Origin of the sequence: Shimia sp., assembly GCF_965227725.1 — a bacterium.
In the GTDB taxonomy this organism is placed as follows: domain Bacteria; phylum Pseudomonadota; class Alphaproteobacteria; order Rhodobacterales; family Rhodobacteraceae; genus Shimia.
The window spans coordinates 1-230686 of the sequence record NZ_CBDDGH010000006.1 but is presented as its reverse complement, the minus strand read 5'-3'; the positions used below and the strand labels follow the sequence as shown (position 1 = coordinate 230686).

General features: G+C 58.1%; 194 protein-coding genes, 4 tRNA genes, 3 rRNA genes, 1 pseudogene and 3 riboswitches (1 of these 205 cut by a window edge). Of the genes and pseudogenes, 124 read left to right on the top strand and 78 right to left on the bottom strand.

Features of this window, described 5'->3' with window-relative positions; genetic code table 11:
• Together trpA and ACO07T_RS19025 are read left to right on the top strand one after the other, a co-directional pair.
• On the top strand, positions 1-200 hold the final stretch of the coding sequence (gene trpA / locus ACO07T_RS19030) for a tryptophan synthase subunit alpha (RefSeq protein ID WP_422050689.1). 592 nt of this gene lie to the left of the window's left edge; 200 of the gene's 792 nt are visible here — the last part of the coding sequence; its start codon lies beyond the left edge, outside the window; the stop codon is at positions 198-200.
• Between the two features lie 164 nt (positions 201-364).
• Positions 365-1948: a trimethylamine methyltransferase family protein gene (locus tag ACO07T_RS19025; protein WP_422050688.1), complete on the top strand. Its 1584-nt coding sequence runs from the start codon at positions 365-367 to the stop codon at positions 1946-1948.
• A gap of 35 nt (positions 1949-1983) precedes the next feature.
• On the opposite strand, the gene ACO07T_RS19020 is transcribed toward ACO07T_RS19025, so the two are convergent.
• Entirely contained in the window at positions 1984-3390 is a 1407-nt protein-coding gene (locus tag ACO07T_RS19020; protein WP_422050687.1) for an ATP-binding protein, read from the bottom strand.
• Positions 3390-3935: a heme NO-binding domain-containing protein gene (locus tag ACO07T_RS19015; protein ID WP_422050686.1), complete on the bottom strand. Its 546-nt coding sequence runs from the start codon at positions 3933-3935 to the stop codon at positions 3390-3392. The genes ACO07T_RS19020 and ACO07T_RS19015 overlap by 1 nt, the downstream gene beginning before the upstream one ends.
• A gap of 143 nt (positions 3936-4078) precedes the next feature.
• Here ACO07T_RS19015 and ACO07T_RS19010 point away from each other — a divergent pair, with 143 nt between their 5' ends.
• From ACO07T_RS19010 to ACO07T_RS19000, 3 genes are all read left to right on the top strand, one after another.
• Positions 4079-5245, top strand: a complete 1167-nt coding sequence (locus tag ACO07T_RS19010) for an alpha-hydroxy acid oxidase (protein ID WP_422050685.1) — start codon at positions 4079-4081, stop codon at positions 5243-5245.
• A 186-nt stretch (positions 5246-5431) separates the two neighbouring features.
• A complete protein-coding gene (locus tag ACO07T_RS19005; RefSeq protein WP_422050684.1) occupies positions 5432-5938 on the top strand; it encodes a hypothetical protein in 507 nt (168 codons plus the stop codon).
• 103 nt (positions 5939-6041) lie between these two features.
• The gene (locus ACO07T_RS19000) at positions 6042-6671 is read left to right on the top strand and encodes a 50S ribosomal protein L25/general stress protein Ctc (RefSeq protein ID WP_209065606.1); all 630 of its coding nucleotides are present in this window, start codon (positions 6042-6044) and stop codon (positions 6669-6671) included.
• 230 nt (positions 6672-6901) lie between these two features.
• Here the strand turns inward: ACO07T_RS19000 and ACO07T_RS18995 are convergent, their stop codons facing one another.
• From ACO07T_RS18995 to ACO07T_RS18985, 3 genes are all read right to left on the bottom strand, one after another.
• Positions 6902-7723, bottom strand: coding sequence for an arginyltransferase (locus ACO07T_RS18995; RefSeq protein WP_422050683.1), 822 nt, complete (start codon positions 7721-7723; stop codon positions 6902-6904).
• Positions 7724-7888: 165 nt separating this feature from the next.
• Positions 7889-9052, bottom strand: a complete 1164-nt coding sequence (gene argE / locus ACO07T_RS18990; protein WP_422050681.1) for an acetylornithine deacetylase — start codon at positions 9050-9052, stop codon at positions 7889-7891.
• A gap of 4 nt (positions 9053-9056) precedes the next feature.
• Positions 9057-10877 carry an ABC transporter ATP-binding protein gene (locus ACO07T_RS18985; RefSeq protein WP_422050680.1) on the bottom strand — a complete coding sequence of 607 codons (1821 nt, stop codon included), beginning with the start codon at positions 10875-10877 and terminating at the stop codon, positions 9057-9059.
• 299 nt (positions 10878-11176) lie between these two features.
• Between ACO07T_RS18985 and ACO07T_RS18980 the strand changes: the two genes are divergently transcribed.
• From ACO07T_RS18980 to ACO07T_RS18970, 3 genes are all read left to right on the top strand, one after another.
• Complete coding sequence (locus ACO07T_RS18980; RefSeq protein WP_422050679.1) at positions 11177-12877, top strand: peptide ABC transporter substrate-binding protein; 1701 nt, start codon at positions 11177-11179, stop codon at positions 12875-12877.
• A gap of 113 nt (positions 12878-12990) precedes the next feature.
• On the top strand, positions 12991-13998 hold the full coding sequence (locus tag ACO07T_RS18975; RefSeq protein WP_209065611.1) for an ABC transporter permease: 1008 nt from the start codon (positions 12991-12993) through the stop codon (positions 13996-13998).
• Positions 13991-14902: an ABC transporter permease gene (locus ACO07T_RS18970; RefSeq protein ID WP_209065612.1), complete on the top strand. Its 912-nt coding sequence runs from the start codon at positions 13991-13993 to the stop codon at positions 14900-14902. Before ACO07T_RS18975 ends, ACO07T_RS18970 begins: the two co-directional genes overlap by 8 nt.
• A 59-nt stretch (positions 14903-14961) precedes the next feature.
• Here the strand turns inward: ACO07T_RS18970 and ACO07T_RS18965 are convergent, their stop codons facing one another.
• Positions 14962-15342, bottom strand: a complete 381-nt coding sequence (locus ACO07T_RS18965) for a VOC family protein (protein ID WP_422050678.1) — start codon at positions 15340-15342, stop codon at positions 14962-14964.
• Positions 15343-15531: 189 nt separating this feature from the next.
• Here ACO07T_RS18965 and ACO07T_RS18960 point away from each other — a divergent pair, with 189 nt between their 5' ends.
• Entirely contained in the window at positions 15532-16290 is a 759-nt protein-coding gene (locus ACO07T_RS18960) for an isocitrate lyase/PEP mutase family protein (protein WP_422050677.1), read from the top strand.
• 21 nt (positions 16291-16311) lie between these two features.
• Here the strand turns inward: ACO07T_RS18960 and ACO07T_RS18955 are convergent, their stop codons facing one another.
• From ACO07T_RS18955 to ACO07T_RS18940, 4 genes are all read right to left on the bottom strand, one after another.
• Positions 16312-16617 carry a GFA family protein gene (locus ACO07T_RS18955; RefSeq protein WP_422051051.1) on the bottom strand — a complete coding sequence of 102 codons (306 nt, stop codon included), beginning with the start codon at positions 16615-16617 and terminating at the stop codon, positions 16312-16314.
• 199 nt (positions 16618-16816) lie between these two features.
• Positions 16817-18493, bottom strand: coding sequence for a 30S ribosomal protein S1 (rpsA, locus tag ACO07T_RS18950; RefSeq protein WP_422050676.1), 1677 nt, complete (start codon positions 18491-18493; stop codon positions 16817-16819).
• 218 nt (positions 18494-18711) lie between these two features.
• Entirely contained in the window at positions 18712-18972 is a 261-nt protein-coding gene (locus ACO07T_RS18945; RefSeq protein WP_422050675.1) for a DUF6525 family protein, read from the bottom strand.
• A 125-nt stretch (positions 18973-19097) separates the two neighbouring features.
• Positions 19098-19733 (bottom strand): NAD(P)H-dependent oxidoreductase, encoded by a 636-nt coding sequence (locus ACO07T_RS18940; RefSeq protein ID WP_422050674.1) that lies wholly within the window; start codon positions 19731-19733, stop codon positions 19098-19100.
• A 156-nt stretch (positions 19734-19889) separates the two neighbouring features.
• On the opposite strand from ACO07T_RS18940, the gene ACO07T_RS18935 reads away from it, so the two are divergent.
• Positions 19890-20276, top strand: coding sequence for a winged helix-turn-helix transcriptional regulator (locus ACO07T_RS18935; RefSeq protein ID WP_422050673.1), 387 nt, complete (start codon positions 19890-19892; stop codon positions 20274-20276).
• Between the two features lie 6 nt (positions 20277-20282).
• Here ACO07T_RS18935 and ACO07T_RS18930 read toward each other — a convergent pair whose 3' ends face one another.
• Positions 20283-20891: a (d)CMP kinase gene (locus ACO07T_RS18930; protein WP_422050671.1), complete on the bottom strand. Its 609-nt coding sequence runs from the start codon at positions 20889-20891 to the stop codon at positions 20283-20285.
• Positions 20892-21122: 231 nt separating this feature from the next.
• Between ACO07T_RS18930 and ACO07T_RS18925 the strand changes: the two genes are divergently transcribed.
• From ACO07T_RS18925 to mdoH, 6 genes are all read left to right on the top strand, one after another.
• Entirely contained in the window at positions 21123-22721 is a 1599-nt protein-coding gene (locus tag ACO07T_RS18925) for a thiamine pyrophosphate-binding protein (RefSeq protein ID WP_422050670.1), read from the top strand.
• Positions 22705-23925: a CaiB/BaiF CoA transferase family protein gene (locus ACO07T_RS18920; protein WP_422050669.1), complete on the top strand. Its 1221-nt coding sequence runs from the start codon at positions 22705-22707 to the stop codon at positions 23923-23925. Before ACO07T_RS18925 ends, ACO07T_RS18920 begins: the two co-directional genes overlap by 17 nt.
• 109 nt (positions 23926-24034) lie before the next feature.
• Positions 24035-25399 carry a tetratricopeptide repeat protein gene (locus ACO07T_RS18915; RefSeq protein ID WP_422050668.1) on the top strand — a complete coding sequence of 455 codons (1365 nt, stop codon included), beginning with the start codon at positions 24035-24037 and terminating at the stop codon, positions 25397-25399.
• Between the two features lie 15 nt (positions 25400-25414).
• On the top strand, positions 25415-26635 hold the full coding sequence (locus ACO07T_RS18910; RefSeq protein ID WP_422050667.1) for an OpgC family protein: 1221 nt from the start codon (positions 25415-25417) through the stop codon (positions 26633-26635).
• On the top strand, positions 26622-28145 hold the full coding sequence (locus ACO07T_RS18905; RefSeq protein WP_422050666.1) for a glucan biosynthesis protein: 1524 nt from the start codon (positions 26622-26624) through the stop codon (positions 28143-28145). The genes ACO07T_RS18910 and ACO07T_RS18905 overlap by 14 nt, the downstream gene beginning before the upstream one ends.
• Positions 28142-30028, top strand: coding sequence for a glucans biosynthesis glucosyltransferase MdoH (mdoH, locus tag ACO07T_RS18900; RefSeq protein WP_422051050.1), 1887 nt, complete (start codon positions 28142-28144; stop codon positions 30026-30028). Before ACO07T_RS18905 ends, mdoH begins: the two co-directional genes overlap by 4 nt.
• On the opposite strand, the gene ACO07T_RS18895 is transcribed toward mdoH, so the two are convergent.
• The 4 genes from ACO07T_RS18895 to ACO07T_RS18880 all read right to left on the bottom strand — a co-directional run bounded on the left by ACO07T_RS18895 (position 30011) and on the right by ACO07T_RS18880 (position 32060).
• Positions 30011-30304, bottom strand: a complete 294-nt coding sequence (locus ACO07T_RS18895) for a hypothetical protein (RefSeq protein WP_422050665.1) — start codon at positions 30302-30304, stop codon at positions 30011-30013. The genes mdoH and ACO07T_RS18895 overlap by 18 nt on opposite strands.
• Positions 30304-31140 (bottom strand): alpha/beta hydrolase family esterase, encoded by an 837-nt coding sequence (locus tag ACO07T_RS18890; RefSeq protein WP_422050664.1) that lies wholly within the window; start codon positions 31138-31140, stop codon positions 30304-30306. The genes ACO07T_RS18895 and ACO07T_RS18890 overlap by 1 nt, the downstream gene beginning before the upstream one ends.
• A gap of 2 nt (positions 31141-31142) precedes the next feature.
• The gene (locus ACO07T_RS18885) at positions 31143-31514 is read right to left on the bottom strand and encodes a rhodanese-like domain-containing protein (RefSeq protein ID WP_422050663.1); all 372 of its coding nucleotides are present in this window, start codon (positions 31512-31514) and stop codon (positions 31143-31145) included.
• A 78-nt stretch (positions 31515-31592) separates the two neighbouring features.
• The gene (locus tag ACO07T_RS18880) at positions 31593-32060 is read right to left on the bottom strand and encodes a YHS domain-containing (seleno)protein (protein ID WP_422051049.1); all 468 of its coding nucleotides are present in this window, start codon (positions 32058-32060) and stop codon (positions 31593-31595) included.
• A gap of 469 nt (positions 32061-32529) precedes the next feature.
• Here ACO07T_RS18880 and ACO07T_RS18875 point away from each other — a divergent pair.
• From ACO07T_RS18875 to ACO07T_RS18865, 3 genes are all read left to right on the top strand, one after another.
• Positions 32530-32619 (top strand) — tRNA-Ser (locus ACO07T_RS18875).
• Between the two features lie 124 nt (positions 32620-32743).
• A complete protein-coding gene (locus tag ACO07T_RS18870; RefSeq protein ID WP_422050662.1) occupies positions 32744-32998 on the top strand; it encodes an Arm DNA-binding domain-containing protein in 255 nt (84 codons plus the stop codon).
• On the top strand, positions 32949-33263 hold the full coding sequence (locus ACO07T_RS18865) for a hypothetical protein (protein ID WP_422050661.1): 315 nt from the start codon (positions 32949-32951) through the stop codon (positions 33261-33263). Before ACO07T_RS18870 ends, ACO07T_RS18865 begins: the two co-directional genes overlap by 50 nt.
• Positions 33264-34170: 907 nt before the next feature.
• On the opposite strand, the gene ACO07T_RS18860 is transcribed toward ACO07T_RS18865, so the two are convergent.
• The 7 genes from ACO07T_RS18860 to ACO07T_RS18830 form a co-directional block, all read right to left on the bottom strand.
• The gene (locus tag ACO07T_RS18860; protein ID WP_422050660.1) at positions 34171-34395 is read right to left on the bottom strand and encodes a hypothetical protein; all 225 of its coding nucleotides are present in this window, start codon (positions 34393-34395) and stop codon (positions 34171-34173) included.
• Positions 34396-34852: 457 nt separating this feature from the next.
• Complete coding sequence (locus ACO07T_RS18855; protein WP_422050659.1) at positions 34853-35785, bottom strand: LysR substrate-binding domain-containing protein; 933 nt, start codon at positions 35783-35785, stop codon at positions 34853-34855.
• 70 nt (positions 35786-35855) lie between these two features.
• Entirely contained in the window at positions 35856-37559 is a 1704-nt protein-coding gene (locus tag ACO07T_RS18850) for a dipeptide ABC transporter ATP-binding protein (RefSeq protein ID WP_422050658.1), read from the bottom strand.
• A gap of 3 nt (positions 37560-37562) precedes the next feature.
• The gene (locus tag ACO07T_RS18845; protein WP_209065767.1) at positions 37563-38498 is read right to left on the bottom strand and encodes an ABC transporter permease; all 936 of its coding nucleotides are present in this window, start codon (positions 38496-38498) and stop codon (positions 37563-37565) included.
• A gap of 10 nt (positions 38499-38508) precedes the next feature.
• Positions 38509-39474 (bottom strand): ABC transporter permease, encoded by a 966-nt coding sequence (locus ACO07T_RS18840; protein WP_209065766.1) that lies wholly within the window; start codon positions 39472-39474, stop codon positions 38509-38511.
• Positions 39475-39547: 73 nt separating this feature from the next.
• The gene (locus tag ACO07T_RS18835; RefSeq protein WP_422050657.1) at positions 39548-41140 is read right to left on the bottom strand and encodes an ABC transporter substrate-binding protein; all 1593 of its coding nucleotides are present in this window, start codon (positions 41138-41140) and stop codon (positions 39548-39550) included.
• 14 nt (positions 41141-41154) lie between these two features.
• Positions 41155-42057: an N-formylglutamate amidohydrolase gene (locus tag ACO07T_RS18830; protein ID WP_422050656.1), complete on the bottom strand. Its 903-nt coding sequence runs from the start codon at positions 42055-42057 to the stop codon at positions 41155-41157.
• 218 nt (positions 42058-42275) lie between these two features.
• On the opposite strand from ACO07T_RS18830, the gene ACO07T_RS18825 reads away from it, so the two are divergent.
• The 13 genes from ACO07T_RS18825 (at position 42276) to ACO07T_RS18765 (ending at position 56600) form a co-directional block, all read left to right on the top strand.
• Positions 42276-42974 (top strand): type 1 glutamine amidotransferase, encoded by a 699-nt coding sequence (locus ACO07T_RS18825; RefSeq protein ID WP_422050655.1) that lies wholly within the window; start codon positions 42276-42278, stop codon positions 42972-42974.
• 148 nt (positions 42975-43122) lie between these two features.
• Positions 43123-44310, top strand: a complete 1188-nt coding sequence (locus ACO07T_RS18820; protein ID WP_422050654.1) for a glycine C-acetyltransferase — start codon at positions 43123-43125, stop codon at positions 44308-44310.
• Positions 44311-44321: 11 nt separating this feature from the next.
• Positions 44322-45350: an L-threonine 3-dehydrogenase gene (gene tdh / locus ACO07T_RS18815; RefSeq protein WP_422051048.1), complete on the top strand. Its 1029-nt coding sequence runs from the start codon at positions 44322-44324 to the stop codon at positions 45348-45350.
• 24 nt (positions 45351-45374) lie between these two features.
• A complete protein-coding gene (locus tag ACO07T_RS18810) occupies positions 45375-46337 on the top strand; it encodes a PLP-dependent cysteine synthase family protein (RefSeq protein WP_422050653.1) in 963 nt (320 codons plus the stop codon).
• Positions 46338-47230: 893 nt separating this feature from the next.
• A complete protein-coding gene (gene acs / locus ACO07T_RS18805; protein ID WP_422050652.1) occupies positions 47231-49195 on the top strand; it encodes an acetate--CoA ligase in 1965 nt (654 codons plus the stop codon).
• A 6-nt stretch (positions 49196-49201) separates the two neighbouring features.
• Positions 49202-49822: an adenylate kinase gene (locus tag ACO07T_RS18800; protein ID WP_422050651.1), complete on the top strand. Its 621-nt coding sequence runs from the start codon at positions 49202-49204 to the stop codon at positions 49820-49822.
• Between the two features lie 69 nt (positions 49823-49891).
• Positions 49892-50152, top strand: a complete 261-nt coding sequence (locus tag ACO07T_RS18795; protein ID WP_209065758.1) for a DUF4212 domain-containing protein — start codon at positions 49892-49894, stop codon at positions 50150-50152.
• Between the two features lie 15 nt (positions 50153-50167).
• On the top strand, positions 50168-51955 hold the full coding sequence (locus ACO07T_RS18790; RefSeq protein WP_422050650.1) for a sodium:solute symporter family protein: 1788 nt from the start codon (positions 50168-50170) through the stop codon (positions 51953-51955).
• Between the two features lie 155 nt (positions 51956-52110).
• The gene (locus ACO07T_RS18785) at positions 52111-53952 is read left to right on the top strand and encodes a DUF294 nucleotidyltransferase-like domain-containing protein (protein WP_422050649.1); all 1842 of its coding nucleotides are present in this window, start codon (positions 52111-52113) and stop codon (positions 53950-53952) included.
• A 16-nt stretch (positions 53953-53968) separates the two neighbouring features.
• Complete coding sequence (locus ACO07T_RS18780; RefSeq protein WP_422050648.1) at positions 53969-54490, top strand: hypothetical protein; 522 nt, start codon at positions 53969-53971, stop codon at positions 54488-54490.
• Positions 54490-55899, top strand: a complete 1410-nt coding sequence (locus tag ACO07T_RS18775) for an exonuclease domain-containing protein (RefSeq protein ID WP_422050647.1) — start codon at positions 54490-54492, stop codon at positions 55897-55899. Before ACO07T_RS18780 ends, ACO07T_RS18775 begins: the two co-directional genes overlap by 1 nt.
• Before the next feature lie 264 nt (positions 55900-56163).
• Entirely contained in the window at positions 56164-56325 is a 162-nt protein-coding gene (locus ACO07T_RS18770) for a transposase (RefSeq protein ID WP_422051047.1), read from the top strand.
• A gap of 89 nt (positions 56326-56414) precedes the next feature.
• Positions 56415-56600, top strand: coding sequence for a hypothetical protein (locus ACO07T_RS18765; protein ID WP_422050646.1), 186 nt, complete (start codon positions 56415-56417; stop codon positions 56598-56600).
• Between the two features lie 360 nt (positions 56601-56960).
• On the opposite strand, the gene ACO07T_RS18760 is transcribed toward ACO07T_RS18765, so the two are convergent.
• From ACO07T_RS18760 to ACO07T_RS18740, 5 genes are all read right to left on the bottom strand, one after another.
• Positions 56961-58574: an N-acyl-D-amino-acid deacylase family protein gene (locus tag ACO07T_RS18760; protein WP_422050645.1), complete on the bottom strand. Its 1614-nt coding sequence runs from the start codon at positions 58572-58574 to the stop codon at positions 56961-56963.
• Positions 58575-58583: 9 nt separating this feature from the next.
• Entirely contained in the window at positions 58584-59873 is a 1290-nt protein-coding gene (locus tag ACO07T_RS18755) for a TRAP transporter large permease (protein ID WP_209065550.1), read from the bottom strand.
• Positions 59870-60409, bottom strand: a complete 540-nt coding sequence (locus tag ACO07T_RS18750; RefSeq protein WP_422050644.1) for a TRAP transporter small permease — start codon at positions 60407-60409, stop codon at positions 59870-59872. The genes ACO07T_RS18755 and ACO07T_RS18750 overlap by 4 nt, the downstream gene beginning before the upstream one ends.
• 77 nt (positions 60410-60486) lie before the next feature.
• Positions 60487-61485 (bottom strand): TRAP transporter substrate-binding protein, encoded by a 999-nt coding sequence (locus ACO07T_RS18745; RefSeq protein WP_422050643.1) that lies wholly within the window; start codon positions 61483-61485, stop codon positions 60487-60489.
• 238 nt (positions 61486-61723) lie between these two features.
• Positions 61724-62665: a LysR substrate-binding domain-containing protein gene (locus ACO07T_RS18740; protein ID WP_422050642.1), complete on the bottom strand. Its 942-nt coding sequence runs from the start codon at positions 62663-62665 to the stop codon at positions 61724-61726.
• Positions 62666-62764: 99 nt separating this feature from the next.
• On the opposite strand from ACO07T_RS18740, the gene ACO07T_RS18735 reads away from it, so the two are divergent.
• Together ACO07T_RS18735 and ACO07T_RS18730 are read left to right on the top strand one after the other, a co-directional pair.
• Complete coding sequence (locus ACO07T_RS18735) at positions 62765-64393, top strand: amidohydrolase (protein WP_422050641.1); 1629 nt, start codon at positions 62765-62767, stop codon at positions 64391-64393.
• The gene (locus tag ACO07T_RS18730; protein WP_422050640.1) at positions 64390-65295 is read left to right on the top strand and encodes a CobW family GTP-binding protein; all 906 of its coding nucleotides are present in this window, start codon (positions 64390-64392) and stop codon (positions 65293-65295) included. Before ACO07T_RS18735 ends, ACO07T_RS18730 begins: the two co-directional genes overlap by 4 nt.
• Here the strand turns inward: ACO07T_RS18730 and tmpB are convergent.
• Both tmpB and tmpA read right to left on the bottom strand, forming a co-directional pair.
• Positions 65292-65888, bottom strand: coding sequence for a (R)-1-hydroxy-2-trimethylaminoethylphosphonate oxygenase (tmpB, locus tag ACO07T_RS18725; RefSeq protein WP_422050639.1), 597 nt, complete (start codon positions 65886-65888; stop codon positions 65292-65294). The genes ACO07T_RS18730 and tmpB overlap by 4 nt on opposite strands.
• The gene (tmpA, locus tag ACO07T_RS18720) at positions 65885-67024 is read right to left on the bottom strand and encodes a 2-trimethylaminoethylphosphonate dioxygenase (protein WP_422050638.1); all 1140 of its coding nucleotides are present in this window, start codon (positions 67022-67024) and stop codon (positions 65885-65887) included. Before tmpA ends, tmpB begins: the two co-directional genes overlap by 4 nt.
• Before the next feature lie 105 nt (positions 67025-67129).
• Between tmpA and ACO07T_RS18715 the strand changes: the two genes are divergently transcribed.
• Positions 67130-67987, top strand: coding sequence for a LysR family transcriptional regulator (locus ACO07T_RS18715; RefSeq protein WP_422050637.1), 858 nt, complete (start codon positions 67130-67132; stop codon positions 67985-67987).
• 11 nt (positions 67988-67998) lie between these two features.
• On the opposite strand, the gene ACO07T_RS18710 is transcribed toward ACO07T_RS18715, so the two are convergent.
• Genes ACO07T_RS18710 through ACO07T_RS18695 form a run of 4 tightly spaced genes read right to left on the bottom strand, consistent with a single transcriptional unit; the run spans position 67999 to position 71191 of the window.
• A complete protein-coding gene (locus ACO07T_RS18710; RefSeq protein WP_422051046.1) occupies positions 67999-68988 on the bottom strand; it encodes a FecCD family ABC transporter permease in 990 nt (329 codons plus the stop codon).
• 39 nt (positions 68989-69027) lie between these two features.
• Positions 69028-69981, bottom strand: a complete 954-nt coding sequence (locus ACO07T_RS18705; RefSeq protein WP_422050636.1) for an ABC transporter substrate-binding protein — start codon at positions 69979-69981, stop codon at positions 69028-69030.
• 26 nt (positions 69982-70007) lie between these two features.
• A complete protein-coding gene (locus tag ACO07T_RS18700; RefSeq protein ID WP_422050635.1) occupies positions 70008-70787 on the bottom strand; it encodes an ABC transporter ATP-binding protein in 780 nt (259 codons plus the stop codon).
• A complete protein-coding gene (locus ACO07T_RS18695; protein WP_422050634.1) occupies positions 70784-71191 on the bottom strand; it encodes a DUF1636 family protein in 408 nt (135 codons plus the stop codon). The genes ACO07T_RS18700 and ACO07T_RS18695 overlap by 4 nt, the downstream gene beginning before the upstream one ends.
• A gap of 103 nt (positions 71192-71294) precedes the next feature.
• Positions 71295-71494: riboswitch (cobalamin riboswitch) on the bottom strand.
• Positions 71495-71780: 286 nt separating this feature from the next.
• On the opposite strand from ACO07T_RS18695, the gene ACO07T_RS18690 reads away from it, so the two are divergent.
• From ACO07T_RS18690 to ACO07T_RS18655, 8 genes are all read left to right on the top strand, one after another.
• On the top strand, positions 71781-72707 hold the full coding sequence (locus tag ACO07T_RS18690; RefSeq protein WP_422050633.1) for a hypothetical protein: 927 nt from the start codon (positions 71781-71783) through the stop codon (positions 72705-72707).
• A gap of 22 nt (positions 72708-72729) precedes the next feature.
• Positions 72730-74661 carry a methyl-accepting chemotaxis protein gene (locus ACO07T_RS18685; protein WP_422050632.1) on the top strand — a complete coding sequence of 644 codons (1932 nt, stop codon included), beginning with the start codon at positions 72730-72732 and terminating at the stop codon, positions 74659-74661.
• A 462-nt stretch (positions 74662-75123) separates the two neighbouring features.
• Positions 75124-76335, top strand: coding sequence for a GTP-binding protein (locus ACO07T_RS18680; protein WP_422050631.1), 1212 nt, complete (start codon positions 75124-75126; stop codon positions 76333-76335).
• Positions 76332-76967, top strand: a complete 636-nt coding sequence (locus ACO07T_RS18675; RefSeq protein ID WP_422050630.1) for a DUF1826 domain-containing protein — start codon at positions 76332-76334, stop codon at positions 76965-76967. Before ACO07T_RS18680 ends, ACO07T_RS18675 begins: the two co-directional genes overlap by 4 nt.
• A 114-nt stretch (positions 76968-77081) precedes the next feature.
• Positions 77082-77771, top strand: a complete 690-nt coding sequence (locus ACO07T_RS18670) for a DUF1007 family protein (RefSeq protein WP_422050629.1) — start codon at positions 77082-77084, stop codon at positions 77769-77771.
• Positions 77762-78664: a nickel/cobalt transporter gene (locus ACO07T_RS18665; protein ID WP_422050628.1), complete on the top strand. Its 903-nt coding sequence runs from the start codon at positions 77762-77764 to the stop codon at positions 78662-78664. Before ACO07T_RS18670 ends, ACO07T_RS18665 begins: the two co-directional genes overlap by 10 nt.
• 176 nt (positions 78665-78840) lie before the next feature.
• Positions 78841-79044: riboswitch (cobalamin riboswitch) on the top strand.
• A 108-nt stretch (positions 79045-79152) separates the two neighbouring features.
• A complete protein-coding gene (locus tag ACO07T_RS18660) occupies positions 79153-80379 on the top strand; it encodes an aromatic ring-hydroxylating oxygenase subunit alpha (protein ID WP_422050627.1) in 1227 nt (408 codons plus the stop codon).
• Between the two features lie 4 nt (positions 80380-80383).
• Entirely contained in the window at positions 80384-81463 is a 1080-nt protein-coding gene (locus ACO07T_RS18655; RefSeq protein ID WP_209065531.1) for a hybrid-cluster NAD(P)-dependent oxidoreductase, read from the top strand.
• 439 nt (positions 81464-81902) lie between these two features.
• Here the strand turns inward: ACO07T_RS18655 and ACO07T_RS18650 are convergent, their stop codons facing one another.
• From ACO07T_RS18650 to ACO07T_RS18570, 17 genes are all read right to left on the bottom strand, one after another.
• On the bottom strand, positions 81903-82289 hold the full coding sequence (locus tag ACO07T_RS18650; protein WP_422050626.1) for a hypothetical protein: 387 nt from the start codon (positions 82287-82289) through the stop codon (positions 81903-81905).
• Positions 82289-83260 carry a class 1b ribonucleoside-diphosphate reductase subunit beta gene (nrdF, locus tag ACO07T_RS18645; RefSeq protein WP_209088311.1) on the bottom strand — a complete coding sequence of 324 codons (972 nt, stop codon included), beginning with the start codon at positions 83258-83260 and terminating at the stop codon, positions 82289-82291. The genes ACO07T_RS18650 and nrdF overlap by 1 nt, the downstream gene beginning before the upstream one ends.
• A 12-nt stretch (positions 83261-83272) precedes the next feature.
• On the bottom strand, positions 83273-85396 hold the full coding sequence (gene nrdE / locus ACO07T_RS18640; RefSeq protein WP_422050625.1) for a class 1b ribonucleoside-diphosphate reductase subunit alpha: 2124 nt from the start codon (positions 85394-85396) through the stop codon (positions 83273-83275).
• A complete protein-coding gene (gene nrdI / locus ACO07T_RS18635; protein ID WP_422050624.1) occupies positions 85378-85806 on the bottom strand; it encodes a class Ib ribonucleoside-diphosphate reductase assembly flavoprotein NrdI in 429 nt (142 codons plus the stop codon). Before nrdI ends, nrdE begins: the two co-directional genes overlap by 19 nt.
• Before the next feature lie 5 nt (positions 85807-85811).
• Complete coding sequence (gene nrdH, locus ACO07T_RS18630) at positions 85812-86033, bottom strand: glutaredoxin-like protein NrdH (RefSeq protein WP_209065525.1); 222 nt, start codon at positions 86031-86033, stop codon at positions 85812-85814.
• Positions 86034-86116: 83 nt separating this feature from the next.
• Positions 86117-86306, bottom strand: a riboswitch (cobalamin riboswitch).
• Between the two features lie 168 nt (positions 86307-86474).
• Positions 86475-86900 carry a hypothetical protein gene (locus ACO07T_RS18625; RefSeq protein ID WP_209065524.1) on the bottom strand — a complete coding sequence of 142 codons (426 nt, stop codon included), beginning with the start codon at positions 86898-86900 and terminating at the stop codon, positions 86475-86477.
• Positions 86897-88201 carry a GMC oxidoreductase gene (locus ACO07T_RS18620; RefSeq protein WP_422050623.1) on the bottom strand — a complete coding sequence of 435 codons (1305 nt, stop codon included), beginning with the start codon at positions 88199-88201 and terminating at the stop codon, positions 86897-86899. Before ACO07T_RS18620 ends, ACO07T_RS18625 begins: the two co-directional genes overlap by 4 nt.
• A 198-nt stretch (positions 88202-88399) precedes the next feature.
• On the bottom strand, positions 88400-90571 hold the full coding sequence (locus tag ACO07T_RS18615; protein ID WP_422050622.1) for a GumC family protein: 2172 nt from the start codon (positions 90569-90571) through the stop codon (positions 88400-88402).
• Positions 90572-90918: 347 nt separating this feature from the next.
• Positions 90919-91911 (bottom strand): NAD-dependent epimerase/dehydratase family protein, encoded by a 993-nt coding sequence (locus ACO07T_RS18610; protein ID WP_422050621.1) that lies wholly within the window; start codon positions 91909-91911, stop codon positions 90919-90921.
• A 144-nt stretch (positions 91912-92055) separates the two neighbouring features.
• Positions 92056-93801 carry a hypothetical protein gene (locus tag ACO07T_RS18605; protein ID WP_422050620.1) on the bottom strand — a complete coding sequence of 582 codons (1746 nt, stop codon included), beginning with the start codon at positions 93799-93801 and terminating at the stop codon, positions 92056-92058.
• 499 nt (positions 93802-94300) lie between these two features.
• Positions 94301-95758: an oligosaccharide flippase family protein gene (locus tag ACO07T_RS18600; RefSeq protein WP_422050619.1), complete on the bottom strand. Its 1458-nt coding sequence runs from the start codon at positions 95756-95758 to the stop codon at positions 94301-94303.
• A gap of 6 nt (positions 95759-95764) precedes the next feature.
• Positions 95765-97399 carry a hypothetical protein gene (locus ACO07T_RS18595; protein ID WP_422050618.1) on the bottom strand — a complete coding sequence of 545 codons (1635 nt, stop codon included), beginning with the start codon at positions 97397-97399 and terminating at the stop codon, positions 95765-95767.
• Positions 97400-97415: 16 nt separating this feature from the next.
• Positions 97416-98159: an SDR family oxidoreductase gene (locus ACO07T_RS18590; protein ID WP_422050617.1), complete on the bottom strand. Its 744-nt coding sequence runs from the start codon at positions 98157-98159 to the stop codon at positions 97416-97418.
• Entirely contained in the window at positions 98156-99502 is a 1347-nt protein-coding gene (locus ACO07T_RS18585) for an FAD-binding oxidoreductase (RefSeq protein WP_422050616.1), read from the bottom strand. Before ACO07T_RS18585 ends, ACO07T_RS18590 begins: the two co-directional genes overlap by 4 nt.
• Positions 99499-99918 (bottom strand): GtrA family protein, encoded by a 420-nt coding sequence (locus tag ACO07T_RS18580; RefSeq protein ID WP_422050615.1) that lies wholly within the window; start codon positions 99916-99918, stop codon positions 99499-99501. Before ACO07T_RS18580 ends, ACO07T_RS18585 begins: the two co-directional genes overlap by 4 nt.
• The gene (locus ACO07T_RS18575; RefSeq protein WP_422050614.1) at positions 99915-101405 is read right to left on the bottom strand and encodes a UbiA family prenyltransferase; all 1491 of its coding nucleotides are present in this window, start codon (positions 101403-101405) and stop codon (positions 99915-99917) included. The genes ACO07T_RS18580 and ACO07T_RS18575 overlap by 4 nt, the downstream gene beginning before the upstream one ends.
• Positions 101406-102075: 670 nt before the next feature.
• Positions 102076-103647 carry a glycerol-3-phosphate dehydrogenase/oxidase gene (locus ACO07T_RS18570; RefSeq protein WP_422050613.1) on the bottom strand — a complete coding sequence of 524 codons (1572 nt, stop codon included), beginning with the start codon at positions 103645-103647 and terminating at the stop codon, positions 102076-102078.
• Positions 103648-103871: 224 nt separating this feature from the next.
• Here ACO07T_RS18570 and ACO07T_RS18565 point away from each other — a divergent pair, with 224 nt between their 5' ends.
• The 6 genes from ACO07T_RS18565 (at position 103872) to ACO07T_RS18540 (ending at position 109166) form a co-directional block, all read left to right on the top strand.
• On the top strand, positions 103872-104624 hold the full coding sequence (locus ACO07T_RS18565) for an acyltransferase (RefSeq protein WP_422050612.1): 753 nt from the start codon (positions 103872-103874) through the stop codon (positions 104622-104624).
• A 213-nt stretch (positions 104625-104837) separates the two neighbouring features.
• The gene (locus ACO07T_RS18560) at positions 104838-106427 is read left to right on the top strand and encodes a GMC oxidoreductase (RefSeq protein ID WP_422050611.1); all 1590 of its coding nucleotides are present in this window, start codon (positions 104838-104840) and stop codon (positions 106425-106427) included.
• Between the two features lie 13 nt (positions 106428-106440).
• Positions 106441-106767, top strand: coding sequence for a hypothetical protein (locus tag ACO07T_RS18555; RefSeq protein WP_422050610.1), 327 nt, complete (start codon positions 106441-106443; stop codon positions 106765-106767).
• A 1-nt stretch (position 106768) separates the two neighbouring features.
• The gene (locus ACO07T_RS18550) at positions 106769-106933 is read left to right on the top strand and encodes an LPXTG cell wall anchor domain-containing protein (RefSeq protein ID WP_422050609.1); all 165 of its coding nucleotides are present in this window, start codon (positions 106769-106771) and stop codon (positions 106931-106933) included.
• A gap of 183 nt (positions 106934-107116) precedes the next feature.
• Positions 107117-108070 (top strand): glycosyltransferase family 2 protein, encoded by a 954-nt coding sequence (locus tag ACO07T_RS18545; RefSeq protein WP_247738901.1) that lies wholly within the window; start codon positions 107117-107119, stop codon positions 108068-108070.
• A 1-nt stretch (position 108071) separates the two neighbouring features.
• A complete protein-coding gene (locus tag ACO07T_RS18540; protein ID WP_422050608.1) occupies positions 108072-109166 on the top strand; it encodes a glycosyltransferase in 1095 nt (364 codons plus the stop codon).
• Here ACO07T_RS18540 and ACO07T_RS18535 read toward each other — a convergent pair.
• Positions 109074-109967, bottom strand: coding sequence for a hypothetical protein (locus ACO07T_RS18535; protein WP_422050607.1), 894 nt, complete (start codon positions 109965-109967; stop codon positions 109074-109076). The genes ACO07T_RS18540 and ACO07T_RS18535 overlap by 93 nt on opposite strands.
• A gap of 3 nt (positions 109968-109970) precedes the next feature.
• Positions 109971-110606 (bottom strand): hypothetical protein, encoded by a 636-nt coding sequence (locus tag ACO07T_RS18530; protein WP_422050606.1) that lies wholly within the window; start codon positions 110604-110606, stop codon positions 109971-109973.
• A 670-nt stretch (positions 110607-111276) separates the two neighbouring features.
• On the opposite strand from ACO07T_RS18530, the gene ACO07T_RS18525 reads away from it, so the two are divergent.
• Positions 111277-114720 carry an SdrD B-like domain-containing protein gene (locus ACO07T_RS18525; protein WP_422050605.1) on the top strand — a complete coding sequence of 1148 codons (3444 nt, stop codon included), beginning with the start codon at positions 111277-111279 and terminating at the stop codon, positions 114718-114720.
• A gap of 144 nt (positions 114721-114864) precedes the next feature.
• On the opposite strand, the gene ACO07T_RS18520 is transcribed toward ACO07T_RS18525, so the two are convergent.
• Positions 114865-115767: a cupin domain-containing protein gene (locus tag ACO07T_RS18520; RefSeq protein WP_422050604.1), complete on the bottom strand. Its 903-nt coding sequence runs from the start codon at positions 115765-115767 to the stop codon at positions 114865-114867.
• 101 nt (positions 115768-115868) lie between these two features.
• Between ACO07T_RS18520 and ACO07T_RS18515 the strand changes: the two genes are divergently transcribed.
• The 3 genes from ACO07T_RS18515 to ACO07T_RS18505 all read left to right on the top strand — a co-directional run bounded on the left by ACO07T_RS18515 (position 115869) and on the right by ACO07T_RS18505 (position 118117).
• Positions 115869-116633 (top strand): alpha/beta fold hydrolase, encoded by a 765-nt coding sequence (locus ACO07T_RS18515; RefSeq protein WP_422050603.1) that lies wholly within the window; start codon positions 115869-115871, stop codon positions 116631-116633.
• Positions 116634-116698: 65 nt separating this feature from the next.
• Positions 116699-117058, top strand: a complete 360-nt coding sequence (locus ACO07T_RS18510) for an MAPEG family protein (RefSeq protein WP_422050602.1) — start codon at positions 116699-116701, stop codon at positions 117056-117058.
• Positions 117059-117319: 261 nt separating this feature from the next.
• Positions 117320-118117, top strand: a complete 798-nt coding sequence (locus tag ACO07T_RS18505; protein WP_422050601.1) for a sulfotransferase — start codon at positions 117320-117322, stop codon at positions 118115-118117.
• A gap of 10 nt (positions 118118-118127) precedes the next feature.
• On the opposite strand, the gene ACO07T_RS18500 is transcribed toward ACO07T_RS18505, so the two are convergent.
• Positions 118128-119003, bottom strand: coding sequence for an amidohydrolase family protein (locus ACO07T_RS18500; RefSeq protein ID WP_422050600.1), 876 nt, complete (start codon positions 119001-119003; stop codon positions 118128-118130).
• Positions 118993-120015, bottom strand: a complete 1023-nt coding sequence (locus ACO07T_RS18495) for an ester cyclase (RefSeq protein ID WP_422050599.1) — start codon at positions 120013-120015, stop codon at positions 118993-118995. The genes ACO07T_RS18500 and ACO07T_RS18495 overlap by 11 nt, the downstream gene beginning before the upstream one ends.
• Before the next feature lie 183 nt (positions 120016-120198).
• Between ACO07T_RS18495 and ACO07T_RS18490 the strand changes: the two genes are divergently transcribed.
• The 13 genes from ACO07T_RS18490 (at position 120199) to ACO07T_RS18430 (ending at position 133230) form a co-directional block, all read left to right on the top strand.
• A complete protein-coding gene (locus tag ACO07T_RS18490) occupies positions 120199-121248 on the top strand; it encodes an ABC transporter ATP-binding protein (RefSeq protein ID WP_422050598.1) in 1050 nt (349 codons plus the stop codon).
• An 80-nt stretch (positions 121249-121328) separates the two neighbouring features.
• The gene (locus ACO07T_RS18485; protein WP_209065498.1) at positions 121329-122564 is read left to right on the top strand and encodes an ABC transporter substrate-binding protein; all 1236 of its coding nucleotides are present in this window, start codon (positions 121329-121331) and stop codon (positions 122562-122564) included.
• A 79-nt stretch (positions 122565-122643) separates the two neighbouring features.
• Entirely contained in the window at positions 122644-123672 is a 1029-nt protein-coding gene (locus tag ACO07T_RS18480; protein WP_209065497.1) for a carbohydrate ABC transporter permease, read from the top strand.
• Positions 123672-124556, top strand: coding sequence for a carbohydrate ABC transporter permease (locus ACO07T_RS18475; RefSeq protein WP_422050597.1), 885 nt, complete (start codon positions 123672-123674; stop codon positions 124554-124556). Before ACO07T_RS18480 ends, ACO07T_RS18475 begins: the two co-directional genes overlap by 1 nt.
• A 127-nt stretch (positions 124557-124683) precedes the next feature.
• Positions 124684-125217: an ester cyclase gene (locus ACO07T_RS18470; RefSeq protein WP_271310967.1), complete on the top strand. Its 534-nt coding sequence runs from the start codon at positions 124684-124686 to the stop codon at positions 125215-125217.
• Positions 125218-125295: 78 nt separating this feature from the next.
• Positions 125296-126627, top strand: coding sequence for a histidinol dehydrogenase (gene hisD, locus ACO07T_RS18465; protein ID WP_422050596.1), 1332 nt, complete (start codon positions 125296-125298; stop codon positions 126625-126627).
• Between the two features lie 63 nt (positions 126628-126690).
• Entirely contained in the window at positions 126691-127740 is a 1050-nt protein-coding gene (locus tag ACO07T_RS18460) for an ester cyclase (RefSeq protein ID WP_422050595.1), read from the top strand.
• Positions 127740-128504, top strand: a complete 765-nt coding sequence (locus tag ACO07T_RS18455; RefSeq protein WP_422050594.1) for an SDR family NAD(P)-dependent oxidoreductase — start codon at positions 127740-127742, stop codon at positions 128502-128504. Before ACO07T_RS18460 ends, ACO07T_RS18455 begins: the two co-directional genes overlap by 1 nt.
• Positions 128504-129541: a LacI family DNA-binding transcriptional regulator gene (locus ACO07T_RS18450; protein ID WP_422050593.1), complete on the top strand. Its 1038-nt coding sequence runs from the start codon at positions 128504-128506 to the stop codon at positions 129539-129541. Before ACO07T_RS18455 ends, ACO07T_RS18450 begins: the two co-directional genes overlap by 1 nt.
• A 5-nt stretch (positions 129542-129546) precedes the next feature.
• The gene (locus tag ACO07T_RS18445; protein ID WP_422050592.1) at positions 129547-130536 is read left to right on the top strand and encodes an ester cyclase; all 990 of its coding nucleotides are present in this window, start codon (positions 129547-129549) and stop codon (positions 130534-130536) included.
• A 165-nt stretch (positions 130537-130701) separates the two neighbouring features.
• Positions 130702-131661 (top strand): cupin, encoded by a 960-nt coding sequence (locus ACO07T_RS18440; RefSeq protein ID WP_422050591.1) that lies wholly within the window; start codon positions 130702-130704, stop codon positions 131659-131661.
• Positions 131662-131842: 181 nt separating this feature from the next.
• Positions 131843-132538: an alpha/beta fold hydrolase gene (locus ACO07T_RS18435; protein ID WP_422050590.1), complete on the top strand. Its 696-nt coding sequence runs from the start codon at positions 131843-131845 to the stop codon at positions 132536-132538.
• Positions 132535-133230 carry an RraA family protein gene (locus ACO07T_RS18430; protein WP_422050589.1) on the top strand — a complete coding sequence of 232 codons (696 nt, stop codon included), beginning with the start codon at positions 132535-132537 and terminating at the stop codon, positions 133228-133230. The genes ACO07T_RS18435 and ACO07T_RS18430 overlap by 4 nt, the downstream gene beginning before the upstream one ends.
• Before the next feature lie 13 nt (positions 133231-133243).
• Here ACO07T_RS18430 and ACO07T_RS18425 read toward each other — a convergent pair whose 3' ends face one another.
• Entirely contained in the window at positions 133244-134140 is an 897-nt protein-coding gene (locus tag ACO07T_RS18425; RefSeq protein WP_422050588.1) for a LysR family transcriptional regulator, read from the bottom strand.
• Positions 134141-134268: 128 nt separating this feature from the next.
• Between ACO07T_RS18425 and ACO07T_RS18420 the strand changes: the two genes are divergently transcribed.
• The 4 genes from ACO07T_RS18420 (at position 134269) to ACO07T_RS18405 (ending at position 138117) form a co-directional block, all read left to right on the top strand.
• Entirely contained in the window at positions 134269-134745 is a 477-nt protein-coding gene (locus ACO07T_RS18420) for a DUF1348 family protein (RefSeq protein ID WP_422050587.1), read from the top strand.
• An 18-nt stretch (positions 134746-134763) separates the two neighbouring features.
• Complete coding sequence (locus tag ACO07T_RS18415) at positions 134764-135387, top strand: glutathione S-transferase family protein (protein WP_422050586.1); 624 nt, start codon at positions 134764-134766, stop codon at positions 135385-135387.
• A gap of 54 nt (positions 135388-135441) precedes the next feature.
• On the top strand, positions 135442-137085 hold the full coding sequence (locus tag ACO07T_RS18410) for a pyridoxamine 5'-phosphate oxidase family protein (protein WP_422050585.1): 1644 nt from the start codon (positions 135442-135444) through the stop codon (positions 137083-137085).
• A gap of 111 nt (positions 137086-137196) precedes the next feature.
• On the top strand, positions 137197-138117 hold the full coding sequence (locus ACO07T_RS18405; RefSeq protein WP_422050584.1) for a LysR family transcriptional regulator: 921 nt from the start codon (positions 137197-137199) through the stop codon (positions 138115-138117).
• 9 nt (positions 138118-138126) lie between these two features.
• On the opposite strand, the gene ACO07T_RS18400 is transcribed toward ACO07T_RS18405, so the two are convergent.
• The 3 genes from ACO07T_RS18400 to ACO07T_RS18390 form a co-directional block, all read right to left on the bottom strand.
• Positions 138127-139497: an HlyD family type I secretion periplasmic adaptor subunit gene (locus ACO07T_RS18400; protein WP_422050583.1), complete on the bottom strand. Its 1371-nt coding sequence runs from the start codon at positions 139495-139497 to the stop codon at positions 138127-138129.
• The gene (locus ACO07T_RS18395; RefSeq protein WP_422050582.1) at positions 139494-141239 is read right to left on the bottom strand and encodes a type I secretion system permease/ATPase; all 1746 of its coding nucleotides are present in this window, start codon (positions 141237-141239) and stop codon (positions 139494-139496) included. The genes ACO07T_RS18400 and ACO07T_RS18395 overlap by 4 nt, the downstream gene beginning before the upstream one ends.
• 66 nt (positions 141240-141305) lie before the next feature.
• Complete coding sequence (locus ACO07T_RS18390) at positions 141306-144485, bottom strand: beta strand repeat-containing protein (RefSeq protein ID WP_422050581.1); 3180 nt, start codon at positions 144483-144485, stop codon at positions 141306-141308.
• 386 nt (positions 144486-144871) lie between these two features.
• On the opposite strand from ACO07T_RS18390, the gene ACO07T_RS18385 reads away from it, so the two are divergent.
• The 18 genes from ACO07T_RS18385 to ACO07T_RS18300 all read left to right on the top strand — a co-directional run bounded on the left by ACO07T_RS18385 (position 144872) and on the right by ACO07T_RS18300 (position 169674).
• Positions 144872-146080 carry a hypothetical protein gene (locus ACO07T_RS18385; RefSeq protein ID WP_422050580.1) on the top strand — a complete coding sequence of 403 codons (1209 nt, stop codon included), beginning with the start codon at positions 144872-144874 and terminating at the stop codon, positions 146078-146080.
• Between the two features lie 213 nt (positions 146081-146293).
• A complete protein-coding gene (locus ACO07T_RS18380; RefSeq protein ID WP_422050579.1) occupies positions 146294-147307 on the top strand; it encodes a hypothetical protein in 1014 nt (337 codons plus the stop codon).
• A 25-nt stretch (positions 147308-147332) separates the two neighbouring features.
• Positions 147333-149015 (top strand): phage tail sheath subtilisin-like domain-containing protein, encoded by a 1683-nt coding sequence (locus ACO07T_RS18375; RefSeq protein ID WP_422050578.1) that lies wholly within the window; start codon positions 147333-147335, stop codon positions 149013-149015.
• A 12-nt stretch (positions 149016-149027) separates the two neighbouring features.
• Positions 149028-149567, top strand: a complete 540-nt coding sequence (locus ACO07T_RS18370) for a hypothetical protein (protein ID WP_209065477.1) — start codon at positions 149028-149030, stop codon at positions 149565-149567.
• A gap of 6 nt (positions 149568-149573) precedes the next feature.
• The gene (locus ACO07T_RS18365; RefSeq protein WP_209079798.1) at positions 149574-150035 is read left to right on the top strand and encodes a hypothetical protein; all 462 of its coding nucleotides are present in this window, start codon (positions 149574-149576) and stop codon (positions 150033-150035) included.
• Complete coding sequence (locus ACO07T_RS18360; RefSeq protein WP_422050577.1) at positions 150032-151252, top strand: hypothetical protein; 1221 nt, start codon at positions 150032-150034, stop codon at positions 151250-151252. Before ACO07T_RS18365 ends, ACO07T_RS18360 begins: the two co-directional genes overlap by 4 nt.
• An 11-nt stretch (positions 151253-151263) precedes the next feature.
• Positions 151264-151806 (top strand): DNA circularization N-terminal domain-containing protein, encoded by a 543-nt coding sequence (locus tag ACO07T_RS18355; RefSeq protein ID WP_422050576.1) that lies wholly within the window; start codon positions 151264-151266, stop codon positions 151804-151806.
• A gap of 17 nt (positions 151807-151823) precedes the next feature.
• Entirely contained in the window at positions 151824-152243 is a 420-nt protein-coding gene (locus tag ACO07T_RS18350) for a hypothetical protein (protein ID WP_422050574.1), read from the top strand.
• Between the two features lie 15 nt (positions 152244-152258).
• Positions 152259-156161, top strand: a complete 3903-nt coding sequence (locus tag ACO07T_RS18345) for a peptidoglycan-binding protein (RefSeq protein WP_422050573.1) — start codon at positions 152259-152261, stop codon at positions 156159-156161.
• A gap of 9 nt (positions 156162-156170) precedes the next feature.
• The gene (locus ACO07T_RS18340) at positions 156171-156590 is read left to right on the top strand and encodes a hypothetical protein (protein ID WP_422050572.1); all 420 of its coding nucleotides are present in this window, start codon (positions 156171-156173) and stop codon (positions 156588-156590) included.
• The gene (locus ACO07T_RS18335) at positions 156587-157600 is read left to right on the top strand and encodes a phage late control D family protein (protein WP_422050571.1); all 1014 of its coding nucleotides are present in this window, start codon (positions 156587-156589) and stop codon (positions 157598-157600) included. The genes ACO07T_RS18340 and ACO07T_RS18335 overlap by 4 nt, the downstream gene beginning before the upstream one ends.
• Positions 157597-158397: a phage baseplate assembly protein V gene (locus ACO07T_RS18330; RefSeq protein ID WP_422050570.1), complete on the top strand. Its 801-nt coding sequence runs from the start codon at positions 157597-157599 to the stop codon at positions 158395-158397. The genes ACO07T_RS18335 and ACO07T_RS18330 overlap by 4 nt, the downstream gene beginning before the upstream one ends.
• 9 nt (positions 158398-158406) lie before the next feature.
• The gene (locus tag ACO07T_RS18325; protein WP_209065468.1) at positions 158407-158739 is read left to right on the top strand and encodes a hypothetical protein; all 333 of its coding nucleotides are present in this window, start codon (positions 158407-158409) and stop codon (positions 158737-158739) included.
• Positions 158740-158755: 16 nt separating this feature from the next.
• Entirely contained in the window at positions 158756-159223 is a 468-nt protein-coding gene (locus ACO07T_RS18320; protein ID WP_422050569.1) for a GPW/gp25 family protein, read from the top strand.
• The gene (locus ACO07T_RS18315) at positions 159223-160818 is read left to right on the top strand and encodes a baseplate J/gp47 family protein (RefSeq protein ID WP_422050568.1); all 1596 of its coding nucleotides are present in this window, start codon (positions 159223-159225) and stop codon (positions 160816-160818) included. Before ACO07T_RS18320 ends, ACO07T_RS18315 begins: the two co-directional genes overlap by 1 nt.
• On the top strand, positions 160818-165548 hold the full coding sequence (locus ACO07T_RS18310; protein ID WP_422050567.1) for a hypothetical protein: 4731 nt from the start codon (positions 160818-160820) through the stop codon (positions 165546-165548). Before ACO07T_RS18315 ends, ACO07T_RS18310 begins: the two co-directional genes overlap by 1 nt.
• Before the next feature lie 29 nt (positions 165549-165577).
• On the top strand, positions 165578-166483 hold the full coding sequence (locus ACO07T_RS18305; protein WP_422050566.1) for a hypothetical protein: 906 nt from the start codon (positions 165578-165580) through the stop codon (positions 166481-166483).
• Positions 166484-166521: 38 nt separating this feature from the next.
• Entirely contained in the window at positions 166522-169674 is a 3153-nt protein-coding gene (locus ACO07T_RS18300; protein ID WP_422050565.1) for a hypothetical protein, read from the top strand.
• 10 nt (positions 169675-169684) lie between these two features.
• Here the strand turns inward: ACO07T_RS18300 and ACO07T_RS18295 are convergent, their stop codons facing one another.
• The 4 genes from ACO07T_RS18295 to ACO07T_RS18280 all read right to left on the bottom strand — a co-directional run bounded on the left by ACO07T_RS18295 (position 169685) and on the right by ACO07T_RS18280 (position 175310).
• A complete protein-coding gene (locus tag ACO07T_RS18295; RefSeq protein ID WP_422050564.1) occupies positions 169685-171052 on the bottom strand; it encodes a sigma 54-interacting transcriptional regulator in 1368 nt (455 codons plus the stop codon).
• A 13-nt stretch (positions 171053-171065) separates the two neighbouring features.
• The gene (locus ACO07T_RS18290) at positions 171066-172001 is read right to left on the bottom strand and encodes a hypothetical protein (protein WP_422050563.1); all 936 of its coding nucleotides are present in this window, start codon (positions 171999-172001) and stop codon (positions 171066-171068) included.
• Between the two features lie 371 nt (positions 172002-172372).
• Positions 172373-173089 (bottom strand): response regulator, encoded by a 717-nt coding sequence (locus ACO07T_RS18285; RefSeq protein ID WP_422050562.1) that lies wholly within the window; start codon positions 173087-173089, stop codon positions 172373-172375.
• The gene (locus ACO07T_RS18280; RefSeq protein ID WP_422050561.1) at positions 173082-175310 is read right to left on the bottom strand and encodes an ATP-binding protein; all 2229 of its coding nucleotides are present in this window, start codon (positions 175308-175310) and stop codon (positions 173082-173084) included. The genes ACO07T_RS18285 and ACO07T_RS18280 overlap by 8 nt, the downstream gene beginning before the upstream one ends.
• 264 nt (positions 175311-175574) lie before the next feature.
• On the opposite strand from ACO07T_RS18280, the gene ACO07T_RS18275 reads away from it, so the two are divergent.
• The 5 genes from ACO07T_RS18275 to ACO07T_RS18255 all read left to right on the top strand — a co-directional run bounded on the left by ACO07T_RS18275 (position 175575) and on the right by ACO07T_RS18255 (position 181458).
• Entirely contained in the window at positions 175575-176402 is an 828-nt protein-coding gene (locus tag ACO07T_RS18275) for an alpha/beta fold hydrolase (protein ID WP_422050560.1), read from the top strand.
• Positions 176403-176435: 33 nt separating this feature from the next.
• Positions 176436-177308 (top strand): class I SAM-dependent methyltransferase, encoded by an 873-nt coding sequence (locus tag ACO07T_RS18270; protein ID WP_247743983.1) that lies wholly within the window; start codon positions 176436-176438, stop codon positions 177306-177308.
• A gap of 150 nt (positions 177309-177458) precedes the next feature.
• Positions 177459-177821 carry a group I truncated hemoglobin gene (locus tag ACO07T_RS18265; RefSeq protein WP_209065457.1) on the top strand — a complete coding sequence of 121 codons (363 nt, stop codon included), beginning with the start codon at positions 177459-177461 and terminating at the stop codon, positions 177819-177821.
• Between the two features lies 1 nt (position 177822).
• Complete coding sequence (locus tag ACO07T_RS18260; RefSeq protein ID WP_209065456.1) at positions 177823-178878, top strand: adenylate/guanylate cyclase domain-containing protein; 1056 nt, start codon at positions 177823-177825, stop codon at positions 178876-178878.
• A 258-nt stretch (positions 178879-179136) separates the two neighbouring features.
• The gene (locus ACO07T_RS18255; protein WP_422050559.1) at positions 179137-181458 is read left to right on the top strand and encodes a PAS domain S-box protein; all 2322 of its coding nucleotides are present in this window, start codon (positions 179137-179139) and stop codon (positions 181456-181458) included.
• Positions 181459-181519: 61 nt separating this feature from the next.
• Here ACO07T_RS18255 and ACO07T_RS18250 read toward each other — a convergent pair whose 3' ends face one another.
• Genes ACO07T_RS18250 through ACO07T_RS18240 form a run of 3 tightly spaced genes read right to left on the bottom strand, consistent with a single transcriptional unit; the run spans position 181520 to position 184420 of the window.
• On the bottom strand, positions 181520-182860 hold the full coding sequence (locus ACO07T_RS18250; protein WP_422050558.1) for a TRAP transporter large permease: 1341 nt from the start codon (positions 182858-182860) through the stop codon (positions 181520-181522).
• Positions 182860-183357, bottom strand: coding sequence for a TRAP transporter small permease (locus tag ACO07T_RS18245; protein WP_209088532.1), 498 nt, complete (start codon positions 183355-183357; stop codon positions 182860-182862). Before ACO07T_RS18245 ends, ACO07T_RS18250 begins: the two co-directional genes overlap by 1 nt.
• 7 nt (positions 183358-183364) lie before the next feature.
• Positions 183365-184420 (bottom strand): C4-dicarboxylate TRAP transporter substrate-binding protein, encoded by a 1056-nt coding sequence (locus ACO07T_RS18240; protein ID WP_422050557.1) that lies wholly within the window; start codon positions 184418-184420, stop codon positions 183365-183367.
• A gap of 330 nt (positions 184421-184750) precedes the next feature.
• Between ACO07T_RS18240 and ACO07T_RS18235 the strand changes: the two genes are divergently transcribed.
• Positions 184751-185692 carry an aminotransferase class IV gene (locus ACO07T_RS18235; RefSeq protein ID WP_422050556.1) on the top strand — a complete coding sequence of 314 codons (942 nt, stop codon included), beginning with the start codon at positions 184751-184753 and terminating at the stop codon, positions 185690-185692.
• Positions 185693-185710: 18 nt separating this feature from the next.
• On the opposite strand, the gene ACO07T_RS18230 is transcribed toward ACO07T_RS18235, so the two are convergent.
• Positions 185711-186907 (bottom strand): replication initiation protein, encoded by a 1197-nt coding sequence (locus ACO07T_RS18230; RefSeq protein WP_422050555.1) that lies wholly within the window; start codon positions 186905-186907, stop codon positions 185711-185713.
• Positions 186908-187430: 523 nt separating this feature from the next.
• Here ACO07T_RS18230 and ACO07T_RS18225 point away from each other — a divergent pair.
• Together ACO07T_RS18225 and ACO07T_RS18220 are read left to right on the top strand one after the other, a co-directional pair.
• A complete protein-coding gene (locus tag ACO07T_RS18225) occupies positions 187431-188834 on the top strand; it encodes an AAA family ATPase (protein WP_422050554.1) in 1404 nt (467 codons plus the stop codon).
• Positions 188827-189951, top strand: a complete 1125-nt coding sequence (locus ACO07T_RS18220) for a ParB N-terminal domain-containing protein (RefSeq protein WP_422050553.1) — start codon at positions 188827-188829, stop codon at positions 189949-189951. Before ACO07T_RS18225 ends, ACO07T_RS18220 begins: the two co-directional genes overlap by 8 nt.
• 46 nt (positions 189952-189997) lie before the next feature.
• On the opposite strand, the gene ACO07T_RS18215 is transcribed toward ACO07T_RS18220, so the two are convergent.
• Positions 189998-190948 carry an integrase gene (locus tag ACO07T_RS18215; protein ID WP_422050552.1) on the bottom strand — a complete coding sequence of 317 codons (951 nt, stop codon included), beginning with the start codon at positions 190946-190948 and terminating at the stop codon, positions 189998-190000.
• Positions 190949-190989: 41 nt separating this feature from the next.
• Here ACO07T_RS18215 and ACO07T_RS18210 point away from each other — a divergent pair, with 41 nt between their 5' ends.
• From ACO07T_RS18210 to ACO07T_RS18190, 5 genes are all read left to right on the top strand, one after another.
• Entirely contained in the window at positions 190990-191229 is a 240-nt protein-coding gene (locus ACO07T_RS18210; RefSeq protein WP_422050551.1) for a type II toxin-antitoxin system CcdA family antitoxin, read from the top strand.
• Positions 191230-191235: 6 nt separating this feature from the next.
• On the top strand, positions 191236-191529 hold the full coding sequence (locus ACO07T_RS18205) for a CcdB family protein (RefSeq protein ID WP_422050550.1): 294 nt from the start codon (positions 191236-191238) through the stop codon (positions 191527-191529).
• 144 nt (positions 191530-191673) lie between these two features.
• Entirely contained in the window at positions 191674-192588 is a 915-nt protein-coding gene (locus tag ACO07T_RS18200; protein WP_422050549.1) for a DUF1403 family protein, read from the top strand.
• A gap of 4 nt (positions 192589-192592) precedes the next feature.
• Complete coding sequence (gene scpB, locus ACO07T_RS18195) at positions 192593-193186, top strand: SMC-Scp complex subunit ScpB (protein ID WP_422050548.1); 594 nt, start codon at positions 192593-192595, stop codon at positions 193184-193186.
• Between the two features lies 1 nt (position 193187).
• The gene (locus ACO07T_RS18190) at positions 193188-193451 is read left to right on the top strand and encodes a WGR domain-containing protein (RefSeq protein ID WP_209065442.1); all 264 of its coding nucleotides are present in this window, start codon (positions 193188-193190) and stop codon (positions 193449-193451) included.
• Between the two features lie 115 nt (positions 193452-193566).
• On the opposite strand, the gene ACO07T_RS18185 is transcribed toward ACO07T_RS18190, so the two are convergent.
• A complete protein-coding gene (locus ACO07T_RS18185; RefSeq protein ID WP_422050547.1) occupies positions 193567-195594 on the bottom strand; it encodes a TonB-dependent receptor domain-containing protein in 2028 nt (675 codons plus the stop codon).
• Between the two features lie 233 nt (positions 195595-195827).
• Between ACO07T_RS18185 and ACO07T_RS18180 the strand changes: the two genes are divergently transcribed.
• The 19 genes from ACO07T_RS18180 (at position 195828) to ACO07T_RS18090 (ending at position 217495) form a co-directional block, all read left to right on the top strand.
• Positions 195828-196880, top strand: coding sequence for a hemin-degrading factor (locus tag ACO07T_RS18180; RefSeq protein ID WP_422050546.1), 1053 nt, complete (start codon positions 195828-195830; stop codon positions 196878-196880).
• Entirely contained in the window at positions 196877-197746 is an 870-nt protein-coding gene (locus ACO07T_RS18175; protein WP_348539480.1) for a heme/hemin ABC transporter substrate-binding protein, read from the top strand. The genes ACO07T_RS18180 and ACO07T_RS18175 overlap by 4 nt, the downstream gene beginning before the upstream one ends.
• Positions 197746-198822, top strand: coding sequence for a FecCD family ABC transporter permease (locus ACO07T_RS18170; protein ID WP_422050545.1), 1077 nt, complete (start codon positions 197746-197748; stop codon positions 198820-198822). The genes ACO07T_RS18175 and ACO07T_RS18170 overlap by 1 nt, the downstream gene beginning before the upstream one ends.
• Positions 198823-198825: 3 nt before the next feature.
• A complete protein-coding gene (locus tag ACO07T_RS18165; protein ID WP_422050544.1) occupies positions 198826-199602 on the top strand; it encodes a heme ABC transporter ATP-binding protein in 777 nt (258 codons plus the stop codon).
• A 37-nt stretch (positions 199603-199639) separates the two neighbouring features.
• The gene (locus ACO07T_RS18160; protein ID WP_422050543.1) at positions 199640-200305 is read left to right on the top strand and encodes a MotA/TolQ/ExbB proton channel family protein; all 666 of its coding nucleotides are present in this window, start codon (positions 199640-199642) and stop codon (positions 200303-200305) included.
• A gap of 1 nt (position 200306) precedes the next feature.
• Positions 200307-200684, top strand: coding sequence for an ExbD/TolR family protein (locus ACO07T_RS18155; protein WP_422050542.1), 378 nt, complete (start codon positions 200307-200309; stop codon positions 200682-200684).
• Between the two features lie 5 nt (positions 200685-200689).
• Entirely contained in the window at positions 200690-201073 is a 384-nt protein-coding gene (locus tag ACO07T_RS18150; RefSeq protein WP_422050541.1) for an ExbD/TolR family protein, read from the top strand.
• Positions 201070-202050: an energy transducer TonB gene (locus ACO07T_RS18145; protein WP_422050540.1), complete on the top strand. Its 981-nt coding sequence runs from the start codon at positions 201070-201072 to the stop codon at positions 202048-202050. The genes ACO07T_RS18150 and ACO07T_RS18145 overlap by 4 nt, the downstream gene beginning before the upstream one ends.
• Positions 202051-202828: 778 nt before the next feature.
• A 16S ribosomal RNA gene (locus ACO07T_RS18140) occupies positions 202829-204288 on the top strand.
• 148 nt (positions 204289-204436) lie between these two features.
• Positions 204437-204513, top strand: a tRNA-Ile gene (locus tag ACO07T_RS18135).
• A 20-nt stretch (positions 204514-204533) separates the two neighbouring features.
• Positions 204534-204609, top strand: a tRNA-Ala gene (locus tag ACO07T_RS18130).
• 528 nt (positions 204610-205137) lie between these two features.
• A 23S ribosomal RNA gene (locus ACO07T_RS18125) occupies positions 205138-207966 on the top strand.
• Positions 207967-208059: 93 nt separating this feature from the next.
• Positions 208060-208174: ribosomal RNA gene (gene rrf / locus ACO07T_RS18120) — 5S ribosomal RNA — on the top strand.
• The 16S, 23S and 5S rRNA genes sit together here with 3 tRNA genes alongside, the layout of an rRNA operon.
• A 120-nt stretch (positions 208175-208294) precedes the next feature.
• Positions 208295-208371: transfer RNA gene (locus tag ACO07T_RS18115), tRNA-Met, on the top strand.
• A 241-nt stretch (positions 208372-208612) separates the two neighbouring features.
• Complete coding sequence (locus ACO07T_RS18110; RefSeq protein ID WP_422050539.1) at positions 208613-208903, top strand: hypothetical protein; 291 nt, start codon at positions 208613-208615, stop codon at positions 208901-208903.
• Positions 208904-209019: 116 nt separating this feature from the next.
• Positions 209020-209199 (top strand): hypothetical protein, encoded by a 180-nt coding sequence (locus ACO07T_RS18105; RefSeq protein ID WP_422050538.1) that lies wholly within the window; start codon positions 209020-209022, stop codon positions 209197-209199.
• Between the two features lie 415 nt (positions 209200-209614).
• A complete protein-coding gene (locus tag ACO07T_RS18100) occupies positions 209615-209887 on the top strand; it encodes an integrase core domain-containing protein (protein WP_209089034.1) in 273 nt (90 codons plus the stop codon).
• A gap of 395 nt (positions 209888-210282) precedes the next feature.
• Complete coding sequence (locus ACO07T_RS18095) at positions 210283-215745, top strand: glutamate synthase-related protein (RefSeq protein WP_422050537.1); 5463 nt, start codon at positions 210283-210285, stop codon at positions 215743-215745.
• A gap of 4 nt (positions 215746-215749) precedes the next feature.
• Positions 215750-217495: a sulfite reductase subunit alpha gene (locus tag ACO07T_RS18090; protein ID WP_422050536.1), complete on the top strand. Its 1746-nt coding sequence runs from the start codon at positions 215750-215752 to the stop codon at positions 217493-217495.
• Between the two features lie 4 nt (positions 217496-217499).
• Here the strand turns inward: ACO07T_RS18090 and ACO07T_RS18085 are convergent, their stop codons facing one another.
• The 3 genes and pseudogenes from ACO07T_RS18085 to ACO07T_RS18075 all read right to left on the bottom strand — a co-directional run bounded on the left by ACO07T_RS18085 (position 217500) and on the right by ACO07T_RS18075 (position 219544).
• The gene (locus ACO07T_RS18085; protein ID WP_422050535.1) at positions 217500-217967 is read right to left on the bottom strand and encodes an IS5 family transposase; all 468 of its coding nucleotides are present in this window, start codon (positions 217965-217967) and stop codon (positions 217500-217502) included.
• A gap of 20 nt (positions 217968-217987) precedes the next feature.
• On the bottom strand, positions 217988-218317 hold the full coding sequence (locus tag ACO07T_RS18080) for a transposase (RefSeq protein ID WP_422050534.1): 330 nt from the start codon (positions 218315-218317) through the stop codon (positions 217988-217990).
• A 63-nt stretch (positions 218318-218380) separates the two neighbouring features.
• Positions 218381-219544: pseudogene (locus tag ACO07T_RS18075) on the bottom strand (IS3 family transposase).
• 397 nt (positions 219545-219941) lie between these two features.
• On the opposite strand from ACO07T_RS18075, the gene ACO07T_RS18070 reads away from it, so the two are divergent.
• On the top strand, positions 219942-221954 hold the full coding sequence (locus ACO07T_RS18070; RefSeq protein ID WP_422050533.1) for a TonB-dependent receptor plug domain-containing protein: 2013 nt from the start codon (positions 219942-219944) through the stop codon (positions 221952-221954).
• A gap of 182 nt (positions 221955-222136) precedes the next feature.
• Here ACO07T_RS18070 and ACO07T_RS18065 read toward each other — a convergent pair whose 3' ends face one another.
• Positions 222137-222616, bottom strand: a complete 480-nt coding sequence (locus ACO07T_RS18065; RefSeq protein WP_422050532.1) for a MarR family winged helix-turn-helix transcriptional regulator — start codon at positions 222614-222616, stop codon at positions 222137-222139.
• Positions 222617-222745: 129 nt separating this feature from the next.
• On the opposite strand from ACO07T_RS18065, the gene ACO07T_RS18060 reads away from it, so the two are divergent.
• Positions 222746-223036, top strand: coding sequence for a DUF2218 domain-containing protein (locus tag ACO07T_RS18060; RefSeq protein ID WP_422050531.1), 291 nt, complete (start codon positions 222746-222748; stop codon positions 223034-223036).
• Between the two features lie 20 nt (positions 223037-223056).
• Here the strand turns inward: ACO07T_RS18060 and ACO07T_RS18055 are convergent, their stop codons facing one another.
• From ACO07T_RS18055 to ACO07T_RS18035, 5 genes are all read right to left on the bottom strand, one after another.
• Positions 223057-223815 carry an ABC transporter ATP-binding protein gene (locus tag ACO07T_RS18055; RefSeq protein ID WP_422050530.1) on the bottom strand — a complete coding sequence of 253 codons (759 nt, stop codon included), beginning with the start codon at positions 223813-223815 and terminating at the stop codon, positions 223057-223059.
• Positions 223812-224816 carry an iron chelate uptake ABC transporter family permease subunit gene (locus ACO07T_RS18050; protein ID WP_422050529.1) on the bottom strand — a complete coding sequence of 335 codons (1005 nt, stop codon included), beginning with the start codon at positions 224814-224816 and terminating at the stop codon, positions 223812-223814. Before ACO07T_RS18050 ends, ACO07T_RS18055 begins: the two co-directional genes overlap by 4 nt.
• Positions 224809-225762, bottom strand: a complete 954-nt coding sequence (locus tag ACO07T_RS18045) for an ABC transporter permease (RefSeq protein ID WP_422050528.1) — start codon at positions 225760-225762, stop codon at positions 224809-224811. Before ACO07T_RS18045 ends, ACO07T_RS18050 begins: the two co-directional genes overlap by 8 nt.
• Before the next feature lie 33 nt (positions 225763-225795).
• The gene (locus ACO07T_RS18040; protein WP_422050527.1) at positions 225796-226707 is read right to left on the bottom strand and encodes a siderophore ABC transporter substrate-binding protein; all 912 of its coding nucleotides are present in this window, start codon (positions 226705-226707) and stop codon (positions 225796-225798) included.
• A gap of 144 nt (positions 226708-226851) precedes the next feature.
• Entirely contained in the window at positions 226852-227802 is a 951-nt protein-coding gene (locus ACO07T_RS18035; RefSeq protein ID WP_422050526.1) for a helix-turn-helix domain-containing protein, read from the bottom strand.
• Positions 227803-227961: 159 nt separating this feature from the next.
• Here ACO07T_RS18035 and ACO07T_RS18030 point away from each other — a divergent pair, with 159 nt between their 5' ends.
• Both ACO07T_RS18030 and ACO07T_RS18025 read left to right on the top strand, forming a co-directional pair.
• Positions 227962-229938: a TonB-dependent receptor domain-containing protein gene (locus ACO07T_RS18030; RefSeq protein WP_422050525.1), complete on the top strand. Its 1977-nt coding sequence runs from the start codon at positions 227962-227964 to the stop codon at positions 229936-229938.
• Positions 229939-230021: 83 nt separating this feature from the next.
• Entirely contained in the window at positions 230022-230309 is a 288-nt protein-coding gene (locus ACO07T_RS18025; RefSeq protein WP_422050524.1) for a DUF2218 domain-containing protein, read from the top strand.
• The last annotated feature ends 377 nt before the right edge of the window (positions 230310-230686 follow it).

The following is a 230686-nucleotide window of genomic DNA, read 5'->3' as shown; positions in this document are numbered from 1 at the left end:
CGCGCATCAAAGCCAGCACAGATCTTCCCGTCATCGTTGGCTTTGGTATCAACACGCCGGAAAAAGCACAGAATATCGCCTCGGTGGCAGATGGTGCTGTGGTTGGCTCGGCCATTGTCAGCCAAATTGGCGCAGGCAAATCCACGACCGAAGTGCTGGAGTTTGTAAAATCTCTGGCGGATGGGGCGCATCGCGCTTAACCCACCCTTCTAGGCCGCAAATCTTCAGGCCTCAATTGACGCAATAAAAATCTTGGTGGGGGCCTAAGCCCCCGCTATTCTGGCTTTGCTCAAGTCGGCAGGCAGTGAGCTAAATCGGTGTGTGCCCTAACGGTCCTGGCTCTACAGACCTGAAGGAGGAACACATGCCCGTCGACCAAAACACATCCCCCACCCCCAGAACGCGCAAGCGCCGCGGCCGCAAGTCCCCGCCCGTCAGCAGGGCCTCTGCGGATGCCTTCAGTTTGGAGCACACCATCGGGCCTCGCGCGGGTTTTGGTTTTCTCGACAGCGATCGCATGGAGACGCTGAAAGAGCGGGTTCTTGATCTCCTCTCAGAATACGGCGTCATGATTGTGCATCCGTTGGCACGAGAGACCCTTGTGAAAGCTGGCGCGCGAGAAGGCCGCGAAGCCGGGCGCCTGCGAATGCCGCGCGAAATGGTCCAAGAAGCTTTGGCTGCGACGCCAAAATCCTGTCGCCTTGCGGGCAAGGACAGATCGTTTGATCTCACTGTACCTCGCATGGATCAGGGTTTCATTCTACGTACTGGCACGGGAGCCCACGGGTATGTCGACCCGCGCGACGCGAGCTATCGCAATATGGATCTCACCGCGGTTAAAGAGATCACAGCGGTTGCCAATACTCTCAATCAGGTCGGATTTATTGCCCACCCCTTTGTGCATGGCGTTCCTGAGGTCACAGCGGATATTCACTCCTATGCAACCATCACCGCGCGCACCCAAAAGCACGTTTGGATGCAGCCTTACCAGGAGGAAAATATCGACTACCTGCTGAAGATCGCTGCGATTGCGGCAGGTGGAGAAGAAGCGCTGCGCGCCAACCCGTCAACCAGCACGATCACCTGTTCATTCTCGCCACTTGAGTTCAAGTACATGGACACGGAGGTGATTATAGCTTGCGGCAGATATGGTGTGCCCGTTCACGCCTGCTCGCTGCCAAGTGCTGGCGGTACCGCACCCCTTTCCCCGGCAGCACTGGCTGTGATGGCAGTTGCGGAAGTTGTTGGCATGATCACCATGGCACATGTGCTTTCACCGGGCCTGCCAATCATTGCAACCCCGCTGATGTTTGCGCTTGATATGCGCACCGGAAGCGCCCTGCAATCTTCTGTAGAAGCGATGCAAGCAGCATCTCTGTCAATCCAACTCGTAAAGTATGGCTTCGGACTAATGGCGCACACCTACGGCTCCGGGTCCGACACGCCAGATTCAGACCACCAATCCATGGCGGAGCGGGCCATGCTGATGCAAACCGTAGCCCTGTCCGGCGCAGACATCTTGGGAGGGATCGGTCAGCTTGAGTGCGCTACCGTATTTTGCCCAGTTCAGGCGGTGCTGGACAATGAAATCGGCGGGATGGCACGGCGCCTGTTGCGTGTTCCAGACATCTCGGATGCGGCGCTGAATTTTGACGAGATGCTGAAGGTCCCCGTTGGCGGGCATTTTCTGGATAGCGACCATACAGTTTCAGGCTGCCGAGAACAGTTTACCCCAGATGTGTTCCAACGCGTTGGCCGCGACGATTATGAAGCTGGCGATCGCAAGGCAGCCTTTGAGTTTGCTCGCGAAAAAGCCCTTTCCGCAATAGAGAATTCCTCTGACGCGCCACTTTTGTCGCGCGATCAAATGGCGGAAATTGGCGAACTTACACAGATGGCGGACAAGCATATCGTCGAAGTTTACTCAGGTAAGGTCGAGACCATTTAGGCGTCTCTCTTGCCCCAAACCGAGGTCCGTCGACGCTAAAGCGGCGCCCGTGATCCAGCGGGTGGTAAGTCAAACCCGCGCTGGCATTTTGCGAGTGCAGTTTGCATGGCACTAACAAGTTTATCCCGGCTAATGGGCTTGGGCACATGCCCCGTCATGCCGCCATTGAGGTAGCCGGCCACCTGATGCACCATTGCATTGGCGCTGACAGCAATGATCGGGATAGGCTCTAGCATATTTTCATGCTCCAGTTCCCGTATTCGCCGTGTCGCCTCCATGCCATCCATTACCGGCATGTTGATGTCCATTAAGATCATATCATACTGCCCACGCTGCCATTCCTGCACGGCTTTTTCTCCGTCATCGACAATGGTGAGCTTTGGTGGACCTGCCTTTTTGAGCATGTGTTTTAGAACTATTTGATTGGTGCGATTGTCCTCAGCCGCAAGTATGCGAAGCCCTGCCAAGCTGGCCGCTTGATCGCCTTCTGCGATGTGACCGCGCGCGTCACCCTGTGGAAGGGCTTTTTCAACAAGAAGATTCGCCTGAAACTCCGCTCCCGCGCCCTCCTCGCTTCGCAACTTAATGGACCCACCAGTCAGCTCGCAAATATGCCGGGATATCGCGAGACCCAGACCGGTCCCACCATGCATGCGCGTTATGCTTGCATTGGCTTGGCTGAACCTCTGAAACAGTCTCGGCTGTTGCGATCTTGAAATGCCCCGCCCAGTGTCTTTGACCCGCAGTACTAGAACAGACCCTCGAGCCAAAGTCTCCCGCAGATCTATATGCAAAGACACGCTCCCAACGTCCGTGAACTTAATAGCGTTAGACAGAAGATTGCCTGCAACCTGCTGAAGCCGCATTGGGTCTGCACTTATCGTCGTTTTGGCCGCTTCAGACAGGCTGACGTTAAAGGCAAGCCCCTTCTCCTCAGCGCGCAACCGGAAGTGCTGCAGCATCGCGTCACCGAGCTGTCTCAAGTCATAGGGAATTGCCTCAAACTCCAGCTTGCCCGCTTCTATCTTTGAAAGATCGAGCACATCATTGATCAGAGATAAGAGCAGTCCTCCACTGTCCTGAAGGATCTGCACCAACTGTGCCTGATCTTCTGACAACCCACTGTCCCGAAGGGCCTGTGCCATACCCAAGATCCCATTGAGCGGTGTGCGGATTTCGTGGCTCATGGTGGCCAAAAAGACGGACTTGGCCTCGTTCGCCGATTCCGCGACGACGCGCGCCTCTTCCAGCTCCTGGGTCCGTTCCTTAACGGCGATCTCCAAGGTATCTAGAAGCTTCTGCAATCTTTGGTTCGCCTCATAGAGTTCACGACTTTTTGCCTCAAGAAGATGCTCAGCCTCCTCTCGCGCACGCATCTGCCGATTATACCTGCGGCGCGATACTGTTTCGGTTGGCGCCGCAAGGCCTTCGCGTAAAAACATCACGCGGCTTTCTGCAGTGTGAACTCTGCTGTAAAGCGCCCGCCCTGCGAGCGATCCACCATTTGAAGATCAACTTCCTGCTGGAAATGCTCCATGCAGGATTGGATCATCCCCTTGCAGAAATGGTGGAGCGGACGCTCACTGTCGTAGACCATTTTGAACTGATCCGCCGAAAGTCGCTCCGTGGTAAAACTTGGCAACTCGACTTCCGGGTAGAGCTTGCGCACCTCCACATGGACCTGATTTTCGATGGACTCCAGCATGTCGAACCCGTCAGTCTTGCCCTCAAAGAACACTGGATAGCTTTCCACAAAGCGGGCAAACATCCATTGGCCAAATTGCTCATGCAAATCCTCTACAGGTACTTTGACCCGAGCGCCGATCGCCTCCACGATTGTAAGCAGTTCTCGGCAAGGGTAGTTTCCCACAACGCTGAATGCGCCATCGGATTCCAATTCTGTTTTATCGAGAATCTCATCCACGACATCCTCCCCCAGAGCGGATTCAGCCATTCGAACCAATTCAACAAACACAATGCCTTTCATGGCAACCTCCGCGAAACTCAAAACCAACTCACTCGAACATGATGCGAACAAATGGTAAACAAAAATCTAAGAAAGCACGGGGGTTGCGCTTATACCGCCATATTGGTAAAGAACATTTACCAAATTACGGAGTTTAAGAGCGCATGACCGTGATCACCTGTATTGACGATCTCAAACGCCTGTATAAGCGCCGCGCACCGCGCATGTTTTACGACTATGCCGAAACCGGCAGCTGGACGGAGAAAACCTTCCAGGAAAACACCTCTGATTTTGCCGATATCTACCTGCGCCAGCGGGTGGCTGTGGATATGGCCGGGCGCTCTACTGCGAGCCAGATGATCGGTCAGGATGTGGCCATGCCGGTGGCGCTGGCCCCTGTTGGGCTGACCGGAATGCAGTGCGCCGACGGCGAGATCAAAGCCGCGCGCGCCGCAGAGAAATTCGGCGTGCCCTTCACCCTGTCCACCATGTCGATCAACTCGATCGAGGAAGTGGCAGAGGCCACGACCAAGCCGTTCTGGTTTCAGCTTTATACCATGACCGACGAGGATTTTGTGGCCCGCCTGATCGAGCGTGCAAAAGCGGCAAAATGCTCGGCACTGGTGATCACGCTGGACCTTCAGATCCTTGGTCAGCGGCACAAAGACCTGAAAAACGGCCTGTCCGCCCCGCCCAAGCTGACCCCTTCGACGATTGCCAACCTCGCCACCAAATGGCGCTGGGGCATTGAAATGCTTGGCGCCAAACGTCGCAACTTCGGCAACATCGTGGGCCATGTGAAAGGCGTGACCGACACAGCCGATCTGGGCGCCTGGACTGCGCAGAGCTTTGACCCGTCGCTGGATTGGGACAAGATTGCCAAAATCAAAGAGATGTGGGGCGGCCCGGTGATCCTGAAGGGTATTCTGGATGCCGAAGACGCCAAGATGGCGCTGAAAGTGGGCGCGGATGCGATTATCGTGTCCAACCACGGCGGCCGCCAGCTTGACGGGGCGCTGAGCGCAATCCGAGCCCTGCCCTCCATCATGGAAGCCGTGGGCGATCAGGTTGAAGTGCACTTGGACAGTGGCATCCGCTCTGGGCAAGATGTTCTGAAGGCGCTCGCGCTGGGGGCCAAGGGCACCTATATCGGCCGTGCCTTTATCTATGGCCTGGGAGCGATGGGCGAAGCTGGCGTGACCAAGGCTTTGGAAGTGATCCACAAAGAACTGGACGTCTCCATGGCGCTTTGCGGACGCCGCAATGTCACTGATCTTGATCGCGATATCCTCTTGGTCCCGGAAAACTTCGAAGGCCGGTGGCAAGCCTGATCTATCGCTTTGACATTCCGCTGCCCGGCACGTCATAAACAGGCCGGGCAGAAGGACGTCTTGTATATGCTTGTCTTTTTCAAACAGAATCTTGCATTTCTATCTGTGCCGAAGACCGGCTCAACGGCATTTGAAAGCACATTGCGCTCAAGAGCGGACGTCATTTTCACCAAGAGCGTGAAGCATATGACAATCGGCAAATTTCACGTCAAACTTGCCCCGCTTTTGTCCGAGACCTACGGCATTGAGCCCGAGCGTATTGCTGTGATCCGCGACCCGATTGACCACGCGCGCAGCTGGTACAAGTACCGCAGCCCTGAGCGTATGGGAGTTGGCAACCCGGCAAGCCATGGCGGCATCAGTTTTGACGAATTTGTCATGGATGCAATCAGCCCGTCTCCAAGCAAAGCAGCTGGCATAGGGTCTCAAGCGTCTTTTCTGTCGCTTACCCCAGGTATTGTCCCCATCCATCACCTTTTCGCTTACGATCAGAGCGAGCTTCTGCTGGCCTTTTTATCGGCCCGATTTGAGGAGCCAATCGTGCCCGGCTTGCGAAATGTATCTCCGGATGTGGCAGCCCCGATTTCTGAGGACGTCGCCGCCGCCTTTCGCGCTGCGCGCCCAGATGATTTTGTCCTTTATGACCGCGTCAAAGACGCAGGGGGCATCCTGCGCGATTTTCGCAGCGAGTAGCCCCGAATCCCCTTTGCATTTCAGCCAATCCGCGCTATAGGCGCGACTTCACGTGGGGTTACAGCCTTGGAGGAACCCCACCCTTATTTATGGAGAATGCAATATGGCTGGTCAGATTCCTGATCTTCACGCCGAAGTACGCACGGGGACAGGCAAGGGCGCCGCTCGTCAAGCGCGTCGCGACGGTTTTGTTCCTGGTGTTGTTTACGGCGGCGAAGGTGAACCTTTCGCAATCCAGATCCCTTTCAACGTTCTGTTCAAGAAACTGAAAGAAGGCCGCTTCCTGTCCACGCTTTTCAACCTGAAAGTTGAAGGTCAGGAAGACGTGCGCGTGATCTGCCGCGGTGTTCAGCGTGACACCGTGAAAGACCTTCCGACCCACATCGACCTGCTGCGCCTGCGTCGCACATCCAAAATCAACCTGTTCATCCACGTTGACTTTGAAAACGAAGAAGCGGCACCGGGCATCAAAAAAGGTGGCGTTCTGACCATCGTGCGTCCGGAAGTTGAGCTGAACGTGACCGCAGGTGACATCCCTGAGCGTCTGGTTGTTGACCTAACCGGCAAAGAGATCGGCGACGTGATCACCATCAGCCAGATCGACCTGCCAGCTGGTGCGAAGCCAACCATCGACCGTGACTTCGTGATCGCCAACCTGTCCGCACCTTCCGGCCTGCGCTCTGCAGACAACGAAGAAGAAGCGGAAGGCGAAGAAGCCGCAGCGGAAGAATAAACACGACACCGGCCTGTCCGAACTGTGTGAACGCGGTGCCCTAAGGCGCCGCGTTTTTTTGTTGGCAATGCGCGCTGTGCTTTCGGAACAGTCTTCCTTCTATGTCAAAGCAACCACAATCGCTCTTGCGCGAAGATTCGCGCCTCAGACCACCTACTCGATTGCGAACACGTCAGAACTTAGACAAAGCTGACGTTAAACGAGTGGTAGCTCGAGAACTGTATGCACCCTCAAAACTTGTGAGCGCGCAAGTCAGGCAAAGATATATTGGCAACCTGCTCTGCGATAGGAGGTGTGGACAGGGGATGAGTATCAGAGGAAAACTCCTCCGGGTCCCGCATGGGATGCCACTGATTGGCGAAGTGGATCTCCAAACCGGAGAACTTCGCCTTATAAGCCATCTTCGCACTGCCCGGCACCCAATAACCGAGATAGACATAAGGCAGCCCCGCTTCCCGCGCGATCTCGATGTGATCGAGGATCAGATAAGTTCCCAGTGATGCCCGACTTTGCTCCGGATCATAGAAGGAATACACCATGCTCAGGCCATCTTCGAGCATGTCTGTCAGGCATACACCGATCAAGGCATCGGTCTCCCGATCCGTATACTCCACCACGCGGCTGCGGATGGGCGTTTCCTCAATCATTGCAGCAAACTCAAAGACATCCATGTCTGCCATACCACCGTCAGCATGACGGGTGTCCAGATATCGCCGAAACAGCTCAAACTGCTCTTCCGTTGCCCAAGGAGACGTTGCGCGACGCATCAAATGCGCGTTTCGACGTGCTGCACGCCGCTGACTCTTGGTGGACTGAAACTTCGACACATCAATGCGTGCCGACATACAAGCGGTGCAGTCCGTACAAGAAGGACGATATAAAACATTCTGAGAACGTCTAAACCCCTGTTGAGAAAGCGCGTCGTTCAGAGCCGTTGCGTTGTCTCCTTGCAAGGCGGTGAACAGCTTTCGCTCCATGCGCCCTTCCAAATAGGGGCAAGGCTGCGGGGCGGTTACATAGAACTGCGGTGCTATTGGCAGGGTGTGGCGCATGATACTCCATCAACTAGGCACGAGGACAAAGTTATCAACAGGATCTGAGAACGCGCAAGCCCCTACAAAGCGTTGCCACCCCCTGTTTTTACACTGTTGGTTAAGATTTGAATTTCATTAACCGATTATTACCATCAACTTCGCGCAATCCGTCGCGTGCTTAAACTAGGTGCAACTTTCGATCAGTTTTTCCATGAAACGCTGTCCAGCTTCAAACTGAGCGACGGAGAGGAACTCATCCGGCTGATGCGCCTGCGCGATATCGCCGGGACCGCAGATCACTGTAGAGTAGCCAGCTTCTTGGAAGTGGCCTCCCTCGGTGCCATAGCTGACAACGCGCGTAGCGTTGTCTCCGGTGAGCTGACGCACCAGAGCTTCCGCTTCGCCTTGCTCCTCAGGGGCCAGCGCCGGAACCATAAAGGACTCGGTCATCTCGATGTACGTTTCAGGAACCACCGCTCGCATGTCTGCTTCAATTTCAGCGGCCTTTGCACGTGCCTGAGACATCCAGAACGCATGATCCTCACCAGGGACAACCCGAAAATCGAGACCGAAGCGGCAATCAAGCGCGGTGATGTTATGTGCTGTGCCACCTTCGATCACCCCAACATGAACAGTGGTCCATGGGGGCTCAAATGTAGCGGCCGTATCGCTAGGGGCCTTTGCCTGATTGGCGACATTCATTTCGTTAGCCCACTCAATCAGCTTGGCACCATACATGATTGCATTCACGCCGGTGTGCATCAGCGAACTGTGCACCTCAAAGCCGCGTATATGCACCATGAAGCCAGCTCCGCCTTTGTGCCCAGAAACCGCGCCCATCATGGACGGCTCACCAACGATTGTGGCACTCCCTTTTGGAAAGTGAGCATTCAGGCTGTCGATCAACGGCGGAGCGCCTGCGCAGCCGATTTCCTCGTCATAAGACAAAGCAAGCTGGATCGGCCTCTGAACATTGGCATAGTGCGCCTCAACCATCGCCCAGATGGCCAAAGCGTCAAAGCCCTTCATATCGCATGTACCGCGCCCAAAGAGCTTTCCGTCCCGCTCAACGACCTCAAAGGGATCGCTGGTCCAGGGCTGCCCTTCAACCGGCACAACATCTGTGTGACCCGACAATACGATGGCACCTTCCACCGCAGGCCCGACATGCGCAAAAACAGCAGCTTTGTCTGGATCTGTTTCATGCGGGTGGCGGTGTGCTGCGATACCATGGCTCTTGAGATAAGCCTCCACCCAATCGATCAGCGGCAAATTCGTTTCACTCGACACCGTTGGGAAAGATACGAGTTTCTCAAGAATGGCGCGGGGCGTCAGTCTTTCCGCCATAGACTCAATACCCGCTGTCGGTGATCAGAACTTTATGACCGGGGCCGACCTCTTTGTACTCGGACGGCTGCGCCTCATAGCCCACCGGATGGATCGGGCTTGGAATTGGCTTGAAATTCAGATCCTTCTCGGACTTGCGACGACGCGGATCAGCAATCGGCACGGCCTTCATCAATGCTTGCGTATACGGGTGCTGCGGGTTTTCAAACACTGCGCGACGCGGGCCGATCTCGACGATGCGCCCCAGATACATCACGCCAACATGGTGGCTGACACGTTCCACGACCGCCATGTCGTGGCTGATAAAGACGTATGAAATCCCCATTTCCGCCTGAAGTTCCATCATCAGGTTCAACACCTGCGCCTGGACCGACACGTCGAGTGCAGACACAGCTTCATCAGCCACAATCAGCTTGGGATTCAGTGCCAATGCGCGGGCAATCGCAATCCGCTGGCGCTGACCGCCGGACATTTCGTGCGGGTAACGACGCATGAAGCTGCGCGGCAGCTCCACTCGGTCAAACAACATCTCCACACGCTTTTGCAGCTCGGCACCGGAATGCGTCCCGTAGTTTCGCATCGGCTCTGCCACCTGATCCATCAACATCATCTGTGGGTTCAGGGATGCAAAAGGATCCTGAAAGATCATCTGCATATCTTGACGCGCGGCATGCATCTCTTTCGGATTGAGCGAAATGATATCCTTGCCGTCAAACCGGACTTCCCCAGAGGTTGGCTCAACCAAGCGCAGCAACGAACGGCCCGCCGTGGACTTACCGCAACCAGATTCTCCGACAAGAGACAGCGTTTGACCTTTGTTGACGGTGAAAGACACATCTTCCACAGCATGCACATTCGCCACGGTGCGCCGCATGAGGCCACCTTTCACCGGGAACCGAGTGACGAGGTTTTTGACCTCCAAGATGGTTTCTTCCGTCCCGGGGATAGGATCTGTGTTGTGCGTGGTGTCCCCAAACAACTTCATCGGGCTTGGGACATCCGTGCCCGTCATTTCACCCAGCTTGGGCACAGCCGCAAGCAGTGCTTTGGTATAATCATGGGTCGGGTTTTCGAAGATCTCTTCGACTGTGCCCTCTTCAACCTTATTGCCGCGGAACATAACGACCACGCGGTCCGCCATCTGCGCGACAACCGCCATGTCGTGCGTGATGAACATCACGGCCGTGCCGGTTTCCCGCTTCAAACGGTCCATCAGTGCCAGAATTTCCGCCTGAATTGTCACATCAAGCGCAGTTGTAGGCTCATCCGCAATCAGCAAACGCGGCTCGCATGCCATGGCCATCGCGATCACAACCCGCTGCCGCATCCCACCCGACAACTCATGCGGATATTGCTTCAGGCGTCGTTCCGGCTCCGGAATGCGCACTTGTCGCAAAAGTTCCAAAGCACGGGCTTCTGCATCGGCTTTTGACAGTTTTTTGTGCAACCGCAGACCTTCGGTCAGCTGCCGGCCCACTGTAAATACCGGGTTTAGAGCCGTCATAGGCTCCTGAAAGATCATACCGATCTCGTTGCCACGAATCGTCCGCATAAGATCTTGATCGGCTTTGGAGAGGTCCACATCGCCGTTATCGCGGCGGTCAAACAACAGGCGGCCGCCTGCAATATCACCGCCTCCAAACTCCACCAGACGCATCAGAGACAGGCTGGAAACGGATTTGCCAGAGCCAGATTCTCCAACGATACATACGGTTTCACCCGGACTCACCTTGAAGGACACGTCCTCGACCCCAACCACCGGGCCGTCTTTGGTTTGAAATTCGACGCGCAGGTTCTCGATGGAGGCTATGGCGTTGTCCAGCATGCGGGTTACTCCCCTCAGTGTTTTTGTTTTCTCCTTGTCGCCGACGCTATAGCTGACGTTCCACAAGGTCAAACCGATGCGAACTTCTTTCTCGGAAAGCGACGGCAGGAAAAACAAACGAACCCTTGCATTTTTTTACCGACTGGTCTGTGATGCCCTCAGTCGGAGGGGAGTACGACACAAATCTGTGCATTGGGTTCTGTGCGATTCGCCACCCGCTCCTCTTGTTATGACAACCAAAAACGGGCGGAACCAATCTGCCTTTTTCGCACGAACGACGTGCCAACATGGAGTGAGATATGAAAGCAAAAACCCTGATGCTGGGCGCTGCAGCAGCGTTTGTGATAGCCCCGGCGGCCATGGCAGAGCGCGGCGCTGATGGCCACGTAAACATCATCTATTGGCAGGCGCCTTCGATTCTGAACCCTTATCTGTCCTCCGGGACCAAGGACATCGAATCCGCCTCTCTCACAATTGAACCGCTGGCGCGTTACGACGAAACCGGCAAAATGGTCCCATATCTGGCAGCTGAAATTCCAACCGTGAACAACGGTGGCGTTTCTGAAGACCTGACCTCTATCACCTGGACCATTGCAGACGGCATGGTGTGGTCTGATGGCACTCCGGTGACCTCCGCTGACGTTGTTTTCACCGGCGACTACTGCATGCACCCAGAAGGCGGCTGTGCACAGGCCGCGTTCTTTGACGGTGTTGAAGAAATCGAAGCGCTGGACGAAAAAACCGTCAAAGTGACCTTCAACCAGCCAAAACCAAACCCATATGGCCCATTTGTTGGCGGTCAGTCCCCAATCCTGCAGAAAGCGCAGTTTGAAAACTGCATGGGTGCCAAAGCGCCTGAGTGTACTGCAGAGAACTTCGGCCCAATCGGCACTGGCCCGTTTGTTGTGACCGAATTCAAAACAAACGATGTGATCCAGTACGAAGCCAACCCGAACTATCGTGATCCAGCGAAGCCAGCGTTTGCTACCGTAACCTTCAAAGGTGGCGGGGATGCGACCGGCGCAGGGCGCGCGGTTCTAGAAACCGGCGAGTTTGACTACGCCTGGAACCTTCAGCTGGCACCAGATGTGATTGCCAAGATGGAAGAAGGCGGCAAAGGCATCGCGATCGCAGGCTTTGGCCCACTGGTTGAGCGTCTCGAAATGAACATGACCAACCCGTCCTCCGACTTGCCTGAAGGTGAGCGTGCGACTGTTGCGCATCCACACCCGTTCCTGTCTGACATCAACGTGCGCAAAGCGCTGTCGATGGCAATCGACCGCGAGCTGCTGGTGGAAATCGGCTACGGCAAAGCGGGTAAAGTCACCTGTGACCTCGTGCCTGTGCCAGCAAACTACGCCTCTGCAAACACCGACTGTTTCACCCAAGACATCGCTGGCGCCAACGCGCTTCTCGATGAAGCGGGCTGGGTCAAAGGTGGCGACGGCATCCGCGCCAAAGACGGCGTGAAACTGTCGATCCTGTATCAGACCTCCACGAACGCTGTGCGCCAGGACTTCCAGGCGCTGATCAAACAGTGGTGGAGCGAGATCGGTGTTGAAACCGAGCTGCGCAACCTGTCCGCATCCGTGTTCTTCGGTGGTGACCCAGGTTCCCCTGACACCTTCCAGAAATTCTACGCAGACGTGGAAATGTATGCGAACACCTTCAACGGAACCGACCCTCAGCAGTATTTGGCGGCCTACCGTTGTGGCGGCGAGCCTAAGCCATCTTCCCAGTGGCAGGGTGAAAACATCAACCGCTTCTGTGATCCGGCGTATGACGCTCTGATCGACGAACTGGCCCGCACCGGCGACATCGAGAAGCGCGGCGAGATCGCGAAGAAGATGAACGACATGCTGACCAACGAGAGCTTCACCATTGTGCCACTGGTGCACCGTGGTCGTGTGTCCGCACATGCCAACTCTCTGGGTGGCGTTGTGCTGAACACATGGGACTCCGAGCTTTGGAACATTGCCGATTGGCACCGTGTGAAGTAAACTAATACTTAGGGCGGGCTTTCGGGTCCGCCCTATCCTCTATCGGTTCTGAACAGGCAGGTCGCTGCGCGGAGCCCACCAATCAAAAAATAGACGCACAAAGGCGCCGCTTTATGCTGACCTTCACAATACGACGGTTGATCCTTTCGATCCCGACGCTCTTTTTCATATCTCTTGTCATTTTCCTTCTACTGGAACTGGCCCCGGGCGACCCGATGGCACAGGTGCCGCTCACCGTGCCGCCAGAAGTGAAGGAAAAGATGCGCCAAGCCCTTGGTTTGGGCGAGCCTGGCTATATCCGGTTCTACAAATGGCTGGTTCAGTTCTTCTGGGTGGAACCACAGGTGCTGTTTGACCATCTCTTTGGCACCGCCTTCTCTGAAGGCAAGCTGCGCATCATCAGCTGGCAGACCCGCTCTCCGGTGATGGATGTGGTGGTGGAACGCCTGCCCCAGACCCTGTGGGTTGTGGGCATGTCCTACATCGTGGGCATCCTGATCGCGCTGCCAATCGGGATCTACTCTGCCTACAAACAATACTCAGTGTTTGATCAGGCCGGCACATTCATCACCATGATCGGCTATTCGATCCCGCCGTTTTTCACCGGCCCGCTGATCATTGTGATCTTCTCGGTGAACCTTGGCTGGTTCCCTTTCATCTATGACACCACACATGAGGTGGTGGATTGGGACAGTTTTGTCTATCAGCTGCGCCAGATGATCATGCCCGTGATGGTACTGGCGCTGCAGACCACCGCTCAGATCAGCCGCTACATGCGCGCCTCTATGCTGGACAATCTCAATCAAGACTACGTGCGCACTGCGCGTGCCAAGGGCCTAAGCGAGCGTGTCGTGGTTCTGGTGCACGTGCTGCGCAACTCGATGATCCCTGTTGTGACCGTAATTGCCTTGGGCCTGCCTGCAATCTTTGGCGGCGCAATCATCACCGAACAGGTGTTCTCTGTGAACGGCATCGGGGCTCAGTTGATCGGCGCCATTCAGGCCAACGACCTGCCCACCGTGCAGACGCTGACCTTTATGTTCGCTTTCCTGATCGTCTTCTTCAACCTGATCGCAGATGTGCTCTACGGCATTCTTGATCCGAGGATCCGCTATGACTGATACCACCAACACCGAACCGACCACACCGCAGCGGTCCCAATGGGTGGACGTCTGGCACCAGTTCAAGGCACACAAAGGCGCGCTCTTGGGTGGGATCATTTTCATTGTGATCGTACTGGGCGTCTTTATCGGCCCTTGGCTCTGGCCTTATGACGCGACCTACATCGATATCCGTTCACGTAACCAAGGCCCAAGCTTTGCACATCCCTTTGGCACCGACCAGCTGGGACGGGATACTCTGGCGCGGATGATGGCGGGCGGGCAAACCTCGATTGCCGTGGGCCTCACCGCCATGCTGCTGGCGCTGGGTCTGGGCAGCTTTGTAGGTATCACCGCAGGCTATTTCAAGAAACTCGACGGCCCGCTGATGCGCCTGACCGACCTGTTTCTGGCTCTGCCAATTCTGCCGCTTCTGCTGGTGATGATGATGCTCTTCCGAGAGCCGCTCTCTGCCGCTGTTGGGCCAGAGCGCGGGATTTTCATCCTGATCGTTGTCGCAATTGGCATCACCTCTTGGATGCCCACAGCCCGGATTGTGCGCGGCGATGTACTTGCACTGAAGGAGCGTGAGTTCGTACTCGCAGCCCGCTCCATCGGGACGTCAAACCACAACATGATCACTCGGCATATCCTACCCAATGTGCTCTCGCCGATCATGGTGTCTGCGACACTCGGCATCGCCAACGCGATCATCACGGAATCGGCCCTGTCATTCTTAGGTCTCGGCTTTCCACCTGACTTCCCAACCTGGGGCCGCCTACTGAATGACGCCGTGCAATATCTGCAGGATTATCCGGAGCGCGTGTTCTGGCCTGGTCTTGCGATCTCTCTGACTGTGTTGTCGGTAAACTACCTCGGCGACGGCCTGCGTGATGCGCTTGATCCGCGTATTCGCGGCCGATAAGTCAAACAATATCAACAGATAGGCCGGGTACATCGCCCGGCCTTTTCCATTTAGAGCGTTCAGTAATTTGAGACTTCAATCAAATTCTGATCTGGGTCTCTAAAATAGAGCGATGTGATCGGCCCCTTGGCACCGGTACGCAGCACCGGCCCCTCCTCGATCGTGACACCCTGCTTTTCCAAATGCACAATTACCTCGGCCAGCGGTGTCGTTGCGATGAAACACAGGTCGGCTGATCCCGGCATCGGCTGTGCAGCTTTCGGTTCAAACTCGCGACCAGCCTGATGCAGATTGATTTTCTGTTGACCGAATGTGAGGGCCACGCGGCCTTCTCCAAAAATCGCGACCCGAAATCCCAAAACCCGAGTATAGAACGCCACGGTTGCCTCGATGCTGGCAACTGTGAGCACCAGATGGTCCAGTCTTTCGATCTCGATCATTTGGTCACTTTCAGGATCTTTTCTCAAAAGCCGTCCAATCGCACATAAAGTTGTACAGCTCACCACCAAATAAAGGCGGTAAAGGCCGTTTGCCCTGCTAGGGTTGTTTCCAACACCGCTGCTGACTGCAGAACGGAACTCAACGCCTCGATCAAATATAAGCTGATCGCAAAACACAAGGAACGCCCAATGTCTCAAAGTGACCGCGCCAAAGCCTTCGCCGACCTCCACAAACCCGGCTCCCCTGTTGTGCTCTACAATATGTGGGATGCTGGCAGCGCAGCTGCCGTGGCCAAAGCTGGCGCATCAGCTCTCGCCACTGGGAGTTGGTCGGTGGCCGTTGCCCAAGGCTATGCAGATGGCGAAGACCTACCGATGGAACTGCTCTTTCAAATCGCAGGCCGGATCACAGCCACAACAGAGCTGCCAGTCAGCGTCGATTTTGAAGGCGGTTACGCTACTGATCCTGAAGAGCTCTCACTTAACATAAAACGCCTTTTGGCCACAGGTGCGGTGGGGCTGAATTTTGAAGATCGTGTGGTCGGCGGTGAAGGCCTGCATGATATCGCGTCACAGGTGGCGCGTATCAAAGCAATCCGAGCGACAGCCGATGCAACCGGAATTCCTCTCTACATCAATGCGCGCACAGACCTTTTCTTGCAATCAAAGCCGGATGCGCACGCCAGCTTGATTGACGATGCTCTCGCGCGGGCTGAGGCTTATACAAAAGCAGGTGCGAGCGGTTTCTTTGTGCCCGGCCTGACAGATCCTGAATTGATAAAACAGATCTGTGAACAGGTCTCTCTGCCGGTGAACGTGCTGTGTCTGGACACATCTGCTGACATAAAGCCGCTGGCGGCGCTCGGAGTGGCGCGCATCAGCTTTGGCCCAGCACCTTACCGCACAGCGATGAAAACGCTGACAGCGCAGGCGGCGCAACACTATTGAGTTTTAGAAAGTTGGCGACGCTCAGGCTGTGTCGCCAACTGCAACCCAACTGGGCTTATCGTCCAAATGCTCTTGGAACTGAATTTGCAACCCGAGATCACTATCAAAGGCATTGGCGGAAATCGGGAAACTCTCTTCCTCTGACAGGATCTCTCCCAACGACGTGCCACAGATCTTGCAAAAACATCGGCCATATTTGAACGGTAGCTCTGGCTGATAGAGCGCTACCCGATCTTTGCCGGACACCCACCGCAGGCTCTCTTTCTTTACAAAGACAATCGTACTCGCGCCCGATTTGCGACAGCGGGAACAATGGCAGGTCCCCATCATTGTTGGGGCCGCGCTCAACTCGAATTTCACAGCCCCGCAATTACAACTTCCAGAAATCACTTTATGTCCTCACCCGGTATTCAACATGAGAACACTTACAGAACATTGGAAAAAAAGCAAACTCGCAGACCCAAAAGAAAAACCCCGCCATTGCTGGCGGGGTTTCCCAAATCATAAAGCTAAAGATCGGGTAATCTTACTCGTCGCCCTTGAGCGCTGCACCCAGGATATCGCCGAGGGACGCGCCGGAGTCGGAAGACCCGTACTGTTCCACTGCTTCTTTTTCTTCTGCGATTTCGCGTGCCTTGATCGACAGGCCCAGACGACGGGTCTTGCTGTCGATGTTGGTGACGCGCACGTCGATCTTGTCGCTGACGGAGAAACGCTCTGGGCGCTGCTCAGCACGATCACGGGACAGGTCGGAGCGGCGGATGAAGGATTTCATGCCTTCGTATTCCACTTCGATGCCACCGTCTTCGATCGCGGTCACTTCAACAGTCACGATAGAGCCGCGCTTCACGCCGCCAACCGCATCTGCGAATTTGTCGCCACCCAGGGCTTTGATGGACAGGGAGATACGCTCTTTTTCAACGTCCACTTCAGAGACAACGGCCGAAACCATGTCGCCTTTGCGGTAGTTCTGGATCGCATCTTCGCCACGCTCGTCCCAAGACAGGTCGGAGAGGTGAACCATCCCGTCGATCTCGCCTGGCAGGCCGATGAACAGACCGAATTCGGTGATGTTCTTGACTTCGCCTTCGACCTCGGTGCCCTCTGGGTGTGTTTCTGCAAACACTTCCCATGGGTTGCGCATGGTCTGCTTGAGACCCAGAGACACGCGGCGCTTGGCACCGTCGATCTCCAGCACCATGACGTCCACTTCCTGAGAGGTGGAAACGATCTTGCCGGGGTGCACGTTTTTCTTGGTCCAGGACATCTCGGAGACGTGAACCAGACCTTCAACGCCCGCTTCCAGCTCAACAAATGCACCGTAATCGGTGATGTTGGTCACGCGGCCTTTGTGCACGGACTCCAGTGGGTACTTCGCAGCAACCAGATCCCATGGATCGTCTTGCAGCTGCTTCATGCCCAGGCTGATGCGGTGGGTTTCTTTGTTGATCTTGATGACCTGAACCTTAACGGTTTCACCGATCGTCAGGATCTCAGATGGGTGGTTCACACGACGCCATGCCATGTCGGTGACGTGCAGCAGACCGTCTACGCCGCCCAGGTCAACGAATGCACCGTATTCGGTGATGTTCTTGACCACACCGTCCACAGCCTGACCTTCGGACAGGTTGCCGATAACTTCGGCGCGCTGCTCGGCGCGGGACTCTTCGAGGATCGCGCGGCGGGACACAACGATGTTGCCACGGCGACGGTCCATTTTCAGGATCTGGAACGGCTGCTTCAGACCCATCAGAGGGCCAGCGTCACGTACGGGGCGTACGTCAACCTGGGAACCTGGCAGGAAGGCCACGGCGCCGCCGAGGTCAACTGTGAAGCCGCCTTTAACGCGGCCGAAGATCGCGCCTTCAACGCGTGCATCGTCTGCGTAGGCTTTCTCAAGGCGATCCCATGCTTCTTCGCGGCGTGCCATCTCGCGGGAGATAACAGCTTCGCCACGGGCGTTTTCCGCCGCGCGCAGGTACACTTCCACTTCGTCGCCAACAGCGATTTCAGGAGCTTCACCAGGGTTTGCGAATTCTTTGAGCTCAACGCGGCCTTCCATTTTGTAGCCGACGTCGATGATGGCTTGGCCCGCTTCAATTGCGATGACTTTGCCTTTGACAACCGAACCCTCGTTCGGTGTGTCCATTTCGAAGCTTTCTTGGAGGAGGGCTTCGAATTCCTCCATGGTTGCGCTAGCCATGTGGCGTTTACTTCCTTTACAAACGTTTTTTCTGGCCGTGCGGTTGTCTCCGCCGGTCTTGGTTGGTGTCCGCCTTCTGGCAGAACAATTTGGTCTTGGGCGCGCCAACAACAAGAAAACACACAAAAAACAAAGAGGGCCGGTGCGTCCGACCCTGCTCGTCTCATTGTTTTATGGCATTTGCGCCTTATAGACGTGCGCTTCTTAGCGACAATCACCTATGTGGGCAAGCCGATTCCGCGCACCACACGATCTCGGCGTAGTGTCGCCTGTTCAATTGTATTCAACCGCTCAAGCGCCGCCTCCGGATCCCGTGTACCCCCGGCCTTCTTCCAGATGCCGATGGCGGATGCAGGGCTCCATGGCAACGCTGCCACGCTCAACCATTGGCGCAACTCGGGTGGCAAAGCATCATAGGCTTGCATCGTATTCCCCTGACGCCGCCGCCCCTTCAGGCTGCTGTTGAGATTTTTCCGCATATCCACTCTGCCATTGCCTCATTGCGTAACGTTATTACATAACCTTACGTGCAAATCACAAGCCAGAAAATGCAAATCAGCGGCGCCCAACCAGGGCACCGCTGCAATAGCGCTATCGCCTGCTATCAAGCGATGGTTTTGACCAGAGCCTCTCGCGACTTACGAACTTTCGGCATCGGCAGCAGCCAATCCGCACCTTCTTCGCGATAGCCAAGCGGCAACAGCGTAACGGATTTCAAGCCAAGCTCTTTAAGCCCGATGATCTGATCCACAGCATCCGCATCAAAGCCTTCCATTGGGCAGCAATCCACTTCAAGTTCTGCCGCCGCCAGCATTGCAAACCCCAAAGCAATATAGGCCTGACGGGCTGCGTGATCGTGGTTTACGGTGGAATCGCGGGGCAAATAAGCGCCTTTGAGATTCTCGTAGTACTGGGTGATCATCGGGTTTTCGCCGCGCAATTCTTCCATATGCGTGCGAACCGCATCGATCCGTTCTGCGGAGTAGTTGTCCCACGCAGCAAAAACGAGCAGATGGCTACACTCGGTGATCTGGCTTTGATCCCAGCCCACTTTGCGGATTTCTTCACGCATCGCATCTTGAGTCACCACAAACACCTCAAACGGCTGCGTGCCGCTGGAGGTTGGAGCCATGCGGATTGCCTCCAAGATGGCCTCTACTTTTTCTTCAGAAACCGCTTTTGCAGGGTCCATTTTTTTGGTGGCATAGCGCCAGGTCATCAAGTCTTTAAGGGAGGTCATTTTTGATCTTTCTCAGTCTGTCACCCCTCCCGCGGCCGAGCCGCAAAGGGTGGTATATTTTCGATACTGACGATATAGAAAGAACCGAATACCGCTGCAAGAAGTCACATTCTCGTTCCCCGGTCACACGAAGGGAACCACCCCCAGGAGCCTCACATGCCAGATGCAACGCAAAAGACGCAGTGCCCGGAATGCCAACGCATCAACGAAGTTCTGAGCAGAGTTGGTGACCGCTGGTCTGTTTTGATTGTGATGTCACTTGGCGAATACGGTGTCTTGCGCTTCAACGAGCTCAAACGCCGACTAGGTATTTCGCAACGGATGCTGTCGCTGACCCTGCGCGAGCTGGAGCGCGACGGGCTGGTAAGCCGCACATACCACCCAACGATTCCTCCCAAAGTGGAATACGCTCTAACAGATTTGGGGCATTCGTTTTTAGAGCCTGTAAAAGCGATGGGATACTGGGCGTTGGAAAACCTGCCCACCATTGATGCGGCACGAGAAATCTATGATCGGGAAGCGGCGCTGAAGGACAGCGCCTGAGGCCTATCAGCTCCGCTGCGCCTTCACCGCATCGATAGCTGCTTGAACCGCCGTCTCGATGGCCAGGTCAGACGTATCAATCAGAACCGCATCCTCCGCAGGCTTCATGGGCGCCTCGGCCCGCTCGGCATCACGTGCATCGCGCTCTTTCACATCAGCCAGAACAGCGTCTCGCGTCGTATCATGCCCCTTGCCGACGAGCTCCAGATACCGGCGCTCCGCCCGCACCTCCGCGCTTGCAGTCACAAAAAGCTTAGCGTCCGCCTCCGGACAAATAACGGTGCCGATATCGCGCCCATCTAGCACAGCCCCCCCTGCCCGCCCGGCGAAAGCACGCTGAAAATCGATCAGTGCTGCGCGCACCTCCGCTATAACCGCTACCCGGCTTGCGGCCTGCGCCACCTCTGGCGTGCGCAGATTTTCCGCAGCCAGGTCCTCCGCCGTCAGCGCTTTCGCTGCATCAATCGGGTCAGTGCCATCCAGTGTACGCGCACCCACGGCGCGATACAAAAGCCCCGTATCAAGATGCGCAAAACCGAAATGCGCAGCAATTGCTTTGGAAATTGTTCCTTTTCCAGCCGCCGCCGGTCCATCAATCGCAATGGTGAATCGCATCGCTTCGCCTTTTCGCATGCGCTCCTGAATAGCAGCAGAGAGCTTTGAAGTTGATGCGGGCCTACACCACAGCCACCTTGGGGCGCAAGCTGACACGCCACGAAAATTCGCGCCGCCAGCAAATCCTAATATTACAGAATATGAATTTCACGTGGGTTCGCCGCACCTCCGTTGACTTGCTGCAAGCCTACGACCAATACACCGCTGAATGAAATAAATGGCGGGGATAACATGCGCGCAGCAGATGTGATTGCGAAACGGTTGTATGAGCAAGGATGCCGTTGGGCCTTTGGTATGCCCGGAGGCGAAGTGCTGACACTTTTGGATGCACTGGACAAAGCCGGCATCGAATTTGTCCTCTGCCGTCACGAAAACGCTGCGGGCTTTATGGCAGAAGCCACCTATCACCGCACTGGCGCACCAGGTATTTTGCTCACGACCGTTGGCCCTGGCGCTCTTAACGGTGTGAATGTTGTGGAAAATGCGCGTGAAGATCGCGTGCCCATGATTGTACTGACCGGATGCGTCGATCCGGAAACAGCCCAAGTCTACACCCACCAAGTCTTGGATCAGACAAAGGTTTTTGAGAGTGTCACCAAGGCGAGCTTTACGCTCAACGCGAAGGCAGCCCATGTGATCATCGACAAAGCCATTGGCATCGCCACAGAAGGACGCCCGGGCCCAGTCCACATTGATGTCCCGATTTCTGTGGCGAATGCGCCCTCTGAAGGGGAGGGCGTGATGCGCCGCGCAGCCGTTCCGGTTGCACCGGCAGGGCCCGAGCTGGATGCAGCCCGCACCGCTCTCGCAAGCGCAAAGAAGCCACTCATTGTGGCGGGCGTCGACGCTCTGTCTGAGGCTGGCGCCAGCGCGATCCAGCAGGCGGCAGAGCTCTTGGGCGCGCCGGTCATAACCACCTACAAAGCCAAAGGGCTGCTGCGCGAGGATCATCCGCTTGCACTCGGCGGCGCTGGCCTCTCCCCGAAAGCTGATAAGATTTTACTGCCGCTTGTCAAAGAGGCCGATGTCATTCTCGCTATTGGTTATGACCCCATCGAAATGCGGATCGGCTGGCAAAATCCTTGGGATCCCGAAACGCAGGTGATCATCGACATCACAGCCGAGCCGAACCACCACTATATGCATCAGTCCAGCCACAATATTGTTGGGGATTGCGCCGCCTCTGTTGCTGCGCTGCTTCCAGACAACGCGCCCACCGGCTGGTCGGACTCCACAATCTCAGACACCAAAAATGCCTTGGCGGCAGCGTTTCCAGCCGGAGAAACCTGGGGGCCAGCTCAAGCCATCTCAATATGTCAGGACGTTTTGCCGGCGGACACGCTGGCCACGGCTGACAGCGGCGCCCATCGCATTCTTCTCAGCCAAATGTGGACATGCCGCTTCCCGCGCGCGCTCACGCAATCCTCAGGGTTTTGCACCATGGGCTGCGCCGTACCGCTCGCCATTGGCGCTCAGTTTGTCGAACCGGATCGCACCGTGGTGTCCTTCAGCGGAGATGCAGGTTTTCTCATGGTCGTGGGTGAACTCGCAACAGCCGCAGAACACAACCTGAAAACCATCTTCGTTGTGTTCGACGACGCCTCCCTGGCTCTTATCGAGCTGAAACAGCGAGAGCGCAAACTCGACAATGTTGGCGTGGATTTCAAAGGAACCGACATGGCGTCCGTTGGGCGCGCTTTCGGCGGCAATGGTGTGAGTGTTTCCAGCGAAGCTGAATTGCGCCAGGCACTGAACGATGCGCAATCCGCTGAAACTTTCACAGTTATCGCCGTTCAAATTGACCGGAAAGCCTATGACAATGCCTTCTAATCCTACCGCCCCACGCGCGCTGGAAGGCGTATTGGTTCTCGATCTCAGCCGCATTCTTGCGGGCCCGACAGCCACCCAGCTTCTGGGCGATCTCGGTGCGACTGTGATCAAAATCGAAAATCCAATCACCGGCGGCGATGACACGCGCCGCTGGGGCCCACCCTACGCAGAAACGAAGGACGGCCAAAGTGATCTGAGCGCCTACTTCATGGCCGCCAATCGCAACAAATTCTCGGTTGCGGCAGATCTCTCGACTCCTGAAGGGCAAGAGCTTGTCAAACAGATCGCGGCTCAAGCTCAGATCGTGATTGAGAACTACAAGCCCAGGGGGCTCAAAAAGTATGGGCTCGATTACGCTGCGCTGAGTGAGATCAACCCGAGCCTCGTCTATTGTTCGATTTCCGGCTTCGGCCAAACCGGCCCCAACCGAGAACGGCCCGGCTATGATCTCATGGCGCAGGGATTTGGGGGCATCATGTCCATCACAGGTGATCCGGATGGCGCGCCCATGAAGGTGGGCGTCGGCATCGCCGATGTCATGTGCGGCATGTACGCCACCGTTGGCATGTTGGCTGCTCTGCGCCACGCAGAAGCCACCGGCGAAGGGCAACAGATCGACCTGGCATTGGTGGACAGCCAGATGGCCTGGCTCGTCAATGAAGGCACAAACTACCTGACATCCGGCAAGACGCCGAAACGGCGCGGAAATGGGCACCCTAATATTGCGCCCTACAATGTTTTTGCCACCAAAGACGGCCATATCATCCTAGCCGTCGGAAACGACACGCAATTTCAGTCTTTTTGCCGTGCCTTTAATTGCAGCGATTTGGCTGTGGATCCGCGTTTTGCAACAAATCCGCTGCGCCTGGAGAACCGCGTTGCGCTGGAAACCGCCGTTTCTGAAACAATTGGCGCCCACTCCTCGCAAGAGACCCTCGCAATGTTGCAAGCTCAGGGCGTGCCCTGCGGCCCCATAAACACCGTTGAAGAAGCCCTCACATCGCCGCAGGCCATCGAAAGAGGCGCTGTTGTCAAGGTTTCAGCTGAAGCAACCAGCGCCGGTACCGTAAATCTGCTGGGCAATCCGCTCAAATTCTCTAAAACGCCGATTCAATATGTAAAAGCACCGCCAAAATTTGGAGAAGACACCGAAAATGTATTTGACCTGCTGTCGCAACAAATGAGCCAAAGCCAATCACAATAGGTTGAGATCCAATCACCTTTTCGAGCCATAACGTTTTGGTGATGTGCGCGAATTTGGTGCCCAACCTATAATTTTTCAAACTGTCTTGAAGCGTTCGAAAGGTTTCATAATGCTGACCGATATCAGTGCCTGCGAGGTAAGTCTGTCTAACGAGGAGGCCTTGAGCGCATGGAACAATGTTATTCTTGGTGTCTTATCACATGGCCAAACAACCGGTGACCATCTCAACCGCCTGCTAACCCTGGCTCCTGATTTTGCGATGGGCCACGCCATGAAGGGCCTGAGCTGCTTGATGCTCGGCCGCCGTGAGCTGGTCAGCGTTGCGCAATCCGCAAGCGATGATGCGCAGCGTGCTCTGACGCAGGGCGGCGCCACAAAGCGTGAACGTCTTTGGTGTGCCGCACTGACGGATTGGCTGGCAGGCAAGCCTTCTCAATCTGTGGTGCGCATGGAGGAAGCGCTGCGCCTCAATCATGCCGACACGATCAGCATGAAGCTCTCGCATGGCATTCGCTTTATGCTTGGCGACAGCCAGGGCATGCTGCGGTCGATCGAGCGTGTGATCAGCGCCCATGGGGTTGCGCATCCGCTCTACGGATACGCACTGGGATGTCACGCCTTCGCACTTGAAGAAAACGGTCGCTATGAGCGGGCTGAACACGTCGGCCTGCGTGGGCTTGAATTCGCAGCAGACGACGCTTGGGGCCTTCATGCTGTGGCGCATGTTTATGACATGACACATCAGACCGACAGTGGCATCTCACTCATCGACAGCAATCTCGATGCGTGGAACCACTGCAACAACTTCCGGTTTCACGTCTGGTGGCACAAAGCCATTCTTCACCTGGATCAGGGCGACATTGGCACGGTTCTGGACCTCTACGACACCAAAGTGCGTGATGAGAAAACCGACGACTATCGCGACTTCTCAAACGCAAGCTCTTTGCTGATGCGTCTCGAACTTGAAGGTGTTGATGTGGGCGATCGCTGGGTTGAACTGGCCAATCTTGCAGAGAAGCGCTCTGACGATGGCTGCCTGACCTTTGCCGACATGCACTACATGCTTGCGCTGATCGGTGAAACCCGACCTGACGCCGTCGCGCGCTTGAATGCCCGCGTGGCCGAAAACGCCAAAAAAGAAGATGAAATGGCACGCGTGATGCTCTCGCCAGGTGTGGCGACCTCTGAAGGTCTGGCTGCCTTTGGCGAAGCAAACTACGCGACTGCCTTCTCTCACCTGCGCGCGGCACAGACCAACTTCCAATCCATGGGGGGCAGTCACGCACAACGCGATATCTTCGAACGTCTCACCATCGAAGCCGGTCTGCGGGCTGGTCATTTGGCGGAAACCGAAGCGCTGCTGCGGGCACGCACTGGGTTGCGTGGCGGGCATGAAGACGCATTTGGCGCATCACGCATGGCCCAAATCGCCGAGCTGCGCTCGTTGGCGACCCCATCAACGGCAGCAAACTAAGTCTGGACGAGGACTATGAGAGTGGCAAACCCGACCTTTGCTTCCGCTCCGGCGGCAGTGAATACAGCCGCACAGATCGGCGCCAAAACACGCGATATCCGTCTAGATTTTTTCCGGGGTATCGCGATGTTCATCATCTTGATCGCCCATGTCCCGGGCAACTGGCTAACGCTCTGGATCCCGGCCCGCTTCGGCTTTTCAGATGCCACTGAAATCTTCGTCTTTTGCTCTGGCATGGCGAGCGCCCTTGCCTTTGGCCGTGTTTTCCGCGAGCAGGGCAATATGATGGGCACCGTCCGGATCAGTTATCGTGTCTGGCAAATTTACTGGGCGCATATCTGTCTGTTTTTTGCAATCGCGACTGCTATGGTAGCGCTCAACGCGCTTCTACCAGAGGGTCGCAACTACGTCGGCCAGCTCAACCTGCACCCGTTCTTCAAAGACACGCCAACCAATCTGCTTGGTCTGCTGACTTTGACCTATGTGCCGAACTATTTTGACATTCTGCCAATGTATATGGTCATCCTCGTGATGTTGCCCGCAGTGGTGATCTTGGCAAAGATCAACAAGGCGCTAGCGTTTGCAGCCGTGGTCGCGGTCTGGCTGTGCGCGAACCTCTATGACCTCAATTTTCCCGCCGAGCCGTGGTCTGAACGCCAATGGTTCTTCAATCCATTTGGCTGGCAGTTGATTTTCTTCACGGGATTTGCGCTCAACGCACGTTGGCTCCCGGCTCCTCCAGTTGACAATCGGTTGTTTCTGGTGGCCGTGGCTGTGCTCTTGGTCATCCTCCCGTTTGCTTATTTCCGTCTCTATAATGAGCTGTCTTGGGCATTGGAGTGGCGCAAAGAGTGGCGTGTGCTGATCGACAAGACCAACTTTGGCATCTTGCGCTATGTCCACTTCCTGTCGCTTGCCTATGTTGCCTGGGTGCTGGCTGGCCGCAATGGCGACCGCCTTCAGCCGCGTGATCCAGCTTCGCCCATCGGACACATCTGGCAGCGCATGATCACCCTCATCCTGAAAGTCGGCCAGCAGTCTTTGGCGGTCTTCATCGCCTCCATGTTCCTGGCGCGCCTGATGGGAGCTTTGCTGGATCAGGTGGGCCGGACACATTTCTCTATGTTCTGGGTGAACCTACTCGGGGCGGCAATCATCGTCGGCGTGGCCTATGGAGCGTCCTACTACAAATCTCAACCTTGGAAAAAGCGGAGCGGCGCCAATGCTAAGACGTGAGTTTATCGCCAGCTTGGCGGCCTTGGCCGCAAGCCCCGCTTTGGCTGAAGCCAGCAACGAACCCGGTTTGCAACTGCATGCGCCTGTCTCGTTTGATCCAAATGAGGTGATTGAGCGTGCCCGTGCGCTTAGCCAGAAGGATTACCAACCGCCGAAGCGCATTCCGCAGGAATGGACAGAAATCGGTTATGAGGATTACGTCTCCATCTGGTTTGACGTGCGCAATGCGCTCTGGAGCAAAGAACCCGAGACCCCGCTCCAATTGGACGTCTTCGCCCCGGGCCTCTACTTTCCGCATCCGATCGAAATCTCAGTTATCGAAAACGGCATGGCTCAGCCGCTTAAATTTGATTTCGGTGTCTTTGACAAAACTGACAAGTTCCCTGAACTGCCTACCGATGACACGCTTGGCTATTCCGGCCTGCGGCTCCGCGCAGAATTGGAAAAGGCAGGCATCTATCAGGAATTCGCCGTATTCCAGGGCGCGAGCTATTTCCGTGCCATTGGGACCGGAAACATCTATGGCCAATCCGCGCGAGGTCTGGCCATCGATACAGCCTCACCCGAGGGCGAGGAGTTCCCGGATTTCCGTGCTTTCTGGATTGAGAAACCTGGCCCCAATGAAGTAACCTTCATTGTCCATGCTTTGCTTGATAGCCCAAGCTGCACAGGTGCTTATCGTTTTGAGATAACGCCGGGCAAAGCCCTCACCATGGACATCACAACGCATCTGTTCCCGCGTCGCGATATCGACAACATTGGCATCGCGCCTTTGACGTCGATGTTCCAATACGATCAAACCAACAGACATCGCTTCACCGACTTTCGTCCTGCCGTGCATGACACGGACGGTCTGCTGATCAGCAACGGCGCGGGCGAGACCATTTGGCGCCCACTGGCAAACCCTTCCGCGCTGCAGATCAGCGCCTTTCAAGACAACAATCCCAAAGGTTTCGGCCTTCTGCAGCGCGCGCGCGAATACAGCGATTTTGCGGATCTTGAAGCGCTCTATCACCGCCGCCCGGGCGTTTGGGTGGAACCCAAAGGCGATTGGGGCGAAGGTGCGGTCACGCTGATCGAAATCCCGACCCAGTCCGAGATCTACGACAATATCGTATGCTACTGGCGTCCAGCAGGCGGTCTGACCCGCGGCACGGAAACCCAACTGTCTTATCGTCTCACATGGAGCGAAGAGGTCAGCTACGGGCAAGGCCTCACCGTACTCAACACGATGATTGGTTCCGCTTTTGAAAACAACGGAACCATCGTACTGATTGATTTTGCCGACGCCGAAACTGTGCCGGCAGATCTCTCCGAGATTGAAATTGTGGTGAACAGCAGCGCCGGCGAAGTGTCCTCCGGCGTCTTGCAGCGCAATCCGGAAACCGGTGGACCTCGACTGGCCTTCAAGTTTCATCCAGGAGACGAGTCGCTCATTGAGTTCCGCGCACAACTTCGGCTCGAAGACGCACCGCTGAGTGAGGTGTGGCTTTACCGGTGGACCGCATGACGCCTGAGCATCCCCATATGCCCCCGCGAGCACCGCTCGCGATGCCGGCTCAGACTTTTTCAGAAGTCGGCAGCAGGCGCTCCATGGAACATGCCGGACGTCCGGGGCGTCACCTTTGGCGCCTAGCGGCCTTTGTACCAACCATCACGTTGACGACCCTGATCTGCACGTCCTTCTCAACGTATTTGAGCCGCGGCGGCGTCTCGACGATTGACGCCATTGTCTTGGCGCTGATTGCGCTTTCGACTGTGTGGCTTGCATTTTCGGCAACCAATGCCTGTCTGGGGCTGGTCAGCACAGCACTTGGCGGCATGCGTATGACCCGCGGCAGCGTGAACGGTCAATCCGCTCAAATCGCCCTGTTGATGCCCGTCTACAACGAAACGCCCTGGGATGTTTTTGGCAATGCCTCAGCTATGATGCGAGAGCTTGCAGATGGTCCCGGAGAAGATTGCTACACACTCTTTATCCTCAGTGACACGCGCGACCCGCAAGTCGCCGCGATGGAAGAACGCGCCTATCAGGCACTTAGCAGTTCAGCACACCCAGACACCAAAGTGTTTTATCGCCGTCGCGAGGAAAATACCGACAAGAAAGTGGGCAACCTCACCGAATGGATCGAAAACTGGGGTGCCGCTTATGACTCCATGGTGATCCTTGACGCAGACAGTTTGATGAGCGGCAAAGCAATTCGACAACTCGCGCGCGCCATGGCGGCTGATCCGGATGCAGGTCTCATTCAAAGCCGTCCAATGTTGATTGGCGCTCAGACACTTTTTGGCCGCGTGCAACAGTTTTCGAACTCCGTCTACGGCTGGCTGATTGCCGAGGGGTTGGCCTGCTGGTCGCAACACGAAGGCAACTATTGGGGCCACAACGCGATCATTCGCACACGCGCATTTGCTGAAAGCGCCCGCCTTCCGCACCTGAAGGGCTGGCGCGGCGCAAAACATCTTTTGCTGAGCCACGACTTTGTCGAAGCAGGCATGTTGCGCCGTGCAGGATGGGCCGTCCGTCTTTTGCCCCGCGTCACAGGAAGCTATGAAGAAACACCACAAACCCTGATTGACTATGTCGTGCGGGATCGCCGCTGGTGCCATGGCAATATGCAGCATTTGCGTATCCTTACGGCGCGCGGCTTCCATGTCATTTCACGCTTTCACCTTTTGTTGGGCGCCCTCGCCTTTCTGATGTCGCCCGCTTGGCTCGCGGTGATCACCCTTTGGGCCTTTGTCGGCGTCAGCGACGACACTCCACCCAGCTATTTTTCACCGGCGAACCCGTTGATGCCGATATGGCAGGAAACCCCAACCAGTATGGCCTGGTTCTACCTCGCTTTCATCTACGGCATGCTTTTGTTCCCAAAAATCGCCGGTGCTGTCATTTTTGGTCTGCAATCTAAAACACGCGCAGCCTACGGCTCACGTCGGGTCTTTATCGGGTCAATGCTCGTCGAAGTTCTGCTCTCTGTGCTCTATGCTCCGATCATGATGGTCCACCACACCATTGCAGCGACCTCCGCACTTCTTGGGCGCAAAAATGCGTGGGCGCCACAAGACCGGAGCGGGAACGGCTACGGATGGTTGGCGACCTTGCGGTTCCATTGGATTGAGACCGTGTTTGGCCTTGCACTCATCGGAGGCATGATTTTTGCAGATATCTCGCTTTTGATCCTGCCGATCGCTTTCAGCCTCGCAGCTGCTGTACCCCTGTCAAAGCTCAGCTCAGTGCCTGTCGCGAATGCCGCAAGCCGCGTGCTACGCCTCGACACACCGCACACACTCATCGAGCCAAAGATCGTGTCGTTGGCGCGGAATGAACGGGCTTGGATGAAATCTGTGCTGACAGAAACCGCTGCGCCGCAATCAATTGCGGCGGAGTGACAAGCGATAGATTATCGGCAGCGCCAAAGCCAATAGCGGCGCAGCAAAGGCGCGATAGCTTATCTGCAAGTTAAATCCGAAATATGAAAGGTATGAGCCGTTGAACAACAACAGGCTCTCCTCAAAACTTGCACCGGCAAAACCACCAGCGGAATTGATCCCGACTTGCATCAGGAAAAGAACTGCTGCGCCGCCGACAAACCCATAAACGCCCCACCGTAACGGGAGCAAAATCCCGGTGACAAGCGCAGCAACTGATATACCTGCGACCAACATCACAGCCCCTCAAACCAATCTACAACAAGATCAGACCAGCCCCTTGGAATAGCATGCCCCCCAGGGAACAGTGCCAATTCCAACGCAGAGTCCGGTGCACAGCGGTCCCAGATACGCCGCCAGAACTGTCCTTGTGTGACAAAGCGATCCGCTTTCAGGTGCACACATTTGTTGGTCTCGCGCCAGAGAGACATCGCATAAAAAATATCGCCTTGAGCGAAAGCATCCGGATCGGTCACTGGCACACGATTCACCACGCGCCCCTCCAGCGGAACCGTTCCGTCTGTCCACCCATGCGTGTGCAACATCCGCACCTGACCGGCACATTCTGTCGGATGCGGGCGCCAGAAATTTCCGCCGACAGGCGCGTAGGCGGCAAAAGAACTGGGATCAAGGCAGGCGGTATAGGCAACCATCGATCCACCAATGGAAAAGCCAGCCAACACAATGCGATCCGGGTCCAGATCAAAGCGTTCGATCGCATCATCCCGCACAGCCTGTAGGTAGGAAATTTCCTCCAACTGCCTGCCTGAATTTGGATGAAATCCCCAACTGCGCCCGCTACGCCCTTCTCGAGGTACGCCATCAGGCGCAATCACTGCATAGCCCCGCTCCAAAAACGCAGACACCATGCCCCCATTGCGGAGTGCCCCCTTCCCACTGCCCCCCCATCCATGGATGTAAACAACGGCGGGGGCTGGCTGTTCTTGCCCCTCAGGCAACGCGACATAGTAGGCCCGCTCCCCCACCTCACAGGGTGTCTCACTAGAGCATGCCCATGCAGCGGAACCACTCATTGCAGTAAAGGCCAGAGCCGCCAACATGGTCCATCGCATCACTATTGAGTCCTCACCGGCAATCCTGTTTTGAGCCATCCAGGGCCAGCACGGGACCCCAGCATTCCTTCCGGCACATCAATGATCGGTGTCAGATTGGCCGCTTCAAGCTGCCGAGTGACCCGCGCAGAGCGTACTCCGCGCGCGCAAATAACGGCAACAGGCTGTGCAGGAAATGCGCGTGCATTTGAAACTTGCTCAATGAAATCGCGCGCACGCATATCGATCGGCACCGCCGGCGCCGGTACACCAGTCGCCGCCCATTCATCAGGGCGGCGAATATCTACAAGCAGGATGTCACCTCTTTCTGCAGCTTGAAAAGCTTCCTGAGGTGTCATAATGTGCGCCACATCCGCACGCGAAGTGGGCAGCATGAACGAAGCCCCCACCCCAACTGCAGCCACACCTCCAAGCGCGAGCACAGACCGCCGTGAGAGCCTCATAGTATTGTCTTAGTTTGTCGGCGCAGGCGACGAGAAGTTAGGGATCGTGCTGTCTGACGCCGATTTTGATTCAATGCCACCCCAGTTGCCCTGTGCCAGCGAGATATTCCCCGGAATATCTTCCTCCCAGAAGCCTACCACATTTTTGGTGATGTTGAGATAGAGGTTACCATCAACAATCCGCCACAGATTCGGGTTGCCAGGAACCTTGCCGCCTTTGGACACACCATATGCACAGTGGCCATCATATTTCGGAGCATATTTTTCCGGATCCTTCAAGAACGCCTTTTTGTTCTTCTCAGAGGCAAAAGCAAAGGTCGCGCCGTTGTAGTCAGCGGTGATGCTCTTGTTGCCAGGAACTGCTGCTGGCTGCGCGCTGCCCACAGGGGCCTGCTCAAGCCCAAAATAGGCCACAACATCGTAACCCGAAACCGCGTAACCGGTTTCATCAACATACTGCTCCCCAGCAAAGGCCATGGTCGAGGTTAGTGCCACAAAGGCAGGTGCAATAAGCCACTTCACGATAACTCTCCTAATAACGTGATCATTTCAGTTGAGATCAGCGTAACACAGCATCGACGCCGCGCGCAGCCATCCTCGCGTGGGTGTGAAGGGTTGTGTAGCAGCGCGAAGTTAACGCGGTCATATCAACAGATACTTGTGAATTTTTTGTTCTAAGCCAATGGCCTATCTTAATAGCAGACTGTCACAAATTTCACTCATTGATTGCGAGTCTGTTACCACGGCTGGACCTTCTAGCAACAGAACCACTCCGCATTATTGCGCTGCGCCTAAACACAAACTCGCTTCGGCTTCCTGGCCTGAAGGCCTAACACACTATGAGTCGCAGGGACGTTTGAGAGGCGTCACATCGAAACTCAAGGAATTCTTGAAAACGTGTTTTTGGGTCTTGTGTCCCGTCAGGCCTGCACATATACGGGTCCGCGGAGACGTGGCCGAGTGGTCGAAGGCGCTCCCCTGCTAAGGGAGTATACCGGAAACGGTATCGAGGGTTCGAATCCCTTCGTCTCCGCCATTTGCACCGGATTGACAGGTGTTGGGAGCGTGAAAGCCCAAGGTTTTCGGTATTTCTCCTTCAAGACCCCAACATTTAGCCATTATGTTCCCGCAAAAATTGTGGGGTAAATTGTGGGGTGAAAATGAAAGATCCATCCAACACCGATCATCGTCCCGGAATCAAATCCGGACCACATGTCGAAAAGAAATTAAAAGCGTCATTCGTCCGGAATGCGCCTCCAGGACGTCATATGGACGGAGGGGGCCTTTTTCTGCAGGTCGACAAGTCTGGAGCCAGGCGCTGGCTATTGCGCGTTATGGTGAGGGGGCAGCGCCGGGAGTTTGGACTTGGCACCGTGGACAATCGGCAGCGCTTGGCGCACCGGCGTGATCCCTGACCCGCGATCGGATGCACTGGCTGATGGGCAGCGGCAGCTGGGCCACGCGATCTGCACCGTTGGGCGGATCGACGACACAGACGCACCCGGCGGCGGATGGTTTATCTTCCGTAACAGCTGGGGCACGCGCTTTGGCTACAAACGCCCGCAATCGCGCCTGCTCGCGAACGTACTGGCACCCGGTTACGGTGCCATTTCGGCACGACATATCGACGTTCATTGCTGGGGGATGATGGCGTTGTATGAGAGCCCTGTGGAAGAGTGACACCACGACAGCGGCATCGCAGAACGAAGTTACATTGCTGATCATCAAGACCCTTATTGCCAAAAGAGCCACAGATCAGTACGCCTACCGAAATTGACGCTCGCGATGCATTTTCAAATTTCGGCAAGGTCCTATTGCGGGGGAATGGCGTCAAAAAACGTATCGTTCTTGTGTCGATCCGTAGGCTGCAGAAAGAGTTTCACCACCCCTGTCAGAGGCGCTTCGAACACGGCTCCATTGCATAGCTGCTTTAATTGAACACGGTGAGACAACAGCTCCGAACAGCGTCGCTCCGTGAATAGCTACCTGTGCTGTCGAAATGCCTCGACATCGAACCGCACCGGTTTCATCACTCGACTGCGACGCTGCTGAAAAAAGTTGTTATCGAAATCTGGATGGTTCCAGCCTTTGTCGGAAACAAGAAGCTCAGGCGAAATGAGATCCATTTCCGGTTCTCGACCCATTCGCTGCGACGGGCATTGGAGCGGGTCGATGTGTTGAGCCAACTTTGGCAGCGACCGGCCCAGTTTGCAGCGCCACTGCGGCACACTAGACTTCGCGCGTGGGGAAATTTTTGCGCTGCGAGCGCGAGCCGCGCAAAAACGAAATCACAGAATGGGCTCGCTGGGGTCCTTAGCTGCGCGCAAGTCCTATGTCGCTCAGGGCTGGTAGCCGCCGTTAGACGAGTTTTGCACCAACGGCAGCTATGGACAGAAAGCGGGCTTTGCAAAGATTGACGGAGGGCCCCCTGCTTGTGCGCAGTTGAAGAAGTTCGAACTCGCACAGTGCGGACAAAAAACGCCGCGAGGCCAATGACCTGAATAGCTTCGGTCTCGAGCCTAAACACTGCTGGGCACACTGATGTGAACTAGTACGAATTCCCGAGAGACGCGAACGTCGAATGCAATCAAAGAGCCGATGCAGACGCGCTGATTATCGCCAATTGTACCTTCGTCGCCTCCTCACTTTGAAGAATTTCTCCGTTACTCGGTAGCTGGTACTCGGCAAAGCTGCGCAACACGGCCTGCTCGACTTCCTGCGCGGTATCGACGTCCGAGACAGAATGAGTGGATGTGAGTTTCCAATTTAAGCCAGTTATCTCTGGCATGATGGTGTGGTTGTAGTGTTTCACCTTCCGACACCACTACTGCGAGGTGGTGGAAGTATCTGTACCAGGCGCTGGTCACCCCCTGCGTTTGCCTAGGTAGAAGTGCCTTTGCTGCCTTCTTCAGGCAGGCAAACGGCCGGAATTCCTACAGGAACGACACACACGGTATTGCCCTTTCGGCTATTTGGGTTTGGCTCGTTGACTTGAAAATGGCCACCATTGCTTAGCTAGCCTTTTATGAGGCCTTTGACCTCGCTACGTACACGATTTTACTCAGGGCTGCGCACCGCGTTTGTCGTGTCGGGGTCACCAACATCCTGGTTAAGCATCTCCTCCACGAGGCACCCAAACCAACCACCACACTTAGCGCCTGCGCCTAGATGCTTAGCGAACGAGAATAACAGAATGCCAATCTTGTTGAGAAACCATCATCTAGCAGTGCGGCGCCTAATAAAAAGCGAACTTTGGACTGACTCTACAATCATTCCGTTGACGTGTTGACGGCAAGGGTTTCAAAGGCAGCGATCAGCTTTTTCTGCGTGTCAGATCCGTTCTGCCAATCAGCACAGGCCAGAAAAAAAGAAGTTTCGAAGTCCACGCCTTCTACCCGCCGCATGACCAAGTTGGGGTCTCGATTGCAGATTTTCACTGCCACCAAGGCGTTATTGAAGGTGACTGCGGACAAAGCCTCCACCATGCGGATGGCGAAGCCAGCAAACGGAGATTGCAAAACTGTTTTTATGGAAACACCATTTTCGTGCCAAAGTTTGGAAAAATAGTGGAATGCCGGATCGTTGCGTGTTGAGGAAATAATGCGCTGTCCTGCAAAATCGCGGACGCTCAAAGATTTTGCCGCAGCCAAAGGATTATCCGCTCTCATGACTGCCACTAGGGGTGCAACGCCAACTTCTGCGTTGTGCAGCCCAGGATGCTCAAGCGGGCGGGTGTGGAAGGCGAAATCAACATGCCCTTGAATGAGAGATTGAACCATTGAGGAGAGGGGGACCGAGCTGACATAAAACATCGCATCCGGATGATCCGCGACGATCTCGCCCACAATACTCGGCAACAGTTCGCTAGCTATGCTCATCGACGCAGTCAGCCGCACTGTAGATAGCACGCCCGTTCGCCCATAGCTCAGCTGCGCCTGGAAACGATCCAGATGTGCCAGCAAACTCACGGCATCTTCTCGCAAGCTCTCCGCGCGGCTTGTCGGGAAAATCGCGCCGTTTCTGCGGATAAAGAGCGGCGCGCCGATGACATCCTCCAGCACCTTGATCAGCTGACTGATCGCAGGTTGAGAAACACCCAGTTGGCGCGCGGCTGCAGAAAACGAACCGGTCGAAATCACCGCTGAAAAAGCCTCAATATGTTTCAGCCGTCTGATTCTGTTGGACTTAATGCCGTCAGCCATGGTGTCGCCTCATCCAATGCAAAGCTGCCATTGCATCCCAGCACAGATACACGGAGATCTCAAACCTATCTTATGCCACCTCTTCAGGGCGGAACCTTGGCATTGCGGCAAGCAAGCCCCGGGTGTATTCATGTTCCGGCGCAACCAGAACTTTGTCACAGGCTCCAATTTCCACAGCCTCCCCCGCGCGCATCACCATAACGCGATCACACATTTGTCTCACAACAGCCAGATCATGGCTGACGAAAAGCAGTGTGAGCCCAAGTTGCTCTTGTAAATCTTTCATAAGATTCAACAACTCCGCCTGTACAGTCACATCCAGGGCAGAGGTTGGCTCATCGCAGAAAATGAAATCTGGTCGGAACGACAGAGCCCGCGCAATGCCAATTCTCTGGCGTTCTCCACCAGAAAACGCATGGGGCATTTTTCGAGCCGATGCTCTGGGCAAGCCGACAAGTTCCATGAGATCCCCGGACAGTTCACGCGCCTGCGCGCGGCTGAGCACGCCATGCGCCCTAAGGGCATAAGTGATATTATCTCCTGCAGTCATGCGCGGGTTGAGAGAAGAGTATGGATCCTGAAAAATACACTGCAGCGACTGGCGATGAGCGAGCTTTTGCGCCTTTGATTTCAGATCGTCGATGTTGTGGCCCTTATAAGTGATTTCATACCCGGGATCTGGCTTGTGCAGTCCTAGGATCATCTTGCCAACGGTCGATTTTCCGGACCCGCTTTCACCGACTATCCCCAAAGTCTCCCCGGGAAATACATCGAAGTTTATATCAGATACTGCTTTGAAATCGGTCGCCGCCTTTAGGGCTGTTGCCTTCATCGCAAACGTCTTTGAGAGGTTTCTCACACTCAAAAGGGGCGCCCCTTCAACGCCCGCATCTGCTTTGCGAGACATCAGATAATCTATGGCGCGCTTGCGATCTTCCGCTTTACCCAGACCGCCAGGCACAGCAAAGCGCTCGATTTTGTGGTCGATCCGCGGGATCGCCGCCATCAATTCCCGACTATAGGGTTCGCTGGGATTGCTCAGCACTTGCGCAGTGGTGCCTTCCTCAACAAGTTTCCCATGTCTCAAAACATAAACATAGTCACACATCTCGGCCACGACACCCATATCGTGCGTAATCAAAATAATCGCGATATTCTCTTGGCGTGTGAGTTTGACAAGCGTTCCGAGCACAGCCTTCTGTACTGTGACGTCAAGTGCTGTTGTCGGTTCATCCGCAATAATCAAATCCGGTTTGGCACTGATTGCGATAGCAAAAACAATACGCTGGCACAGGCCACCCGAAAGTTGATGCGGGTATTTGCTCAATCTTTCTTCAGGCAGAGGGACTTCCGCTTGCTCCAACAGATCAATCGCATAAGCACGCGCGTCCTGCCCGCGCTTGTTGGTATTGGCCTCGATCGCTTCGATCAGCTGCTCGCCAATGGTGAGAACTGGATTGAGCGCGGTCATCGGATTCTGATAAATATATCCGACTTTGGAGCCCCGAATGTCCGCAAATGCGTGCTCTTCCAGCCGTGTGACCATCACCTCATCAAGCATGACGCCCCCGGTGTCGATCACTGCATTTTCATCAAGCAAACCTAGCGTCGCTTTGCCGATGGTCGATTTTCCGGCACCACTTTCACCAACGACGCCAACAATTTGTCCGCGCTTAACGGTCATGGAAAATTCGTCAATCGCCCGGAAAACTGCACCGTCCGCCATCGGATAGGCCACGGTCAGATTCTCGACGTGTACAAGCTGATCAGTCATGGTTCACTCCTTGCCGCGCAGATAGGGGTTGGCGTGATCACGCAAACGATCTGCCACTACGTTGATACAAAGCACCATGCCAACCAAAACGAGGCCTGGGAAAATACTGATCCACCATTTGCCAGACAAGATGTAGTCGTTGCCATTGGCGATCAATAAACCCAGCGAGGGCTCGGTGATGGGCACGCCCACTCCTAGGAAAGAAAGGGTTGCCTCTGCTCCGATTGCGCTCGAAATGGACATAGGTAGCACCACCAGAACTGGGGAGATTGAGTTCGGGAAAAGGAACCGTCCCATGATTCGCCAGTCAGACAGACCTGCAAGTTGGGCTGCGTGAATGTAGTCTTTCTTCAACTCTGACAGAGCGACCGCACGGACCAACCTCGCCTCCGATGCCCAGGCACCGATAATGAGGGCGATGATGACTTTGTCGATGCCTGTTCCGAAAATTGCGAGCACCATCAGCGCCAACAAAATCCCGGGAAAGCTCATTTTCAGATCGACGGTCCGCATGATTACGGTTTCGACCCAGCCGCCTTTCATTGCCGCCAGAAGCCCCATGAAAACCCCAATCGCAGAGCCAACAATTACAGCAACCAATGCGACAAAGAGCGAAATCCTCAATCCATAGAGTACGGCCGATAAAATATCTCGTCCCAATGCATCGGTGCCAAGTAGACTGGTCGTGCCATCACCAAGCGTCGATCCAGGTGGCAAAAGGCCATCCAGAATATCTAGTCGTGTCTGGTCATATGGGTCTTGGGGCGCAATCAGAGGGGCAAAAATCGCAAGAAAGATAAAGATTGAAATTCCAATCAACCCACAGATGGCTGCCGGATGACCTCTGAAGATTTTGGCGACATTTTCCAAAAATCTGGGTTCCGGCTTATCTGGAGAAGAAGGGCTTCCAATGTCAGCAGTTGTGGTATCAACAGGCATCTCTTTCTCCTCAAGTATAACGAATACGTGGGTCGAGCAGCGCGTAGAGCACATCGACGACAAAGTTTATGGTGACAAACATGAGGGTGATCAGGATCAGGTAGGCGACAACAACTGGGCGATCCGAATTGTGGATGCTGTCCAGAAGCAATTTGCCAATGCCGGGCCAAGAAAAAACCGTCTCGGTAACTGTTGCAAAGGCTATGAGGCCACCCAGCTGCAAACCTGTAATTGTCACAATGGGAATGAGAATGTTGCGCACAAGATGACGGCGGATGATCCGTTCGCGGCTGATTCCTTTGGCGCGCGCAAAGGTCATGTAGTCCTGATACATAACTTCCTGCGTGCCTGACCTTGCAAGTCGCGCCTGCAGGCAAATCGTGTAAATCGCCAGGTTAAGGGCCGGAAGCATAAGGTGGCTCAGGCCATCAAGGCTGAACACTGACCAACCCACACCGAAGACATCTACGGTATCGCCTCGGCCCGAGGCAGGCAGAACCTTAAACCAAACCGAGAACAGCATGATCAGCAAAACGCCCTGCCAAAAATTCGGTATGGAGTAGCCAACGGTGGTGAAGAAACTGATGGCTTTGGTGCTGCGTTTCTTCTGGTTCAACCCAGAGTACACACCCAGCGGAATACCAACCACCAGGCCTATGAACATGGCAAAGAAGGCCACCTCCAAAGTTGCTGGCAAGCGCTCCAAAATCAGATCCATGACAGGGCGATTGTAGACAAACGATGTCCCAAAATCACCTTGCAGCACATTCCCTAAAAAAGACAGATACTGGAGGAAGAGCGGTCGATCTACGCCCAGTTCCTGCGCCAACGCCAGGCGATCTTCCTCTGTGAAGTCTTCCCCGGCGAGTACAGCGACTGGATCGGAGACAACATACATCCCCACAAAAACCAGAGCCGACATGATCAGCACCAACACGGCGCTTTGCCCAAGTCGCTTGGTGACGAAACTCAACATAATGCCCCCTCCGGCGGTTCGCGAGTTGCCGGGCCTTACAGCAGGCTCGGCAATCTACTGCGGTTCTAGTTGATCACTTACGGCTAACAGTGGTGGCGCTGGTGCGCTCGTCCTGACGTCCGTTCACTTCGAGATCGGCGCGATGCGCCCAAATCGTATGCTGATAGTAAAGTGGAATGCCGGGCAACTCATCGACGACAATCCGCATCGCTTCACCGAGATAGGCGTTGGCTTGCGTTTCATCAGTTTCGACAGCCCAAGCCTTCATCGCTGCATCAAAGCCATCATTTTGATAGTTCGAGTAGTTTGATGAGCCCAAGCCAAGCTCTTTGTCTCTTGAGGCGAATGCAAAGGAGATCATCTGGGCAGGCCCCTGAGGGTGTCCCCAACCGTACATGAAGACGCCCAGTTCATTCTCACGACGTTTCCCCGCAAATACCGACCAAGGTTCAGTCTTGAGGTTCACCTTAATCCCGATGCGCGAGAGATATTGCGTCACTGCTTGGGCCACCCGCGCGCCATTTGCATAGCGATCAGACGGGGCAAAAAAATCGATTTCAAAGCCATCCGGATACCCCGCCTCTGCCAAGAGCTCCTTGGCCTTAGCCGGATCATGGGGCAACTCCGCGAGTTCTGGCGCCCCAGCGCGATACTTTGGAGAAAACTGATTTGCGACGGTCGCTTCTCCTCCAAAGAGTCTATCGGCAATCGCCTGGCGATTGATCGCCATCGACATTGCCTGGCGCACCCGCTGATCTGCGAGCGGTGCACTACCATCTTCTGCACGCACACCTTTGGCGCCTTCTGCATTCACATCCAGAACTAGGAAGATTGAACGCCAAGACGGTACTGCGGTGTAAGTCAGATCTTCATTGGCTTTCAAGCCTGGCAGATCTTCTGTTGTTGGATTTTCAATCAGATCAAAGTCGCCCGCCAACAAGCCCGCAAGACGCGCTCCGGCATTGCCGATGGTTCTGATTTGCACCTCGTCCCACTCGGGAGCACCGCCCCAATAATCGGCATTTTTGACCAAATCTGCTTCGCCGGATTTATCAAATCTCACAAATTTGTATGGCCCGGTTCCAATCGCGGCGCCGCCTGCCTCAAATTCCGCTCGCGTCGGATAGGTGATACCGCCGCAATCACCTTGGTCATCATAGGTAAGCGGCCCTACGGGAGTATCCGCACCTGCCGCAGGCAATATCGACAGGAACTTCATTTTTTGAATCCAAAGCGGATACGGCGCTTTCATTTCAAAACGGACAGTATGATCGTCTACCGCGACCACATCAGTGATTGGCCCCATCGAACTGGTGAGCAAATTTCGCTTGCCGTCAATCAGGTGCATCATACGACACGCCGAATAAACCACATCACGGGCCGTCAGCGCCGTTCCGTCGTGGAAGGCAACATCCTGGCGCAGCTTCACCTCTAGAGATGTGGAGCTGGTCCATTGCCAGCTCTCGGCCAGAAGTGGAGAGTCGTCTGCAGCCACCAGAGCTTCAAAAACGTGTTCTTTCAAGGAAGCCGTGGGTGTTCCGCCAAAGGGATAGGGATCAATGGACCGTGGTGCAGAGGAGAATGCCATCCGTAGCGTTTCTGCCTGAGCGGCCGCGGGTAGAGTCAATGCAGCGGACAATCCTATAATCGCCAAAGCCGTTTTCATGGGTGTTCCTCCTCTCATTTTTTGTTTGGTTGGGGCTGTTTTGCCCCGCCGGTGCGGTGTTCGGTGAATGTTTTGAATTCTTGCAAAACCCAGGCGCAATCCGCCTGCACTTTCGCGAAGTTCTCATTTCGCTCCCGCGTTGCCTCTGTCATGTAAAGGTCGCGGCGAAGCTCCACTTGTAAGATGTGCTGATTGATCTCGGGCCACCCGTACCGCAGCGTGATCTCCCCACCGATGAAGCGCTTGTTCATGCCAACATCATACCCGCGCGCGGCAAACAGCTCCGCCATTTTCTCGGCAATGTCTGGGGCGCAAGACGTTCCGCGGCGCGTTCCGATATCGATTTCTGGCCGCTGTTTGCCCCCGCGCATCTCAGCGTCGAACTGGGTCATCGAGTGACAATCCACAATGTAGACCTCACCATGCATGTCGCGCAGACGCTCAATCATACGGGTCATGGTCTGATGATAAGGAATGAAATAGCAAGCAAGTCTGCGCTTTGCTTCGGCATTACTTAGCTTGCGATCATAGATCGGTGTGCCATAGGCCTTCGACCAAAACAGCGTCGCGCCTACATCAACCGATCCTGGCAGAAATCGTCCTGGCCAGTTTTCTGGATCTTCTAACATGTTGGCGTCAATGTCGTGCTGATGCCGATTGACATCGACATAGGCCCTCGGGAAGTTCGCTTTGATGGTGCTAAGTGGCAAGGCTTCTGCCCCGCTAAAGAGTTCATCGACGTACTTGTCTGACGGATGGTCAATTTCTGCGTAGGTAAGTTTGGGGTCGAATCCAAAGTCTTCTGGATAAACGTCTCCCGAATGCGGAAACGACAGCATCAGGGGGGCGTTCTTCTCAACCACACGCACGACGTCAGATAGATGGGCCGTGGTGTCTGCGCTGGATTCTATCAACATGGCTTAGCTCTTAACCTTTGTTTAAAGCAAATTTGAATCAAGGCTACGAGCAGTTGCGGAACCAAGAAAGCTTATTGAGCTACCCTCTTCCCTCATAATTTTGGCTTATAGGGTGAGCGCTTATGGACCTATCAAATTAGGCAATACCGTTTTTTGCCCCGCGCTCAGGTGGTACGATCGCTCTAACACGCTCCAGTCAGTCAGCACGGTCAAAAACTATGAAAATATGTATACTTCACATCGGACACAGTGATCCAAACGAGAAACCAAAGCATCCACCTTCCCCGGTGAGGTTCCGACAATCTCTGGAGCCGCATCTACCCAATGCGTCTTGGACGGTCATAAGTGCAGTTACAGATTCACTGCCAAGCCCATTCGCGTTTGATGCTTATCTCATCACTGGAGGCAAATACTCAGTTTTCGAAAATTTCCCGTGGCAGGACAATCTGTTTGCATTCATTCGACGTCTACACGCAGGCAAAATTCCTCTGATCGGCATATGTTACGGGCATCAGGCTATCGCACATGCGCTCGGCGGCGAGGTGGCCCGCTCTTCGAAGGGATGGGGCGTTGGTTTGATGCCTGTGGATGTGATCCGCGATACAGAGTGGGCCGGAAAGGAGCTCGATATCTGGCTGCACGCAATGCACCAAGACCAAGTGACGGACCTGCCTGTAGGCGCTGAGGTCTTCTTATCCAGTGATTTTTGCCCCTACAGTGGCTTCACAATTGGTGATCATTTCTTAGCAATCCAACAGCACCCTGACTTCACGCCCGAGCTCAATGCAGATCTTATCAATCGTCGAAAGGAACGCATGGGATTGGCGGCATCGACGGGCTTGGCATCGCTGCAAGGAAGGGACGACACGCCAAAGAGCGTGGATTGGATGGCGGGTTTTCTTAAGCGCGCGTGCTAGCTAGGGGCTTCTAAAAATCGTCCAACAGAAGCGACATATAGCTTCGATTGAGTTCCTGCTTGATGGAAATTTTCCATCAAAGCGGAAATCTCCTATTTCGGACTCAAATCCGCTATGATAGACATACCTTCATCAACGGAGGTCGCACATGTCGGAAGCATTCTTGTCTCATATCTCAAACACCCTCGCTCAGATCGAGGCTGACGGCTTGTACAAACGCGAGCGAATGATCACGTCGCCTCAAGCCGGTGAGATTGCCGTCGGCGGTAAGACGGTTATCAACCTGTGCGCCAACAACTACCTTGGCTTGGCTGATCATCCAGCTCTTATCGCTGCTGCAAAAAACTCCATGGATCCAAAGGGTTTTGGCATGGCGTCAGTTCGCTTCATCTGCGGAACACAGGACATTCATCGTGAACTTGAGCAGAAGTTGGCCGGCTTTCTATGTAAAGACGATGCTATTCTCTTTGCTGCCTGCTTTGATGCCAATGGCGGGCTTTTTGAGCCTCTATTGGGGCCTGAAGATGCAATTGTCTCCGACAGTTTGAACCATGCATCGATCATTGATGGTGTGCGGCTTTGCAAAGCAAAACGTTATCGCTACGCGAACAACGATATGAAAGATCTGGAAGCGACGCTGAAACACGCACGCAATGAAGGCGCACGCCACATTATGGTTGCCACGGACGGCGTGTTTTCCATGGATGGCTATCTGGCCAACCTGCCTGAAATCACGAAGCTGGCCAGAGACTATGATGCGGTCGTGATGGTGGACGATTGCCACTCAACCGGTTTCATGGGGCCGCGAGGTGCTGGCACGCCAGACCATTTTGGCGTTGATGTGGACATTCTCACCGGCACTCTAGGCAAAGCACTTGGAGGGGCAATTGGCGGCTATATCGCTGGGCCGCAGCCGGTGATCGACCTGCTGCGGCAGCGGGCGCGGCCCTATTTGTTCTCAAATTCGCTCCCGCCCGCCATTGTCGCCGCTGGCCTAGAAGCTATCCGACTGGTCGAAGAAGGGGGCGACCGTCGCGAGAAGCTTTTTGAGAACGCCCGCTATTGGCGTGCGGGGCTTGCTCAATTGGGCTTTAACCTTCTGCCCGGTGAGCATCCGATCATACCCGTCATGTTGGGTGAGGCAACGCTTGCACAAGAGATGGCCAACAGGCTGTTTGACGAAGGTGTATATGTCTCCGGGTTCTTTTTTCCTGTTGTCCCCCGCGGGCAAGCTCGGATCAGAACACAAATGAATGCAGCTTTGACTAAAGACGAGCTGGATCGCGCTCTGGAAGCTTTCGGAAAGGTTGGCCGAGCACTTGGAGTCATTTCATGAAGCCAAATACAATGAAGGCTCTAGAGAAATCGAGGCCGCAAGAAGGGCTTTGGATGGTACAGGCACCGGTTCCGGAAGTCGCTCCAGACGAAGTGCTGATCCGCATTAACAAAACCGGTATTTGCGGCACAGACATTCACATATGGAACTGGGATGACTGGGCAGCCAACACTGTGCCCTACCCGATGATCACAGGCCATGAGTTCGCAGGTACAATTGTTGAGATCGGCAGAGATGTGACCGGCCTTGAAATCGGCCAGCGATGCTCTGGAGAAGGCCACCTGATAAGCAGCGACAGCCGTCAAAGCCGCGCCGGAAAATTTCACCTGGATCCAGGTACGCGCGGGATTGGCGTGAATGAACAAGGGGCATTTGCGGAGTATCTAAAGTTGCCTGCATTCAACGTAATTCCGCTACCAGATGATATTCCGGATGAGATTGGCGCGATCCTCGATCCGCTTGGCAATGCTGTGCACACCGCGCTCAGTTTTGACCTTCTGGGCGAAGATGTTTTGATAACGGGTGCAGGTCCGATAGGCATCATGGCCGCTGCGGTAGCGCGCCACGCAGGCGCGCGAAACGTTGTCATCACCGATATCAACCCAGATCGCCTAAAGCTGGCGCAACACGTGGCACCAACTGTCCGGGCCGTCGATGTCACAACCGAAGATCTGCATGATGTCATCTCGGAATTGGGTATGGCACAGGGTTTTGATGTGGGGCTTGAGATGTCCGGTTCGCAAATTGCTCTGGACCAGATGATCGAAGCCCTCGTGATGGGGGGCAAGATTGCACTCTTGGGCATTCCTCCTGGAAGGTCGCCGGTCGACTGGTCGCGCATCGTATTCAAGGCCATCACTATCAAGGGTGTCTACGGTCGAGAAATGTTTGAAACCTGGTACAAAATGATTGCGATGCTGCAGAACGGACTAGATGTCAGTCGCGTCATAACGCACCAGTTCGATGTGGATGACTTCGCTAAAGGTTTTGCCGCAATGAAATCTGGGAAATCTGGCAAAGTTGTTCTGAACTGGACCTAAGAAACGCTGTTGAAGAGATACACCATGACGAACACGCACACGTCCATTCTTGGGGCCATTGGGAATACGCCGCTGGTTCGGCTTGACCGGTTGGTAAAGCATTATGGCTGTGAGGGAACAATCCTCGCTAAGCTCGACCACCTGAACCCCGGTTTCTCCAAAAAAGATCGGGTAGCGCTTGGTGTCATTGAGGCCGCCGAACGTGATGGCTCCCTCAAACCGGGGCAAACTGTCGTAGAGCTAACGAGCGGGAATATGGGCACCGGCCTGGCCATCGTTTGCGGGATAAAAGGCTACCCTTTTGTCGCGGTTATGTCGAAAGGCAACTCGCCTGAGCGCGCGCGCATGATGGCCGCGCTCGGTGCCGAGGTGGTTCTGGTGGATCAGTTGCCTGGCAGTCGGCCGGGGGAGGTTTCAGGTGCTGATCTGGCTGAAGTGGATCGTGTTGCCGCCGACTTGACCAGAGATCGCAACGCATTCCGCGCAGATCAATTCCGCCGTGCGGGCAATCCGGGATCCCATGAACAAATGACAGGTCCCGAGCTTTGGGAGCAATCCGACGGCGATATTGACGCGTTTTGCGATTTTGTCGGATCCGGGGGAACTCTTGCAGGTACGTCTAAGTTCCTGCGCTCAAAAAATTCTAACATCAAATGCTATCCTATCGAACCTGAAGGTGCTGCGGTGATTGCAGGGCAAGATGTTGTCAAGCCTGATCATCCCATCCAAGGTGGCGGCTATGTAATGGCCGATCTCGACTTTTTGCGGAACCTAAAGTGGGATGGGTTCTTGCAAGTAGATGGGGACACTGCGCGCCAAACCGTGCGCGACCTAGCGCGGCTAGAGGGGGTTTTTGCCGGCTTCTCTGCAGGCGCAAACGTAGCTGGGGCAATCGAATTGTTAAAAGGCCCTCACAAGGGCCAAACAGTAGCCGTCATAATCTGTGACTCTGGTTTAAAGTATCTTTCGACGGATCTCTTTGGGTAAGTTACCTGATACAATAAGCGCGCCTCACAAGCCTATGCACCTTACCTAAACAGTAAGAACTTCGAACTCCTCAGATAGTCCACGAATGGAGTGGCGCCTGGCTGCGTTTACAGTTGTCCCACAATAGTGAAATCAAGACGGCTGGAACTATCGATATTGCCAAGAGACACTTGGTCAAAATCGATGCCGATAACAAATTCTATTGCCTCCTGCCTTTGCCAAGGCCCGTGCGGTTGTGGTCTTGCAGGCAGATAAAAACTGCTGGGATTCCTGAACGGCGGCCTTACGGGGGATGGTTAGCCAATCGTCATTATCAAGCGCCCCCAGAATACCGTCTACAATTAATTTGAGCACGTCTTCTGCTGCCTACAGGATAAATTCGAGATAGCCCCCATTTGCTGCGGCAAGCCTGTTTCGGATAGGCGACTTGGGTAGACCAACGTGTGGGTCACATGGTTCGAAATCGACCTTTGAATATGTAAAGCTGACCAGCTCCGACATTCGATGGAGGCTAGTTTTCAGATTCAGATCTACGCAGTTTTCTAAGAGGTAAATAATACGGTGCTGCGGCCCAACTATTTGCCACAGTCCATATGTCAAAGTTCGACGCGACCATGTGTTGGCGATAACATCTCGGCTCCATCGAGCTTTGAGAGCCGAGCGTGAGGCTTTGGGCTTCCCCTTAAATTCTTAGTGTGCAGGAATTTTCCCGCGCACCAGAGAATTTCTTTACAAGATGAGATTCATATTGGGAAACCTATTTACAGAATTTTTCTTTTTTCTCTGTGACTTGTTCACTTGTTTTCTCACCTCCGTATTCTTGAAGCTGAGGCCTCGGGCGCGACTGCCTGAGGGGGGAGATACTGTATTTTATCATCGAGGGAGGAGCCTCAATGTCACTGGATACCAATGCACCCGCAAAGTCTTTGCTGTCAGCCAATTTGACCAAAGATGCACATATTGATGCAGCAAAATACGACGCGATGTACGCGGCCTCTCTGGCGGATCCTGAAGGGTTCTGGAACGAGCACGGCCAGCGTGTGGAGTGGATCAAGCCCTACACCAAGGTGAAAAACACCTCCTTTGCGCCGGGCAATATCGACATCAAATGGTATGAGGACGGCACGCTCAACGTCGCTGCCAACTGTATCGACCGCCATCTGGAGACCCGCGGCAATCAGGCCGCCATCATCTGGGAGCCGGATGATCCCAACGAGCAGGCGCAGTCAATCACCTATGCCGACCTGCACCGCCGCGTCTGCCGCATGGCCAATGTGCTGGAGACCATGGGCGTGCGCAAAGGCGACCGCGTGGTGATCTATCTGCCGATGATCCCGGAAGCCGCCTATGCCATGCTGGCCTGTGCCCGCATCGGCGCGATCCACTCCATCGTCTTTGCAGGCTTTTCTCCCGACGCCCTCGCCGCCCGCATCAACGGCTGTGACGCCAAAGTGGTGATCACGGCGGATTACGCCCCCCGCGGCGGCCGCAAGACCGCGCTCAAATCCAACACCGACGCCGCCCTCCTGCACACCAAAGACACCGTCAAATGCCTCGTTGTGAAGCGCACCGGCGATCAGACCACCTGGGTCGACGGGCGAGACTATGACTACAATGAGATGGCGATGGAGGCGAATGACTATTGCAAGCCCGCAGAGATGAGCGCCGAAGACCCGCTCTTCATTCTCTACACCTCAGGCTCCACCGGCCAGCCCAAGGGCGTCGTGCACACCACCGGCGGCTATCTGGTCTATGCCTCCATGACCCATGAGTACACATTCGACTACAAAGACGGCGACATCTTCTGGTGCACCGCCGATGTGGGCTGGGTCACGGGCCACAGCTATATCGTCTACGGGCCCCTGGCGAACGGCGCGACCACAGTGATGTTTGAGGGTGTGCCCACCTATCCGGATGCTTCCCGCTTCTGGCAGGTCTGCGAAAAGCACCGCGTCAATCAGTTCTACACCGCCCCAACCGCCCTGCGGGCACTGATGGGCCAAGGCAATGACTATGTGGAGAAATGTGATCTCTCCTCTCTGCGCATCCTTGGCACCGTGGGTGAGCCGATCAACCCGGAAGCCTGGACCTGGTACAACGACGTGGTTGGCAAAGGGAACTGCCCGATTGTGGACACCTGGTGGCAGACCGAGACTGGCGGCCATATGATGACCCCCCTGCCCGGCGCCCATGCCACCAAACCGGGCGCTGCGATGAAGCCGTTCTTTGGCGTCGCCCCTGTGGTGCTGGACCCGCAGTCCGGCGAGGAAATCAGCGGCAATGATGTGGAAGGCGTGCTGGCGATTGCTGACAGCTGGCCCAGCCAGATGCGCACCGTCTGGGGCGATCACGAGCGCTTTGAGAAGACCTATTTCTCTGATTACAAAGGCTATTACTTTGCCGGTGACGGCTGCCGCCGCGACGCGGATGGCGACTATTGGATCACCGGCCGCGTGGATGATGTGATCAACGTCTCAGGCCACCGCATGGGCACAGCCGAGGTCGAAAGCGCGCTGGTGGCGCACGCCGCCGTGGCCGAGGCCGCTGTGGTGGGCTACCCCCATGACATCAAGGGCCAGGGCATCTACTGCTACGTGACCCTGATGAATGACCGCGAACCCTCAGATGAGCTGCGCACCGAACTGCGCAACTGGGTGCGCACAGAAATCGGCCCGATTGCCTCACCTGACCTGATCCAATGGGCGCCCGGCCTGCCCAAGACCCGCTCCGGCAAAATCATGCGCCGCATCCTGCGCAAGATCGCAGAAAACGACTACGGCGCGCTGGGGGACACCTCCACGCTGGCAGACCCCGCCGTCGTCGATGACCTTATTGAGAACCGCATGAACAAAGGGTGAGATCAGATGTCAGCAGATAGCGAAACCCTCACCCGGATGGTGAATGTGATCCTGCTTGGCCCTCCCGGGGCCGGTAAAGGCACCCAGGCGGAATTGCTCGTGAAAACCCATGGGCTGGTGCAGCTCTCCACCGGAGACATGCTGCGTCAGGCCAAGGCCAGCGGTTCTGAGCTGGGCAAACGTGTGGCCGAGGTCATGGAACGCGGCGAGCTGGTCACCGATGACATTGTCATCGGCCTGATCAAGGAGAAGCTCGCCAGCTCTGATGCCAAAGGCTTCATCTTTGACGGCTTCCCCCGCACGCTGGCGCAGGCCGATGCGCTGGGGCCCCTGCTGGAAGAGGCGGGCGTGACTCTGAGCGCGGCAATTGAGCTGCAGGTCAACGACAAGATCCTAGTGGAGCGCATTCTTCACCGGGCCGAACAGGCCAAGGCCGCAGGGCAACCGGTGCGCGCGGATGACAATGAGGAAACATTGGTGCAACGGCTTGAGGCCTATCACGCCCAGACCGCGCCGCTGATTGACTATTACGCAGGCAAAGGCGTGCTCAAGCCTGTGGATGCGATGGGCGAGATTGACGCCATCGCCAATGAACTTGCCGCGATCGTCTCTGAGGCGGGCGCGTGAAGGGAAACATCTGCGCGGGTATTTTTCGCGCAGATGTGGAGGATAATCACAACGAGGGAGGAGGCATTTATGTCTGACAACTCATCTAACGCTGCATATTGGTCTGCCAATGTGCGCATCATCCTGATCAGCCTCGTCATCTGGGCGCTGGTCTCTTTCGGGTTCGGCATTCTGCTGCGTCCGATGCTGGCGGGCATTTCCGTTGGCGGCACGGATCTGGGATTCTGGTTCGCCCAGCAAGGGTCCATCCTGGTCTTTCTTGGTCTGATCTTTTTCTATGCCTGGAAGATGAACAAACTAGACGCCGAACACGGCGTTGACGAAGAATAAGGGGCCCGTGCAACCATGAGCCAATTTGCCATCAACCTGCTGTTTGTGGGCGCGTCATTTGCGCTTTACATCGGCATCGCGATTTGGGCCCGTGCCGGGTCCACATCAGAATTTTACGCCGCCGGTCGCGGCGTTCATCCGGTCACCAACGGTATGGCGACAGCGGCGGACTGGATGTCTGCGGCCTCGTTTATTTCCATGGCGGGCCTCATCGCCTTCACCGGCTATGACAACTCCTCCTTCCTGATGGGCTGGACCGGTGGCTATGTGCTGCTGGCGCTGCTGCTTGCGCCTTATCTGCGCAAGTTCGGCAAGTTCACCGTATCGGAATTCATCGGCGACCGCTTTTACAGCCAGACCGCGCGTATCGTGGCGGTGATCTGTCTGATCGTGGCCTCCACCACCTATGTGATTGGTCAGATGACCGGTGTGGGCGTAGCCTTTGGCCGCTTCCTGGAAGTTTCCAACACCGCCGGTCTGCTGATCGGGGCCTGTGTGGTGTTTGCCTATGCGGTGTTTGGCGGCATGAAAGGTGTGACCTACACGCAGGTGGCGCAATATTGCGTTCTGATCACAGCCTACACCATTCCGGCGATCTTTATCTCGCTGCAGCTGACCGGCACGCCAATTCCGGCGCTGGGTCTGTTTGGCGAGCACGCAGCCTCTGGTGAGCCTCTGCTGGCGAAGCTGGATGCGGTTGTGACCGAGCTTGGCTTCAAGGAATATACCGCGCACCACGCCGACACGTTCAACATGGTGCTGTTCACCCTGAGCCTGATGATCGGTACTGCGGGTCTGCCCCACGTGATCATGCGCTTCTTTACCGTGCCGCGCGTGTCTGATGCGCGCTGGTCTGCGGGCTGGACGCTGGTGTTCATCGCGCTGCTGTATCTGACCGCCCCTGCGGTTGGTGCCATGGCCCGCCTGAACATTTCCGAACTGATGTGGCCAAACGGTGGCATCTCGGGCGAAGCGGTGACGGTTGAGCAGATCGAGAACGAGCCAGAGTATGACTGGATGGCCACCTGGCAGAAAACCGGTCTGCTGGATTGGGAAGACAAAAACGGCGACGGCAAGATCCAGTACTACAACGATGCCAATGCCGATCTTCAGGCGATGGCTGCGGAAAAAGGCTGGGAAGGCAACGAGCTGACCAAGTTCAACCGTGACATCCTCGTGCTGGCGAACCCTGAGATTGCCAACCTGCCATCCTGGGTGATTGGTCTGGTGGCAGCCGGTGGTCTGGCAGCGGCGCTGTCAACTGCGGCGGGTCTACTACTGGCGATCTCTTCGGCCGTGTCTCACGACCTGATCAAAGGTGCGATCAACCCGAACATCTCTGAAAAGAGTGAGCTTCTGTCGGCGCGTGTTGCCATGGCTGTGGCCATTGCAGTGGCGACTTGGCTGGGTCTCAACCCTCCGGGCTTTGCAGCGCAAACCGTGGCTCTGGCCTTCGGTCTGGCGGCGGCCTCGATCTTCCCGGCGTTGATGATGGGGATCTTCTCCACCAAGATCAACAACACCGGTGCGGTGGCAGGGATGCTGGCAGGTCTGACTGTGACTTTGGTCTACATCTTCCTGCACAAGGGCTGGCTGTTCATTCCGGGCACCAACTCCTTCACCGATGCGGATCCGCTTCTGGGCACTGTGAAATCCACCAGCTTTGGCGCAATTGGCGCGGCTGTGAACTTTGCCGTGGCCTATGTTGTGGCTGGCATGACCAAAGAGACCCCTGCCGAAATCAAGGCGCTGGTCGAAAGTGTGCGTGTGCCGCGTGGCGCAGGTGCCGCTCAGGATCACTAAGTCCTGACACCCGGCGCTGGCGAGGGCTCCCCTCCCTGCCAGCGCTCTCCTCCTGTCCCGTCCGGGTCTTTCCGGGCGGGACATGTGGTCTGATCCGAGGTGCCACCGATGTTGGCCAGGCAGACCAAATATAAACACACGGAACTGACGCACCCATGCCGTTGACCCCTGCTCAAATTGCCCGATTTCTGAAGTCTGTTCATCCCTACGACAGCCTGCCCGCAGAAGTGAGCGCTGCATTGAGCGACAGCCTTGAGGCCATCTCTTTCGGCCTCGGCGACCAAGTCTATCAGCATGGCGCACCGCTGGCGGGGATTTACCTCGTCTATGCCGGGTTGGTGGAGATTTCTGATGAACATGGCGGCGTGGTATCCCATCTGGGGCTGCGCAATTCCTTTGGCGAGCGGGGCCTGCTGCGCGATGGCAAGGCTGCCACCAATGCACGCTGTGAAGAAGACAGCACATTGCTTTTGCTGCCCAAAGAGACGCTGCTTAAGCTGATTGAAGAACATGACGCCGTGCGGCGGTTTTTTGACCGCGCAGGTTCCGAGCGGCGCGGCGCAACCGCAGGCAATGACCTCGCCAATACCGACATCGCCACATTTATGGCGCGCAACCCCATCACCTTGAGTGCCGATGACAGCGTGCGCGTAGCCGCCCGCACAATGGCCGAAGCGGGTATTTCCTCAATCTGCGTGACCGCGCAGGACGGTGCTTTGCAGGGGCTCGTGACCACCGGAGATCTGGTCAGCCGCGTGCTGTCACGGGATCTGAGCCCGGACACCCCGCTGGCAGAGATCATGACCGCCACCCCGCGCAGCCTGCCCCCACAGGCGATTGGTTCTGATGTGCTGCATATGATGACGGAATTTGGCTTTGGTCATATTCCTGTGGTGGAAAACGGCGCGCTGGTGGGCATTGTGACCCAGACCGATCTGACCCGGCTTCAGGCGGTGAGCAGCGTGGAAATGGTGCGCGAGATCACCCGTGCCGACAGTGCCGAAGAGATTGCGCAGGTGACCGCGTGCATACCCAAACTGCTGGCGCAGCTGGTGGGCTCGGGCCACCGCCATGACATTGTCACCCGGCTGATCACCGATGTGGCCGACATCACCACGCGGCGTCTGCTGACGCTGGCAGAGGCCCGGCTGGGCCCGCCGCCGGTGCCTTATCTGTGGCTGGCCTGTGGCTCGCAGGGGCGTCAGGAACAGACCGGCGTGAGCGATCAGGACAATTGCCTCATTCTGGATGATGCGGTGACCGAGGACATGCACCGCGGCTATTTTGCCGAGCTTGCGCGCTTTGTCTGTGACGGGCTGAACACCTGTGGTTATGTCTATTGCCCCGGTGACATGATGGCCACCGCAGAGCGCTGGTGTCAGCCCGCGCGGGTCTGGCGCAACTATTTTCAGGGCTGGATCAACACCCCCAATCCCGAAGCGCAGATGCTGGCCAGCGTGATGTTTGACCTGCGCCCGATTGCCGGAACCTGGCAGGGTTTTGAGGAGATGCAGGCCGAGACCCTGCGCACTGCGGCGCAGAACTCGATCTTTGTGGCTCATATGGCCGCCAATGCGCTCAAACATCACCCGCCTCTGGGGCTGTTGCGCGGGTTGGTGACCATCAAGTCCGGCGAGCACAAGCACCAGCTTGATATGAAACACAACGGCGTTGTGCCGGTGGTGGATCTGGCGCGGATCAGCGCCCTGCAGGGCCAGCTGAGCGCCGTGAACACCCGCGCCCGCCTGCAGGCCGCCAGCGATGGCCGCGCCGGGTTTTCTGCTTCAGGCATTGCCGATCTGCTGAGCGCCTATGACTTGATTGCAGAGGAAAGGCTAAACCATCAGCTGCGCCAAATCCATTCCGGTATTGCCCCCGATAATTTCCTCGCACCATCATCTCTGTCAGACTTTGACAGAAGTCATCTACGCGACGCCTTTGTCGTAATAAAATCCCTGCAAGGCGCGCTCAGCCATGGGCGCAGCGCCAGCAGCTAGGCTTAGGAGGCCAGTGATGTTTCTCGAACTTCTCGCCGTGATTTTTGCCGGTGTGGCCGGGGCCGGCCTGATGATGTTGATCATTCGCCTGTCTGGCGGGCGTCTTCCCAAATGGCTGACACCTGTGGCGGCAGGCGCGGTGATGATCGCGGTGAGCATAAGCTCTGAATACAGCTGGTTCAGCCGCACCACCGCAACCCTGCCCGAAGGGCTGGAGGTGGTAGAGACCGTGGAAACCTCCGCGATGTGGCGGCCCTGGACTTATGCGGTACCGATCACCGAACGCTTTGTGGCAGTGGACACAGCCTCGATCCAAACCAACATCGCCCACCCCGATATGCGGCTCGGGCAAGTCTACTTTTACGGCCGCTGGTCGCCGTTGAACCGACTGAACGTAGCCACAGATTGCGCGAGCAACCGCCGGGCAGCGCTCATAGATGAAGTGTCGTTTGCTGCAGACGGAAGTTTAGATGGTGCGGATTGGGTGAGCGCAGACGAAGGTGACCCATTGATCGAGGCCATATGTGAGATTTCTTGATGTTGTCCCGACTTTCTCTGAGATTGCGTGTTCTTCTGTTCTTTGCCCTGCTGGCCTTAGGCGGCATGCTGATAATGAACGCTGCGCTGGTGGTAGGTTTTCGAAGTGCGCTATCTGATGGCATTTCAAATGGCTTCATCACAGCCGGACTGCTCGCTGGCTTCGGTTTTTTGGGACTTGTGACTGGCATCTGGCTTCTCTTTGATGAGAACGTCGCCAAGCCCATACAAGCCCTAGCCACCACGCTTCGCGCACGTGCGCACGCGGGGGCAGGAGAAGTGGATACACATGGCGCGCGCTATCTTGGGGATCTTGCATCTGCCGCGGAGTCTATAAGTAGCACACTCGATAGCTCCCGTTCGGCGATGTCGCAGAAAGTAGCGGATGAAACCGAAGTCATCCGGGAAGAGCTTGCACAAATGTCAGATGTTCTCCGGGACCTACCGACAGGGTTACTGGTGGTCGGCGATGACGATCGCATCGTCCTCTATAACAGCGAGGCCGCAGCGTGTCTGTCACAGATTGCCCCCATGCGCCTGAACGCGGCCATGTCTGACTATTTTGACGCCGAAACTTGGCGCGTCAGTAAAGCGCGCGCCGCTAACGGAGCGCTGCTTTCTGGTATCACGCTGAACCGACAGGACGGAGCAAAGATCTCCAATGTAAGTGTTCAGAAACGACGCTCTGAAACTGGGTATCTCATCTGTTTGGAGCCGGCGTCAGCGAAGCCCAAAGCGGCTACGGTCGCCAACCTGACGTATGATTTCCAACTATTGTCAGACCGCACATCAGACAAATTGCACAATCGTAGGTTAGATCAGACTCCATTTGTGGTTTTCGATTGCGAGACCACTGGGCTGCTGCCCCATAAAGACGAAATCTTACAGCTCGGGGCTGTACGCGTGTTCCGCAATCAGATCATTTATGGCGAAGAAATTGACCAATTGGCCAATCCTGGCCGACCAATCCCTGCAGCCTCCACACGTATCCATCACATTACCGACGCGATGGTCACAGACGCACCACCGCCCAAAACCTTGGTCACCAAGTTCCACCATTTTGCCCGAGACTCAGTGATCGTGGCGCACAACGCACCCTTTGACATGGCCTTTATGCATCGACACGGCAACGAAATGCAGATCGATTGGCCTCATCCAATTTTGGACACTGTCTTGCTCTCCGCAGTGCTCTTTGGAACATCTGAGAAGCATACTTTGGATGCTCTGTGTGAACGACTTGGCGTAACGATCCCGCCCCACCGCCGCCACACAGCGCTTGGAGATGCCCTTGCCACTGCCGAAGTCCTCTGTCGCATGCTGCCCATGCTCTCCGCGCGTGGCTGCCACACTCTAAGCGATCTGCTCTCGCAAACTCGGAAACATGGTCGCCTTTTGAATGATATGAATTAAGGTGACAGACTTTCCACTGCCCAGAGGTTTTTGGTGAAAGAGAACTTATCGAACAAGTTAACGGCCAGGCATTGGATTGGCTTACTTGCACTTGCGATAGTGTGGAAATTTGAGAGAAAGGCTTTCTAAACAACAGATATCAAAGCACTATTACTTACGTGATCTCTTGGAACCGCAGCCTCTTAGTTTCGAGCCACCGGACTTGGTACCAGAAAGCTGGGCAGTTGGCTAAGATGTATCCTAAACCTCTGAAGGGATGCGAAAATAGCAAAGCCCCGGAACTTTACAGATCAGTTTAAGGCCAAGGTGGCCTTGGAGGCACTGCGTGGCGACAAGACCGTGCAGGAGATCGCAGCGAAACATCAGTTACATACAAATCAGGCCAAGACTTGGAGGCGTCAAGCGATCGACAGAAGCAGAAGTTAAAGAGCGGTACCTAAAGATCGGGAGGCTGTACCTGTAGGAGATTTTTTGCCGGAAGGGCTCGAAAGGTGATCCTGGCAAAGAAGCGGTCTATGATCCAGCGGGATCACCCCGAGCTGGGTATCAGTTTGCAAGGCAAGCTGATGCAGCTGTGGCGGTCGGCGTTCTACCATACCTCAGTCGGGATCGATGCTGACAGGTTGGCGATGATGAAAGAGATCGACCGGGTATTCACCAAGTATCCGTTCTTCCATTGCCCGTCAGGTGATTTGGCATAGCCAGCTTTGCCGAGAGGGGCAGTCGCCAGATCGCGACCTAGCCTTGTCTGCCGAATGACGTCCGAACCTCATTTTCGCCAGACCTGACCAAACGCGCCATCAGCGTACACCTGCCACTCAGCCTCTTTTTGAAGCGCTCGCACCTCTGAAAACTGCCGCCACCCCATCCCACGGGACTTCTTGCCGCAAGTTAAAGTTATTGTCCGAAAGCCACCGGTGCGACACGCGCAGCCTACACCAATACCTCCATACAAATGCGCGTCGTCCTTACGCAAAAACTTCAACGTGCTGGTCTGAATACGACTTGTATGTCATTTCCGCACTCAGACAGACACCAGAATTACGCGCAGCTTTAAGGGGTTAAGAAGAAACACCAAAATCACGCAAAATCTGCCCCGAATTCTTCAACGTACGCTGGCCGTTCTCCATGGCAAGCGATCCATTCACCAGGACATGAGCAATGCCCGAAGCATACCGGCGGGGGTGTTTGGCGGTGGCGTTGCTCGCGATGTTGACCTGATCAAAGACACAGATATCAGCCTGCTGCCCTTTCGCCAGAACCCCCCGATTTTTCAGCCCAAGGCGGTTGGCGGGAATGGACGTCAGCTTGGCCACGCCCTGCTCAAGCGAGAGCACCGCCTTGTCGCGCACATAGTACTGTAAAAACCGCGCGGCCCAGCCATAGCCTGAGAGTGACCCAATGTGGTCTTTCAACACACCTTCATTTGCGATCGCGACGGTGTCTGAGATGACAGCGCATTCCGGCTGCTCCAGACACATCTCGACATCTGCATTGCGAAAGGACTTAGAAGACCACATACACGCCATCAGGTAATCGCCCTCTTCCAGCAGAATATCGAGCACCGCATCGTAGGGATGACAGTTTCTCATCCGGCCGATCTCGGCAAAGTCGGCTCCGACGATATCTTTGTTGACGGTGGCATTCAGCAACACAATATCTGACCATTTCTCCGCCTTGACGATCAGCCACATGGGTTGAGGGTTGGCTTTGATACGCGCGCGGCATTCAGGATCCGCCAACCGGGCAAGCACATCGTCAATGGAGCCAGCTTGAGCCCATTTCGGCAAGATCGCAGCCATCAGCGTGTGGTTCCAGTCATGCGGGATAACATCAAAGGCGATATCCACATCGTGGCGCCGCGCCAACTCGATCATCTCAAGAGTATGATCCATCGCATAGTCGGGCGCGCCGAATTTCGGTTGAATATGGCTGATCTGCAGCTTCGCGCCCGATTGCCGGGCCGTTGCGATCGCCTCGGCAAAACCAAGGTCATAATGGGTGTCTCGGTTGCGCACATGGGTCGCGTAAAGGCGCTTGTACTTCGCAGCGACCTCACACATGGGGACCAGATGCTCGGGGGAGGCAAGACTGCCGGGGAAATACTCCAGCCCTGAGGAAAAGCCGCCTGCCCCCTCATCCATGCACTGATCAACCAGCCGAGCCATTGCAGCCACGTCTTCGGCCTCACCGGGATGGAGCTGATCGCCCAGCACCGCACGGTGAACAGTGCCATGACCGACAAAGGCCATCACGTTCACTCCCAGCTCGGTCCGGTCAAGCACGTCAAGATAGTCGCCAAACCCCAGCCAGGTGTCATGCTTGGCCTGATCGGTGTACCAGGGCGCAACGCGGCTGATATCGCCGGGGCTATTGACCGGCGCGCAACTGATGCCGCATTGGCCGATGACTTCAGTTGTCACCCCTTGGTGCACCTGGCTTTCAGCGCGGCCATCGGCAATCAGGGTGAAATCAGAATGCGTGTGCATATCGATGAAGCCCGGCGCGACGATCAGGCCTGAGACATCAATCTCCCGCGCCCCTTTCCGCCCCGTCAGCTCCCCTGCTGGCAAGACAGCGCTGATCTGCTGCCCGGTAACCGCTAGGTCGCCGACATACCCATCCTGCCCCGTGCCGTCGACAATGGTGCCGCCTTTGAGAACAAGATCGAACATGTCAGCCTCCTATTTCGCTTCTCCGTAGAGCCAATCGGGCAGGAACGTTGTGAGATCCGGGAAGAAGATCAGGATCACCATGCCAATCACATAGGCCAGAATGAACGGCAGAACCGCGACCGATATCCGCTCGATCGACACCCCGGAGATGCGCGCCGCTACGGTCAGGTTTGCGCCCAGCGGTGGCGTCAGGAAGCCGATCTCGCACGTGATCACGGTGAAAATCCCAAACATGACCGGATCAACGCCCAACGAGCTGACCAGCGGGAGGAACACCGCCGTGAACAACACGATTTGCGCCAAGGACTCCATGAACGTCCCGATGAAGATGTAGAAAACTCCGATCAGCAGCAGCACGAGAAACTTATTGTCGGTGATCGAAGTGATACCGTCCTGCACGGCTGTGGGCACATCGTAAAAAGCGGTCAACTGACCAAAGGCCAGTGTCGGCGTCAGCAAAATCAGAATGCCGGTCAGCAAAGAGGTGAACCGCAGGGCTTCGATTAGCTTTTTAAGGGTCAGTTCACGGTAGATGAAAAAGCCCACAAACAGAGAATAGAACACCGCAACGCCCGCGGCCTCGGTAGGGGTAAAGACACCGCCATAGATGCCGCCAAGGATCAGAACCGGTGCCCCGATGGACCATTTGCCATCCCATGCGGCACGCAGGAACGGCCCCCAAGAGAAACGCTCACCATCTCCGCCATAGCCACGGCGACGCGCGACGATATAGGTGGTGATCATCAGCAGGGCCGTGACCAAGACACCGGGGATCAGCCCTGCCAGAAAAAGACGTGGGATCGATGTTTCTGAAACAAGTCCATAGATGATCAGCAGATTTGACGGCGGGATCAAACTCCCCAGCGCGCCGGCGCTGGCTGTGATGGCGGCCGCAAACGGCACGTCATAGCCTTCGCGCTTCATCGCAGGCACAGTGACCGATCCAATCGCCGCCGTTGTCGCAGGGCCTGAGCCGGACAGGGCTGCAAACAGCATGCAGGCAAAAACCGTCACCAGCCCCATCGAGCCGCGATAGGCCCCCACCAGATTGGTCGCGATCGAGATCATGCGGGTGGCCATCCCGCCCACTTCCATCAACCGACCGGCGAGCACGAAAAGAGGAATGGTCAACAACGGGAAAGGTGTCAGGCTGCCGTAGCCGGTTTGCGCCATCAAGGTGTAAGGGATGTCGATCAGGTAAAGCGCCAGCGCGGTGGTCAGCCCCACCGACACAAACAGCGGCACGCCCATAATGGTCAACACCACAAAGGCAATGGCCAGGATCATCAATGCACTCATATCTGATGCTCCTGATCCTTGGACGTTGCTTCCCACTCCTCATTCAACATGCCCGGAAGCCCGTTTCGCCCGTCACGCCACCAAGTGAAATAGGTTTGCACAAGGCGGATCAGCATCAGGCCATAGCCGATCACCAAGATGGTTTGCGGGTAGAATTGGTTGATGCCCAAGCTGGGGCTAGTTTCTGGAAACCGCCAGAAAACCGCGAGGTAATCCACGCTGATTTTCAGCATGAAAAGACAGAAGAACGCCCAAAATAGGTCCGCTATGAAGATAACAATCTTGCCTATGCCAACAGGCAACGCCTGCACGGCAACCATAATGCGGATGTGGAACCTCTCGCGCACACAAAGCGATGCGCCCATGTAAACCGCCCAAACCATGCAAATTGCGGCTGTTTCCTCAGTCCAGTGCAGCGCCACCTGAAAAACATAGCGCGCCACCACCTGCGCAAACACCGCCACCGCGATCACCGCAAGGCAGGTGCAGCAAATCAACTCCTCGAAGTGCCGCTCGAGCCACCTCAGACCATTCATATTGTTTTATTCCCCATCCGTTGCCGGCTCTTACTAAGCGAACTGGGGCACCCGTTCAGAGTGCCCCAATCTTAGGTTTATTCAGCTGCGGCCTGGATCGCGTTCACCAGTGCGATGAACTCCTCACCGCGCTGTTCTGCAAACTCTTGCTGAACGCCTTTCGCTGCTGCGATGAAATCGCTGCGGTCCGGATCGGTGCGCGCCATGCCACCTTCTTCCACCAACCACTTGCGGACCTCTTCGGTCTCAGTCGCAACCTGAGCGGCATACTCAGCCCCCGCTTCCTCGGCCGCCGCCAGAATCTGCGCGCGCTGCTCATCACTCAGCTTCTTCATGAAGTTGTCGGATGCAAACAGAGGAGCAAAGGCCACAAAATGCTCTAGGATGACGAGATGCGGCTCAAACTCGAAAAATTTCATGTCTCGAATGAAGGAGGTGCCGTTGTCACCACCATCCACAGTGCCGGTTTGCAGGGCGGTCGGCGTTTCTGACCACGCCAGCGGCACGGGATTTGCGCCAAAGGCCTCAAACGTGGCGATCATCACCTCGTTCTTGGGCACCCGGATTTTCAGCCCTTCCATATCCGCCATCGTGTTCACCGGACGCACCGAATTGTAAAAATCGCGGTAGAGCGCCGGACCAAAGGCCAGCAGGTGCACGCTGGTGTCTGCCTGCAGCTGGTCTTTCATCTGCTGGCCCACCTCGCCATTCAGCACACGGTCCAGGTGTTCGGCGTTCTGGAAGATGTAGGGCAGTACGGTCACATCCATCAGCGACCAGTGCGGCGACACATTGTTTGCGGTGATGAAGAAGCCGTCCACGGTGCCAAGCTGCATGGCCTTAAACGCTTCATCCTCGCTCGAAATCTGGTTGCAGCAACGCAGCTTGACCTCAATTGCGCCATCTGAGTGCTCTGCCACCTTTTGCTGAAAAATCTTGCCGAACCGGCCGTAAAGGGATTCTTCCGGGGCGCCGAAACCAACATTCATCGTGATATCGGCGGCCAATGTGCTCGTTGCGCTGAGTGCAAATGCCAGCACTGGCACTGCCATCTTCTTCAAGTTCCATAATTTCATGAGATCCTCCTGGTTGGTGCGCTTTTAGCGTCTGCTTTTGCCGTTTTTGCCCCGTCTGTCCTGAGTTTCTACAAGCCCAATACCGGCAAATTGCGCTCTGCAAATTCCGGCGCATCAAAACCAGCCAATCGCGGGGTTCTCAGGCCCCACTCCAATGAGTGTGACAAGGAAACGCTACTCAATTCCCATTGATGCAGAAAACAGTTGTTTTCTGGGGGTATTCTTACATTTTTTGGATTTATTGCGTAGCCTGACTACCGGAAGGGTTGAGCAGATGGTCAAACCCGCCCTGATCTGAAATTTCCCTGCAGGTTTCCAAAACTGTACGCACCAAGGCTGAACGCTTACCCGCCCCCGTATAGGCGACCCCGTAAAAAGGCGCGTCCTGATCGCCAGAAATCGGTCGCGTGACATAGCCATTCTGCCCCATTCGGTCCAGCGGGCCGCAGATGTTCAGGATCGCATAGCCCAAATCCGCAGCAACCATCCCGCGCAGCACCGAAGAGCTTTTGGTGGTATGACCTATGCGCGGGCGCAATCCTTCTGCGGTAAAAAGCGCATCAAAATAATCGGGGGCACCGGGCAAATCCAAAAGGATCATAGGCAAATCAGCCAGATCGGACAAGGCCACCTGATCCTTCTGCACCAACGGAGAAACATCCGGGATCATCGCAATGGGTGCGGCCTTGAACATAGGCAGGAAGGGCTGAGCCTTAGGGGCCGCACGCCGATAGGTCAGCGCCAGATCAACAACCCCGCTGTTCAGCATTTCAGCAATGCTCAGCATGTCGCCTTCTTTGATTTCTACACGGATATGCGGAAAGTCCTGCGAAATCCGTTTGAGGATTGGCGGCAAGACATATGGGGCCGTCGGCGCATAGCACCCCAGTCGCAGCGTCCCCGCCGGATCGCCGGTCAGTGTCAGCAGATCGGATTCAAAAATACGCGCTTGCTCCAGAAAATCCCGAATGCGGGCGCCGATCTCAATCCCTTTGTCTGTCGGAACAATCCCTTTGGCAGGCATCCGCCGCAGCAATTCCGCCTGAGTGGTGCTTTCGATCATGTCGATCGCTGCGGTGATCGAAGATTGCGAGATCTTCATCTCCACAGAAGCCCGCGCAATTGAGCCAGTGCGCAGCGCCGCGTCAAAGTACTGAAGTTGTTTGAGGGTAAATCTCACAGGTCATTCCAATATTTTTTGTGTGTTACTCTAGTACTAATTCCATTTTTCCACACAACCAAGCTCAGCTAGCTGTTTGGAAACAACAGAGAGAGAGACATGGGCAAAACGCTTCTTTTCCATGCGAAATCCGTGGTGACGATGGACCGGAACATGCCACGCGCCAGCCATGTGGCGGTTCGTGACGGGCGCATTCTGGCGGTGGGCGGGCCGGATTGCGCGACCCCATGGGGCGGAGCAGACAGCCATATTGATGTCTCAGACAGCGTGCTGATGCCCGGATTTGTCGAGGGCCACGCCCATTTGATGGCAGGAGCCATGTGGGATTATACCTATTGCGGCTATCACGACCGGATCGACCCGCAGGGTCAGATGCACCGGGGCATGACGCAGATTGATGAAGTCATCGCCCGCCTGAAAGAGTTTGAAGCCACCCTGCCCCCGGATCAGCCTCTGGTGGGCTGGGGGTTTGATCCGATCTTTCTGACGTCGGAACGTCTGAGCCGCCATCACCTTGATCAGGTCAGCACGCAACGCCCTATCGTCATCATCTTCTCAAATTTCCACCTGCTCTGCGGCAACACTGCGGCCTTGGACTTGGCGGGATACAACGCCCAGACCAATGTCGAAGGGGTCGTCAAAGGAGCAGACGGCCAACCAACTGGCGAGCTGCAGGAAATGGCGACGATGTTCCCGGTCATGCGCCGCACTGGGATCGACTTTCGCGCACTCACGCAAACCGATGCAGCGCTGCAGTCTTATGCCGAAGTGTGCAAACGCGCTGGCGTGACCACAGTGACCGATCTGTTTGCCACTCTGGGCGACGATGACATCACAAGGCTCACCGAAGCCACCGGCAAGAAAAGCTTCCCTGTACGTCTGGTTCCGGCCCTTGGCGCGATAGGCGGCACACCGGCGGAGGTCGCGGCTCAGGCCTTAGCAATGCGTGAGCGCGCCACCGATAAACTGCGCTTGGGCGCCGTGAAACTCATGACTGATGGCTCCATTCAGGGCTGGACAGCCCGCGTGCGTGCACCGGGCTATATTGGGGGGCATCCCAACGGGCTCTGGAACACCGCACCGGACCAGATTTTCCAACTGTGCGAAGAGCTGCAGCGCCAGGGATTGCAAATGCATATCCATGTGAACGGCGACGAGGCCGCCGCGGTCACCTTGGATGCCTTAGAGGCTGCGGCACGCAAACACCCATGGCCGGGTGCGCGCCACGTGTTGCAGCACTGCCAGATGATGGATGCCGCGCTCTTCCGGCGCGCCGCCGAGCTGGGCGTTGCCTGCAATATCTTTGCCAATCACATCTGGTATTTTGGCGATCAACACGCGGCGCTGACCATCGGCCCCGATCGTGCGCGGTCGATGAACGCCGTGCGCGATTGCCTTGATATGGGTGTGATCACCGCAATTCACTCCGACGCACCGGTGACACCAATGGGGCCGCTGTTCACCGCCTGGTGTGCCGTCAACCGCCGCACGATGAGCGGGCAAACCCTCGGTCCGGCGCAATGCATCACGGTGGAAGAAGCACTTTACGCCATCACCTTAGGGGCCGCGCAGACACTCAAAATGGACACCGAGATCGGCTCCATCGAAACCGGAAAACGGGCAGACTTTGTGCTACTGGGCGAAGACCCTCTGAGCGTTACACCAGAGGACTTAAAAGACGTGCCGGTGCTGGGCACCGTTCTGGGCGGCGAGGTGCATCAGCTATGACCCCACTCCCCCTGACCGTGATCGGTGGCTACCTCGGGGCAGGAAAAACCACCCTGATCAATCAGATTCTCAGCGCCAACCACGGGTTGCGGATCATGGTTCTTGTGAACGACTTCGGATCAATCAACATTGATGCAAGCCTGTTGATCTCCGCCAGCCAAGACACTCTGGAGCTGTCAAATGGCTGCGTGTGCTGCACGATGGGAGCCGACCTGTTTCTTGCGATCGGAGACGTTCTGGATCGCAAACCCCGCCCGGATCACATCATCATCGAAGCCAGCGGCATCGCCGACCCGGCCCGCATCGCAAATGTGGCTCAAGCCGAACCGGAGCTGTTGTACTCCGGGATCGTCACCGTGGTGGACGGCCTTCAATTCGACGCTTTGAGCCGTGATCCCTTGGTCGCAGCGCAGTTCAAAGACCAAATTGCCTGTGCGCAGGTGATTGCTGTCAGCAAAGCGCCCTTAAAAGAGGACCTGCGCCAAAATCTGTCAGAGCTCAATCAAGATGCAACGATCCTGCCCGTTGATCAGCTTGGCATCGAACAACTTCTGATGACGGGGCAGGATCCAACCCAGATCCTTCAATCCTCCCACCCCGCTTATGCGAAATGGTCCTACTCCGGAGATCGTTCCCTTGGTCAAACTGAGCTAACTGCACTGCTGAACTCACGGCCAGAGCCGCTCTACCGTCTCAAAGGGCACATGCGCGGCCCAGACGGCACCGGCTTCTTGGTTCAGGTGGTCGGTTCATCTGTCGAGGTTCACGAGATCGCGCAACCGCCGCAAACAGAACTCATAGGCATCGGCCTTGCTGCGCGCCTTACGCCTGAAACATGTGATGAATGGTGGGCGCAAGGCGCTCGCGACCTAGCGGCCCACCAAACAGCGCTCCAAAGCTAGCCGTTATCTTGCGCAAGATGCGCATCCACCAAGCGTTGCACCTTTGGGGCAAAGTGCCAGAAATCAGGCGTCTCCATTCCGGCGATCTTTCCAGCTTCGTCCAGGTACCTGACCGCGATGATCTCTTTCAGGTTTGGGTTCTTTTCAAACTCAACCACTTCTTGGGTACTCATCGGCCCGCCTTGCAAATTGAGCGAATGCACTGACGCCTCAGACAACCGGTCAAAATAGCTCGGCTTGGTGGCACAGAGATAGCGTTTGGCGGCAACGTGATAGCGGCAACAATCCGTCACCACACTCGGAAAGAACCGCTCGAGCACCTCCGCACCGGCATCCTCATGATGCCGGTCTTCTGTGTCATCCATCGTGAACATCCCGAACTCGGACGTGAAGTGGCCGATGTCATGCAGCAAAGCCCCCACAACAATCTCATCAGGTTGCCCATTCCGCTCTGCAATCGTCGCGCCTTGAAGCATGTGCTCGCCCATCGTCACAGGCTCACCCAGATACTCTTCCGATCCCCGGCGCTCAAAAATCGACGCCAGAAATGCGACGATGGTGTCAGCAGTCAAATCTTCCGCCGGAGTGTTCATTCCGCCGCCTCCAGAGCCTTGCGACGCAACGCATCACGTGTGGAACGCAGCCCATCTTTGTCAGCGTAACACCCCTGCAACCAACGCTTTCCAGCACCCGAATACGCCTTACGCGCATGCAAAACACGGGTGTTGTCCACCACAAAGGCTTCCCCGGGATCGAGGCGGAACACAACCTCCATCGCAGGGTCATCAATGATCTCCCCCAGCCGGCGATAGGCCGCATACCACAGGTCCATTTTTTCAAACGGCACATCCGTAACAGCCGCAAGCGAGCGATTGTTAAAACGCACCCCAATGAGCTCACCATCTGGCGCGAGCTCGATCAAGGGGCGGCGCGAGGTCAGACAAACACCATCTTCGCCCGCATATTCAAACCGCGCGCAATGATCGGCAAGCACATCGAAATAGGCCGGGTTCTCCGCCTGCAAGCGGCGCGCGCAGGCGAACCCATCAACCACCATATTCTCGCCTCCGGCAGCGGAGCTTTCCAGACAATAAAGCACCTGAATTGTGGGCACGGGGTCGCGGTACGGGTTGTCGGTATGCGCCTGCAACCCGAGGCCAGTAAACGCCAGATTGGTCGGGTTCACTTCGGTGCGCACCTCAAAATGCTCGCCATAATTGGTCTCGCGCACATGGCCAAAAAGGTCGACCACATCAAACAGCGCGCCTTCTTTCACCGGGCCACCTTCGATCTTGCCAAAACCGAAACGGGCAACTTGGTCGATCCAAGTGGCAAATGGCGTGCCCCCTTCCACAAGCCTCGGAAATGCACCGGTTGGCACACTTGCCTGAAGCTTCGCGTCCCATGGAGAAATCTCCTCCGGCAGCCACCCACGGACCGCGTTCTGAGGCCGATCATACGCATGCGCCTTCAGCCACTCTGCGCTAAAGACAACCTGCTTACCTTCCGGTGCAAAGGTCACGTTTACGCCCTCCCCCGCAACCGAAGCGGCGATGATATGCGTCTCCTTCGGAATGTCGCGCAACGCAATCAGACGCTGGCCATTGCCAACGGCGCGCGTCTCTGAGTCCTGCGCATTGTCTCGCAGCCAGATCGCGTGGAAACGGAGCGACTGATCCTCAAAATGAAGGGTTAAAACGGCGCCATCTTGGCTCAAAGTCGTGTGCATCGGCGGTGTCCTTTTGGCTAACAGCACGAACGGTCGCCTTACATTCTCCTGGGAATCTGCATAAACTCAAATTTGAAATAACCCGACTGAGCATCGAAATAGCTTATGAATAAGCCAACCCCATCCCTACCGCCCCTCGAATGGGTACGCGCTTTCGAAGCGGCCGCACGCCTCGGCAGCTTTACCGCCGCCGCAGAAGAGACAGGCCTCACGCAACCCGCAATCAGCCAGCGTATTTCTCAACTCGAAAAACTCCTCGGCGCGCAACTCTTCTTGCGTCAAAGCCGCACAATCACGCTGACCGTGGAGGGCGAAACCTGGCTGCCCCATGTGCAATCCGCCTTTCGAACGCTCAGCGACAGTTCTGAGATGTTGTTTTCCAGAGGCCGCTCCCGTCTGACAATTCTGGCAAGCCAATCTGTGATTTCCATGTGGCTTGCGCCACGACTGGCCCAGATGACCTGGGCAACAGGCGCTCAGGTTTCACTCCAGTCCTTCGTTTTAACAGGGCAAACCTCAACGCCCGACAGCTCCCTTCAAATCCGGTATGGCGCAGGGGACTGGCCCCATCACTACAAGCTTCCGCTGTTCAGAGAAGCGCTCGCTCCGGTCTGCGCGCCGGACCTTGCCTCAACAGACTGGCACCACCTGCCCCGCATCGCCTGCACCGGACCACGGCCGGATTGGGATGTGTTTGCCGCACGGTTTGGCATTCCCTCAACGCCCATCCCGCAGATCCGGATCGACACTCTGCATGGCGCCATCGCCGCTGCCAAAGCGGGTCATGGCGTTGCACTTGGCTCCCTCCCGCTGTGCGCAGAAGACTTGCGCTCAGGCGCGCTTCAGCAACTGGGCAATGATGTCATGGAGCACCGTGAGACCTACTGGCTTTTGGCATCACGCGAAGCGATTGGGCGCAAACAATGGGAAGCACTGTCAGAAGCCATCGTGTCGGCTGTGTAGTCCGCGCCTAGTCACCGCTTCAGCAGCAACACAAACGCGACCCCGCCAATCAGCCCCGTCACGATCCCAACCGGAATATCTTCAGGCGCCATCACAGTGCGGGCGACAATATCGGCCCAGAGCAGGAAAATCCCGCCAAAAATCGCCGACAGCGGCACCAACCGGATGTAATTGCCACCAACAATCAGCCGCACGATGTGGGGCACCATCAGACCCACAAATCCGATCATACCGGAAAAGGCGACCATCACGCCGGTGATCAGCGCCCCCACCACAAAGACAGTCAGGCGAAATCGGGCCACCGGAATGCCGAGAGAGCTCGCTGTCTCATCGCCAATGGTCATCGCATTGAGCTGCGGTGCCTGCAGCCAGAGCCACAGACTACAGGGCAGCAAAATGGCCAGCGGATAGATCAGATGCGACCACTGCGCCAGCCCCAAACCTCCAAGCATCCAGAAGACAACCGTATGGGTCGCCTTGGGATCACCAAGAAAAATCAATATGTTGGCGCAAGCCATCACAACAAAGGAAATGGCCACCCCTGTCAAAACCAGCCGGTCTGCGCTCATCGCACCCGCCCATTTTGACACCACCAAAACGCAGAGCGTCGCAATCAAGGCCCCCAGAAAAGCCATAAGCGGCACGGTCAGAAGGCCGAGGAACAGGCCTGTGTGCAGCAAAGCCAAAATGGCCCCAAACGCCCCGCCGGATGAAATACCCAACAGATGCGGATCGGCCAGCGGATTGCGGGTCACCGCCTGCAACGTGGCCCCCACAACAGCCAGCCCGGCCCCAACCATGACAGCCAATAGCGCGCGCGGAAACCGGATTTCCCAAACGATCGCGGCACGCCCCTTTGACCAGGTCGGATCGCCGGACCAGACACCCAGCTTATCCAGGAACACGCCCCAAACCGTGTCGATGGGCACCGCAATAGCGCCCATCGAAATCGCAAAAGACAAGGACACTCCCAACGCGGCAAAGCTGCCAAAAAGAGCCATCCAGAAAGAGAGGTTTTGTCGGAAGTGGTCCTTGTTCATTTAGTGGCTTGCCACACCTTCAGAGCCCCAGAAGCCTTCGGCCAGCTTCTTCACGGCTTTGATGTTGCGCGGACCAGGAGTCGCCTCGACATATTCCAGCACAACAAAACGGTCGTTCTTCACCGCGTCCAGTTCGGCAAAGGCTGGGTTGTTCATCATGAACGCGCGTTTTTCTTCTGCGGTGACCTTACCGTAGTTCACAATCACAACCACTTCAGGGTTGCGCTCGACAACCGCTTCCCAAGTGACCGTGCCCCAGCTTTTCTCAAAGTCGTCCATGATGTTGATGCCGCCAGCGGCCTCGATCATCGCGGTCGGCATGGCATAAAGCCCTGCGGTGAACGGTGTGTCTTCGCCGCTGTCATACACAAAGACGCGCAGCGGATCGTCTGCGGTTTCCAGACCGTCGGTAAACGCGGCCAGCTCCGCCTTATAACCATCCACAAGCGCTTCGGCCTTCGCTTCAACGTCAAAAATTTTGCCGAGGTTGAGCAGGTCATTATACATATCGTCCATGCTGACCTTGGCTTTCTCGCCGATATGGATACAGCTTTCGGTCAGCTCGTAGACGTCAATGCCAAACGGCGCGAGAGTTTCGGGGGTCACATCGCCGCCAACCTTCATGCCATAGTTCCAACCCGCAAAGAAGAAATCAGCATCCGCGCCAACCAGCACTTCTTTTGACGGGTACTTTGCGGAAAGCTCTGGAAGCTCCTCCACGCCAGCGCGCATCTCTTCATCCAGCGTCTTCCAGCCCGAAATACCGGTGTAGCCGACCATGCGATCTGCAAGGCCAAGTACCAGCATCATTTCGGTGAGGTTCACATCGTTGGAGATCGCGGCCTTTGGCGGGGCATCAAAAGTGACGGTGCGGTTACAGCTTTGCACAGTGGTTTCCGCCGCAGCGGTTTGGGCTGCAAGGATCAGCCCGAGGGTGAGAGTGCTCTTTTTCATAATGGGTCCTTTGTTGAGCTTTGTTTTTATTGAAGTCGGAAAGTGAGGTGGGGTTTCTGGCTCAGGCTGAGCTGTTCGCGTTGCGCCTGAACCTGAAACGTGTCGGAGACAAGCGCGTCATTCAGCACATCCACCGGAGCGCCAAACCCCTGTGGGCGGCCATCTTTCAAGACAAGGATGCGGTCACAAACATCCGCCGCCAGATTGAGATCATGCAGCGAGGTGACGATGGTCAGATCCAGATCTCGGATCAGCTGCAGCACCTCAAGCTGATGGCGGATGTCCAAGTGATTGGTCGGCTCATCCAGCACAAGCAACTGCGGCTCTTGCGCAAGCGCACGCGCAACCATCACCCGCTGGCGTTCGCCCCCCGAAAGCGTGGAAAGGCTCCGGTCGGTCAGATGCTGCAGCTGAAGACGCGCCAGCGCCCCGTCAATCACATCTGCATCACGCTTGCCCGGCGTGGACAGGCCAAGCCGATGCGGCACGCGCCCAAGCGCCACCACTTCCCGGACCGTCAGCGCAAAATCTGACGGTTGCTCCTGCAAAACGGCGGCAACCTTGCGGGCCACGGCACGCGGTGCCATTTGGCGCAGTGAATCACCACCAAGCAGAATGTCGCCTGACAAGGGGCGATTGTAGCCGTAGATCATGCGCAACAGCGTGGTTTTGCCAGCACCGTTTGGGCCAACAAGCCCCATCACCTCGCCCTCCTTGAGGGTGAAGCTTGTGTCTTCCAGCAGCAACGGGTCGCGCTTGCGCGGTGCCCAGCTCACATTGCGCACTTCCAGCGCCACCGCGGTCATGACACACGCTCCATGCAATCCTCGATCGCCATAATCGTCGCCGGAACACGCGAGAGGCTGGACGCGCACAGCATATCTGGCACCTCCACAGGACCGCCCCAACCGTCATCCAGCGCATCATGCTGCCGGGCAAAATCCATCAGCGCGTCAATGTCCTCATCGGGTGTGATGTCGCCAAAGAGATAGGACGCACTGCGTGTTGCGTGATAGGCCACCGTGCACGGGCGGTCACAAGCGGCCACGCGGGCCGTGCCTGTGATCTCGAAGTCCTCGGCGATGCTGTCCCCGGCTGCGGCAATGGCCGTCCGGAGCTTCGCAATCAGCTCATAGCCCGGCTTGCAGGTTTCGCCCTTGTGGCGACAGGACGTACAGACTGTGATGCGATGAGTGGGTGTTCGGTTCATTTCGCCCTCCGCGAAAGCGCGGGGCGAACAGGGAACCAGTCATGTCTGCGGCATAAGCCAAAAGAGCCATCTTGGCCTCCTTCCGGGACACCCCGCCCGGGTTGAGTTACGTTTGATGATGGCAGGTCTCCTGACTCGCGGTGCTTGGCTTCCCCACCTTCCCGGGCTCTGGCCCAGTGGCATTTGGGGTTGCTCACCGCCTACAGTTGCGGGGGCAGTCACGGACTTGGCGCATATATCGCCGCACCGTATTCCCTTTTATCCGGCGCTGATGCACCAGATACCATCACGTGCAGCAATCCACGATGCGCGTCATTGAGTCAACTCCATCTGGCACAGTGAGGCGTGGTCCGAAGCGATTTGGTGACGTGACGTTCAAACCACGAGACAACTGCTCACCGCCGTAGACCTGGGCAAAATGCCTTTGTCCTTTTCACACAATTTTCGGTTTTACCGTTATTTTACTCCACTTTAGTCTCCGGCTCCCAGCCACAAATTCAATTTGCAGCCCCGGCAGCCAGTTTAACTCTTTCTTCTCCAGATGACGTTAGGACACCAAACGCGCGACACTGACCGATGGAGCCTCACAATGAGCATCACCAAGATCACTCTCTCATTCAGCATTGCATTTTCCGGCTTGATTGCCATTGCACAGCCATCAACAGCGTCGGGGGTCAAACCTGATCACGTCTACCAAGTGACCGAAGCACTGGTACAAGAACTTCAGGTCCTGAATCAGGAAAACTTCACCAAGAGCGCGACCGCGGCGACACCAGATGATGACGCGATGCCAAGACACGTGCTGTTTTTGGCGCGCGACCAGTGGCGCAAAGTTCAGCTGCTCCGCTTTATGAATGGGCTAGAAACCCACGGTCTCAATCAGGTCAAAGTCCACAAAGTGACTCCGGCAGAGGTCAAAGAGTTCGTCGACCAGCTGCTGATTGAGGCACAAGATCTCCGCCCGACTTACGGACTTGAGGAGAGCACCATCTCCGTCGATCTCCAAAGCGGCAAGAAACCCAAAGATGTTTACGGCAGCCTGCTCAGAGTATCTGGTGAGCTCAAAGCACTTGGCGTGCCTGCCACTGTGCCAAACGACGTTTTTCGCGTGGCCGTGAGCATCCGCCAGTCCCTAAGCGCCGTTCTGGCAAAACAAGGGCTGTCCATCAACGAATCCGATCTCGCAGCCGAATCCGGACGCACCCCCTCGGAAGCCTACCATGCGGGTTTGTCACTTCTTCAAGACCTGCAGTCTCTCTCCGAAAACGATCCGGCTTTTGCCGTGCCGGGCAAAGTCACCGTGCCTGCAGCCAAATCCGGTCCGATCTCGCCCGATGACGTGATCGTGGTGCTTTCGCGCGCCTATGCTGACACCATGGCGCTGATGAACGCCACAAACGCAGCCCCCCATGTGGTCTTCGCCCCTTATGAGGGCGGCAAAACCCCGTCTGATGTGTACCGCGAAATCAAACATGCACAGCTGATCTTGGCCGCGCTCACCAAGCCATCCACCTAAGCGTTCCGAGGAGACCAGAAATATGAAAATTTCGAATGTAACCTCCGGAAAACGCCCCTTCACCGGAAAGTTCCAGATGCGGCTGGCCACACGGATTCTAGCCTGGGTCATCGGGCCGATGATCCTCTTGTCCGCCATCGTGGTGATTTCAATCTGGAACGCCCATGTGCAATCCTCAGGCCTCCTGTCACAAAAATCCCTCATCGTAGACAGCAATCGCTTGCTCACGCAAAACAGCAACAACGTCACCAACGCTCTGCTGAACATCAACCGCGCCATGGTTCAGATGGAAAACACCCGCCGCGCCAACCTGACGGCTGATCGCTTCGCCCCTGAAGACGAGGCCGCAAAACGCGCGGACCTGCAAAAATCAATTCGGGCCTATCTGAAAGGCATCATCGGTTTTGCCTCCGCCATCGAACGCACGGGCTTGCCAACCGAACAGTTGGAAAAGCACATCCTCTATCTGACCAGAGCCGCAGGGCAAATTGATCGCCTTGCATCGCTCTATACCGTTTCAAACAGCCGCACCCTCCGGCTGGCCAGCGCTGGAGATTTTCAAGCCGCTCGCAACAACTTTCGGTTCGAAGAGCTTTTAAAAACCAAAGCGCTGCGCCGCAGCCTCGATGAGGCCAGCATCCAGTTCTCAGCCCTGTCTGACCGTTTGATGCTGGTGCAATCCGAGGTGACCGAGGCGCAAATCGCAGCGGCCAAGGCGGATCAGAAACAGCGGGAAACCCTGTCCTACATCGCCTTGGCAATAACAGCCTTTGTCGCTGCCACAGCCGCCCTGGTGTCAGTTCATTTCGGGATCATTCGCCCCATTCGCGCCGTCCCTGCACGCATTGAGCAGGCCGGACAGCAAGAGAGCGCAGAACAGAGCGCGGATACAGCCACACGCAACGATGAAATTGGCGACATTCTGAATGCGGTCTCCGCTTTTGGCACGCGCATTGAGCAGCAGCAGCAACTTCAACAAGAAGAGGCAGAGCAGCGCTTTGCCGAACAAAAGTCCGCAGTGGACGCCATCGGGTCCGGACTGTCCCAACTGTCACAAGGCGACCTTTCTGCGCGCATCGCGCACGAGCTTCCCGAAGGCTATCAGCAGCTCGGACATGACTTTAACAACGCCATTGAGCGGCTATCAGAAACCGTGCGTCAGGTTGTCGACTCCACGATTTCCATCTCCAACGGCGCGTCTGAAATCAATCAGGCCTCCACAGGCCTCGCCCATCGAACCGAAAGCCAGGCTGTGACCTTGGAAGAGACCGCCGCCGCGCTCGCCACGATGACAGAAACCGTCCGCACCACGGCCGACAATGCCCGCAGCGTCGAGGAAAACACACTCGGTGCGCAACAACAGGCCCAGGAAAGCAGCAAAGTGGTCCATGATGCGGTTGAGGCCATGACCAACCTGCAGCACACCTCTGATGAGATCTCTCAGATCATCGGTGTGATTGATGACATTGCGTTCCAGACCAACCTCTTGGCTCTTAACGCGGGCGTAGAAGCAGCCCGTGCCGGTGAGGCAGGCAGAGGCTTTGCGGTTGTGGCATCCGAAGTGCGTGCCTTGGCGCTCAAATCTGCCAACGCCGCATTGCAGATCAATGCCCGCATCAAAGACAGCGCGCATCAGATCGAAAATGGCGTCGACCTCGTCAGCCAGGCGGGCGAAGCAATCAACGGCATCTCGACCCGCGTCAACGAGATCACGCAATTGATTTCAGGCATCGCAGAAGGCGCGTCAGAGCAGTCCGTCGGGCTTGATGAAATCAACGTCGGTATGTCCCAGCTGGACAACATGACCCAAAAGAACGCCGCCATGGTCGAAGAAGCGACCGCCGCGATTCAAATGGTCGCCTCAGATGTGAGCAACTTGGAACAATTGGTGCGCTTTTTTCAAACTGACGCACTCTCAAACGCTTCAGAACAGTCGGTGGCAAACGCAGCCTAAGGCGCATCTACCAAATTCATCGGGCGGCCCCTCCCGAAAGGGGCCACCTACCCTGCTGTCGCCTGTATGCGACTGATGCAAAGTGGCAATCCTCCGCTCAAGCTTGGTGTCAAAGACACCGAGACCGGGAGGTGCAAGAACCTCTCCCGCTGTCAATTCAATTGAAAAACCAAACTCTTAGCCCCATCGTTTGTTTGATGCGGGGCGTGCTGGCGCAGTCACCGCGAGAATCGCGCCAGGTCAAAAAAGCTCCTTGCGCAATGTTATAGTATAACGTTACATCTCCGCGATCTGGAGAGTCAGCAAATTCGGAGCACATACAGACCCCCTAAATGCCTGCGTCGGCCCCGGTATGTCCAAACCGCCTCGCCTCACATGCCTTCCTGAAATTGCCCTCCCCTTTTTGGCCAACCAACCGTCACCACCCGCCAGCTCTGGCACCAACACAGATGAGGTCCCTTCATGCGCGACACACGCCTTCCCGTCACCGTCCTCTCCGGATTTCTGGGCGCCGGCAAGACAACCCTGCTCAACCGCGTTCTGAACAATCGCGAGGGGCGTCGCGTGGCTGTCATTGTCAACGACATGTCCGAGGTGAACATCGACGCCGATCTCGTGCGCGCCGACACCGAACTTAGCCGTACCGAGGAAACGCTGGTTGAAATGTCCAACGGCTGCATCTGCTGCACCCTACGTGATGATCTGCTCGACGAGGTGCGCCGCCTCGCTGCTGAAGGCCGCTTTGACTACCTGCTGATCGAGTCCACCGGCATTGCCGAACCACTCCCGGTCGCCGCAACCTTTGATTTTCGCGATGAATACGGCGAAAGCCTCTCTGACGTTGCCCGGCTGGACACGATGGTCACCGTTGTGGACGCGGTCAACCTGCTTAAAGACTTCTCCAGCCACGACTTTCTACGCGATCGCGGCGAGGTCATGGGCGAGGAAGATGAGCGCACATTGGTGCACCTGCTGACCGATCAGATGGAATTTGCTGATGTGGTGATCCTGAACAAAGTGGCCGATGCGACGCCTGAACAGGTCGATGCCGCCCGCAAAATCATCCGTAGCCTCAATGCGGATGCCGAAATCCTTGAGACCAACCACTCCGACGTGGCCGCAGAGAAAATTCTCGATACCGGCCTGTTTGATTTTGACAAAGCACACGAACATCCCATGTGGGCCAAAGAGCTTTACGGTTTTGCCGATCACGTGCCCGAAACCGAAGAATACGGCGTCACAAGCTATGTGTACCGCGCCCGCCAACCTTTCATTCCGGAGAAAATTCTCGCGGTTCTCAATGGCGAAATGCCGGGTGTGATCCGCGCCAAAGGCCACTTCTGGATTGCCACCCGTCCGGAATGGGTTGCGGAATTCTCGCTGGCAGGCGCGCTGTCCAGCGTGAAACCCATGGGCACCTGGTGGGCCACCGTGCCCAAAGAGCGCTGGCCCGAACATGCGTCCGCGCAAGCGTATTTAGAACAGCATTGGGTGGAACCATGGGGTGATCGCCGTCAGGAACTGGTGTTCATTGGTGCAAACATCGACTGGCCTGCGCTTAAGGCCAAGCTTGATGGCTGCTTGCTGCCCGTGATCGCAGCCGGACCAGAGGCGCTCCCACTGGACATGCCGGATCCCTTCCCCGGCTGGCGCCGCGTTGAGGAGGTGGCATGAGTGTCTCACGCGAAGTGGTGAAAGACGCGGCGATTGGTGTTGGCTTAGCCCCAAACCTGGCGGCCCTCTCTGCCATTCACCATCCCGGCTGCGCCGCCGTGCTCTGGCGGCGGCAAATGGCGCCGGAGCTGACAACATGGATGCGATCACTTTCCCCTGATCACCTGCCAAAAACGCGGGTGGTCCTGCGGCCGGATCGGGTGAAAGACACGTTGTTGCAGGTCTGTGCCCTTTCAGGAACGCCCGACTGTCCGGAACGCGCGCTTCTGATCGAGGACGCTTCAGAGACGGCGATGGTCTTTGCCAATATCCTGAACGCCCCGTATCTGCGGTTACGCTTTGACATCATCACCACCAACGCCTGCCGTCGTTTCCACATAGATGCAGTGACGGCCCGCCTCGTCTGCACCTATCGCGGCACCGGAACGCAATATGGGATCTCTCCCAACGGCGAAGAGCCAAACCGGGTGTTCACAGTTCCCACCGGCGCGCCCATCGTCATGCGCGGCACGCTCTGGCCGGAAACCCCGCAATCCGGTTTGCTCCACCGTTCGCCTCCCATCGAAGGCACCGGAGAAACACGCTCTGTGCTGGTCTTGGACCCGGTCTTTGATCTGGAAAAGGAAATTTGATCACGCTTGCCCCTAAGAAGGCTTTGATCACGTCGCAACCTGAGAGATATTAGGCGACAAGAGGTCCAGAGACCTCTCATCACATGCACCCACAAGGACTGAGGCGATACCGTCTTGAGACATCTTCCTTCGCGACGCGCCTTCACTGCGCTTCGACACAATGTTCTGGTCACGGCACTCTGCTGCCTGCTCTTCGGGTTCAGCCCGCAAGCCAAGGCGCATCCGCATGTCTTTGTCGACGGCGGCGTGGATTTCGTGTTTGACGCGGAAAACCGCCTGACTGCCCTCAACGTCACCTGGCTCTACGATGCCTTTGAGACGCTCTACATACTGTCCTCCTACGACATGTCTCTCAACGCCGAAGGCTCTTTGGATGAAGCGGACCGACAAGAACTCATCCGCATCAGAAGCAATTGGCCTCTGGATTTCAACGGCTCCGCCCATTTGTCAGTGCATGGCGAACGTGTTTCTCTCGATTGGCCCAAAGATCTCGATGCACAGCTAATTGACGGGCGCTTGCAGCTCACCTTCACACGCGACCTCAAAACGGCGCTCCCGCTGGGCGCTTCCCCGGCAGAGGTCGCTTTTTATGAGTCCACATATTTCTTTGCATTCTCCATCACCGACACACCCGAACTTTTGGGCCCCGCAGAAGGGTGCCGCGCAGAGGTGATCCCCTTCAACCCCGCGCTAAAGAACAACAGCCTGCAAGCCTCATTGGCGCTGCTCAGCCGGGAAGAGACCCCAAGCATCCCCAATGTAGGCAAGGAATTTGCCGATAGGATCATCCTCATATGCGCGTGATACTGTCTTTCTGCGTGATCGCAGCTCTGGCGCTTGCGGTCTTCTGGCTGGTGGACTTCTCATCGGTCACCGCTTGGGCGGTTGAGGCGCAGCGTGGATTTCAAAACCAGATGGCCGGAACAGTCCGTGCTTTGAAAATGGGCGAGCCGGGCGCTTATTTTGCGCTTCTCAGCGCGACCGCGGCTTATGGCTTTGTGCATGCGCTGGGGCCGGGGCACGGCAAATATCTCGTTGGCGGTGTGGGGCTCGGTACCGAAGTCTCCGCCACGCGCCTGCTGTCACTCGCCGTGGCCTCCAGCCTCGCACAAGCGCTTTGGGCGATCATCCTGGTCTATGGCGGCTTCTCCATTGTGCAGGCCAGCGCGCAACAGATGACGGGGTGGACCGAGGACATTCTGGCCCCGGCCAGCTATCTCGCCATTTCCTGTGTGGGACTCGCGATCATCTGGCGGGGTGCGCGCGCCCTTCCCAAAAGCACAGCCAAGCATAGCCACCACCATGAACACTCCCATGACCACGCTCATGATGACTGCGGCTGCGGTCACACCCATGGCCCCACGGCTGAGGAAGCCGCCCGCCTCACATCTTTCAGAGAGGCCATCGCGCTGATCCTCAGCATTGCCATCCGGCCCTGCACGGGCGCCGTTTTCCTGCTGGTCATCGCGTGGCAAATGGACATCAAAACCGCCGGCGCTTTGGCCGTTGTGGTTATGGGGCTGGGCACCGCCGCCCTGACAAGTCTTGTGGCGGTCTCAAGCACTGCCGCCCGGCGCTTGGCTGTGATGTCATCGGGCTCCCTGCACGGCGTGGCCACCATGCTGCCTGCGCTGCAGATGTTGACCGGCCTGATGATCCTGATCTTCAGCCTCGGCCTGCTCGGCTTCACATTCTAAAGCCCCTACGCCCCGCAAAGGCCCAGATGCGCATCTTTTGGCCGAAACCCGCCCATCCTGCGCATCATTTTTTCAGAAAATCCCACGGCTTCTTTCGAAAATTCACCCCTGATCGAACCAATGTCTGTTTTGCAACCGGAAAGGTCGCAAAAATTTTAGAGGCAATCCGACTTCAAAATATCTTGCGGGCGTGAGGTGCTGTTGCCGGTTTGTCCGGCAATGGAGAATTGGGAAGCCGGTGAAATACCGGCACTGCCCCCGCAACGGTAACGAAGGTGAGGTTAGGCAAACGACCACTGGGAGGAGGATCCCGGGAAGGTGCCAAAACCAGGTGAAAGCCGCTTCGAAGTCCGGAAACCAGCCTTGCAAACGTCAAACCGCGGGTGGCGGTGGAGGCTTCTGTCAGGGCGCGATCCTCATCCCGCCTGCGCAAGCCTCTGTGCCATCTGCCCCAAGCAAGGCCGCGGGGTGCGGCAGGAGAGCCAGATTTGAATAACATTCACACCCTATTGGCGCGTCGAAATCCGGGTCATGCTCTAGAGCAAGCCTTCTATACAGATCCCGAGATCTTTCAGACCGACCTTGATGCCATCCACTATCGCGAGTGGCTGTTTGCCATTCCGTCCTGCGAATTGGAGAAAGCAGGCAGCTACGTCACCTACAATGTCGGGGCTTACCGCGTCATCATTGTGCGCGGTGCCGACAATCAGATCCGCGCCTTTCACAACACCTGCCGCCATCGCGGCTCGGTGATCTGCAAAGCCGCCAAGGGCCATGCGCCCAAGCTGGTCTGCCCCTACCACCAGTGGACCTACGAGCTGGACGGCTCGCTCCTTTGGGCGCGTGACATGGGGCCGGATTTTGACCCCAAGCAACATGGCCTGAAAACCGTACATTGTCAGGAACTCGCCGGTCTCGTCTACATCTGTCTGGCAGACGAAGCCCCTGATTTCGCGCCCTTCGCCGAAACCGTGCGCCCCTATCTGGAGGCCCATGATCTGGGCAATGCCAAAGTGGCGTTCGAAAGCTCCATTGTCGAAAACGGCAACTGGAAGCTGGTCTGGGAAAACAACCGCGAATGTTACCACTGTGGCGGCAACCACCCGGCCCTGTGCCGCACCTACCCCGATGATCCCAGCGTGACCGGCATTGGCGAAGGCGGCGAAACACCTGACCACCTGCAAGCCCATTTTGACCGCTGCGAAGCCGCTGGCCTGCCCTCCAACTTCCACCTCAGCGAAGAGGGCCAATACCGCGTGGCGCGCATGCCGCTCAAAGAAGGCGCGGAAAGCTATACGATGGATGGCAAAACCGCCGTGCGTCCATGGCTGGGCCGCGTGCCGTTTTCCGATGCTGGTGCCTTGCTGCAGTTCCACTACCCGACAACCTGGAACCACTTCCTCGCGGACCATTCCATCGTCTTCCGCGTCACCCCGATCAGCCCCACAGAGACCGAAGTGACCACCAAATGGCTGGTACACAAAGACGCGGTGGAAGGCCGGGATTATGATCTCAAGCGCCTGACCGAAGTTTGGATGGCCACCAACGATGAAGACCGCCGCGTGGTCGAGGACAACCAGCAGGGCATCAACAGCCCAGCCTATGTGCCCGGCCCCTACTCTCCCACGCAGGAATCCGGCGTGCTGCAGTTTGTTGAATGGTACTGCGCCAAACTGGCCAGCCACCTGACCCCAAACACCCTTGCCGCGGAGTGATGTGATGAAAGATCTTCAGACCACCGCAACTGTTTGGCAGGACAACGAGATGCTGGAATGTGTCTCCATCGTGCCGGAAATGCCCAACACTGCGAGCTTCACCTTCCGCGCCCCATCGGGCGCCCTCTTCGCCTATGATCCGGGGCAGTTCCTGACCTTGGAAATCCCCGCACCGGGCCAGCCGGGAGGCGTGGTGCACCGCACCTACACGATCTCCTCCTCGCCCTCACGCCCGCGCTCGATCACCATCACCGCAAAGGCGCAGCCTGACAGCATCGGCACCCGCTGGATGCTCGACAACCTGCGCCCCGGCATGCGCCTGAGAGCCCTGGGACCAGCAGGCCTCTTCACCAATGCGGGCAGCACGGCGAAGAAATTTCTCTTCATCTCGGCAGGTTCCGGCGTCACCCCCATGATGTCGATGACCACCTGCATGTGGGACGAAGGTCAGGAACTGGACGCCGTTTTCATCAACTGCGCCAAACGCCCCTCGGAAATCATCTTCCGCCAGCGTCTCGAACAGATGGCCAGCCGCACCCCCGGACTGGATCTCAAATTTGTGGTCGAAGAGCCCGATCCCTACCGCCCATGGACGGGCTATCAGGGGCAGTTCAACCAGCTGATGCTGGGCCTGATGGCGCCGGATTATCTTGACCGCGAGGTCTACTGCTGCGGGCCGGAGCCCTTCATGACCGCGGTGCGCGAAGCGCTGGCCGGTCTGGGCTTTGACATGGACAACTACCATCAGGAGAGCTTTGGCGCGCCGGTGGAAACCGAAGCCGAACAGCCCGCGCTGGATGATGTGGTGCCCGATGAGGACAGCAAGGCGGAAATCCATTTCGCCACCTCGGACGTCACCGCAAAAGTGGCCGAGACCGAAACCGTACTCGCCGCCGCGCGCTCGGTCGGGCTCAACATCCCCTCAGGCTGCACTTTCGGCGTCTGTGGCACCTGCAAGGTCAAAAAGACCGAAGGCGAGGTGCATATGGTCCACAACGGCGGCATTTCGGACGACGATATCGAAGCCGGCTACATCCTCGCCTGCTGCTCCAACCCGATTGGAAAAGTGGCAGTAGAGGTCTGAGCCCCCCGCTCTCGGGCTCAAAGAAAGGCCCGGCAGACATGTCGGGCTTTTTTTGTGGGGAGGGCGAAGGGAGACCAGTGCAAATCTGTAGTTTGCATCCCGATAAGATTTTGGGCTCCCAGCTGAACGCTATTCACGCAATTTCCGGTCATTGATGCAGCATAGACTGGATCCATAACGGGAGTTAGATCATCGCCCAACAAATCGGCAACGACTTTATTAGGTCAGATAGGCCAGCCCGCGACCCTGGGTGGGGGTGAAGCCCCCTCCCGTCAAACCAGAGGTTTGCCTCCGGCAAAACGGGGAGGGTCGGGGGCTGGTCGGCTTCGCCGCCTGCGCGCTGGTGGAAATCGTGCATTTCAGATTTCAAGGAAGATACTCAAGCGTCTATTTGGTTATTATGGTCAAGGGTCGACTATCTGCCCAACCAAACCCAACCTCACCCGTCTTTCAAAACCCGCCCCAGATCAGGCCGCCGAAAATCCGGCCCTTTCAGCACCTTGCCATCTGCGCGCAGCACAGGGCGGCCGTCGGCACCCAACTTGGACATGTTGGAGGCATGCACCTCCTCCACGGCGGCGGGTTTCAGGCTGTGCAGACCGAATTCCAGAAAGGTGCCATCCAACACATATTGAATGTCACAAAGTGCATCGAGCACCTCGACCATATCCCCGGCCGCAATGGCGGCGCGCAGCTCGGCGACCTCTTCTTCGAGAATGTCCTGCCGCATCACCGCGCGCGCGTGGGGAATGGCAGGTGTGTCCACCACGGGCACATCAAAGGCCTCATGCCATTCCTTCACAAGCGCCAGCGTGTCGCGGGACATCAGAAATCCCAGTCTTCGTCTTCGGTCGCGACCGCTTTGCCGATCACATAAGAAGAGCCCGAGCCGGAGAAGAAGTCGTGGTTTTCGCTGTCCGGGCTGAGGGCGGCCAGAATGGCGGGGTTCACCTCTGACACTTCCGGCGGGAACAGCGCTTCAAAGCCGAGGTTCTGCAGGGCTTTGTTGGCGTTGTAATGCAGGAAGACCTTCACATCCTCAGTGAGGCCCAGCTCGTCATAGAGCTCTTCGGTGTATTGGTTCTCAATCCCGTAAAGCTCAAACATCAGACCAAAGGCATAATCCTTCAGCTCCTGCTGTCCGGCCTCATCGAGCTGCTCATAGCCGCGCTGGAATTTGTAGCCGATGTAATAGCCATGCACCGCTTCATCACGGATGATCAGGCGGATCAGATCGGCGGTGTTGGTCAGCTTGGCGCGGCTCGACCAATACATTGGCAGATAGAAGCCCGAATAGAACAGGAAGCTCTCAAGGAACACCGAAGCAATCTTGCGCTTCAGCGGGTCATTGCCCGGCGCATAGGTATCGAGGATCGCTTTGGCCTTGGCTTGCAAATGCGGGTTCTCCTCAGACCAGCGGAACGCTTCATCAATCTCTTTGGTGGAGCAAAGGGTTGAAAAGATGGAGGAATAACTTCGCGCATGCACCGCTTCCATGAAGGCGATATTGGTCAGCACCGCCTCTTCATGCGGGGTGATCGCATCCGGCATCAGCGCTGGCGCGCCCACGGAGTTCTGGATGGTATCCAGCAGTGTCAGGCCTGTGAACACGCGGATGGTGAGCTGTTTTTCATGCTCCGTCAGCGTACCCCAGCTTGGGATGTCGTTAGAGAGCGGCACTTTCTCCGGCAGCCAGAAGTTGACTGTCAGGCGGTTCCAGACCTCAAGGTCCTTGTCGTCCTCCAGACGGTTCCAGTTGATGGCACGTGGGATGCGGGTTTCGATCATGTCTTTCATGTCAGGCTTCCCTTACAGCGAGCAGGATACGCAGCCCTGCACCTCGGTGCCCTCAAGGGCCTCCTGGCGCAGACGCACGTAATAGATTGTTTTGATGCCTTTTTTCCAGGCGTAGATCTGCGCGCGGTTGATGTCGCGCGTGGTGGCTTCGGCCGGGAAGAACAGGGTCAACGACAGGCCCTGATCCACATGTTCGGTGGCCGCCGCATAGGTATCAATCAGCGCCTCGGGCCCGATTTCATAGGCGTCGCGGTAGTACTCGAGGTTCTCGTTGTTCATGAAGGCGGCCGGATAGTAGACGCGGCCGATTTTGCCCTCTTTGCGGATCTCGATCTTGGACACAATCGGGTGGATCGAGGAAGTCGAGTTGTTGATGTAGGAGATCGAGCCGGTTGGCGGCACCGCCTGAAGGTTGCGGTTGAACAGCCCGTGTTTCATCACGTCAGCCTTCAGCGCGGCCCAATCCTCACGGGTGGGCAGATCCACACCGTCAAACAGCGCTTTCACCTTATCGCTTTCCGGCAGCCAGTCCTGCTCGGTGTATTTGTCAAAGAACACACCGGAGGCATAGTCAGAACGCTCAAACCCCTTGAAGGACGCCTTGCGTTCCTGCGCCAGATCACAGGAGGTGCGCAGCGCGTGGAAAGCCACAGCGGCAAAGTAAACCGATGTGAATTCAATGCCTTCCGGGCTGCCATAGTGAATGTGCTCACGCGCAAGAAAGCCATGCAGGTTCATCTGGCCAAGGCCGATGGCGTGGCTGTCATCATTGCCTTTGCGCACCGAAGGCACGGAGTCGATCGCGGACATCTCAGATACGGCGGTCAGCGCACGGATCGCGGCGCCCACGGTGCGGCCCAGATCTTTGCCGTCCATGGTCTTGGCGATGTTGAGCGAGCCGAGGTTACAGGAAATATCGCTGCCCATCTTGGCATAGCCGAGGTCTTCGTTGAACTCGGACGCCTCATTCACCTGCAGGATCTCCGAGCAGAGGTTGGACATGTTGATCCGGCCCTCAATCGGGTTCATCCGGTTCACCGTGTCCTCAAACATCACATAGGGATAGCCGCTCTCAAACTGGATTTCGGCGATGGTCTGGAAGAATTCGCGCGCGTTCACTTTGGATTTGCGAATGCGCTTGTCTTCGACCATCTCATTGTATTTCTCGGTCACCGAGATTTCAGAGAAAGGCACGCCATAGACCTTCTCCACATCATGCGGAGAGAACAGGTACATGTCGGCGTTTTTCTTGGCGAGCTCAAAGGTGATGTCGGGGATCACCACGCCCAGCGAAAGCGTCTTGATGCGGATTTTCTCATCCGCGTTTTCACGCTTGGTGTCCAGAAAACGCATGATGTCTGGGTGGTGCGCGTTCAGATAGACCGCGCCTGCGCCCTGACGTGCGCCCAGCTGGTTGGCATAAGAGAAGCTGTCTTCCAGAAGCTTCATCACCGGGATCACGCCGGAAGACTGGTTTTCAATGCCTTTGATCGGCGCGCCGTGCTCGCGGATGTTGGTGAGCAGAAGCGCCACACCGCCGCCACGCTTGGAGAGCTGCAGCGCAGAGTTGATGCCGCGGCCGATGCTTTCCATATTGTCTTCCAGACGCAGCAAAAAGCAGGAGATCAGCTCGCCACGGGAGGCCTTGCCCGCGTTCAGGAAGGTCGGCGTGGCCGGCTGGAAACGGCCCTCCAGAATCTCCTCCATAAAGGCCATGGCCTGATCTTCATCCCCGCGCGCCAGTGCCAGAGAGGTCATCACCACGCGGTCCTCATAGCGCTCCAAGAAGCGCTGCCCGTCACGGGTTTTTAGCGTGTAGGAGGTGTAATATTTGAAGGCGCCGAGGAAGGTCGGGAACCGGAATTTCTTGGCATAGGCTGCGTCCCAGATCGCGCGCATGAAGTTCTTGGAATACTGATCCAGAACCGCTTCTTCATAGTAGCCCTCTTTCACCAGATAGCCGAGCTTTTCATCCAGCGAGTGGAAGAAAACGGTGTTCTGGTTCACATGCTGCAGGAAATACTGACGCGCCGCCATGCGATCCGCGTCAAAGCGGATGTTGCCATCCGCGTCATACAGATTCAGCATCGCATTGAGTGCGTGATAGTCCTGCTCGTTCACTGTGCTGTCGAGCATAGCGGTCTCCCAATCTTTTCCAGCCCCGCACGGACGCGGGAAATATCAGTTTCGGTGCCAGCCAGCTCGAACGTGTAGAGCAGCGGGACATTGCATTTTTCGGCGATGACGCGCCCGGCCAACCCGTAGGTGGCGCCAAAGTTGCGATTGCCGCTGGCAATCACCCCCACAAGGCGGGCGCGTTTGGTGGCGTCGTTTAGAAAACGGATTACCTGTTTGGGCACAGCCCCCCGCCCCTGCCCGTCCGCATAGGTCGGACAGATCAGAACAAAGGCTTCTTTGGGGTCAGGGAGCGGCGCGTCGGGATCCTCCGAGATGCGCGCGGCTTCAATACCAAGCCGCGTCACAAACCGGTGGGTGTTGCCCGATTTTGAGGAATAGTAGACAAGCGCCGGAAATTGGCGGCTCATCTCCCTTAGGCCAGCTGAGCGATCATGTCCGGACGGAAGCCTGACCAGTGATCCGCACCTGCCACAACCACTGGCGCCTGACGATAGCCCAGCTCGGTCACATGGCTCAGCGCGCTGTCGTCTTGCGTCAAATCAACCACATCATAGCTGATGCCTTTGGCGTCCAGCGCACGTGTGGTGGCGGTGCATTGTACACAAGCGGGTTTGGAATAAACGATGATGCTCATCTGTCCTCTTTCTTTTTGTCAAAGCCGAGGACGCAGAGTGGCAGCACCACCTCTTGCGCGCCCCCGAACCCTCCGTTCGTGGTCATCATTTTGCACTTTCGGCAGGTCTCCTGACTCGCGGATCAACGCTTGGCTGGCCTTCCCGAGGATGCCCCCCAGTGGCATATTCAGCCTTGCTATCCGCTTACAGTTGCGGGGGCAGCGCCGGAATTTCACCGGCTTCCCTCTTAGCCTTCGACAGGAATCGAAAGAACCGAAGCACCTCCATATAGGGTGTGATCACCACATAGTGTCAATATATAGCGGCATTGTGACTTCGATTTATTGTTGATGGATGCAAAGTTTCTGTGGATATCTGCCCAAGATATCCACACCACCGCCATCCCGGCGCAAGATCTTATCACCTTCAGAAAAATGGCCAGCCGCACACCGGCGCTTCACCTAAAGCGTTTCATCCGCGAAGGCGGAAAGATAGAGCCCACAGACCGGCGACCAGGGATCAACGGACCCGTATTCAAACTCTGTTGCGCGGCCTTGCTGAACCGCGATGATATTGCTCCGGTGCAGGATTGTGAAAAGAAACCGTTCCTGCATCGCCTTGGCCGGGCCGATCATTTTCACACGATCCCCATGCCAGCCAAAATACATCTCCGCCGCGATCTTCTTTGCCGGGTCATCCTCCCCGGCCAAGGCGGCGAACTCGTCAACAAAATCGTCAATGCCCGCCAGCTCCAGAACCTCAGGGCCAAAGTGATCCTTCAGCGTGCGTCGCAGGAATGACGTGGTGCCGCCTAGCGTCAAAGGCACCAGAACCGCCCCCGCCAGACCGGCTGCCCCCACCAGAAACGCGCGCCGCCTCAAACTCATAGCTGCTCTCCCGCATAAAGCGACAGCGCCGACAACGTGAGCGTCGGGTTCGCGGCGGCCCCGGTCGTGAAAGTCCCAGCCCCAAGACAGGCCAAATTGGAGACACCAAAGACCCGTAGGTTCTTGTCCACCACACCCGTTGTGCTGTCCGTACCCATCGGCGTGCCTCCGATAATATGCGCCTCCGTCGGCTCAATGCCCCCGATCCCGACAATCTCATGGTCAAACGGGATCAGAGAGGACACACGCTCGCGCGCCCGCGCAAGGCCAGCATAGGCATAGGCGCTGTGACCGGACCACAAAATCGTCGGCGCGTCGTCTTTCAACACAAGCCGGTTCTGTTCCTGCGGCAAATCTTCGGCCACCAGCTTCAACTTCAGGCGTTGCAGCCATTTTCCTTTCTCAAGGCGCAAGGACGGCGGTGCATTCCAGCTTTCAATGAGAACAGACGCCGCCTCGCGACGAAACTCCCCATCGTAAAATCCGTAGCCCATCCCGGTCAGCGAAGTGCCGCCATAATAGTTGTCAAACGGGATGTTCACCCAAACAAACTGGCCCACCTGCTCATGCAGCCCACGCCCCACCAGATCAGAGCCGATGCCTGATCTCAGCAGTATTGCCGAATTGAAGATCGGGTTGGCCCCAAGCCCGACAAAATCCGCCCGCAAGGTGATCGGCCCCAGTTCGGTGGTCTGCGCCACAACACCGGTGGCGAGCCCCGCAGCAGTCTCCACAGTGCGGCACTCCGCATCCAGCAGGTAGTGAAACCCTTCATCCTCAAACAGCTCCAGCGAATTGAGGATCGTAAATTTTGCATCCACCGGACACAGGTTGCAGGCGCCAGACACACAACAGGTGGTGCGACGCCCCCCATTGGATCGCGCACAGGGCATCGGCTGCCAGCTTGGCTCTTGGGCAAACAGCTTGCGCTCCGCCCGCGTTGGCGCATGCGGCGGAAACGGAAACGGGGCACTCCGGGGCGCATATCCGGCCTCATCAGAGCCAGCGATATCCATCAGATACTCGGCTTCCACCATGTAAGGCTCGATGTCGCCGTAAGACACCGGCCAGTCCAGCGCCACGCCATATCTTGAAAACAGCTCAAAATCGCTCGGCTGCAGACGCGGCGTGTTCCCCCACCAACAGTTTGAGCAGCCGCCAAACTGATGCCGCACGGTCCAGTCCTTGCGCTGGCCAGAGCTGTTTTCCTGCGCTACACCGCCTGTTGGATGCGGAACGCGGGTTTCCAGCTGGGTGTCGTGATCAATAAACGGACCGCGCTCCAGAAACAGAACCCTCAAGCCGCGCCCTTTCAGCTTGTAGGCAAAAAAACAGGAGGCAAAGCTCGTCCCAACCAGGATGACATCCCAGGATATCTTCTGAGCGTCTGCAGCGGAAATTGGTTTCACTCGGCACCTATGTCTGGATCAAAACACATGTCACGCGGGGCACAGAGAAGCGGCAGATGCACTCAGGCATCCGCCACTCAGCTTTGCGCTTCACTTGGCCCCATTCAGGACAATGCCCGCACCGCCCAGATCCATATCTCTCAACATATTCAGGCTGCGGTTCATGCCATCGCGCGTCATCTTGTTGGTCTCGATGGTGAAGATACCCAGATCACGCGAATTCAAACCGGCAAAGCTGTTGGAGCTGTCCTCCAGACTGGGCGCATCAATGATGACCACATCATAGACCTTGCGCAGCAGCGCAATCATGTCCTGCATCCGCTCAGAGCTGTAGAGCACAGAGGGATCCGCCGCCGATACTTCCGCGCCGATACAGTCAAATCCATCCGCCGTATCCGTCACCACCAGACATTCACTCAAAGGCTTGTCGCTGTGGATGGCGGACAAGAAATTCGCCTGTTCATTCAGACCAAAACTATCCGTCAGCTGTGCGGTGCGGAAATCTCCGTCGACCAGCACACATTTGCGGCCGCGCTGCGCATTGGCCCAAGCCAGCAAAATCGCCGTATTGGTCCGGCTCTGGTTGGCATCATAGGAGGTCACAAACAGAGACCTCAGCGATCGTTCACTGTGTAGATTGATGTTATCCGCCAGCTTCAGCGCCGCCTGCGCAAAGGCCTCATCGTTGGAAAGCTGTGCAAGCAGCTTCTCAGCCGAGCGGATCTTCTTCAAACGGGGTGTGTTGCCAAACACCGGCAATCCGGTTGCGCGCGACACCTGCCTTGGTTCAGAGAGCCGTCTGGGCCGCCACTCCAGCATGAAGGCCAAAGCTGCCCCCAACGAAAGCCCGCCCACCAGTGCCAGGATCGCCGCCACTTTCTTGCGTGGATGAGACGGGCTGCTGGGTGGTGAGGCATAACGGATGATCTTCGCATCGGAGATCGGAATTTCCTGAAACTCACTGATTTCGCGATACCGCCCCAGGAAATCCTCATACACACGGCGGTTGATGTCGGCCACACGCTGCAGCTGGTTCATCTCGATCAGCTGGCGTGACCGCTCAAGGTTCAACCCTTCAAAGCTGCGCAGGCTGGTCTCCAACGTGCGCACGTTGAGCCGCAGTGTCTCCACGCGGTTGTTGAGCTGCAAAATCAGGTTCTCAACCTCATTGGCAAGCTCAGCCTCGGTCTTGGAAATCGCACGGCGGATTGAATCCATCCGCGCGGACTCATCTGAAAAGCTCAGCGAGGCCTCGGCCTCTTCGCGGCGCAGATCCACCAGCGCCCGGCGGAACTCAAAAATCGCATCGTTGGAAAGAATATTCGCGGTCGCCAGCGGGCCATCCTGCTCATTCACCAGCGTCGCCCGACGCACCTGCGCCTCTGCCTGCGCCAGCTCCGCCCGCGCGTTCACCAGCTTGGTGGTGAATTCCTGCATCTGCTGATCCAGACGGGCACCGTTGTCAGCATCCGCCTCCATAACGCTGCGCAGCTCCAAAACGGCACGCTCGGATTCTTCAAGGTTGCTCGCAAGCTCCTCAACCCGGCCCTCCAGCCAGCCGGTGAAACGACTTGCCGTCTGGAACCGTTTATCCGCAAGCACGCGAATATATTCCGTCATAACCGTGTTGGAAATCGCCGCCGCTTTTTGCGGGCTCTCAGACGTGGCCTGAACCGCCATCAGGAAGGATGTGCCCTGCTGGCGAATGGACAGACCCTTGCGCAGAATCCCGACCGAAGCGCCATACTCACCAAGGGTCTGCTCGTTCAGAGAGGCCGCCTCCAAAACCGCTGTATTGGAGGCTGTTTCAACAACAACCACCTCATCATCCGCTGCGCTCTCGCCTCGGCCCAGAATGGTTTTGGCTGTATCCTTGAGCCAAGTCACCACCGGATTGGGCACCTGCTTTTCACGCAAACTCGGATTGAATTCAGGATCTTCGTCCAGATTGAGCTTCTGCACCACGTTGATGAGGATTTCATTGGACCGCATAATCGCGATCTCCCCCTCAATCACCGCGTTGCTCAGCACCTGAGCTTCCACAAGATCAAAAGAGTTCTGTTCACTGAGCCCCTGCCCACCCAACAAAAGCTGTCCGCCGGAACTATAGGTCGGCGTGATGGACGACAGGTAGTAAACCGCGCCCCCCAGACAAAGCACGCCCGTGGCAAGCACAAGCGCAATCCGATGCCGCAGCGCGCGAATAACATCGGAAAATTCCAGCATTTTCGGAGCAGATGTCGCAGCTTTGGGCAGACGCATCTCCAACTTTCTATCAGGTGAAAGAACTCTATTCATTGGTATTCAAAGAAACTCATTTGTATTCCGTCGAGTCGCGGTTCTTCCCGACAGTAATTCGAAATCTCATAGACTTACCGAGCGTTTACCCCTTCCCCAGTGGTATTATTAAACTTCGGCTTCAAACCGCAAAATCAATTTTATGCTAAGCAATGCACGCAGCTTTCCTACAATAAAATTACGTTAAGCTGGTTAACACCGGGCAATATCGACAAAGCATGTGGTTTAAACGTCACTATCCTTTCTTCATAATTGAAATATTACCAGAAAAATCAGGCGCAAATTGGGCGGCAATCTTAAATTCAATGGCCTTAGGCCAATTTTCCATCACTCTTGTAAGCCTCGATAATATCTGCAATTTCTCCCGCAATATCCTGCTTGGGTTGAAAATTCAGAATGCGATGCGCTTTTGAAATGTCATATGCGCGATTTTTGATAAAGAACCCGACGCGGCGCCGAAAAATCGGCGGCTCAATTCCCAAGGGCTTGCAGACAATTTCCGTGGCATGCGCCAAAAGCATCATAGGCCCAACCGGCACACGCAAACTTGGTTTGGGTTTGCCCAGCTGATCGGCGATCTCATTTGCGATATTGCGCAATGACACATATTCGCGCCCGCCAATCAGGAAAGCCTCATTATTAACGTCGCTTTCCATCGCCTGCCGGAACGCCGCCGCCAGATCGCGCACATCAACCCAATGGTGCAGCGTGCCGCCATCTCCGACAAAAAAGAAACGCCCTTTTTGGATCATGCGGAACATTTTGAGCGTCCGATCATCGCCCGGCCCCCAGATCATCGTCGGCCGCAGCACAACGCCAGCCATACGACCATCCGCAAAATACTCCGACGCGATCTCCTCACCGGCAAGTTTGGTTTCCTGATAGATGTCGCCGGGCTTGAAGGGGTAGTCTTCGGTTGCCGGAGGGTGATCAATGTCACTGTGCACACCGTTGGTGGAACAATGAATGATGCGCGGCACCCCCGCCGCAATCGCCGCTTCAAAAATGCGCCGCGTGCCTTCGGCATTGACGTCATAGAAGGTCTCGTCCGGCAGCCCTTCTTGTCGGAAAATACTCGCCAGATGATAGATGCCTGCCACCCCTTCCACGGCCGCAGGCAGGCTTTCCGGTTGCGCCAGATCCGCAATAACCACCTCATCGACCAGAGACTTTAACGCCTCCGCCTGCGCGGGCTTGCGCACCATCGCGCGCACTTTCACGCCAGCGCCTTTCAGGTGCCGCACGAGGTGCTCTCCCACAAAACCCGCGGCACCTGTGACGAGATAAATTGGCTCCGAGCTCATAAATTCGCACTCCTAAAAATCAATTCTCAAAAGCAGATCCGTAATATCTGCTCCAAAACTTAAACGACCTGCGGCGCAGTTTCGTGACATCCTGTCCTCAAATATGGAAAGCAGTCACGTTGTTGGCCGACAGAGATCCCCTTCTCAATGTGTCCGAACTGTGGACGAGGCGACACTCCACGGCACGGATTCACCAGACAGAATACGACCAGCCGCAGACGGGTCACCAAAATTTGGAACCTTGCGACAGTCTTCCGGCAGCTCCATATGCGCCTTGTGTCGCCAGCCAACCATCGCCATCCCCCGGCCGGTCTGAAGCGACACACTCAAATCCGCGCTCCGCGCCTCCTGCAGCAGACGCAGGATATTGCCATTGCGCGCCCCCGCCTCGTTGGTGACAAAAACACCTACGGGGTGGCAAAACACCACCAGCCGGAAATCAGCATAGTCTCCAATCAAGGGCCGTCCGGTGCGCCGATCCACCGAAAAAGGCGGCGCATCAGGACTGACGCTATAAAGCAGCTCGGAGAATCTGGGCTTGTTGTAAGCGAGATCAAAGTCCCCCAGCCATTCCACAGCCCGCATCTCCTCGTCGGTGACAATCAAAGGATTGTCCGCCAGCCAGGGGGTCAAAAACGCCTCCGCGCCCTCCCACTGCCAGCGCGTCTTGCCAAGCAGCATGTTCTCATCTTGGCCCAGGATCAGCTTGGCGCTACGTGGCAGTGCGGGATTGGCAAAGATCAAAAAACCCGCGCTGATCCCCAAAACCGCAAATGCCAGAGGCTTTTTCAGCACCGATGGCACAAAATTGCCCGACGCCTCCGTCGCGCTGGTCTTCAGGAAACGCCAAAACACCGGCAGCACTGCCTGCAAGCCAATGCCCCATAAAACAAAGAAAAACGGCATCGTCGGATAGAGGTAGCGAATGTTTTTCAGACCGCCAAACGACTGCAGCAGAAAAGTCGTGACAAAAAGCGCCAGACAAAACGAGGCCGGCATAAAATTGGCCCGCAAGGCGATGATCGCAATCACCGGAAACAGCGTCCAGAAGGTCGGGTAATTGTCGCGGAAATTGCGGTGATAAAACGTCGTATCATCCACATGCGGCCAAGGTTCCCAGTTGTAAGTGGTCCATAGCCAGTTGATTTCCTCTGACGCCACACCGCTAAGGAAAAAGATCGCAAGGCCAAGCACAATGGCACCATTGAGCCACCAAAGCAGCGGGTACCGGCGCAGCCAGCTGGGCATAAAAACCACCAGCACCCACAGCAGGATCGCCCCGACGCCAAGCGCGGTCAGCATCTGCAAATCCAGCGCCACAAGGAACGCAACAGCCGCAGCAACCAGCGCTGCCGCGCGCCAGATCACAGAAGAGATCTCGGTCAGCGCGGTGTAAACCAGCAACGCGCCCGCCACAAAAAGCACCCCTTGGGCGGAGTAGAACCGGATGTACTGGGACACCTCGATGCCGTTGGGCCAAAACAGCAGAAAGCACAGCGCAATCAATGCCGCGACGCGCCCGCTGACGTGATAAGCCCACGACACAATCAACGCCACCAACAGCGCGCCCGGGATCACCGAGGGGATCAGTCGCGCCGAAAAGGCCGATTGCTCACCAATCACGTCAAAACTGAAAGCTATGAACTGCGAGAACCGGGCGGCACGGTCATAGATCCCGTCAAGCACCGTGAAGGTCTGATTTTCCTGCCAACTCACCGAGGGCAAATACTGATAAAGCTCATCATAGATTAGAGGATGGTTGATCAAACCCACCCGGGTGAGCATCGCCATCACAAACGAAATCAAGCCAATTCCCAGAAGTCGCAGCAGGTGCGATTTGGTGTCATCCCGACCGGGCAGCGCAGTATTTTCTTCTAAACTTCCAAACACAATTCACTTCCTTGGATCGCCCAAGAAATTAACGGGCGACCAAATGCTTCGTCTTCAGGCGGCATCCCAATAACCGCACCCCCAAAAGAAATTCAGCAATATATAATCAGAATATTCGACCAAATATCATATGCATACATGTTGTTATGTCTTTGGTTGATGATAGCCCGAGTGTTGCTTTCCCGCATGCAAAATTGCGTGAACACCCAAAATTACAATTCCGCTACCCCTCCAAATCATCTGACTGAATTCTGGATTTTCAATATTCAGACAGATGCCCTCTCAGGGACCACAACAGACATGTGCCCGCACATGCGTCGCCAACTCCTCAAAACAAAAAACAAAATTGAACAAATGCAGAAAAATACACGTTAAAGAATATACTATTTCTTACCGTCTTCCCATCATTTTTGCCAGTCAAATATGGCGATCACCCGTGTCCGCGCATTTCATGCCTTGAAAAAACACCGCTGCACAAACTCTGCGCAAATTGACTTTTTCAGGCCTGTTTAAACGTCCCAACCGCTTCCAGAAGTGTCTTACGGCGCATCAAAATAGTGCCGCCAAGCCCCACAACAAGCAGCCCCCCGGCCAATAGAATTTCCATAACATGGCCCGGCTCCCAGAGTGTGCGCAGCCCGATATGGGCACAGACCAAACCCACAGAGAGCAAAAGCGGCGCGGCGATCGCATTGACGCAATCTGCCAGACTGATCGGCACGATTTTCTGCGCCAAAATCCAACCTCGCGGCACAATGACCAGCCCCCAGACCGAGATCACCGTCGCCACGCCAAGCACATCCGAGAATGCAGCGGCGCAAAGAACCATAACCGTATAAAGGACCGCGGATTCCGTCATAAGGCGCACATGCAAATCCGTGCGATTGGTCGCCCGGAAAATGCAAGACAGCAAAACCACCGCAATCGCCTCAAATGTCAGCCCCGCAATCGACAAGGCAAAAATCGGTGCAACCTGCGCCCAATCATCTGAGAGCACCACGGTAAACACCGCCGTCCCCGCAGCCGCTGTCACGGCCAGAATGGGAAACAGAACCGTCGCCATCAGGTTCATCGCGCTAAGATAGATGTCGACCAGCCGCTTGGGATCATGCTGAGCCTTCGCCATGCGAACGTAAACAATCGTGGACGCTGGCCCAACGAGCCCAAACTGCGGCAATTTGGAAAAGCGGGCGCTCATGGAGAACAGACCCAAGGCCGCCTCCCCGTTGAACTTGCCGATGCTCATCACCGCAGACTGCGCTTTTACGGCTGAAATGGCCGACACAATCAAAGCATTTCGGGCAAACTCAAGGTGTGGCCTCACCAGAGCGGGGCGGAATACCCGCGTGGGGCGAAACTCGGACAGGTACAGAATTCCGGCCAATCTGACCCCGGCCAGCGCCAGCTGTTGCGCGACAAGCGCCCAGACACCAGCCCCAAGCACCGCAAGTATCACCACCGCGCCAAGGCTGAACACGGTGGTGATGGTCTGCACCTTGGCAATGCCTGTGTAATTTTCCCGCCGCTCGATCTCAGCGTTGGGCGTAGCGGCAATGGCCTGCATCAGAGGCACCACCGACAGCGCCGCGATGACCTTCACCAGCTCCGGCTGCGCAAAAAATGACGCCCAAAGCGGCGCGGCCAGCAGGATGACAGCCATCAAACCGCCCCCCACCATCACAAGCAGCCAAAACACACTGACCCATTCGTCATGGTCATACTCCGGCGTCCGGATCAACGACCGCCCAAGCCCCGCATCGCTCAAAACGCTGCAAAAGACAATCAGCGACATCGCCATTGCAATGAGCGCAAACTCATCCACCGTGAGATAACGCGCCACCACCGGCAAAACCAAAATCTGCGATAACGCCAAAAACAGGCGTGCAGACACAAGGGAGCCAACGTTGACAAAAAATCCCTTGGTGGAATGCCCGGTGTTGCCGTTTTCAGAGCCCATGGCGGATCAGTCCAGCTTGATCACATCTGCCCAATCATAGACCAGGATCGCATCACTTGGGGTCGCTTTTGCCAACCATTCATGCCGCGCGAAACTTGGCCAGCATTGGGTTGTGTCCCGAAAGGCAACCGGCACATAGGCCGCCTGAAAATCCGCATCCGAATATAGCCCGTCAAACGCGCTGTCCGCATGTGACCAGAACGCCAGCCCCTGATCTTTTGTGCAGGCCCGGTTGAAGGCGGCAAGCACGTCCGGCTGGTGCTTCCAGAATGTCGGCTTGTCAAAACTCGCGTGGTTGCGCATCCCGATCTTCACGGGATTGGCATGGGCCATCTCAACCCAGTTCAGCCCAAGCAGATCATAGATGTGCCCATCATACGCCAGCGCAATGCCGCCTGCCGGACCCACACCAATTGAGGGGCGCGGCTCCACCTCATTCAGGAACGCGCCGAAATCGAGCCCCTGCTCCACCAGCACATATTCTTTGCGGATATCAAAGCGTGATTGGTAATATTGCCCCCAGCCAATCAGCATGATGCCAAGCGCAGCAACCGCGCCAGCCACCTTCGCCGCACCGAGAGTTGTGGAGGGCATCCCAGCCCCGAAAGCAACCAGAAGCGCCAGCGCAACAGGCAGCAACGGCGCCACCGGCTGATAGAACCGCCAAAGCACAAAGTGATCGCCACCAAGCGCCGCATAGGTCATCAGCAGGCCAAAGATGGCCGCGGCTGCGACGATCAGCGCGCGCGTGCCGGGGCGGCTGTGCCGCGCCTCAAACAGCGCCCAAAACGTCAGCCCCAGCCAGATCATCACCAAAATATCCGTGAACGGGCTGCGCAGCAGGAAATCAAAGAGATATTTCATCCCATCCGCCAACCCCTGCAGCCGGTCAGAGGAGACCTTCGCATAAAACGTATTGGGGAACGGCTGGCCAAAATAGCTCAGCCGGAAAAAGGTGACGGCCACAAAAGAGCCGCCCGCCGCGAGGACAGACAGCCCCAGAACGCGCCAGGACCGCAGCGAGAGCAGAAAGCTCAGACAGATCAGCCCCACCGCCACCAAAATACCTTCAGGGCGCACCAAGGGCATCAATGCGGCGGCAAGAACCAGCCCCAGCCCGTTGCCGGGGCCAAAGTCGTCCTCCACCCGCCTGGCCAGCAGAAACACCAGCCAAATCACCATCATCGACCAAAGCGCCAGCTCCATCATGGTCCAAACCGACCACATGAAATATCCCGGGCTTGCCATCAGGAACAGCGCCATGGTCCACAGCGCCGGTCCGGTTGGCGCGTCCAGCCAATCGGTCAGCGCCCGCACCAGACGCAGGGTGATATAGACCGCGCCGAGCGCAAACAGCGCACACAATCCGATGATCAGAAACTCCGGCGTGGGCGTCAGACTATAGGCCACCGTCAGAATGCTCATCCACAGAAACGCGGTGGAACCTTCGACCTTTTCGCCGCCCACGTTGTAAACATACCCCGCCCCATTGGCGACGTTTTCAGCATAGGATCGGGTGATTGCCGCATCATCAATGCCAATGAACGGCAGACCGCCAGACAGAAACCACGCCAGCGCCGCCCCGATGCAGGTCAGCCCGAGGGCCAGTATAAAATCTTGGAATTTATGTGGCTGATCCATCTGCCGTCCGATCTCTTCAAAATTTGGTCTTCATAAAAATACGTTCGGGCAGATGCGTGATCACACCCATCAGCGCGCGCCAGCGCATGTCGTAATAGACAAGCTTGCCCTTCTCCATCGCCGCCACAACGCGCTCGGCAAATGGCTCTGCGTCGGTTGTCAGCGGCCCGGGCAGATCCATCCCCTCCGTCATCGCGGTGCGGACAAAACCCGGCTTCACTGTCATCACATGCAGCGCGCTGGCCGCATATTTCTGCCGCAGGCCGGAAAGATAGGCCGCAAACCCCGCCTTGGCGGAGCCATAGACGTAGTTTTTGGCCCGCCCGCGGTCACCGGCAACAGAGCCTATGCCAACAATATGCCCGCCCCGCCCCGAGGCGGACATCTGCGCCGCCACCTGCTCCAGAAACAGGCAGGGCGCGAGGAAATTGCTCTCAACAATCAGCCGGGTCGCCGCGCTGTCCCCCGCATCCGCCTCCTGGTCTCCCAGAACACCAATGGCGCAGATAACGATGCCCGGCTTCATCGGCAGGCTCTCAAGAAAGCTCTGATGCCCCGCCACATCCAGCACATCAAAATCATGCGCGGACACCTCCACGCTATGCCGGATGGATATATCGGAGACATCCGCCTCCAGCCGCTGCGCATTGCGCGCGGCCAGCATGATGGGATGCCCGCGCTTGGCCAGCGCGACGGCAATGCCACGGGCGATGCCAGACCGGGCACCAAGGATCAATGCGGGAGTGTCGGCAGGTGTCACAGGTTCAGCCTCTGGGATTGCATAGATTGAAAAAGCCCGCGCGCACCGGATTGGGCGCGCAGATCACGAAACGCAGGCAAACCCTCGGCATATCCTGCCTCAAGCATCGGCTGGCTCATCCGGCTGTCCTTCGCCATGTAAAGACGCCCGCCATGGTCCGTTGTGATCTCATCGAGCGCGGTCATCAGGGTCAGCGCGCGCGGCGACAGCTGGAAATCAAGCGCCAGCGTGTAGCCTTCCATCGGAAACGACAAAGGCCGCTCCGGCGCGCCGGGCCCAAACCGTTTCAGCACTGCAAGGAAAGACCCAAGCCCCGCATCAGAAATCGCGGTCAACAGCTTGGTCAGCCCGGCCTCAGACTCAGCCAAAGGCAGCGCACATTGATACTGCGCAAACCCGCCGCGCCCATAAAGCCGGTTCCACTCCAGGATCGCATCCAGCGGATAGAAATACCGGTCATAGTCAACGAGCTGCGGTGCGCGATTTTGAGAATTTTTCTTGTGATAAAGCCGGTTGAAGGCACGAATGGTGTAGGTGTTCAGCGCCCAGGACGGCGCATCCATCGGCATCCGCTGCTTCTTGCGCAGAGGAATATCAAACGGCAGATTCCGGTGAGCCGCAGTCAATTCCTCAGGCGCAGCATGCTCTCCCAGAAAGACCAGCGAGCGCCCGCGGTGCGCGCCTTTGGCCAAACAATCGATCCAGGCCACAGAATAGGTCACATCGTAGTGGGTCTCAAAAATCTCAATCGCGTCAGCGAGGTTTTTCGCCACATGAGTGGTCTGACGCACCCAACCCGAGGGGATCGAAAGCAGCTTCGTGCACACCGTGAGGATATGCCCCGTTAAGCCATTGCCGCCAATCGTGGCATAAAACAGCGCGCTGTTCTCATCCGGCGAACAGCGTCGGATCTGCCCGTCCGCGCAATAAAGATCAAACCACAGAACATGATCGCCAAAGCTGCCCAACTTGTGGTGGTTCTTGCCATGCGCATCCACCGCGATCAGCCCCGCCAACGAGACAAATTTTGTCCCCGGTGTCACCGCAGGAAACCAGCCGCGCGGCACAAACACCTCCAGAATTTCGGTGAGGCTCAACCCCGCTTCGGCCACAAGCGTGCCGGTGTCCTCATCAAAAGACAGGATCCGGTTGCGCGCTGTGCCCAGCAATGTGAGGTCCGGGTTCATGGCAATATCGCCATAAGACCGGCCAAAGCCGCGCGCGATCATGCCCTTGCCCGCAGCCACCGGCAGCGTGTCAAACCCTGCCGGATCAAGCGGCGCCGTCGCGCAATTGCGCTGCGGCCAGCGTCCCCAGCCTGAGAGCGTCTGCGTCTTGATCATGCATGCCCCCCGACGCCAGCCGCAGGGGTAAACACAAACCGCTTGTCCAGATGATATTTGCAGAAATAACCGACGCTCAGGCCCAGCACGGCGCCCACTTCCCGCATCAGATCAGTCTGCCAGATCAACCAGAACCCATATTCCGAGCCCCAGAAAATCACCGTGGTGATCACCCCCATCAGGGTGTAGAGGCCAAATTTCCGGCTCTGCGCCTCCTTAGAGACATCAAAAAAGATCCAGCGCTTGTCGAGGTGAAACTTCACCACCAGCCCCACAACCGTGCCGACAAAAATCGCCAACGGGACCCCCAAACTGCCTTCATAAAGCGCCAAGGACAGGCGCTGCGTCAGCAGGTTTGCGATGGTCGCCACCACCGCAAACGCGCTGTAGCGGGTGACAAGTTGCGTCAGTGTCATAGCTGCGCACTCGCCAGAAACACCGCGCCGCAGGCGGCAAAGACAATCAGGCTCACCTTATCTTTGAGAGCAAAAACAATGGGATCGTCATCCATCTCTCCGCGATAGGAGATGATGGCCACGCGATTGATCCAGTAAAGCAGCATCATGCACACCAACCAAAGAAGCTTTGGTTCCGAGTATAGGCTCGCCACATTGGAGTTGGAGACATAAAGCGCCAGGATCACCACCGAACAATAGCCGGACGCCAGCATCGCCCCAAGCACCACAGGCAAATCGCCCACGCTGTATCCGCGCCCATCCGTGCTGTCCAAATCCCGCGCTTCCAGATCCTTGAGCTCGGAAATCCGCTTCACCGCGGCCAGGGCAAGGAAGACAAACATCGAAAAGGCCAGAAGCCACTCAGACAGCGGAATGCCACTGGCCGCGCCACCGGCCACAATCCGGATCGTATAAAGCGCACCAAGGGTCCAGATATCGATCATCAATTTGCGCTTGAGCACCAGAGAATAGGCAAAGGTCAGCGCCACATAGCCCACCAGAACCAATGCAAAGGCCGATGGCAGGAAGGCCGCAATCACCATCGCCGTCAAAAACAGCGCCGCCGAATGCACAACCCCATGGGCCACCGGAATGGTGCCCGCCGCAAACGGACGTTTGCATTTGCGCGGGTGTTGCCGGTCCACGTGCAAGTCGAGCATATCATTGATCAAATAGATGCTGGAGGCCGCGAGACTGAAGGCGCAAAAGGCAAAGAACGAGGGCAGCAGCATCGACATCTCATGCGCGGCCAGCGCGGGCACAAACACCAAAAGGTTTTTCAGCCACTGATGCGGCCGCATCGCTTTGAGGTAGTGGCGCGCTTTGCGCGTCGCGCTTTCATCGCTATTCCTGTCCAGATGGGTGACCTCGACATCCATCGCATCCACACGTGCGCGCACCGCCGGCTTGGCCCCGATGGTGATCGCCTTGCGCGCCTTGGGCCAAACCTCAAGGTCGGCGCTGGAATCTCCGATATAATCAAAGCCCCGCTCGCCAAACCGATCCACAAGCCATTGCGCCTTGGCGCTGCCTGCAAGATTGCGCTGCGCATCCGAGCCAATCGCCTCGTCAAACAGCTCCAGCTGATCCCCGATCAGGCTCACCTGTCTGTGGTTTGAGGCCGACACCAGCAGCACCTGCCGCCCGCTCTCTCTGGCCGCAGAAATCTGCGCCAACACATCCTCACGCAGCGGCACGCTGTCGGCATCAACCACCATTTCGGCGGCCAGCTTGTCTTTGAACTGCGCTTTCCCCGCAAACAGCCACGAGACAATCTGAGGCAATTTTGCAGGCTGCTTTGCAATCAACAGCAATAGCGCTTCGTGCATCGTATCTGACTTGGTCAGCGTGCCGTCCAAATCAACGACCAACGGAATGTCCACAGTATCAGACATGTCAAATTCAAGAGCGTCCGCAGATCCGCGCTGTGCTCCTATCGTCGTCATAATTTAATCCAAAACCAAAAAAGTCTAAAATCTAAAAGTAGGAAACCCCAAGCTTTATTCTAAACCAAGCGATAGCTGTTCAAGAAAGCGTAACTTGGCTCTCAGAGTTGCCAAAATATCGTTTTGCGCAATATCCAGTCATTTAAAAAAGCCGCAGAGCGGCAAATGGTCCGCCATCCACAGCAAGTTGGCGTAGAAATACGCACCCGCCCTCACCTAAATTGGTTCGAAGCACTGACCAATAATGCGCGTGTATTCATATCCCCGTTTTTAGGCGTTCCTATGCGGCCATCCGCACGCACATCACAGCCGAATTATTCATTTTTTTGCGGCATCGCATCAAAAAGCGAGCTATCGATTTGTGGCTCAATTCCACAATCAGCGACAGCGTCCTACTTGGGCCACCCCGCGGCCGATTTCGGCAAAAGATTTAGGCTGCTGGCAATCAAGTTTTTGACAGGCCGAGAAAAAGTACCGTCAACACCCATGGGTGGGCCTCATAAATTAAAGAATCAATACTTCAATATTTAGCCCAAGCCTTGTGATGGGCCTAGCTTTATCCTGACAACGGCAATTCTGAACCCCGACTTGCCAAAAAACGCGGCATGATTGCCGCATAACAGCGGTCCCATTCACAGCAATATTGAAACCCGCACCGTTATATCGAACGTCAGGAAATCAACTCGATTTGCGCAGAGAGATCCGCTTTCTGCGCCGCATTGGAAAGCCGCTCCAAAACCAGCGAAATCTCCGCGCTCCGCGTCTCTTCGCTCCAACCCAAAAGCGCTGCCATTTCGCTGACAACCACCTCAAATTGCTGCGCGCTCATCGCGCCCAACACCAGATCATTTGTGCGCCTCAGCAACACATCACTCAGCCGCCAAGCCTGCGTCCCGTCCACATGCTGGCGCACAAAGGCACGCAGCTGCGCCTCCGTCAGTCCGGCAATCTCATGCGGCATGTTTTCATAATCCGGCAAATCCACGCTGCGCGTCTGGCAGGGCCGCGCCTTTGCCTCTGCGCCCAACAGCTGATCAACCGTCTGCTCCGCCACCAGCCGCGCGGTGGTCCATTTGACGCTGACAATGCTGAACAGCCCGACAATCCCGTCCACGATACCATGGTCAATAATCTCGCTCTCATGCAGCGGCACCGCCTCAGCGCCCTCTTCCTGCATCGCAGGCGCCAGCCCCGCATAACTGTAAAGCACATCCTCAGGCGTCAGCCCCAGCTCCGGGTAGACCTCATTGAACTCTTCAACAAAATCAGCCACATCACCCGGCCCAACCCGATCATCCACCTCTGCGCCCTCATGGGCCACATGGGTGGTGCCGATCATGGTTTTGCCCTGCCAGGGCACCACAAAAAACATGCGGTTCGCGCTGTCGACTTTGGAGTCAGAGGCGCGGTTGCTGCGCACGGCCACCCCATGCGGCAGCGCCGGCTTGCGGGTCACCAAATTCATGCTTTTGACCAGCCCGAGCTGCATTGAGAGCTGCGCTTCATCCGCACCGTTGATCCAGCTGGCCGCCCAGGGGCCGGTTGCGTTGACAACCGCATGTCCCTGAATGTCAAAACACGCCCCGCTGCGCATGTCCCGCGCTTTAACGCCAGCGATCACCTGCGGATCATCCTCCCGAAACAGCGGCGCATCTGCGGTCACATAATTGGCCACCGAAGCCCCATGCTCCGCCGCCTGCTGCAACATCTGCAGCACCGCCTTATCTGCCAGCGAGACCTGCGCATCCATCCACATCGCCCCGCCGCTTAAGGGCTGATCCTCCATGCCCGGTACCATCTCACGATAGCGCTTCGCTCCCAGAACACGCCCCTTCGGCGCCTTGAGCCTGCGCCCGTCTATTAGGGCCACACAGGCATTGAGCAGCTCATAAAGCGCCACCCCAATGCCAAGCGCGGCAGGCCCCCGCATGCCAAACCCGTAAGCAGGCATCAGAAACCGCATCGGCTGCACCAGATGCGGCGCGGTCTGCAGAAAAATCTGCTGCTCACGGATCGATTCAGCCGCCCGCTTGAAATTGAGATGCTGAAGATAGCGGATGCCGCCGTGAATGGTCTTCAGGGAGTTGTGGCTTGTGGCACTGCAAAAATCGGCCTGCTCCACCAGCGCCACGCTCAACCCGCGCAGCGCCGCATCCCGCGCCACACTGGCCCCCAGCACACCGCCGCCCACAACAACCAGATCAAACTGCCGCGTCGACAGCTCTGACAAATCACGTTTCATAAAGTCACCAATGGTGCACGAATCTATTAAAAACGGCCACTTAATCAAATAACCGCCTTTGATAAGACGCAATTTCCCACCGTTTGTCATGCTGCCAATTGCCGCGCTGAGGAATTGAGGCATCACCTGCGTGACCACATCACCACACTCTGCGCAGGCATCTTGCGAGGCCCGCTTTTTTGGTGCTACGCAAATCAGGCTTGGGTTGTTTATAGGGGACGCTGGTGGAAAGTGAGCGCGACACTCTTAAAAAAGACCGCGTCGTTGATGCGTTAAACGACGACAGCTCTGCCCTGCAAAAATATCAGAAATTCTTTGTCGGCAATTCCAGTTTCAGCGCATTTTTGCGATATGAATTTGCCATGATGTTTGCGGCTGGCACGCGCGGCGCTTTGGGCTTCTTTCTCAGAAAACACCTATTCCCCGGCCTATTTGCCGAAACCGGAAAAGGCGTCAATTTTGGCCGCAATATCTCTTTGCGCTGCCCCACCCGCATGACGCTGGGCGACAGCGTGACCATTGATGACGGCTGTGCGCTCGACGCGCGCGGCGCGGCTTCTGCCGATGATTTTTCCATTGGCCCCCGCACCCTGATTGCACGCGACACGGTGCTGCTCGTGAAAAACAACCACCTGCGCATTGGCGCGGATTGCTCCATTGGCAGCCAATGCAATCTCAGCGGTGTGTCGGGCATTGAAATTGGCGATCACTGCATCATCGCAGGCCAATGCTATTTCGGCGGCGGGCGCTACAAAATGGCGCTTGGCGAAGGCCCCATGGTGTCGCAAGGTCTGGAAACCAAAGGCCCTGTGGTCTTGGGAAATGACGTCTGGGTTGGCGCGCATGTCTCCATTCTGGATGGGGTCCGCATCGGCAACGGCGCGGTGATTGCAGCGGGGTCGGTGGTCACCAGCGATGTGGAAGACAACGCCATAGTCGCAGGCGTTCCCGCCCGCGTTATCCGCCACCGCAGCTGATCTGCGCCACCCCCGCACAACGCCGGACGGCCCTTTTCCAAATCCGTGCATCCCGTTTGGGCTTTTGAGCCGCACCGATGTATCAAAACCACGCCCCCGCGTGCTTTCTGGCGCAAACAACTTGCCACAAACCGCTACCACGACCTAACGTGGCCTTAGATTTTAAGGAGGGCCCCGCCCTCAAATTTTGACATAGCATATTGTGAAGACGAGATGATTATTGACGCTCGCAGCTTACCTGACGGCGAGGTTATCGACGCCGACATCTGCATCGTCGGCGGTGGCCCTGCGGGCATCACCCTTGCACTGGAACTCTCTGGCTCCCCTCTAAAAATTGCCCTGATTGAAAGCGGCGGCATCTATTATGAGGATGAAACCCAACAACTCTACAAGGGGCCGAACCTCGGCTTTCAGTATGACCCGCTGGATGAGGCCCGCCTGCGCTTTCTCGGCGGCTCTTCAAACCACTGGAGCGGCCACGCCATGCGTCTGGCACCGGTGGATTTTGAGGTGCGCGACTGGATGAAATGGTCTGGCTGGCCCATCACCTATGATGACGTCGCCCCGTTCTATGACCGCGCACAGCCCTATTTCGAGCTTCATGAAGAGCGCCCTTATGACATCGCTTATTGGGCGGACCGTCTTGGCTTTGACCTCTTTGACCTCAACCCGGATCTTCTGGAAAACGTCTCCATCAACCAAAGCCCGCCAACGGCATTTGGCTATACCTATGAGGACGCGCTCCGGGCGTCTGAGAATGTCACGGTGTTTCTCAACGCCAATGCGCTCAACATCGACAGCACATCCACCGCCTCCGAGATCACGGGCATTGATCTTGCCTGCATCGACGGCCCAAGACTGCGCTGCGAGGCCAAGCGTTATGTCCTCTGCATGGGCGGCATCGAAATCCCGCGCCTGATGCTTCTGTCCGACAAGGTGCAAAACACCGGGATCGGCAACGGCAACGACCTTGTGGGCCGTTTCTTTGCAGACCACGCCGCCATCCGCCCGGCCGCGCGCATTCTGGCGGGCCGCAACGCCCCCAACATCGATCTTTATGCCGAGCCTTACGAGTTTGACGATGTGGGCGGCATGTTTGCGGCCATTGTGCCGTCAGATGATCTGCTCCGGCGCGAACAGATCGCGAGCTTCATTTTCCACATGTTCCCCGCCGCGCGCTCCCCCGGCGATCTGGCCATTGGCCAGCTTACCAAACAGCTCCGCGGCAAGGGCAACGGCCTTGCGCCGCATATCCAGAATGTGCTGACCGATCTGGATGGCGCGGTCAACGGCATCTGGCGACGCGCCCTTGATACAAGGGATGATCTGATCACCCGCGAATGGGTTGGCCCGTGGCTTGGATTTGAATGCGTGCCAAACTACGACAGCACCGTGCATCTGGTGGAAGAAACAGACCGCTTTGGCCAGCGCCAGATCGCGCTGAACTGGCAGCTCACGGATCAGGAAATGCGCACCGTCAAACGCGCCACAGAACTGCTCGCCTCAGAGATCAGCCGCACAGGCGCAGGCCGCGTCTGGACCGATGTACTCAGCGAGGACTACGACTGGCCAAGCTTTGTCGCCCGCGGCAAACACCACTGCGGCACCACCCGCATGTCGGAAGGGCCGGACACCGGCGTGGTGAACGCCGACTGTCAGGTGCACGGCATCAGCAACCTCTTCATCAGCAGCTCATCTGTGTTCCCCACCAATGGCTACGCCAACCCGACCGTGACAATCGCTGCCCTGTCGATCCGCATGGCAGACAAATTCAAAGCCGACGCACGCGCAGGCACCCTGTAAGGAGGGCGAAAACATGAAACGACGTGACTTGCTTCTGGCCGCCGCCCTCAGCCCGGTGGCCTCGCTTGCCAAAGCCGTGCCCAATCCCTCTCTGGACGCGCTCAAAGAGATCGGCCGCGCCGCCCTTGTGCAAAAGGCTGTACCGGCGGACCCTGCGGCCTTGCGCGCTGCACTTGGCTTACTTTCCCACGCGCACCTGTCAGATCACACCGGTTCCCTAAACGCAAAAGTCGCGGAGGATTTTGCCGCAGGCGCCACCGTTCAGGTCGATGGCTGGGTGATGAGCCGCACCGAAGCCTGCGTCTGCGCATTGATCGTTTTGCAGGAAGAAGGGGCCTGACATGCGGGTATTGATCCTTCTGATTCTGATCGCCGCCTGGGGTCTCTTCCTGTCCGTTTTTGTCCCTGGAAGCCTCTATTCCGGCACCGTGATCGGCGCGCTTATTGCGACTCTGGGTTTTCTTTTATTCGGCCGCAAACGCCGCAATGGAAACAAAGCCAATTAAGCCAACGGTATTGTCCAATTCCACAGCGGTTTTTGCCTATTTTCACTGCCCAAGGTGTTGCGTGAACGTGTCACCTCACTCCGCAATTGCCACAGCCCACAGCGGTTGCTAGAGTTTGAGCCAATTCGAAGGCATTTTGCTTTAGGTATTTTTAATTCTTTTGTTTTGGTCAGGAGTCATACTTTGACCGTTAAATACTCTGTCATCGTTCCAATTTTGAACGAGGAAGAAAGTGTGGGGCTGCTCTATCAGAAAGTCGCCACCGTTTTTGATGAGTCCAAACTGTCTTTTGAACTCATCTTTGTTGACGACGGATCCACCGACAGCAGCTTTGAAAAGCTCTCGGAGCTTTCCGCAGAAGACCCGCGTGTGGTGGTGCTGAAGTTCCGCAAAAACTACGGACAGACCGCGGCGATGATGGCGGGCATTGAATATGCGCGCGGCGAGGTTCTGGTCACCATGGATGGCGATCTGCAGAACGATCCCGCAGACATTCCCATGATGCTGGCCAAGATTGACGAAGGCTATGACATGGTCATCGGCTGGCGCATCAACCGTCAGGACAAATGGCTGTCACGTAAGTTGCCCTCGATGATTGCCAACCGTCTGATCGGCAAGGTCACTGGCCTGCCGGTAAAAGACAACGGCTGCTCCCTCAAGGTCTACCGCGCCAACACCATCAAGCGGGTGCCGCTCTATTCCGATATGCACCGCTTTATTCCGGCGATGACATTGCCCGTGGGCGCGCGCATTGCCGAAGTGGGCGTGCGCCACCACGCCCGCCAATTTGGCGAGTCCAAATATGGCCTGTCACGCATTTTCAAAGTGCTGCTTGATCTGATTGCGATCAAAACCCTGCTGATGTTTTCGCGCAAACCCATGCGGCGCTTCACCGGGCTGTCCGTCACCTTTGCATTTTTGACCTGCCTCTTCGCTTGGCCCATCGTCTTTGGCCCCGGCGCTGCTGAAACCGGCAGCGTCATGGTCTTTACATCGGTGGCCATGCTCTGCGGCTCTCTGTCCCTTTTCTTGTTTTTGGTCGGCGTGGTCTGTGCCTTGGTGCACCGCCAGATTGGGCCCGACAAATTATATTGGCTCGGCGGCCATTCCGTGACCGCGCTGCCGAATGGAGAATAAAATGATTCACAGTCAAAATACCCATGACGCAAAAGCGGCAAGCGAACTTCTCACGGTGATTGTCACCGCCGATGGGGATGGCAAAGGGCTGAAAGAGCTGCTGTCTGATTTCCGCCCGGTGCTTGATGCCCGCCCCGAACCTTACGAGCTGGTTGTGGTCTATGAGCAATCCTCGTCGGGCATCACCCAGGCGCTCAGCCCGCTGCAAGACAGCTGGCCCAACCTCAAATCCATTGGCCAGCGCCCTTGGGCCGGCGAAGACGCGGCCATCAAACACGGCATTGGTCAGGCGGTGGGCGATATCGTCCTCACGCTGCCCTCGTGGCGCGAAATTGAGCCGGGCTCGATCAATGCGCTGCTCGATGGGCTTGCCGATGCCGATATGGTGGTGGGCAAACGCGACAAAGTGGATCGCAACGGCATCCAGAAATTCCGCTCATGGGCCACCCACGGCCTGCTGCGCGCCCTGTTTCAACAAAGCTTCAGCGATGTGTTCTGCCGCGCCCGCGCCGGTCGGCGTGATGTGTTCCAGAAGGTCTCCGAACTGGGCGTCCGCCAACACTTCCTGCCCCTGATCGCCGCCTCTGAAGGCTACAAGGTCAAAGAGGTGGATGTGACGGTGATGCAGAACCTCAACGAACAGGACATCTACAAATTCAAACCCCACGCCCATGTCGGCGCGCTGGTGGATCTGATGACCCTGTTTGTGGGCCTGAAATACCTGCGCCGCCCCCTGCGGTTCTTTGGCTCCGTGGGCGTGCCCCTGATCTTGGTTGGCGCCCTGCTGACCACCTATCTGGTGATTGAGCGCCTGTTCTTTGGCGCAGCCCTCGCGGACCGCCCGGCGCTGGTGTTCGCGGTTCTGATGCTGGTGCTTGGCATCCAAATCGTCGCCCTCGGCCTTGTCGGAGAAATCATCATCTTCTCCTCGAGCCGAAGATTGCGCAGCTACGAGATCGATCAGGTCCTGCGGGGCCGCCCCACTGCTGCAGAAGAGGCAGCCTCAGAACGCACGGCGCGCCCGCGCGACACAGAGACCCCACCACAGGGCGATCGCCAGCAGGCTGACATAAGAAGCGATATCGCGGACGCCTGACGCATGCAGATGGACGTCCTCAACCCGCAGCGTTGAGGGCGTCTCAAACACCCCTTTTACAGAGACAAGCGCGCCTGCGCCCAGCGTTGTGTTTGTCAGCGCAAGGCGCTCGCCGGTCCACACACGCAGATATGGCGCACCGTTCTCAACCACGATCCGGTTGCGATCAATGCCAATCTCCCGCTCCACGCGCTGGTCATACTCTGCCAGTACCTTGGTGGAATGCACATTGGCCGCGAAAGCCCCTTTCTCCATCGCGAGTGGCGCACAGAGATAAACCGCCAATAGCACAACCACAGCCCGCGCACGCCCGCCCCTTGGGCGCAGCAAATCCTCACCATTGGGCGCATCTCTGAAAACCATCCAGAACGCCACGCCAAGGCTCAGCCCATAAAGCGCATAGGTGGGCCAATCCTCCGGCCAGAACAGCCCGAAATTCAACGGCTCCCAATGCAAAGGCGCAAAAAGCAGCACGCCGTTGGCCCATTTTGCCTGCAGCGCATCCAAAGCAAAATGCAGCAGCACTCCAAGGGCCAATACATTGAAAACGCTCACGGCTCTCCGGCTGAACAGCGCCAAACAGGCGCAGAGCACCAGGCTCATCAGCAGACTGCTTTGCGCCACCACATAGAGCCGCAGCTCAATCGCGGGCACATCGCCAACGGCGCGCACCACCCGCTGCAAAATCCACGGCAGATCCGGGATCACACATCCCGCCAAAATCCATTTTGAGTCCGCCTGCGGCAGTCCAATCCGAGTGAGCAGCATCTGCGCGCCGATATGCCCCAAGGTGGCAGGCACGGCTCAGCCAAACCGCTTTCGCAACTGCATCCGGACCTGCGCAGCGATAAAGGCCGCCGGTGTCGTCAGCGCCCCAAAACACGCCGGCGAGCGTTCAACCTGTCGCAACCACCCCGCCAGACTGCCAAACGGGTGTGCCGGATCTATCGCGCAGTCCGCCACAAACCCATAGCGCCCAACGGCCCGCTCCTGATTGGGCAACGGCAGCGGGTCAGATCCCGCCAAAACCCGCCAGCCATGGGCTTCGGCTTCTGCCAGCAAGGCTGGCCGCTGCACACCACGCATCCGCACGCCACTGTCCGCGACAAAGACCCCCGTATCGGTCGGCGCTTGCGAAACCAGCGACCGCACCACCTCGCCCCGCGCGCCCTGCCACTTGCCAAAGCCCCAGGGCAACACCACCAGCAGCCCCTGCCCGAGCGCCGCGCTGATCACCCCTGCCAAGGGCGCCCCGTCAGGCGGTGCCGCAGATGTCCCATGCAGCAAAACCTCAAGCCCTTCCTGCGTCACAACCTGCCGCCCGGCGACCACATAGATGCGGCTCCCATCCGGTCCGCGCGCCACCTTGGTCATCTCTTCTTGGGTTGGCGTGATTTCCCATTCTCCCGCCTTTTCGGGGAGAGAATCATAAAAATTCACGCCTGATATCTCTGTGAGAAACAAAAAACCGACGTCAGAATGACTGTTTCCCATTAACCCCATAGTCGACCGCGCATTATCGAGCGCCTTTTCCACAGAAAACGCGGAATGAATATGCACATGGCCATCAATATGACAGCGTATCAGACCGCCAGCCGCAGCCTCTAGATCATTGTTATTCAATAGATTTGGCCCAAATAGAGACAATAATGTGTTTTCTCTATATCAGCCTCCGACGCGCGCTACGTCAATAAAAACCGCGCGAAATAGCGGCGAATTTCACGGCCAATCGCCACGCGCCGCACGCTACTCTTTTGGGTAGGTATCAAAACCCTGACTGGAAATTCACAAGCCTCTAATTTTAAATGTTTTTTTAATAGATTATTAATACTTATTGACGCCGCTGAAATCTCCGTATCTTATTTGTGATGTGTCTGTGGGAAGGGTAACCAAACAGGCGGAATATCGGGGGAATTTAACAATTCCAAACCGCAGGACCATTTTTTGCCTGCATAAAATTTATACTTTTGCCTCTTTGATGTTCGGTCCATCAAAGTGGACTTATTTGTTTAACATTCGGCGCAATTCCGCTCTGAATCCCCGCTCCGCTACTCTCCCGCTTATTTGGCGAAAATACGCGTTTGTTGCGAGTAATTAGGGGGAATTAACAGTGTCATACTATTACCGCGAATATGAATGGACCGCTCTCAAGGAATCCGATCTTCTGGATCAGGGCGGCAACGGCTCCAGCATCGGCTGTGGCGATAAATTCACCATGCCTGACAGCGCGACAGTCTGTCTCTCAACCAAAGACAACGATTACTTCCTCTCCGGCGACAACTGCCGCAATGAGCATGCCAACGACCGCTCCGGTCAACAGGCCTATGTCGACGGTGAGCAGGTTGGCGGTCAGATGTATGCGGAAAGCTATCACGTGCTGAAAGGCTCGGATGGCCAGACCTATTACATGATCGAAATCGAAATCGAAGATCACAACGCCCCCGGCGCAGGCGACGATTATTTCAGCTTCTACGGTGAAGTGCCGCCGGAAGGCACCGAGCTGACCGTTGTCAAAACCTGCAACGTGAAAAGCAACTGGGTCGACTACAAATGCCTCAGCGCAGGCGAAAAGGTCGAAACCGGCGCGATCTCCGGCACCGTCTTCTGCGATGTGGATTGTGACGGCATCAATGGCGAAGTCACCGTCATCCCCGGCTGCGACTACACCATCGAAGCCGAAGACATGGCCAGCTACGGCTTCAAAACTGTCGAAGGCACGCAGGCCTCCGGTGGCGAACTGGTCAAGCTCTACTGCGCGGGCGGCTATGGTGAACTTTGCACCACCTTTGACGGCAAAACCGGCGTCTATGACGTAAAAATCCGTGTGCAGGACGAAAAAGACGGCCAGAGCGTCATCAAGCTTAAGGTCGGCGGCCAGATCGTCGAAGCCATCCGTCTGGATGCAGACACCGATGGCTGGGGCTCAAACGATGGTAGCTTCTCCACCTATGTGATCAAAGATGTTCCGATTGAATCTGGTCAGGACGTCACGCTCCGCGCCTATGGCGATGACTACGAATTTGTCCGCATCGACAACATCGTTCTGGAAGGTCAAGATCAGACCGAAGTGGTGTCTGAGCCAACAAAAGCGGGCGTGACCATCAAGCTTCTGGATCTGGACGGCAATGTGGTTGCAACCACCCAGACCGATGCGGATGGCAACTACCGTTTCGATGACGTCCCTGTAGGCGACTACAAAATCATGGGCGTTGCCCCGGATGGCACGGAATTCACCATTCAGGACGCTGGCGCAGATGACAGCATAGATTCCGACGTGGATGAAAACGGCATGTCCGGCGTGGTCTCTGTCACCGCGGACAGCGAGACCGACATCGACCTCGGCGTCTGCGTGAAAGAAGATCCCGGCTCCCTCTCCGGGCGCTATTTCTGCGACGTGGACAGAGATGACCTCGACAACAACAACGGCGACGAACCTGGCATCCAGGGTGTGCTTGTCACCTTGCTCGACGTGAATGGCGATCCGGTACTGGACGCTGGCGGCAACGCCATCACCACTCTGACCGATGCGGATGGTAACTATCAGTTCTCTGATCTGGAGCCCGGCACCTATGGCGTCAAATTCGAAGACCCGGATGCCGTGCTGGTTGGCAAAGAGCTGGTGAACCCAAATGTTGGCGCGGATGACACCTCCGACAGCGACGCCATCGGCGACACCACCATGTCCGTGATTGAAAACATCACCGTGGTGTCCGGCGAAGACACTGGCGACAATGACGCCGGTGTGCGTGACACCGACCCGATGACCGCAGAGCTGGGCGACACCGTCTGGCTGGACCTGTTTGGCGACGGCATTCTCAACGACGAGGAATTCGATCCGTTCTTTAACGGCCGCGAACAGGGCGTGCAGGGCGTCACCGTACAGCTCCTGACCGCCTCTGGCATGTTGCTCGCTGAGCAGATGACCGATGAGAACGGCAACTATCTCTTCACCGGTCTCGCCGCAGGCGACTACAAGGTCGGCTTCATCCTGCCTGAGGGCTTTGCCTTCACAGCGGCCAATCAGGGCGGCGATGATGCGCGCGATTCCGATGCGGTGCCAATGAGCGCTGATTTCGCGATGACACAGGTGGTCACCCTGGCCGAAGGCGAATCCAACCTCACACTGGACGCCGGCATCCTGCGCTGCGGCCTGATCGAAGGCACCAGCCAGGCCGATGAAAACTCTCCGGTTGGCGGTTTTGACCTGCTGGTGGGCTGTGAAACCGATGACAGCATCATCGGCTTCTCCGGCGAAGACACCCTGATGGGCAACGGCGGCAACGACACCCTCGAAGGCGGCAGCTATGACGACCTGCTGGAAGGTGGCGAAGGTGAGGATGATCTCAACGGCGGATCCGAGAATGACATCCTGATCGGCGGCGCTGGCAATGACGATCTCAACGGCGACGGCGAGGTCGACACCGCGGTGTTTGGCGGCAACTTTGCCGATGCCGACATCCAAATCGTCGACATCTTCACCGGCGAGCTGATCATCACCTCCGTGGATGGCGTTGACCGCTTGCGCAACATCGAATTCCTGCAGTTTGATGATATGACCGTGGCCGTGGAAGAGCTTGTACCAGGCGGCACCAGCGATCAGGTGGCCGCACCGGGCGCGGGTGGTTCGGTCAACATCGACGTGCTCGCCAATGACATCGAGCTCAGCGAAGGCATGCTTGAGGTCGCTCAGGTCAACAACGGCGGCTACGGCACCGTGGTGCTCGAAGCGGATGGCACCGTGACCTACACGGCTGGCGCGAACTTCACCGGCTATGACTCCTTCAACTACACCGTCACCAACGGTGTCGGCTTTGTCCGCACGGTCGAAGTGCAGGTCGGCGACGTCCCAACACTGGACCCGGCGGACCCAAGCACCATCGTGCTGGTCGAGCCTCTGGGTGAAAACGGGGTCAGCTTCACCGGCACGGGTCTGGATGAAAACATCCTTGGCACACGCGGCGAAGACACCATCGAAGGCCGCGGCGGTGACGACTTCATCGAAGGCGGCCGGGGCGACGACAACCTGCGGGGCACCGCTGGCTTTGACACCCTGCTCGGCGGCGAAGGCGACGACACCATCAACGCCGACGGTCAGGCCGACCTCGCCTTGGGTGGCATCGGCAACGACGCACTTGCCGGTCAGGCCGGTGACGACACACTCTTTGGCGGCGACGGCGATGACTTCATCCGCGGCCTGCAGGGCTCGGATTATGTCTCCGGCGGCGCGGGTGATGACCGCTTCCTCAGCCCCAACGACGGCGCAGATGTGATCCTTGGTGGCGCTGGTGCCGACGAGTTCATCTGGTCAGAAGCCAGCGATGCAGGGGAACGGGACTTCCTCGATGGAGAAAGCGGGATCGACCGCCTCGAAATCGAGCTGGACGGTGCCGATGCGGTTGCGGTTCAGGCCGAAGTCGACGCCTACCTCGCTCTGGTTGCCCTCAATGCGCCCGCAGCGGGCAGCATCAACGATGGCAGCATCCTCACAGACACCTTCAGCTTCTCCACGCTGGATCTCGACATCCGCAACTTCGAGGAAGTGGTGCTCATCTAAGACAGATCAGGCCCTCAATCGGGGGCCTGCTCACCCTCAACTCGTGATGCGCCTCTTGGACTTACCTCAGCCTCACAGCGCATTGGCGACAACATCAAAAGCTCCCGAAAAACCTTCGGGAGCTTTTCTTTGTCCGGTCGCGGGTCAAGCGTGCCGCGCCGCGCGCCAGGCCGAGGGAGACTGCCCGAACTTCGCCTGAAACGCGCGGCTGAACGCCTCTTTTGAGGCATAGCCCACCCGATCTGCAATCGCCTCAATCGATGCGCTGGAATGCAACAACGCCTCAGCGGCCTGATCCAGCCGCCACCCCCTCAGATAGGCCCCCGGCCCCTGCCCCATCACCTGTTTGAACCGATCCGCAAAGTTGGACACCGACATCCCGGCAATATCCGCCAGCTCCGCATTGCTCAGATTGCTGCCGCTGTTGGAGTGAATCGCCGCAATCGCCCGCGCGATCCGCTCATCTTTCGCCGCCGCCAGCCAGCCAGGCAAGCTGTCATCAGATTGCGCCCAGCGTCTGAGAATAACCACCAGCAGCAAATCCAAAAGCCGGGACACCATCAAACTTGCCCCCGGCTGCGTCGCGCCCAGCTCGCGCAGCACCAAGCCGCACATTTCATCAAGCCATTCGATAGGGTCTTCCGTCAGACCGTCCAGCACGATCACCTGCGGCAATGACTGCAACACGCGCTCGGCCAGATCCCCATCCACCGTGAAGCTGCCGCAAAAACAATGGATTGCCGGGCGCAGCCGGTCCCCGCTCTCAGGATCAATCAGCGTGGCCTGCCGCGCGTTCAAAGCTGGGTCACGAAACACAACATCATGCGCCGTGCCTTGCAGCATCAACGCGATCTGCTTTTCCTGCAAGGTCACCGTCGCCCCGCCCGCCGGGGTGATGTCCAATGCCCCCTGCTGAAGAATGTACACACACGGCTTGCCCGGTGGCACCGCAAAGGCCAATGGCGTCTCAGGCGTGATCACACGGGCGCTTTCCCCACGCACATGCACAATGTCGAGCACCTCAGAGAAGGCGTCCGTCTCAAACATTGGAGTTTCTGCTAACACTTCCGGCGTTTCCGTCATCGGCAAATCCCTTCTGACCCCATACCTCTCTTGGCAATGCTAACCCTGTCGTGAGGTCATCCAAAATGTCTATTGCTCTCAGCAAGTTCCGCAGCGTCGCCGCCGCACTCGCCCTGTCTTTGCCTGTCTCCGCCGCCGCAGAAAACGCCTCCGTCGTGCTTGTTCACGGCGCATTTTCCGACGGAACTGCCTGGCACAGGGTCATCCCGATCCTGCAAGACGCCGGGGTTTCCGTCAGCGCCGCGCAACTTGCGCTGGCCGACCTGCAAGAAGACGCCGCAACCGTCACCCGGCTGGTCGAGCTACAGGACGGGCCGGTGGTTCTGGTCGGGCATTCCTATGGCGGCAGCGTCATCACAGAGGCCGGCGCCCATGAAAAGGTCGAACACCTCGTCTATGTCGCGGGTTTTGCCATGGAGGCGGGGCAATCACTGTCAGATCTTACCAAAGATCAGCCCGCCGCGCCGTGGCAGTCAGAAATCTACCCGGATGGAGCCGGATATCTGCGCCTGACCGCCACCGGCATCTCCGAGTTCTTTGCCCCTGACCTGCCAGCCTCAGAAACCGCTGTGATGGCGGTGACCCAAGCCCCCCTCAAATATGACACCAATCAGGATGCGCTCTCTGTGGCGGCATGGACCCTCAAGCCCTCCAGCTATGTGATTGCGGAAAATGACCAGATCATTCCGGCCCAGATCCAAGGCTACTTCGCCCAGAAAATCGGCGCCGACGTCACAACTGTGTCCTCAAGCCATGTGGCCATGCTCGCCCAGCCGGAGGCCGTTGCCGAGGTGATTTTGAACGCCGTTCAAGCCGCCTCTTCCCAGTAACAGCCTGCCTTTCTCCCTTTCTTTGGCCTCAGGGCCACAACCTCCTCCAACAAAGGACCACCCCAATGACCACACTGATTTTGGCCGCACTGATCCTCTATTTTGTGCAAACCCTGCTGCCGGTCACCTTCCGCTACCGCGGCAACCCCGCCTCCTTCAACGCCCGTGACGAGATGCCCGCAACCACCGTTCTGGTGGGCCGCGCAGAGCGCGCCTTGGTCAACGTGGGCGAGGCCATGATCCTCTTTCTGCCGCTGGCCCTGCTGACACTCAACGCCGAAGGCGCGGTGCTCGGAGCAACCATCTTCCTGATTGCGCGCGTGGCTCATGTGGCCCTCTACCTCACCGGCGTGCCCTATCTGCGGACCATCGTCTGGGCGATCAGCCTCGTGGGCCTCGTGATGATGGCGCAGCACATCGGCTAAGGCCTGATTGCCCTCTGGAGAGACCTCTCTCACCAACAAGAAAGCCCCTCAGGGGCTTTCTCTGCCAACAGCGACGCAGGTTTTGCAGGCAGAACCTTCCAAAGTTGCAACACCCGCTCTCAGAGCGCGGCCCGACAGCCAAATTCGTTTGCGACAAGGGGCAACCTGTGCTGAACTTACCCCTGCGCCGGACGCGATTTTTGTCCGCCCGCACAGAATTTTTGAATTTGAAATTTTTTCCAAACTGCTGTTCCAGACGCCATGAAACCTGCCAACGCCGCGTTGATCAAAGATTGCCTGCACGCCTCAGCCGGACGGATCTCCGATCTCTTCCTGCCCCCGGTCAAGAAATACGCCATCCTCTCCGCCGGACGGTCAGGCTCCAACCTGCTGGTCTCCCTGATCAAAAGCATCCCCAAAACCCGGCAGCACGGGGAAATCATCGGCGAATACCAATTGCAAAGCGCAGCGGTCCGCCGCCGGATCACCGGCGCGGGAGCACAATCCTATCTCGAACGCCGCCTGTCGCGCATGTCCAACGAAGACATCGTTGGTGTCAAACTGCTCTATCGCCATCTCGAAAGCGACTATGGCGAGAAATTCGGGATCAGCGACACCAGCGGCGTGCTGCCTTATCTGCGCGCCGCAGAGGACATCCGGCTCATCCACCTCAGACGCAAAGACAAACTCGCCGTCCTCATTTCAACGCGCCTGGCTTATGAGAGCGGCGAATGGGTCGGCGGGTCTTATGGCGACCGCACGCTGGAGCTGCCTGTGGATTGGGTCCGGGACCGTTTTGAATGGCTGGAAAGCTGGGAGACGCGGATTGCCGAGGCGTTCCCGCCCTCACGGCTTTTGCAGATGACCTACGAAGATCTGGTGGCCCAGAAAGAGGCCGAGATGCAGCGCCTTTGTGCCTTTCTCGATGTCCCGCCAGCGCCGTTTCACTCCAAAATGTCCAAACAGAACAAGCGCCCCAAGTCCGAAGTTGTCAAAAACTTCGCCGAACTCAAGGACGCCTTTGCGGGCACCCGCTACGCGCCCCTGTTTGAGGCGTGATCCGCCCCGATCACGCCCCCATCCTGTAAAACTTTGCCGCCGTGCCGCCAAAGACCTCTTCATGGTCCGCCTCGGGCACCAACTCGCGCATGGCGTCAGCAAGCGTCGCGTAGTCTGACGAGAGGCTGTCGACAGGAAAGTTTGACCCAAACATCACCCGCGATGCCCCAAACTGCGCAAGGCATTCCGCCACGATCGGGCGGATGCTATCCACCGTCCAGCCGTGATCAAACATGCCCAGCCCCGAAAGCTTGCACGTCACCTGAGGCAGCGCGGAAAGCGCCTTCATTTGCTTGGCCCATTGTGCCAAACCGGCCGCACTGCGGTCATGCGGACTGCCCGCATGACAAAGCGCCACCTGCGTCTCAGGGGCCTGCGCCAACACCCCCGCAGTCTTCTCCATCAGCTCCGGGATCAGCTGCAAATCAAAGGACAGCCCGCGCGCACCGGCCATCTGTAATCCGCGCAAAAACGCCGGATCATCGAGCAGCACATTGGTGCCGGTCACCGCATCCTCACCGGGCGCGCGTCCGACAATCTGGCGCACTCCGCGCACGGTCGAAAGCGCCTGAAACGCATCCAGCTGCGCGTCCAGATCCGGCGCGGTCAGATCGCAAAAGACAACCTGCGCCATCGGCCAATCCGGCGTCTCTTCTGCCACGGTCTGCACCCAGCGCGCCTCTGCCAGACCATCCTCGGCCCCCACCTGAATATGCACCGAGCCAGCAAAACCCTGCGCCGCCGCATCTTCGCGAAACTCCGCGATCAGGTAGTCCCGCTGGATCGGGGCCGGATCGCCAAAAAACCGCGCCACGCCTTTGGCCATCAGCCACGGATAGCTGACCGCCTTCAGATCCCAAAGGTGGTGATGTGCATCAATCCGCATGTGCTGCTCCCGTACCAGAAATGCCGGTGGTCCGCGCCAGAATATCCACGCCCTGCTGTTTCCAGAAATGCAGCAGATCGATGAAAATCCAGTTCTCCGCCAGCTTGTCGCCCTCGCGGCGATAGATGTCGATCACGCGAAACTCCCCGGCCTTGCCGGTTGCGGGCATGCCCATAAACCCGCCGCTGGGTACGGCGGTGAAATTGGGCCAGCCAAAGAAGCCGCCATAATGCCCTTCCGCCATGCGGCAGATGTGATTGGTCTTGGAGCGCTCGGTGAAGCCTGCCCGGAACGGGCCGGAATGCTGTTTGGCATAGCGTTCAATGGTGTAGGTCGCGCCAATCCCCGTTGGCCCCCACCAGATCATGTCGTCATGCCACGTCAGCGCCAGCTCTTCTTCCAGCGGCAGCGGATTGTCCCATTGCCCCAAATCGCCAATCATCGCTTCAATCGCCGCCAGAGTCTTGGTGCCTTCCTCTGCGGGCTGCGCCTCATAAAGCAACCCGTCATGGGTCAGCGGGCCGGGCTGCACCAGTTGCGCAGCGGTCTGCTCCGGGAAAGGCTGCAAACCCGCCTGCACCATCAAATGCGGGATGTCGAAGTACATCGCTGTCTCGACAATCTTGCCATCCAACACCCGATGAAAGGCGCAATAGCGCAGAAAGGCCATCTTGCCGGTGGGAGCAATGCCCAGCCACGGCTGATCAAACAGCCCCATCAGATGCCCCATCGAGCTCACCCAGACACCGCCCTGATCGTCAAACCGGTTCTGCGCGGCAAAAAAGATGTCCATCCTGCGCTGCATCCGTGTCAGGCTCTGGCGCAGCGGGGTCCAGAATTTGGTGCCCACGGCGCGCGCGCCTCGGATCTCGTCAAAGGGATGAAATCCACGCCACAACAGCTCAGAATCACAGTATTTGGCCATCACCTCCGCCGCGCCCTCCGCCGGAGCAGCGTCCAGATCGGCATAAAATGCCCGAATAATGTGCTTGGCCTCTTGAACATCACCCATGTGATTTTCCCATATTAAACATGTATTTGCCGCGCATTTAACAACGCGGCTTCCGGAGTCGTTTCAAGTATTTTTGCATACGTATGCAAAAATGTCTTGCCAAAACCGACGCCGCGTCACTACCATTTTGCAAACGTATGCAAAACGCATCTGGATCAACCGGATGCTGCTCGGGGGACCAAAATGGCCGAAATTCAGCTTCGCAATGTGGGCAAGCGCTGGGGCACTTTTGTGGGTGTTCACAACTTCGACCTCACCATCGCCGACAAAGAGTTCCTTGTGCTGCTCGGGCCCTCCGGCTGCGGCAAAACCACCACCATGCGGATGATCGCCGGACTTGAGGATGTCACCGAGGGGGAAATTCGCATCGACGACACGGTCGTGAACGAGCTCGAGCCCAAAGACCGCGACGTGGCCATGGTGTTCCAAAGCTACGCGCTTTACCCGAACATGAACGTCTATGAAAACATCCGCTTCCCGCTCAAGGTGCGCGGCATTGATCCGGCCACCCATCATGAGCGCGTCATGCAGGCCGCAGAGCGCGTAGAGCTGGGCGAGTTTTTGCACCGCAAACCGGCGGAACTCTCCGGCGGTCAGCGTCAGCGCGTGGCCTTGGCCCGCGCCATTGTGCGCAAGCCCAAAGTCTTCCTGATGGACGAACCACTCTCCAACCTGGATGCGAAACTGCGGGTCTCCACCCGCGCCCAGATCAAAAACCTGAGCCATGACCTTCAGGCCACCACCATCTATGTGACCCACGACCAGATCGAAGCGATGACACTGGCCGACCGCGTTGTGGTGATGAAAAAAGGCGTGGTGCAGCAGGTTGGCTCCCCGACCGAAATCTATGACCGCCCCGCCAACACCTTTGTGGCCAGCTTCATCGGCTCTCCGGCCATGAACCTGATGGACGGCGAGGTCACAGGCGGCGTGTTCCGCGCGCAAAATGTGGAAATTTCCGGCATTGATGCCCCTGATGGCCCGCTGACCCTCGGCTTCCGCGCAGAGGATGCCGCGGTTGCCGACGGCAAAGGCCAGATCACCGCCCCCATCTATACGCTGGAGCTTCTTGGCGACGCCACGATGATCTCCGTGCGTGTCGGGGATGCACTGGTTTCCGTGAAAGCTGACAAGACCTACCGCGCCGAAATCGGCGATCTGGTCTCCCTCAGCATCCCGACTGAAATCTGCCACCTCTTCAACGCAGAAGATGGCGCAAGACTGGGATCTTAACCCAGCGTTCTGCCTTCGCATAAGCGGCCAAGGCCAACCGGGGTGAAAGCGCCCCAATTGACCAAAACAGGGAGACACAAATGTCTATGATGAAACTTTCAATGCTCGGCGCAGCGGCCGTGTTCATGGGAACCACCGCTTATGCGGGCTGCGGCGTGACCTCCGGCAACGTCAGCATTCTGGGCAATGACTTTGCCGCCATTCAGGCGGTTGCCGAAGGTGCCAAGCAATGCGCCGGTGACGGCGTGACCGTTGAGAGCAACCTCAACAAAGATTACCGCGATCTGCAGATCGCCGCGCTGACCGCAAATCCGGCGCAATATTCCACCGTGGTCACCACGAACGCCGCGATTGTGCCGCTGATCGGCGAAGGCCTGATCCGCCCGCTGGATGATCTGATTGCCAAACACGGCCAGAACATCTCCAAGAACCAGCTGATCACTGTTGATGGCAAAGTGATGGCGGTGGCGTTTATGGCCAATGCCCAGCACCTGTTTGTGCGCACCGACATCCTTGAGAAAGCTGGCGTCGAGGTGCCCACCACCTATGAAGATGTTGTGGCCGCAAGCGAAGCCATCAAAGCCGCAGGCCTGATGGAGCACCCCTTTGCCACCACAAGCCAGACCGGCTGGAACCTCGGCGAAGAGTTTGTGAACATGTACCTCGGCTTTGGCGGCGAGTTCTTCAAGCCCGGCACCGCAGAGCCGAATGTGAACAATGAAACCGGCGTGGCCGCGCTCAACATGCTCAAGTCGCTCACCGAGCAATCCAACCCTGATTTCCTGACCTTTGATTCCAACGCGGTTCAGGCCTCCTGGGAAGCGGGCGATCTGGCGATTGCGCACCTTTGGGGCTCACGCGGCACCGGTATTCTTGATGCCGAAGGCTCCACCGACGAGATCGTCAGCAACACCGTGTTGGTCTCCTCCCCGACCGTTGGCGGCGGCAGCACACCTGCCTCCTCCCTGTGGTGGGACGGCTTTGCCATCGCTGCCAACGTGAGCGATGAGGACGCCGAAGCCAGCTTTGTTGCCATGCTCAACGGCATCAGCCAGGAAAACGTGAAAGCCAACAATGATGCAGCCGTCTGGCTTGTCGAAGGCTATCAGCCCTCTGCGGCCTCTGCCGGTGTTCTGGCAACCGCCACCGGCGGCACCAAGCCTTACCCGATGATCCCTTTCATGGGTCTGATGCACTCCGCACTTGGCGCAGAACTCTCCGAGTTCCTGCAAGGCTCTGAATCTGCTGAGCAGGCTCTGGCCGATGTTGAGGCAGCCTATGTCTCTGCCGCCAAAGAAAAAGGCTTCCTTCAGTAAGAAGCCATCCCTTGGCAGAACCGGCCCCCTCCCCTCCGGTTCTGCCGCCCCTGGCCCTTCGTGAACGGGACGATCTGACATGCGCCATAAAACCTTCCTCTGGTTCATTCTGCCCAGCCTTGCGGCGATGATCCTCTTCATTGCGCTCCCACTGGTGTCAGTGGTTGTCCAGTCCATGCACATCGAACATGAGCAGGTCCTTGTTGTGACCGAAAACTGCGGCCCCTTCGGCTGTACGCAGGAAAGCTCTGTCGATACCGAGGCCACCGCCAAATTGCGCGCCGAGCAGCCGCTTGGGCGGTTTGCCGGCCTTGCCACCTATTTTGACCGCGGCCACCTCGCATCGGCGGAAATCGCCGAAGCCTGGGCCAATCGCGAAAGCCTCGGAGACTTCTTCGCCGAGCTCTATAACCTGCCGTTTTACAAGGCGCTGGCCTTCACGCTGACCTACACCTTTGTGGTCACGCCGATGGTGATCGTGCTGGGCCTGCTGATCGCGCTGGGGGTGAACCGCCTCACGCCTGCGCTCAAAGGCCCGACGATTTTTGTCTCCCTGCTGCCGATGATCATCACGCCGCTGATCGGCTCGCTGATCCTGTTCTGGATGATCGACGCCCAAGGGGTGATCGGCAAATCCCTGCAGTGGATCTTTGATGATCCGGAACTCTCGCTGAAAGCCTCCCCGCCACTCACATGGATCACTCTCATCGTCTATGGCATCTGGAGCGGCGCACCCTTTGCCTTTGTGGTCTTCTACGCAGGGCTTCAGACCGTGAACAGCGACTCCCTTGAGGCCGCCATGATCGACGGGGCCACCAAATGGCAACAGATCCGCTATGTGGTGATCCCCCATCTGATGCCGCTGGCGGTGTTTATCTCCCTGATGCAGCTGATGGACAATTTCAGGGTGTTTGAACCGGTGGTGGGCTTCTCAGCCCAAGCCAATGCACCCTCGCTCTCCTACATTATCTTTGCGGATATGCGCAGCGACATCACCCGCTTCAACTCCGCCGCCGCCACCTCGGTGCTGACCGTGATCGGGGTCACCATCCTGCTTGCCCCCGTGCTGGTGCGCACATGGCGCGACTTCAAAGGAAAGGCTGTCTGATGTCCTCCACCATTGCAAACCGCTCCTCCCGCAGCCTGATTGTGATCTCCTCAGCCTTTGTGCTGCTCTGGGTGATTGTCGCCTCCTTCCCCTTCCTCTGGACCCTCTGGGGCTCTTTCAAAGTGCAGGGCGATTTCTTCTCCAAAGCTGACTGGACCCAGGCCCTCACCGGCACCCGCACGCTAATTGAAACCGGCGGCACCTTCACCGGCAAAGGCTATGAAGGCGCTTGGGTGCAGGAAGAGTTCTGGCGCGCGGCGATCAACACTTTCATCATCGTGTTCTTCACCGTCGTCATCTCGCTGACCTTTGGCACCTTGGGCGGCTACGCGCTGGCGCGCTCGGGGCACAACTATTCCTTCTGGCTTCTGATGATCGCGCTGGTGTTTCGCGCCATGCCGCACATCACGCTGGTGTCGGGCTACCTGCTGCCGTTCTTTGAATGGAACCTCTGGGGCCATATCCCCACCGCGATCATCGTGCTTGTGGCCATCAACCAGCCCTTCACGCTCTGGATGCTGCATTCCTTCTTCCTGAACATTCCCAAGGATCTGGACGAAAGCGCCAAGGTCGACGGCTGCAACCAGCTCCAGGCCTTCCGCCATGTGATCATCCCGGTGATGTGGCCCGGCGTCATCACCACAGGCCTGTTCTCCTTCCTGCTGGCCTACAATGACTTCTCGGTCACCTCGATGCTGCTCAGCGAAGAGAACCGCACCATGGTGCCCGCCATCTACGGCTTCCTTGGCTCCACACAGGAAGAGGGCAACGTGATGTTTGCGGTCGCCTCCGTGGTCTCCGCCACCGCGCCGCTCTTTGTGCTGGTGATGTTCTTCCAGCGCCAGATCGTCTCCGGCCTGACCGCAGGGGCCGTGAAAGGATGAGCGCGACCGCCCGCCACAGCGCCATGGCGCGCCACCCGGCGCTCAACAGGATGCCACGGGATTTCCTCTCTCTGGGGGCGTACCGCCCCCTATCCTCCCCTTCCCATATGTTTAAAGGAGACGCCCCATGAAAGGCTCCCGCCCCGAACAAGCCGTGCTGACGCGCGACACCGACATGTCCAAAACCGAAGACACCCGCCGCGTGATCGAAACCATGGTGGATGGTCTCAACGACCACCGCATCGATGACATCGGCGAATTCTTCACCCAAGGCTTCCGCTGGATGGGCAACCAGGGCTGCGGCACCAAAACCGGCCTCAAGGAATTTCAAGACAACTGGCAGCGCCCGTTTCAGGCCGCGTTTTCCGACAAGACCTGCATCGACGAGGCGCGTCTGTACATGGGCGAATGGGCTGCGGCCTTCGGCCGTCAGGAAGCCACCCACTCCGGTGAATTCCTCGGCATTGCCCCCACCGGCAAACGCGTCGAAATCCGCTACATGGATTTCTGGAAGGTTGTGGACGGCAAGATTGTCGACAACTGGGTGAACGTCGATTTCGCCCATGTGGCCGCCCAGCTGGGTGTCGACATCTTCAACGGCGAAGGCTGGGAAGCCTATGACCGCGGCGAGAAAGAAGCGCCCCGTCCAGACGCACAATAAACCATGTCCCGGGCGCAAGTCCGGGACCCCACTCTATGAATGAGGCCCCGCCGATCCTGCGGGGCGGGAGACACTGAGATGACCATCGAGTATCTGAAACGCGGCAAAGACCAAGCGGAACGCGCCGAAGATGATGCCAAAACCCGCGCCGTGGTCGAAGCCACGCTCAAAGACATTGAAACCCGCGGCGATGCTGCCGTGCGCGAGCTGTCTGAGAAATTTGACAACTACTCCCCAACCTCTTTCCGCCTGAGCCAGGAAGAAATCGACGCGCTGATCGCCTCGCTGACCGAGCGTGAGTTGGCAGATATCAAATTTGCCCAGGAACAGGTGCGCAACTTTGCCCAGGCTCAGCGGGATTCCATGCTGGACATCGAAGTGGAAACCATGCCGGGCGTGATCTTGGGGCACAAAAACATCCCGGTACAATCCGTGGGCTGTTATGTGCCCGGCGGCAAATTCCCCATGGTCGCATCAGCGCATATGTCCGTGGCCACCGCCTCTGTGGCTGGCGTGCCGCGCATCATCGCCTGCACCCCGCCGTTTCAGGGCAAACCCAACGCCGCCGTGATTGCCGCCATGCATCTGGGCGGCGCCCATGAGATCTATGTGATGGGCGGCATTCAGGCGATCGGTGCAATGGCAATCGGCACGGAAACCATTGATCCAGTGCACATGCTGGTTGGCCCCGGCAACGCCTTTGTGGCCGAAGCCAAGCGCCAGCTCTTTGGCCGCGTCGGCATCGACCTCTTTGCCGGTCCAACCGAGACCATGGTGATTGCGGATGAAACCGCCGCAGACGCCGAGCTTTGCGCCACTGACCTGCTGGGTCAGGCAGAGCACGGCTACAACAGCCCCTGTGTGCTGCTGACCAACAGCAAGAAACTCGCCGAAGAGACCCTGGTGGAGATCGAGCGTATCTTGCAGATCCTGCCCACCGCAGACACCGCGCGCGTGAGCTGGGATGAATACGGTGAGGTGATTGTCTGTGACACCTATGAGGAAATGCTTGAGGTGGCCGATGACATCGCCTCTGAGCATGTTCAGGTGATGACAGACCGCGACGATTGGTTCCTTGAGAACATGACCTGCTACGGCGCGCTGTTCCTGGGCGCACGCACTAATGTCTCCAACGGGGACAAGGTGATCGGCACCAACCACACGCTGCCCACCAAGAAGGCGGGGCGTTATACTGGGGGGCTTTGGGTGGGTAAATATCTGAAAACCCACAGCTATCAGAAAGTCACCACAGATGAGGCCGCCACGCTGATTGGCGAATATGGCTCGCGCCTTTGTATGCTCGAAGGCTTTGTGGGCCATGCGGAGCAATGTAACGTCCGGGTGCGCCGCTATGGCGGCATCAACGTGCCCTATGGCACCGGCGCGCCATACCGTGACGCCGCCGAGTGAGGCGGTTTTGGGACTGAGGGGCCAGCCCCTCAGACTCCCCGGGATATTTTGAGCAAGAGGAAAATGGACAGACACACCCGGCATAAAGCAGCGATCAAGGCGTTTCGTGAGGCGGCTTATGATTTTGAGGCGGCTGCGGTGCAGAATGCTTTGGCGCAGCTTTGCGCGCCGGATGTGGAGGTCCACCTCTGCCATCCTTTTGGGGATCTGACCGGGCCAGAGGCGCTTTATGAGGCGGCCTATGCGCCGCTCTTTGCCGCAGTGCCCGATCTGGAGCGGCGCGACTTTATTGTCATGGCGGGCGCAGATGCCTTTGGTCAGGATTGGGTCGGCTGTGGCGGCCATTACACCGGGGTGTTTGCCGCCCCATGGCTTGATATCCCGCCCACCGGCCATCAGATCGCCATGCGCTACCACGAGTTTTTCCGCTTTGACGGTGGCAAAGTGGTGGAGATACAGGCGATCTGGGATATTCCCGAGGTGATGATGCAGGGCGGTGTGTGGCCCATGGCGCCCTCGCTGGGGCGTGAATGGCGGGTGCCTTGCCCGGCCACCTGTGATGGCATTGTGGCAGGGCCTTATGATGCGGCGCAAAGCGCGCAGAGCTGCCAGCTGATCCTCGATATGCTCACGGCTTTGGTGAAACATCCCAAAGATCCCGACCCGCGTGTGATGGAACTTGACCGCTTCTGGCACCCGCGCATGAGCTGGTATGGTCCGGCAGGCATTGGCACCGCACGCGGCATTTCCGGCTTTCGCAACTGGCATCAGATCCCTTTCCTCAAGGCCATGCCCGATCGCGGCCAGCATGAAGATGAAATCACCCATCATTTCTTTGGCGACGGCCAATATGCAGCCGTCACCGGCTGGCCCAACATGATGCAGAGCCTCAGCGCGGACGGCTGGATGGGGATTGCCCCCTCCGGCAAAAAGATCAGCCTGCGCAGCCTCGACTTCTGGCGTGTGGAAGGCGACAAGATCCGCGAAAACTGGGTGCTCGTCGATCTGCTCGACATCTACCGGCAGTTGGGTGTTGATGTCTTTGCCCGCTTGCGGGAATTCAACAAAGCGCGCAGCCTTGCGCGTCTGACACTGCCTGATGGAATGACCTGATGACCCAACTGCCCCGCACCCCGTCCTTCTCCCTTGCTGGCAAGACCGCACTTGTCACCGGAGCCTCCTCCGGCATCGGTCAGGGCTGCGCCGTGGCGCTGGCTGAAGCCGGGGCACATGTGGTCTGCGCCGCGCGCGGTGTGGACAAGCTCAACGACACCGTCACCGCGCTCACCGAAGCGGGCCACAGTGCCGAGGCGCTGTCGCTGGATCAAAACGATCTTGAGGCACTTGCCCCCGTGATGGCGGAACGCGCCTTTGATGTGGTCGTGAACTCCGCCGGTCTGGCGCGCCACGGCCCCGCCATGGAGACCACACCGGAAGACTACGACGCCGTTATGGGGCTGAACCTGCGGTCGGCCTATTTCCTCTCGGCCTACGCCGCAAAGGCCATGGTCGCGGCAGGCAAGCCCGGCTCGATCATTCATATCTCAAGCCAAATGGGCCATGTCGGCGGCATCGACCGCGCGGTTTACTGCGCCTCCAAACACGGGCTTGAGGGCATGGTCAAAGCCATGGCCATCGAATGGGGCCAGTCCAGAATCCGCATCAACACCGTCTGCCCCACCTTTATCCGCACACCACTCACGCAATCGACCTTTGAAAACCCGGAGCGCGCCGCCTGGATCAAAGAGAAAATCAAACTTGGGCGCATCGGCGAAGTGGAGGACATCATGGGCGCTGTCCTCTATCTCGCCACGGATGCCTCCGCATTGGTCACCGGCACCTCCATGCTGATCGACGGCGGCTGGACGGCAGACTGATGGCGGAGAAAGTCACCTCCCTGCAAGTGGCCGAACGTGCCGGCGTAAGCCAATCTGCGGTCAGCCGCGTCTTCACCCCCGGCGCTTCGGTGAGCCAGAAAACCGTAGACAAAGTGCGCAAGGCGGCTGAGGAGCTGGGCTACCGCCCCAATGTGCTCGCCCGCGCCATGGTCTCCGGCAAAAGCCGCATCATTGGCCTCGTTGTGGCCTATCTGGACAACTACTTTTACCCGGAGACGCTGGAAATCCTGTCCAACGCGCTGCAGGAAAAAGGCTATCACGTGCTGGTTTTCATGGCTTCGCAAACCGCAGGCCCCATCGACGATGTGGTTCAGGAAATTCTGGACTATCAGGTGGACGGCATCGTCACCGCCTCTGTCGCCATGTCCTCCAAACTGTCGCAGAAATGCATTCAGGCCAATGTGCCGGTGGTCCACTTCAACCGGTTTGAGAAAACCCAGGGCGTCAGCTCCGTGACCTCAGACAACTTCGCGGGCGGGCGCGAGCTTGCGCAGTTCCTCGTTGCTGGCGGGCATAAGAAAATCGCCTATATCGCCGGTTGGGAAGGGGCGTCTACACAGCGCGACCGTGAGGCGGGCTTCCGCGCCGGTTTGGAAGAGCTGGGCCAGAACCTTTTTGCCCGCGGCTGCGGCGAGTTTGACACCGACCACACCCGCGCAACCGCCCACGCCATGTTCAACGTGCCCGCAGAAGAGCGCCCCGACGCGGTGTTTGTCGCCAATGATCACATGGCCTTCGCGGTGATGGACGAGCTGCGCTTTGGCCTTGATCTCAAGATCCCCGAGGATGTCTCCGTGGTCGGCTTTGACGATGTGCCCCCCGCCGCCTGGCGGGCCTATGACCTCACCACCATGCGCCAGCGCGCCAATCTGATGGTGGCAGAAACCGTGGACGCCCTGCTCGCCCACATCGAAGATCCCGCCAACGCAGCCCCCCGCCAGGTCTCCATACCGGCCCCGCTGATCGTGCGCGGCTCCGCCCGCGTGCCTGCCAATTGGCCCCCGCAAGAAGGATAAACGCCATGCAAGGCTTTGACCCGAAGTTTAAGGATTTCCCCGACTACATCATCGGCATCACCAAAGAGATTTGGGAAGACCGCGGCATGGCCACTTTGCATGACTATTACGCCCCGGATGTGGCGGTGCGCATGCCCGGCTCTGTGTCGCGCGGCAACGCAGGCGTGATTGGCGCCACCATGGCGACACTGGCGGAATTTCCCGACCGCACATTGTTGGGCGAAGATGTGATCTGGTCCGGCACGCCAGAGGAGGGCATGCTCTCCAGCCACCGGATCATGTCCACCGCGACCCATCTGGGCGATGGTGTCTTTGGCAAGGCCACCGGCAGCAAGCTGACCTACCGCATTCTGGCGGATTGCCACGCCAAGAATAACGCCATCGACGATGAATGGCTGATCCGCGACAACGGCGCGGTGGTGCGCCAGATGGGCTGGGATCCCAAAGACTTCGCCCGTGATCTGATCGCCCGCGAAGGCGGCCCCGAGGCTTGCGTGAAACCTTTCACCCCGGCCAATGACATCGACGGCCCTTACAAGGGCACCGGCAACGACAATGCATGGGGCCAGCGCCACGCCGATCTGCTGACCTCGATGATGGATGCCGATATGGCGGCGATCAAACGGCATTATAACCGCGCGGTGCAAAGCGAATATCCCGGCGGGGCCACCGGCCACAGCTGGGATCCGGTGGAACGTTTCTGGATGTCCCTGCGCGCCTCGATGCCTTCGGCAAAATTCACCATCCATCACCAGATCGGCCGCGACGACCCCAATATGCCACCCCGCTCCGCCATCCGCTGGAGCCTGCACGGCAAACACGACGGCTGGGGCGCGCTCGGCGCACCAACAGGGGCCGAGCTCTATGTGCTTGGCATCAGCCATGCGGAATGGGGCGAGCTGATTGGCGGCGACATCCGCCTGCGCCGCGAATGGACCCTGTTTGATGAAACCGCCGTCTGGAAACAGATCCTGCTGCACACCGGCGAGCTGTAAGGCGCGCTTGGTGCTGGCCCAAAACTCATATCTCAACGCCACACAGGCGGCGCGGCGCTTTCATGCACACCGCGCCTCTCTGCGTGCCCGGCGCTTGAACAACCGTCCTCCTGGACAGGGAATGTGCCCCCCTCACATTCCCACCCAATCCAAAGGAGACACACTATGAGCACCATCCAATCCCGCATCGTCCGCTACGGCGAGCTGCAACCCTGCAAAACCGCCTTCATCGACGCCCACACACCGGGCTCTGATCAGAAAGAGAACTTCACCATCGTCGGCGGCGGCGTCTCGGAATCCCCCGATCAGCACGTCCACATCACCGACAAGATCGGCTTTAACATCGGCGCCGCAGGCCAGCCGCCCAAATGCCGCAACTCCCTGCACAGCCACACCACCGCCGAGGTGTTTTTTGTGGCCAAAGGCCGCTGGCGCTTCTTCTGGGGCCGCTATGGCACCGCCGGTGAGTTCATCGCCGAAGAAGGCGACATCTTCAACATTCCCACCGGCATCTTCCGGGGCTTTGAAAACGTCGGTCAGGACTACGGCATGATCATGTCGATCCTTGGCGGCGATGATGCGGGCGGCGGCGTCACATGGGCCCCGCAGGTGATTGAGGACGCACAAGCCCATGGCCTGATGCTGGGTGATAACGGCGTGCTTTATGACAGCAAGAAAGGTCAGGAGCTGCCCCATAATGTGCGCGCCATGCCGCTCTTGTCTGAGGAAGAGCTGAAAGCCTACCCAGAAGTGCCGGTCGAAGATGTGGTTGGCAAATACGTCGCCCGCTACTGGGATCTGATGGCACTGGGATCAAAGAAACCCGCCAAAGTGATTGGCGAGAACGCCATGATCAAAGACAAGCCCGGCTTTGAGGTGGATTTCCTCACCCGTGGATCTGCTGTCACCGAGCAAGTCAAAACCGATCAGCCCGTGGTGCTGATGCCCGCTAGCGGCCACTGGCGCATCAAGATTGATGACGTGGAGGTCACCCTCTCCGCCGGTGACACCGCCGTAGCCATGCCGGGTGAGAGCTACAGCGCCACGCCATCCATGACAGGCGAAGCCGGCCTTTACCGCATCACCGCCACCAACGACCCCGCCGGGGCGACGTGGAAAGGTTAATAAGACCCCCTGCGCGGCGCAACGTACGCCGCGCAACACCCCCAAAAGTTAACGCCAGCCGCTGAAAATTGTACCTCCGCAATACAGCCGCGATACCGACGCGATACCGACAGGAAATTTTGGCGCAATCTGCAGATCTTAACGCAGCGCGCGCTCTGCCCGTTTCAGAAGGAGAGCCCCAATGACACCCATCGTGTTCCTACCCGGGATGATGTGTGACGCTCGGCTTTTTGCCCCTCAGATCGCCGCTCTTTCGGCGCGCCATATGGTCTCTGTTGCGCCCATTGGCGGCTTTGCCTCCATGACCGAACTGGCACAGAACGTGTTGCAAAACGCCCCGCCCCACTTTGTCCTTGCCGGTCTCAGCATGGGCGGCATTCTGGCCATGGAAGTGGCCCGCCAAGCGCCCGAACGGGTGGCCGGGCTGGCCCTGATGGACACCAACCCGCTTGCCGAAGTTGACGCCGTGAAAGCCAAGCGCGGCCCGCAGATGGAGATGGTGCAAACCGGTCAGCTGCGCGATGTGATGCGCGATCAGATGATCCCGCATTATCTGGCGGAGGGGTCGGATGCGACCACCTTGGAGCCCTTGTGCGAAGATATGGCCCTGACCCTTGGTGATGATATTTTTATCAATCAATCCATTGCTTTACGCGACCGTCCCGATCAAACTGAGACGCTGAAATCCTTTGAAAATCCCGCGCTTGTGCTCTGTGGGGAACAGGATCGCCTCTGCCCCGTCGCCCGCCATGAACTCATGCATGACCTGCTGCCCAACAGCACGCTCAAAGTGCTGCCAAACGCAGGCCACCTGCCGCCCCTCGAACAACCCGACGCCACCACCGCGGCGCTCAAAACCTGGTTGGAGACCCTATGACCCCCTCCCTGCTCAAGCTCCTGCAATCTGTCGACACCCCCACCGTATGCAACGCCATCGAAGTCGCCCAGGGCAAACGTGGTTTTGCCCAATTCACCCGCGGCACCATGCTCTGCTCCGCGCCTGAGGAAGGCGCCATGGTCGGCTATGCCCGCACCGCCAAAATCGCTGCACAGGAGCCCTCACAAGAGGCCCCCGACGTGATCCGCGCGCGCCGCATGGCGTACTACAAACACATGTCCGAAGGCCCGTCTCCACGCGTGACTGTGGTCGAAGATCTGGATTACCCGGATGCAGTTGGGGCGTTCTGGGGAGAGATAAACACCACAGTTCACAAAGGCTTAGGCGTGTCCGGTGCGCTCACCAACGGGGTGATGCGTGACCTTGGCGACCTGCCGGATGGCTTCCCGGTGGTCGCAGGCTCCATCGGCCCCAGCCACGCCTTTGTCCATGTACGCGAGGTTGGCACAACGGTGGACATCTTTGGCATGACGGTGAACGACGGCGACCTCATCCACGCAGACCGCCACGGCGCACTAGCCATACCCGAAGAGGTCTTGCCGATGCTGGAAGACGCCATTCTGAAGCTTCTGGACACAGAAAAGCTGGTGCTGGAGCCAGCCCGCGCCGACGACTTTGATTTTGAAAAGTTTGAAGCCGCCTGGCAGGCCTTTGAAGCCGCGCGCACCTAAACGCTGAGGGCCCCTAAGCCAACCCCGGGACCGCGCGCAGCCGGTCCCGCGCCATATCAATGAAAGCCCGGATTTTTGCCGGGGCCCGCCGCCCTTCCGCATGCACCAGATGGATCGGCAGCGGGGCGGGCTCATGCTGTTCGAGCACCGCCTGCAACGCTCCGGACTGCAGATCGGCAGCCACCTGATAAGACAGCACCCGGCACAGGCCCCATCCGCTTTGCGCCACGGAAATTGCCGCTGCGACACTGCTTAACGTCAAGCGGGGCTTGATTTTTACGCCGTCCTGCAGCTCGCGGCCAAAGCGCCATTCGGTGGTCGGGCTGACCGGCGCAGCGGTAAGTATCTGGTGCTGTGGCAGATCTGCAGGCGTGTGCGGCATCCCGTGACGCGCCAGATACTCCGGCGCAGCCACCACCATACGCCGCACCTGCCCCACGCGCACCGCCGTCAGGCCTGAGGAGGGCAAATCTCCGATCCGCACCGCAAGATCAAAGCCCTCCTCCACCATATTCACCACCCGATCCACCATCAGCACATCCGCACTGACCGCGGGAAAGAGATCCAGAAAATCCGTCAGGATCGGCGCAACATAGATCCGGCCAAATTCCGTTGGGCAGGTGATCCGCAGCTGCCCCACCGGATTGGTCGCCGCCCCGGTGGCCGCGTCATCCGCCGCCTGCATCTGCGCCAGAATGTGGCGCGCATCCTCCAGATAGGTGTGCCCCACCTCGGTCAACCGCACCCGCCGCGTGGTCCGTGTGAACAACGGCGTCCCCAGCCGCGCCTCCAGCGTGTTCACCCCCCGCGTTGCCGAAGGTGCGCTCAACCCCAGCCGCCGCGCCCCAGCGGCAAAGCTCTCTTCTTCTGCCACAGCCACAAAGACTTCGAGGGTTTGCAAACGATCCAAAGCACAGCTCCAATATGGTCATTTTTCAAAATAATGACTTTCATACTTCGTATATTCATTCGATTTTCGGATCAATCTATCTCTTGGCCAAGCGATTAAACGCAGATTTCCAATCAAAGGATTTGGCCATGTCTCAAGAACCGCCCCGCGCGCCCCTGCCACCGTTTACGCGGGAAACTGCCATCGAAAAGGTGCGCCTCGCCGAAGACGGCTGGAACGGCCGCAACCCTGCCAAAGTGGCGCTCGCCTACACGCCGGACAGCAAGTGGCGCAACCGCGCCGAGTTTCCGCAGGGCCGGGCCGAGATCGAAGCCTTCCTGACCCGCAAATGGGACAAGGAGCTCGACTACCGCCTGATCAAGGAGCTCTGGGCATACACCGAAAACCGCATCGCGGTGCGCTACGCCTATGAATATCACGATGACAGCGGCAACTGGTTCCGCGCCTACGGCAATGAGAATTGGGAATTTGACGCCAATGGCTACATGGCCAACCGCCATGCCTCCATCAACGAAAAACCGATCACCGAAGAAGAACGGCTCTTCCGCTGGCCTCTGGGCCGGCGCCCCGACGACCACCCCGGCCTGAGCGACCTTGGCCTCTAATCACAACAGGATCACGATATGAAACCGATCAAACTCTACCGCACCCCAAAATCCGGCCACTGCCACCGGGTCGAGCTGATGCTCGCCCTGCTGGGCCTGCCTTATGAAACCATCGATCTGGATATGGCCGCTGGCGCACATAAGGCGCCGGACTTCCTGAAAGTCAGCCCCTTTGGTCTGGTTCCGGCCATTGAGGACGATGGCTATACTCTCGCGGATTCCAACGCCATCCTTGTCTATCTGGTGAAAACCTATGCGCCAGACAGCAACTGGCTGCCCGCCGATCCAAAGGTGGCCGCCGAGGTGCAGCGCTGGCTGACCATCGCCGCAGACAACGTCTATTCCGGCCCCTGTGCCGCGCGTCTGGTCACCCTGTTTGGAGCGCCCCTCAATCACGAGGCCGCCATCGCCAAGGCCCATGCGCTTTTTAAGATCATGGAAACGCATCTCGCAGACCGCAACTGGCTGGCCGCCGATGTCATCACCGCCGCCGACGTGGCCTGCTTCAGCTACATCGCCCATGCGCCAGAAGGCGGCATCGACCTCGCCCCCTACCCCAACCTGCGCGCTTGGATCGCGCGTGTTGAGGCCGAGCCGAACTTTGTCGGCATGGTGGCGTCGCCGGTCCCGGAACTGGCCTAATCCAGCAGGCTGGCGCTCCTCAGCGCCAGCCCCTTTTTCAGAAAGGTAGATCACATGGACACCGTTTCAGAACGCACCCCGTTTCACGCCGGAGAACGCGCCGCCCAGAAACGCGCAGGCGCCGGTGACGTGGCCCAATGGGCCAGCGGTTTCATCCGCGATTATCTACCGCAACAGCACCGGGATTTTCACACGTCTTTGCCGTTTCTGGTGGTGTCTGGCGCTGGCGCAGATGGCCACACATGGGTCACGCTGCTGGATGGGCCGGACGGATTTATCCGCTCGCCAAACCCGCGCGCGCTCACGCTGAACACAGAGATTGATGCACAGGACCCGCTGCGCGCCGCCGTGGATGCGGGCACCGACATCGGTGCCGTCGGCATCGAGCTGCACAGCCGCCGCCGCAACCGCTTTAGCGGACGCCTTAAACGATCGGGCGCCACCTATACCCTAGATATCAAACAGACTTTCGGGAATTGCCCGCAATACATCCACGAGCGCAGTTTACGCCGTGTGCCCAACAACACCCCCGCGCCAGCCAAACGCACGGAGGCGCTCACACCGTCTCAAACAGCGTGGATCACCGGTGCTGACACGCTGTTCATCGGCTCCGGCCACCAGCACGGTGCCGACGTCCCGTCGCGCGGCTTTGATGCCTCCCACCGGGGCGGATTGCCGGGGTTTGTGCGCGTATCAGATGCCACGCATCTGCACATCCCGGATTATGCGGGCAACAACTTTTTCAACACCATCGGCAACCTGCTCGCCGATCCGCGTGTGGGCTTGGTCTTTGTCGATTTCGACAACGGAAGCCTGCTGCATGTCTCCGGACGCGCCAGCATCAACTGGCACCCTGATCCAAAACAAGACCCTGAGGCCCACCGCGTGATCGACGTCACAATCGACGCGGTGATCGAGCGCCCCAACGCGCTTGCTCTGCGCTGGTCAAAGCCGGATGCAGACCTGCGCCAGTTCATGGTGTCAAAGCGCGTCAAGGAAAGCGAGGAGATCACGTCTTTCTATCTGTCCCCCGTGGATGGCGAGGGTGTCGCGCCTTACGCCTCAGGTCAGCACCTGCCGATAGAGATCAACGTGCCGGGCCACACCGGCCCCGTGAAACGCAGCTATTCCCTCTCGGGTGATCCGAGCGACAAGTCAGCCTATCGCTTTACAATCAAACGAGAAAGCCACGGGCTGGCCTCCCGTCATCTGCATGATGCGTTGGGCGAAGGCGCGGTGCTGCGCGCGTCCCAGCCTGCAGGGGATTTCGTGATCCCTGAGGGCAGCGCCCCGCTGGTGCTGGTCAGCGCCGGTGTCGGGCTCACCCCGATGGTCTCCATGCTGCACACCCTCGCGCAAGATACTGCGGCTCGGCCGGTGTGGTTTGTGCACGGCTCAAAAGACAGCGCACATCACGCGCTGCGCGATGAAACGGATGCTTTGGTTGAAACCCACGACCACCTCCACCAGCGGCTCTTTTACAGCCGCCCCACCGCAGCAGATCAGGCCGCGGGCCGTTTTGACCACCATGGCCGGATCACCGCCGAGGCGCTTTTGCGACTGGAGGCCGGTGCCACGGCGCACTACCTGCTGTGCGGCCCCGCGCGCTTCATTGCAGAGCTGCGCAGCGGCCTTGAAGCGGCGGGCGTGCCCGCTGAGCAGATCCATTTTGAGAGCTTTGGCCCCTCGGCGCGATAACTCACATCCCATCACAGGCCTGTGTGCACCCTATCGTAAGGACTTTGGGCGACTTAGGGTGCCTCAGCCGAGTTAAATCGGCATTAGGATCACATGTGATGGCGCTGAGAGATGAACCTGCGAGACCTTGAGTATGTCACGGCGGTTGCGAGACTGAAAAACTTCAGCAGCGCTGCCGAGGCCTGCAACGTGACGCAGCCAGCCCTGTCCAACCAAATTCGCAAACTTGAAAAAGAACTGGGCGCGGATCTTTTCATCCGCATGAGCGGCGAAACCCGGCTCTCGGCCTTTGGTGAGCGCGTGGCCCGCATTGCAGACCGTATGCTGTCTGATGCCCAACGCATCAAGGACGCCGCAACCGAGTTCCGCGACCCTGAGGCCGTGCCGTTCAAAATTGGTCTCACCCCTACACTTGCGCCCTATCTCACGCAGTATTTCTCGATTCTGTTCAACGACCTGTTTCCCCGCATGCGGGTCACGATGATCGAAGATCTGCCGCAAAACATGTTGCAAATGGTGGAAAACCACGAGCTTGACGTCGCCTTGGTGGCACAGCTCAATCACAATCCAACGCTGGATTTCACCTCGATCTGGACAGAGCCGCTCTATCTGGCCATGCGCCATGGGCATCCGCTTGCAACACTGCCGGCCATTCACCCCGAAGACGTGCCGGTCAGCGATTTCATCCGCCTGCCGCATTCCTTTGGCTATGAACTGGAAGACCGCCTGCCCACGCCCCGACCGGAATCCCGTGCCTCCAAGCGCTTTGATCTCACGGCCCTGCGGTTTGAAACCATCTGCCGCCACATCATCCATTCTGATGATTGCACCATTGTCTCAGCGCTGGCGGCAGAGCAGTTTCGCGAAGACAATTGGCCGCTTTCTTTTGTGCCTTTTGAGGCCCCGGGCAACCTGCGCAATCTCGGTGCGGCCTCGCGCCTGACCTGCCCGCGCAAACCCCTCTTGGCCAAGATCGGCGCTTATATCGCCGAGAACCCGCCCAAGGGTGTCACGCCGACATTTGCGGCGTGACACAGGTGTTTACTCGATGAATGTCCGGGCCAATCGGTCACTCAGAGGTTTGGTGAGATAGCTCAGCGCGGTGCGCTCACCGGTGTTCACAAACAGATCCGCAGGCATCCCCGGCACAATCTCAAGCGCGGCAACTTCACGCGGCTGCGCCTCATCAAGCTTCACCTTGGCCACATAGTAAAACTGCCCGGTGCGCTCGTCTTCCAGACTGTCAGCGGAGATGTCGACAATCATGCCATTGGCTTCCGGCACATCGCCCTGATCAAAGGCCGACAGACGCACGCGCGAGGATTGGCCGACATGCAGTTTTTCGATGTCCCCGGTCTCCACACGCGCCTCAACCACAAGCGGTTGATCCAGCGGCACAATATCAAGGATCGGTGCACCCGGACGCACCACGCCGCCTTTGGTAAACACCGTCATTTCCACGACCCGCCCGCTGACCGGCGCGGTGATCGCCACACGATTGAACCGCTCACTGGCCCCAAGATACTGCGCCTCAAGTGTTTCTAGCTGGGCCTCAATCTGCGCGATTTCAGTGGAGGCCGTCTCCTGACGCAGCCGCTCTGTGCCGATCTGAGACAGGCGCAACTCGCTGATTTCATTGCGCGCGCGTGCTTCATCGGTGCGCAGGGCGGCTTCAACGCCATTGAGGCGCTCAATCTCGACACGGCGGGAATTCACACGGGTGACAGCCACCAGACCGCGATCCAACAGGCTTTCGAGATTGACCAGCTCCTGTTGCGTGATCTCCACTTGACGGCGGTTTGACACCTGCTGCGCCTGCAACCCCTCCACCTGATCCTGAAGGCTCTCCAACCGCTGCTCAATCAGTGCTGCCTCGGCATCACGTGAGCGCTGTTCCGCATCAAACAAGGCCTTTTGCCGCACAAATGACGCCTGCCAGACCTCGGGCTCAAGTGCCACCGGCAGCGCATTTGCCACACGCTCCTGGGCAAAGACAGGCGCGCTGTCGAGCTGTGTTTCCAGACGCGCGCGCCGCGCAGAAAGGTCGCCAATCTGGCTGCTCAGCACATCCAGATCCACCCCCAGATCGGTGTTGTCGAGTTCCACAAGCGTGTCACCCGCCTCCACCAGATCGCCGTCGCTGACAAAGATATTGCGCACCACACCGCCTTCGAAATGCTCAACCGTCTTGCGGTTGCCTTCCACAACAAAGGAAGCCGGGGCCACCACCGCACCGTCAAGCTGCGAGGTGCTCGCCCAATAGGCCGCGCCGCCAAGAAAGCCCGCCACGGTCAGGATGCCAAAGAAGACAAAGCCTCCGATCCCGATGCCCGCTGCCTTTGTTTGCACGCGGTTGTAGTCCTCAAGGCGCAGAACGCCGCCGTTGGATTGTTTTCTCAAAGCAGGGGTCATTGGTTCGCTCCTTTCTTGCTCGCAGTTGCCGCCTGACCTTCCGCCAGCCGCAGGTTTGCCGCACGCGCCACAGAGGTCTGCTGGCGAGGGCGCAGAATGTCTTCTTTGTCGCCAAAGCCGGTTTGCGCGCCTTTGTTCAGCGTCAGCACTTTGTTGACAGCCTCAAGCGTGCTGGGGCGGTGGGTCATGACAAAGGTGATGGCGCCTCGCGCGCTTGCGCCGCGAATGGCATTGCGCAGCGCCAGCTCCCCCTGGGCATCCAGATCGGAATTGGGCTCATCCAGCACCAACACGAAGGGATCATTGTAAAGCGCGCGTGCAAGCGCGATGCGCTGACGCTGGCCGCCGGACAGATGATAGCCGTTGCCAATCTCGGTGGCGTAGCCATCTGGCAGGCTGCTGATCAGACCGTGCACATCCGCCGCAATCGCCGCTTCCAGCACTTTGCTGTCGTCAATCGTGGTGGAAAACCGCGCGATATTGTCCCGAATGGTGCCGTCAAACAGCTGCACATCCTGTGGCAGATAGCCAATCAGCTGGCCAAGCTCTTCTGTGTCCCATTTCGCCATCGGCGTGCCATCCAGACGGATCGCCCCGCGCTGCGGCACCCAGATCCCGGCCAGCATTTTCGCCAAGGTGGATTTGCCCGACCCGCTGTGCCCGATCACCGCAACCACATCGCCGGCAGACAGGACAAAGTCGATCCCGCCAATGGTGGCATTCTGTGCCAGCGGCGGCCCCGCCTGCGCGATGGTGGCGTTCAGCGAGATCTGCGGGCGTGGCATCGCCAGACGTTTGGCAGGCTCCGGGTAGGCTTCAGACAGAGCCCGCAGCGTTTTGTAGGAGCCACGCGCCGCCAGAAACGTGCGCCACTGCCCGATCAGCTGGTCAATCGGTGCCAGCGCACGCGCCAGCACGATGGTGCCTGCAATCATCACACCTGCAGTGGCCTGTCCGGTGATCGCCAGCGCGGCCCCAAGACCCAGCATACCGGATTGCAGCGCCATACGTGTGGTCTTGGAAATCACCGAAAAGCTTGCAATCCGGTCAGACACACGCGCCTTGAGCTCATGGGCCTGATGTTGCAGAGCCGTCCAGCGACGAGCGAGATCACCAGTCATACCCATTGCCTGGACGAGCTCTGCATTTTGCTCACTTGTGGTGAACAAAGCGTCGGACCTTGCGCGGGCGCGGGCGGCATCCTGCATCACATCAGATGCGCGCGCGTTGTTCACAAGGGCCATAATGGTAAGGAAAATTGCACCGCCAAGACCAAGAGCGCCAAGGTAGGGATGCAGCAGAAAGAGCACGCCGATGTGCAGCGGAATCCAGGGGGCATCAAAGAAGGCGGTCAGCGTGGGGCCGGAGATGAAATCTCTCAGGCCGGTCACATCAGCCGCCGGATTGTCGCCCGCGCCTTTGCCCTGCACCCGTTTGCGCATGGCCGACTGAAGGATCGGAGCGCCGACTTTCAACTCAAACCGCGCACCAAGGCGGCTCAGGATGCGCATGCGCACTAGATCAAGCATGCCGCTGACAATAAAGACGCCACCCAGAAGGACGCTGAGCGCAATCAGCGTGTCCATATTCTGGCTGGTCAGCACCCGGTCATAGACCTGCAACATATAGAGAGGCGCGGCCAAAACGAGCAAATTCAGGATCATGCTGAAGAAGGCGACAGCCATGAAACCGCCGCGCAGGGAGCGCCATGCGGATTTAACGAAGGATTTTTTCTGAAACATTTTGGTGATCTCTTTTCAGGGTGAAGGGGATGGCAGCCTTGGCTGCCATCCCACTGTTGCGTGCGATCAGGCGATGAAGTCGTCGTCGGTCAGATCCGTGCTGAGAACCCCTTCAAGGCGCACAGAGGCATCCGAGGAGAAGGTCAGCAGGGTGTCGTCGCCGTCCTGAGACACGGTGAGCTGAGTGGCGAAGTCCGGGCCAAAGTCGGAGAAATCCAACCGGTCCACGCCAGTCTCAAAGTCACGGATGGTGTCGTTGCCGAAGTCGCCTTCAAAGAGGAAGGTGTCCGCACCGTCACCACCGATCAGGATGTCATCGCCACCCTCACCGTTGATCAGATCGTCGCCGTCTTCACCCGACAGGGTGTTGGCCAGATCGGACCCGTTGATGGTGTCTCCGTCGTTGGAGCCGATCACATTCTCAATCGAGCTGAGCGTGTCGGTTTCAGAGACTTCGTTGATGACATCCGCACCGGACACACCTGTCGGCGAGTTGGCATCGATCGTGGCGCCTGCGTCCACCAGCGTGTCCTGCGCGATTGGGCCGTTCTGACCCGCAGGGGCATTGTGCAGGTGGATGGCCGAAACAACGCCCGGCACAGGTGTCTGCAGATCCGCTTCGTTCAGGCCGGTCACGGTCAGCTCGGAGGAGTAAACCACCTCACCGGTTTCCGGGTTCTGCACGATGGTCAGCGTTGCTGTGCCTGTGGCTTCACTGTCAGATGTCGGACCAGGTTCCTGGGATGCATCCAGCTCGGCGCGCAGGGTGATGACCCGTGCGTTGTGGCTGTCCATCACATCACTCACCACTTCAAACTGCCCGCGAATTTCGCCTGCCGGGAAATCAGAGGTGTGGATGTTGTAGTAGAGATTGCCTGCCAGCGCCTCAGACACAAAGCCCGCAGCGTCGGTGATGTTTGGCGTCGGCTGCAGCGAAGCCCCCACGGTCACATTCTGTACCGAAACGGAGAAGCCTGTCTCACGGGTGGCTGTGCCAGTGCCGTTGGAGCCAAGGTCCACTTTCACCGCCACATCTTGATCGGAGAAGTCAACGGTATCGCTGCCTGCACCACCTTCGATGAAATCGTTGCCCAGACCGCCAACAATCACATTATCGCCGTCGCCAGCAATCAGAACGTCGTTGCCGGCACCGCCGTCAATCACGCCGTCGATCTGGCCAAGGTTGACCACGATGTCTTCGCCTGCACCCAGCAGCACGTTGCCATCAACCACGCCGTCATCATCGTTCACAAAGGTCACAGAGCCCGCATCACGCGCATCAATCGCATTTACAGAACCGGTGATCTGACCTTCGTTGACAATCGCGCCAAGGATGTTCAGGCCGCCGTCCACACGGATACCCGCCGCTGCGTCGCTGTCCTCAGAGCCCGCGATCACGCCGGAGTTCTGCACCAGGCCAGCAAAGCTTGCGTCTTCCTGATTGCTGAACAGACGCAGACCGTCACCAACGGTGTTGCCTTCGGTTGCATCGCCGCGACCTTGCAGGATGCCTTCGTTCACGACCGCTGCAGAAACCACATCACCCGCTTCATCACCTGTCTGAAGCGACACAGCAGAGCCGTTGTTGCCCACACCCGCGTCCACAAGACCGGTGTTGGTGAAGGTGTAGTTGTCTGCGGTGCCATCAGCATAGACAGTCCCGTTGCGCTGATCGCCGGTGCCGAGAATTGCGCCGGAGTTGGTCACTTCCAGACCTTCGCCATCGATGTTCAATGCACGGCTGTCAGAGGACACCACGCCGGAGTTCACAAACGAACCGCCAGAGTGATCGCCGGTGCCAAAGTACACACCGTTCTGCACACCTGCGACGGTGCCGGAGTTGGTGAACGTGCCTTGGAAGTTCACACCGTTGACAAATCGCACACCGGCAACCGTGCCATTTGCGCCTTCAGACAGGATCGAGCCGCTGTTGGTGATCGTGGCATCTGTGGTGCCTTGGTTGCCAGGATTGCCAACCCGCACACCGTCACCTGCCAGACCTGTTCCGGCACTGGCATTGCCACGGCCTTGGATGGTTCCGGCGTTGTTGAGCGTGAAGGTGTTTGCGCCGTCTTCTGCGCCACCGATCTCTGCGCCAAAGCCTGAGCCTTGATTGCCTTCGCCCGCGTCAATGGTGCCGTTCACGAGGTTGGAAACGGAGAAGTCATCGGCTGTGCCATCGGCATAGACCGTGCCGTTACGCTGATCGCCGGTGCCCTGAATGGTGCCTGCGTTCAGCAGGTCGACGCCGGTGCCGTCGATGTTCACCGCGCGGCTGTCAGATTGGATGGTGCCAAAGTTCAGCACATCCAGATCATGCTCGGCTTCACCGATATAAAGACCGTTGCGCACGCCTTCGATCACACCGGTGGATGTGTTCAGAATGCGCCCCTCAGCAGCCAGACCATCCGCCACGCGGATACCGGCGGCAGTGCCTTGGTTGCTTTCAGAGGAAATCAGGCCGCTGTTGGTGATGTCGGTGTCAGACACCGCGCCTTCGGCCCCATTGTTCAGACGGATACCATCGCCTGCGCCACCTGTATCAGAGGCCGCCTGACCGCGCCCCTGGATGGTTGCACCAAAGCCGTTGAAGACCGTGTTGGAAACCGTGTCACCGGCTTCATCGCCAACCTGGAAGGAGATACCGGCGCCGCTGTTCTCTGCGCCCGCGTCAATGGTTGCGCCTGTGAAGTTGGAAATGCTGACGTCTTCGGCGGTGGCATTGGTGTAGATGGTGCCGTTGCGCTGATCGCCGGTACCAACGATGTCACCAAAGTTGCGCACGCTGATGCCCTGGCCTTCGATTTCGACCGCGCGGCTGTCAGAGGAGATGACGCCGCCGCTGAAGTTGTCGAGCGAACCGGAGCTGTTTGCGCCGGAGAATTCCACGCCGTTCAGCTCACCTGCGATGCTGCCGAAGTTGCGGATATCCGCGCTGGAACCGTCGGTCACTTCGACGCCGGTTGCCACGTCACCATTGGCTTCAATGCTGCCGGTGCGGAAGTTGAAGACCTGCACGTCTTCGGCGTCTACAGACACGGCGGATGGCGCGTCATTGGTTTCGATTTCACCAAAGTTCAGCAACCGTGCGAGGTCGTTGTTGAGAACAAAGGCAGGGGTGTTGTCGACCACAGTGTTTTGGAAAAAGCCGTTGGTCAGAGTCTGTCCGTCACGGACGGTTTCTTGGGCCAGTGACGAAGACGTCATCAATCTGGCGCGCAAGCTGGCAAGAATCTCGGAAAGCATAAAAGAACTCCGCGTTGACTATGTTGAGTGCGGAGATCAAAGCCCTGACGTGGCCTCCCCGCTGACAACAGCAAGCGCCCAAGACAGTTAGACTTTGAAATTCTTCGTCCGAATGGTGGCCATAACCCTGAGAAATACTCACGCATCCCGTGAGAGTCCCGCAAAGGCGTCATCATATTTTTCAAGGGCTTAGATGCTCGGAGTGCAAATTGGGAAACTGTTCATTGGTGCCAATTCACAAAAAGGTCAGCCAAGGTGATCAGAAAACCCGCCCCAAAATCGCGGATAGGACAAGGCTGTTGCCGTGATTGATCCCTGCCTTTGACACGACTCAGGATCGCCGCACTTTCGCGCCGCCTGCAGCCATGTCACACTCAGAGTCTGACATGAGGGACACCCCAATGCCCCTATCGCTCGACCAGACAACACAGACACAGCAGAAGCTCACCATGACGCCGCAAATGCGGCAGATCGTTGAGTGTCTGTCGATGGACGGCGCTTCCACCGCGCGCAAAATTCGCCAGTTCGGGCTGACAAACCCAAGCGTCGCACCGGCAGCCCAAGCAGAACAGATCGCGCAGACCAGCGGCCTCTATGAACACACCGCCCTGTGGATCAACGCGCATTTTACAGCAGAGGAACGCGCCATAGCGCTGCAGTTTTTGGATGCGCTGGAGCCTTGGGGCTGGCTCGGTGAAAGCCTTGAAAGCATCTGCGCCACCGCAGGCGTGAGCATCACCACCGGCTCCGCTGTGCTTGCGCGGCTTCAAGCCATCGAACCCGCAGGCCTGTTTGCCCGCTCCCTAACCGAGTGCCTTGCCCTTCAGGTCAATGCCGCAGGAGACAGCGACCCCACAATTGCACAACTGCTGCGCCATCTGCCAGAGGTGCAACACAAGACCACCAGACAGCTGGCCGCCCTCTGCGACTGCAGCGTCGAGGACATCCTGAATGGTCTCAAGAAGCTGCGCAGCTACGATCCCAAACCCGGCCTGCAATTCGCAACCACCCCGCCGCCGCCCACCCGCGTTCCCGACCTGCTGCTCCGACGTCAGCAGGGCCTCTGGTCTGTCAGCCTCCATCCGGACTCTGCCACGCACCTCAGGCGTCTGCCGTCGATTGACCCACAAGCGCAACGAGAAGCAGACCGTTTTGAAAACGCGCTCTCCGCCCGCAATGCCACCCTGCTGGCCATCGCCAAACGGTTGGCCGCCCTGCAACAGACCCATCTCACCTCCAAAGCTCCTCTGACCCCGATCACCATGTGCGCCCTCGCACCCGATGTGGACCGCCACAAAAGCACGCTCAGCCGGGTCTTTCAGTGGGCCACAGTGGAGATCGACGCTGAGGTTCTTCCCCTCCGCCACCTGCTCGGCCCAAAACTGCGCGGTCATGCCCTGTCACCGGACGCTTTGATGCACCGCATCACGCAGCTGGTGTCTGATGAAGACCGCGCCCATCCGCTGAGCGACGCCCAGCTTGCCGAGGCTCTGGCCTCTGAGGGCATGGCGATCCCGCGCCGCACCATCGCGAAATACCGCGCGCAGGCGAACATCCCGGCGGCGCACGCACGCAGGCAAAACCGCTCTCATTAAAGCCAACGCATCGCCGCATGAACAGCGGCCCCCGAAGTGCAGCCCGTGGGTCATTTCCGACCCGATCCGCCTCTTCTGTCTGAAGCTTTCCCAGTGATTTCAGACCACTGACGCCAAAATCCGCGCTGGCACGAAAGTTGCATGGAGACAGGTAAGCGCGCCTGCCGCGCATGGATTTTAAGAAACCAATTTTCAACAGAGGAGCGCGGGCATATGCCGCCGCTGCCACTTGATGACGCCATCAACGAAGTGCTCAACGTCCATTTGAGCCCGTTTCTGCCCGTCGCACCGGGTGGTCTTCCCAACAACACCGTCCAGATTTTTGAAGCCAAGCGGCGCGGGGTCGGCCTTGGCGATCGCCGTGGGTCAGACACGCGCTTTGGTGTCACCGTCTCTGCCCTGCGCGGGATTCAGCTGGACGGGGTGGCGCGGTTTGAACTCTGGGACACCACCCCCGATGCCGTGAACACCTCCATTGATGCGGTGCAGGCCAATGTTCTGGGGGCCGCCGCGAGCCTGCGCAGCATGGGGTTTCTGCGCCTCGCGCTTGGCGACAGCGCACCAGCGGAACATGTCTCTGCACTCAACGCATGGCGGCGCACGGCGGAGCTGCCTTTCCTCTATGAATACCGCGCCCGGGATTCAGATGACGCAGACAGCTTCATCGTGCGCATTCCCAACCGTACCGATCTGGAGGAACGCGACGGGCCCAACAGCAGCCTTGAGATCCTTTCCGGCGCAATGCAGCGCTGGGACAATGAGCGCGCGCCCTCTCTGATCCTGCGGCCAAACGGCGGGCCACGCGCCCTGCGCCTCAGTGGGCTGGACGCCATGGCCTTTCTCAACGGCATTCCAGGCGGCGCCGTCACGCTCGAACGCGGGGTGTCCGGCGCCACCGGCGCGCCGGTTCTGCATGCCACGCTCGACAGTTTTCTCAGCGCCATCGCCGACGGTTCCAACCCGCAATTGCAGGCCATTGTCACCTTGCCCAGCACAGCCGCGTTCCTCGCCGCACTGGGGCCTGCCGGTGCGCCTTTTGAGCTTGGCGACTGGGACACCAACCTCATCCGCGATCTCTATGTGCCCCACTCGCGCCGCTTTGACACACCCGTCACCCTGCGCTCGGGCCGCGATTTTCTTGCCATCCGTCATGACGCGCCGGCCTTCGCAGCCCCGGCCGTACTCTACCTCCGCCTGCAGGCGGATCACCTTCGAGCCGGTCGTTAGGAGCCGGTCAAATCAGGAGTAAGCCATGGAACAGATCTTACCCGGCGTGTCGATTGCCGTCCGCCCAGAAGGCCTGATCACTCCGGGCGTTGTATCCATCAGCGCCATCGGAATGGTCGGGACAGCCAACAAAGGGCCGGTCAACACGCCGGTGCTCATTGGCTCCCCCGCAGCCGCCCGCGAGGTGTTCGGCGACGCCGATGAAATCGTGACGCCCGGGCAGGAGCTCACGCTGATCCGCGCCATTGATCTCGCCTATGACCACGGCGCGCGCGACATCTGGGCCGTGCGCATTGCAGGCGCGACTGCAGCCGCAGATTTTCTCATCGCCTCAGCGGGCGGAGACTGCTGCCGCCTGACCGCCGCGACCCCCGGCTCCTGGGCCAACACCATGGAAATCAACATCACCGCCGCAGAGGAAAGCGCGGTTGTGAGTGGGGAAGAAATCGCAGGTACCGGCGCGGTTGGTTTGCAACTCGCCCACACCACCATTGCCCAAAGCGTGCGCAACAGAGTGTCTGTCCTCGCGGCAGGTGCCTCAACGCCCACCACGCCCGCCGTTGTCCACGGAGCCACCGGCACCCCGGCAGCAGGCCAAGTGGAAATTGACCCCGCAAGCGGCGCTCTGGTCTTTGCCGCAGGCGAAGCCCCCGCCGTCGGCGACACCGTGACAGTCACCTATGTTGTCCCAGCGGCCGACAGCGCTAAGATCACCCTGCGCACCGAGGCTTTGGAAGAGGTCTTTACCGCCGCAAGCGGCGCGCATCTCGTCGATCTGGTCAATCAGGCCACCGGCGGCTCGGATCTTGTGGACGGCACCGCGCTCGCAAACGCAGCGGAGACGCCCACCACCTTTGCCGATGCCTTCACCTTTGAAACCTTTGGCGCTGGCACCAACACCACTGGCACCGATGGGGCCACAGGTGGCAACTACACTGACGGCTTTGAACAGCTGGCCAACGAACCCGCCTTCATCATTGTCGCCGCCGGGCAGGACAACTCCGGCACCATCGGGGCGGACCTTTCCGCCCATGTGGCCGCAGCCAGCTCTGATGCCAACAAACGTGAGCGTATCGGGGTGATCGGCTCCGCGCCGGGGGCCTCCCTCAATGACATCCTGGATCACACGCTGAACTCAGATCGCATCGTCTTTGTCGCGCCCGGTGTCACCGTGTCTGATGTGGTGACCGGAGACGCGGTGACCCTTTCCGGCGGCTATGCGGCGGCCTGCGTTGCCGGGATGATCTCCGGCGCGCCGGTCAACCGCAGCCTCACCAATAAGGTGCTGAATGTCGCAGGTCTGGAAGATGTCTTCACCCAAGCTGAACTGCGCCAGATGGTGCAAAACCGCGTGCTTGCGCTGGAAAGCCGCCTGGGCTTCCGCACTGTGAAAGGCATCACGACCTCCACTAACACCGCCTGGCATCAGATCACCACCCGGCGCATCGTGGACAAAGCCAAAATCGGCGTGCGCTCGGCGGCCAACCCCTACATCGGTCTGCTGAACAATGAACGTGTCCGCGAAGCCATGCGCTCCACGATCAATTCCTTCCTCGCAGAGATGGTGCTGGACGAAGAGCTGGTGAGCTACGAGCTCGACGTGTCCGCCACCCGCGACGACGAAATCCGCGGCATCGCCCGCGTCACCATCGTCCTGCGCCCCACGTTCAGCATCGACTTCATCAAAGTCACGATGTTCCTCGAATAGGAGACCAGATAAATGGCCAACACCAATGTTTTTACGGGGGCGGATGCCACGCTCACCCTTGCGCCGCTGGACACCCCGCCGGGCGTCGACGCCGAGTCGATCATCGCGCGCTATGAAATCGCAACCGCTGTGGGCCGGGTGACCGGCGTCAAATTCACCGTCGACACCGACTTGCGTTCTTTTCACGAAATCGGCTTTCGCCATGTGACCTCGCTTCATGAGGGCAACATCAACATCTGTGGCGAATGCGACCGCGCCTATATCAACGGCGCGCTGCTCGGCCTGCTGATGGGGCGCAAATCCTTTCTGGACAACAACGCCCGCACCTTTCAGCCCGAATTCAACATGACGCTGCAGCTAAACGACCCTGCAGTCGAAGGACAGGCGCGGCTCACCCTGAATGGCGTGAAATTCCAGACCTGGTCCTTTGCCCTGCCCGAAGACGACATCGTCATGGAGAAAGTCAGCTTCCGCGCCAAGAGCATCGACATCGCCGACTTTGACGATGACAGCGGCGTCTCGGCTGGCCCGGCCTTCGTGGATCAGGAGTAATCTGCCATGACGCTCACCAGCGAAGCGCTTCTGGCCGGGGCTTCGGCCACACATCTGCATGATCTCCCTGCCGATCTGATCAAAGGCGAGGGCGGGGAGCAGCAGGTGGAGCTGCGCCCCCTTTCGGTGAAAGACCTGCAACTGATCGCCCGCGCCGCCAAGGAGGATGAAAACCTCTCCGCCGCGCTGATGATCCAGCAGGCGCTGGTGGCACCCGCTTTGTCCCTGGATGAGGTGCGTCAGCTTCCGGCGGGGCTGGCCCGCCATCTGGTGGAGGAGGTCAACCGCATCAGCGGCATTGATCTGCCCCGCGACGCGCTGGAGGAAATGGTGCAGGCGCCCTTGGCCAAAGCCTGCTTTGTTCTGGCCCGCGAATTTGGCTGGACACCCGAAGAGGTCAGTGGCCTCACCATCGGGCAAATCCTGCTCTATCTTGAAATGGGACGGCGGGAGGCGGCAGAAGCATGACCCGCGCCTTCGCCTCCGCTGCCCCCCAACGCCTGCGCCAAGCCGCCTTGACCGCCGCTGGATCAGTGCCCCAACTCGCGCCTCAGCGCGTGCGCAAGATGCAGGTCACCGCGCGCCGCGTGTCGGCATCGGGCGCGGACCTCAAATGGCTCTCAACCTGCGCCGAGCTCTCTGATCGCAAGGCCATGGAGCGCAGCTTGACCCGTTGGGAAGCCTCAGAACCGGAGCGCAAACCTGCTGCCAAGGAAACGCCATCTTACAAGCAAACCCCGGCGCAGAAGTTAGCGGCAAAGCAGAAACGCCAGGCCCCAGCATGGTATCACCCGCCAGCGGACAGCCGCCCCAGACCTGAGGCGCACCGCTGTGAAACCGCCAAGACACTGCCAACACGCCTCTCCGGCGGCCCGCTTAGGCTGCATGCAGGCACCGACCCCGAAGATCTTGGCAAAGGCCCAGCCACTCCGCGCGCCAAACCTGCGGCGCAGCCCCTTACAGCAAAGCCTGCCAGCCCTCTGCCCACCGCGTTGAGCTACCTTTGGGCAAAGACAACGGCGCAAAAGCTTGCTCCCCGCACCCACACAGCTCAGCCAAAACACCCGCGCGCCCTCCCGCTCTCATCCGAGCAACCGCCCAAAACACCTTGGCAATCCCAGCTCTCCGGGCCGCAGGTATCCAAAGCTACCCTCAGCGCGCTCACATCGCGCGACCTGCTGCGGTCAAAAGCCGCGCAAAGCGACACCGCGACGCCTCCACAGCGCGCCCCAAAAGATCCCCAAAGCGCGCAAGCCCCAAAGCCTGCAGGAAAACATTCTCCATCCGCCTTTGCCCAATCCACAACGCAGCCCAAGCCTGCCAATGCCGCGCCGCTCTCTCCGCCCCCACGCGCTTCAAACAGCCCCGATCCGGTACAGCTTCACCGCGAACCGGCCCATGGCGCAGACCCGCTGGAGCGCGAAACCCTGTCCCGCCCGCCACACGCAACCCCTGTACCGCTCCCCGCGCAGCCCGATCTTGATCCGCCATTTGCCGAAATTCTGCCGCCGTCAGACCGCGCCCATCTCACCCGCTTTCAAGAGGCCGTCACCGATGAGCCGCAGACCGAACTGCCAGACCGCTCCAAGCCACGCGCCACCGCAGGCTTTGACCGCGAGGCGTTGACCGACGCGCTGGCGCTCATCCTTCGGGACGAAGCCCGCCGCCACGGCATTGATGTGTGAGGAACCCGCCCATGCGCCCGATGCTTGATGATATCCCGCTCCCACAGGTTCAGACCCTGAAGTTGCGCGACATCCGCGCCCTTGCCGAACACCGCGCCCCGGGGATGGACGGCAGCTATTGTCAGAACATGGGCCGCCACGCGACCTCGATCCTTGTGGCCGGTGTGGCAAGCGGGCTCGATGCGAAAGACACCCTTGAGAAACTCACCGCAACCTTCGACGCTGGCGCACCTGTGAGCTTCATCTCCGACATCGTTGCGGATGCGGAGATCGAAAACGTCCTGATCGACGATTTCCGCCTGCGCGAAGTGGCGGGAAAACCCGACCGTTACGCCTATGCGCTGGTGCTGCGCGAGTATCAGGAGCCGGTGGAACCGGAGACCGTGGACCTTCTGGACAATGACATCCTCAGCGAAGCGCAAAGCCTCACTGACGACCTGATCGACGGTCTCGATCTGCTGCCGGAATTTGACACCGGGCTTGAGCGCTTTGTGGAGCCGCTCACCGGTCTGCTGACCCGCCTGCAAGCCCTCAACAACACCTCCAACGCCTGACAAAGGAGATCGATGCCATGGCCGACAATCTCTTCGAAGACCTCAAAGAGGTCCTGCAAGATTTCAAGGATTTTCTCGATGACAAGGTAGGCGTGATCCAGCCCGCCGTGGCCGCCCTGCGCGCCATCATTCCTGATCAGATCGACAATCTGCTCAACAAGCTGATCGAGCTGATGAACCTGCTCAAATCCGAGGTTGAGAAACTCGACGTCGCAGCCATCCCCGGTCTCGCCGAAGCGGCGGAATTCACCGATCAGGTCAAAGGTTTTGTCAATTCCGCCAAAGCCCTGCTGCCGGACAACGCTGATGATTTTGACGCCATCACAGATGTGGCCGATGTGGTCGGTGGCCTGCCCTCCATTGACGAGGTGAAAGGCGAAATTCTGTCCCTGATCGACGCCATCGTCGGCCATCTCAACGCGCTGAAAAACGCATAATCCGGGGAGGCTGTCGTGAACCGTCCAATCCGTCCCATGCTTGGCGAGATTGAACTTGCACAGGTCCAGCTTGTGCAGGTGGACGAAGATCAGATTTTGACACGGCACGACATCCCCGCACTGGAAGGTGATTTCTTTCAAAGGCTTGGGCGCGCTGGCACCGCCATTGAACTCACCGGCGTGCAAAGCGGCCCGGACGCCCGCGAAGGTCTCACCAAACTGCGTGACGCCTATCGCGCCGCCGCGCCGCTGACCTTTGCCGCCGATATTGTCACCGCAACCACGCTGGATGATGTGCTGATCGAGCATTTTGAAATCAGCGAACACGCAGGACTGCCTGACGCTTTTGAATACCGCCTGCTGTTGCGCGAATGCACCCCAGCGCCAGCCCCCGATCCGCAAGAGCCACCGGAACCGCCCGAGCCACCTGAGGTCACAGAGGATGAAGGCGTGCTGGTGGTGAATGTCATCAAAGAGGGTGATCCCGCCTTTGCCGCTAAAAACACCACCGTACTGGCCGCAGGCACCTTGCAAGACGGCAGCGATTTCCCCGAAACCGCCCTCTCCGGTCAAGCAGACACCCGCTGGACCGAAGATCCCTTCCCCGCCGGAGAATTCTCCCTGCGCGCCACAGCGACAGGCGCAGCGGCGGATGGCGGCGATCTCAGCGGATCGGCAACAGCCACCGTGCGCGCAGGCGCCACCACCGAGGTCACCATTGTCCTGCGCGACGCCGCCGCCATCGCCAAACGGTTCCTCGTGCATTTCCGGTTTGACAGCGCCTTTGTCGAGCCTTGCCTCAAGCAGGTCCTGAAACAGGTCGCCGATCACGCCAGCGCCCATCCAGACGAGAAAATGCTGGTGGTGGGCCACACCGATCTGGTCGGCACAAACGACTACAATCAGGCGCTCTCAGAACGGCGCGCGCGCAGCGTTTTTGCCGCCCTGCGCTATGGCAATGATCCAGTAGGCGCCGTTGCCGAGTGGAATGAGCTGCGACAGGCCCGCACCACCAATCTGCACGACAATTGGGGCGCGCGCGAATACCAGCAGATGCTGCAGGACCGGGATTTTTACAACGGCCAGATCGACGGCGATCACGGCCCGATGACAGATGCCGCCGTGCGCCGGTTCCAAGCGGCCAACGGCCTGCCCGAGACCGGCACCATGAACGGCGCGACATGGCCTCTCCTGATCGACGCCTATCTTGCTGCCGAAGCCCTGTCTGTGCCGGACGACCGCCTCCTGCCCAACTGCCCCGGGGAAGGGCTGAAATGGCTTGGCTGCGGAGAGCTTGACCCGCTGCGCAACGAGACCTTCGCATGGCGCCCCAACCGGCGCACCGAGGTGCTGTTCACCCGCGCCACCGAGCTCCCCGCCGACATCGACACGCCGGTCACATTTGCGCTCCCCGCGCCCGGCGCGGTTGGCAGCGACTGGTGCCTGAATGAAAGCAGCGGCTCCGCCCGCAGCTGCTTTGTCGCCCCCAATGTGAAAAGCAAACGCCATGAAACCTGCCCCGGCACCTTGCCGCGCGGCCCCGCCTTCACCCGCGAACCGATTGAGCCGACGCCCCAGTTCAAGGTACAAGGCTCCATCCGCTTTGAAGACGGCACGCCCTACACCGGCACCTATTTCATCACCGCCCCTGATGGCGAGTACATGGCTGGCGAGCGCAAAGAAACCTCAGGCAGCGCCCGCGCCGGTACGCCCAAAACCAAAACACCCGCGCCTGATGGCAGCTTCTCTTATGACGCCCCGCTGAAGACACCGGGCATTTTCATTCTGGAGCTGGAGGCCGACGTGATTGCCCGCCCCTCCGGTGCGCCGATCACAGAGGCCAAAGGTCCGGTGGTTTGCAAACGGCTTGCCGGGCCGCAGGACCGGTTTGATGTGGTCATCACCGACCGCAGCGTGGCGGACACCCGCCCCACGCTCACCGGACCGGACGCTGTGGTTGTCACCCGCGCCCACACCACGCCCGCGCGCGCGCCTCTGACGCTGGGCGCAAATCAGGCGTTTGCGGGCACAGGCACACTGACGCTGACCAACGGCACAGATCGCCTGCGTGTCTTTGATGCGGCCGCAGGCGGCACCGAGCTCAGTTTTGACGACACTGACAATGTCTTCACTTCAGATCAGCTCACCGCCGGTGTCACCCTGTTTTGCGAAGGCGGCCCCAACCCCAGCGCAACGGCTGGGGACGTTACGGCCACTCTGCAACTCACCTTGGGCGGCACCCCCGGTCTGTCGGTTTCCCATCAGATGACGGTGGTGCGCCTCACTCTGGATGTGGCCCTTTCCCGCCCCGTCGGCGGCGGCGACGCCCCGGAAATGAGCGCAGCAGACCGGATCACCATCGGTCGGTTCACGCAGGTTGCGGATCCGACCTTCAGCCACGAACGCACGCTTTTGCGTGTCCAGCCACCGGAGCCAGCGGATTTCACCGGAGATCTGGCGCTGGCCCCCATCGGCCCGCGCGCTGTGCTCTTTGCCAGCGAACAACCCACGACAGGTCAGGCGGCGCTGGCCAATCCGCATGTGATCCCCGTGGCCAGCATCCCCGCCACCGGCCTTACGCTTTTTGCAGAAGGTCTGGATCACAGCGCCGCTGTGCGCGACAGCGGCTTCATGCTCGGGCTGTCAGGCGGCGAGCCCGATGGCGACCGCGCCCCGATGACCATGGTGCGCCTCGACGCCGCCCCCGACGATCTGCCCGCCACCGCCGCCGTCACCGCGACGCGCTTCGGGGTCTGGGATCAGGCCTATAATGGCGCAGGGGAATTTGTCGCTGATATCATCGCCGCAGATGAGCGGCGCCTGCACTACCGCGTCCGCGACGCCGGAGCAGGCGCTGGCCCGATCACCGTCACCTGGCGCAGCCTGCTGGCGGATCAGGCCACCGATGACGACGCCCCCGCCTCACAAGAACTCACCCTGCCGGAAACCGCAGCGGGCAGCGGGCATTTCATCTCCAACGGCGTCATGCTTGTGACCGATGACACCGACGCCGCCGTCGCAGTTCCCAGCGGCCTTCCCGCGCAGCCCGGACTGGCGGAGCCGCGCAACCGCGGACAAAGCGATCACCGCCTGCGCCGCGCGCGCATCGACGGCTTTGTGCGCACCGAATACAGCCCCGCCGCGCAGCCGGGCACCCGCCTTGGCATCACCCTGCCGGTCTTCCCGCGCAACCCCGATGAACGCCGCCGCATTTCTGTGCGCGTGATCCGCTACACCTCCGCCACCTATGCGCCGGTGACCGATCAACGCATCGCCGATCAGTTTGCCGAGGCCAACCGGCGCTGGAACGCTGTGGGTGTGCAAATCGACGCGCAGGCCACCGTGGATCGCGCTATCCCCGCCGCCGCGCTGGATGGGGGCGGCGACTACGGCGGGCAGGCCAACAACGCCTTTGAGCAAGCCGCGCTGCGCGATTTGATCCCGATCACACCCGACAACACGCTCACCGTGGTCTTCACCAGCGTCGCCGGATCAAACGCCTACGCCACCGTGGCCAACCGCGCCCCCATCCCCAATCCTCCCGGTGCAAACCTGACGCTGGACGCGCGCTTCTTTGTCTTCATTGACAACACTCTGGACGTGCAGGACGTCACCTTGGGCCATGAGATGCACCACATCTTCTTCAACCGTTTTGACGGGGCCGTGAACGACGCTTTCTTTGCCTTCAACACCAGTCCCGGCACCGCCGTTGGGGCGGCGCGCGGCATCGCGCTGCCCGATGCCCGCATCTATCGCCGCATCCAGAACCAACACAGCGCCGACCCCGACACTGACCCCAACAACGACAACATCCTGAACTGGGTGCGCCGCACCCGCACCGCCCGCCAACCCGCTCAGGCCGGCCCCGGCCCCGCCCCCGACGCCACCACCGGCAACACGCTGGTTGGACCGTTTTAAGGACCCGACATGACCACGCCCATTGCAAAAATTCGCGAAGATTTGGCGCTGATCGTCGGCGGAGGCTTCACGCCTGACGGCATTGGTCCCGCCGCCTATGAGGCAGTCGCGGCCCGCGCCAAGGCCGAACCCAAACGCTACCTCAACGCGCTGATCCAGACCTATCTCGGCGGCGACTTTGACGCGCGCATGCTCTCCAGACTGCGCCCCGGTGCCGCGCTTGAGCTGCTGGCGGAAAGCGATCCGGAAACCACCGGCACAACGGCGGCAAAACTGCTCACCCATCTTGATGGCCTGCTGGTGATCTATGACAGCGCCACCGACAAGACCCAGCTTGAGGCGCTGCTGCCCGATGATGTTCTGGCCATGCATCAGCGCCTTGACCGGATGCGCAACCGCCTGCGCCCGCTTCTGGAGGATGCCCCATGAGCCTCTTGTCCCCCACATACCGGCTCACCCTAGGCGATCAGCGCATCGACATGGGCAGCGAGCCGCGCGCCAGCACCGTCACCCAAATCGATGTGCAGCGCGCCATGGCGCCGTTGGTGGATCGTTTTGAACTGACCCTCGCCAAGCTTGGCACGCGCCTGCCCAAACGCGGCGACACAGCGGAGATCGAGCTGGGCTTTGCCGGGTCAGACACCGGCCTTGAACGTGTCATGACTGGCGAGATCGAAGAGGTCGACGCAGGCCCTGAGCACACCCGCATTGTCGGCTTTGGCGCGGGGGCGATCCTTTCGCGCAGCAAGGCGAACCACAGCTTCCGGGACAAAACCGCCGCCGATATGATCAGCGATCTTGCCAATGCCGCCGGTGTCAAGGTGGCAGACACCGAGACCAGCGAGATCTTCCCCACCTACATCGCAGACGCCCGCCTCAGCGCCTTTCAGCACATGGTCACCCTCTCCGAGCTGACCGGCTTTGATCTCTATTGTGACACAGAAAATGCGCTGATCTTCAAAGGTTTCGGCAATGGCAAAACACTCTTCCCGCTCGACTACGGCGAAGACGTGATCGCCTATCAGGTCGAAAGCACTCTGGCCGCTGCTGAGCGCGTTGAGGCCTGGGGCGAAAGCCCCGGCGCGTCACAGGGCGCAGACAGCTGGGCCTGGCTCACCAAAGACTTTGCACCGCGCAAAGGCAGCGCAGGCACCAGCGGGAGTTTGCGTGTTCTGGAACACGCCGCGCTGCGCACGGGTGAAACCGCCCAGCGCGCCGCAAGTGCTCTGCTGCGCCGCATTGAGAACCGCCGCATCCGCGGGCAGCTCACCGTGCTTGGCAATCCGGCCATCACTCTGGGCGACACCATTCGCCTGCAGTCCATGCCTGAGCCTGACCTAAACGCCACTTTCCAGATCCGCGGCGTCCGCCACCGGATCACCAAGGCCACAGGCTTTCTGACCCATCTCACCTTTCAGGCGCTGGAGCTGAGCCTATGAACGACACTGTCTCCACATTGCAGGCCATCATCCGCCGCGAACTGGAAACCCTGCGCATTGCCGAGCTTGGCATTGTGACAGCGGTGCACCCCCATGCGGATAGCGGGGACAGCGACAACTACAGCTGTGATGTGCGCCTCAAAAACACCGGGTTGGAGCTGCCCCGCGTGCCGGTCGCCACCGGCCATATCGGCACCGTTGCGATCCCCAATGTCGGCGATCTGGTGCTGCTCGCCTTTGATCGCGGCGACATCAACCAGCCGATCATCACTGGCCGCCTCTACAACGATGAGGACCGCCCGCCGATCAACACCTCAGATGAGGTGATCTTCCGCCTGCCGCTGGCCGAAGCCGACGATCAGACCATCAAGGCCGCGATCCGCAACCATCAAACGGACAACCCGCCGCGCGAGCTGATCATCGAGATGGATCCGAAAATCACCATCCGCGTGACCGACGGCACCGTGCGCGCCACCGCCGGACCGTCAGAGCTGTTCATCGATCAGACCGGCGCATCCGGCGGCACCGTCACCGTGGTCACCGGCGGCACCAAGATCACGCTCAACCAGGACGGCGACGCCACCGTGGAGGCCATCGGCGCATTGAATCTGAAAGCGCAGCAGGACGTCACCATCGAAGGCCTCAACGTGAAAATCAAAGGCCAGATCAACACCGAGGTGGAGGCCGGTGTGCAGGCCTCTCTCAAAGGCACGATCACACAGGTCGAAGGCAGCGGCCCGACCACGCTGAAAGGCGGGATTGTCAACATTCAGGGTGTCACCAACTTCAGCCCATAGGAGGAAACCATGCCGGGACCACCGGTCACAATTGGATGTGCGGTCATCGTGACCCCCGGCGCTGCGGGGCCACCGGACACCGGCACGATCGTGGGCATCTTCCCGCCGCTGATCACCGCCGGAGGGCTTCCGCTCGCAACCTCAGGCTCACTCTGCACCATGATCAACTCGCTGACCGGCGTGCCCTATCCGCTTGTCATCGGCCCCATCGCCAGCTCCGGCGTGCGCATCGCGGGCAAAGCGCTGGTGCGGATGCTGGATCTCATTCCCTCACCGCCGGGCGTGCTCACCATCCTTGGCCCACCAGCCGCGCCTTACATCTCCGACACGTGGCCGCCATGAAACAGGGAGGCTTGATATGACACGGGACAATGCTCTCTTGGGGCAGGACCTCCTGCTCTTGCGCAACCGGCGGGATCAGACGACACGTGAGCGCGGGCGCGACCTCTCCACAAGGGTACGACCGGAAACCAACCAGCGCGATCTGGAAACCATTGATGGTGCGGAAAATATGGCACAGGCGCTCTTGCTGCGGATGCTCACCTCGGAGGGCGAGCTGCGCCAGCTGGGCCATCCCACCTATGGCTCCCGCCTGCACGAGCTGATCGGCGAGCCCAACACCGAGGCCAACCGCAACCTCGCCAAACTCTACGCCCTGCGCGCCATCAATCAGGAGCCGCGGGTCGAGAAAATCCTGCGCGCCGACGTGCGCCAGCGCCGCGATGACCGGGGCGGCGTCGACATCGACATGCAGCTCAAAATCGTTGAAACCGCAACGCCGCTCAATCTTGTTGTGCCGTTCTTCTTTTCCACGGAGCAAACCTGATGACGCCTGACACCATCCATCTGATTCAGCGAAATTTCGGCGAGGTGTCCAATGACATCCTCACCAGCCTCATCGGCGGCATCGTCAACGAACCGATTATCTTTGACGTGAAATCCGATCTCTACCCTTTGGCGCAGACTGCCGAAGGCATCCGCATGCTGACCGGGCAGATTGACGACAAGACCACAAATCACACCTTTGAGGCCGGGATCGATTTTGCCTATGAGCCCGATCTGGGCGCGGTACAGTGGCTTCCCGGCGGCGCACGCCCCGTGGATGGCAGCGTGTTTTATGTGGATTACCGCCCCATTGGTGCCTCCTCCCCGATCACCGACATCAATGTCGGCAGCGTAGCCCGCACCTTGTCAGAGGCCGTCGCGCGTGAAATCGCCACGCTTTATGAACAGCTCAATCAGACCTACCGCTCGGGATTTGTGAATTCCGCCGAAGGCGCCGCGCTGGATCAGGTGGTCGCCATTCTGGGTCTGAAACGCAAAACCGGCGATTTTGCCTCCGGTCTTGTGGCCTTCTTTCGTGACCCGCAGGTGGTGGGCGATGTCACCATCGCCTCAGGCACCAGACTGACAGCCCAAAACGGCGCGGTCATCTTTGAAACCACCCAACAGCGCACCCTGCAACGCGGTCAGGCGCGCATGGATGTGCCGGTGCGCGCCAGCGTTGATCACCCCGGCGAGACCGGGCAGGTTGCAGCCGGTGACATCGACACCCAGCTGCGGCCGCTTGCGGGCATCGCGCGGGTCTCAAACACCGAGCCAACCGTCTTTGGCGCGCCGCCTGAAACCGATGCGGAACTGCGCGCCCGTGCGCGGGCCGAACTCTACAAACTGGGCAACGCCACCCTGCCTGCGCTCGACGCCAGCGTGCGCGACAGCTTTGCCACGCTCACCGAATATTGGGATCCCAACGCGCCCATCGCACGCCGCACCGCCCCCGGTCGTGTGGCGCTGCTTGTGGAAAGCGAACCCGAGCGCTTTGCCAGTCTGTCTGCACAGGTCAACAACCAGCGCGCCGCGGGCATCGCCGCCACCATCGTGGCGCGCTACGTTTTTGTTACCCCGCGCATTGTCGCAAAAATCGCAGGCGGTCTCAACTCTGACGGCAAGGCCAAAGTGGCCGAAGAGATCATCGCCGCCGTGCAGGCCTTTGCAGAGCCGCTGACCACGGGCGACGCGCTTGAGGGCGGCGCGCTGCTGGAGGCGATCAAGGCGGTTGAGGATCTCGACGACGCGCAGATTGTCGACGTGCAAGTCGCCCGCGCCGACGCCACCCCAACGCAAAGCGAAACCGTGGTTGACGCGCTCACCGAATTCATCGTGGGCGGCGCGCCCAAAGAAGAGACCGCCCTGCGCGCCGAGCTCAACACCCTGCTCTTTGAGGTGAACACCGGCGCGCCCACCGGACGCCGCATCCCCGACCGCAGCCTACTGATGAACGCCGAAGGCAGTGCTCCGGCCACCGACCAAGACATCGAAGACGCCGCTTTCCTTGTGAAAGCCGAGGTTGAGGGTGAACCGGGCTGGATCGTGATCGACATGGATGCAGCCGACATTGCCTTGCAGGAGGCCGGTTCCTGATGGTCACCAAAACGCAGCGCATTTTGGATTTGCTTCCGGGCACCTTCGCGGCTCAGCCCGCCCATTCACCGCTGCAAAAGCTGATCGAAACCTATGGCGCCGAGCTGCAAGGCGCGGAGAACACCCTCGCCGCCATCCTGCGCGCGCATTGGTGCACACAGGCCGATCTTGGCCGCGATCTGTTTGACGATCTGCCAAGGATCGCCGCGCTCTATGGGCTGGCCCCGCAGGAAGGCGATGATGTGGAAGAGTTCCGCAGACGTCTGAAACTCTGGGTCAGCCTCATTCTCGAAGGCCCCGCCACCGTGCGCGGGCTGCTGCGCGCCACCTCCATTCTCACAGGACTTGAGATTGATGACAGCGACGCGGCCTTTGATCCGTGGTGGACGCGCGCTGACGGCGGCCTGCTCACCACCAAAGTCGCCAGCCGCCGCGACGCGGGCCCCGCGATATTCGGCTTTGACCGCGCCTTTGCACAAGGCAGCGACGCCACTTCGGCGCAGATCACAGGCCAAACGCCCCTCCCCGATCCGCTGGCCCTGACAGCCAGCACCTTGCACCTCACCATTGACGGCGGCGCCCCTGCCGCCATCGCACTTGCTGGTGTCACCACGCCTGAAGAGCTCATTGCCGCCATCAACACAGCGATGGGCCAAGAGATCGCCACACTGATACAGGGTCGGCTGAAACTGTCCTCCCCCAGCACAGGTCCGGCAAGCCGCATTGCATTAAATGATGCCACCGACGATGCCGCGCCGGAGCTTTTGGGCATAGCCCCCCGTTCCTACGCGGGCCGTGACGCTACAGGCGCGGCGGTCACCGGGCTCATCGACCTCTCCGCAGGGGCCGACCTGTCCACAAAACGCTACATCCGCCTCTTGGTGGATGGCACCCGTCTTGCTGAAATCGACTGCGCAGGCGCTTCGGCAGAGGCCACCTCGCTTGATGAAATTGTCACCGCGATCAACACCGGCCTTGGCCTCCCCGTTGCAAGCCATGACGGCACATATCTCACGCTCACCTCACCGACGCTCGGGGCCACCTCCGGCATCACCTTCCAAACCGCCGCCGCGCAGGACGCGCGGCTGGCGCTGTTTGGTCCCATCGCCACCGTCGCCTCCGGCCGCGACGCCCAACCGGCGCAGATCACCGGCACGCCGGATCTCTCCGCAGGCGTCGATCTCAGCGCAAACAGCCGCCTCCTGCTCAGCATCGAGACCAAGGAAGACGTGGACATTGAATGCGCCGGAGCAGACCCGACCAACACGCAGCTGCCTGAAATCATAGGCGCAATCAACAGCGCCCTGCGCGCCGATGTCGCCACCACCAACGGGCGCAGCCTGATCCTCAAAAGCATTGAGGCGGGTCCCACCGGCAGCCTGCGCATTGGCCAACTGCCAGAAGGCGACGCCGCCAAGATCCTCTTGGGCCTTGAGGACCGTATCGCCACCGGATCTGCCGCCACCCGCGCCACCTTGCAGGGCGCTCTCGACCTGTCAGCAGGCATCGACATCGCTGCGCAACCGCTGTTGCAACTCGCCCAGGACGGCCGCACGCCGCAAACCTTTGATTTATCCGAGACCGCAGCGGCCCCTCTGGATGCCCAAGGTCTCGCGCAGGCGATCAACAGCCAGCCGCAGGCGCCACAGGCCAGTGTCACCGACAACAGGCTCACCCTAACGAGCCATCTTGAAGGCAGCGCCGGACAGCTGGAACTGATCCCCATCAGCACAACGCTCAAGCGCAATTTTGTCTCCCGCGTGCCCATCGCAGAGGACGCCGCCAAGTCCGTGCTCGGCACGCTCAGCGCGCTGTCCCAATCCGCGCCCGCTGCCGCAGCCACCTTGCAAGGCACCGCCAATCTTTCCCGCGGCGTCGATCTGCGCGCAGGGGGCTTTCTGCGTGTGCAACTGGATGACGCCCCCGCGGTTGACATCAACTGCGCCGGCCCACGCCCGCGCCACACCACGCTTGATGAGGTCCTTGAGGCCATAAATTCAGCGCTTGGCGCAGGCACCGCGCGCAGCTCCGGCACCAGCCTTGAGCTGGTCTCCCCCACCCTCGGCGCCACAAGCCAGATCACGCTTCAGCCCCCACAGGCCACCGATGCCCAACCCACATTGCTCGCCACCGGCCCACAAACCGCCACCGGCTCTGCCGCGCGGCAAGTGGCCTTTGTCGGCACCGTCGATCTCTCCGGCGGCATTGACCTGACGGCCGCCGCCCACCTGAAGCTGGCGATTGACGGCAACCCGCCAGAGGACATCGACTGCCGCGGATTTGATCCCGCAAACACAACCCTTGGCCAGATCGTCGTCGCCATCAATCTCAAGCTCGGCGCGGGCGTCGCCAGCCATGACGGGCGCCACCTGCTGCTCACCTCCCCAACCAAGGGCGCAGAAAGCCGCCTCGACATTCTGCTCCCGTCCGAGCCCGACGCCACCGCCGCTATTCTCGGCGTCTCCCCAGAGCGCAGCTACACCGGTCAGGCGGCACAGCCCGCCCAAATCGCAAGGCTGGCCGATCTTTCAGTCCCTGTTGATCTGAGCACCGCGCGGTTCCTGCGCCTTGGGTTTGACGCCACACCGCCACAAGACATCGACTGCGCCAGTGCCGCTACCGATGCAACGCAGACCACCGGGGCAGAGATCGCTGCCGCCATCAACGCGGCCCTTGGCGCACCCATTGCGCAGATCAGCGCGGACCGCCTGATCCTGACATCCCCCTCCCTTGGCGCATCAAGCCGGTTGAGTGTGGAGGCCGCCACCGGCGGCGACGCCACTCAGGCGCTTTTTGGCGAGGCCCCGCGCAGCGCCACCGGCACAGCGGCACAGGCCGGTCAGATCACCGGCAGTATTGACCTGCGCCAGGGTGTTGACCTCAGCGACCGCTCCGTGCTGCGCCTTGCACTGGATGACGCCCTGCCGCTGGACATCGACCTCGCCGGAGAGGCCCCCGCCGCCACCGCCCCTGAGGAAATCACCGAAGCGATCAACAGGGTGCTTCCAGATACCGCCAGCCTCAGTGCGGATGGCCAACTCCTGCTGACCGCGCCCGCAGCCAGCACGCTTTGTGTGCAGCCCCTGCGCCACTTCGAACTGATCGACTACCCGGAGCAACCGCTCACCCAAACCGACACCGCGCTGCACCACGGCGATGCGCTCTTTGCCGAAAATACAGGGCCATCTGATGCGCCGGGCAGGGTCCGCTTCACCGCGCCGCAAGGCACAGACTCCCCCGGCTTGGTCGACATCGACGCGGGCCGCACCTTGCGCATTCGCGGCGCCATTTTGCCCGGTGACACCGCTGAGATCACAGAAGGCGCGCACGGCCTCAACGTCTCCACCAAGCTGAGCCCAACCCCGCGCGTCTACGGCCTGCCCCTGCTGCCCCATCTGGAAGTCCCACAAGATTCCACCCGTTTCATGGCCCCCGGCCTCAGCGGGCGGCGCGGCATCCTGATCTCTGACAGCTTTGGCTCAGACGTCATTGAACTCACCGAAATCACCCGCCGCGATGTCGCTCCAGCGGTGCAGATCTCTGCCGCCCCCTCTTTGCCGGATCAGCTCCCCGAAGGCGTGTTTGTCGGGCAGTTGCAGCGTTCCGGCACCAGCCTGTTGCTCACCAATGGCGATAAAGAGCTGGAGGTGCAGATCGAAGAAAACCCCGCGGAATTCCTCGGCCACCCCGTGGCCATTTTCGCCAAACGCCTTGGCGACAGCTTGCTGCCGCGCCGGATCCGCCTCCTTTATGATCTGCAGATCACCGCGATCCCGCCGGCCACGCCGCAGGTCTTCAACGGCGTGGTGCTGGATCAGGGGCCAGAGTTTGGCGCACTGTCCCTGCCGCGACGCATCAATGAAACGGCGCAGGACACACCCATTGTCTTTGCCCGCCCCGTCGATCAAACCGCTGCGCTCTCGCTCTCCCCGGGCACCAACCGGCGCGTCTTTGTGGAATGTCTGACCGCCCGCTACGACGCCGCCGATTTTGACGAAAGCCATTTCGCCGGTGGGGACTGTCTTGAGGTTGGCGTCTTTGACGCCTGCCGTTTCGCCGAAAATCCACGGGCAAAATCCACCCCGGTCTTTGCCCCTGCAGACGGCGGCACGGCCACCGATGTCACCCTCAGCTGGGCACAGCACACGCCCGGACGGGCGCAAATCAATCTGCCGCTCGACATGCCCGCACGGTTTGGCGCACGCTTTGATCAGGACCGCTTTGCCCTGGCAGATGACGCGCCTGAGATCATCTCCGGCCTCGTCACCGAGCCAGCCACCGACCCGCAGCTCTTCACCACACAGCTGGCCCCCGAAGGCTCCGCATCAACGCTTGTGTCGGCGCGCGCTGCGGATGTGATCCCCATCGGCTTTGAAGCCACCGACATCCCCTTCGCCCGCCCCGTTGCGCTGTCCGGCGGCACCGAAACGCAGGCCGCCCGCACCTTCCTCAATGATCCGGGCCTGCCCGGTTTCATCGAGATTTCCGCCATCGCGCCGGGGCTCTATGGCAACCGCATTTCCATCGCAGTCTGTGACAACGCACCGGGGATTTACGACCTGATCGTCACCTTTGACGGCGCGCGCTTTGAAAACGCCCGCACGCGGGTGAACGGGCCAGAACTCACCGGCACGGTTGAGGATTTCAATCGCCCCGGCCCGCGCGGCCTACAGCACCTCAAGGCGGCAGGCATCGACCTCACCGTCACCCGCGACGGCACCCCGCCCTAAGACATTGATTGTTAGAAAAGGAGATTTTGATGTTGGACAACGACCCTTTCACCACCTTTGAACCCGGTCAGATCATCAGCGCCGCAGCCATGAATGCCATGCAATCCAAGATGCGCGCCGAAATCCACAAACAGATCGCCGAGGCCCTCGCCGCCCTGACCGAAGTTGACCTGTCCAAAGACAGCAACGCGCTCGAAGGCCATTCCGCCCAGGATCTTCTCAGCAAATTTTTGGAGCAAGCCATGCAAAAATTCCCCGGACACACAGGCTATCGGAAACTCTTCAAAGTGCTGGAGTTTGACGAGCCCAATCTCATCGAACACGAACTCAAACTCTGCCCGCTGGTGGATCTTTATGAGCTGAAGAGCTTTGAGGTGATCTGCGCCGATGACGATGACAAACGTCGCGGCGAAGCACGCTTCTTTCTCTATCACACCAGCGAAAAACGGATTTCGATGGAGGGGCCAAACGGCACCGTGACCGTCGACATCGAAGAGCGTGGCGAAACGCCCTTCAGCATCCCTGTGAGCGAAATGCTCGATTATCTCGGCGTGGAATACACCGATGACACCAGCCTTGGTGATCTGGAAACCGAGCTTTGGAAGGCGATGTTTGCGCCGCCCAACGACCCGTTTGATCCCAGCGATTATTGCCACTCGCCGTGGTATGAGCGCTGCTGCCGCGAAGAACGCACCGTGGGCAGCCTCAAGGCCAAAGGCGATTGGGACGATCTGAAACTCAAGATGATCCCCTGCAAAGTCGTGAACCCGGCGCCTCTGGAACGCGACGATTCCTCAAGCGAGCGCCGTCCGCCCAATATCTTGGTTGCACACCATGATTTTGACCGGCTGTCGCTGGTTCTTCGCGAGCGCATCTTCATCAACGACAACCAGCAACTTGCAAATGTCTGCCTGATGGTCCTGCTCAAGGTCTGACAGCGACGCGCCTTTGGCACCGCGAGGAGAATGAACGCATGCAACAGGTCGAGCGCTTTCCGGCGAGAGGTTTTTTCCGTGGCACCAAGACCCTTTATCTGCGCAGCCTTCCCGAAGGCGCGCAGCTGTCGTCCTTCCGCCTGCGCCTGACCCCGATTGCCGCCTCCAACCGGATCGGCCCTGCCGAGGAGCAGATCAGTTTTACCGCCCCGCCGGTCGATGGCAGCATCGCGGGCAGCGACCCGTCTGATGACAGTCGCGAAACCGCTGTGTCTCAGGTGCGCGGCGGCGGCAGCCTGCCTTGGGCGGAGATCCATCTGGGCGGCTTTCGCACGCTTTCGCGCCTCATCGGGGCGGGTTTGGCGGGGGCAACGCTGCAGGTGGATCTGGGCGGCCTGTTTGTCGATGTTGCGGCCAATGGCACGGTGCCATCGCAAAACGGCACATTCACTTTGAGTGACGGGGAGCAGCCCCTCCCGGGACTGACGGTGCAGCGCCTGCGCATTGCCCGCACATCAGCAGGCGCGCAACCGATCATAAACACCCTGTGGCTGCGCGCCGTAGCCAGCAATGTCACGCTTGCCATGGGGCAACAGCCCGCCGCCTGGGCCCTACCCGGCGAGCTCTCCGCGGTCACCGAAACCACAGATCTCACCACCCTTGCGCAGGCCGCATTGGATGCGGCGGAAACCGAAGGCGGCTTTGCGGTTCTGCCCCTGCACATCAAGTCTGACACCACCGCCCAGCTGGCTGTCGAAGTGCTCTACGAGATTCAGGAGCGCCGCAGCGGCCTGCCCGATGGGCTGCGCGAAAGCACGTTGGAATACACCTATGACGGCGTGTCTGAGGCGGGCGATGACCTCCTGCAAATCACCGTGCCGCCCAATATGGAGATTGATCCAACCGGCACGCACATCGCAATTGATGGCACCTTTGAGGGCAGCGAAATCAGCCTTGGCCCCACCATGGATCGCACCCCACCGGAGTCTGTGCCGCTCGCGGTCGGCACCGCCGCCGCCCAGCCGGTGACAATCACCGGTGAGACCATTCTCGACGCGGTGGATGTCCTGCTCTCCACGCAAGCGCGACAGGCGGACGTCAAAGTCGACCTGCGCGAGGATTTTGACGGCAAACCCGGCGACAGCTCGCTTCTTTCGCAACCCGCGACCGGTTCCTTTGGGGTCTCCGCCCATGGCGGGCCACGATGGCTCAGCACCGCTCTGGGTCAGACCATCACCGTGCCCGCCGACGCTGAGCGCATCTGGCTTGTGGTCGAGCCGACCTCTGCGCCAATCGCCTGGCACGTCCATCCGGAGACCGAACCAACCGCAGAGCTGCAGACAAGCGACACCGGCGGTCTGTCATGGCGACCGGCCCGCGCGGACAGCCTGCCCGATGCGCTCATGGCCGCACACCGCTTCCGCCGCGCCTCGCCGGTGTTTCGCGTCCCGGTCTCGGCCGAAATCGGCCGTGAAGCCGAAAGCAGCATCCTCACTCTTGAGCGGTTCCAACCCCTTGGCCGGGTGGAATTTGCGCTGGAGTCCCGCTCCGTTGCTGAGGCCGCCAATGGCATTCTGTCAGCGCGCAGCGCCACAACCTGCCCTCGCGGTGAGCAACTGACCAATGGCGGCTTTGAGGATCGCGCCTCCGGAAATGACCTCTATGAACCGAAGGGCTGGAGTGTCAGCGGCGGTGCGGTTGCGCTGCAATCTTTCTCTGTACCCGGCGACGCGGGCCCGCTTTCGGTCACACTCCTGCGCCTCGGTCACGCAGAAAGCGCCCCCCGCGCGCTGTCGCAAATTGTCAAAGTCTCCCCCGGCTGCCCCTATCGCGCGGTGTTCCGCGGCTTCGCGCCTGAACGCGGCGCGGTGATCGAGCTGATCTGGCGTCAAACCGGCTGCGGCCTTTCGCGCACCGATGTGCTGACCCCGCCCCCGTTTGTTGGCACCTTTGACAGCGGCCTGGAGCTGGCCGCCGTGGCTGGCCCACAGTTGCGCACCATCCTGTCTGCCTCGCTGGATGTCATCGCCCCTGAGGATGCCGACCAACTGGAGGTTCGCCTGCGCACCCCGGCAAACCAGCGCCTGTTTGTGGACACCATCTCCCTTGAGGGCGGGCCAACCGGCCTGCGCAATGGCGATTTCAGCGAGCTCGCCCTTGATGTGGACCCCACAGAGTTTCTGAGCGGCTGGCGCTTTTCTCCTGAGCTGACCCTCGAGAACCCGCCCCTGAGCATCGCTCTGGCCACGGAGGGCCTCACCTTCACCAATATCACAGCGGACAGATCTTCTGTGACCCTGTCCCAATCCGCTGAGGTGATCGCTGACGCGCCGTTTGCCGCCGCTGTCGAAGCACAGCTATCGCAAGGAGAGGCGGTTTTTGCCGCCCGCTGGCTGGACGGCGCAGGCGCTCAGATCGACACGCCCCTTGCTGCATCAATCCAATCTGATGGGGCCGAGATCACCCGCCTGCGCGGCACAGTTCCGGCACGTGCGGCCACCGCAGAAATCGAGATAGAACTCGGGCCAGGCGCCATCCTCACCTTGGTGGCCGCCTCAGCAGAGCTTGAAGCGCCGCAAAACATTCCGGTGTCCTTCCTCTCAGAGGCGCCGGGCCGCATGACCGTGCGCGATTTCACCGTCGCCTTCCGCCCGCGCGCCGTGGCCACACAACCGCCGCCACCGGAGACCCCATGTGTGCCCACCCCCGCCGATACCGCGCCGGAGGACATCTGCGAATGCGCGCCCTGCAAAGACAAAGGCGAAACCACACCCGCGCGCGCCACGCTCATCACCCGTCTGCCAACCGAGCTGCCCGTCGGCACCATCGCGCAGCCCCGCCTTGACAGCGTGGCCCGCCTGCCCCGCGAAAGCGCCACTGCACGCCTGCGCACCCATGCCAGCAGCACCGCGTTTCTCAGCCTTCCGGGCCACGCGCGGGTTTTGTCGCCAACCACAAATCTGACCCTCAACACCGCCACTTTGCCCGACCGCCCCACGCGCGAGCTGCACGGCATTGGCGAAGGACGCGCGGCGGTTCTGGAAACCGCAGGCATCACCTCGGTGCGCGCCGTGGCCCGCCGCAGCGCAACCGAGCTTGCACAAATCCTTGATGTGTCTGCGGAGTTTGCCGAGGACATCCTGTCTCAGGCGCGCGAAATGACCGCGGGCGGCTCAAACAGACGGCGCTGATAGCAGGTGCTCAAAATCCGTTTGTGGGGGAGGCTTGGGCAAATCCGGCCGGATCAATGCCGTGCTTTTTGAGGAGCTTGCCCAAGGCGCGGCGCTCCTTGCCCGCCTGTTCTGCGGCTTTGGTGACATTGCCCTGCGTCTGGGCCATCACGCTTTCCAGATAGCGCCGCTCAAAGGCGTTCACCGCGCGTGCCTTGGCCACGCCAAAAGCCTCGTCCACACTGTCGCGCGCGCGCGGCTCCGTCGGGCATACTGAAACCAAACCATCCTGCGCCGTGACCACGCCGCGATGCACCAGATTTTCCAGCTCCCGCACATTGCCGGGCCAGGTGTATTCTTCAATCCAATGGCTGGATCTTATGTCCAGCGCCAGCGCGCCGGTCTGATATTGCTGCTCAAACAGCGTCAGAAAATGCCGCGTCAGCAGGGCCACATCCCCGACACGCTGGCGCAACGGTGGCAGCGCGAGCGACAAAACATCCAGCCGATACAACAGATCCAGACGGAACCGCCCGTCCCGCGCCAGTTGCCGCAGATCTTCATTGCCCGCCGCAATCACCCGCACATCCGCCCGCTGTGTCCGGCTGCCGCCCACGCGGCGAAACTCCAGTGATTCCAGAAACCGCAACAAGGCCACCTGCGCCTTGGCGCTCAGCGCCTCGACCTCATCCAGAAACAACGTGCCGCCGCGCGCCTGCTCGACCAGTCCCGCACGGGCTTCGTGTGCGTCGGTAAACGCCCCACGCGCATGGCCAAACAACTCTGCCTCAATCAACGTGTCCGGCAACGCGCCGCAACAGACAGGCACAAACGGGCCTTCGCTGCGCGCCGAAAGCTGATGGATCGCCCGCGCGGCCAGCTCTTTGCCGGTGCCGGTTTCGCCCTTGATCAGCACCGCTGCGTCACATTCAGCAAAGCGGCGCAGGGTCACCAGACTGTCCACAAAACAGCGTGATTGCCCCACCAGCCCCAGCGCGCTCACCTCGGCCGCCCGCTCATCCGCCGGGCGTCCCAACGGGCCACTGCGCCCACATCTTTCCAGCCGCATCTTCAGCTCGGAGGGCGCACAGGGCCAGGTCAGAAACTCACGACAATCGCGAATGGTCGGCTCCGCCCAGCGGAACGCGCTCTTTTCAATCGCCAGCATACAATGCGGATGCGCCGCCAGCGCCTTCAGCCGCCGCATGGTGCGCCCATCCCAGCCGCGCATGCCCAGATAGACCAGACTGTTGCCTTCCGCGGTCTTTGCCAAAGCCTCAGGTCCGGTCAGCTGCACGCGGTAATCCAGCGCCCCAAGCGCCCCAAGAAACGCCTCAAAACGGTCTGATTTTTCTTGAGAAACCAGCGTCAGCCTGCGGTCTGTATCATCCAGTGACATGGTGGCACCCACCTCACCCTGCTGCGGGGTTTGCGGGTTTCGGCCCGCTCGCGCGGATTGCGAGCGCTTTCTTCATCACGTCAAACCAGAACGCCGCCCCAAGGCTGATGGCCAGCACCGTGATGGCCCATCCCGCCAGTGTTTTAAGGCTCTCCTGCGCGCTGCAGAAAGCATCGGAAAAGCTCCGCCCCTGCCAGCCAATCGGCAATATGGCCAGATCGTCCAGCCGCGCCTGCGTATCATCTGGCAGCGGCTGGCCCTGAGCCGCCGTTGCCTCCGCCGCCGCCACAATCCCCTCGCGCAGGTTTGAGTCCTTCCACAACAGCTCCATATAGGTCAGCGCATTGGCATTGATCGCCACCACCAGCCCGATCGACAACAGCACGCTGACAAACTGGCTTTTGCGTTTGTACCAGCCACTTGCCCGATCCATGGACTCGTCAAACCACTGCGCCAAACGCCGCTCCGCCATTTCGGCGCGCCGCTGCAAAGGCCGGTCAAGATCACTTGCCTGCCCGATCATCAAGGTCAGCGAACGTTTGAGCACACCCTCCGGCATGTCCCGCACGATCTCGGGTGCCATGCCAAACAGCTCATCCACCGCAACCGGCAGCGCGGCACCATTGCCATTCTTGCTGCGCAGCGCATCCAACAGCGCCGTCGCAAAGGCACTGCTGGGCACATAAGACGGCCCATTCCCCATCAGGCCAAACACCCCGCTGCGCGGTTTGCCGCGATAGAGATGACGCATCGCCGGATGCTCCATGACCTCACGCACAAAGCTTCCGTCCGGATCTTCCAGCAGGTTCCTGAGCGCCACAACCAGATTGGCAGACCGCATGCCAAGCAGCCCCGTCAGCATCTCCTGCGCAGCGGTGATCACGATGCTCAATGCCAAAAACAAAAAGGCAACGCCAATAAACAGCTCCAATACAACTGATCCAAACACAGTTGCGCTCCCATCTCAAAAGAAGTTCGGTCCAATTTAGCGAATGCGCTTTGCCGCGCACAAATGGCTTACAGCAATAGAATTCAGGCGCGCACGCCGTTCAAATTCTTCAATAAACTCTAACAGTTTTGGTATCTTAGGGCAACTGAGCGTGCCGGGGCCAGTAGGAGATTCCACACCTGCAGCATTGTGAATATCACATCCATTTCGCATGATTGCATATACAAAACAGAGATTTAAATGGGCATGCCCATAAAAAATATCAAAAGAATAAAACGGCAAGTCTTCGCCGAATATATTATGTAAATGAAATTTCTACCTAAGATTGTTTATCTGCATCAGAGCTGACCCGCCTTTCCCGCCAAGCCCCGTCAGTCCTCAGGGTCATAGACATACCCGATGCCGCGCACCGTGCGGATGATGGTCGGCTTTTCGGGATTGCGCTCAATCTTGCGGCGCAGCCGTGAAATCCGGATATCGATGCTGCGGTCAAACGGATCCCAGGAGCGGTCATGGGCCTGCTCCAGAATCTGATCCCTGTTCAACACCCGCCCCTTGTTGCGCGCAAAAACCTTCAAGAGGTTGAACTCCATCGCCGTCAGCGCCAGCTCTTCGCCTGCGTCCGAGACCATTTTTGCCGCCTCCAGATCAAGGGTAAACGCGCCAAACCGCGCGGTGGTGGCGCCATCACTGCTCTGGCCCTGCGTCTGCGGCGTGTCCTGCCGCCGCAAGACCGCCTTCAGCCGGGCCTCCAGTTCGCGCAAATCCACAGGCTTGCCCAGATAATCATCCGCGCCCATCTCAAGACCAATGATCCGGTCCACCACATCGCCCGCAGCGGTGAGCATGATCACCGGCACGGGATTGTCCGGGCGCAGTGATCTCAGAACCGAAAGCCCGTCCTCACCGGGCATGTTGATATCCAGCACAATCAGATCGACCCGCCCCTTGCCAAGCGTGGCGCGCAATTCCTCTGCGTTGGCCGCGCTCAGCACATGAAAGCCGCGCTTGGTCAGATATTCCGCCAGCATCTCGCGCACATCGATCTCATCGTCACAGACCAGAATCTTGGTTGCCTGATCACGCATTGCGCCCCCCACCTTCCGCCATGATGTCCTGCACCAGCTGCCGCAGCTCTTCCGGCGCAACCGGCTTTTCCAGATACGGGCGACCCGCCTCCTGCAAGGTCTTCTGCGAGGTTGGCCCCATCGTATCGCCAGTAATGAAGGCAATCCGAGACACCATCTCCGGATGCTCGCGCTTGAGCGTGGCAAACAGCGTCTTGCCGTCCACATCCGGCATGTTCAGATCGCTCAGCACCACGTCATAGCCCTGCCCCGCCAGCCGCTCCAAAGCCTGCGCGCCGGAGCCAACCTGATCCACAAGATAGCCCTCACGCTTCAGAACCTCCGCGATCAGCGCGCCAATGTCCTCTTCATCATCCACCACCAGCACACGGCCCACCGCCTGCGCCTCAGCGACGCGCGCACTGTGACCTTGCGCCGCGCCATTCTGCGGAGCCGCCGGCAAACGGATCACAAACCGGCTGCCGGAGGCAGCCTGCCCGTCCAGCCAGATCTGACCGTTGTGGGAGTGGATTATGCGATGACAGAACGCGAGGCCAATGCCCGTCCCGCTGCCAATCTCCTTGGTGGTGAAAAACGGCTCAAAAATCCGCGCGCGGATATGGTCCGGCACGCCGGGACCATTGTCACTGATCGCGATTTCGATCTGGCTGCGCGCTTTGACCGGCCGCGCCGTGATGCGGATCTGATCTCCCAAACCCGAGGTCTTTATCGCCTGCCCGGCATTCATCACCAGATTGATCACCACCTGCGTGATCTGATCCGCATCCGCGTGGATTTCGGGCAGATCCGTCTCCGGCGCATAGGCAATCTGAATGCCATCCTGCTGTTGCCCGTACCCGGCCACATCCAATGCCGCGCCGATCACACTGTCCAGATTGACCCGCTCCATCGAGGTCGGCCGCTGCCGCGCCATCGCCAGAAAGGTCTTCACAATCCGCGCACAGCGCTCCGCCGCCGCGCCGATCTTGGCCACCCGCCGCTGGGTTTCCGGATCGGTCACATCTTCCTGCAGCATCAGCGCATGACCCACCACGATCGACAGCGGGTTGTTCAGCTCATGCGCCACCCCCGCCAAAAGCTCCCCAAGGGCAGACATCTTCTCATTCTGATACAGCAGCTCCCGCTGCGCGGCCAATTCCTCCTGCAAGGCAAGCTCATCGGTCATGTCCCGCGTGCTCGACACAATGACCTCCTCGCCCTTGAAATCGATCAGCTGTGCCGAAACCGCCCCCCAAAACCGGGTGCCATCGCCTTTGATATATTCCGCCTTCCGGTTGCGCACGACACCCGCCGCCCGCAGCTCTTTGAGATAGCGCGCCCGTTCCTGCGCCTCCACATAATAGCTCTGCGCACTGTCCCCGTTCCCAAAAAGCGCCAAAGTCTCGGGGCTTGAAAACAAGGTCTCCCCCGTGGCCGCCTTGGTCATCTGCAAAGGGATCGGACAGGCTTCCAGCACCTGCTGGATCAACTGCTGTGCCTCCACCTCCTTGGTCAGGTCCACAACACTAGAGACAATCACATCCTCGCCGCGATACTCCACGATCCGCGCGGAAATAGAGGCAGGAAACTCCCGCCCCTTAGCCTGCACCCGCAGGTAATAATTGTCGATCTGCCCCATCGCGAGCAACTCGGTGACAAAATCAGCCCGGTCATCGGGGTTCACATAATGATCGCGCGCAGACTTGGTGTCGCCAAACAGCTCCCGCGCCGCCGGAGAGCGGTAAATCAGGCTGCCGTCGCCCACACGCGCCATGGTCACAATCGCCGAACTCGCATCCAACACCGTCCGGATCAGCAAATCCCCGTCCCGCGTCGCGGCCTCTGCCTTCTTGCGGTCGGAAATATCCGTGCGGGTCACAACAAACCCGCCCATCTTGGTGGGATGGGTCGACACAAGGTAGTGGGTGCCATCGGTCTGCACCAACTCAAAATCGGTCACATAGTCATGGGTGGTCTGCAACCGGTCAGAGACCCAGGCATCCTCGCGCCCAATCGCATCGTGATAAATCCCGCGCCGCGCGCTTTCACGCATCAGAATTTCCCAATCCAGCCCGGGATGCAGCAGATCGGCAACCCCCGCATTCATCTCGATGTATTTCTGATTACAGACCACCAGCTTGCGGTTGTCGTCATAGAGTGCAAACCCCTCTGACAGACTTTCAATCGCATCGCTCAGCAGCTCGTGAAAACGATCCGAACCCGTATCAACGTCTGTGTCCATGTCTGTCTCAGAGGCCATGGCTTATCCCTATCCGGCCCAAGTTTCAGTTGGTTTTCAGAAGCAAATTCGCGTGTTTCAATTGTTTCAGTAATTGGGCGCAGTTTGGCACGCCAAAGGCAAAAACACCAAAAATCCCTGCGCCCTACCCCGCATCCCCCTGCATTTGGCCCGCGAAACAACTGAAACATCACCCCGCCTGCACAGACATCACAGTGAAACAGCCACAGGCCAAATCTGGGTCCGTAACCAGTGTTTGGAGTAATGATGATGCACCCCCTCCCCAACAGCCTCACCCGCGAAACGGCTCCGGTGGTCGCTTTGCATTCTTCAGCCTCCGGCGCCCATCAGTGGGACGACCTGCGCACCCAGTTTTCCGATCGCTTTGAGCTGCACGCTTGGGATCTGCCCGGCTACGGCAGCGCAGACGACCGCGTGGATGAGGGCCAAGGCGTGTCCCGTGCCGCCCTTCCGATCATCCGCAAAATCGAGGCGCTCAAACAGCCCGTGCATCTGATCGGCCATTGTTTTGGTGGCGGCGTGGCGCTCAAAATCGCCCTGCTGCGTCCCGAACTGGTGAAGAGCCTCACGCTCTATGAACCCGCAGCCTTTCATGTTCTGAAAGCCGCCGACGCCGAGGGCCGCTCTCTGCTGGAGGGGTTCAGCGCCTTGGAAACACAGCTGTCTCAGCCCAAGTCCGCCTCTGATCTTCAAGGTTTCGTCGATTACTGGACCGTCCCGCAAAGCTGGGCCTCCCTGCCCCCGGAGCGTCAGGACAAGCTGGTCGAACTGGCCCCCAAGCTGCTGGAGGATTTTCGGGATCTGGAAAGCGAGCAATGGCACCTCAGCGATCTGCAGAGCCTGCGCATCCCCACGCTGATTATGGTCGGGATGGAATCCCCAGCCCTTGCGCAGGCCACCGCACAGATGATTGCGCAGGAGGTCACCAACGCCGAACTCGCCCTGCTCCCCGCCATGGGCCACATGGCACCGATCTTTGATCCCGATTGGGTCAATCCCCGCATCCTGCAGCACATCGCGCGCGTTCAGAAAGCCGCGCGCCCCGTCACCTGGCCTGCGCGTGTCGCGGCCTGATCCTGCCCCGCCCTCTCATCAAAGGAGACCATCATGACCCTCGCAAACCCTCTCTTCAACCTGACCAAAACCTCCCCCCGAAAGGACAGCACCATGACCACCCAAGCTCCTGACTACAAAGCCATCAAAACCAAGCAGAACGCCGCTTGGTCCTCCGGTGACTACGCCAAAATCGGCAGCACCCTGCAGATCACCGGCGAGATGCTGGCCGAGGCCACCGCGCCCGCCCATGGCGCAACCGTGCTCGATGTGGCGGGCGGCAACGGCAACGCCACTCTGGCCTTTGCCCGCCGCTGGTGCGCCGTGACCTCCACCGATTACGTTCCCGCGCTTTTGGAAGCAGGCCGCATCCGCGCTGAGGCCGATAAGCTTGAGGTCACCTTTCAGGTGGCAGACGCCGAAGACCTTCCTTTTGAGGATGGGCAATTTGACATCTCGACCTCCACCTTCGGGGTGATGTTCACCCCCAATCAGGAACAGTCCGCGCGCGAAATGTCCCGCGTGGTGCGCGCCGGAGGCAAGATCGCCATGGCCAACTGGACCCCAGACAGCTTCATCGGCCATCTCTTCAAAACGCTTGGCCGCCATGTGCCACCCCCTGCCGGTGTCCAATCCCCCGCGCGCTGGGGCAATCGCGACTGGATCGAGGCGCAATTTGGCCCGACCGCCGAAACCATTGCGTTTGAACTGAAAAACTTCAATTTCCGCTACGCTTCACCGGATCATTTCATCGATTTCTTCCGCACCTACTATGGCCCCGTGCACAAAGCCTTCCTCGCGGTTGGCGACGCGGCAGAGGCGCTGGAAACAGACATGCGCGCCACCATCGCGCAGTTCAACGTCGCCACCGACGGCTCCATGATCGTGCCATCCGAGTACGCGGAAATCGTCATCACCAAGCGGTAATTGCACCTCTCTGACGACATGCCTCCCCCCTGCGGACATCGCGCGGTCCTGCCCCAAGGCAATGCCCCCGATATCCGCAGGGTTCCTAAATTAACCATTTTTTGTATGATGCAAGACACCGAGCATTCGGGCTTTGAAAAGGGGGGGACTATGTCAAGCCAATCACTTTTCGAGAAATACGGCGGGTTTTCCAACGTCAGCCGCGTGGTCATGGCCTTTTACGACACGCTTTTGGACAGCGACGATATCGGCCCCTTCTTTGATGACATCGACATGTCCAAAATGGTCGACCACCAGACCAAATTTGTCGCCACCCTGCTCGGCGGCCCGGCCTCCTACACCGACCACCAGCTGCGCCAGCTGCATTCCCATCTCGACATTCAGGACCCGCATTTTGACGAGCTCAAAGTCGTGCTGTCAGGCACCCTGCGCGATCACGGCTTTGACGAAGGAGATATATCTGCCGTCCTGCAAGAGTTTGAATCCCGCCGCCCCTTGATCGTGAGCCCCTGAGATGACCATCGAAGCCATCAACGAACAGCTCCTGCGCGCCATTGGTGTCGGCGTCGCCCTTGTGGGCCGCAGCGACCTCAAGTTTCTGTTTTATAACAACACTTTTGAGGAATGGTTTGAGGACCGGCTGGAAACCGACGAGCTGCTCAAAGTGTTTGAGGATCTCAACACCGAGGAGCTTCACGCCGCCCTTGATGACGCGGGCCAATACACCGCCGAAATCCGCCACCGCAAAAAGCGCCGCCAGCTGGTGATCGCAGCGGATTTCACCTCCGCCACCGATGGCGATCAGGAGCTGATCGTGCTGGTCTGCCAGAACATCACCCGCATCCGCGAGCTGGAGTCGATGATCGACTCCTATTCCATGATGGTTGAGCGCAACACGCGCGAAATCAAACGCGAAAAGGAGCAGGTGGAAAAGCTGCTCCTCAACATCATGCCCCGCTCCGTCTATGAAGAATATAAGGCCTTCGGCGTGGTCACGCCCCAGCTCTATGATCCGGTCTCCGTCCTGATGCTGGATTTTGTCGGCTTCACCGACATGGTGGCCTCCGCAGATCCCAGCGTCACGGTGACCGAACTCAATGACATCTACAGCGCCTTTGACCGGATCGGCGAGCAATTTGGCTGCGAGCGCATCAAAACCATCGGCGATGCTTATATCACCGTCGCGGGTCTTCCCGATCCCACCCCGGATCACGCCCGCGCCGTGGCAAATGCCGCCATCCGGTTTGTGCGCTATCTGGAACGGCGCAACACCAGCCACCCCAACCAATGGCGCTGCCGCATCGGCATCGCCTCCGGCGCCGTGGTTGGCTCTGTCGTGGGCATCCAGAAATACGTCTATGACATCTTCGGCCCCGCCGTAAACCTCGCCACGCGGCTACAGGAATTTGCCGAACCGATGCAGATCTCTGTGCAGGACGAGGTCGCCGCCACCCTGAAAGATCAGTTTGACCTGCAAGCCTTGGGCGCAAAAGACATCCGTGGCTTTGACCGTCAGGAGGTCTGGCGGCTGCTGGATGTCGGCATCGAGAAAAAGCTTGCGGGATCATAACGCACGCAGGGTCAAACACGGGTCTTTCACCGCGCAATTTTCAAGCAAAATGCGGATAAAACATGCGCGCCAAATACAGATTTAACTCATTGAACTAATTGTATTTTTGCGACTATCCATCATGGATTTACGCCTCTCTTCCCCCTATAGATAACTTGTTACACACGTACTGCGGGTCTCCAGAAGGTGACACGTGAGGTTGGCTCTCATTTGGGCCGAGAGTTCCTTACTTGGTCGAAGTTCTGAGAGGTGACCTGAATGACCACTGCCTATGACTTTTTTGGCGCGCCTGCGCCGGACGTGGCAGATGATTTTGACACAGCCTCCACCCCGATCTCCGCACTCTGGCAAGTGGATCTGATAGAGAAAACCGTCTGGTGGAGCCCCGCCGCACAGGCGCTTCACGGCGTCGACCCCAGCTATCAGCCACGGTTTGAAAACGCTTTTGAATTTTGCCTGCCCCAATACCGCCCGACGATCCAAAATGCCTTGCATCGCAGCATTCAGGAAGCAACGCCCTGGCGGTTTGAGTTTGTGGCAAAACGCGCCGATGGTCAGGAAATTAAGCTCGCAAGCGCAGGGCACCCCGTCTGCCAAGATGGGAAAACCACGCAGCTCATCGGCCATTTTGAACCTCTGGAAACCGGCCAGCACATTGCGGCCAAGACCCGTCGCCCTTCTGACCAACTCACGCTGGACGACCTCAGGGAGCTGCACGCCGTTGTTGACGAGACCGCGATCCTGTCAGTCTCAGATGCCGCCGGGAGAATTCTGCACGTCAACAAGAACCTCTTGCGCGTGTCCGGATACACCAAAGACGAGCTGATCGGCAAAAACCATAACCTGATGAACTCCGGCCATCACAGCAAGGCGTTCTTTCACCGGATGTGGCAGACCATTTCCCGTGGAAAAATCTGGCGCGGAGAGATCTGCAACCGCAGCAAGCAAGGCGAAACCATTTGGTTTGACACAATTATCTATCCCGTCATGGAGCCAAATGGCCGCCCGATCCGGTTTGTTGCCCTACGTTTTGACATCACAGAGAAGGTGCGCACCAGTCGGCTGATCTCAGCCTTCTTTGATGTGTCGCACGCCCCCAATGTCATTTTAGATGACAACGGCTGCATTCAGCGGGTCAATCCGGCCTTCTGCGCGGCGTCCGGTCATTCCAAAAACCACCTGCTGCACCACCATATCAGCGATTTCATCGCACCCCATGACCACGACAAGGTCACCAAAGCCCTGCGCAAAGCGCGGCTTGGGCAGAAGGCCAATGCCCTGCAAACCGCGCTGCAGGATCGCCACGGCAGCAAACGCATTCTGGATCTGCGTTTCACCCGATTTGAGGGGCAGATCTTCGGCTCCGCCAACGACATCACAGAGCAATGGCAGCGGCAAAAATCTCTGGCACAAGCCCGCAAGGCCGCAGAAGAGGCGAACCAGTCCAAAACCGCCTTTCTTGCCAATATGAGCCATGAAATCCGCACGCCGCTCAACGCGATCATCGGCATTGCCGACAGTCTCCACCGCGACGAAGGCCTCAGCGCGCGGCAAAGAGACCTCGTGCAGACAATCTATGAATCCGGCGACATGCTCGAAGGGCTGCTGTCTGACATTCTGGACCTCTCCAAAGTCGAAGCAGGCAAGCTGCAGTTTGAAACCATCCCCTTCGCCCCGCTCAAAGAGGTGTCCGCCGCGCTCAGGCTGCACCGGGAACAGGCCGATGCCAAAGGTGTCACCTTCTCTTTGACCAGTGACCTAGACGAAACCGATCTTGCGAGCGGCGACCCGCTCCGCCTGCGGCAAATCATTTCAAACCTCGCCTCCAACGCCGTCAAATTCACCGATCAAGGCCATATCACCTGCTCGCTGTCGCTCAAGAAAACCCCTGGCAAACCCGCCCTCGTGTTTGTCATAGCCGATAGCGGCATCGGCTTTCCTGCCAAAGCGGAAGGCAACGTCTTTGAACGCTTCCAGCAGCAACGCAAAAGCGACAGCCGCAAATTTGGCGGCACAGGTCTGGGCCTCGCGATCAGCTCCGCTCTGGCGCAGAACATGGGCGGCGCGCTCACTGTGACCTCTGCCCCGGGCGAAGGTGCCACCTTCACGCTGCAGCTCCCGCTTCAGCCCGCTAAACCCGCCGCATCCACGGTCGCAGCACCTGTGGGGATCGCCGATGATATGAACCTGCGCGGATGCCATGTGCTGATTGCCGAGGACAGCATGGTCAATCAGAAGGTCATCAGCCTCGTGCTTCAATCTGCAGAATGCGAAATCACCTTTGCCTCCAACGGCTTGGAAGCTTTGGAAATCTTTCAAGCCCCCAAAAAGCCGATTGATCTTGTGTTGATGGACATGCGGATGCCCGTCATGGATGGCGAACAATCGGTGCGCCGGATGCGCGCCTTTGAGGCCCAGACCGACAAACAGCGCACCCCGATCCTGATGCTCTCGGCCAACGCCATGGCCCACAATGTGCGCGACGCTTTGGACGCGGGCTGTGACGGCCATGTGGCCAAACCGGTCCGCCGCGACGTGCTTTTTGGCAAGATCGACAGCTGTCTGAAAGCCGCCTCCTAGACACCCGGCCCTCGATCCTCTCTCAGATCAAGGGCCGCCAGCTCGCGCCCTACTCCGCGCCTTACCCCGCACCCGTGGGAATCCACAGCGACAGGATCGGGAAGGCCATAATCAGCCCCAGCACAATGATATCCACAGACAGGAACCGCGCGATACCGGCAAAAATCCGGTCAATCGGCGCCTCTTTCCCCACCACATTGGCGATTACAAAGACATTGAGCCCCACCGGCGGCGTGATCAGCCCGATCTCCAGCAGCTTGATCACCACCACGCCAAACCAGATCAGGTTCAACCCGTAGCTCTCCACCAGCGGCACCAACAGCGGCAATGTCAGAACCATGATGCCAATCGGATCAAGGAACATGCCCAGCACCAGATAGATCAGCGCAATACAGATCATCAGCACCACAACGGACATATCCGCCGCCGACACAAATTCCACAATCGCAGGCGCAATGCCGGTCAGCGCGATGAAAGACACAAAGACCTTGGCCCCCGCCGCGATAAAGAAGATCGCCGCGGTTTGAACACAAGTCTCCTTCACACTGTCCCAAAGCCCCTGCAAGGTCAGCGTGCCTTGAGCAAACCCGATCACCGTGGCAGCGGACACACAGACCGCCGCCGCCTCGGTCGCGGTGAAAATCCCGCCGTAGATGCCGCCCACAATCACCACAAACAGAAACAGCGCGGGCCAGGCGGCAATTGCGGCGGCTTTGCGTTCTTCCGTGGTGTAGGTTTCGCCAACATCCGGCGCAATATGCGGCGCGCGCAGCACCCAGATCCAGATCACCGCGACAAAGCCCAGCAACGTCAGCAATCCGGGCAGAATGCCTGCGAGAAACAGCTTTGAAATCGAGGTTTCGGTGAAAATCCCGAAGATGATGAACAACACCGACGGCGGGATCAGCGATCCCAGCGTGCCCCCGGCCGCCACGCTGGCGGTGGCCAGTCGCGGATCATACCCCATCCGCAGCATTTCCGGCGTACAGATCCGCCCCATGGTCGAGGCGCAGGCGATCGAGGATCCGGTGATCGCCGAAAATCCGCCGCAGCCAATCACACTGGCCATAGCCACCCCACCCGGAATGCGGGTCATCCAGACCTTGGCAGCAAAGTAGATTTTTGTCGTAATTTCCGCGCGATAGGCGATATGTCCCAGCGCCACGAACAGCGGGATCATCGACAGCGAATAAGAGTGTATGAGGTCAAAGGCGTTGTTAAACACCATCGACGTGGTGGCGCGGATCGCGCGTTCCGGCATGAAAGTGCCGGTGCGAAACGCAAAGATGACAAAGGTCGCCACAACCGCCACCGCGCCAAGCGCAAAGGCAATCGGCACCCGCAGCGCCAGCAATACCAACACGGTTGCGAAGGCGATCAGCCCAATTGTTGCCGGATCCATCAATGGCCTCCTTGGTCACTGACGGTCTGCCCGTTCAGGATCGTTCTGATATCAGAGATGGCCAGCATCAGAAGCCTCAGCCAACAGGCCGACAGCCCCAGCACAAACAACAGCCGCCCCGGCCATTTCGGCAGGCCAAGATCGCCAAAATAGAAGCTCCCCGAGCTCCATTCCGCCAAAAACGCCCGCCCACCGGCATAGATCATCGGCGCCAGCGCCAGCAGCCCCACGAGAGAGCCAAACACAATCAGCCAAGATCTCAGCCGCGCGGGAAAGCGGTTGGAGACAAACTCCACCACCACATGGGCGCGCTGCGCGGTTGCGATGGCCAGCGGCAGCAGCACCGCCGCCACCATGAGCTCTTCGACAATGATATTGCTGTCAGGGATATTGCCGCCAAAGCTCCGCGCAATCACATTGGCTGTGATCAGGACACCCATCCCGATCACCGCCAATGCCGCGCAAGCCAGCAGCGCCCGCTCGCATCGTTTGATCATCTTCAGCTCAGTTCGCCTGACGATCCCAGGGATAGCCCTCGCTGTCCCGTGTCTCGGTCCACTTGGCGATCAGCGCTTGATATTCCGCAAGCATCTCTTCACCCGGCATGCCCGCCTTGGCGGCATTTTCAGACCAGGCCGCAACAAACTGCTGGCCTTTCTCCACCAGCGCGGCGCGTTCTTCCTGCGCCAGCTCGATCACCTCAACACCGTTGTCTTTCATCTGGGTGATGGCTTTTTCATTGGCTGCGGTGATGATGCGGCCAAACTCATCCGCCATGTCCGAACCGACGTCTTGCAACAGCGCCTGTTGATCCGCGCTCAGCGACTGATAGCTGTCCTTGTTCATGAACATGCCAACGCCGCCAACCTGACCCCAGTTCAGCATCGTGTAGCTGTCCATGACCTCATATTGCTTCAACGCGGCCACCGCATAGGAATACCCCTGCGAGCAATCAATCAAACCGGTATCAAGCCCTTGATACGCATCATAAATTGACATGCGCACCATATTTGCACCCATCTCGCCAAAGACCTTGCCATAAGCGCCCACACCGCGCACTTTCAGGTTCTCAACGTCTTCTGCGGTGCGAATGGCGGCGTCTTTGCAGCCAATGTTCACCTGACTGGTTGTCCAGGTGCCGATGTAGACGAGGTTCTTTGCGTCCAGATCCGCCTGGATCGCCGCATTTGTGCGCATGAACTCATCGGTTGCGCGCATGCCAACCCAGGCGTCCGGGTTGTTCAGCGGCAAATCCGCGATGCCATAGCCCACCAGCTCCTGCGGGTAGTAAACCGCAATCACCGTGCCCAGATCCGCAATGCCGTCTTTCACGCCTGCAAGCGCTGCGTTGGCTTTGAACAACGCCCCGCCCCACTGCACGTCGATACGCATGTCGCCTTCCGAGCGCGCCGCGACCTGTTCAGCATACCACGACAACGCCGCCGCCCGCGCCCCGCGGTTCGGCCCGGCTTCCCCGTGGATCAAGACTGTTTCCGCCCCGGCTGTGGCGGCGCATCCCGCCAGAACGGCGGCTCCCAAAAATTGTTTGATCTTCAACATATCACTCCTCCCTTGACATGCCTTTTCCGCTATGCGAAATTTAATTTCGCGCAGATAAGTTAACGCTAGTGCCGCGTCAGAGACCACGCAAGTGTTTTGTGCGCGCGCGCCCTCACGCAATCCGCTGCGTCACGACGGCCAAAAACCGTTGCAAGCTGGGTACGAAAGCGCATCGGGAACCGGTGACGCCCACTGGCCCCAATCTGCACCCAAAACCGGGAGCATCCCCCCCAACATCGCTCTTTCCAAAGCAATTTCAACGCTCTAAGGTCTCGCCCATAGCTGTGCCCATCAGGCGCAGATTGCCCATCAATCAGCTTTGAGCCGCCCATGACCGACACAGATCGCCACTCCACCCATGACGCCAAATCAGACGACCGCAACGATCACATCAAGATCTATGTGGATGGGGAAATCGTCCCCAAAGACGAGGCAAAGGTCTCCGTCTATGACAGCGGCTTCATGCTGGGCGACGGCATGTGGGAAGGGATGCGGCTTTATGACGGGCAGTGGGCCTTCTTTGACGAACACATGGACCGGCTCTTCAACTCGCTGAAGTCGGTGTCCATCGATCTCAACATGGGGCCGGAGGACATCCGCAAAATCCTCGACGACACCGCAGCGGCCAACGGCATGACCGGCGATGCCCATTGCCGCCTGATGATCACCCGTGGCCGCAAGGCCAAACCGTTTCAGCACCCTGCCCTCTCCAAATGGGGGCCCACCATTGTGGCCATCATCGAACATTCCAAGCCGGTCGACAGCCTGCAAAACGCGGGCATCCGTCTGGCCACCGTGCCGCAGGTGCGTGGCTTGCCGATGAGTCAGGACGCAAAATACAACAGCCATTCCAAGCTCAACTGTGTGATTGCCTGCCTACAGGCCGAACAGGCGGGCGCAGACGAAGGGCTGATGCTCGATCCGCATGGTTTTGTGAACACCACCAACGCCTGCAACTTCTTCATTGTGCGCCGGGGCGAGGTTTGGACCTCCACCGGGGATTACTGCATGAACGGCGTGACCCGTCAGAAGGTGATCGACCTCTGCCGCGCCAACGACATCCCCGTGCGCGAGAAAAACTATTCCCTTTACGAGGCTTACGGCGCTGATGAGGCCTTCCTCACCGGCACTTTTGGCGCCCAAACCCCGGTGGCAGAGATCGACGGCAAGCCCATTGGCACCGGCGATCGCCCGGTGATGGCCCGCATTCGCGCGCTTTACAAAGAGCTGGTGGCCGAAAACGTCGCCGCTCAGAAGGCGGCGCGCGGGTAATCCGCACAGAAACCGGGGTCAGGAGACCGGCTCGTCCTCCAACCCCTCAAAAATCTCCGGATCCATGTCTTCCCAGAAGGCAAAGATCGCGCGGATGTTCAGCGGTGACACCCAGCCAAAGCGCTCAAAGTCACCGCGGGCCACATCATCTTCCAGCTGGCTCGCAAACAGGCGCTTGTCCGCATCCCGCTGCGTTGGGGTGCGCGCTTCAATTGCCGCCTGAACACGCCGCAGGCGTTCGGCCCGCTCAGATCGCGGCACAACAGGCGCCGCCACCTCTTCGACCTCTTTGTAATCTTCTTTCAGCGCAGCGGTCAGATATCCGACCATGCTTTTCACATCTTTGCGCTGACGCACGTAATCCAGCTTGGCCATGACCTGCTCTTCGCCATAGGCCCCCAGCCATTGCCGCGCCAGACGGTCACTGACTCCAAGCTCGCGCAGCCGCGCATAAACCGGCCCGTGGCGCATCCCCTCACCGTCATCAATATCCAGAATCGCCAGCTGCGGGTTCTCTTTGATACGGAAGCGGATATCGGTGACAACCCTGCCCTGTTTGCGGGTCTCAGGTTCGATCAGAATATTGCTGGTTTTGTTCACCTCAGCGACCGCAGGCTTGATGACCTTCGCATTGAGATGTTTGTAGCTCTCATAATAGCTTGATCCATCCAGCCCCATCAGCCGCCTAAACAGATCCATCGACCACCAGCCGGTGCTGCCGGTGCGGATAAACCGGTAACAGTTCTCATAAAGCGCCAGCGCGTGGCCCGACGTGAACTTGCGCTGAATGTTGAGATTGATGAGCGCAAAAACCTTCGGGTCATGCAATTTCTCAGCCAAGGCATGGGAATAGGAGTATTCGCAGACGCCGCCTTTCAGCTTGGCATAGCTCAGAAGGCTCGACACACCCCATTCCTGCTGGCCTTTCTCGTCCAGCATGTCCCACTCGGCCACGGTTTCCGCCAATCCGCGCAGCGAGGCCTTGAGCGTTTCCATGTCATTGGAGTTGTAACCAATCATCATACACAGGGTGCGCGCATCAATTGAGTGTTTGCTCTGGCTGGTGAGTGTGTCATAGGCGTTCAGCAACAGCACGTTCGACAACTTCCGCTGCAACAGCGTCAGTTTGCCGGAGACGTGAATCGCCGCCACATGTTTTTTCACCGCTCCACGCCGCAATGCGCCTGTGAGTTGGTCGCGAGGAATATCGTTCATCGCTCTGCCCTTTTTTGCGCACATTATGCGCTGAAAGGAACCTTAACGCAAACTCAATATGGGTGCTTAAATCTGTGGATAACTGATCCCGTAGGCGGGTACCTATAGGATTTCCACCGGGACCGGCACCCCCCTTAAGGGACCCAAATACGGGATGCCCTACTGAGTTATCCACAGGATTTTGCCAAATCCGGGGCTGAAAGAGCCAAAACTGGACTCTGGTACCCCTATTCCCGCGAATCGGGCCCCTACCCCCTGCAAACAGGCACCTCTTATCCTGTAGTTGGGTCCCTTTGATCCCGTAGGCAGGTCCCCAAACCTATCTAAGCCTTTGATTTTATTTTTGATCCTGATCGTAAAGATTCTAAATATCCTAAAGACTCTACAAGCTTTACGTCGCTGTTTTTTGTGATTTTCGGAAGGTTTCGCCGCGAAACCGCCATCTTTGATTCACATTGGCAAATTCATGTGCGATAGTTCCGGCAAAATCACGATCGAAGCAGTACATCGCAGAGGAACTGAGATGGTATCAGGCAAAGATAACCTGCCCCCATATTTCAACATCAACCCAGCCGAAGCCGCCGCCAAGCTATCTGACCCTATCGACACCGCCCGATTCGCAAAAGCGGCGGCCTTCGCTACGAAGGGAAGACAGGATCTCGCCCGTCGCGGCTATGCCCCTGACGGCAAAAAAAGGCTCCGCCGATTCTCCACTTGGGAGATCTGCAAGTTTCTGATCCCGGTGGCACCGGCCCACTTCCGTCGCGTGCTGAAGAAATATCCGGAACTTCCCCAAGGCGTGGGTGAAGGAAATTCCAAGTGGTTCTCTCTGGAGGACGTTCTGGCCCTTCGTGCGCATTTCGCCGCTGAGGGCGCGCAGGACCGTGAGTACCAGCCTTGGCGCCCCGAGGGTCTCCCCGCGAAAATTGTGGCGGTCTCCAACTTCAAGGGCGGCACCTCCAAAACCACGACCACGGCCCACCTCGCCATGTCCGCCGCACTTGACGGCTATAAGGTGCTGGTGATCGATCTCGACAGCCAGGGCTCGCTCACCTCCATCATGGGCGGCGATGTGCAGGACGAATGGTCCACCGCTTTCCCGCTCATGGCCAAAGACTATGCCCAGGCGGTGCTGGCAGAGAACAGCGTGCGGGAAGCGTCCGGCGACACCCCCCTGCCCTTCGATGAAACCCTGACCGAAGCGCTCAATGTCACCGCGCGCGACATCATTCAGGAAACCCACTGGCCCAACATCGACCTGCTTGGTGCGCAGCTCAATCTCTACTGGGCGGAGTTCCAGATCCCGGTCTGGCGCATGGGGCTGCGCAGTTGGCCGCTGTGGGATGCGCTCACAAACGCGCTCACCAATGAGAACATCGTGGATGACTATGACATCATCTTCCTCGATACCCCCCCTGCCCTCGGCTACCTCACGATCAACGCGCTTGCCGCGGCCGACATCCTGCTGGTCCCGCTCGGCGCGTCGTTCCTTGAATTTGACTCCACGGGCCGGTTCTTTGACATGCTCTATTCCACCTTCGCCAGTGTCGAAGAAGGTGAAAACGCCGCCCGCCGCCGCGATGGCCTGCCGGAGGTGAAGTTTGAATGGGATGCGGTGCGCGCGCTGATCACCCGCTTTGATGCGGGGCAACAGACCGATCTCGCCAATGTCATTCAGGCCTATTTCGGCGACTTCATGACAACCTACCGTCAGGACATGACGGCGATGGTTGGTCAGGCTGGCGAACAGGTGAACGGCATCTACGAGGCAGATTACCGCGAATTCAACCGCGACACCTATGTGCGCGGGCGCGAAACTTTCGACCGCACATGGGCCGAGGTTAAAGAGATCATCGTCGGCACATGGTGGCGCGATCTTGAAGACCTCAAAGCAGAGCAGATGAACACGGAGGCAAACGATGGCTAAACGCAGAAAACTTGTGGCGCCAAGCAGCGCCGACCTGAGCAAACTGGAAGAGGAGTTTCGCCGCGAAACCTCTGTCCCCGAACCCGCAGCTTCGCAGGTGCGCGGCGTGGCCCCCATTGCCAAGATTGCCGCGGAGGCCGCTGCGGTTTCCCAGCCGGCCAGTGCCGCAGACCGCGCGCGTCAGGCGCAACTTGAGGCGAGCGAGGCAAAGCTGCAGGAAGCGGAGACCGATGGCCGCCTGCTGGTCGATATCCCTGTGGGTGAGATTGACGCCGACGCCATGGTCCGTGACCGCGCGGCGCTGGATGCCGATGATATGCTGGAGCTGCGTCTCTCGATCTCCGCCAACGGCCTGCGTCTGCCCATCGAGGTTTATGAGCTGCCCGCGAGCGATCGGATGGATTCGCCGCGCTACGGATTGCTCTCGGGCTACCGTCGTCTGATGGCGGTGCGCGAATTGCTGGGGCTGACAGAGGAAGCCCAGTTCAAATCCATTCGCGCCATCATCCGTCCACCGGCGGAAACCGATGCTGCCTTTGTCGCCATGGTCGAAGAAAACGAAGTGCGCTCCGAGCTGAGCCATTTCGAACGCGGCCGCATCGCGGTGATCTCCGCGCAGCAAGGCGCGTTTCTCAATGTCGAGGACGCGGTCAACAAGCTCTTCGCAACCGGCTCCAAGGCCAAGCGCTCCAAGGTCCGCAGCTTTGCTCTGATCTTTGAAGAGCTTGGTGACATGCTGGAATTCCCCGATGCGCTCAGCGAAAAGCGCGGCCTGAAACTGGCGCAAGCGCTGCGTCAGGGGGGCGAGACCCGCATTCGCAACGGGCTTGCGGCGGCGTCTTCGGCCACAGCCGATGAGGAATGGGCGGTGATCGATGGGGTGATTTCTACGCTGGACGCGCCGGAGCGGGATCCCAAACGCGGCGGTCGTCCGCGCACCACGCCACCGGCGTCTGGCTGGCGCGACGCGGAAACGCTGGTCACATCCAACGGGATCACGATCCGCCGTCAGGCAGATGCGGATGGCTATTCGCTGCGTTTTGAAGGCCGCCAACTTGACGGTGAAATGATGGAAAACCTGCTCGAAGAGATCCGCGTTTTCCTTGAGCGCCCCTAAGAGGGTTTCGCCGCGAAACCTGCGTGCGGGTTTCGCGGAACCAAATTTACAGACCCGCCGCTTTGGTCAGGTTCACCTGAAACCTGACGCGGTTGTCCTCAGAGGGGCGGGTCATTTCGGCGGATGTCACGCCGGCCGCATTTACCCCCACAGTTCGATCAACCTTCGCCGCGTGGGCCAACCCGCTGCGCAGGCTATGCCCGGAAAACAGGGCCATCCGATCTTTCTCCGAAAGCTCCGGCCGTAGGCCCGCCGCGAGGGCCGTTTGCTTGATCAGCCGCGCCACATGTTTGTCATTCAGCCGCGTCTCCAACGCGCGTTTGCCATTGCGCGAAGTGCGCACAAACACCGGGCCGGATTGGATCTTTGCGAAATGCAGCCATTGCTCCAGCGCATGAACAGGGCAGCTTTGCTCACCAGAGCCGCGCCCGATTTCCACCTCACGCCAGCCAGTGCGCGTGGCATGGGTCAGCACCGCGCCCCCCTCAAGGATCGTGATCCAGCCGGTGGCCTCCGCGCCGCGCGCGTCGCCAAGATCCAGCCCGACAATCTCTGACCGGCTCAGCCCGCCGACATATCCGATCAACAGCAGCGCACGATCCCGCAACCCGCGCAGATCAAAGGCCAGGGTGGCCGTCATCATCAGGATCTCATCCGGTCGGATCGGGTCTTTGCGCTTCGGCGTTGCCTCAGTGCGGCGCAGCGTGTCGAGCACGGCTGCGATCTCAGGTGCCGCGCGATCAAGGATCAGTCCGCGCTGCGCAAAGTTCCAGACCAACCCGGAAAGCCGCCGCCGAATGCTCGTACTTTGCAGGGCAGGGGTGCCGCCTGAGGGCTTGGCCAAATCAGCCAGATACTGCGCCACGATCTGCGGGGCTGGGGGCAGGGGCTCTGCCCCGTTCAACCGGCACCACCGTGCAAAATGCCGCCAATCCGCAGCATAGGCTTTGCTGGTGTTTTCCGGAGAAGGCGTGGCTTGTTTGGGGGTCTCGGTCACAATATACTCCTGAAGCATACGTATAAATATCGAGGGCCGTGATGAGCCGTATCAAAGTCAATCTGACGCTGGAGGCAAAGGTGGTCGCCAAAGCGCGGGATCTGGGCCTGAACATGTCGCGTCTTGCGGAGGCGGCCATCGTTGACGCCTGCAAGGCCGAGCAGAACCGCCGCTGGCGCGAGGAAAACCGTGCCGCGATTGAGGCCTATGGTGAGGAGGTTGCCAGCGCGGCTGTCAGCCTGTCTGAAACCGCGCCAAAGCCGGGGCCAAAGCGAGGGTAGGGGGCCATGGCGCAGTTTGATGTCTACCGTCTTGCGGACGGGCAGCTGGTTGTGGATCTGCAGACCGATCTGATCGGCATAGAGGCCTCGCGCATCGTCGCGCCCTTGCGGGAGGCCGCGCGGTTCACGGCACTGCCGGGTCTGACCCCTGAGGTCGCGTTTGAGGGCGCTCTGTGGCTTGTGCGTGTGCCTGAGGTGCAAACGGTGCCACAAGGCGCGCTGAGCGGCCCTCTGGGCTCTCTGGCGGCGCATAAAGAGCCCTTGAAGAGGGCGTTGGACATCCTGATAAATGGCATATGAGCGGTTTAAAGGCCTCATAAGCGTGAGATTCGCCCATTGTGACCGATAAATCAAGATTATTGGACATGACCGGGTCTTGCATGTTGCGGCGCTTTTTGCGGAAAAATCTGGTCATAAGCGCCGCGTGCGATTAGGCTCCCGAACATGATAGCCGCGCCGTCTTCTCTCTCTTTGCAGGATTTGAGCCTTGATCTGCCTCCGCTGGATCAGGGGCACGCGGCCTCTTCTCTGGCGGCGCAATCGCTGGAAGATGCCGCTTTTCTTTCAGGCACAGCGCTGTCGCGGCTCAATATCGTTCTTTCGCAGGCGGCTTTGCCACAGCCCTTGCTGCGTGAGCGATTGGCCCTGCGCGCGGCGGAAGCCTGCGTGATTGCCACCGGTCGGCCGGAGCGTCTGGCGGAGCTGCGGGATGCGGTTCTCTTTCTGCGCCCCGAGGATCAACCCGGCCCGGCCGGAGACACCTACCAAAGCTGGCTGCGCGCGGCGGCCAGACCGTTGAGCGCGGTCGCCTTGCATCGCGCCTTTCCGCAATATGATACGGCGGAGATCGAAACCTGGATGGCCGCTGAGGGCGAGGGGGCTTCGCGCAACCCGCTGTCCAGCGCGGCCGCGACTCTGGAGGCGGTTCTGCGCGATCAGCCAAAGGCCGAGGCTCTGGCGCTGGCGCTTGCGGATGCCACCCTGTCAAAAAAGATGCGCTGGTCCTACCTAGTCCCGCTGCTTGCGCTCAGCCTCACGCCCCGCGATCTGCGCAAATCCGGCGAAGCGCTGCACTTGGCCTGCCATCAGGCCGCAGCCTCGGGGGCAGAGCAGGCCATCGGGCTGGCGCTTGGCCTGATCCGCAAGGCAGAGGTTCTGCGCGCCATTGCCCCAAAGCTGCGCGCCAAAGGGGCGGCGCAGGCGGTCGACCTCTTTCTGTCTCATGACGCTGTGGCCCCTCAGGCGTTGACCCATCTCATGTCAGATCGTGCCGCGCGGCGGTTTTGTGACCGGCTGGTGAGCCTTGGCGTCGCGCGCGAATTGACCGGGCGCGAAAGCTTCCGGCTCTACGGGATCTGAGCCGATGAAAGACCGCACAGAGCCTGTTTTGGATCGCGAACTTCTAGGCGTTGAACCCGCCCTGCGCTGGCGCGAATGGATGCGCCGGATCGAGGCGGTGCTCTTTGCCTCCGCATCCCCGGTGCCCAAAGAGGATTTGGCCCGCGTGGTGGGGCAGGGGGCGTCGGTTGATCTGCTGATTGATGATCTCGCCGCCGATCTGGAAGGCCGCGCCTTTGAGATCGCCGCCGTGAATGACGGCTGGATCCTGCGCACCCGCCCGGCCTATGCACCCGCCATCCATGCCGCCGCCCATCTGGGCGCGCATCTGGTGGACCTTGGCGAGTTTGAAATCGCCGTGCTCGCCGCCATCGCCTACCGCCAGCCGATCACCCGCGACGGTCTCAAAGACATCTTTGGCAAAGACATCAGCCGCGATCTCATCGGCCGCCTGCATGAGCGCGGCCTCATCGGCACCGGCCCCCGCAGCCCGAGACGCGGCGCGCCCTACACTTTTGTGACAACCGATCAGTTTTTGGTGGCGTTCGATCTGGAAAGCCTTAGAGATTTGCCCGATCGTGAAATGCTGACAGATGCGGGTCTGCATCCGGAGGGTTGAGGTGCTGATCCGACTAGAGAAAATCAATCCTGGCCGCCGCCAGCGTCGCTTCTACGTGCTTTATGTCACGCAGACGCTCTTTGGCGAATGGTGCGTGATCCACGAATGGGGCCGCCTTGGCCACAAGGGCAGCAAAAGCCGCATCGAGTATCTCGCAACCGAGGCCGCGGCCCATGATGTCTGTATTGATCTGAAAGCCGCCAAGATGCGCAACGGCTATGCCTCAATCCCGGTGCAGCTGACCCTGTTTGGCGACAGCCTCTGACGCGCAGACTTGGCGCGGATCTGGCACAGCAAAATGTTAGGGAACCCGTTTACAGGATGGGGTAAACCATGCTTTCCGGCGACCGCAGCCGCCGGAAACTCTTATGTCTTAAACCTTAGAAGGTTTTTGCCAGCGAGACCTTGAGGGTCCGGCCCGGTGCCGGGCGGGTGGCAAGGTAGGGGGTGTAGAGTTTGTCAAAGGCGTTCTCCAGACCCATGCGCACTTCCAGCCCTTCAAAGGCGCCTTCCTGCGGGCGATAGGTGGCACGCAGATTGTGCACCACATAGCCTGGGGCCTCGCTGCCGTTGACCTCGGTTTCGGCATTGGCCACCATTTCCCAGCTCAGATCCCACTTGCGGTCAAAGCGCTTACCAAGTGTCAGGCGCAGCTGATCAGCAGGCAGGTTGCGCCAGTCCAGCACATCGCCATTGGTGCGGATCTCGTCGCCATCCTGGAAGTTGGCGTTCACATCCGCATAAAAACCACTCTCCAGCGCGTAACGGCCTTCAAGCTCGATACCGGTCAGTTCCACACGGTCCACGTTGCGGTAAGAGGTGATGTCCCAGATGTCGGTCTGATACACGGTTGCTTTAAACGCGATGCTGTCCTGTTCGCGGAACACACCGGTGTTGGCATAGGAGGTGCCAATCTCATAGTTGCGTGCTTTTTCGCTCTGGGTCATGAAGACCGGCGTGCCGAGGTCATCAATGATAGGCATGCTCTCGGTGTAGCCCACGCTGCCCAAAACCGACCAGCCGCTGGCGAATTTATACTGCGCAGACACGCCGCCCATCAGGGCGCTGTTGTCATATTTTCCATCTGCAGAACCGTTGCCCTCAATGGTCTGATCCTCAAAGCGCACACCCGGCGTCAGGGTCAGCCCGTTGCCAAAGTCGATGTCATCCACGACGAACACAGCAACCCGGTCATCCGTGCCGCCCGGCGCAGAAGACGCATCCAGACGATCGCGACGGCTGAGTTCAACACCGTAACGCATATCGTGTGTGGCCTGCCCGGTGCTGAACAGCGAGGTGTTCTTCACCAGCAGCTTGGTGGTTTCATACTGGTGATCGGCTTCCACAAGAGGCTCAAGGAACGGGAAGCTTGGCGTGCCTTCCAGAGAGGACGACCCCGCCACATAGCTCTGGTCAATGGTCTGATCGGAGTAGCTCAGCTTCACTTCCAGATCGATCAGGTCATTGTCCGCCGGATTGTAGCCATAGGTCAGCACGCCAATGGTATTTTCCAGATCGCGGTCCACGTTGCCAAAGGCATCAGTGGTGGTGCCAAAGCTGTCGTATGGCACGTCTTTTTCAGACGAGTTGGTGTGGCTCAGGCTAAGCTCAAGACGGTGGGAGAGATCGTCCCCAAAAACGCCGCGCATTTTGAGCGCATAAGACGGCAGTTCAAACGCGGAGTTCCCGATGATTTCACCAGCACCATCTTTCTGGTTTTTTTGCTCGCTGTAGGTAAAGTTGCCGAGCACTTCGAAATTCTCAGTTGGCTGCCAGGCCAGAATGGAGGAGCTTGAGAACCCGCTGCCGTTGGTGTTGCCTTGCAGGGTTTGGCGGAACTTGAAGCCAACTTCACCACCGGTGAAATCAGAAGCGTCTTTGGTTTCCAACAGAACCACGCCGCCGATGGCACCAGAGCCATATTCAAAAGAGCCGCCCAGACCGCGCAGTACAGAGACCTCTTTATAAAGCGCCGGGTCGGTGAACAGCTGGGTGCTGATCCGGTAAAGCTCTTCGGAGCCAACGGAGGCGCCGTCCACCTGGATCAGAACTTTCTGATCGCTGCCGAAAGTGCTGTTTGCGCCAAAGCCACGGATGTTGATGCCGGAGCCTTGTGGCGTTGCACCGTTGATCAGGGTCACACCGGGCACACTGTCGATCAGCTCGGCAACCGTGGTGGCCTGACGGTCATCAATCTCTTCCTGTTCAATAACAGTGATGGAGTTGGCCGTGTCCGTTTGAATGTCGCGCTTGGAGCGTTTCAGCACAATTTCATCAAGCAGAATGACGCCGTCGGTCACGCCGTCCAGAACACCGTCGCTCAGGCTGTCTTGCGCCATGACGGATGTGGTTGAAATGAGCGCGGCGCTGCAGAGCAGTGCTGCTCTGCGAGTGGTGCAGGCAAACATGGAAATCCCCTTCCAATAGTCTGTTCAAGATGCTGGCGGGGGAGGCTGGCGACGACTTGTTGAGTGAGTCTGTTCGCTCTCCGGCGAACGACTTGCGCTCGTTAATAAATCGCACTATTTCTGTCAACAATGTGATTCAACTTGATCACCGACGCCAGCACCCTGTGACTATTCTGCACACGCCAGCCTGTCTCCAGACCTTTACGCCTTGATGACTGACAGGAGCGCGCACTATGGCCGCCACTTCCGCCCTTACTCCGCAAGCAATCCGTGACGCTCGCGCAGAACACAGCACCCTTCGGGAGCGTGACCTCGCAGACCAGCTTGGCATTTCCGAAGCGGAACTGATCGCCGCCCATGTTGGCGAGGGCGTGACCTGTGTGACCGCAGAGCTGGATCCGCTGTTTGCCGCCTTTGAGCGTCTGGGCGAAGTCATGGCCCTGACCCGCAACCGCTCCTGCGTGATCGAGAAGGTGGGCGAATATGCCAACTACCGGTCAGGCGACCACGCGGCGTTGGTGGTCAATGAAGAGATCGACCTGCGCATGTTCCCCGGCCACTGGAAACATGCCTTTGCCGTGGAGAAGTCCACCGACAAAGGTGTGAAGCGCTCCATTCAGGTGTTTGATGCGGCTGGTGATGCGGTGCACAAGGTCCACCTGCGCGAGGCCTCCAATCTTGAAGCATGGGACGCGATTGTTGCGGAGCTGAAACTGTCTGAGCAATCCGATGCGTTGACTGTCGAGCCGCGCAAGCCTGTTGAGGGTGCGAAGGGCGATGCGGAGAAAGCTGAAAAGCTGCGCGCGGAGTGGGACAAGCTCACCGACACCCATCAGTTCATGCAGCTCACCCGCAAAATGAAGATGAACCGTCTTGGGGCCTACCGCATTGCGGGCGCGCCTTATGCCCGGTCGCTTGCGCCCAAATCCGTCGAAGCGCTGCTGCACCGCGCGTCTGAGAAAGAAGTGCCGGTGATGATCTTCGTCGGCAATGCGGGATGCATCGAAATTCACACCGGCCCGGTGGCGCGCATTGTGGAAATGGGCCCTTGGATCAACGTGCTTGATCCCGGCCACGATCTTCATCTGCGCAAGGACCACATCGCCGAGGTCTACGCGGTCACCAAAAGCACCCGTCGCGGGCCGGCCATCTCGGTTGAGGCCTTTGATGCCGAGGGCGCGTTGATTGCGCAGTTCTTTGGTGTGCTGCGCGATGACGATGCGGCGGCGGGCTGGAATGCCCTGATGGCCGATCTTGAAGACAGCTTTGCGGAGGTTCCGGCATGATGAAATTGAGCGGAATAGCGGCCACACAGTCCGTGATGGCCGGTGCACTGGCAATCCTGCTGGGCACCACCTTGCAAGCGGATGAACCAGCCTCCCGCATTGTCGCGGTCGGCGGCGCGGTCACCGAAATCGTCTACGCACTTGAGGAAGAAGACCGCCTTGTTGCGCGTGACACCACCTCCAACTTCCCGGCTGAGGCGCGCGATCTGCCCGATGTGGGCTATATCCGCCGCCTGTCCCCGGAAGGCCTCTTGTCGGTCAATCCCGATCTCATCATCAGTGAGGCGGGTGCCGGTCCGCTGGAAACCATGGAACTGCTGCGCGAGGCCGCCATTCCGGTGGCGGAAATCAACGACGGTTTCACCCGCGAAGCCATCAGCGAAAAGATCCTCACCGTGGCCGGAATTCTGGGGGTTCAGGAGAAAGGCGAGGCGCTGGCGGCTCAAACCGACGCGGCCATCGCCGAGGCGCTTGCCAAAGTCGACACCACCCACCGCCCCAAAGTGCTCTTTATCCTGTCCGCCGCGGGGGGGCGCGTGATGGCGGCTGGCACCAACACCAGCGCGGATGCGATCATCTCGCTTGCGGGTGGCCAGAACGCCGCCACCGGTTTTGAAGGCTTCAAACCCATGACCGACGAAGCCATCGCCACCAGCGGGGCCGAAGTCATTCTGATGATGGGCCGTCAGGGCGATCACAGCGCCAGCAATGAAACCCTGCGCGCCCACCCTGCCATTGGCCAGACACCGGCCGCCCTCAATGAGGCGGTGGTGCGCATGGACGGCATGTTGCTTCTGGGCTTCTCCGTCCGCACCGCGCAGGCGATTTCCGAGCTGGCCGACGCTTTGGCGGACATTGAAAGCTGATGGCCTTCGCACTGCACACGCCAGCTGCAGCGCCCCTTGAGGGCGACCGCAGCCATCGCGCCCATCGGCTCACTTTGGTGCTGGTGGGTGGTCTGCTGCTTGCCATGCTGGCCTCTCTCGCCATTGGCGCATCCGGCACCTCGCTCTGGCAGGCGCTCTGGGATCTGGCCCGCGGCGAGGAGCTTGAGCTGCGCGAGCGCGTCGTGCTCTGGGACATCCGCCTGCCGCGCACCTTGATGGGCGTGGCGGTTGGCGCCGCACTGGCGGTGTCCGGCGCAACCATGCAGGGGCTCTTTCGCAACCCACTGGCCGACCCCGGCCTGATCGGCGTCAGCGCCGGTGCTGCCTTCGGGGCCATCGTCGCCATTGTGCTTGGCGGCCTGTTGCCTGCCGCGATCAGCGCCGCGCTTGGCTATTACATTGTGCCGATTGCCGCCTTTGCGGGCAGCTGGGCCATGACCCTGATCCTCTATCATGTCTCCACCCGCAAAGGGCGCACCTCTGTCGCCACCATGCTGCTGGCGGGGATCGGCCTTGGCGCGCTGACCGGCGCTGTTGGCGGCGTGCTCATTTATATCGCCGATGACGCCCAACTGCGCACGCTCACCTTCTGGGGCATGGGCTCCATTGCCGGGGCCACATGGTCCAAACTCTTTGCCGCCCTGCCGCTGATGCTGGCCGCCCTGATTGCCACGCCTTTCATTGCCAAAGGCCTCAACGGTCTGGCGCTTGGCGAAGCCGCCGCCAGCCACATGGGCATCGACGTGCAGCGCACCAAAAATGTCGCCATCCTTGCGGTTGCCGCGGCCGTCGGCGCAGCCGTTGCGGTCAGCGGCGGCATCGGCTTTGTCGGCATCGTGGTGCCACACCTTCTGCGCCTCGCTGTGGGGCCGGATCACACCTACCTCTTGCGCAACTCCGCGCTCTTGGGCGCCACGCTCCTGCTGGTGGCCGACATCATCAGCCGCATGATCATCGCCCCCGCCGAATTGCCCATCGGCATCATCATGGCCGTCATCGGTGGCCCCTTCTTCCTCTGGATCCTGCTGCGCCGCCGCGGCCTCGTGGATATGTAAGCCATGCTCTCAGCCACAAATATCACCGTCACCTTTGGCAGCCGCGACGTGCTGCATGATGTGTCCTTTAACGCCGCCCCCGGCGCGTTGACCGCCATCGTTGGCCCCAACGGCTCGGGCAAAACCACGCTCTTGAAAGCCATGACCGCCGAAGTGCTCCACGGTGGCAAAGTGCTGCTCAACGGCACCGACGTCGACACAGCCAAACCCTGGCAGCTTGCCGCCATGCGCGGCGTGCTGCCTCAGGCCACACCGCTGGCCTTTCCCTTCACCGTGGCCGAAGTGGTCCGCTTGGGGCTGATGAACGGCACCTCCGGCGGCAGCCCGCATCTGGTGCCCGCCGCGTTGGAACGTGTCGGCCTCAGCGGCTATGCCGCGCGCTTTTATCAGGAGCTCTCCGGTGGCGAGCAACAGCGGGTGCAGCTCGCTCGCGTTCTGGCGCAGGTCTGGGAGCCGACACAGAAGGGCACCCCCCGCTGGCTGTTTCTGGACGAGCCGGTCTCCGCACTCGACATCGGCCACCAGCTTCTGGTGATGCAGATCGCCCGCGATTTTGCAGATGCGGGCGGCGGCGTTGTGGCGGTGATGCATGATCTCAATCTCACCGCCATGTTTGCCGATGACGTCGCCCTGATCAGCGATGGCCGCATCCTTGCCCAAGGCACGCCGGAAGCGGTCTTCACCAACAGCTTGCTGAGCCAAGCCTACCACTGCGCCGTTCAGGTCAACACCACGCCGCCCTCCGGCACCTTCTTATTGCCCCATGTGGCGCAGGCGTGAGGCGGCACCCGCCCCGCAATGAATAAGGACAGATACCATGCATCTTGAGTCTCGTTGGTTGGAAGCTCTGGCGTTTCTGGAGCAGGGCGGCCCGGCAATCTGGGCTATCTCGGCGCTATCGGTCATCACCGGCGCACTGATCCTCTGGAAAATCTGGCGTCTTCTGCTGCTTGGTGCCTGGGCGGGGGAAAAAACCGAATACGCTGTGACCCTCTGGACCAAAGGCGACCGCAAAGGCGCGCTTTCGGTGCTCGACGGTCGACGCTCCCTGCGCGCGGTTGTGGCCAACGCCGCCATGCAGGTCTGTGCTGAGGGGCGGCTCTCACCGGAAGAGCAGCGAGAAGAGATCGAACGGGTGGCGCGCCGCAAACTGGCCGATGGCCGCAGCGGATTGCGCGCCCTTGAACTCATCGCCACCATCGCGCCCCTGCTTGGGCTTCTCGGCACGGTTCTGGGTATGATCGCCGCTTTCCAAACCCTGCAACAGGCAGGCTCGCGCGCCGACCCCGCCGCTTTGGCCGGGGGCATCTGGGAAGCGCTTTTGACCACCGCCGCCGGCATGGCTGTGGCCATCCCCGCCTCCATCGCGCTCACATGGTTTGAATCCGTGGTCACGCGCTCTCAGGAAGACATGGAAGATGCGGCCACCCGCATTCTCACCAGCGGCAAAGACAACAGCACCCAGCTGATGGCGGCGGAATAAGATGAAATTCGCCGCTGCCCCCACGCGCCGCAGGCCCAGCCTGACACCGATGATCGACGTGGTCTTTCTGTTGCTGGTGTTCTTTATGCTGGCCTCGCGCTTTGGGCAGGAAATGGAAATCCCGCTGCCGCTCAGCGCCGCCTCTGACCGCCCCTATGGAGGCCCGCCGCGTCTGGTCGAAGTGCGCCCCGAAAGTGTCAGCCTAAACGGGGTGGCCACACCGGTCGAAGATCTGCTGGCGGAACTTGGCACAATGATGCTCTCACACAGCGACGCCATTGTGGTGCGCGCGCGCGACGAAGCCGATCTGCAGCGCGTCGTGGATGTGATGCAGCGCCTGTCTGATGCCGGATATGAAACATTGGTTCTGGTGGAGTAACCCTCATGCGCATTGCAACAGCCCCCAAACGTGCCGCTGCCGAAAGTGTGATCCCGATGATCAACGTGGTCTTCCTGTTGCTGATCTTCTTTCTGATGACCGCGCAGATCACACCGCCGGAACCTTTCGAAGTTTCCCCGCCCGCAGCCGATTTGGACACGCCCGCAGATGGTCAGGCCATCCTGCATATCTCCTCTGAGGGCGAGCTGGCGTATCAGGAGGCACGCGGCGAAGCAGATGTTTTGGCGGCTTTGACCGATTATCCCGAAAATGAGCCCCTGATGCTGCGCGCAGACCGTGCCGTCTCCGCACAGGAGATCGCAGCACTTCTGCCAAAACTCGCGGCAGCAGGGGTGCGGGATCTCAAACTGGTGTCGGCCCTGCAATGAGACTGGCGCGCATCACCTCAGAAGCCCTTGTGTTTGGCGGCATCGTCACCGCTGGCCATCTCGCCTTCTTTGCCCCGCAATTGGAAAGCGGCCTGCAAAGCGCAGGGGATGCGGGTGCGGACCTTCTGCAGATGATGGCCTCCAATGCCAGCATCGCCGCTTTGGTGGAAACCTGGGATGCGCCGCCTGATCTACCTGAGGCCATGGATCTTTCCATGCCACAGCAAAGCGTGCCGCAAGACGCGCCACCGCCCATGCCCGTGGCCGCCGCAGAGGTCTCACCTCAGATGAGTGACATGCAGGCGTTGAACCTGCCCTCCGCAGATGGCCCGCCTTTGCCCGTCGCACCTGCGGCCCAAGCGCCAAACCTGCAATCAGATATGGCGACCCCTCCGGCACAGTTGCCACCCGAGCAACCGGCCCCTCCTCAGGCGGCCCCATCTCAGGTCACACCCAGAGCTGCGCCCCCTGAATTGCCCAAGCCGATGGAGGCACCGGTATTAGAGGCCGCGCCCAAGGCACCGGCCTCTCCGCCCCCGCCGCCAAAGCCTCCGGCACCTGAGAAGAAGAAGACGGAGAAGAAAGCCGCGCAATCGGCCACCGACTCCATCCAGATCAACGCACGGCGTGCACAGGGCGAAGGCGGCAAAACCGCCAAAGGCAAAAACGGGGATGAGCAAACCGCCTCCGTGTCCAACGCCAAACGCAAAAGCCTCGCCCGCAAATGGGCCCAGTCTGTGCGCGCGCGTATTGCCCAACGCGCCCCTCGTGGTGTGGGCAAAGGCAAAGCCTTTGTGCGGATCACCGTTTCTGCAGACGGCAAGGTCTCCGGCATCTCTCTGTTAAAGGGCTCCGGCAACACCCGATTGGACCAAGCCGCCCTCAAAGCCGTGCGCGCGGCGGGCCGTATGCCAAAGGCCCCCGCCGGTCTCGGTGTACCCAGCCTGAAAATGGACATCCCCATTTCCTCCAAATAACCCCGTTGCGGAATCTGCCTTTCAGCGTTCGTTGGTCTTGGCAGTCAGAATCTTCCACCTCCGCGAAACGTACGCGTTACCGACGCGATACCGACGTTTGAGTTTGGCGTTGCGTTGTGTGTTTCGGAACGCTGTCCTCATTTTGTGGCGAGTCTTCAGCGAGTCTTTGGCCGAGTCTGCCACGAGTCTGTGGGTTACTCTGTGGATAACGTTGGTTTGCGGGGATTTGGGTATGGTTTTTGGGATTTTTGGTGTGGTTGTGTGCGGTTAAGTCATTGATATTGTTTATTTTTGCAAGAAAGTTTTTGAATTTGGGAAAAAAGTGAAAAAAGCGCTTGCGGCTGGTGGGTGATAACCTTAGAACCCCCTTCACCGGCGGCGCTGAGGCGCACAACGGCGGGACGGACTGGCAGGGAGCGGCGCTCTGGGTTGGGAAGTTCTGGAAATATCGAGCAGTATCAGCGGGTTGCGCTAGGAGGTTTTTCGGCGCGGTCTGGTGGTTTTGTCTCTGGGGTTCTTGTTTGGGCTCCGACGTTATTTGACATTGTGATGACACTGAAGAGATATGAGGGCGGTTTGGTTCTTTCGATGAACAAACACCTGCATATCGGCTCTTAGGCTTCGGCTGATAATAGAGTTTACAACAGCTTCACTGTTTGGTGGCTTTCGGTACCTTTGGTACCTGAGCACATTGAACAGTTTGAGTTCATCCGGGATTAGCCTCCTGGATGAGATGTGCAGAGGTTCGAACGTCAAGGATACGCTGGTAACAGCGTTTCAACTTGAGAGTTTGATCCTGGCTCAGAACGAACGCTGGCGGCAGGCCTAACACATGCAAGTCGAGCGCGCCCTTCGGGGTGAGCGGCGGACGGGTTAGTAACGCGTGGGAACGTACCCTTCTCTAAGGAATAGCCTCTGGAAACGGAGAGTAATACCTTATACGCCCTTCGGGGGAAAGATTTATCGGAGAGGGATCGGCCCGCGTTAGATTAGATAGTTGGTGGGGTAACGGCCTACCAAGTCTACGATCTATAGCTGGTTTTAGAGGATGATCAGCAACACTGGGACTGAGACACGGCCCAGACTCCTACGGGAGGCAGCAGTGGGGAATCTTGGACAATGGGCGCAAGCCTGATCCAGCCATGCCGCGTGAGTGATGAAGGCCCTAGGGTCGTAAAGCTCTTTCGCCTGTGATGATAATGACAGTAGCAGGTAAAGAAACCCCGGCTAACTCCGTGCCAGCAGCCGCGGTAATACGGAGGGGGTTAGCGTTGTTCGGAATTACTGGGCGTAAAGCGCGCGTAGGCGGGTTGTTAAGTTAGAGGTGAAATCCCGGGGCTCAACCCCGGAACTGCCTTTAATACTGGCAACCTAGAGTTCGAGAGAGGTGAGTGGAATTCCGAGTGTAGAGGTGAAATTCGTAGATATTCGGAGGAACACCAGTGGCGAAGGCGGCTCACTGGCTCGATACTGACGCTGAGGTGCGAAAGTGTGGGGAGCAAACAGGATTAGATACCCTGGTAGTCCACACCGTAAACGATGAATGCCAGTCGTCGGGTAGCATGCTATTCGGTGACACACCTAACGGATTAAGCATTCCGCCTGGGGAGTACGGTCGCAAGATTAAAACTCAAAGGAATTGACGGGGGCCCGCACAAGCGGTGGAGCATGTGGTTTAATTCGAAGCAACGCGCAGAACCTTACCAACCCTTGACATCCTAGGACAACTCCAGAGATGGAGCCTTCCTTCGGGACCTAGTGACAGGTGCTGCATGGCTGTCGTCAGCTCGTGTCGTGAGATGTTCGGTTAAGTCCGGCAACGAGCGCAACCCACATCCTTAGTTGCCAGCAGTTCGGCTGGGCACTCTAGGGAAACTGCCCGTGATAAGCGGGAGGAAGGTGTGGATGACGTCAAGTCCTCATGGCCCTTACGGGTTGGGCTACACACGTGCTACAATGGCAGTGACAATGGGTTAATCCCAAAAAACTGTCTCAGTTCGGATTGTCGTCTGCAACTCGACGGCATGAAGTCGGAATCGCTAGTAATCGCGTAACAGCATGACGCGGTGAATACGTTCCCGGGCCTTGTACACACCGCCCGTCACACCATGGGAGTTGGTTCTACCCGACGGCCGTGCGCTAACCTTTTGGAGGCAGCGGACCACGGTAGGATCAGCGACTGGGGTGAAGTCGTAACAAGGTAGCCGTAGGGGAACCTGCGGCTGGATCACCTCCTTTCTAAGGATGCACCTAGCAAGTAGGAAAGTTCGCTTTCTCACTTCGTGGATGCACTTAGCAACAGATCGGTACCTTTGCCGATCTATATCAAACGGACCAGGCCGTCCCCATATCTCTTCAGGAATACATCAGGCCTGCCGGCCTGTCTGGGTCGGTAGCTCAGGTGGTTAGAGCGCACGCCTGATAAGCGTGAGGTCGGAGGTTCAAGTCCTCCTCGACCCACCACCATCCTTCGGGATGATAATGGGGCCTTAGCTCAGCTGGGAGAGCGCCTGATTTGCATTCAGGAGGTCAGCGGTTCGATCCCGCTAGGCTCCACCAAATCACTTCCTTCGGAAGTGATGGCGACAGTGGTTTTGCTGCAAGCAAAGCTCACGAAAGCCATTTACCCTCGATTAGATCGCTAAGCACTTGCGAGTGTTTAGCCGTCCAATCGGACATCAGCTTCGCAAGAAGCTTTGACATCGTTTAGAGAGATACAAGTTGTTCCAAAACAGCTCAGTGATGAGAGGTTTTGAGAATAACAATCAACACTGTTTGATCGCCCTAAGTACGGGGATGATCTCAGTCAGGTCTCCTTTTGGAGAGGCGATATTGAAGACTGTTTCCTCGGTCTTCTCCTTCGTATCCCTGCTGAAACGAACAGAGTTGTCCAAGTCAAGTACACTAACCCGCAAGATCGAGAGATCTTGCATAAGTTCCTTATCCTCCTCGTGGGGCCGACCGACATCGGCAGCGAGGGTTCCAGGGTAGGGAGCGGGAAAGTATGACTTTTGGTTCAGAAACAGGATTGCGAGCATGCCAGCTTTTGCGATCACGAAGGACGCAAGTCTTTCTCTTTCTGGATCAAATCAAGCGCGAGAAGGGCGTTTGGTGGATGCCTTGGCAGTAAGAGGCGATGAAAGACGTGATACTCTGCGATAAGCCATGGGGAGCTGAGAATAAGCTTTGATCCATGGATCTCTGAATGGGGGAACCCACCTGAAAGTTCATTATAATTACCTCGGTAATTTATAATGTTCTTAACCAGGTACTTTTGACCTGAATACATAGGGTCTTAAGAGCAAACCCGGGGAACTGAAACATCTAAGTACCCGGAGGAAAGGAAATCAATTGATACTCCGCTAGTAGTGGCGAGCGAACGCGGACCAGCCAAGCCTGATGAGTGACTAGAACCGTTTGGGAAGACGGGCCATAGTGGGTGACAGCCCCGTATAGGAAGCTCTGAAGGATGTATTAAGTAGGGCGGGACACGTGAAATCCTGTCTGAAGATCGGAGGACCACCTTCGAAGGCTAAGTACTCCTTACTGACCGATAGCGAACCAGTACCGTGAGGGAAAGGTGAAAAGCACCCCGACGAGGGGAGTGAAACAGTACCTGAAACCGAACGCCTACAATCAGTTGGAGGCCCCTTGAGGGCTGACAGCGTACCTTTTGTATAATGGGTCATCGACTTGGTCTATCTAGCAAGCTTAAGCCGTTAGGTGTAGGCGCAGTGAAAGCGAGTCTTAATAGGGCGCATGAGTTAGATGGATCAGACCCGAAACCGAGTGATCTAGGCATGGCCAGGTTGAAGGTGCGGTAACACGCACTGGAGGACCGAACCCACATCTGTTGAAAAAGATCGGGATGAGCTGTGCCTAGGGGTGAAAGGCCAATCAAACTCGGAGATAGCTGGTTCTCTGCGAAATCTATTTAGGTAGAGCGTCATCCGAATACCCCGGGGGGTAGAGCACTGGATGGGTAATGGGGCCCCACAGGCTTACTGATCCTAACCAAACTCCGAATACCCGGGAGTACTAGATGGCAGACACACTGCGGATGCTAACGTCCGTAGTGGAGAGGGAAACAACCCTGACCTACGACTAAGGCCCCTAATTCATGGCTAAGTGGGAAAGCAGGTGGGACGACCAAAACAACCAGGAGGTTGGCTTAGAAGCAGCCATCCTTTAAAGATAGCGTAACAGCTCACTGGTCTAAATAAGTTGTCCTGCGGCGAAGATGTAACGGGGCTCAAGCCATGAGCCGAAGTCTAGGGATGCGTAAGCATCGGTAGCAGAGCGTAGTGTGACATAGTTCCAATCCTCTTCTATATCCTCCGGGATATAGCGCAGGATATGGAGCTTTCGATGAAGCCGGGGCGTGAGCCATCCGGTGGAGAGATCACTAGTGAGAATGATGACATGAGTAGCGACAAAGAGTGTGAGAGACACTCTCGCCGAAAGTCCAAGGGTTCCTGCTTAAAGCTAATCTGAGCAGGGTAAGCCGGCCCCTAAGGCGAGGCCGAAAGGCGTAGCCGATGGGAACTAGGTTAATATTCCTAGGCCAGGAGGATGTGACGGATCATGAAGGTTGTTCGCCCTTATCGGATTGGGCGGGCCGCTGATTGGTTCCTGGAAATAGCCCTCCATGAGACCGTACCCTAAACCAACACAGGTGGACTGGTAGAGCATACCAAGGCGCTTGAGAGAACGATGTTGAAGGAACTCGGCAAAATACCTCCGTAAGTTCGCGAGAAGGAGGCCCAGTTTCTACGCAAGTATTGGCTGGGGGCACAAACCAGGGGGTGGCGACTGTTTACTAAAAACACAGGGCTCTGCGAAGTCGCAAGACGACGTATAGGGTCTGACGCCTGCCCGGTGCCTGAAGGTTAAAAGGAGGGGTGAGAGCTCCGAATTGAAGCCCAGGTAAACGGCGGCCGTAACTATAACGGTCCTAAGGTAGCGAAATTCCTTGTCGGGTAAGTTCCGACCTGCACGAATGGCGTAACGACTTCCCCGCTGTCTCCAACATCGACTCAGCGAAATTGAATTGCCTGTCAAGATGCAGGCTTCCCGCGGTTAGACGGAAAGACCCCGTGCACCTTTACTACAGCTTCACACTGGCATCAGGCCATGCATGTGCAGGATAGGTGGTGGGCTTTGAAACCAGAACGCCAGTTTTGGTGGAGCCTCCCTTGAGATACCACCCTTGCATTGCTTGATGTCTAACCGCGGTCCGTTATCCGGATCCGGGACCCTGTGTGGCGGGTAGTTTGACTGGGGCGGTCGCCTCCTAAAGCGTAACGGAGGCGCGCGAAGGTTGGCTCAGAGCGGTCGGAAATCGCTCGTTGAGTGCAATGGCAGAAGCCAGCCTGACTGCGAGACTGACAAGTCGAGCAGAGTCGAAAGACGGCCATAGTGATCCGGTGGTCCCGAGTGGAAGGGCCATCGCTCAACGGATAAAAGGTACGCCGGGGATAACAGGCTGATACTGCCCAAGAGTCCATATCGACGGCAGTGTTTGGCACCTCGATGTCGGCTCATCTCATCCTGGGGCTGGAGCAGGTCCCAAGGGTACGGCTGTTCGCCGTTTAAAGAGGTACGTGAGCTGGGTTTAGAACGTCGTGAGACAGTTCGGTCCCTATCTGCCGTGGGTGTAGGATACTTGAGAGGAGTTGCCCCTAGTACGAGAGGACCGGGGTGAACGATCCACTGGTGGACCTGTTGTTGCGCCAGCAGCAGTGCAGGGTAGCTATGATCGGACAGGATAACCGCTGAAGGCATCTAAGCGGGAAGCCCCCCTCAAAACAAGGTATCCCTGAGGACCGAGGTAGACCACCTCGTCGATAGGCCGGAGATGTAAGTGCAGCAATGCATTCAGTTGACCGGTACTAATGGTCCGATAGGCTTGATTTGATCCAGTAAAAGAAAGACTTTTACGGACACAAAAGCATACACAACAATCAGTATACTGACTTGGACAACACATAAACCGAGCTATTTCCTCGGTTTGGTGATCATAGCGCGAGTGAAACACCCGGTCCCATCCCGAACCCGGCCGTTAAGCACCGTAGCGCCGATGGTACTGCTGCTTAAGCTGTGGGAGAGTAGGTCATCGCCAAACCTAGAAAATAGCTCAAAAAAAACATCTCTCAAAACGATACAAAGAATACCTTCAGAACAACAAAAACGTCCTGAAGGGCGACAGATCTCAAAGCCAAAAATGGCCCAAGATCAAAAGCGTCGCGGGATGGAGCAGCCCGGTAGCTCGTCAGGCTCATAACCTGAAGGTCGTAGGTTCAAATCCTACTCCCGCAACCAGTACTCTCGAACACGAAGCCGCCGCAGGGCGGCTTTGTTCGTTTTGAGACACCCCCAAACTCAGCAAGCCAGCCAATTCTCCAATCAATTCAATGGCCAAACTCCCATCAGCGTTGGGCATAAGGCGAATGCTCTCAAGCAGGGACCGCATGATCGTTGTCGCTTCAGCTTTGGTTGCCGGATCGTTCAGTGCCCTGGTCAGGTTAGCGACCTTGTCGCGATACACCTCGGAGAGGTTGGGGTGCAGCATAACGGGGGCTGGCGGCTCAGCACTAGCCAACTCAGCTTCAAGGTCGCGCTTGCGCGCCTCCAGGTCGTCCATCTTAGCCTTCATGCTCTCGTGAAACATCCCCTCGGCAATGGCGTCCACGATGCGGTCAATCTGGCGAATGACCTGCGCCAGGTCACGTTTGGTTTTGGCTTCATCAACCGAACTCAGAGCTGTGAGACGGTTGTGTTCTTCCTGATATGCTTTGGCGAACTCGGCAATCAGGTCAGGGTGGAGCAGTTGATCTTTGAGGCCGACCAATAGGGCGTATGCGGCCAGCCTAGCAGACCGCGCGATGTGGGTGGGCGTATCAAAATTGGCTGTCATCCATGCATTGCTCGCAATGCACATTACCTCGCTGCTCTTTGGGGAGAGCCGCGATGTCAGGCAATGACCAAGAGGACACGGTCTCTTTCTACTTCCGAGTTTCCTCAGAACAGGTGGATCAATTCAATCAACTCGCTGCCGCACAGTTTGGCATGAAAAAAGGTGCGACGAGGCAGATGTTTTTGAAGCTTATTGATGACCACCTGCGGTGCCAAAAGATTGCCCTATTGTGAGAACAAATCTCGGTGCTTGAAGGGGAAGGGCGATAGGGCTGTTGGCACGGTACTAATGGAGTTGGGTTGCTCAGTGCGGTGTCGCCAAACATCTATTTGCTGAAAAACCGTGGGTGAATGCGAGTACCACTCGCAGAGGGTAACGCCCATTTGAAAGCTATTTTGCCGCCGCTGCAGAATTATCATCCACCGCTCCGAAGCAAACAAAAACGGCTACGCAGGCTAACGGGTTGTAATACACGCTGCGCGTCTATCCCACCCCATGCCTGTTTCTGGGGCGCCGCAAGCGGACCACAGACAACACTTCCCTGTGGCAAGAGAGGTGCTGGCCTGGCGGATGTCAAACACGCTGTAAGCTGACTTCGGCGTCAAGGCGTTGAAAGAGGCCATCACCTGATTCGGCCCGCCCTAAATCATGAATACAGATCAGAGCAGCCAGTTTAAGGCCTTTGCGTGGACGGATCGGCTGTGCCGAAGCGACGTGGGCATCTCGATGGGTGGCAAGGTCCGGTTCCTTGACAACACCTTTGTCGAGCGGTTCTGGCGGAGCCTGAAATACGAATGCGTCAACCTGCCTGTCTGGGAGACCGGATCGGAAGCCAAGGCAGGTGCCGGCAAATGGATTGAGTTCTACAACCGAAAGCGTCCTGATGGCGCCCTTGGCGGCAAACCATCAGCCGCAGTCTAATGGCAAAGAAAAGAAGAAAACCAAACCGGTCATCAGGAGCAGAGAGTAGCCTAATCTTCGTAGAAACCTATGGCAACACTGAGGAGTTGCTCACACTTCAGAGGCCAAATAGAACCCAAGATTATCTAGATTACAATTAATCCGGCATCCACCCACAGCCTTTTCTTGCACCAACGTTTCTAAGACGAGCGTTTTGAAATTGTGGGCAGATGCCGAAGCGTTTTAGAACGCGATTGATTGTTGCGCACCTCCAAGTTAGAAGGGCGCATCTAGCAAACAGACGCGCGATCTTGCGAAATATCTGTCCGCCAGGCTTTCCCATAAACTCGACTGAACGGTGTCTCTCCTTGTTTTGAGGGGCTGTCCGACTGCCAAATTGTGAGCCATCAGACAATATGATCCAAGATACTGGCCTCTATGATCCGTCCCTTGAACACAGCGCATGCGGTGTTGGTTTTCTGACACGCAAAGACAGCAAGCAAACCCATACCTTGTTGGAAAAAGGGCATGAGGCTCTGTGTGCTGTGCCTCATCGGGGCGGCATGTCTTCGGAGGGTGTTGGGGACGGTGCCGGGATTTCAGTGGATCTGTCGCTTGCGTTTTTTAGCAAGTTGGTTGGCAAGCCGCTTGAGGCCGGTGCCTTTGGTGTTGGCAACTTCTTTCTGCCCTCTGAGGAGAACCAGCATGAAGCGGCGGCGGCTTTGGTGGTTGAAAAGCTCAAAGCCGAAGGTTTTGAAATTTTGCTTGAGCGCGAAGTGGCTGTCGATAACGCCGCAATTGGCGTGCGCGCGGTAAAATGGCAGCTCCCCATTCGTCAGTGGGTGTTTACTGCTCCGGACGATATCCGTGGGGGAGATCTGGACGCGGCCATTCACCGCGCGCTTTTGGCGATTGAGGCGGTGGCCTACACAAAGCCAGCGCTCGATGGGCTGTATCCGCTATCGCTTTCAGCACGCACGCAAGTTTTCAAAGGCCGTTTGAACTCTTGGGAGATCATTCCTTACTTCAAAGATCTCTCCGACCCGGATCACGCCGTGCATACCATGTATTTCCATACACGGTTTTCCACCAACACAGACCCGCATCCTTCGATGGCACAGCCATTTCGCCTTATGGCGCATAATGGTGAGTTGAACACCGACAAGAAAAACCGTCTCAGTGAGGCTGCGGTGGCTCTGGCGCGCTCAAAGGCCATCATCCGACCCAAAGGGCAGTCTGACAGCTGCCGTCTGGATCAGACATTGAATGCCCGTGTGTATGACGAGCAGCTCGATCTGGTGACCGCAGTGGTGGCGATGATGCCGCCGGCTTGGGAAAACGACCCGCGTGTGCCCGATGATGTGCGCGCCATGCTGGAGTATTTTTCGCTTTTTGAAGAGAAAAACGACGGCCCGGCGGCATTGGTCTTCGGGGATGGCAACATCATCGGTGCCCGCCTTGACCGTCTGGGGCTGCGCCCGTTGCGTACCGTTGAGACCGAAGATTACCTCGCTGTGATGTCAGAAGCGGGACAGTTTTATCTGCCGCCAGAAGAGGTGATCCGCCGTGGCCGCGTCGAAGCGGGTGGGATGATTTACTATAACCACGGCGAAGGCCGCATCTATGAGACCCAAGATGCGCTTGAAATGCTGGCCGCGCAGAAAGACTACAAATCGCTTCTTGAAGCGGCGCGCGTGACAATTGAAGCGCTGCCAGAGGCGGAGGCGGACCCAAAGGCGGCGGCGCGCCGCTATGAGGGCGATCTGGAACGCTCGGCGCGCTATGTGGCCTATACGCTCAATCAGGAAAGCTTCAAATTCTTGATGGACCCTATGCTGCAGACCGGTGTCGAGAAGGTTTCTGCCATGGGATATGGCAATGCGATCAATGCGTTGTCCGACAACGAGGGCGGTGTTGCAAAGTACTTTAGTCAGCGTTTTGCGCAGGTAACAAACCCGCCTTTGGATTCGATCCGCGAAGCAGATGGCATGACGCTGCGCGTGGCACTGGGGGAAAAGCCACATTTGGGATATTCGCGCTCGCGCCAGATTGTGATCAATTCTCCAATTCTGCGCATGGCAGACATGTTGAAAATTAAGGCGCAGGGAGACACACCCTGGGCGCGGTTTGACATGCTTTATGCGCCGGTCATTGGTGATGGCGCTGCAAACGAGGCGGCGCTTGAGGCCGCAATTGATGCGGTTTCTGAAGAGGTTGTGGCCTTCGCACGTGATAAAGGTGGCATCGCGATCGTCACCGACCGGCATATCAGCCGGGACAGGGCCGCGATGCCGATGACGCTTGCGATCTCCGCGATCAATCAGCGCCTGATAGAAGAAGGCCTGCGCTTCAAAGTGTCGCTTGTAGTTGAGAGCGGACAGATCGCCTCGTCGCATCACATCGCATGCGCGCTCGGCTTTGGGGCCGCTGCGGTTTATCCGCTTGGCGTGCGCTTGCGTGCAGAAGAGCTGTTTGGCGAGGGAGAAGGTTGTACGCAAGCCTTTGGCAAATTCAAAAAGGCGGCGGAAAAGGCGCTGATGAAAACCATGGGCAAGGTGGGACTTTGCACCGTGGAAAGCTATTCAGGTGGCGAGTTTTTTGAACCGAATTTCTTGGACACCAATGACCGTGTGTTCAAAAAATATCTGCCCAATATGAAGACACCCGTGGGCGGGGTACGCTTTGCAACCATCGCGCAGTCAGTCGCGGACTGGCATGCACGCGCGCTGACCGTAGAAGGCAGCGACGATGTACCAATGCTAGGTCTCTTTAAAGAACGCTCCGAAGGAGCCGGGCACAGCTATGGCACGACGGCTGTGCGGGGCTTCGTTGACCTGACTGAGGAACCGATCAGCTTTGCCGAAGGGGAAGGGGAGAACGATCCGTTCCGCCTGCTGACCTTGCGCCAGATGGACGACGCCTTTGGCATTTCCGAGAATGGCTATGTCAACACCAGCTTTGACAAGCTAAGCCAGGAGCAGATCGACAGTTTCAAAATCACGCCGGGGTATCGGGCCTTCAGTCGCCAGATGAGTGACGAGCGACACAAGCGCCCTGCTGCGTTGCGCGATGTTCTGGCGTTTCCGGCTGACATTACCTTCCTTGATAAGGTGGCGGATATTCAAAAGGAGATGATGCTCTTCAATCGCGCCGGCAACCGAGATTTTGTGATCCGAGGGTTGAGCGTAGAAGAGATCGGTGCGGGCGAATACCTGCTGCGCCTCACCGGGCCGAAGGCGTGCGATATCGGGCGGCTTGATGCGTTGCGTCAGACGCTGGTGGCGCGGTTTGGCGAGGACGTGGTTGGGCACACGGTCACCGGTGGTGCGCTGAAAGTCGCGGTGACCGGTTGGGCACTGGATTATGTGTCGCGTATCCGTCCGGCACCTGAACGTCTGCCTTTGGAAGAAGTGCAACCGGCATCTGAGATCACGCCGCGGCTGGCCTCTGGCGCGATGTCTCATGGTGCGCTGGTTGCGACAGCCCATGAAGCGGTGGCGCATGGCACCAATATGGTTGGCGGTATGTCCAACTCCGGTGAAGGTGGCGAACACATCAGCCGCTACGGCACAATCCGCGCCTCCAAGATCAAGCAGTTTGCGTCTGGGCGTTTTGGTGTTTGGGCTGGCTATTTGGCCGAGCCAAATCTCGAAGAGATTGAGATTAAGATCGGTCAGGGAGCGAAGCCGGGCGAGGGCGGGCAGTTGCCTGCTCCTAAGGTCACGGTAGAGATAGCAGCCGCGCGCGGGGGCACGCCTGGTGTGGAGTTGATTTCGCCGCCGCCGCACCACGACACCTATTCCATTGAAGACCTTGGTCAGCTGATCCACGACGCAAAGGCTGCGCGGGTGAAAGTGATCGTGAAACTTGTGTCCTCAGAGGGCATCGGCACCATCGCGGTGGGCGTCGCCAAAGCGGGGGCGGATGTGATCAATGTGGCAGGCAGCACAGGTGGCACCGGTGCGGCTTCCGTGACTTCGCTTAAATATACAGGCCGCGCGGCGGAATTGGGCATTGCGGAAGTGCATCAGGCACTTTGCGCCAATGGCATTCGCCAGAAGGTCATGCTGCGTTGTTCAGGCGCAATGCAGACCGGCTCTGATGTGGTGAAAGCTGCGCTGATGGGCGGGGACAGCTTTGAATTTGGCACCACGGCGCTGATGATGCTGAAATGCGTGATGGCCAAAAACTGCAACGTCAAATGCCCGGCAGGTCTGACGACCAACCCGGAAGTTTTTGACGGCGATCCCCGTGCCTTGGCGCAATATCTGCTGAACATTGCGCATGAGACGCGCGAAATCCTCGCAGATCTTGGCCTGAAGAGTCTTCAGGGCGCGCGCGGGCGCAGCGATCTGCTGCACCTGCTGGATCACCCGTCCGCTGTTGGTCAGTTGAACCTGCGCGACATGCTCACCCATGTGCCTGAAAACCCTGTGGAAGATCCGGTCTATTTGGAGCGTGATTTTGAGGTCGATGACATTCTCTTGGAGCAAATGCGTGAGCGCTTGTTCTCAAGGCGTGAAGATCAGATAGAGCTGCGCCCTAATGCACCGCTCAACAACCGCAACAAATCAGTGGGCGGACAGCTCGCGATTGATATCGAGCGTATGCTCAACCATGAGCTTGAGGTGCTTCCGCCTGCTGCACACCAGGATGTGCGGGGCCGTCGCTTCCTTGATCCACGTGCGGTACGGATCGTTACAAATGGCTCAGCCGGGCAAAGCTTTGGCGCCTTTTGCAATGACGGCATGATGCTGGAGCATACGGGCACCTGTAACGACGGTGTGGGCAAAGGCGCTTGTGGCGGTGAGATCATTGTACGATCCCCGGGAGGTGGGTCCGCCAATGAAAACGTGCTGATCGGGAACTTCGCATTGTTTGGCGCAACCGGCGGTCGCACCTTCATTGAAGGGCAGGCGGGAGACCGTTTTGCGGTGCGCAACTCCGGGGCAACCGCGGTTGTGGAAGGGGTTGGCGATTTCTGTGCCGAATACATGACCAACGGGGCCATTTTGAACCTTGGCGGTTTCTCCAAGGGCTATGGCAACGGTATGTCTGGTGGCTTTGCTTATCAGTATGACCCTGAAGGACGGCTGAACGATATGATCAGCCATGACTCCGTCTTTATGGGCACCTTGGTGGATGGCTCGGATGAAGCCGAAGTGCATCGCGATGCGGTATATCAGCTGCTGAATTGGCACCATGAGGCAACCGGCTCTGCCAAGGCGCAGGATCTGCTGGGTAATTGGGAAGAGGCGCAAAAGCACATGGCTTGGGTCATGCCCAAGGCGCTGCTGCAATATCAGGACGCCGATGCGATCCTGAAAGCCAAAACCCGCAAGGATCTGATTGAGGAGCTGTCCGCAGCCCTGGCCGAACATCAGATTTCCACGCTAAAGAAAGCCTGGAAATCCGGTCGTCCCGTCCACAAAGGCGCAACGCCAGATTATGGCGAAATGGATACGGAGGAGATGTTCCGTCTGCTCAACAGCTATTCTGTCCTTGAGATGGCGCAGAATCTGGCTGTCAGACGTGTCGGCAAAACCGCCGATCGAATGGCGCGGGACAAAGCTGCTCGCAATCTGATCCTGACCGAAGACTTTAGCCTGATGTTGGCGCTGTCAAAACACGCCAAGAAGGCGGTGAATGATTATGATGACCCCGGTTTGGCGACGCTGGTTGCGCACAAACGGTTGAGCGATTTCAAGCGGGCTCTGTCGATGCGCAATATTCTGAGCATGGACAGCCCAGGCACCTACAGTTGGATCCTGCATCAGGACGCCAAAAACCGGAACGCGCTTGGCTCCATTCCAAGCTTTGATGAATTGTTCGCCCAAAATGCGCTACCTGAACTGGTGGCCCGAACGGCCGCGGAGTAAAACCATGAACGCCCCATATATTCCTGAAGATGCGCCATTTTCTGGCGAGCAACGCTCTTGGCTTGGTGGGTTCCTCGCCGGGTTGCATTCCCGCCTTGCCATGGGCGGCGGCGTTGGCGTCGCGCCGGCCGAAGAGCAGGTCAAAGCCAAGCCGCTGAACATTCTATTTGGCACTCAGACCGGCAATGCCGAAGAGGTTGCCAATGAGGCAGCAGAGCTGGCAACAAGCAAAGGTTTTGCCCCCAAAGTGGCCGAGCTTGACGCGATTGAGATGGACCAGCTTGCGGCGATGGAAAACGTGATCATCGTGATCTCCACTTATGGGGAAGGCGAGATGCCCGACAACGCAGAGCTTTTCTGGGAAGCACTCTCTGCAGGCACAGCGCCCCGTTTGGAGAAGCTCAACTATGGTGTGCTGGCACTTGGGGACACGAGCTATGAGTTCTTCTGTCAGGCTGGCAAGCTGATTGACACGCGGCTTGAACAATTGGGTGCAAAACGTCTGGGTGCGCGCGTGGATTGCGACATTGATTTTGAGGATGCCGCCTCTGCATGGCTGACCGCCACGATCCCGGAAACGGGCTCAGCGGGGGCTTCGGAAACAGGCGCGGTCGTGCCTAAGCCTGAGCAATCGGGCTTCTCCCGCAAGAACCCTTATGTGTCAAAGGTGGTGGACAACCACATCCAATCTGGCGCGCAATCTGCCAAGGAAATCCGACACATCGCCTTTGACCTTGGCGACAGCGGTATGACCTATGAAGCGGGCGACGCGCTGGGGGTCATGCCGGTGAACGCACCTGATTTGGTGGAAGGCATCCTCACACGGCTGGGCGTGTCGCAGGATACAGCCGTAGATGGCAAGGATCAGCCTTTGGGCGCGCTGCTCGCAACAGGAATGGAGATCATGACACCTTCGCGCGATCTGATCCGCGCGCTGGAACCTTTGGCCAAACACGATGAGTTCAGCCATGTGGTGGGCAATGGAGACAAAGAAGCGCTTGAGGCTTTCCTTTGGGGTAAAGACACGCTGGATCTGTTGAACCTCAACCCCGATCTGGCGATTGATGCCAATGAATTTGTAAGCTGGCTCAAGCCCTTGCAGCACCGCGCGTATTCGATTTCTTCAAGTCCCAAGGCGCATCCCGGTGAAGTGCATCTGACCGTTGCCGCGGTTCGGTGGACTTATAACCACCGTGTCCACAAGGGGGTTTGCTCCACGTTTCTTGCCGATCATGTGCCGGCAGGGGCAGAGGCGGGCATCTTCATGTCGCCCAACAAAAGCTTCCGCGTACCTCAAGACAATGACGTGCCAATGATCATGGTCGGGCCGGGCACCGGGATTGCACCATTCCGCGCGTTTCTTGAAGAGCGTCGAGAGCTTGGTGCCAAAGGCGCAAACTGGCTGTTCTTTGGCGATCAGCATCGAGAGAGTGATTTTATCTATGAGGATGAAATCAGCGCCATGAGTGCCTCTGGTCTGTTGACCCGCCTGGATCTGGCGTTTTCTCGTGATCAGGCGGAGAAGATTTACGTGCAGAACCGGATGCTGGAAAACGGCAAAGAGCTTTTTGGCATGCTGCAAGAGGGCGGACATTTCTACGTTTGCGGAGATGCGACACGCATGGCCAAAGACGTGGATCAGACGCTGCATCAGGTGATTGAGTTGCATGGGGGACTGTCTGCGGATGAGGCGACTGAGTATGTGAGCAGGCTCAAACGCGAAAAGCGCTATGTGCGGGACGTTTATTGAGGTTTCATGTAAAAATGTCTGCAAACTGCGCAAACGAAAGATGCTTTGGCAAATTGTCGGGGGAAGTGCCTAGGGTCAGGATCCATAACCAATAAATGACGGTTGCTGCGAGGGCGATTGCGGACAGGAAGACCTTGGGGCAGCGATCATAGCGCGTTGCCACGCGCCTCCAGTCCTTGAGCCGACCGAACATGATCTCGATCCTGTTGCGCCTTTTGTATCTGCGCTTGTCGTATTTGACCGGCGTCTTGCGTTGCTTTCGTTCGGAGATGCAGGCGGGTATTCCTTTGTCTTTCAAGGCATCTCGGAACCAGTCAGCGTCATAACCGCGATCACCTAGCAGCCATTCCACATTTGGTATGCTGTTGAGCAGAGCCCGAGCTCCGATGTAGTCGCTAACCTGCCCGGCGGTAACGAACAGGTTGAGCGGGCGACCTTGGCTATCACAGATAGCATGCAACTTGGTATTCATGCCGCCTTTGGTTCTACCGATCAGGCGGCCATACTGGTCGTGGTGCGGTGGGCCTTGAGATAGGTCGCGTCAATCATGATCGTCTTCCGTTCGCCGTGCTCTGCAGCCAGGCCAGCCAAGGTCCGGGCGAAGACACCTTTCTCACTCCAACGCTTCCACCTGCTGTATAGTGTCTTGTGTGGCCCGTATTCCTCATAGGGGCATCTCGCCAGCGCAACCCATTGCGATTGATGAAGATCAATCCCGCCCAACACCCGTTTGTCATCAACCCGAGGTATGCCGTGCGGCTTCGGGAAGAAGGGGGCGAGCTTCGCCATCTGCTCGTCGGTTAGCCAATAAAGATCGCTCATGTCACCGCTCCGTTTTTCGAGCCGTGAATCATGCAGCGAAGCGAAAATCAATGCATCCTGACCCTAGGGCATCATCAGCGTGTGATCGGTTTCAGGCGCTGGCGGGCGATAGTCCAGAGCAATGTGGGGGCGTTTGGTGTTTTAGTGTCTCCTCCATTGTTCGATCAGAATTTGAGCTTCGCGCAAGCTGTAGAAGATCTCGCAGTTGAGCAGTTCATCCCTCATTCTCGCGTTGAAGCTTTCGCAATAACCGTTCTCCCATGGGCTGCCCGGAGCGATGTAAGCCGTTTTGGCGCCGACGGCAGTAATCCAGTCTCAGACAGCTTGGGCGACAAATTCCGGCCCATTGTCAGAACGTATGAAACGGGGCGCGCCGCGAAGTATGAACAGGTCTGTCAGAACGTCGATTACATCGGTCGAGTTCAGTTTCCGCTCGGCTCTGATTGCCAAGCATTCCCGGCTGTACTCATCAAGGACGTTCAGTGTCCGGAAGGCTTGGCCATCATCGGTTCGGTAATGGATGAAATCATAGCTCCAAACGTGATTGCGATGCTCCGGCCGAAGCCGGACACATGATCCGTCATTCAGCCAGAGCCGCCCTGTCTTCGGTTGTTTGACTGGCACTTTCAGCCCCTCTCGCCGCCACAGTCTTGCGACCCGCCCGTCGCTGACGGACCACCCAGCCTCTCTCAGCAACGCAGCGATCCTGCGATAGCCATGCCGTATTGGCGGGTCAGCTCAATCATGTCGGCCACCAACGGATCTTCATCTGCGCGACCTTGTGGGACGTGCCGTTGCGTGGACCGGTGTTGCCCAAGAACGCGGCAGGCGCGTCTCTCGGAAACGCTCAACTGGCTACGAACATGGTCGATGCAGGCACGGCGACGAGCGGGGCTCAGGGGCTCCGCCCGTTCTGAGCGGAAACGATCATCTGACCTTTTCCGGGACGCTCTTCACTCCCTTTGGGGCTTCCGTCAGGATCAGCTTGTCCAAAGTCAGATCAGACACCGCGCGTCTCAGCCGCTCGTTCTCTTTCTGAAGCCGCTTCAGTTCTTTCAACGGATCTACGCCCATTCCGCCGTACTTCTTTCGCCAGCGGTAATAGGTTTGCTCTACAACCCCGATCTGCCTGATCGCATCAAGTCGGGACATGCCTTGCCCCATCAGAACTTCAACCTGCTGTAACCTAGAGATAATCTCCTCGGGCTTCGGTCTCTTGTTTGCCATTCGTGATCCTCCGTTTCCTAAACATAACGGTGGACCAGTTCAGTGGGGGAGGCTCAGCTTGTCATACAAAACGGGTAGGTGGAACAATCGGCTTATAGTGCCAAACGACAGATGAGAGGTTTCACAATGCGCAGTTTTTTGTTGTTGAGCGGCGCATATCGACGGCCTCCAAAGCAGAGGGTTCCTCACTTTGGCCCAAATTGCGGCCTGCTCCGGCACTTTAGAGACTCGAGCAAGAGCAAGAAGAGAATTTTTATAAGATTAAGAGGCATGTTTATGGGATCCCATAACATGCACTTGCATGTTATGGGGGTTCACGGCTAATTGATTGAGACAAAGCCTCGCCAGCCCCGATTCAGGGCAAGCCCGCAAGAAACTCTGAATCTCGGGGAAGATCATGACCTCTTTGACTGCATTTTCGCGGTCCCGCCTGTTGTGCGGGACGGCCCTTTCGATTTTGGCTGTTGCACCAGCTCTGGCCCAAGAGACGTCTCTTGTACCAGACGCAGATGGAGCACTCGACGCATATACCTTAGATCCAATTGAGGTTCGTAAACAGGATCCTTTAGGAGAAGCTGCGGACCGCGCCACATCGGCGTATGTTTCTGAATCCGAATTGGAACGCGCCAGCATGGGCGATCTGCGGGATCTGTTTGCCGGAATTGCGTCTGTTTCTGTTGGTGGTGCGATCCCTGTGGCACAGAAGATTTTTGTAAACGGCGTGGATATGCTGAACCTTGCTGTCCAGGTGGATGGTGTCTCGCAAAACAACCGCGTGTTCCACCATGCCAGCGCCAACGCCTTTGATCCCGGACTGATGCAGGCTGTCCGGGTGGATCCGGGGGTAGCCCCTGCAGATGCAGGACCGGGCGCTGTGGCGGGGCGTGTGGTGATGGAGACTGTTGATGTCGATAATATCCTGCAAGACGGCGACAATTTTGGCGGACAAGCCCGGTTCAGCTATGCGGACAATGGCGATGTTGCTGGCGGCTCTCTGACCCTCGCAGGGCGTAGCAACGGATTTGAGGTGCTTGCTAACGGCAAGCGCGTGACAGGTGATAACTACGAAGATGGCAATGGCGATATTGTGCTTGGCACAACCTCAGACATGAATGTGGGCTTGCTGAAGCTTGCCTATCAATCTGATCAAGGTCACCGTGTTGAACTGTCTGGTCAGCGCCTGAGGGACACCGCGTTGCGCAACCGCCGGGCCAATTTTGGCAATGCGCCGTGGAACCCTCTCACCAACGTCTATGACACTGAACGCACCATTTATTCTCTGCGCTATGAGAACGTGCATGGCGGAGGCAATTGGGATCCCTCGGTGACTTTGGGTTATTCTGAGAACGAGATCGGTAGCCTCACTCCAAGCGATAGCGCCATTGGCAATACCCGCTCCTATTCTGCGACATTCCAGAACCGGTTCCATCTGTCAGGAAATGGCACCATCACCGCCGGTCTCGACTATCTGGATCAGAAAAGCTCCGCCAGTGGTGACTTTTGGGGCAGCAATTCGCCCTATGAGGAGAGCCGCACCGTAGGTATCTTTGCCCAGGCGCGACTTGAGCCAACAGATCGGCTGAATCTCTCGGCGGGTCTGCGCTATGATTGGAACTCCTTCACCGGGCAGGATTTTGCGCAAACAGGTTCGGCATTCAGTGATGATTCCTCTGGCCTGAGCGGCAATCTCTCGCTGTCCTATGCTTTGACTGACACGCTTTCCCTGCGCGCCGGATACTCAAATGTGTTCGGGGGATATGTGGTTGAGGACAACTTCCTGTTCTATCAGGCTTGGGATTACACCGGTTTGCAAGCGCGGCGTGGTGAAAACATCGTGGTGGGTGCTGACTGGAACTGGGGTGGTCTGACACTGGGCGGCGAAGTGTTCCGGACCAAAATCGAGGACACGCGTGGCCTCGCTGGGCCAGTTGTGGGTAGCTACGATTTTGAATCGCGGGGCTACAACCTTGGGGCGACATACGGGTGGGGCAGTGGCCTTGCTCGTATGACCTTCTCTGACAGCGAAAACTATGTGAACGGTGAAAAGGCTTCGAGCTTCTATGTGCTCGACTCCGGTGCACCTCTTGGGCAGGTATTGTCTTTGCAGGTTCAACAAGAGTTGGCACAGCTCAACATGGTTGTCGGTGGGCATTTGGATGCGGCATTTACATATTCTCACAATGCGAATGAGGCCGATCCGGTAACAAAGCTCGAAGGTTACGAAGTGGTCAATGTCTTCGCAGAGTACCACCCGCCGAGCCTTGACAATGTCGTTATTCGGGCGAGCATCGACAACCTATTTGATCGAGCTTACGCAGATCGCGCAACCTACGGTGGGGACTATCCGGGCTTCCCAACTCTTAACGAGCCTGGACGAACTTTCTCGATGGTTGCGACCGTCAAGTTTTAACGTAGGCTTCGATTTAACAATGCGCTCAAGCTTTGGAACTTAGATGTGCACAATGCTTGGGCGAATGATTGATGGGTCTGCGTCGCTTATCTTAGCTGGAACCCTTGTTGGTCCCCGGCTAAGGTAAGAGGCGAATTTTTTACAGCGGCTTAGATGAGGTGATCTTTGGGCTGCTTGGGCTATCAGGCGAGCAGTTTCATAAGTAACCAAGATAGAGCGTAGGCCTCATCCGTGCTAAGATGAGGGCTCAGTTCTGAGCGCATGGCATCACCGTATGTCTGCCATATTTGATCATGAGCACCAGATCCTTTTTCTGTAAGAAATAGGATCTGCTTGCGACGACCATCGGCGATGAACTCGCGTCGCAAAAAACCTTCTTTCTCTAGTCTGGAAACGTGTCGCGACAAAGCGTATTGCGGCACAGACAGCTTGTCTTCGAGTGCAGACATTGGTTGGCCTGCAGCTCCTGAGCGTTCAACTTCCAATAAGATCTCAATCCATATTGGATCGTTTATCCCGCAAGTTTTTAGGGCTTTTGTGATCTCAGGCAGCAGTTTGCGATGGACCCGCATGATGTTAAACCACGCACGATCATAAGCGACGTTTTCATCATCATCGCCAAAAAATACAAAATTCTCCGGCCGAAGCTCTTCGACTGCCATGGGCGTTACCTGTGTCTCGAAGGGGAATATTGCCCCGCTGACACTGTCATACTATAGTCGCCATCGCTAGAAAAGTTTCTGTGTTGGCAAGCTGTTACGCAATTGGATGCAATGAGTTTGAGGTCCTAAATGAGGGTTCGATCCGAGTTCCGCTCGCCTTGGGTGGTGCAGTATTTTTCGACAATGGTGAAGCACTTCTCTGAGAAGATTGATGTTGAGAGAACAGATGACACAGCAAAGCTGACGTTTGTGTGCGGCGTGGCAGATCTTGCGCTTCAAAAAGGCTGTTTGCGGATGGATATTACCTCGCCCACGAATGATGAGCTCATTCAAACTTGCGATGTGATAGAGCGCCACTTGCAGCGCTTTGCCTTTCGCGAAGCGCCTGAGCCGCTTGTTTGGGAAGCCGCTGGAGAGTGATCTGTCGGGTGGAAGGCGATCTAGCGGTGGTAATGAGCAAAAGAATGCCCACCCATTGGCACAATCTCAATTGGCGTCTGGTAAAGATCTGAAAGCGCCTCAGAGGTGGCAACCTCTGCAGTCGGTCCGTCAAACACTATGGTACCGTCGCGCATTGCGACAATGTGATCAGCCCAAGCCAGCGTGAAATTCAGATCGTGCAATACGACAACCACGCTTCTGTTCTGCGCGTCTACTAGGTGGCGCAGATGTGCCATCAGACTGCGCCCGTGTTTCAGATCTAGGTTGTTTAGGGGCTCGTCAAGTAATAGCCAGTCTGTATCTTGGGCATGCGCCATTGCGATAAAGGCTCTTTGACGTTGCCCTCCGGAGAGTTCGTCGAGAAAGCGGCCACTTAGCTCTACAAGATCAAATAGCTCAAGAGCTGCGTCAATGGCGGCATAATCTGCCTGAACGAGCCGGCCTTTCGCGTGGGGCCAGCGTCCAAATCCAATGAGATCTATGACGCGAATGCGGCTGCCGACGTGAAGATGTTGAGCCACCATTGCCAATCGACGTGCCTGATCTTGCAGGTCTATGTTTTTCAAGGCTGCGCCATCGATATAAATATCGCCGGCTGCAGCGTCGAATTGGCGACCTATCGCATTGAGAAGCGTTGATTTTCCGGCGCCATTTGGGCCGATCAAGGCGGTTATTTTATTGTGCGGCAGGTGCGTGTTCACATTGGTGAGGATCTTGTGCCCAGCGATGGCATGAGAGAGATTTTCGATGGTGATCATGTGATTTTCCCTCTGGCCAATAGCACCAGAAAAAGAAGGCCGCCGGAGAATTCAATCACCACAGCGAGGCTGGAATTGAGGTTGAGTACGCGCTCAAAAACGGTCTGGCCGACAACCAGAATGAGACCAGCGATTAAGCTCGCCGCAGGCAGGAGCAGGCCGTGGCGGTGTGAGCGGAGCAAAGTATGGGTCAGCGCGGTCACCAAGAGGCCGAGAAATGCAAGTGGCCCGACAAGCGCGGTTGAGACGGAAACAAGCGCAGCAATTGCTGCGAGCAGCTGGAGCTGGAGCCCGTCATAGCTTACACCAAGGCTACGCGCGGTATCGCGTCCGAGTGCCAAAACGTCCAAAATCAGGTGCCGTCTAGCGATCCAGACGAAAATGGCCGCTGTGACAAGGCTGGCGATGAGCAAAGACTCCCGGTCGATCCCGCCGAACTGGGCAAACATATTGGATTGGACGATAGCGAATTCGGAAGGGTCCAGAAGTCTCTGAAGAAACCCAGAAACTGTGCGGAATAAGAGGCCAAAAATGACCCCTACCAACACCAGAAGCTGAATGTCTTGCCGTGCGCGCTTGAGCACTGCGGTGAAGATCAGGAGCGTGGCTGCGATCATCAGAGCGGTGTCAAACAAAAAGGTCGCAGTATTGGTCATATTCGGCAAAGCCAGCATGCCTGACACAAATACCAACACTGTTTTCATAAGCAAGAAAAGCGCATCAAACCCCATAATCGTAGGTGTTAGGATGCGGTTGTTGGTGAGTGTCTGAAATAGCACTGTGGCCACCCCCACTGACGCGCCAACGCAGAGGAGCCCGCCGAGTTTAATAGCCCGAAGTTCCAGAATATAGCTTGAGCGCCATGCACCGCCCCACAACATGAATACAAGACAGGCGACCGTAAGTGCGGCAAAAAGCGTCCAAAGATGAGGGTTTTTGAGCGCGGGCTCCGCCTGAGAGCGTGGCAGGACCGGGAGCGGCTGTGGTGAGGTATCAGGCATGGCTGCGACGTCCTAGCAAAAGGCTGAGAAACACAATGGCGCCAACGATCCCAAAGATCGTGCCTGCCGGTATTTCATACGGATGGCGGATCAAACGCCCGATCATGTCGCATATCAGCACCAACCCGGCACCCATTCCGGCAACCACCGGTAGGCTCTGGCGCAGATTGTCCCCCATCATGCGCGAGACAATATTTGGCACAACCAATCCAACAAATGGCAAAATGCCCACCGTAACAATGACGAGGGCTGAGACCATGGAGATAGTGGCGACACCGAGCGCAAGCACCTGTCCGTAACGCAGCCCGACGCTGACGGCCAATCCTTGTCCTAGGCCCGCGATGGTGAACTGATCTGCTGCAAAATATGCAATCAACGATAGAGCTCCCGCCAGCCACAGCAATTCGTAGCGCCCCGCAAGAACGCCTGAAAACTCGCCGCTCATCCAAACGCCGATGAATTGGATCAAATCGGTTTGATAGGCAATGAACGTCGCAACCGCGGATAATACACCTGAGTAAATCAAGCCCACGAGCGGCACGAGCAATGGTTGCTGTGGGGGCAGTTTGCGCGACAACTGCAGGAAACCGAGTGTTCCGGCAAGCGCTGCCAATGCGGCCGCGAGCATTTGTGCAAAAATTGGTAGGCCTGGCGCCAGAATAGTGACCGCTAAGAGGCCGATCATTGCTGCTTCATTAGTTCCAGTTGTTCCTGGTTCCACAAAACGATTGCGCACCAATAGCTGCATGATCACACCTGCGATGGCCATACTTGCTCCGGTTAGCAATGTTGCGAGAGTGCGGGGTAGTCGACTGATGGCAATCAAATGCAGTACGTCTGGATCTCTCCAAAGGTCTGCAAGCGAGACGTCCTGTACTCCAATAAAGAGACTGCCGACCCCAAGGGCCAGCAATCCGCTTAGTGTGAGATAATACGCCTTGGCCATGTCTAGCGGTAGCCTGGGATGCGGAGAGAGAAGTTATTGTGCAGCGCCAAAGCCTTGCACAATTTCATCCAAAGTACGCAGAACTGATTGAATGCCGCCACCGGCGATGTAGACATCTGCGGCATTCAGATAGATCACCTGATTTTTGCTCCAAGCTGCAGTTTGGGCGACCAACGCATTGTCCAAAGTGGTTTTAGCGGATTGGTTTTCTTGCCCGATGGCTGCGGCGCGATCCACGACGATCATCCAATCCGGGTTGGCCTTGGCGATGAATTCAAAAGACACGGCTTCACCATGGGTTTGGGCGTCCACACCTTCAACTGTCTCCGGCAGTTCAAGGGCGCTGTGCAACCAGCCAAATCGGGAGCCTTTGCCATAAACCGAAATCTTGGGGCCATTGGTCAAAACAATCAGCGCATTGCCCTTGCCTTTGATTGCGGCTTTGGCTTCTGCCAGCTTGTCTGAGAAGGCACTCTCCAGCGCGGTCGCTTCGGCTTTCTTATCCATGATCTCGCCATAGCCACGCAGGCGTGCCAAAGCGGTTTCAACGTGGTCATCCCCCCAAATGGTCATATCCAAAGTGGGCGCAATTTCGGAGAGCGCTTCAAATTGTTTGGAAGAACGCCCGCCAGCTACGATCAGGTCCGGTGCCATGATGGCGATGGCTTCGAAGTCGGGTTCGAACAAGGTGCCTACAGGTTTTGCATGCTCGGACACTTCGCCAAGGTAACTTACATAGAGATTGGCAGGAACCCCGGCCAGCGGCACATCCAGAGCGTTAAGAGTGTCAACGGCCGCGATATCCAGCGCCACAATCTTGCTGGGAGCTTGCTCTACGGTGGCATCACCGCGATAGGTTGGGATTGTAACATCCGCACCGAGCGCAGCAGAGCCAATGCAGATTGCGGCAACAGATAGGATCGGGCGGAAGAATGTCAAAGCCATTTAAAGCACCATGTCTAGAGTCAGCATAGAAAGTGTGGAGCTGGCTGTAGGCTGGCTTTATGATTTGCAGCGTAACTTAGAGGCGATGCAACGCAGGGTCCAGAGGCCTTTTGTGAGGACCTAATAGGTATCTTTGCGGGGTCTTTAGTGGCCGCCGCGGATCTGCGAAGGCGGCACTTTGTAGGCTCGGCGGAAGGCAGTAGCAAAGTTCGCTCCTGAAGTATAGCCAGCCATGGCTGCCGCGTCTTCGATACTGATGTGATCGCGTTTCAGTGCTATGTATGCCATTTCTAGTCTCAACGCCCGAATGTGGGCTAGGGGCGCGCGACCGTATACGGATTGAATTAATCGCCTTAGCCCAGATTGGCTAAGGCCGGCCTCTGTTGCCAGCGCGGCGAGGCTGGGGACTGGCCCGGGTCGGCGGGCTAGCGCTTCAATGCGACTTAATTGTATGGTCTCCCGTTTTGAGAGTGTCGAGTTTGTTGATTGATCAGAAAATCTCTCAAAGCTCTCTGCCACCAGTGCAAGTGCCATAGACTCGGCATGAAGCCGCGTCACTGGTGATGAAAATCTTGGCGTGCTCGCCAATGCTTCTAGCATCTTGATCTCTTGGGGCGATGCATACCATTCATGTCGCTGCATCGCCCCTGTCGGCGTTGCAATTGGCACGCACAGGCCATTCCCTTCGAGCCAATTGGGGGACATCTGGATACTGATTTTGCGTACGTACTCGCCGGGATCAGAACGGCGCCAGAACCTCTGTGTCTCTTCAATGGAGGTTAGTACCAGTTTAACCGCGCCACCTGAGGTATGGCCTAAGTTCATAGGTCGGTTGTCGAGCCGTGCGGCAGTTGAGCCTTCTAGGAAGCAGTGAAGTACTGTGCCAGGTTTTCTCTGTCCGTCAATGACATAGCTTTGATTGGCCGTAGCATTCAATGTGTGTAGTCCAAATCCGGGCTGTAATTGTAATGCCGTAACCGAGCCGTCAAAGATTCCAGATGCCGGGCGTTCAGTTTTGCCGAACCAATCCAGCTTGGGCTCAAAATGCATACCGTTTGACGTATTTCTAGATGCAGAACGTGGATGCTCGGTCATTCAGGGTTCCGATGATTGAGGAACGTTTCGTTGCTCGACAGCGCACGGTTTGAGCGTTTCGCAAAGGAATTTGGTCATCGCGCAAAGAGAGGTATCTGGCAGGGTCCAATTTGTTTCTTTACTTAACTGAGCGAATTAGTCAACTTTTGAGGTCTGCAAATGTCTTTGCGTGCTTTCATTTTGGCGGGTACCGCTTTGTCCACGCCATTTTTTGTTACCTCTGCCTACGCGCAGGCGGTCCCGCTCGATGATCTAGAAACCAGTAGCTTTGATTTGGGGGAAATTCGGATCGAAGCAGAAGATGCACAGAATCTGCTGGGCAACGTCACAATATCTGAGGAAGATCTCGAAGCACGCGCTCCGACGACAGCCAAGGATATCTTTGCAGGCGAAAGTGCGGTCACCGCGGGTGGCGGTGCTGCGATAGCACAAAAGATATTTGTGAATGGGATCGAAGAAAGCCTACTTTCGGTTACCATAGATGGCGCGCGCCAAAACAAGTCGGCGTTTCACCATACAGGAAACGTGCTGCTGGATCCTGCCTTGTTGAAATCGGTCGAGGTCAGCAAAGGTTTGGCACCTGCGGACTCTGGTGCAGGTGCGCTGGCCGGCTCGATTGCCTATGAGACCAAAGACGCCAACGACCTACTGGAGGAGGGCGACAATTTCGGCGGGCTGGCCACATTGGGCACGGCCGACAATGGCATTGATCTGAGCAGTTCTCTTGCACTGTTTGGGCGCGCCAGTGGTTTTGAATACCTCTTGAGCGCCACACGTCGAAGTGGTGACGATTACGAAGACGGCGACGGAGATGTCGTTCCCGGTACAGAGGCGGACTTGACCGATTATGTGGGCAAATTTGCGTATGAAAGCCAGAACGGCCATAGGTTTGAGTTTGCCGGATCGCAAACCGAAGATACGGGGCTGCGGACATCGCAAGCAGGGCCGGGTGGCATTCTGTTCACACGTCCTGATTTTGCAGGCATCACATCAGGGCCGAGCGTTTTGGCCGAAGGTCTGTCCCGCCGAACCTCTTATACGTTTACCTACACCAACACCCAGCCACAGGGCATTTGGGATCCGTTGGTCCAAATCAGCTATAACGAACAAGAGATTGATGCCATTGGTGTTTACGGCGTCAACGAGAGCTTGAGCGGTACCATCAAAAACAGCTTCGCCATTTCGGGCGGCACCTTGACCGCAGGCATCGATTTCTTTGATGAAACCGCAGAAGGAGAGGGGCGCGGGCCCGGGCCTTTTGCAAGTTCCGGTCGCGAAGAACTGAGCAATGTCGGTATTTTTGCCCAGGCTCGCCAAGATATCTCTGATCGGGTGTCTGTGAGCTATGGCGCAAGATTGGACAGCCAGTCGTTTACCGGCGCAGACGGGTCAGACTTTTCTGACGAAGGTATCAGTGTCAACGGTGCCTTGGATGTCATTCTATCAGATAGATGGAGCTTGAATGCGGGCCTCGCCTCAACCTGGGGCGGCTATGAGCTGGGCGAGGCGGCGCTTGTCAATTTCGGGAGCGCTTGGAACTACGCTGGTTTCACAACGTCCCGAGCAGAAGCGGCACGGATTGGCCTTCGGTACGATTATGGTGGCTGGAAATTCGGCGCGGCGCTGTTTCACACGGATGTCAGTGACATCGCGGCTGTCCTACCAAGTGGCGGAGCTCGTGGTGCAACCGCAGATTTGACAAGTCAGGGCATCGACGCTTCCGCAGAGTACAGCTGGTATGCGGGCTTTGTGCGGGCAAATTGGACCTACGCTGATGTTGAGCTTGATGGGGAGGCCGTGGGCTCCACGGCTTACTATCTCGGCCGCCCGATGGGGCATATTGTGGCGCTGGAAGGAGGATGGCAGATCGACGACCAATGGCGTGTCGGTGGCACTGCCGAAATTGCTCTCAAAAACACCGATACGGACACCACATTGCCCGGCTATGAGGTCTTCAATGTCTATGCGACCTATACGCCTCCCGCAGCTGAGAATTTGGAATTACGCTTGGGGATCAACAACCTGTTTGACGAAACCTATGCCAGCCGCAGCTCCGATGGGATCGACTCCTCGCGAGTTATCCCTCTGAACGAGCCGAGCCGTACAGTTTCTTTCACTGCACGCCTGCGGTTCTGAGGACCCATATCGAACGCTGGGGGAAGTGAACATCACTTGCATTCTCCCAGCCTTTGAAAATCAAAAATCATTGATGAGAACTCATGAGAAAACAGAACGGGCGCTTTGAGACCCTTCATGCGAGAAAATACCTTCAGCAATTGGGCAAGCATTTTGCGCATAAAGTGGAGGTCAGTTTTAGTGAAACGTGCTGCTGTGTTTCTTTTCCTTTTGGGCAAGCAACGATTTCAGCCAACGAAACCTCACTCGACGTCAGCTTGAGCGGTGAGACTGAAGAAGCGCTATCAAAGGGGCGCTCAGTGATGGATTCTCACCTCAAGCGATTTGCATTTCGAGAAGCATTTGAAGAAATGGAGTGGCAAGACTTGTAGTTTGGTTTCTGGCGAGGAACGTTGAAAATATTTATTTTCATATACTTAGATTATTTTGGACAGGGCTCCAAAAGAAAGATGTGTTCTTGATGCAACATTTTGTGCTTTCCCGTTGGTTAACAAATTGACCGTATCAGGGCTTAAACCTATGCGGGAGCGTCTTTGAGTCCTCCAAGCACTACGCCAGGCAGCGCTCTAAGAAATTCAAAAAAAGGAATGGGACATGCTGTTGCGGCGTACGACTGTGTCCCTGTGCGCATTGGTTGCTGCTTTGCCGGCTGCTGCACAGGACATTCAGCTAGAAGACATCAACATAAGCGGTGCAGACAACGAGGGCTTCTTTGGTGAAGCTGTTTCGCTTGAAACTGGTAGCATTG

What these genes read in the sequence shown, in the direction of transcription:
- ACO07T_RS19025 (WP_422050688.1), top strand. Translation starts at nt 365, where the DNA reads ATGCCCGTCGACCAAAACACATCCCCCACCCCCAGAACGCGCAAGCGC.
- ACO07T_RS19020 (WP_422050687.1), bottom strand. Translation starts at nt 3,390, where the DNA reads ATGTTTTTACGCGAAGGCCTTGCGGCGCCAACCGAAACAGTATCGCGC.
- ACO07T_RS19015 (WP_422050686.1), bottom strand. Translation starts at nt 3,935, where the DNA reads ATGAAAGGCATTGTGTTTGTTGAATTGGTTCGAATGGCTGAATCCGCT.
- ACO07T_RS19010 (WP_422050685.1), top strand. Translation starts at nt 4,079, where the DNA reads ATGACCGTGATCACCTGTATTGACGATCTCAAACGCCTGTATAAGCGC.
- ACO07T_RS19005 (WP_422050684.1), top strand. Translation starts at nt 5,432, where the DNA reads ATGACAATCGGCAAATTTCACGTCAAACTTGCCCCGCTTTTGTCCGAG.
- ACO07T_RS19000 (WP_209065606.1), top strand. Translation starts at nt 6,042, where the DNA reads ATGGCTGGTCAGATTCCTGATCTTCACGCCGAAGTACGCACGGGGACA.
- ACO07T_RS18995 (WP_422050683.1), bottom strand. Translation starts at nt 7,723, where the DNA reads ATGCGCCACACCCTGCCAATAGCACCGCAGTTCTATGTAACCGCCCCG.
- argE (WP_422050681.1), bottom strand. Translation starts at nt 9,052, where the DNA reads ATGGCGGAAAGACTGACGCCCCGCGCCATTCTTGAGAAACTCGTATCT.
- ACO07T_RS18985 (WP_422050680.1), bottom strand. Translation starts at nt 10,877, where the DNA reads ATGCTGGACAACGCCATAGCCTCCATCGAGAACCTGCGCGTCGAATTT.
- ACO07T_RS18980 (WP_422050679.1), top strand. Translation starts at nt 11,177, where the DNA reads ATGAAAGCAAAAACCCTGATGCTGGGCGCTGCAGCAGCGTTTGTGATA.
- ACO07T_RS18975 (WP_209065611.1), top strand. Translation starts at nt 12,991, where the DNA reads ATGCTGACCTTCACAATACGACGGTTGATCCTTTCGATCCCGACGCTC.
- ACO07T_RS18970 (WP_209065612.1), top strand. Translation starts at nt 13,991, where the DNA reads ATGACTGATACCACCAACACCGAACCGACCACACCGCAGCGGTCCCAA.
- ACO07T_RS18965 (WP_422050678.1), bottom strand. Translation starts at nt 15,342, where the DNA reads ATGATCGAGATCGAAAGACTGGACCATCTGGTGCTCACAGTTGCCAGC.
- ACO07T_RS18960 (WP_422050677.1), top strand. Translation starts at nt 15,532, where the DNA reads ATGTCTCAAAGTGACCGCGCCAAAGCCTTCGCCGACCTCCACAAACCC.
- ACO07T_RS18955 (WP_422051051.1), bottom strand. Translation starts at nt 16,617, where the DNA reads ATGGGGACCTGCCATTGTTCCCGCTGTCGCAAATCGGGCGCGAGTACG.
- rpsA (WP_422050676.1), bottom strand. Translation starts at nt 18,493, where the DNA reads ATGGCTAGCGCAACCATGGAGGAATTCGAAGCCCTCCTCCAAGAAAGC.
- ACO07T_RS18945 (WP_422050675.1), bottom strand. Translation starts at nt 18,972, where the DNA reads ATGCGGAAAAATCTCAACAGCAGCCTGAAGGGGCGGCGGCGTCAGGGG.
- ACO07T_RS18940 (WP_422050674.1), bottom strand. Translation starts at nt 19,733, where the DNA reads ATGACCTCCCTTAAAGACTTGATGACCTGGCGCTATGCCACCAAAAAA.
- ACO07T_RS18935 (WP_422050673.1), top strand. Translation starts at nt 19,890, where the DNA reads ATGCCAGATGCAACGCAAAAGACGCAGTGCCCGGAATGCCAACGCATC.
- ACO07T_RS18930 (WP_422050671.1), bottom strand. Translation starts at nt 20,891, where the DNA reads ATGCGATTCACCATTGCGATTGATGGACCGGCGGCGGCTGGAAAAGGA.
- ACO07T_RS18925 (WP_422050670.1), top strand. Translation starts at nt 21,123, where the DNA reads ATGCGCGCAGCAGATGTGATTGCGAAACGGTTGTATGAGCAAGGATGC.
- ACO07T_RS18920 (WP_422050669.1), top strand. Translation starts at nt 22,705, where the DNA reads ATGACAATGCCTTCTAATCCTACCGCCCCACGCGCGCTGGAAGGCGTA.
- ACO07T_RS18915 (WP_422050668.1), top strand. Translation starts at nt 24,035, where the DNA reads ATGCTGACCGATATCAGTGCCTGCGAGGTAAGTCTGTCTAACGAGGAG.
- ACO07T_RS18910 (WP_422050667.1), top strand. Translation starts at nt 25,415, where the DNA reads ATGAGAGTGGCAAACCCGACCTTTGCTTCCGCTCCGGCGGCAGTGAAT.
- ACO07T_RS18905 (WP_422050666.1), top strand. Translation starts at nt 26,622, where the DNA reads ATGCTAAGACGTGAGTTTATCGCCAGCTTGGCGGCCTTGGCCGCAAGC.
- mdoH (WP_422051050.1), top strand. Translation starts at nt 28,142, where the DNA reads ATGACGCCTGAGCATCCCCATATGCCCCCGCGAGCACCGCTCGCGATG.
- ACO07T_RS18895 (WP_422050665.1), bottom strand. Translation starts at nt 30,304, where the DNA reads ATGTTGGTCGCAGGTATATCAGTTGCTGCGCTTGTCACCGGGATTTTG.
- ACO07T_RS18890 (WP_422050664.1), bottom strand. Translation starts at nt 31,140, where the DNA reads ATGCGATGGACCATGTTGGCGGCTCTGGCCTTTACTGCAATGAGTGGT.
- ACO07T_RS18885 (WP_422050663.1), bottom strand. Translation starts at nt 31,514, where the DNA reads ATGCTGCCCACTTCGCGTGCGGATGTGGCGCACATTATGACACCTCAG.
- ACO07T_RS18880 (WP_422051049.1), bottom strand. Translation starts at nt 32,060, where the DNA reads ATGGCCTTTGCTGGGGAGCAGTATGTTGATGAAACCGGTTACGCGGTT.
- ACO07T_RS18870 (WP_422050662.1), top strand. Translation starts at nt 32,744, where the DNA reads ATGAAAGATCCATCCAACACCGATCATCGTCCCGGAATCAAATCCGGA.
- ACO07T_RS18855 (WP_422050659.1), bottom strand. Translation starts at nt 35,785, where the DNA reads ATGGCTGACGGCATTAAGTCCAACAGAATCAGACGGCTGAAACATATT.
- ACO07T_RS18850 (WP_422050658.1), bottom strand. Translation starts at nt 37,559, where the DNA reads ATGACTGATCAGCTTGTACACGTCGAGAATCTGACCGTGGCCTATCCG.
- ACO07T_RS18845 (WP_209065767.1), bottom strand. Translation starts at nt 38,498, where the DNA reads ATGCCTGTTGATACCACAACTGCTGACATTGGAAGCCCTTCTTCTCCA.
- ACO07T_RS18840 (WP_209065766.1), bottom strand. Translation starts at nt 39,474, where the DNA reads ATGTTGAGTTTCGTCACCAAGCGACTTGGGCAAAGCGCCGTGTTGGTG.
- ACO07T_RS18835 (WP_422050657.1), bottom strand. Translation starts at nt 41,140, where the DNA reads ATGAAAACGGCTTTGGCGATTATAGGATTGTCCGCTGCATTGACTCTA.
- ACO07T_RS18830 (WP_422050656.1), bottom strand. Translation starts at nt 42,057, where the DNA reads ATGTTGATAGAATCCAGCGCAGACACCACGGCCCATCTATCTGACGTC.
- ACO07T_RS18825 (WP_422050655.1), top strand. Translation starts at nt 42,276, where the DNA reads ATGAAAATATGTATACTTCACATCGGACACAGTGATCCAAACGAGAAA.
- ACO07T_RS18820 (WP_422050654.1), top strand. Translation starts at nt 43,123, where the DNA reads ATGTCGGAAGCATTCTTGTCTCATATCTCAAACACCCTCGCTCAGATC.
- tdh (WP_422051048.1), top strand. Translation starts at nt 44,322, where the DNA reads ATGAAGGCTCTAGAGAAATCGAGGCCGCAAGAAGGGCTTTGGATGGTA.
- ACO07T_RS18810 (WP_422050653.1), top strand. Translation starts at nt 45,375, where the DNA reads ATGACGAACACGCACACGTCCATTCTTGGGGCCATTGGGAATACGCCG.
- acs (WP_422050652.1), top strand. Translation starts at nt 47,231, where the DNA reads ATGTCACTGGATACCAATGCACCCGCAAAGTCTTTGCTGTCAGCCAAT.
- ACO07T_RS18800 (WP_422050651.1), top strand. Translation starts at nt 49,202, where the DNA reads ATGTCAGCAGATAGCGAAACCCTCACCCGGATGGTGAATGTGATCCTG.
- ACO07T_RS18795 (WP_209065758.1), top strand. Translation starts at nt 49,892, where the DNA reads ATGTCTGACAACTCATCTAACGCTGCATATTGGTCTGCCAATGTGCGC.
- ACO07T_RS18790 (WP_422050650.1), top strand. Translation starts at nt 50,168, where the DNA reads ATGAGCCAATTTGCCATCAACCTGCTGTTTGTGGGCGCGTCATTTGCG.
- ACO07T_RS18785 (WP_422050649.1), top strand. Translation starts at nt 52,111, where the DNA reads ATGCCGTTGACCCCTGCTCAAATTGCCCGATTTCTGAAGTCTGTTCAT.
- ACO07T_RS18780 (WP_422050648.1), top strand. Translation starts at nt 53,969, where the DNA reads ATGTTTCTCGAACTTCTCGCCGTGATTTTTGCCGGTGTGGCCGGGGCC.
- ACO07T_RS18775 (WP_422050647.1), top strand. Translation starts at nt 54,490, where the DNA reads ATGTTGTCCCGACTTTCTCTGAGATTGCGTGTTCTTCTGTTCTTTGCC.
- ACO07T_RS18765 (WP_422050646.1), top strand. Translation starts at nt 56,415, where the DNA reads ATGATCCAGCGGGATCACCCCGAGCTGGGTATCAGTTTGCAAGGCAAG.
- ACO07T_RS18760 (WP_422050645.1), bottom strand. Translation starts at nt 58,574, where the DNA reads ATGTTCGATCTTGTTCTCAAAGGCGGCACCATTGTCGACGGCACGGGG.
- ACO07T_RS18755 (WP_209065550.1), bottom strand. Translation starts at nt 59,873, where the DNA reads ATGAGTGCATTGATGATCCTGGCCATTGCCTTTGTGGTGTTGACCATT.
- ACO07T_RS18750 (WP_422050644.1), bottom strand. Translation starts at nt 60,409, where the DNA reads ATGAATGGTCTGAGGTGGCTCGAGCGGCACTTCGAGGAGTTGATTTGC.
- ACO07T_RS18745 (WP_422050643.1), bottom strand. Translation starts at nt 61,485, where the DNA reads ATGAAATTATGGAACTTGAAGAAGATGGCAGTGCCAGTGCTGGCATTT.
- ACO07T_RS18735 (WP_422050641.1), top strand. Translation starts at nt 62,765, where the DNA reads ATGGGCAAAACGCTTCTTTTCCATGCGAAATCCGTGGTGACGATGGAC.
- ACO07T_RS18730 (WP_422050640.1), top strand. Translation starts at nt 64,390, where the DNA reads ATGACCCCACTCCCCCTGACCGTGATCGGTGGCTACCTCGGGGCAGGA.
- tmpB (WP_422050639.1), bottom strand. Translation starts at nt 65,888, where the DNA reads ATGAACACTCCGGCGGAAGATTTGACTGCTGACACCATCGTCGCATTT.
- tmpA (WP_422050638.1), bottom strand. Translation starts at nt 67,024, where the DNA reads ATGCACACGACTTTGAGCCAAGATGGCGCCGTTTTAACCCTTCATTTT.
- ACO07T_RS18715 (WP_422050637.1), top strand. Translation starts at nt 67,130, where the DNA reads ATGAATAAGCCAACCCCATCCCTACCGCCCCTCGAATGGGTACGCGCT.
- ACO07T_RS18710 (WP_422051046.1), bottom strand. Translation starts at nt 68,988, where the DNA reads ATGGCTCTTTTTGGCAGCTTTGCCGCGTTGGGAGTGTCCTTGTCTTTT.
- ACO07T_RS18705 (WP_422050636.1), bottom strand. Translation starts at nt 69,981, where the DNA reads ATGAAAAAGAGCACTCTCACCCTCGGGCTGATCCTTGCAGCCCAAACC.
- ACO07T_RS18700 (WP_422050635.1), bottom strand. Translation starts at nt 70,787, where the DNA reads ATGACCGCGGTGGCGCTGGAAGTGCGCAATGTGAGCTGGGCACCGCGC.
- ACO07T_RS18695 (WP_422050634.1), bottom strand. Translation starts at nt 71,191, where the DNA reads ATGAACCGAACACCCACTCATCGCATCACAGTCTGTACGTCCTGTCGC.
- ACO07T_RS18690 (WP_422050633.1), top strand. Translation starts at nt 71,781, where the DNA reads ATGAGCATCACCAAGATCACTCTCTCATTCAGCATTGCATTTTCCGGC.
- ACO07T_RS18685 (WP_422050632.1), top strand. Translation starts at nt 72,730, where the DNA reads ATGAAAATTTCGAATGTAACCTCCGGAAAACGCCCCTTCACCGGAAAG.
- ACO07T_RS18680 (WP_422050631.1), top strand. Translation starts at nt 75,124, where the DNA reads ATGCGCGACACACGCCTTCCCGTCACCGTCCTCTCCGGATTTCTGGGC.
- ACO07T_RS18675 (WP_422050630.1), top strand. Translation starts at nt 76,332, where the DNA reads ATGAGTGTCTCACGCGAAGTGGTGAAAGACGCGGCGATTGGTGTTGGC.
- ACO07T_RS18665 (WP_422050628.1), top strand. Translation starts at nt 77,762, where the DNA reads ATGCGCGTGATACTGTCTTTCTGCGTGATCGCAGCTCTGGCGCTTGCG.
- ACO07T_RS18655 (WP_209065531.1), top strand. Translation starts at nt 80,384, where the DNA reads ATGAAAGATCTTCAGACCACCGCAACTGTTTGGCAGGACAACGAGATG.
- ACO07T_RS18650 (WP_422050626.1), bottom strand. Translation starts at nt 82,289, where the DNA reads ATGTCCCGCGACACGCTGGCGCTTGTGAAGGAATGGCATGAGGCCTTT.
- nrdF (WP_209088311.1), bottom strand. Translation starts at nt 83,260, where the DNA reads ATGAAAGACATGATCGAAACCCGCATCCCACGTGCCATCAACTGGAAC.
- nrdE (WP_422050625.1), bottom strand. Translation starts at nt 85,396, where the DNA reads ATGCTCGACAGCACAGTGAACGAGCAGGACTATCACGCACTCAATGCG.
- nrdI (WP_422050624.1), bottom strand. Translation starts at nt 85,806, where the DNA reads ATGAGCCGCCAATTTCCGGCGCTTGTCTACTATTCCTCAAAATCGGGC.
- nrdH (WP_209065525.1), bottom strand. Translation starts at nt 86,033, where the DNA reads ATGAGCATCATCGTTTATTCCAAACCCGCTTGTGTACAATGCACCGCC.
- ACO07T_RS18625 (WP_209065524.1), bottom strand. Translation starts at nt 86,900, where the DNA reads ATGAGTTTGAGGCGGCGCGCGTTTCTGGTGGGGGCAGCCGGTCTGGCG.
- ACO07T_RS18615 (WP_422050622.1), bottom strand. Translation starts at nt 90,571, where the DNA reads ATGCGTCTGCCCAAAGCTGCGACATCTGCTCCGAAAATGCTGGAATTT.
- ACO07T_RS18610 (WP_422050621.1), bottom strand. Translation starts at nt 91,911, where the DNA reads ATGAGCTCGGAGCCAATTTATCTCGTCACAGGTGCCGCGGGTTTTGTG.
- ACO07T_RS18600 (WP_422050619.1), bottom strand. Translation starts at nt 95,758, where the DNA reads ATGGGCTCTGAAAACGGCAACACCGGGCATTCCACCAAGGGATTTTTT.
- ACO07T_RS18595 (WP_422050618.1), bottom strand. Translation starts at nt 97,399, where the DNA reads ATGGATCAGCCACATAAATTCCAAGATTTTATACTGGCCCTCGGGCTG.
- ACO07T_RS18585 (WP_422050616.1), bottom strand. Translation starts at nt 99,502, where the DNA reads ATGATCAAGACGCAGACGCTCTCAGGCTGGGGACGCTGGCCGCAGCGC.
- ACO07T_RS18580 (WP_422050615.1), bottom strand. Translation starts at nt 99,918, where the DNA reads ATGACACTGACGCAACTTGTCACCCGCTACAGCGCGTTTGCGGTGGTG.
- ACO07T_RS18575 (WP_422050614.1), bottom strand. Translation starts at nt 101,405, where the DNA reads ATGACGACGATAGGAGCACAGCGCGGATCTGCGGACGCTCTTGAATTT.
- ACO07T_RS18570 (WP_422050613.1), bottom strand. Translation starts at nt 103,647, where the DNA reads ATGAAACGTGATTTGTCAGAGCTGTCGACGCGGCAGTTTGATCTGGTT.
- ACO07T_RS18560 (WP_422050611.1), top strand. Translation starts at nt 104,838, where the DNA reads ATGATTATTGACGCTCGCAGCTTACCTGACGGCGAGGTTATCGACGCC.
- ACO07T_RS18555 (WP_422050610.1), top strand. Translation starts at nt 106,441, where the DNA reads ATGAAACGACGTGACTTGCTTCTGGCCGCCGCCCTCAGCCCGGTGGCC.
- ACO07T_RS18550 (WP_422050609.1), top strand. Translation starts at nt 106,769, where the DNA reads ATGCGGGTATTGATCCTTCTGATTCTGATCGCCGCCTGGGGTCTCTTC.
- ACO07T_RS18540 (WP_422050608.1), top strand. Translation starts at nt 108,072, where the DNA reads ATGATTCACAGTCAAAATACCCATGACGCAAAAGCGGCAAGCGAACTT.
- ACO07T_RS18520 (WP_422050604.1), bottom strand. Translation starts at nt 115,767, where the DNA reads ATGTTTGAGACGGACGCCTTCTCTGAGGTGCTCGACATTGTGCATGTG.
- ACO07T_RS18515 (WP_422050603.1), top strand. Translation starts at nt 115,869, where the DNA reads ATGTCTATTGCTCTCAGCAAGTTCCGCAGCGTCGCCGCCGCACTCGCC.
- ACO07T_RS18510 (WP_422050602.1), top strand. Translation starts at nt 116,699, where the DNA reads ATGACCACACTGATTTTGGCCGCACTGATCCTCTATTTTGTGCAAACC.
- ACO07T_RS18505 (WP_422050601.1), top strand. Translation starts at nt 117,320, where the DNA reads ATGAAACCTGCCAACGCCGCGTTGATCAAAGATTGCCTGCACGCCTCA.
- ACO07T_RS18500 (WP_422050600.1), bottom strand. Translation starts at nt 119,003, where the DNA reads ATGCGGATTGATGCACATCACCACCTTTGGGATCTGAAGGCGGTCAGC.
- ACO07T_RS18495 (WP_422050599.1), bottom strand. Translation starts at nt 120,015, where the DNA reads ATGGGTGATGTTCAAGAGGCCAAGCACATTATTCGGGCATTTTATGCC.
- ACO07T_RS18490 (WP_422050598.1), top strand. Translation starts at nt 120,199, where the DNA reads ATGGCCGAAATTCAGCTTCGCAATGTGGGCAAGCGCTGGGGCACTTTT.
- ACO07T_RS18485 (WP_209065498.1), top strand. Translation starts at nt 121,329, where the DNA reads ATGTCTATGATGAAACTTTCAATGCTCGGCGCAGCGGCCGTGTTCATG.
- ACO07T_RS18480 (WP_209065497.1), top strand. Translation starts at nt 122,644, where the DNA reads ATGCGCCATAAAACCTTCCTCTGGTTCATTCTGCCCAGCCTTGCGGCG.
- ACO07T_RS18475 (WP_422050597.1), top strand. Translation starts at nt 123,672, where the DNA reads ATGTCCTCCACCATTGCAAACCGCTCCTCCCGCAGCCTGATTGTGATC.
- ACO07T_RS18470 (WP_271310967.1), top strand. Translation starts at nt 124,684, where the DNA reads ATGAAAGGCTCCCGCCCCGAACAAGCCGTGCTGACGCGCGACACCGAC.
- hisD (WP_422050596.1), top strand. Translation starts at nt 125,296, where the DNA reads ATGACCATCGAGTATCTGAAACGCGGCAAAGACCAAGCGGAACGCGCC.
- ACO07T_RS18460 (WP_422050595.1), top strand. Translation starts at nt 126,691, where the DNA reads ATGGACAGACACACCCGGCATAAAGCAGCGATCAAGGCGTTTCGTGAG.
- ACO07T_RS18455 (WP_422050594.1), top strand. Translation starts at nt 127,740, where the DNA reads ATGACCCAACTGCCCCGCACCCCGTCCTTCTCCCTTGCTGGCAAGACC.
- ACO07T_RS18450 (WP_422050593.1), top strand. Translation starts at nt 128,504, where the DNA reads ATGGCGGAGAAAGTCACCTCCCTGCAAGTGGCCGAACGTGCCGGCGTA.
- ACO07T_RS18445 (WP_422050592.1), top strand. Translation starts at nt 129,547, where the DNA reads ATGCAAGGCTTTGACCCGAAGTTTAAGGATTTCCCCGACTACATCATC.
- ACO07T_RS18440 (WP_422050591.1), top strand. Translation starts at nt 130,702, where the DNA reads ATGAGCACCATCCAATCCCGCATCGTCCGCTACGGCGAGCTGCAACCC.
- ACO07T_RS18435 (WP_422050590.1), top strand. Translation starts at nt 131,843, where the DNA reads ATGACACCCATCGTGTTCCTACCCGGGATGATGTGTGACGCTCGGCTT.
- ACO07T_RS18430 (WP_422050589.1), top strand. Translation starts at nt 132,535, where the DNA reads ATGACCCCCTCCCTGCTCAAGCTCCTGCAATCTGTCGACACCCCCACC.
- ACO07T_RS18420 (WP_422050587.1), top strand. Translation starts at nt 134,269, where the DNA reads ATGTCTCAAGAACCGCCCCGCGCGCCCCTGCCACCGTTTACGCGGGAA.
- ACO07T_RS18415 (WP_422050586.1), top strand. Translation starts at nt 134,764, where the DNA reads ATGAAACCGATCAAACTCTACCGCACCCCAAAATCCGGCCACTGCCAC.
- ACO07T_RS18410 (WP_422050585.1), top strand. Translation starts at nt 135,442, where the DNA reads ATGGACACCGTTTCAGAACGCACCCCGTTTCACGCCGGAGAACGCGCC.
- ACO07T_RS18405 (WP_422050584.1), top strand. Translation starts at nt 137,197, where the DNA reads ATGAACCTGCGAGACCTTGAGTATGTCACGGCGGTTGCGAGACTGAAA.
- ACO07T_RS18400 (WP_422050583.1), bottom strand. Translation starts at nt 139,497, where the DNA reads ATGACCCCTGCTTTGAGAAAACAATCCAACGGCGGCGTTCTGCGCCTT.
- ACO07T_RS18395 (WP_422050582.1), bottom strand. Translation starts at nt 141,239, where the DNA reads ATGTTTCAGAAAAAATCCTTCGTTAAATCCGCATGGCGCTCCCTGCGC.
- ACO07T_RS18390 (WP_422050581.1), bottom strand. Translation starts at nt 144,485, where the DNA reads ATGCTTTCCGAGATTCTTGCCAGCTTGCGCGCCAGATTGATGACGTCT.
- ACO07T_RS18385 (WP_422050580.1), top strand. Translation starts at nt 144,872, where the DNA reads ATGAGGGACACCCCAATGCCCCTATCGCTCGACCAGACAACACAGACA.
- ACO07T_RS18380 (WP_422050579.1), top strand. Translation starts at nt 146,294, where the DNA reads ATGCCGCCGCTGCCACTTGATGACGCCATCAACGAAGTGCTCAACGTC.
- ACO07T_RS18375 (WP_422050578.1), top strand. Translation starts at nt 147,333, where the DNA reads ATGGAACAGATCTTACCCGGCGTGTCGATTGCCGTCCGCCCAGAAGGC.
- ACO07T_RS18370 (WP_209065477.1), top strand. Translation starts at nt 149,028, where the DNA reads ATGGCCAACACCAATGTTTTTACGGGGGCGGATGCCACGCTCACCCTT.
- ACO07T_RS18365 (WP_209079798.1), top strand. Translation starts at nt 149,574, where the DNA reads ATGACGCTCACCAGCGAAGCGCTTCTGGCCGGGGCTTCGGCCACACAT.
- ACO07T_RS18360 (WP_422050577.1), top strand. Translation starts at nt 150,032, where the DNA reads ATGACCCGCGCCTTCGCCTCCGCTGCCCCCCAACGCCTGCGCCAAGCC.
- ACO07T_RS18355 (WP_422050576.1), top strand. Translation starts at nt 151,264, where the DNA reads ATGCGCCCGATGCTTGATGATATCCCGCTCCCACAGGTTCAGACCCTG.
- ACO07T_RS18350 (WP_422050574.1), top strand. Translation starts at nt 151,824, where the DNA reads ATGGCCGACAATCTCTTCGAAGACCTCAAAGAGGTCCTGCAAGATTTC.
- ACO07T_RS18340 (WP_422050572.1), top strand. Translation starts at nt 156,171, where the DNA reads ATGACCACGCCCATTGCAAAAATTCGCGAAGATTTGGCGCTGATCGTC.
- ACO07T_RS18335 (WP_422050571.1), top strand. Translation starts at nt 156,587, where the DNA reads ATGAGCCTCTTGTCCCCCACATACCGGCTCACCCTAGGCGATCAGCGC.
- ACO07T_RS18330 (WP_422050570.1), top strand. Translation starts at nt 157,597, where the DNA reads ATGAACGACACTGTCTCCACATTGCAGGCCATCATCCGCCGCGAACTG.
- ACO07T_RS18325 (WP_209065468.1), top strand. Translation starts at nt 158,407, where the DNA reads ATGCCGGGACCACCGGTCACAATTGGATGTGCGGTCATCGTGACCCCC.
- ACO07T_RS18320 (WP_422050569.1), top strand. Translation starts at nt 158,756, where the DNA reads ATGACACGGGACAATGCTCTCTTGGGGCAGGACCTCCTGCTCTTGCGC.
- ACO07T_RS18315 (WP_422050568.1), top strand. Translation starts at nt 159,223, where the DNA reads ATGACGCCTGACACCATCCATCTGATTCAGCGAAATTTCGGCGAGGTG.
- ACO07T_RS18310 (WP_422050567.1), top strand. Translation starts at nt 160,818, where the DNA reads ATGGTCACCAAAACGCAGCGCATTTTGGATTTGCTTCCGGGCACCTTC.
- ACO07T_RS18305 (WP_422050566.1), top strand. Translation starts at nt 165,578, where the DNA reads ATGTTGGACAACGACCCTTTCACCACCTTTGAACCCGGTCAGATCATC.
- ACO07T_RS18300 (WP_422050565.1), top strand. Translation starts at nt 166,522, where the DNA reads ATGCAACAGGTCGAGCGCTTTCCGGCGAGAGGTTTTTTCCGTGGCACC.
- ACO07T_RS18295 (WP_422050564.1), bottom strand. Translation starts at nt 171,052, where the DNA reads ATGTCACTGGATGATACAGACCGCAGGCTGACGCTGGTTTCTCAAGAA.
- ACO07T_RS18285 (WP_422050562.1), bottom strand. Translation starts at nt 173,089, where the DNA reads ATGCGTGATCAGGCAACCAAGATTCTGGTCTGTGACGATGAGATCGAT.
- ACO07T_RS18280 (WP_422050561.1), bottom strand. Translation starts at nt 175,310, where the DNA reads ATGGACACAGACGTTGATACGGGTTCGGATCGTTTTCACGAGCTGCTG.
- ACO07T_RS18275 (WP_422050560.1), top strand. Translation starts at nt 175,575, where the DNA reads ATGATGCACCCCCTCCCCAACAGCCTCACCCGCGAAACGGCTCCGGTG.
- ACO07T_RS18270 (WP_247743983.1), top strand. Translation starts at nt 176,436, where the DNA reads ATGACCCTCGCAAACCCTCTCTTCAACCTGACCAAAACCTCCCCCCGA.
- ACO07T_RS18265 (WP_209065457.1), top strand. Translation starts at nt 177,459, where the DNA reads ATGTCAAGCCAATCACTTTTCGAGAAATACGGCGGGTTTTCCAACGTC.
- ACO07T_RS18260 (WP_209065456.1), top strand. Translation starts at nt 177,823, where the DNA reads ATGACCATCGAAGCCATCAACGAACAGCTCCTGCGCGCCATTGGTGTC.
- ACO07T_RS18255 (WP_422050559.1), top strand. Translation starts at nt 179,137, where the DNA reads ATGACCACTGCCTATGACTTTTTTGGCGCGCCTGCGCCGGACGTGGCA.
- ACO07T_RS18250 (WP_422050558.1), bottom strand. Translation starts at nt 182,860, where the DNA reads ATGGATCCGGCAACAATTGGGCTGATCGCCTTCGCAACCGTGTTGGTA.
- ACO07T_RS18245 (WP_209088532.1), bottom strand. Translation starts at nt 183,357, where the DNA reads ATGATCAAACGATGCGAGCGGGCGCTGCTGGCTTGCGCGGCATTGGCG.
- ACO07T_RS18240 (WP_422050557.1), bottom strand. Translation starts at nt 184,420, where the DNA reads ATGTTGAAGATCAAACAATTTTTGGGAGCCGCCGTTCTGGCGGGATGC.
- ACO07T_RS18235 (WP_422050556.1), top strand. Translation starts at nt 184,751, where the DNA reads ATGACCGACACAGATCGCCACTCCACCCATGACGCCAAATCAGACGAC.
- ACO07T_RS18230 (WP_422050555.1), bottom strand. Translation starts at nt 186,907, where the DNA reads ATGAACGATATTCCTCGCGACCAACTCACAGGCGCATTGCGGCGTGGA.
- ACO07T_RS18225 (WP_422050554.1), top strand. Translation starts at nt 187,431, where the DNA reads ATGGTATCAGGCAAAGATAACCTGCCCCCATATTTCAACATCAACCCA.
- ACO07T_RS18220 (WP_422050553.1), top strand. Translation starts at nt 188,827, where the DNA reads ATGGCTAAACGCAGAAAACTTGTGGCGCCAAGCAGCGCCGACCTGAGC.
- ACO07T_RS18210 (WP_422050551.1), top strand. Translation starts at nt 190,990, where the DNA reads ATGAGCCGTATCAAAGTCAATCTGACGCTGGAGGCAAAGGTGGTCGCC.
- ACO07T_RS18205 (WP_422050550.1), top strand. Translation starts at nt 191,236, where the DNA reads ATGGCGCAGTTTGATGTCTACCGTCTTGCGGACGGGCAGCTGGTTGTG.
- ACO07T_RS18200 (WP_422050549.1), top strand. Translation starts at nt 191,674, where the DNA reads ATGATAGCCGCGCCGTCTTCTCTCTCTTTGCAGGATTTGAGCCTTGAT.
- scpB (WP_422050548.1), top strand. Translation starts at nt 192,593, where the DNA reads ATGAAAGACCGCACAGAGCCTGTTTTGGATCGCGAACTTCTAGGCGTT.
- ACO07T_RS18185 (WP_422050547.1), bottom strand. Translation starts at nt 195,594, where the DNA reads ATGTTTGCCTGCACCACTCGCAGAGCAGCACTGCTCTGCAGCGCCGCG.
- ACO07T_RS18180 (WP_422050546.1), top strand. Translation starts at nt 195,828, where the DNA reads ATGGCCGCCACTTCCGCCCTTACTCCGCAAGCAATCCGTGACGCTCGC.
- ACO07T_RS18175 (WP_348539480.1), top strand. Translation starts at nt 196,877, where the DNA reads ATGATGAAATTGAGCGGAATAGCGGCCACACAGTCCGTGATGGCCGGT.
- ACO07T_RS18170 (WP_422050545.1), top strand. Translation starts at nt 197,746, where the DNA reads ATGGCCTTCGCACTGCACACGCCAGCTGCAGCGCCCCTTGAGGGCGAC.
- ACO07T_RS18165 (WP_422050544.1), top strand. Translation starts at nt 198,826, where the DNA reads ATGCTCTCAGCCACAAATATCACCGTCACCTTTGGCAGCCGCGACGTG.
- ACO07T_RS18160 (WP_422050543.1), top strand. Translation starts at nt 199,640, where the DNA reads ATGCATCTTGAGTCTCGTTGGTTGGAAGCTCTGGCGTTTCTGGAGCAG.
- ACO07T_RS18155 (WP_422050542.1), top strand. Translation starts at nt 200,307, where the DNA reads ATGAAATTCGCCGCTGCCCCCACGCGCCGCAGGCCCAGCCTGACACCG.
- ACO07T_RS18150 (WP_422050541.1), top strand. Translation starts at nt 200,690, where the DNA reads ATGCGCATTGCAACAGCCCCCAAACGTGCCGCTGCCGAAAGTGTGATC.
- ACO07T_RS18145 (WP_422050540.1), top strand. Translation starts at nt 201,070, where the DNA reads ATGAGACTGGCGCGCATCACCTCAGAAGCCCTTGTGTTTGGCGGCATC.
- ACO07T_RS18105 (WP_422050538.1), top strand. Translation starts at nt 209,020, where the DNA reads ATGTCAGGCAATGACCAAGAGGACACGGTCTCTTTCTACTTCCGAGTT.
- ACO07T_RS18100 (WP_209089034.1), top strand. Translation starts at nt 209,615, where the DNA reads ATGAATACAGATCAGAGCAGCCAGTTTAAGGCCTTTGCGTGGACGGAT.
- ACO07T_RS18095 (WP_422050537.1), top strand. Translation starts at nt 210,283, where the DNA reads ATGATCCAAGATACTGGCCTCTATGATCCGTCCCTTGAACACAGCGCA.
- ACO07T_RS18090 (WP_422050536.1), top strand. Translation starts at nt 215,750, where the DNA reads ATGAACGCCCCATATATTCCTGAAGATGCGCCATTTTCTGGCGAGCAA.
- ACO07T_RS18085 (WP_422050535.1), bottom strand. Translation starts at nt 217,967, where the DNA reads ATGAATACCAAGTTGCATGCTATCTGTGATAGCCAAGGTCGCCCGCTC.
- ACO07T_RS18080 (WP_422050534.1), bottom strand. Translation starts at nt 218,317, where the DNA reads ATGAGCGATCTTTATTGGCTAACCGACGAGCAGATGGCGAAGCTCGCC.
- ACO07T_RS18070 (WP_422050533.1), top strand. Translation starts at nt 219,942, where the DNA reads ATGACCTCTTTGACTGCATTTTCGCGGTCCCGCCTGTTGTGCGGGACG.
- ACO07T_RS18065 (WP_422050532.1), bottom strand. Translation starts at nt 222,616, where the DNA reads ATGGCAGTCGAAGAGCTTCGGCCGGAGAATTTTGTATTTTTTGGCGAT.
- ACO07T_RS18060 (WP_422050531.1), top strand. Translation starts at nt 222,746, where the DNA reads ATGAGGGTTCGATCCGAGTTCCGCTCGCCTTGGGTGGTGCAGTATTTT.
- ACO07T_RS18055 (WP_422050530.1), bottom strand. Translation starts at nt 223,815, where the DNA reads ATGATCACCATCGAAAATCTCTCTCATGCCATCGCTGGGCACAAGATC.
- ACO07T_RS18050 (WP_422050529.1), bottom strand. Translation starts at nt 224,816, where the DNA reads ATGCCTGATACCTCACCACAGCCGCTCCCGGTCCTGCCACGCTCTCAG.
- ACO07T_RS18045 (WP_422050528.1), bottom strand. Translation starts at nt 225,762, where the DNA reads ATGGCCAAGGCGTATTATCTCACACTAAGCGGATTGCTGGCCCTTGGG.
- ACO07T_RS18040 (WP_422050527.1), bottom strand. Translation starts at nt 226,707, where the DNA reads ATGGCTTTGACATTCTTCCGCCCGATCCTATCTGTTGCCGCAATCTGC.
- ACO07T_RS18035 (WP_422050526.1), bottom strand. Translation starts at nt 227,802, where the DNA reads ATGACCGAGCATCCACGTTCTGCATCTAGAAATACGTCAAACGGTATG.
- ACO07T_RS18030 (WP_422050525.1), top strand. Translation starts at nt 227,962, where the DNA reads ATGTCTTTGCGTGCTTTCATTTTGGCGGGTACCGCTTTGTCCACGCCA.
- ACO07T_RS18025 (WP_422050524.1), top strand. Translation starts at nt 230,022, where the DNA reads ATGAGAAAACAGAACGGGCGCTTTGAGACCCTTCATGCGAGAAAATAC.